Origin of the sequence: Bacillus sp. FSL W8-1143 (genome assembly GCF_037965155.1) — a bacterium.
GTDB lineage: Bacteria > Bacillota > Bacilli > Bacillales > Bacillaceae > Bacillus > Bacillus pumilus.
The window spans coordinates 922,743-1,153,428 of record NZ_CP150182.1 but is presented as its reverse complement, the minus strand read 5'-3'; the positions used below and the strand labels follow the sequence as shown (position 1 = coordinate 1,153,428).

The following is a 230,686-nucleotide window of genomic DNA, read 5'->3' as shown; positions in this document are numbered from 1 at the left end:
TGATCTTATATTAGTATCTGGTACTAATTTTAACTTATTTTTTTCTCCTTGGCAATACAAACGTCTAACCTTTCCTCTCACTTTTTTCATAGATTATTGATATACCAATAGTAGAAAGGAGCATTTGATATGGCGCAAAAAGATATTTTTTCGGCTATGATGTTTGGACAGCCGCTTGAAAAGGAGAAAAGCAAGGAAGAAGCAAAGGAGGAACGCGTGGAGACATCTTCAAGTGAAGACTCCATTGACTACATGCATGTCATGAACCAAATTGGGAACATTATGAACTCCATCGATGAGCTGAAGCCTGTGTTTAAAGATGTTGGCCCTATGATTAGTGCCTTCAAGAAAAAATTATCATAAAAAAAAGCCACTATTCTGTGGCTTTTTCTGATTCTGCATCTGCTTTTCCAAGCTCATATGCCTCTTGCATAACAGATGTAAACAATGATAAAAGCGGCTGAAGAGCTTCGGGCTCAAGCTGAATACCTGCTTTATCTAATTCTTCTTTTGCCTGCGGAAAATACTTCATGGCAATTTGTAAAAACTCCATCGATTTTTCGTGCTGCATCATCGTATCCTCACTTTTCATTTGGCAGTTTGCCAGTTTTTTTGTAAGACGCAATATCACTTTCAATGTCTTTCAAAAAAGCACGGTCAATGGTGGAACTAAATTTCCCCATTTCGATCACTCCTTCTTTAAAGTCAAAGGAGTACTCACCTTGTGCATTTAGCTTGCCTTCATTAAATTTCTTCGCAATAATACTATACGCTTTATCCACATGCTGGACTGTGCTTGTTAAGACGGTATGGCTGCCGAGGTTGGATTGATCGGTGACATATCCGATCGCTGATAAATTATCAGCTTTGATTTGTTCAATGACAGGGATATTATAACCATCACCTGCTGGATATACAACATCTACGCCCTGTTTTTCCAATTTTCGATAGAGCTCCACGGCTTTGTCCGCATCATCCCAGTTTTCAACAAACTCGGCAAGCACTTGTACATGTTCATCTTGATATTTTGCACCTTTAATAAAGCCGTCTACTTCGCTTTGCCAATCATATGTAGCAAGAATACCAATCTTTTTTGATTTTGACATATGTGCTGCTGTCATGCCTCCGAAAAAGCCCATCGCTTCACCTTTAAACGTCACATTCGCAACATTATCCGCCTGAGGCTTGTTTCCATTTACCGTGATAAATTGTGTTTTCGGATAATCTTCACTAATGATGTTGAAAATTTCGCTGTATTCACTGCCATGGCCAATAATCAAATTGACTCCTTTTTTGTGAAACTCTTCAATGGCATCAACGATTTTCTCTTTGTCGACCATTCCTTCCTTATAATAAACATCTACACCAAATGTTGATTGAATATTTAATAAGCCTTTATAACCTTTCGTTCCCCAAACTTGATCATTAATTGTATCGGGGACGAGTAAACCCACCTTCTCAATCTGTCCTTTTAAAGGTGCCTGTGAGCAGGCAGATAATAGGAGAAGGAACGAAAAGATCATGACAAGCCGCTGATACTTCATGCCATGTTCAACTCCCTTTGCCACATGCAGGCATGAACCTGTATGTTAAATATAGGTTTATTTTATACTGAAAAAAGATAAGATGGAAGATCATTCTTGCTTTTTGTCGAAAAATGTTGAGTTTTGTCTTTTCCATTCTGCCATCATTTCTTCTGCTTGTTTGTCATCTGTTTGTCTTTCTACCTTCAATTCATGTGTTATTTCCTGTCTTTGTTCAGAGCCTGATGCCCACTTGAACAAATCCCTTGCTACATCTTCTACAAAAAATGCCTCATCACGCTTCGTTCTTTCTTTATCAAGTGTCCATGGTCCAAACATGCGAGGTAGAATAACAGCCGGCACATTCCGATTGGATGATTCGTCTTCGTTTTTTTCGTAAAGAACCCGGTACATACCTTGCGCCGCTTTCAAGTCTTCGTATCTTTTGTCTGGTTCTTCTGATTGAATAAAGATCAGATCATACGTGTCTTTCCCATCCTGAAGGTCAATGACACGGAAAAGATCATTTCTGCCAAGCCACATCATTCGTTCTTCTAATAACCTCTTTTGCTCTTCTGTTTGCTCATGAGGGCATGTGATATCCATTTGAATGCCCTCTTTCATCATATATTCACACAGCGCTAGGCCAAAAAATTCATCTGCCCCTATGATCAGTCCTGTCTCCATGTTCATGTCCCCTTTTTTAGCTTATCGAATAAAAAGAAGAGCCCTTTCCATGAAGGGCTGTTATCATCCTATTCATCACAATTCTCTTTCATGCGATTTATAAAACTTGTGAATGGATTGAAAGATTCTTCTCGGATGATCAAACATATGCAAGGTGAGATCGATCTGACAATGCTCTGGATTCTTCATGTGCTGATCAATAAAAGGCTTTGCATGCAGTTCATATGCATAGGGTGCACCGTTTAGTCTTTGCCATATGTGAATCGGTACATGAGCAGAATGAACAGGGCAAGCTGGGAGCGGATACGTTTCCGCTTCCTTTTCAGAGCAGCCGTAGCTCTTCGCTAATTCTTTGATTAGCTGTTTATAAAAGAATTTGTGTTCCTTTTCTCTTTCCCGTTGTGCATAGAGATGCAGACATGGATTCACCATCGCAATGGATCTTAGCACTTCTGGCATCTCTTCAGCAAGGCTCATAGCAACGAGTGCACCCATCCCCTCTGCCAGCACATGAATTTCCCGGTTTAATATTTCTTGTTTTAATGTGTGATGAACGAGCTGCTTTGTACTAAAAACAGCATCTTCGCATCCCCAGTGATTCCCATGAAGATGACTATTAAACAATGTATATCCTTCATCCTTTAAGGCAGTTAAAAGCTGGTTTCTTCCATAGTGCTGAAGCCAGAATGATGTATTTTCCTGCACAAAGTGATTTCGGTCACCGAGGATAAGAATGCCAAAGCCATTTGGTTTTTGAGGAAGGTGAATGACGTTCCACTGGGAACCAAGCTGGAAAAACCGTTCGCTTACACCCATATGGCCAGCCTCCTTTCAGTGATTCTGCTTTCTATGATATGAACAACAACTCTTGTAGGAATAAGGAAATCCCCTAATGACAGAAGAATTCTTTTTATTTTTATAGAAGAAGGTCTAAAAATGGTCACATAAAGGCTAAAACAGTCTTTTCCCCTCACTCGTATCTATGGTATGATAATCAATAGATTGTTACATAAAGGACGGTGGGATTATGCATTATATTATCACCCTCATTTGGACTTTTCTGCTGACACATATGGCTGGTTACATCGTTGCTTCGATGAATGGCGCTGCTTATGACTTTACTTTGACTTCTATTCTTGCAGTGGTGTTTACGGTTATTTTATTCATCTTTGCTGAAGTAAGTCCAATGAAAGAAACGGAAAGTTCAACAAAACACTCTTAATACGTAAGAGATGAATGTGAGAAAGAGCTAAAATGATCTTGATTTTAGCTCTTTTTCTTTTTGCTTGAAAAGCAGTACGCTAAAACCCCCTGCAGCTACAGGGGGTTTTTTATTGATTACACCTCGACGGTTTCGGACTTCTGTTTGTCTTGAGTCAAATGGCTTTTCGCAAGCCCTGTAAACAGGAAGATCGCGATACCTGATAAAATTTCAAGGACCCCGCCGCCAGCAATGACAGGTCCCGCTCCAAATCTTTCTGCCAGAACGCCTGATACGACAGCTGCAAACGGGAGGAAAACATTTGATGAAGCATTGATCACCGCGTATACTTGCGGCTGATCATCTTGGTCGACAGACGTTTGAATAATGACCATTTCCGGTACATTGATCGCACTAACGGCGGCACCGAATATAAAGGAAGCTAGTAGAACGACTGGCAGCCATGTACTCATCCCTGTGATAAAGAACGCAGCTCCTTCAATCATACCAGCGACAATAAAGAACAAACCAAATCTCTTAATTTTTATCTTCGCCAGAGCAAAGCCCATCATAAACGCGCCGACTGCAGCAACACCTCTTAAAATGGAATACACCATAGAATCGCTTTGCAATGCTTCTGCTACGTATACAGCAGATAGTGCCTGCCACGGAGCTGCAGCGACATTCATTAAAATACAATACAGCGTCAGTGCAAATAAAATGTGATGATTTTTGACGACGAGAAACCCTCTTTTTAAGTTATAAAAATATGTATTCTTTGCTTGTTTTATACCTGCTGCTTTGTCTTCAGCGGTTTTCTTTAATTTAACACCGATAATAAACAGGCCGGATATGATGAATAAGGCAGTGGTGATGAGCAGGGTATCTGCAGGTCCGATTAATTTGACTAAGAGACCAGCGACCATGACTGCTGCAAGTGCGACAATTTCAAAAGAAGATTGCAGGATGGCATTTGCTTTTTGAATCAGATGCTTCGGTACAATCTGCGGTAAAATCGCCACCGAGGCTGGGTTATACGCTGCACCTGTTGCCGATTGAATAACCATTAATGAGATCAATAACCATAATGGCAATAGATGCGAAAAATGCAGTAGCGGAATAATGAGTACAATGGTTGCTCGAACGACGTCTGATGCGAACATCCATTTAGACAAATGGTGCTTTTTCATAAGAGGTCCTAGTATTGGGGCTAGCAAAGATGAAGGAAGTACGGTTACTGCTAGGAGAAGTCCTGTACCGAGCGCTCCATCCCCTCTCAAAATCAATAGCCAAAGGACGGATGTAAAAGCAAAACTTTCTCCTGTGTTTTTAATGAGTCTTGATATGAATAATGAGGTGAAGCGTTTATTCCAAACACTTTCACTGAGATTCGTCTTTTCCATCACACAAATCCTTTCAACTAGTTAATCTCACTTACATATTTTACCTTAAATTCTCTTTTATTCATACTATTTATTTGAAAATTTGAACTTAATTGTTTTTTATTATAAAGAAAAAAGAGGCATGACACATGCCTCTAAAGACTTATTCCAGCCGACTCTTAGTCAATTGCTTATGGCTTTCTCTGATAGGTCCAAACACGGTTATGGTTCGAGTTATCCGGAAAGACGTCGCCTGCTTGAAGCTTAATCTTTAAAGGATCTTTCACCATACTGCCGGTTTCACCGATCTCGACATACACACCATTATTTGGTGCTTTATTCCCTGATTTAAACTGATGCTGCTGACCCATTTCCATCCTCCTTTCTCGATGATGTTATTATGTCCCGTGACTTGCCTCTCCAATCCTTTATGCAAAAAGTCCCTGCTCCTACGAGTCAGGGATGCTTTTCATTTATTTGGTTTGTTGATACATGAGCTCTTTGATTAATGCTTTTTGTACATGCAGGCGGTTTTCTGCCTGCTGAAATACTTTTGAGTGCGGTCCATCAATAATGTCTGCTGTCACTTCTTCTCCGCGGTGTGCCGGGAGACAATGAAGGAAAATATAATCCTTTGCTGCATGACGCATTAGTTCGTCATTGACTTGATATTCTTTAAATTCAGCAAGGCGTTTCTCAGTTTCTGCTTCCTGCCCCATGCTTGTAAACACATCGGAATAAATGACATCTGCATTTTGGACAGCAGCGACAGGGTCTGTCGTAACGATGACTTCTGCGCCTGATTGTTTTGCAAATTCACGTGCTGTGTCTGTTACTTCTTGAAGTGGTTCATAGCCTTTTGGTGATGCAACTGCAATATCACAGCCTAGCTGCGCACAGCCAACCATCAAGGAGTGAGCCACGTTATTTCCGTCACCGATGTAGGCGACTTTGATTCCTTTTAATGTTCCTTTTGCTTCTTTTATCGTCAATAAATCAGCAAGTGCCTGGCATGGATGGGAGTAGTCAGTCAGTCCATTGATGACAGGAATGGACGCATATTGTGCCAACTCCTCGACCTTCTCATGTTCAAAGGTTCGAATCATAATGCCGTCTACATAGCCAGACAGCACCTGCGCTGTATCACTGATCGTTTCTCCTCTGCCGATTTGCAAATCATTTGAGCTGAGGAAGAGCGCATGTCCCCCAAGCTGCGTCATTCCCGCTTCAAACGACACGCGGGTTCTAGTTGACGATTTTTCAAAGATCATCGCTAACGTTTTCCCTTTGAATAAATCTTGGTATGGGTTTTGTTTCATTTCTTCCGCTTTTTCAATTAAATAAGCAATGTCATTGATTGAGAAATCTTTTAATGATAAAAAGTCTTTTCCGTATAATGTCGGTTGCACGTCAACTTGACTCATGCCGTCACTTCCTTTTTGTATAATTCTTGGAGCGATACTGGTGATACATCTCCATTTTTTCCTTGTAGGAATGCTTGAACTGTTTCATATTCGGTTAGAACTTGGACGCCGTGTGTGAGTGCTTTTACGCGTTGCTCTTTTGCCTCTTCATCCTCGCCTAAATGGATATGAAGGGATTTATCTTCGTTTTGCAGCCAAGTGTCGAAGCTGTCCGTCCAGACGTCAAAGCCTGCATGTTTTGCTTCATCTACCAATTGTTCACTGCCTTTTATAAAGAGGCTACCTTTCTGATGCCAGATCGACGCAAACACTTTTTTCAAGGCGCTTTCGGCGTTTTTGCCTACACACATTCCTTCTCCTGTCGCTTTCATTTCAGGTGTCAGCTTTAAGTCAATATCTTGAATGGCATGTGATGAGAAGACTGGGAATTTGACCGCTGTTCCCCCTTTGTTTTTCGTTACTGGGTTCAGTTCTTCAAGCGTTGCACCCGCTAGTAATTGAGTCGCAAGCGGAATCATGTCAATGCCCATCACCTTGCTGACAACTGGAACGGTCCGGCTCGCCCGCGGATTCACCTCTAGTACAAGCGCCTGATCCCCTTTGATCACAAATTGGATATTCATAATGCCCTTAAACGCTAATTTCTTCGCTATTTGTTCGGACGCAATATGCACCTGCTGTTTGATGTCCTCGCTGATGGAGACACTTGGTAAGATGGCAAAGCTGTCACCTGAATGGACGCCTGCTTTCTCAATATGCTCCACGATCGTTGGGATGAAGGTCGTTTTTCCGTCAGAAATCAGATCCACTTCAACTTCTTTTCCAGTGACATACTCATCAATTAAAATTGGATACGGCAAATGATCTGGCTGATCAAGTAGTGACGTCAAATGCGCTTCTGACTGGACAACAATCATGCCCATTCCGCCAATGACATACGATGGGCGAATTAACACAGGGTAACCGATGCTGTTAGCATGCATGAGCGCTTCTTCTTTTGAATGAGCTGTATTTCCTTTTGCATGAGATAGGTTCAGTTCATCAAGAAGCTGATAGAACAGATCACGATCTTCCAGCGCATCTAGCGTGTCAAAGGATGTACCTAACAACGTAATGCCCGCTTTTTCTAAGCCTTCTGCTACATTGATGGCAGTCTGTCCGCCAAATTGAACGATGACGAAATCAATTTGCTCTGCTTCCACAACGTTTAAGATGTGCTCTAATGTAATGGGCTCAAAATATAAACGATCTGCGATTTCATAATCCGTACTGACCGTCTCTGGATTGTTGTTCATCATGATCGTTTCAAAGCCAAGCTTTTGCAGGGTAAGAACGCCATGCACCGCACTATAGTCAAACTCGACTCCTTGCCCAATTCGAATTGGACCAGAGCCAATGATGAGTGCACGCTGTTTTGTTTTCTCTTGATGCTCTCCATCACTTTTGCCAAAGTATGTGGAATAGAAGTAGTTCGTTTTTGCATCAAATTCCGCTGCACATGTGTCGACAATCTTAAATGAAGCCGTAATGCCATATTCTTGACGAAGCTGTCTAATAGCCTCTTCACTATTGCCTGTTAGAAGAGCAATCGTTTCATCAAGGAAGCCCTTTTCCTTTACCTTTTTCAAGGTGTCTTTGGAGAGCGTTCCTTCATGGTTCTTCAATTCCTGTTCGAGAGTGATCATATTGCTGAACACATGTAAGAAGAATAGATCAATTTTCGTCGCTTGATGGATCGCTTCAACCGTTTCCTGTCTTGAAAGAAGCTCCATGACAGCGAAGAAACGTCGATCGTCTGGTGTTTTGACAAGCTCAAATAGTTGTTTAGTCGATTGGTCTTTCAATTCTGGCAGGTGGAAACCCTTTGTTTTGATTTCAAGAGAGGCGACCGCTTTTTGGATGGCTGACTCTAAATTACGGTCAATCGCCATGACTTCGCCAGTCGCCTTCATTTTTGTACCTAATTGCCGATCTGCCTGTTTAAATTTATCAAACGGCCAGCGCGGGAATTTCACGACGACATAATCGAGTGCCGGCTCAAAACTAGCATAAGTTGTGCCTGTGAGCGGGTTTTTCAGTTCGTCTAGTGTATAGCCTACCGCAAGCTTTGCTGCCATTTTAGCAATCGGATAGCCCGTTGCTTTTGAGGCAAGAGCAGATGAACGACTAACCCGCGGATTCACCTCAATGACAAAGTATTCTTTACTGAATGGATCAAGGGCAAATTGGATGTTGCATCCCCCGACTACATCGAGTGCTGAAATGATTTTCAGGCTCGCTGAACGAAGCATTTGATAATCCTGGTCTGTTAATGTTTGCGAAGGTGCAACGACAATCGAATCTCCTGTATGCACACCAACTGGATCGATATTTTCCATATTACAAACCGTAATACACGTATTTTGACGGTCTCTCATGACTTCATATTCGACTTCTTTAAAGCCCGCAATGCTTTTTTCAACTAAACACTGATGAATCGGGCTCGCTAAAAGGGCTCCTTCAATAAGTGGTTTAAACGCTTCTTCTGTTAAAGCGATTCCGCCGCCCTTACCGCCAAGTGTGTATGCTGGTCTTAGAATGACTGGGAAGCCTACTTCTTTTGCAAATTGAAGGGCATCCTTTGCATTATCCACAATTTCACTATCTGGCACAGGTTCGTTCAACTGCTTCATGAGAGCACGGAATTTCTCTCGATCTTCACCGTTTTCAATTGTTTCAACTGACGTTCCGAGCAGGGTTACCCCGTGCTTTTTCAGCACACCGGCTTTTTCGAGCTCGACAGCAAGGTTTAAAGCGGTCTGTCCGCCAAGGTTGGCTAAAAGACCATCTGGTTTTTCCTTTTCGATGATTCTTGTCACTGAATCAACTGAAAGCGGTTCAAAATAGATTTCATCAGCAAATGATTCGTCTGTCATAATGGTTGCTGGGTTGTTATTCACTAAAATGACTTTGTAGCCCTCTTCTTTTAGGGCCATACATCCTTGTGTTCCTGAGTAATCAAATTCAGCTGCCTGACCAATGATGATTGGACCAGACCCGATGACTAGAATGGTTTGTATGCTTTGATCTTTAGGCATGTGCAACTTCTCTCCTTGCTTGTTTCACTTTCTCAATAAAATCATCGAATACCCATTCACTTTCAGCAGGACCTGGGTGTGCTTCTGGATGAAATTGAACTGACATAATGAGCTTCTCTTTATGAATGAATCCTTCGACAGATCCATCATTAACATGAAGGAATTTCACGTCCACTTCTTTGTCATTCATGCTTTTTTCATTCACCACATAGCTGTGATTCTGACTTGTCATGAAAACACGTTTGGATTCTGTATCTTGTACAGGGTGATTCGCCCCGCGGTGGCCAAATGGAAGCTTATACGTATCCCCGCCAAGTGCAAGAGCGATTAATTGATGACCTAAGCAGATTCCAAGTGTCGGGAAGGTCATCATGATGTCATGAATGGTTTTTAAATATGGCTTCATTGTTTTGGGATCTCCAGGTCCATTCGATAGCAGGACCGCATCTGGCTTAATCTCAAACACCTTTTCCAGCTGTTTGTACGGAATGACGGTTACTTTACAGCCGCGCGCTTCAAGCGAATCTGCTATTGATTTTTTAAAGCCAAAATCAATAAGCGCTACATGTTCCTCGCCGCTGCCTTGAGTGTAGATTTCATCGTCTGTCACCTGTGCGATCACATTGTCTTGTTTCATGGCCGGCGGTGTTTCGTTTTCGTCTACACTGATCACAGCGTTCATCGTCCCATTTGCCCGGATGTTTTGCACGACTGCACGTGTATCGGTATGAGTCAGAAGCGGAATGTTCCACTTCTGTAAATAATCTTTTAAGCTAACCGCTGCAAGATGGTGAGAGAAATGATCCGCTGCTTCATACACAACGACAGCTTTCACTTGTGGTTTTTTGCTCTCAAAGTCTTCATGATTAATACCGTAATTTCCGATGAGTGGATATGTGAAAACAATGATTTGTCCCTTATAGGAAGGGTCTGTGAGCACCTCTTGGTAACCTGTCATCCCTGTAAAGAAAACCACTTCACCTGTCATGCCAGCTTCTCCTGTCAGTTCTCCTTCAAAAGAGGCTCCATCTTCTAAATTTAAATAACCTTTCATGCTTGTGTCACCCCAAATTGAATAATTAGTAATATAAATGCATTTTTATGCGTTTTGGTGTAAAAAAATTTATACTGTCACTGTTTCATTTGCTAAAACATGAGTCATCGCTTCTATTGCTTGATCTATTTCTGCTTTTTCTACATTCAGCGGAGGCAATAACCGAATCACATTCGGACCAGCTGGAAGTACTAGCAACCCCTGTTCTCTCAGAGCTGTGATATAATCTCCGACTGGCTGATGACATTCAACCCCTGCCATCAATCCTTTTCCGCGTACTTCTTTTACGATATTCAGTTGTTTCAGATCTTGTAGTTTTTCTAGCAGATAAGCGCCTTTTTCTTTGACTTCTGTCAGAAACTCATCTTTGAAAATGACATCGAGTGTTGCATTCACAGCAGCCATGGCAAGCATGTTGCCACCAAAAGTTGTTCCATGTGAACCTGGTGAGAATGCGTCTCCTAAAGCCTTTTTCCCGATGACTGCACCGACTGGGAAGCCATTTCCTAATCCTTTAGCAGAAGAGATAATATCAGGATCAAGTCCCGTCTGTTCGTATGCAAATGCTGTTCCTGTACGTCCAATACCCGTTTGAATCTCATCTACGATCAGAAGTGCTTCATGCTTTTGGCAAAACGCTTGAACAGCTTCTAGAAATTCTGTTGTCGCTGGATTTACGCCACCTTCTCCTTGCACAACCTCAAGCATCACCGCTGCCACATCATCGACTTCACATGCAGCAATAGCGTCTGGGTCATTGAACGGGACATAATGAAAGCCTTCCAGCATGGGACCAAAACCCGTTTTGATTTTATCTTGACCTGTAGCAGCCATACCAGCATACGTGCGCCCATGAAAAGAGTGCAGAAATGTCACGATGTTTGTTTTCCCTGTTGCTTTACGCGCTAATTTGATTGCACCTTCATTTGCCTCAGCTCCGCTATTACAGAAAAACACGAGATCCCCTGAACTGTTTGCAGCCAGTTTTTCTGCTGCTTTTTCTTGCAGTCCATTTTCAAATAGATTCGATACATGCCAGACGTGATCAAGCTGTTTCTTGATGGCTTGATTGACCTTTGGGTGATTGTGACCGAGATTTGTGACCGCAATGCCTTGTATAAAGTCTAAATATTTTTTCCCTTTTGTATCGACTGCCCAAGAACCTGCTGCCTCTTGAATTTCAACATTCCACCGTCCATAAGTTTGAAAGAGATGACTCACAGGACCGCCTCCTTTTCCTTCACAATTCTTGTTCCTTTAAAGGTTTCCCCTGTAAAGATACTGCCTTTGCCATTGACGATCATGACTTCATCCACATCTCCTGATAAAGCACTCAAAGCGGATTGCACTTTTGGAATCATTCCCCCGGAAATAATGCCTTCATCAATGAGCGTGAGAGCTTCTTGTTCGGTGACGACATCTAATAGCTCGCCATTTTTTAAAATGCCTTCCACATCTGTAACAAACATGAGCTTATCAGCTTTCATCGCTCCTGCGACAGCTGATGCTGCTAAATCAGCGTTTACGTTTAACGTTTGGCATTCCTCTGTCATAGACAACGGTGCAATCACAGGAATAAATTGTTTTTCCATTAATGCTTCTGCCATCTCTGGATGCACTTCTTTGATTTCACCAACGTACCCGTACACGTCTTGATTAAGAAAATCAGCGACAAGCATCTGACCATCTTTCCCAGACACGCCGACAGATGAGATACCATGCTTTGCGAGCTCTGATACAAAGTATTTATTGACCGTTCCTGAAAGGACCATTTCCGCTACCTCTAATACTGGCTTCGTTGTTTTGCGCTGCCCGTCAACAAATTCTGTTTCCACTTCTAATTTTTGCAGCATGTTCGTGATTTCAGGGCCTCCGCCATGGACGATAGCCAGCTTAAATCCAGCAGCTTGAAGTGAGCGGACATTTTCGTAAAAGGTATCTGAAAGTTCTCGAATGACACTGCCTCCACACTTGAATACGATCGTTTTATCCATGTCTATCTCCTTCATTATGTGCGATAGCTCGCGTTAATTTTCACATAATCATAGGTAAGGTCACAGCCCCATGCCGCTGCCTGACCATTCCCCTCATTCATTTGAATCAAAATCGTGATCTCATCCTGCTCTAAATACGCTTTTGCTTCCTCTTCTGAGAATGGCTGCGGTTCATTATGTTTAAACAGACATTGTCCACCTAAATACACTTCTACCTCTTGTGGTGTGACGGACGCTGCGCTATGGCCAATCGCTCCAATGATACGCCCCCAGTTGGCGTCGGTGCCGTATACGGCTGTTTTCACTAGGCTTGAACCGACGATTTTCTTCGCTATGATGCCGGCTTCTAAATGATTTTTAGCGCCAGCGACTTGCGCTTCAATTAATTTCGTTGCACCTTCTCCGTCTCTTGCAATCTCTTTGGCAAGATCCTCACAAGCTAGCTTTAATCCTTCTTTGAACAATGGCCATTCTGGATGCTCTTCATTTAGCACATCATTTTCTGCCATGCCATTTGCCATCACGAGTACCATATCGTTTGTCGATGTTTCTCCGTCGACAGTAATTTGATTAAAGGTCACATCGGTAATATCACGCAGTGCATTTTGCAGAGCGTCTTGTTCGACATTTGCATCCGTTGTCACGAAGCCAAGCATTGTTGCCATATTTGGATGAATCATACCTGAGCCCTTCGCTGCACCTGAAATGAGAATCTCTTTGCCGTTTATCGTCAGGGTGTATGTTGTGTTTTTAATGACTGTATCTGTCGTTAAGATTGCCTCTTCAAAATGACCATTTCCTGCTTTTGCTTCTTTCAGCTGAGTGATGCCTTTTTTGATTTTATCCATATCCAGACACTCTCCAATGACACCAGTAGAAGAAACAGCAATGTAATCAGGTTCTACCCCTAACATATTTGCGCAAGCTGCCTGCATTTCGTATGCGTCCTTTAAACCTTGCTCACCGGTACATGCATTGGCGATGGCACTATTGACAATGACCCCTTTTAATTGCCCTGTCTTTTTTAAGCTTTTCTGAGTGACTTGTAGAGGCGCAGCTTGAAAGTGACTTTGTGTGTATACCGCTGCACTCGCTGCCGGCACTTCACTGACGATCAGTCCGAGGTCTTTTTTTGAATAACGTAATCCAATATGAATCCCCTTTGCTTCAAAGCCTTTTGGTGATGATACGTCACCGTCTATTTTAACAATGCTTTTTTCATTCAATTCGATCATGTTTGTTGTCTCCCCTGTTCTTATGGATAGAGAGGTGTCATTGTGAGGCCCGCCTCTTCATCTAAGCCTTTGATGATGTTGAAGTTTTGAACCGCTTGGCCGGCTGCGCCCTTCATGAGATTGTCGATCACAGACACAATAGTGAGTCTGCCTGTACGTTCATCTAAATGAAAGCCAATGTCACAGAAATTACTGCCGTATACTTCCCTTGTTTGCGGATACACCCCGTGATCTCTCACTCTGACAAAATAGGAATCTTCATAAAAGCCTTTCATATGCTTCATCATTTCCTCTTTTGTGGTATCTGATTTCAGCTGAGTATACATCGTCGCCATAATCCCCCTTGTCATCGGGACAAGGTGCGTTGAAAATGTGATATTCGCCGTGTGCGGATTCCATTCTCTTAATATTTGCTCTATTTCAGGTGTATGTTGATGTTCATTTACCTTATAAATTTTGAAGTTGTCGTTTAGCTCTGAAAAATGCGTTCCAAGTGAGGCAGATCGTCCTGCACCGGACACTCCTGTTTTTGCATCTATTATGATCATAGATTCATCGATTAGATTCTGTTTCATCAGCGGTGCTAAACCGAGAAGAACTGCGGTAGGGAAGCACCCTGGATTTGCAATAACTTCAGCCTGCTCAATCGTTTCACGATTCAATTCAGATAACCCGTACACAGCTTGTTGAACAGATGCTTGATCAGCTGCCCTTCGTTTATACCAAGCTTCATAGGTTGCACCGTCTTGAATGCGCAAATCACCTGATAAATCAATGATAGGCACTCCTTGGTTCATGAGCTTCGGTGTGAGTTCACTTGATACGCCTGCTGGTGTCGCTAAAAACACAGCATCTGTTTCTCGCACAATGGCAGCAGGATCAATGGCTTTTAATGTTTGATCAGTAATCGTTGTGAGATGCGGATAAGATTGACTGTATAATTGCCCATCACCACTCGATGAATACAATATACATTCATCCACGTGTGGATGTTGCTTGAAGATACGAACTAATTCCGCACCACCGTATCCCGTAGCACCTATAATACCTATTTTCAACGTCAATACACCCTCTTGATCTTTGTGAAATTATTTAACATTATAACATGTATAAAAATTAATTCAATTGTATATTTAATATTTCTTTTCATTTTTTTTCATAAAAAAATCCACATATCTACGTGAGATATGCGGATTTATCTTTCATATTTCATCAAGATGATCATGAGAGCACTGCATAAATATATGATAGAGCTTGCATAAAAAATGAAGTAAACGGTGAAGAAATCTGCAAACAGGCCGCCAAGCATAATTGCTATCGATGAAAAAAGAGCTGTCCAAAAATGATAGCGGCCGACCTCCTTCATTCTTTTATTCTCTGTTGTCAGTTCCGTAACGATGAGTTTTTCCCCGTGCTTTTGAAAGCCGCCTAGTGCACCAAGTGCCAGCTGAATCATATACACTTGCGCGACTTCTGTTATATGCGGAAATAGCAGCAAAAGAAATGCCATACCGAACGAATGAATAATCAAAAAGAGCCGCCTATCGGTGGTTTCGGGCAGTTTCCCTAAAAGTAAATGAATAAACGCTCCGCTTAAACCAAACAGGCCATAGGCAAGACCAAACTGTGAATAGCTTGATCCAACATTTTTAATAAAAAGAATGTAAAAAGGGAAAATCAAACTGCTGGCGAAAAACAGCAGACTTTGTGAGTAGACGAACCATTTCATTGCTTTTGCATTCATTGTGTATTGTACCTTTCATAAAAGTAATTGATAAACCTGCCGTCCGGATCTGCTTGCTTTTTCTTTTGGAAGAACACATCCGTTTTAGGATACGCCTGTTTCATTTGTACCTTCGTTTGATAAGGCATGTACGGTAAGTAATAGCTTCCATGGTGCCGTAGCGTGATATCTGTCATTTGCCGGATGATCCGCTCTGCTTCTGCCTTCTCTTCTTTCTTAAAACCATAATTCACTAAAAGAACAAGGGCAAACATATCTTCTTTCGCATATGAGAGATCCGCTTTTTCATTTTTTTGTACGTAGCGGATCGTGATGTTCATTAAATTCAAATCTTCCTGTTGTAAAAAGTGTCTCATTTCATCGATATACGCACGAAAGCGATCCACTGGGACGAAATATTCCTGCAGTACATCTGTGTCTGACTCATTCTCATAGTCTAAAAAAGCAGAATCTGAGCGCATCACATTATTTCTTGTGATCAGCTGATCATTTTGACTTTGGAAATACTTCTTTTGCAAATGCCATAGCAGATCTTTCCCCATATCAAACCTTCTTGAAAGACCGAGCATAAATTTGAGTGGCATAACGAGTTGATCCTCTTTCAGCTCTTGATATGATTCGATCTCTTGTTGTGAAGTGAGGGAATAATTCGTTACATACATCTCTTTCAAAAAGTTGATTTTCGATGTTGAGATTCTGGCAAGATGCATGCGTACTTGTTTATTTTGTTTGACATGTTTTTGAAAATAATCAGTGTATTCATCGTAATTTAGAGAGGTTGTCTCCATTTTATATAATTCATCCTTTGTTAAGGAAAGTTCAACATCTAAAATGACACCGAACAAGCCGTACCCTCCAATAACGGCAGTAAATAAATCATCGCCTGGCTTCACTGTGATAATCTCACCATCTGCTTTTAACAGTCTGAAAGAACGAACGGTGTCAATGAGTGATCCGTAGCGAATGTCACGTCCATGTGCGTTTGCACTGAGGGAACCGCCAATCGTAAAGATGTTCTGTGATTGCATGACCTTCACGGCAAGACCATATGGGTTGACATATCTTTGTATATCATCCCATGTAGCGCCGCTTTGGACACGGATGGTTTTCTTTTTTTTATCAAATGCTAAAATTTGGCGGAATTCTGTCATATCGAGCACGATGCCATTTTCATAATACGTGTGGCCGCCCATGCTATGCTGTTTGCCGGCAATGGATATCGGCAGGTTTTTTGCTTTCGCTTCTTCTACTACTTCTTTTAAAGTATCTATTTCTTTACCTTGAACGACTTTTTTTATTTTAACAGGCATGAGATGACTGACATCTGTAAACGCCTCAAGATCTTGTTTTTTGTGTGCTTGCTCCTCACGAATGGTGATTGATGTAAAAAATGCAGCAGCATATCCCATCAAAAGAACAATCCATAACCATTTTCGTTTCATTATAGGTACTCCGTTCTATGAAATTACACCCATTATATCGTACTATTCTCTTCCTCCACCTTATTTTTTCATAAAAAAACCCGGCATGAGTTCAACTCATACCAGGCATTTTCATTTGTGCTTATTGAATACCGAGCGCGATTTTTGCGTATCTTGACATTTTGTCTCGTGTCCAAGGCGGATTCCATACGATGTGAACTTCTGTTTCTTTCACTTCTGGAAGATCACTTAATGCTTTTTTCACTTCATCCACGATAACTGGTGCAAGGGGACACCCCATTGATGTTAAGGTCATCGTGATATCCGCTTTTCCATTCTCATCAAGATCGACATCATAGACAAGTCCAAGGTTGACGATGTCGACATTCAGCTCAGGGTCAATCACCTGTTCTAGGGCGCCTAAAATATTTTCTTTCAATGCTTCATCCATGATATCCACTCCTTTTCCATTAGTATAACGTACTTTTTCTTTTGACTAAACGTTTGTGCTTTTCAGATGTGTCACAAACCAGTCAATCGTTTCAAACATTGCTTGTCTTGAGACCTTATGGCCAGCTTGTCCATCTGTAATAAAACGAATCAGGTGCGGATCTTCTTTATATTGGGTTGCTGCTAACTCGTCATAAAGAGCTTTTGCATGCCGATAAGGGACAACTGGATCGTTTTCTGCATGCCAGAATAACAGCGGTCTTTTGTTTAATCGATCTGTTTGCAGCGTTAAATCATAAGGACGCAGCGCGTCTAATTGCTGATGAACCTCTTCGTCTGTAATTTCTTTCATCAACCCTTTGTTCCGCATGTTCATGATTTGTGCTTGTAGGAATGTCGTATATTTCGGACTGCCCATCAAGCTAACTGCCGCTTTAATCCAATCATGCTTGGCGAGTGCACCAAAGGTCGTGATGCCGCCCATGGAAGTACCTGCAACACCGATCAGATCGGCTTCAATCAATTGTTTTTCTTGAAAATATGTTTTGAGTATATCGATTTCATGTATTTCGTTCAGGACAATTTCCCAGAACCTTGACGCCAGTTCCTCTAAGCTGAGGTTTTCTGATCTTACACCATGATAAGCACAGTCAGGCAAAATCACTCTCATGCCTTTTTCCGCCAAATGAAAGGCGAAGTGTAAGTTGTGCTCGCGTGCACTTGTAAATCCGTGTATAAAAAATACAAGCGGCAGCGGTTTGTTTTTATTTTCAGCTTTTACGATATGTAAAAATGGAATATCGCGCGCAATTTGCTCATCAATGGTGATCACAGCCTATGAATCCTCCTTTATCATTCCCGTCTTTGTTTATTTTAACATGTAGACAACAAAGATGTGATAAAGATACACTATAGGTAGAGGCGCCGCAAGAACTGCCTCCTATCACTTACAGATCAAAGGAGATTTTATGGAGACTAAACCTTATCTAATCGCACTTGACCTGGATGGCACGTTATTAAAAGATGATAAAACCATCTCTACACACACACTTGACGTCATTCAAAAAGTGAAAGACAGCGGGCATCATGTCTGTATTTCAACCGGACGGCCATTTCGTTCCAGCTCTCCTTATTATCAGCAATTACAGCTTGATTCACCCATTGTGAATTTTAATGGAGCGTTTGTCCATCATCCTCTTGATGAAAAATGGGGAAGATTTCATACGTCACTTGATCTTCAAGTCGTTAAACAGCTTGTAGACATTAGTGAGGAGTATAAAGTACACAATGTGCTAGCTGAAGTGTTAGACGATTTGTATTTCCATTATCATGATGAGAAGCTCATTGATATATTTAATATGAATGCAAATAAAGTTACTGTTGGAGACCTTAGAGACAACCTTGGAGAGAATGTGACGAGCGTGTTAATTCACGCAAAAGAAGAGGACGTTGGAGCCATTCGAAGCTATTTATCAGATGTTCATGCAGAAGTGATTGATCATAGGCGATGGGCTGCTCCGTGGCACGTGATTGAGATCATTAAAACAGGCATGAACAAGGCCGTTGGACTGCAAAAGATCAGTGATTATTACGGCGTTCCACAGGAGCGGATTGTGGCATTCGGAGATGAAGACAATGATTTAGAAATGCTTGAATTTGCTGGATGCGGTGTGGCTATGGGCAACGGAATCGATGCTGTGAAACGTATTTCAAATGAAGTCACTGATACAAACGAACAAGATGGGATTGCAAAGTTTCTAACGAATTACTTCTCGCTTTAATTTTTCCATTCATACATAGCAGATGGAAGCGGGCATACTACCTTTAGACAGGTTGTCCTGTCAGCTTGTGTAAAGGGGCGGATTCCGAATGGGTAAAAGAAGCAAATCGAAACGCTTTATACAACAAGGTAAAGATTCAGTCAGTCTGCATGATGCACGTTTTCCTTATCGTTCTACGCTTGAAGAAGCTGCGGAGGACAGGGGAAACATGAAGACTGATGCTTCTGGAGGTTCATTGTGAGAAACGAACTTTTTGATCAAGCCAAATCATTTACTGAAGAAGCCCTTACTTCTTCATTTTCATCTGGGTTAGAGCGTCAACAGGCGGTCAAACGAGCCAAAAATGCCGTATCATCTGCATTTGCCAATTCGACAGATGCAGAAAGAAACCAGCTGCATACCTTCCAAGACTTGCTCGATGATCTCTAACATAAAAAAGCTGTCCACACCATTGGACAGCTTTTTCTGATTCTCATGAAGCTGAAAGCACTTATTTCACTTGGAACGTTTTCTTTTCCGTGATTTGCTTCAGCCCTTCTGCTTTTCCTTTAAATGTGACGACCGCTTCATACGTTCCCGGCTTGACACCATTTGACCACGTATCTTGAAAATCATAGGCTTCGCCTTTCTGTAGTACAAATGATTGGATGGCCTGAGTGAACATACGGTCTTTTGAGTAGCGGTATTGTTCATTTCCGTTTTCATCATACACACTGAGTTCGAATTTCTGGCTTGTGTTAAAGGTAAATTCAATATCTCGATCTGATTCATTTTTCAGTGACATGTTAAATTGAACCGAAGAACCTTTCTGGACGGGGTCTACTGTGAGTACAACCGTTTTTTCTCCCATTTGACCTGATACCTCCTTGTCTGGTTCATCCTTTTTTTGTTGTCCACAAGCGGTTAAAATCAATACAACGAGAAGAAGCACCAACCCTTTTTTCATTCGCTACCCACCTTTAATCTCGTCTGAAAAATCCAAGAATATTAGTTGTTTGCACAATATTTGTAAAGGCTTTTGGATCGACTTCTTTAATAATTTGTTCAAGTTCATACAGCTCATACCTTGTAATGACGATCACCATCATTTCTTTTGGCTCATTGGTAAAAGCTCCCTTTGCAGGTACAGTCGTAATACCTCTGACCATTTTTCCATAAATGGCTTCCTTGATTTCATCAGCCTTCTTCGTCACAATCATCGCGGTCAGCTTCTCATGTCTTGTATGGATGGCATCAATGACTCTTGTGGTCACATACAATGTGACAAGGGTATATAATGCTTTCTCCCAACCTTGTAATAATCCTGCTGTAAAAATGATGATACCATTTAAAATGAAGAAATACGTGCCGACTGGTTTATCCTTCCACTTCGCTAAGATCATGGCTATGATGTCGAGTCCGCCTGTCGATGCCCCAAATTTGAGCGTGATCCCAATCCCTACTGCGGATATCACGCCGCCAAACACAGCATTTAGTAAAATATCATGTGAAACACTCGTTTCTGGTAAGATGCCGAGGAAAATGGTCGTCAGGGCCACACTGATGATGCTGTAAAACGTAAAGGAACGGCCCACTTTCATCCACCCTAAAATGCCGACTGGAATATTTAAAATAAATAATAGAATCCCTGTGGATACATAAAATGGCGCATATTGATCCATTAAGCTAGATAACAGCTGGGCTACCCCTGTAAACCCACTCGCGTATACATCAGCTGGAATTAAGAATAAATTTAGTCCAATCGCATTGAGCAGTGCACCAATGACGACGACAATGAGTTTTTTTGCTTCTCCGATGAACATATTGTCATTCCTCCACTTACCATTCTCTCTATGGTTTTCCCTAAAATTTAGAATTTGAACACGAAAAGTTGATTTCTGTGATATAGTTAGGCTAAAAAGTTGTAAAATATGGCTGATTTTTTTAGAAAGAAGGGATTTTGATGACTGTTCATATCATAGCAGACAGTGCTGCTGATCTGCCTCTTTCTTATTATGATGAACATAACATGACGGTTATTCCGCTCCGTGTATTGCTTGGCGAGCAGGAATTTGAAGATTTGGTCACCATTGAACCAAAACAAGTATTTGATGCGATGAGACAAGGTGCTAGCCCAAAAACGTCACAAGCTTCACCAAACCGAATCAAAGAAGCCTTTGTTTCTCTCGCACAAACCCATACATCTGCAATCTATGTTGCCTTTTCATCAGAGCTTTCTGGTACATATCAAACCGCTGTGATGATGGCAAACGAAGTGAAGGAAGAATACCCTGATTTTGATTTACGAATCATTGATTCTAAATGTGCTTCACTCGGCTATGGGCTTGCTGTCAAACACGCTCAATCACTTGCCATTGACGGAAATACAATACAAGAAATTGAAACGTCTGTAAAGCATTTTTGCGAATCTTTACAACATATTTTTACTGTAGACGATTTATCGTATTTAGCAAGAGGCGGAAGAATTAGTAAAGCGTCCGCATTTGTTGGCGGTTTATTGAGTATTAAGCCCATTTTACACGTCGAGGATGGAAAGCTCATCCCCCTTGAGAAAATCCGCGGACGTAAAAAGCTGTTGAAACGCATTATTGAACTGATGAAAGAACGTGGAACGGATTGGTCAAATCAAACTGTTGGCATTAGTCATGGTGATGATCCTGCACTTGCAGAAGACATGAGAGAATTGATTGAAGCCGAATTTCATCCAAAAGAAATTGATATTCAGATTGTCGGCGCAGCTGTTGGGTCCCATTCAGGCCCAGGTACGCTTGCCATCTTCTTTACAGGCAAACCATCATAAAAAGCACCCTTCCCTGACACATCACGGGAAGGGTGCTTTTCTTATGACTTATGAAAGTTTAAAACGGTGGACGGTTTCATTTAACCTTGCCGTCATACTCATCAGTTCTTCTACCTGTTTGTTCATTTGATGGAAAGATTGCAGCTGTTCATTGGCCGAGGCAGAAATTTCTTCACTGCCAGCTGCTGTTTCTTCTACAACCGCACTAATATTTTCAATCGAGTTGAGTACTTGTCCGCCAAGCTCTGTTGATTGAACAATTTGGTCATTTAAGACCGCCATTTCTCGTTTAATGTGCTGCGCTTTTGTTTCTATATCTTCAAAGGAGTGTGAGGTTTTGTCCATCGCATCCTGCTGTTGAAGTGAAAGCTTGACTCCTTCTTTGACAGTTTGACTAATGGATTGAATGCCTCTTTCAATATGACTGACCATATCAAAGATTTGTCTTGTAGCGTTAGATGATTCGTCGGCTAGCTTACGAATTTCATCTGCTACAACGGCAAAGCCTTTTCCAGCCTCACCTGCTCTTGCCGCTTCAATCGCTGCATTTAGCGAAAGTAAGTTTGTTTGATCCGCAATGTCAGAAACTGTTTTGGCCATAGCCGAGATCCCGCTAGCATATTGCGTGAATTCTCCTGCCGACTGCTCGATTTGCCTTGTGGCATGTGTATTTTTTTCAATCGCCGTTTTGGTTTCTGTTAACGTGTGCTTTCCACTTTCCACTGCTTCTATCGCATCCCCTGTACTTTGGATGACTGTTTGTGAACGTTCGGAATTTTTACGTCCATGCTGATCCATCTTTTCAATCAAGCTAACGCCATGCTGGAGATCCTCTGAAATGGCCTGTGACCCATTTGCCATTTCGTCTGTCGAGACAGATACTTGATTTGCAGATTCCATCAGCTTTTTGTTTTCATCATCTAACTGGATCGAGAATGTCTCTACTTGACTTGAGACATTACTGATTTCTTTAATCAAACTAATCAGTTGATCTGTCATTTGATTAAAGGATTCATTCAAGCCGCCGATTTCATCCTTACGCTGAATGTCCATTCGCTCGACAGCAAGGTTGCCTTCTGCGATCTGCTTCGCTCGGTAGGAAAGTGATTTAATCGGTGTCACGATGGATCTTGTTAATCCAATATTTAAAAAGACAGCAATGACAATCAGTGTGAGGGCTGCGACGAGTGCACTTGTGATGATCCATTGCACATTATCCGCTGTATTCTCTAGATTTTGTTTATATGCTTCTTCTGCTCTTTTATTCATTGTATGGATGTCGTTTAAAACACCATCAATTCTTGCAGCGACCCGTCTTGCATCCGATGCGTTTTTTTCACCAATGGCATTATTTGCTTCCTTGGTCCACGTGTCATATTTTGCATTTAACCTTGTTAATTCATCTTTATTTATATTTCCTGCGTGTTTGTTTAACGTTTGCAGCTGTTTTTTTGCTGTAGAAATACCGGTTTGAACAACCTCTAGCTGTTCATCAGAAAGGGTCATTGAATAATTGGTCATGGTTTGTTCGACGCTTTCAAAGCTTGCCTTCGTTTTTTGAACATTTAATAAGGCTTGAACTTCTGTTTCATTCGATGATTGGATCTTTGTCATACTGACAATGATAAAGGCGATGACGCCAACTGCTAAAAGAAGTGAGACGAGTGAGTTGAGTAAAATTTTGATGCGCAAGCTCATGATGCGTCCCCCTCATCTTTTAGCAATTGCTGCTTCAGTTCATTTACTTTTTTGGTCAATGTTTCAGCATCTTTGAGCACCCGAATTCTTGCCATATCGATTCCGTCATTGTTTAAGTCGTAGATAACATGCCCATTTTTGATTTGATTGCTCTTGACGAGCTGTTCGCTGAATTGATAGACCACTTCATCGACTTTTTTTACCATGGACGAAATCACCGCTTTTTCAGCGGTGTAGTACTGATCACTATCTACACCAATGGCATATTTGCCCTGCGCTTGCGCTTCTTTTAATACACCGACACCTGTATAGCCAGCTGCGGCATATAAAACGTCTGCTTTCTTTTTGATCATGCCTTTGGCTATTTTACTGCCTTTGTCCGCATCACTAAACGTATTAGCATAGGTGGATAAGATCTTGATGTTCGGATTCACTGATTTGGCGCCTTTTTGGAACCCTTTTTCAAAACGATGGATCAACTCCGCATCGACACCGCCAACAAATCCAATGACATCACTTTTCGTTGTCATGGCAGCAAGTGCGCCCGCTAAATAGCTGCCTTGCTCTTCTTTAAACGTCACGGAGGTCACATTTTTCAGCTCAGATACGGCATCGATGAGCAAAAAGTGCTTCTTCGGATATTTCTTTGCGACTTTTTCTAAGTCTTCTTGCATACTAAAGCCTACCCCGATGACGAGATCATTGCCAGCTTTTACAAGCTCGGTCAGTCCTTTTTCATATGTATCGGTTTCTGCAATTTCTCTATAATCAAATTCAATACCTAGGTCATCACGTGCTTTTTCTAATCCTTTAAACGATGAATCGTTAAATGATTGATCACCAAGACCATCATCTGTGAGCATAACGCCAATATGCTTCGCATTTGATGCTGGTGGTTCCCCTTGTTGATTGCTGCATGCGGTGAGCACCATAAGCACGGCTACCAACAGAAGCAATGAAATTTTCACTTTCATCCAAACACACACTCCTTTTGTCATCCTTACTCCTTTCTTATCGGATTTGAAAGGCGTTGTTTCAATGATTAAGTGAAGGTTTTTCAGCTTTTTTCATGACTTTTTTCACTAAAAAAACCCATTATTTATCACAAATATAAAAAAAGGGATAAAACCATGATGATTTTATCCCTTTTTCTTCATTTCAGTGTGATATGAAAACCCATGAGGTTAGGGTTCTCTTTCACGCTGCTCATTTTTTCTCGTATGTCCAGCCCTCTTTTTGGTAGACTAGGCCGTTTTTCATCAAATGACCTAATGCTCGTTTAAAGGCTGCCTTGCTCATTTGGAATCGTTCACGGATGTCTTCTGGATCACTTTTGTCTCCATAAGGCATAGCACCATTTCTCGTTCTCATATAGGTTAAGATTTCTTCTGCATCGACAGATAACGCTTCCTGTTTTCTAGGAAGCAGAGAAACGTTCACGGTCCCATCCTCTTTCACTGCAATGACGCGTCCTGTCACGGTCGATCCTAATCTTGGTTCTTCCTTTCGTTCCGTGCGGTGGATAAACCCTCGCACGCCTGTATCTGTCAGCATAAACGAGCCTGTCGCAATTAAGCGATAAATCGTACCAGTGATTTCTTTGTTCATTAAGGTTTCGGGTGCCTCGGTAAACAATTCACTGATCACATCTTCAGTGGCTGGCTTTGCGAACATTCTGCCGTAGCTTGTGACTTTCAGCATACAGTAAAGTTTGTCTCCTTTTTTCGGCCATGCTTCCTCGAAAGGCGGTAGATGTTCTGTTGCAACAAGTGCATCCTTTGAAAGCCCGACATCCACAAATGCGCCCATGTCTTCTAGGACGTCTACGACTTCTACCCAGCCATATGTATGCGCATTGATTGTCGGTATTTTCATCGTCGCAGCTAGTCTTTCTTCATGATCTACGTATAAGTAGACCTCTACTTCATCTTGGTCACCAATATCTTCTGTCATTTCACTGCGGTGCAAGAGGACAGAATCTTCACCATCTGTCAAAAAGTAACCGTATTCCATCTCGTTCTCTATTTGCAAGGTCAGTTGCTCACCTGGTCTCATGTTCTCTTCCTTCCTATCTGCTCATAAAAGAGCGTTCGTTCATCTTTTGATTCACTTTATTCTACTATACTTCTCCTCACATGAACATCTCTAGTTCTGTTAGCTAAAGTGGTCAAACCGAACGCGATTTATACCGCTGCTGGCAGAACTCTTTGACTCATCTCTTTGATAAAGTTTCTTCTTCTCCACGTTGCATGATAAAATAGACGCAATATCTATCCATGGAGGTCATGCGTTATGGCAAAAGAAAGCTCATTTGACATTGTATCAAAGGTTGAACTGCCTGAGGTGCAAAACGCCGTTCAAGCAGCGCTGAAGGAAATTAAAAACCGTTATGATTTTAAAGGAAGTAAAAGTGATATTTCTCTTGAAAAAGAAGAGCTCGTGCTCATCTCTGATGATGACTTTAAGCTGGAGCAGCTAAAAGATGTACTTGTGTCAAAGCTGATCAAACGAAATGTTCCAACTAAAAACATCGACTACGGAAAAACCGAGCATGCCCTTGGCGGAACCGTACGCCAGCGCGCGAAGCTGATCAGCGGAATTGATCAAGACAACGCCAAAAAGATCAATGCACTCATTAAGCAATCCGGCATCAAAGTGAAGTCACAGTTTCAAGATGACCAAGTGCGTGTAACAGGAAAAAATAAAGATGATTTACAAGAGGTTATTTCTCTTATGCGCAAGGCAGATTTACCGATTGACGTTCAATTTATAAATTTTCGATAAATTTCAAATTTTCCATTGATTATTTCCGATTTTTTCGATACAGTGGATGGAAGTTCAATTTATTGACATGTTCATATCGCTTTCTTATCAAGAGAGGCAGAGGGACTGGCCCTGTGAAGCCTCAGCAACCGGTGTAGTAGAAATATATTTTCTATGACCAAGGTGCTAAATCCAGCAAGCAACTGCTTGGAAGATAAGAAGAAGAATTACGATACAGCCAAAAAGTCTTCTTCTTATCAGAAGGCTTTTTTTGTTACATAAAAATAAGGAGGAAACCAATGGGCCTATTACAAGACTTACAAAACCGCGTACTGATTGCTGACGGTGCAATGGGAACACTTTTATACTCTTACGGCATTGACCGCTGCTTTGAAGAATTAAATTTATCGAAAGAAGATGAAGTAAGGCGCGTGCACGAAGCATATGTGCAGGCTGGTGCGGACATCATTCAAACAAATACGTACGGCGCAAATTATATTAAACTATCCCGCTACGGCTTAGAGGAAGAAACAAAGCGCATCAATACAAAGGCGGTACAAATCGCAAAAGCAGCCGCCGGCTCTGCTTATGTCCTTGGAACGATCGGCGGCATTCGAACGTTTAACAAAAATGCCTATACAATTGAAGAAATTAAACGAAGCTTTAGAGAGCAGCTGTACATTCTATTAAATGAGCAGCCCGATGGATTATTGCTAGAAACGTATTATGACATGGAAGAAGCGAAGGCCGTTCTCCAAATTGCACGAAAAGAAACGACTCTCCCGATTGTCATGAACGTCTCCATGCATGAACAAGGTGTGTTGCAGGATGGAACACCGCTCAAGGATGGTTTATCTGAATTGTCCTCTCTTGGTGCAGACGTCGTTGGCATCAACTGCCGGCTTGGCCCTTATCATATGATTCAGGCACTCGAAGGCGTTCCAATTTTAGAAAATTCCCATTTATCAGTCTATCCCAACAGCAGTCTTCCCTCTCTTGAAGAAGGCAGACTCGTCTATGATACAGATAACGATTATTTTCGAAAAAGTGCACTTGAATTTAGAAATCAAGGCGCACGTATTATCGGCGGTTGCTGCGGAACAACGCCTCAGCATATTCACGCAATGGCTGAAGCGGTCAAGGATTTAGCCCCGATCACTGAAAAAGAAGTGAAAGTATTAAAAGAAGAAATCATTTCGATTCAAGATCAGCGGACTGAACCAGGTCTTGATGAGCTCGCTACGAAAAAACGGACGATTATTGTAGAGCTTGATCCGCCGAAGAAGCTGAACTTCGAAAAATTCCTCGTCGCGGCAAATGAGTTAAAGAATGCAGGCATTGATGCCTTGACATTAGCCGATAATTCTCTTGCGACCCCGCGCATTAGCAATGTGGCTTGCGGGGCATTATTGAAACAGCAGCTTGATATGCGTTCACTCGTCCATATCACGTGCCGTGATCGTAATTTGATTGGGCTTCAGTCCCATTTGATGGGTCTCGACACCCTTGGTTTAACTGATATTTTAGCCATTACAGGCGACCCTTCTAAGATTGGAGATTTCCCAGGTGCAACGTCGGTTTATGATTTAACCTCCTTTGATTTGATTCGGCTGATTAAGCAGTTTAACGAAGGCCTTTCTTTCTCAGGGAAGCCGCTTGGCAAAAAGACCAATTTTTCAGTAGCTGGCGCGTTTAATCCGAATGTTCGCCACATTGATAAAGCGGTCAAACGTCTTGAGAAAAAAATCGAATACGGTGCTGATTATTTTATTTCACAGCCTGTTTATTCTGAGGAACAGCTTGTGAAAATTCATGAGGAGAGCCGTCATTTAGATAAGCCGATTTATATTGGCGTTATGCCGTTAACAAGCAGCCGAAATGCGGAGTTTATTCATCATGAAATTCCAGGCATCAAATTATCTGATTCCATTCGTGACATTATGGCCAAGGCTGGTGAGGATAAAGAAAAGCAGCGAGCAGAAGGCTTAGCGATTGCCCGCTCTTTATTAGATACAGCCTGCGAATTGTTTAACGGCATTTATTTAATTACCCCCTTCCTTCGATCAGACTTAACAGCAGAACTAACCACCTACATTCATCAGAAAGAAAAGGAGTCAAACACCCATGTCAACTATCACTGAACAGCTTAAGAAACGCATCCTCGTCGTTGATGGTGCAATGGGGACCATGATTCAAAATGCCAATCTCACAGCAGAAGACTTTGGCGGAGAAGAGTATGAGGGCTGTAACGAGTATTTAAACGTGACAGCCCCTCACATCATCCGCGCGATTCATAGAGAATACCTTGAGGCAAGCGCCGACCTCATTGAAACGAATACGTTCGGGGCTACAAAGCTCGTCCTTGACGAATACGGGCTTGGCCACCTTGCCTATGCACTCAATATACGGGCTGCCCAGCTGGCAAAGGACGAAGCTGCCCGTTTCTCCACGCCGGAGCAGCCCCGATTTGTTGTAGGTGCGATGGGTCCCACTACGAAAACATTATCTGTGACAGGCGGCACAACCTTCGATGAGCTCGTCAAAAACTATGAAGAGCAGGCCCGCGCCTTGATTGATGGCAAATGTGATGCCCTTCTTTTAGAAACAAGTCAAGACATGCTGAATGTAAAGGCTGGTTTCAAAGGCATTCAGGAAGCCTTCCAGCAGACAGGTATTGAGTTGCCTCTCATGGTATCAGGTACGATTGAACCGATGGGCACTACCCTCGCTGGTCAGGATATTGAAGCCTTTTATATCTCTCTTGAGCATATGAAACCAATGAGTGTCGGCCTGAACTGTGCGACGGGTCCTGAATTCATGACAGACCATATCCGCACGCTCTCCTCCATCGCCAAGTCAGCGGTTAGCTGCTATCCAAATGCTGGTCTACCAGATGAAGAAGGTCAATATCATGAATCCCCTGCTTCACTTGCTAAAAAAATTTCCGCCTTTGCCAAGGAAGGCTGGTTAAATATTGTTGGCGGCTGCTGCGGAACAACACCTGCACATATACAGGCATTGTCAGATGAAGTACGAACGATTCAGCCGCGTCACATTGCGCATGAATCGTCTCAGCATACCGTCTCAGGAATTGAGCCCCTGATATATGAGGAGTCAATGCGCCCTCTTTTTGTAGGAGAACGAACCAACGTGATTGGTTCACGCAAATTCAAACGACTCATTGCGGAACAAAAGTTTGAAGAAGCGTCAGAAGTTGCTCGTGCACAGGTAAAAAACGGTGCTCACGTGATTGATGTGTGTCTCGCTGATCCAGACCGCGATGAGGCGGCAGACATGGAAGGTTTTTTACAAGAGGCTATGAAAAAAGTCAAAGCCCCATTTGTCATTGATTCAACGGATAAACACGTGATCGAAAAAGCGCTCACATATTCCCAAGGGAAAGCCATCATCAATTCCATTAACCTTGAGGATGGCGAAGAACGCTTCGAAGAAATTCTTCCACTTGTGAAGCTATACGGCGGTGCACTTGTTGTCGGCACGATCGATGAAACAGGGATGGCTGTAACAGCAGAAAGAAAGCTGGAGATTGCGGTACGCTCTCATGATCTATTAACGAAGAAATATGGCATTCCCGCAAGTGACATCATTTTTGATCCACTTGTCTTTCCAGTAGGCACTGGAGACGAGCAGTATATTGGCGCTGCCGAAGAAACGATCAAAGGCATCAAAATGATCAAGGAAAACCTGCCTGAGTGCTTGACGATTTTAGGCATCAGCAACGTGTCTTTTGGACTCCCACCTCTTGGGAGAGAAATCTTGAATGCCGTCTACTTGTATCACTGCGTCCAAGCAGGACTTGATTACGCCATCGTGAATACAGAAAAGCTTGAACGCTTCGCTTCCATTCCAAAGGAAGAAATTAAGCTGGCTGAAACACTGCTCTATGAAACAAATGATCAAACCCTTGCTGAATTTACCCAATTTTACCGAGGCAAAAAGAAAACGGAGAAAAAACCAAAGGTCTCCTTATCACTTGATGAAAGGCTAGCACTCTACGTCGTCGAAGGAACAAAAGAAGGACTTATCGATGATTTATCCCTTGCTCTAGAGCAATTTGAATCACCACTTCATATCATCAATGGTCCGTTAATGCAGGGAATGGCTGAGGTTGGACGTCTTTTCAATCAAAACGAACTGATTGTGGCGGAAGTGCTTCAATCAGCAGAGGTCATGAAGGCATCTGTATCGTATCTCGAGCAATATATGGAAAAGCAGCATGCAAGCGGGAAAGGTAAAATTCTACTTGCCACTGTAAAAGGAGATGTCCATGATATTGGAAAAAACCTTGTCGACATCATTTTGAGTAATAACGGCTTTCAAGTGGTCGACCTCGGAATCAAGGTGACACCTCAAACATTGATCGAAGCTGTGCAAAAGGAAAAGCCAGATATGATTGGGTTATCAGGATTGCTTGTGAAGTCAGCCCAGCAAATGGTACTCACCGCTCAGGATTTACAAAAGGCGAATATTTCCGTGCCCATTTTGGTTGGCGGAGCTGCACTTTCTCGGAAATTTACGAAAATGAAGATTTCGCCTCATTATGACGGACCGGTCCTTTACGCAAAAGATGCGATGGACGGCTTATCTTTAGCCAATGAGTTAAAAGCAAATCCTCTTCAGTTTCAAATAAAGCCCGACGAAGAGCCTGTGGCACCTTTCAAAAAGAAAGAAACAAAGCAGCCACAAGCTGTCATTGAATTACTAGAAAAACGTGCGGCACTCCCTGATGCACCTATTTTCACACCAGAAAATACGGCACGTCATTATGTAAGAGACATCGATCTGCATCACATTATGCCTTATGTGAATGAACAAATGCTCATTGGCCACCACCTTGGATTAAAAGGAAAGGTGAAAACATTGTTAGCGCAGCAGCATCCAAAAGCATTGGAATTAAAGCAGCTTGTCACAGACCTTCTAAACGAAGGCAGAGAGAAAAACTGGTTTGCGCCTGCGTTTGTCTATCAATTTTATCCTGCCAGTTCAAACGGAAATGATCTTCATATTTATGATCCCGAAGCGTCTGACCGTATCATTGAAACATTCCAATTTCCAAGACAGGAGAAGCTTCCGTACCGCTCCATTTCTGATTATGTGCGGGGAAGCGGTGAAAAGGAGAAAGATTATATTGCCTTATTTGCCGTCACAGCCGGAGCGCGTATACGTGAAGTCGCGCAGCACTTTAAGCAAGAAGGAGATTATTTAAAAATGCATGCAGTTCAAGCTCTTGCGCTTGAGCTTGCAGAAGGATTAGCCGAAAGAACCCACCAAGTGATTCGTGACAAATGGGGCTTCCCTGACCCAGTCGATTTCACAATGGAAAAACGATTCCAAGCGAAATATCAAGGGCAGCGCTATTCCTTTGGTTATCCCGCCTGTCCAAATCTTGAAGACCAAGAAAAGCTGTTCAAGCTGCTTCAGCCAGAAAAAATCGGCATCCAGCTAACAGAAGGATTTATGATGGAACCTGAAGCATCTGTTTCAGCGATCGTCGTTTCTCATCCTGAAGCTCGATATTTTAATGTTCATTAATGCAGAACCTCCGAAACTGGAGGTTCTTTTTTGCTGGGAAAATTAGATAAACTTCAATTTTTACACTATACCTTCTTATGGTACGATACACTTAGATGAATTCAGCTAAGAAGGAGTTGCGCGTCATGACAAACGTTGTTCAACGAGCATTAACACTCGATGACATACCAGATCTTATCGCATTGTCTCAAGAGGTAGACTGGCCTGATTACAATGCGGAAGAGCTCACATCTCTTTTAACAAATGGATATTTCACAGGTTTTTCAACAGCGGATGGACAAGTCATCTCATGTGCAGGACTTTTCCAATATGATCGAATGGCGTCAATTGGTGCTGTCATTGTATCTGAGACACATCGCGGCTTAGGTCTTGCAAGGAAAATGATTGACACCCTGCTAGATCAATGTGATCAAAGCATTCCTGTCGTTTTAACCGCTACTGTCCAAGGGCGGCCAGTTTACGAAAAAATCGGGTTTCACACGGCTGGTTACATTACGACTTACAAAGCGCAAAACCCAAACCCAGAAGCGCTTCGTGTGTCAGATGACATCCACCTGTCTCCTGCCGATGAATCGCACCTTCCGTGTATTGAAGCACTAGATGAAAAAGGCGCAGGCACAAATCGATCAAGCTTTATAAAAAACCGGATGAACCGAGCAGCACGGCGTATCATTGCACAAAATGAACATCACGACACAACTGGCTTTGCGTTTGGCGTTGAAACACCTGCCAATTTAATGATTGGTCCGCTTGCTGCAAATGATGAACTTACAGCTCTCTCGCTGATCCGTTCGCTCATTTCGTCTTATTCGGGTCCAATTCGTTTAGATATGCAGGAGGAAACAGCTGAGCGCCTCCATGAATCACTTGTTGAAGCAGGTTTTACGAAAACAAACAAAGCGCATTTTATGATGATTCGCGGAAAAGAAAAGCTGAACGAACCCGCTCTTCTTTATTTCCTTGCCTCTCAAGCATTTTCGTAATATATAAAAAGCTGTAGACACTTGATGTCTACAGCTTTTCTATTATTTCTCGCCGATGGACGAAAGAACATGCGCGAGTGCATTTGTGACCTTTCCATGCTCTGATGCATGCGGGCGGTCATCTCCATCTCCGTACCCATAATCAATCATTCGATTACGATTTAAGCACAGTTTTGTCAGCTTCGGCTGGAAGAGATCAAATAGGTCAAAACGGTCCTTCAGCTGTGGGAATTGCTTTTGATACTGCTGAATTTCTTCGGCAAGCAAGCGCCAAAGTGTCGCTTCATCTAACAGCTCATGATTGTCTAACACATTTGATACGTAACGCAGGTTACAAATAAACAATCCTGTAAAGATAAACTGCACTAAGCCTTCCGGCGGCTCACTCCGCAGCACTTCTTTTAAATCGTCTCCTAGAGAAGCCAATTCAGGCAGCGGCTGATCACTAATGTTCACATCGTCGACGAAATCTTTGATCGCCAAACGATGAGGCTGATGATCTTTTAACACAAGAATCGTATTTTGTCCGTGCGGTGAAAAGACGGTGCCGTATTGATACATAAAGTGCAATAGCGGCGGCATCACCACATGGAAAAATTTCGCCATCCACTCTTTTGCTGAGAGACCTGATTTTTCAATCAGCTGTTTCACATATGGCTCACCTTCATGATCCTCATAGGTGAGTGCCGCAAGTGTAACAGGGTTCTCTCCTTCATCTAAGTACGAGTAAATGCTTTCTCTAAAAATCACACCGAGCATCTCAAGATATTGATACGGCGCACCAGGCAGTTTGCTATAGTAAGGATGATCGACATTAATACTTGCATTCTCACCAGGTAATATCACGCGGCAGACATCAGATAAAAATGAATCTTGGTCCGCAATCCCTTTAATATGCGCTGTAATACGAGGGGCAATGACTGTCCGTTCTGACGGGAGTCCTCGGTACACAAGCGTATTTAAAATGCTCATTGGCAGTTTAATATGATGCTTGCCTTTATTTGAGATGTTCGTAAAGGTTCTGATCGACTGCTGCGGGATATATTGATCCAGTCCCTCTCCTACATACACAATCCGGCGCAACGCCAAATCTTCTGGGAAATGCTGAATAATCATATGTGTCCACTGCCATTTATGAACAGGCATCAAATAATAATCAGCTGCAATCAATCCTTCATCCTTTAGCACGCGGTGAAATTGACGGATCGTGACTTCATCTAACTCTTTGGCAATTACCTGCTCATAGTTTTCATGATCGACTGCATGGAATGTCGCAAGGTCCCGGTGAACAGCAATCCAAGACAGCTGCACACTTTCTTGCCTTTCAGGTGCATAGGCTAGGTAGTCATCATAACTGAACCCAATGCGTCCTTTGTTATACACAATCCAAGGATGGCCTGTCATTTCTCCTTCAATCCATGCATAATCAGTATCTGTCAGTTCATCCGCACGAAGTGCTTTTTTCGACAGCAAATGTACATCTGCTAACAGGGTGTGATGAAGCTCTTTTATAAGGTGTCCTGTTGTGTCAGAAGACATTGGAATGAGCGGCTGAATGTCTAGTAAAAACACAATGGCACTGACATCCTTTGACCATTTTCCGTCTTGACAGCACTCGATTGATTCAGCAATTGTATCAAAACTATCAAACAAACGAGGTTTTGCAAGATAGCGATATTTCTTATGTTCGTGAATGATTAATTCATACTGAGCAATGCCATCCTTTTGATCTAGCTGCACGGGATGTAGCATATCCTCATACATGTATTCAGACAGCATTTTTGCCACCATTCGCTGGTTTGCCTTTTTCCAAGCAGCCGGATTCACCGCTTTTTTCAATTCATCTTGTACACTCATCGCTTCATCCTCCTTAACCTTTGATTTCTTCAAATGTGTTGACGTTCTTATGTGTACCAAATGTCTGGAAGACGTGCTTTTGATAAAGTGGATACACGGTTTGACGAGCAAGTTCATTGATAATCACACTGTTTCGGTAAGCGCCAAGTCCTAAATCTGGAGCGCCAACGCCATGTGTATGAAGCTCTGCATTTTGGACAAAAATATCATTTTCACCCATTGTATTCGTTTTTAAGCGATATTCACGTTCGACTTGGAACCGTCCTTGATCGTCCCATTGAATGTGATGAGAAATTGGATTGATAAACGGGGGCAGTACCGATTGATAGCCCGTCGCCAGTACGACAATATCTGTCTCGTGGGTAAAGGTGTCCTCTTTGACCCATTGCGTGCATGAAAGGGACAAGCCGCGAGCTGTTTCCTCAATCAAGTTGACCTCCGTCATTGCTTGAAGCACTGTGTTCAACTGCTCTCCGCAGGCAGAACGTTCATAAAGCAAATGATAAATATCACGGATCATTGCAGAGCTGATGCCCTTATACAGCAAATCTTGCTGCTTTAACAACGCATCCTTTTTTGTTTGCGGAAGCTCATAAAAGAAATCAATATAATCTGGAGAGAAATATTCAAGGCCAAGGTTTGAATATTCCATTGGGAAAAATCCTTTAGAGCGTGTGAACCAGTGAATATCCTTCGCCTCATCATCTGATAAAATATCATAGAACACTTCTGCCGCACTTTGACCAGAGCCGATCACTGTCACAGATTTCCCTTTGAAACAGCCTTCTTTCTTTCGTTTTAAATAGTCAGCAGAATGAAAAACTTTCTCTCCTAAAGCTGGCTGGAGCGATGCTGGTATCGCCGGCTGTGTACCAATTCCTAAGACGAGATGCTTACTTTCAAACACCTCTACCGTTTGGTCTTTCACATGACGCACATGCACTTCATATCGCTTTTCTCCTGCTTTCTCGATCAATGAGACAGATTCGACGTTCATGCCAAATCGGCAAGAGTCTAACTGGTCTGCGACCCAGCGGCAATAATGACTATATTCCTTGCGCGGAATATGAAAATCCTCTAGAAAGTAAAATGAATACAAACGGTTTTGTTCCTGTAAATAGTTGAGAAAGCTATATTTACTTTTCACATCTGCCATACTGACAAGGTCCGCTAAAAAGGGAACTTGCAGTGTCGTCCCCTCAATGAGCATCCCTGGGTGCCAATGAAAGGCTTCACTTCTTTCAAAAAACAAAGCGTCAATTTCATTTACCTCTTCAGATAATGCGGCAAGTCCTAAGTTAAACGGACCAATGCCGATCCCTATTACATCCACTACATTATTTTGCTTGTTGAACCGCGTCATGGTTATACTTCCTTTCGAATCGTTCTCGATCACAAAACATTAAAAGACCTGTTTTATCGGGTAAATTGACTGGTTTTACACGTTCAAATCCGCATTTTTCAAATACATGGATCATTTTTTCATTGCGAATATCCGGCTCAGCGACGACTTTTTCTGTTCGTTTATTCTGCTCAAATTGAAATGCTGTCATGGCCTGAAGCAGCGGGGCCGCAAAACCTTTTCCCACATAATCCGGTTCCCCTATTAATAGATGGATTCCTTGGTCATGCGGAGAAGGCTGATAGTAAGATTCTATGACATCACCTTTGACGTTGTATGCCTCAAAATAACTCATTGGCGTCCCATCAATTGTACCTAAATAAAGGGTTTGATGCGGATCATGAATCGCCTGATAAAAATGCTTTTCAAAAGCAGGAAACGGAATATTCAAATGCCAAAATGGGTGAACATACTCCTCTTGCATCCACTTGTGGACAAGCCGGACATCTCTTTCATATTCAGCGCGAATAAACTTAATACGATCCCTCATCCAATCAGCGCCTCCTTATGTAAAAAGAGCGGATTCAAGACAGCTGTGTAACGAGACTGTGTTTCCAGAGATCCTGTCAGTTCATCCATATCTTCAAACCGTGTCAGCAAATTCGCTTTTGAAGGCAGTTCTTTTGAGCGCAGAAGGCTGTTTGTCAGCTCAGATGCACCGTATGTTTCCTCATGAGCGAGCAATGTGTCTCTCACAAGGGCGAGCAAGTTTTCTTCTTTCGCCAGACCTTCTGTACCAAAGCCGTTAATGAGACCAAATAAATGATTAAAGAAGAAATAATAACGCAGTCTCTCAACAGCTACCTCATCTGCACAAATCGTTTCACTTCTCACGCTCAGGTTTTGGACAAGATTTGCGAGTTTATCCTTTTTCGATTCACTATAGTAGTAGCCTTGGTTGTCACGATAATAGAAGGTGTGCGGGTAACCACCCTTCATTTGCACAACAGCGTTTTGCTGATGGGCTTCCAGTGCAAGACCATACGTTTCAAACAGCCAGAGCATCGGTTCTAACGAAATAGTTAAATATTGCTTAAACCAATCTTGGCTCACAGCCTCCAGTGATCGGCCTTCTGCGTCTGCAAGGTCATGAATGATCCCTGCTAATCGCGATTTTCCACCATACGCATGATCCTGACATAATCCAGCAATTAAGCTTGCCCCTTTTTCACGATGTAAAAATGGATTTTGGCGAATGACTACTTCAAAGCCAGATTCCGCCTCTTCTCCTTGAATAGATAAATAGGCAGGATCTTCAATGACCCGGAATCCAGAGAATTTGTCGTATAGAGAAACGCCTAATTCTGTTTTTAAAATGCGCGACATCTCTACTCCGCGATCCAGTTCCTTTTGTTTATTGACACGTAAGGAGTTTGTAATTTTCACAGGAACAGAGAATTTGAGCATGTAAGCAGAATCCTTTTGATAGACGGTTCTGAAGGATGAGGTCGCTGTGTATTCAGAACCGATCGGTCCTAAATAAGTGAGTTTCCCTTCCTCTATATAACGGTTCACGAACGCTTTCTCCATAACCACCTTCACTTGAAGCGGGTGAATCGGAATGAGCACATATTCTCCGTTTTCTACTAACGTATTCAGTCTCTCTTTTTCTGCTGGTACCTGGCGCAAGAGCTCCTCTAGCATGAGGCTTGCCGCAGACTGTGTAATTGACGAATCCTGAAGCACAATCGAATGATGCGCTTTAAAGTAATGAAGCTGGAAAGCCCCTTTCAGCTCAGGAGAATAGATCGCTTCCTCCTCCTCTGTCATTCCTTGTCTGCTTTTTGGGGTAGGATGCGTTAAATGACCAAGGAGAAGTGACTGCTCAGCCTCAATATACTCAAAATCGGCTTCAGAAAGAGCGGCTCGATCACTTTCTCGCTCCTTTAAGAACCGTTCAATATTTCGGCAGCTTAAAATGATGCGAAGCATGAATTCATCCTCTGCATCTGTACGGCCATATTCAATGAGAAGCTCCTTTGAACATAAAGCAACAAGTGTCGTGTAATCGACGATTGCGCCCTCTTGTTCACTGCCTTGCGGGCGAAAGCGAATCGGAAAATCAAAGAGATGGCGGCCAACAGATGAAACATATCGGATCGGAATCACAAGCTCTAGATCTTGTTTTGCTAGTTTTGCGATGAAGACAAGCGAGCCATCTGCTCTCGTCTCTTTTTTTGCAGATCGATCGATTCCTGTTTCGCGTAAAAAACAGTTTAAAAAGCTTTGCATGGTTGCATTTTCAGCCATTTGTTTATATTGACTCAACGTAGTACCCTCCCGGATTGAATATGAGCGATCCCGATATCAACGATGTCAGAAAGGATTTCCTCAATATGTGTGATTGTCGTTCTCGGATTTAACAAAGTGAATTTTAAGCATGTTCGGTCATTCACCACTGTTTTTGCAATGACAGCAGTTCCTTTTTTGAATAATGTCCGATGAATGATTTTATTGATGTCATCTGTTTGATCGTCATCCTTAAATCGGAACACAACTGCATTGATTTCTGGCTCAGGATTGATCACTTCAAGGTCATCATTTCTCTCAATAAGCGCGGCCACATCCTTTGCAAAATGAATGGTATGGTCAATGATTTCTCCAAAGCCTTCTTCTCCAATTAAACGAAGAGAAAGAAGTAATTTCAGAGCATCAAACCGGCGCGTCGTTTGGACAGATTTATTGACGAGATGTAGAATACCATCGAGCTCGTCTTCCTTTGGATTAAGATAATCGGCATGATAATTGATCAAACCAAAATGTCTTTTATCCTTTAGCAAAAATGCCCCGCAGGATATCGGCTGATAAAATTGTTTGTGAAAGTCAATCGTGATTGAATCAGCAAGCTCAATACCGTCTAACTTCTTACGGTAGGTTTCGCTTAATACAAGTGCTCCGCCGTAGGCAGCATCTGCGTGAATCCAAAGACCGTATGGCTTGACGAGGTCATATACCTCTCGAACTGGGTCAATACTGCCAAAATCCGTTGTCCCGCAAGTGGCTACTACCGCAAAAGGCAGCAAGTTCTGCTCCTTCAACTCAGCCAGCTTCTTTTTCAAATCATTGAGGTCCATTCGATGATGCTCATCTGTCTCGACTAGTACGACTGCCTGCTCTCCTAAACCTAACTGGGAGGCAGATTTTTTCACAGTGAAGTGAGCATTCTTCGAGCAAAGGATTCTCATGCGGTGAGATTCACTTGGTAAGCCTTTCTGCTGAACATTCCACTGCCATGTGTTTTCACAAAAGGCATCTCTCGCTAGAAGCAGCCCCATGTAGTTAGATTGGGTTCCACCGCTTGTAAATGTCCCATCTGCTAGGCCGCCATAAGAAAACTTCGCACATAGCCACTTGAGAATTTCTTCCTCAACCAAAGAAGCAATACCGCTTTGATCAAAGGAATCCATTGATTGGTTAAAGGAACTTACCATCACCTCTGCGGCAAGTGCAGGAATAAGCGGTGGACAATGCAGATGTGCCAAGCATTTAGGATGCGATACATCAATCAAATGCGGCAAAAGATGTTCTTTTATATCTTGAAAGACGGATTCAATGGATTCACCAGACGGTTGAAATCGAAATAGCGATTCGACACTATCCGCTAATTTCCCAGGCAATATTCCACTGTATGGTCCTGTGTCTTTTTGCCATTGATCCAGTAAGCTGTCGATAGATGTATGAAGAGCCGCTTGGAAGGACTCTCTTCCAAGCTGGCTTTGATTGATAAATAATGAATCCACTGAAGCCTTAGTTGATTGCATCGTACACGGCCTCTTTAAAAATAGCGATGACTTTTTCAAGCTGTTCTTCTGTCATAATGAGTGGTGGCAAGAATCGAATAACACTTCCGAAACGGCCTCCTGTTTCCACAATTAAGCCTTTGTCGAAGCAATTCTTTTGAATAAGACTGGCCAGCTCTGGATTCGCTGGATAGCTTCCGTCCACATCCTGTTTCTCATTTGGACCTACTACTTCAACGCCAATCATTAAGCCTCTCCCTCGAACATCACCGAGAGCAGGGACTTGTTTTTGGATGTCTTTTAGATGCGCCTGCATACGATCTCCTAACCGTTCTACATGATCAAGCAGGTTGGTTTCTTTGATAAATTTAAGCGTAGCAGTTCCAGCAGCCATCGCCATTTGATTCCCTCTAAATGTCCCGATGTGTGCACCTGGATTCCATTGATCTAAATCTTGATCATAAATCACAACTGAAAGCGGCAGGCTTCCACCAATGGCTTTTGACAGCACAATAACGTCAGGTACAATTCCTGCATGTTCAAAGGCAAACATCTTCCCTGTTCGGCCGATGCCTGATTGAACCTCATCAATAATGAGTGGGATCCCTTTTTCTTTTGTGATTCTTCTCATTTCTTTCATCCATTCAATCGATGCTGGAATGGAGCCCCCCTCGCCCTGCACTGCTTCAAAGATCATACCTGCTGGCGGAAGAATACCACTTTCAGGATCATTTAATACGCGCTCAATATACGAACTTGAAATGCGGTGCGAATTCTTCCCACCAATTCCAAATGGGCAGCGATATTCATATGGGTAAGGCATAAAATGAACATCAGGTATTAACCCTTGCACTCTTTCCTTTGGAGATAAATTCCCGCTTAATGACATCGTGGCATGTGTCGCACCGTGATACGCACCATGGAAAGATAGAATGCTTCGATTCCCTGTCGCTGTTTTGACTAATTTAATTGCTGCTTCTATGGCGTCACCACCAGTTGGTCCACAAAATTGAATTTTGGCTCTTTTTGCAAACTCTTCTGGCAAGTGAGAAAAAATTTCATTCACAAATTCTTCTTTAATTTCTGAGGTTATGTCCAGCGTATGCAACGGTCTTTTTTCATGAAGCATACGTTCAATTGCATCTATAACAACTGGATGATTGTGACCAAGTGCAAGTGTTCCTGCGCCTGCCAGGCAGTCATAAAACTCTCTGCCATCCGCATCTGTCACGATCATACCCTCGGCTTTTTGCATGGCTAATGGGAACCGTCTCGGATAAGACCTTGCATTCGATTCTCTTTGACTTTGCTGCTCTAAAAATTGCTGATTTTTAGAAACGGTTTTGATGGACATAATAAAACACTCCTCCAATTGATAAAGATTATCATTTTCATTTACTAGCCTAGAGGATGTGAGATATGAAAGTCAATTGTATTCAAAAAGATGATTCTAAAAGCATATGAATGCTATATTCTCTATTTAACGAGTAATTTCGTGTCATTTTGACAAACCTCTACTGCTATAGGGAGAATAAACGCGTGAGACAAAATAATGTAGAAAAAAATTACAAATCATTCTTCCTGGTTCTTTTGTTCTATTCATGACAAAGCACTTATTTTATATGGGAAAGTGGATGAAAGTGATGTAGAAAAGGAAAAAAAGAAACGTCATTCTATATTGATATAAATGGTTATAATGGTATAATTTCTCTGAAACAAAAGGGAATGGAGAGGGATCTGATGATTTTAACAAAGCGTGATCTCCACCACTACTTAGCTCAGGACAAGAAAGCATTAGCCATTAAGCGCAAACGACCTAAGTGGTTTGGGGATGATATATGGAAATATCAAAGGATTTTACGAAAATATGAATACTATTCTAATAGCGGTGCTGAACTTCGCAAATGGTTCTATCGCTATTTACATAAAAAGAAAGGCATGCAGCTTGGCTTTGATATTCCGATTGGTGTCTTCGGTCCCGGTCTTAGAATCAATCATACGGGTCTCTTAATTGTGAACAAACATGCAAAAATCGGGGCATTTTGTGATATTCATCAAGGGGTGAATATTGGTCAGAATCATCATGAAAAAGATGTACCAACCATTGGGGATCATGTATGGATTGGCCCAGGTGCTAAGCTGTTTGGGGATATCTATATTGCAGATCATATTTCCATCGGAGCAAATGCTGTGGTAAACCGTTCCTTTCACGAGGAGAAAATTGTTATTGCAGGTGTGCCAGCGCAAAAGGTAAAAGAAAAAAGCCCTTCATCATGAAGGACCCACCTGATAAAAAAGAATGATACCGATCAAAACAGAGATGAGCAACATGAGGTAAAACAAAATCGTTAAAATAAGAATGGTCCAGCCAAGTCCCTTCCTCTCTGTCTTGATCAAATAAATACCGAGAACGATCGTACTAAATAAGACACCTAAAATGGCCCACAGCCATTTGTCTTTATCATGCTTTGGCGCATCAAACCATAAATAAATGGCAACAGCAAGTGAAACGAATAACCCTGTAAGTCTCACGTTCAAACTCCTCCTTATGTACACGCGTGCTTTCTATTATGCGTTTGAGTATCCGATCATCAGCAATAAGAAGTAAAAGACATAGACTAGAATGAAAATAGAATAGATGATAATGGACACGATCAGAACCGTCCAGCCCAATCCTTTTCTTCCTGTTTTGATCAGGTATATTCCAAATGTAAAAAGCCCGAATAAAAGGCCTAAAATCGCCCACAGCCATTTATTCTTCCCATGTTTAGGCGCATCTACAAATAGGTAAACGGCCACTATAATCGACACAAACCATCCGGTAATCCAGCGCAACTCATTCGTCACCCTTCTTTTTTAGTTTATTCAATCATACGCTACTTTTGTACTAAAAAGAAAAGGAATTATTCAGTTGAATGTTGCAGAAGGCTTTGCCATTCCTCTCTCAGCATCCCGTAACGCATCGAATCATAATACTCTCCTTGGTAGTAACGGACCTTTCGCAGTCTTCCCTCAAGGATAAACCCGCATTTCTCTGCGCACCGCATCATCCGTTCATTTCCCGACCATGTAGTAAGACCAATTCGAGGAATATCAATGTGTGTAAATAACTTATCAGTCCATAGACTTAATGCCTTTGTCCCAACGCCACCGCTCCAAAAGCGCGAATCATAAATGAGAATGCCGCATTCAAGCCACCGTGTACGTTCATTCTCCCAATAATATGACACGGTGCCTTTGATTTCGCCGTCTATTTCAATACCATATAGCTTTGGCGGAATGGATGTATCCTGTAAGTATCGTTTTTTAAAAGCAGCAAGCGGGATTTCGTGTTCATGAAAATATGGGGCGTTCCACTCTCGATAGGACTGGTCTGGTGCTTTGAATCTTAAATGCCATACCAACTCTAAATCAGCTTCGTTTAATGGTCGTATGTTCACAAGCTTTTGTTTTTCCATTTTCATCTGTTCACGTTCCTTTACTTTGTCGTTCTTTTTGCAAGATGACGGTACTCGATAGGCGTCATGCCTTCGTTTTGCCGAAACAGCTTAGAAAAATAAGTAGGATCATCAATGCCTACGTGATCAGCAATCGCTGCGATTTTATCATTCGTTGAGGCAAGCATGCTTTTGGCTTTTTCGACCTTGAGACGATTGATATATTGGTTTGGCGTGAGTCCATACACCGTCTGCATACACCTTGTCATGTAATCAGGGTGATAGTGCAGCTTCTCTGCAAGCTCCTCCATTTGCAGTTTCTTCATAAAGTGACGCTCAAGATAATGAACCACTTCTGAGGCGACATTCTCCTTTGCACTTGGAATATGAAATGCTTCTTTTTGTAAATGAATGAGCAGTTCTTCAAACTGAAGCTGTTTTTTCAGCGGCAGTTCAGACGCGTCATCGTTTAGGGCCCGCATCTGTGCAAGGTGCTTTTCTAATACATTTCTTCCTTTCACTTTTCCTTTACGGGGCAGGCTAAATTCATATGTTGCCGGCTTTTCAAAGGTGGCTTGATTTTGTTTCATATCAAACCAGTGTTCTCTCGGTCGATTCGTCAGCTCATATGGATCAATTGAGAAATGCAGCCACTCATAGTGCGTATCTTCTTCGCATGGCAGGTGTCCGCCATGCGACAAGCCAGGTGAGAGAATGATATATTCTCCTTCTTTTACGTGATGAGCCTTACTGTCCTCTGTGATCCATAGCTGCCCTCTTGTGACATAAAGAAGATCAAACACGGTGAAGGTTCTAGAGATATGTCTTTCTCCTTGATGAAATACGCCTTTGCCTGAAGCGATATAAACCGGGAACGGCGGTACAGTAAATGTAATAAATCGATTCATATTCATCCCCTTATGAAGTCGGATTTCTCCAATAAGTTTCGGTTTCATCTCTTCTTATTATAGTCGATGCAAGGTACACTATAAATCGGATTTATACGAAAGGAGGTTGATTGATGAAACCTCAATCACTACCAATTCAAAAGATTCAAGCTAGGAGGAAGAAAAACCACCCTTCATTATTTGCATTAACTTGGCCTATTTTTATTGAAATCTCTTTATATATGCTGATGGGAAGCGCGGATACCCTCATGCTCAGCCAATATTCCGATAATAGTGTTGCAGCAGTTGGTGTAAGCAATCAGCTCCTGAATTTATTGATTGTCATGTTCAGTTTCATTACAACTGGAACGACGATTGTGATTGCGCAGCTTTTAGGAGCGAGCCGCAAGCAGGAAGCGACTCAAGTCGCCTATGTCTCACTAGGAACCAATTTCTTGATTAGCTTTGTCATTAGCCTTCTCATGTTTGGATTAGCTGTTCCCATCTTACACCTGATGGGCCTATCAAGTGAGCTCATGCCGGATGCGACTATATTTTTACAAATTGTCGGGCTGCTTTCTTTTATTCAAGCGCTCATTATGACGTATAGTGCTATTTTAAAAAGCTACGGATATACAAGAGATACGATGTATGTCACTATCGGAATGAACTTGTTAAACGTTGCTGGTAACTATTTGGTGATTTTTGGTCCGTTTGGTTTCCCTGTATTAGGTGTCATGGGGGTCGCTTTTTCGACCTCACTCGCTCGATTGATCGGATTAATGGCCATGATCCTCATTGTACGGCGCCGAATTGGATTACGCTTTTCACTGAAGAAGATGTTTCACATCCAGCGGACATATTTAAAAAAATTGCTGAAAATCGGCATTCCTTCTGCTGGAGAGCAGCTTTCTTATAACGGCTCTCAAATGATCATTACACTGTTTATTACATTCATGGGGACGCAGGCATTAGCTGCAAAGGTTTATACTCAAAATGTCATGATGTTCATTATGCTATTTGGTGCAGCCATTAGCCAAGGGACACAAATTTTAATTGGGCGCCATATTGGGGCGAAGGAATTCGATGCTGCCTATCACAGATGCATGAAAAGCTTATACTGGGCCATTGGCATCTCCCTTCTTTCTTCCACTGCTTTATCTTTATCATCGACGCATGTGCTTGCTTTCTTTACTAGCAACAGCGAGATCATTCAAACCGCCGCCACCCTCCTCTTTTTGACCATTATTTTGGAACCGGGCCGTTCTTTTAATATGGTCATTATTAATTCCTTGCGGGCTGCTGGCGACGCGAAGTTTCCAGTGTATATGGCAATGATTTCAATGTGGGGCATCGGGCTTCCGATCGCTTACTTGTTAGGCATTCAGCTTGAAATGGGCCTCATTGGGATTTGGATTTCTTTTATCGTGGATGAATGGGTAAGAGGCATCTTTATGTATAGGCGGTGGCGTTCAAGAGTTTGGACAGAGCATCGCTTTTCTTCCACATAAAAAGGACTGCGGGTGCAGTCCTTTTTTACGTAATATCTTCTAAAATAAGTTCTTTTTCTTGGTTCGAAATAAATGCTCGCTGTGTAAACACGCGGTATTCATTTTCTCTTGTTTTATCTAAAATGGCTTTATAAAAGTGAGCAGCTGCTTTCACTGGTATACGTGAATAGAGCGGGAATTCATGAAGATGGTCAAAAAACTCCTCGTAGTATGCCTCTGCCTCAAAGGCAATGTACTCCCATACGTGCTGAAATGCTTGATTGATAATGCCTTCTTGCAATTCTTGCTCTGTATATCCGAATTGATCCATGACTTGCTTTGGCAAATAAATGCGGTCTCTTTCAGCCTTATCTTCGCCAATGTCACGAAGAATATTGGTCAGCTGCATGGCAATTCCTAATGAAATCGCTGCTTCTTTTAGCTGTTCTTTTTTACGCGGTGCAATAATAGGAAGCAGCATAAGTCCAACGGTACTAGCAACATGGTAGGAATAAATGAGCAGTTCATCCAACGTTTCATATCGGTGCTGCTCTAAATCCATCTCCTGACCTTGGAGCAAGTCACGGAACGGGGCTTGATCCATACGAAACTCTTGAAATGTATGTGCTAGCGCCACCCACATCGGATCATTCCGATCTACCTCACCTTGTAAAAATCGATCAAACGTCTCTCGAAAGGAGGCAAGCTCCTCTTTTGGCGAGGGGGACTCATCTACAATATCATCTGCTCTCCGGCAAAAGGAATACACGGCCCAGACGGCCTGTCTTTTCTTTTTAGGCAGCATGGAAAAGGCACGGTAAAACGTTTTGGAATGGGTTTGAATGGTCTCCTCACACAATTTCAATGCTGTTTGTACATCAACCACTTAGCTTCACTTCCTTTCTGTCATTCAAATTTTTTAACAGCACAGACGCCATCAGCTTCGCACTTTGCATCACGATCGGCACTCCGCCCCCAGGATGGATGGAAGCACCTACTGCATAAAGATTGCCCGTCTCAGCTACCTTCACTTGCGGGCGGAACACACCTGATTGAAACAAGTTAGGCGCAAGTCCAAAGCTGCCACCTTCAAACAATCCTTCTCGCAAGGAATCATTTGGTGTTCTGATTTTTTTCCAGACAATCGACTCTCGCAATCTTGGAAAGCCTCTTTTCTCAAGACGATCGACCATTTTCTCTACAAAATCTGTCTCCTCTTCCCAGTTGATATGATCTCCTGAGGGAACGGGAATCAGCATATATAAAACACTACAGCCTTCCGGGGCAAGAGATGGATCAATGATCGATGGATTAAATGTATAAAACGACGGATCTTGAGGGATCGTCTTCGTTTGAAAAACCTCTTTCATATGCTGATCAAAGTGTTCGCCCATAAAGAATTGATGCACAGGCGCATCATGGTACATTTTGTTTAACCCGAGATACACCATTACACAGCCAGAGGACGGCACGTATTTTCGCCGATCTTGTTCGTCTAAACCAAGCTGTTTTAACGCAGCTGGATAATCTCCGTTGATGACAAAGGCATCAGCTGCTATATGGGCGTCACTGACTTTTGCTTTAACCACGCGCTTCCCATCAAACTCTAGCTCCGTGACTTCGACATTTTTTCTCACATGCACACCCATTTTCATGAGCTGCCCTTCCAATATATCTACTAAACTCGCATAGCCGCCTTTTAAATAGTAGATTCCATGTGCGTGCTCACTATATGAAACAAGCGAATATATAGCAGATGCTTCATATGGATTTCCTCCGACATAGAGGGTTTGAAGTGCATATGCATCTCGCAGGCGTTCGTCTGAGAAATACTTTTTCAGGGCACTTTGAACCGTGCGATACGCCTTTAATTTCATTAAAATTTTCATGTTTGCTTTTGTAAAAAATGTACGCTTTTCATGAAATGATTTCTCTAGAAAAGCTTGTTGTCCTTCTTGAAACCGGTCTGTCATTTCTTCCATAAACCTTAGGAATCCTTGATCTTCCTTTGGAAATACACGTCTGATTTCCTCTAGCTGACGAAATGCATCAGAGTACTTCGTGTAGGAGGTTCCATCTTGAAATTGAATCGTATACAGCGGATCAAGCTGCAAAAGATCAAGAGATGCTTCGTCAATTCCTACCTCATGTAAAATACCTTTTAACATATCTGGAAGTAGGACAATGGTCGGACCTTCATCTACTTTATATCCTTTCTCACGTACAAAAGCAAGCCTTCCGCCAAGTCGCTCATTTTTTTCGACAAGCGTGACATCATGTCCCGCTTTTTTTAAATAAAGTGCTGAGATCATCCCGCCAATACCGCCACCTGCAATCAATATATGTTTTGTCATGAGGCGCTCCCCTTTTCTTGTTGCGGCAATGTTTTGTGCGTATGTTTCTCTTTTGAAAGAATCGCATTTGTCGTGATGCGTGCTGATTCTAAAATGGTCGGCAGTCCGCTTCCTGGATGCGTTCCTCCTCCTACGAGCCAGCAATGATCCAATTCATCAAATTCATTGTGCGGCCTTAGGACCATCATCTGCGTCAGCTGGTGGCCAAGGTTAAATGTGGCTCCTTCGTATACGTAAAGGTCTTCCTCCCATTGCTTCGGTGTAATCATCCGCTCGACTTCTATATGCTGCCTTACATTCTTAAAACCGGTTTTTCGCTCCAGTGTATTCAGTACAAGTTCTCTAAATTCATCTTGATGCGCTTCCCAGTCAATGCCGCTTTGATTGTTGGCAACGGGTGCCAATACATAAAGAGCTGACTTTCCTTTTGGCGCAAGTGAGTCATCTGTGACACTAGCATTTTGAATATAAATAGATGGATCATCTGGCAGCTCATATGTTTTCGTAATGCCTTTGACAAATTGCGCATAATCATCAGAAAAAACGATGGTATGATGCGGCTCCTCATATATGGTATCTAATCCTAAATAAAGCATAAAGGTGGAGCATGAAAATTTTTTCTTTTTTAATTTTTTCTCGCTATATTTCTTTAAAAGTCCTGGCTCTACAAGCTTTGTCATCACATGTGCAAAATCTCCATTTACGACAACCTCATCTGCCTGTATTTCTTCCCCAGTTTCTAAGCGAATGCCCTTTACTTTTCTGCCTTCTGTCAGCAGTTTTTCGACGCCGGCTGACAGATGAATCGTTGCTCCAGCTTCAACCGCCGCTTTTGCCATCGCTTCTGACAGCTGATTGACCCCGCCCTTCGGATGGAACACACCTGTGTCATGCTCCATAAATGATAGAATGGAGAAAGCACCAGGGCACTCCCACGGTGACATACCTAAATACTTTGATTGAAATGTAAACGCATATTTCACTGATTCATTTGAGAAATAATCTGACAGCACATCATATAAACTCTTATTCAATGAAAGCTGCGGAAGTGCTTTGAGCACCTTTGGACGCAAATAATGATGAAAACGATCCATTTTACTTTGTAAAATAGGTGTAAGCCGATCCATTTTTCGCTTCGTATCGTTCATAAATCGAATATACCCTTCGCCCTCTCCAGTTGCAAAGGCTTCTAACCGTCTATACATTTCATCACGATCTCGTATCATATCTAGCTGATCGTCTTGAAAAATCAATCTATACATTTCTTTTAATTCGATCACATCAATATAGTCATAAAGATTTTTACCAGCAAAGGTAAACAGCTCCTCTGCAATATGAATCATGCTGAGAAAGGTAGGACCCGTATCAAACGTGAAATCACCCAGTTGAAACTTAGCGTTTCGTCCGCCGATAAAGGGCTGCTTTTCGTATACATGAACGTCATGTCCTTTGCTTTGAAGCATCATAGCTGCCGCAAGTCCCCCTGGTCCTGCTCCGATCACAATGATTTTCATTATCCTTTTTCCTCCAAATTAATTCACTTTAAGTTAATTATACAAATTAGAAAGATTAGATCAACTTTCGATGTGCTCTATTCGTCTCATGTTATGTATCAAAAAAAGCCGGCTTCCCTTCAACAAATGTAAGAAAGCCGACCCTTTATTACGCTTCTATATCAATTCGATACGTTTCAAACCAATGATGAATTTGCGCCAGATGAGCGATTAATTGCGGGCCCTTCATGAGCTGGCCATACCAAGGCACTTGAAAGGAAGCTCCTTCCGTTTCAATCAGCTGCTTTAATTGATTCGGATCTAGAAATTCGTGAAGGACAGAATCTTTTTGCGCAAGGCAGTCTGTTAACATCTCTTTTACAGCCTGGGTATAGGCTGGATGATGTGTTTTCGGGTAAGGACTCTTCTTGCGATAAAGCACTTCATTCGGTAAAATTCCCTCTAATGCTTTCCGTAAAACCCCTTTTTCACGATTTCCATGCATTTTCATTTCCCAAGGAATATTCCATACATATTCGACAAGACGATGGTCCGCAAATGGTACACGTACCTCAAGACTCGCCCCCATACTCATTCGGTCTTTTCGATCTAGCAGCGTTGTCATAAACCAGACCATATTTAAGTAAAAAAGTTCTCTTCGGGCTTTATCTACTCCAGTTTCTCCATCTAAAAGAGGCGTTTCAGCCACGGTTTCTTCATATTTGCTTTGTGCATATTCTTTTAGTGACAGCTTCTTTTGCCACGAGTCTTGTAAGAGCTGCGTTCTAGCTTCCGTCGATCTCATCCAAGGAAAACCATTCGTTTCATTTGCCGAATGAAACCAAGGATAGCCTCCAAAAATTTCATCCGCACATTCACCTGACAAACCAACCACAAAGTCCTTTTTAATTTCTCGGCAGAACCAAAGCAAGGAAGAATCAATATCTGCCATACCCGGTAAGTCTCGGACCTCAACCGCTTCCTTTAAATAAGCAGCCAGCTCCTTTTGTCCAATGATGCAGCTGTGATGATTCGTTTGAAACGCCTTGGTCATGTGGTCAATCCATGGACCGTCCGCATTTGGCTGGAATTGACTTGCTTCAAAGAATTGATCATTCCCTTCGTAGTCAACCGAATACGTATGAAGCGGTGCTTTCCCTATTTTCTCAAAGTGCTTAGCGGCAATGGCGGTAATGGCACTCGAATCAACGCCCCCCGATAAAAATGTACAAACAGGCACATCAGAGACGAGCTGCCTTGTGACGGCATCTGTAAAGAGATCCTTGACGTGCTGTGCTGTGTCATCGAGCGAGTCCGTATGCGCCTTGCTTTTGACATTCCAGTATCTCCACACACGCAATCCGTTTTTTGAAAAGGTCAAGGCATGAGCAGGTCTCAGCTCTTTTACCCCTTTAAACACTCCTTGCCCTGGTGTTCTAGACGGTCCTAAACCAAAAATCTCCGATAATCCCTCATGATCGACTTTTGCTTTCATATCAGGGTGAGCAAGAAGCGCTTTGATTTCTGAACCAAATAAAAAGGAATGATGACGTTCTGTATAGAAAAATGGCTTGACGCCGAGCCGGTCTCTCCCTGCAAATAATAATTCACGCTCACTATCCCAAATCACAAATGCAAAAATACCATTAAAATGGGTCACACACTCTTCCTTCCATTCTGTGTAGGCGTGAAGAAGTACCTCTGTATCAGAATGCCCAAGAAAACGGTGGCCTCTTTTTAACAATTCTTTTCTTATATCCTCTGTGTTATAAAGCTCTCCATTGTATACAACGGTATAAGCATGGTTTTGATGTGTATATGTCATCGGCTGTTTTCCGCCTTCTACATCTACAACCGCTAATCTTTTATGCCCAAATAGAATGTGCTCACTTTTCCACGTATTTGTATCGTCTGGCCCTCTTTTAGATAATGTATCTGTCATTTGATTGATTACATGGTCCTGTTGGATGAGCTGCTTTTTAAAGTCTGCCCAGCCTGTTATTCCACACATCATCATCAGCTCCCATCCGTTTTTCCTCAAGTGTTCTCATTCAGCCTTTCTTAGTTTATGCATCGTCTCCTTGATAGTTGATTTGTCCTTTTTTCTCGGGCGTATAGGACAAGCATGATTTGGTAAGAAAAGAAAGAGGAAAGGAGCGTCTGCAAATGGAAAAACGAATGAGGCAGCTTGAACGCTGCAGCCGAAGATGGTGCAGCGGGTATTTACTCATTGAAAACGGGCATTGTCTGATTGAAGATGAAGAAGGAGAAATCATGCTACCAGAAAGTCTTCAAAGCACGATGATCTATTTGAAGGAAAATGACAGGTGGACAAAAGGGGAACTGCTCGGCTCCATGATCCTTCATGAAAGTGGACAGCTGTTAGAAGTACGGGGCGGTGAGGAGATTCAATATACGGCATCACTTGCCAAAGGCTTGCTTGACCTTCTCATGTTTGTTCCTGAAAACGTCTTTTATGAAATCACTGCACAGATAGAACAGCTTGGCTTTTCCGTCTACGATTGTGTTTTCTCGTCCTTTCATTCTTTTCAACGAGTTTCTTTCTTTCAGTTTTCGACAGATACACAATCACTTGCCCTTCAATGTCACCACGACTCCGCCGCAGGTCAAATTCGTTTTGAATGGACCACTTCTGACGGTCACCGGTCAGTTTCGCAATTTGAAGGCATATAAAAAGGACACTGCTTCGTATAAGCAATGTCCTTTTTATGTTAAAAGATATGGAAACCGATTGGCAGACGTAACCCGAGAAGAATGGTCACAATCGCGAGTACGATAAAACCAATCAATACACCAGTCACCGATTTTCCTTTTTTCTTGCGTACAAGAACCATTTCCATGAAGCCGATCACAAGGATACCGAAAATCATTTTACCGATATACTCGCCACCGAAACCTGGAATCTTCATTCCTGTGCGAACATACAGCTCTACGCCTGTGGCGATAATGATCAAGTACAATAGTCTGACAATCATGTGCACAATTTTAGCACCTTTGTCGTTTTTACCTGCTAGAGCAAAGGCCACGAAGAATAAAATAATTCCTAGCACCCATGCTGTAATATGTAAATGCGTTCCCATCTGTTATTTCCCCCTTTATCAGAACAATTACCTTCTCATCGTACCACGAAATAAGTCGAACACAAAGCGACAATCCTGTGTCATCTCACTCTTTATTTGACGCGATTTGATAGCGTCCCAATCGGTTCAATCGTGATGTCGATTCGATCCCCTGAAGCTAAAAATTTAGGCGTTTCAAAGCCTTTGCCAACCCCAGAAGGTGTTCCCGTTGCAATGATGTCACCAGCTTCTAGTGTCATCCCTTTTGAAAGAGTAGACACAATGTTCTCGATGGAGAAAATCATTAATTCTGTACTTGCAGACTGGCGAACCTCTCCGTTAACCTTTGTTTCCACATGGAGCGCGCCGTGATCCTCGATCACAGACTTATGTACAATATAAGGTCCTATCGGGCAGGTTGTATCTAAGCTTTTCCCTATAAAAAATTGTTTGTGTTTTTTCTGTAAATCTCTTGCCGTTACGTCATTTAAAATGGTGTAACCAAATAGATAATCATGGACTTCTTCAGGTGCAATATTCTTCCCTGATTTGCCCATCACGATCGCAAGCTCTCCTTCATAATCCAGTTCACTCGTCACATCTTCATGAAGGAGGATATCCGCTTCATGTCCAACGACTGAAGTAGGTGCCTTTGTAAAGATCATCACATCTTTAGGAATATCCGCTACACTTCCCATCTCCATGACATGATCTTGATAATTCTTTCCAACACACATAATGTTTTTAGCTGGCTTTGGAATCGGCGCATGGAGTTTCACGTCCGACAGCGGATAAACATAAGAACCGCGATCCTCTTCTTTTTTCTCAGCCCAGTCAAGGAGCTGTTTGACATGCTCAACAAACTTGTCCCCCATATGAATACATTCAGCTAAAGAGTTTGGCAGTGTCTCAAGCTCAAATAATTTGGCTTCTGCCTTTTTGACGTCCATGACCCATTCATCATCAATGACTACCCCGATAAACATCCTGCTATGTATCTCACCTGTAAAAAACTTCATGTTTTCCCCTCACAATCTTCATTTCGCTAAGTGATGATGTCTCATTTTATTTCTCTATGAAATAAAAAAAACCCTTTTTTATCATACTCTCTTTTAAAAAGGGTTTCAAAAAAGATGATCTGATGTTTAGCGGTAGCGGCGATACTCCCACATGTTCCCTTGATCCCATTTACGATCAACATTTCCTCTGCTGCGGGAATGATGCTTTTTCTTTCCACATCTTTTGCAAGAGCGACTGCTTCTATGGTGATGAGATCGCTTAGATCGATGGCTGCGGCGCGACTTGCGGCTCTTCTTATGATGCGATCTGTGCTTGCTGCGATGTGACTTGCGGCAGCTCTTCTTATGATGCGATCTGCATTTGCTGCGGTGTGACTTGCGGCAGCTTTTCTTATGATGGGATCTGTGTTTGCTGCGACATGACTTTTTCGGTTCGCTCTTTTTGCTTCTGCAAGATTTCTTGCTTTTATATGACTTTTTACTCTTCATGCTTTTCTTCGAGCGATAACTTTTCTTTGAACGATGGCTTCTGTAGCTTTTTTTACTGCGACATGATTTACGGCGTCCACCACCGCCAAAGAACCAATGACCGCGATTTGAATGACGAGAACGAGCTGACTTATGCGATCGTCTCGATTCTGGCTCACGATCTAAGTGATGATCACGTCCTTCACTTCGAAGTGAATCCACTGCATGTTCAATATGTGAATGATCAAATGTGCTCACGAACGATTCCCCTCCCAGTCTATACTTTGACAAAACAAACAGATCAAACTGTTTATCTTCTCTGCTTTATGTTACGAGACTTGGTAGACAAGTGTTCTTGGCGGATGCCCCTTTCTTTTAAAACTCCATGAATACCTAACAAACGGGTACAGGACATTCCTTCATTTTCATATCGTAAAGAAGAGCATAGGAGGAGGATGAACGCATGACTACAGAACCTTTAAAGCAAATGGATATTTGGATTCATCCAAAGGACCTGATTGAATTAAGAAAAGACATATGGAACGACGAACCTGTTGAGGCCATTTTGAAAACCGGCCAGATCAAATCGCACATTTATGCTTCATACCGAGGGTCTCATATTAGAAAACTTAAGAAAAAGTCCTATCAAATTGAATATCGAAAGCCAAAGCAAAGACAAGGCGAATCCATCTTTCATTTAAATGCGGAGTACAATGACCCTTCGTTTATCCGAAACAGGCTGTCCTTTTATTTCTTTGAGCAAATGGGCGTGCTAAGCCCTGCTGCGTCTCATGTGTTTCTCACTATAAACGGAAGAAAAGAAGGCATTTATTTAAAAATAGAATCCGTCGATGAGCACTTTTTTCAGAAAAGACAGCTTTCAGGAGGCGGCATTTATTATGCAGTCGATGACGACGCCAACTTTTCCCTTTTGAGTTCATTTGATAAAAAGCCAAAAAAACACCTTCTCCTCGGGTACGAGAAAAAAACAGGGAGTTCTCAACATGATCAACAGCTGAGTGAATTTATTTACTTTCTCAACACAGCGAAAGATGACATATTTGCCGAAAAGATTGAGCATTACCTAGATGTGACCCAGTATTTCCGCTGGCTCATTGGTGTTGTGTGCACACAAAACTTTGACGGCTTTGTCCATAACTACGCTCTTTATGTGAATGAACAAGGCAGGTTCCAAGTGCTTCCTTGGGATTATGATGCGACATGGGGCCGTGACATTCATGGAGAAGAAATGGCGTTTGATTATATTCCAGTAAGCGGCTTTAATACTTTAACTGCTAGATTACTAGATATCCCTTCGTTTAAGAGAGCCTATTACACGCTTTTCCAGCACGTACTCGATACACATTTTTTAGAAGACCGGCTTTGTCCAATTATTGAAAAATGGCATGCTTCTATTGAAAACCGAATCGGAGATGATCCTTATACGAGAAATAGAAAAGACATCCTACAATCAGAACGAGAGGTCATCCGGCAGTATATCAACAAAAGACGACGTTATTTACAGGCTGAAATAAGAAAAGAGAGAGATCGCACGTAAGGACGCTTTCGAATTTTGTCACTTTATTACTCATATTGACGAAACAACTTTTTTTATAGAAAAATAGGGTATACTAACCATATCCTTCTATTTGATAAAAAATGTGAGAGTTGGCGTCCGTTATGATCAATTATGAAATTGAACAAAAAAGATTACATTTAATTGAGACCGCAAAAAAATTCGGGATGAATGCCGAAGAAACCATCAGGTGCAGTCAAGAGCTTGACACACTCTTAAATAAAGGCATCAAATATACCTCGAATGAATGCTCTAAAAAAGGGTAAACCATACACCTCATTCCTCTCATCAAAAGCTTTCAAAAAGACAATCACACATTAAAAGACCCATCATAAGCTATGGTGAAACGCCCAAAAACAAAGTGCCTTATTTTTATAAAGGATGTGCACCGCTATGCCGGCTATTGTTGGAGCCTTTAAAGTAAATGCCGTCGGAACGAGCGGAGTCGTTCATGTTGGAGACTGCATCACCATTTCTCCAAATAGTCAGGTTAAAACGTTTGCTGGCGCAGGCAGTTTTAACACTGGTGATCAATTGCGCATTAGCAACTATAAAAGTGTGACAAATACGTACGACAGTGATGTCATTGATCAACCGCTTGTTAGTAACTTGTAAGGAGTGAGAATCCGTTGAACTTCTATATTAATCAAGCGATACAAATTAATTATTTGCGTGTAGAGTCTGTCAGTAACTCCTCTGTGCTGCAAATTGGGAGCGCTGGTTCAATTAAAGCTCTTTCTAATCTGTATAACACGGGCAGCTACGTAGAAGCAGCACCTGCCGCAGCAGGCACACAAGGAATTGAAGAATCCCAAGGCGCAAGCACAGCACCTTTTGTACCGCTTCAGTCACCAACAACTTAAGTTCATCTGCAATCCCCGGAGGTGTATGTCAATGTATGACTATCAAAGCAACGCTTCACAAGTATATGGCATCATTCAAAAACAAACACAACAAATCATGATGCTTGAAAAAAGGCTTAACGAACTTCAGCAGGAAATGCAAATGATCAAGGATAAACCGACAACGACGATTGAACGGATTGATTATCAATTTGATCAACTGAAAATCGAGCGGCTGGAAGGTACGCTGAATATCGGCCTCAATCCATCTGATCCAAACAGTGTTCAAAACTTTGAAGTGGGCCAAACAACAACCCCGGGCATTGGAATGATGCAGCAAGAAACGGCTGATCAATTTTTCAATCAAACACGCCAGCTTGTCGACGCATTCTTAAATGAAGAAGCGCCAGAACTTCTTGAAGAGCTGGAGCAGCGATATGAAGGGTCTCTTGATGAAAGCAACAAGCACCACATCATTGAGGATATTCGCAAGCAAATTGACAGCAGAATCAAATACTATGCAGGACAGCTCCCGCACCGGGAAGATATGACTCCGCTGCAGCGTTCAGAGCAAATTGCTGAATATGTGAAGCATGATGTTAAACGAGCGATTGAGCACTTCTTAGCCCATATTCCAAATGAAACGAAAGGAGAGGAAAACGGATGAATTTCACAGTCGTCAACCGCAACATCGAGACCGGAAGCATTAAAGTAGTTGGGGTTTCGTCCTCTTCCCTATTTATCATCGGGGACACAGATCATGTACAATTATCCTCCATTTTTGATACACCGCCAGAATCTTTGATCATTGGCCCGTTTGTTCCTCTGGCACCTCGATAATGATTAAGCGCACATCTCAAGTGAAGTTCTCGAAGGTGAATTCTGTCGGGATTTCGAGTGTCGTTCAAATTGGTGATACACAGGAGCTATGCCCGAAGGTCAAGGTGTTAGCTGTTCAACGGACGCTTAGTTTGTTTTATGGCTATGAAGCAGAAAACTTAAATGCGAAAGAATTTGAAGTATATTTTGAGCCGATTCCATTGATGCTGCCAGAACGATCAGTTAGAACGGCTTTTTACCATGAAAAGCCTGTGATTAAAGTTTCTTCGATACATGTAGAAGGGGTATCATCGTCCTCTGTCTATCAAATCGGCTCTACTTGTAGAATGAATGCCGTTGCGCGAGTGAAGCATATTCGAGAGTTATTTAGCAACGACGAAAGTCCGCCAAACTCACAAGTGGACCTACCTGCGCATATGATGGTGATATGACTTCGAATAAAGGATGTCGATTATGCCAGCAATTGTCGGACCCATTTACATTAACTCTATTTCTGGAGGCGTCGTAAACGTCGGTGACTCATTTTACCTTTCACCTAAAAGTTCGTCAAAATCTGCTTTAGGCTCTGGAGCGGGGAATACCGGAGATTTCTTGATATTAAATAATGGCATTAGCGCCACCAACTATGTGGATCCTGACTTAAATGATCAGAATATGGTAGGCAATGCATAAAGCAGCTCCTCTACAGTCATTTCATGAGAGGAGCGCTTTTTATGCTTATTTTTTTCTACGTTGTCTCGATTTTTTTGTTTTAACCAGCTTGCTTGCCGGCTGTTTTCGAATCCATTTGATGTACGAAGCAAGCTTTTCATCCTGCCTTAGTGCATCAAGTGTGTTCAAGCGCACGGCTAGCTCCTGGTTTGTAAAGAGGGCATGCACTTGTTTATGGCAGGGGATACACAGGAAGGTAGTCGGTAAAAAAGCCCCACCTTCTTCTCTTGGTGTTAAGTGGTGTTCTGTGAGCAGGACATGTTGTCTTCCGCAGAGCTCACATAATCCAATGGTTTGCTTTGCCACCCTGTCATCACCTCAACATTTACATTAATTCCATTGAGACCGTTGTCCCTTTCCCGCTTGGATCTGCTGGATGAACAATCAGTTTCTTCGGTAGTCTCATTTTCAATTCTTCCACGTGGCTAATAACACCAACTGCTAAATTGTGAGACTGTAGCTTTTCTAATGCGGTAATGACCGTATCAAGCAAGTCTTGATCGAGCGTACCGAATCCTTCATCAAGGAAAAAGAATTGCAGTGGGAATTCACCTCTCAGCTGAATTTGTGCAGAAAGAGCAAGGGCAAGCGCCAGTGATGTCAAGAAGGTTTCCCCGCCGGACAAGCTGGACACAGGACGCCTAACACCGCCATTTGCATCATCTCGCATAACAAAGCCGCCTTCTGAGTCGACCTCAATCGCATATCTTTGTCTCGTCAACATACCTAAGCGGGCGGATGCATCACGACTGACACTTTCCAGCTGTTCTTCTGCTAAAAATTCAACAAACGTATTCCCTTTAAAAACAGTTTGCAGTTTATCAAGGCGATCAATTTCTTCCTGCAGTGCTTCCAATCGTTCGTGAATACTTGCAAAGCGCTGATGATTCTCTTCAATCACACGCAGGTGTTCATGTGCGGACCCACTCATTGCTGTCGCTTCTTCCAATGCTTTTTCAGCTGCAGCTTTTCTGTGCTGAATGTCTGTCCACTGCTTTTCATCCAGTGACTCTTCTTTCAGTAATTCAGAAATTCGCTTTAAGTTTGCGGCACATTCCTTTCTTTTATCCTCAAACTCCTCAATTTCCTGTTTGACCGATTGACGTACTGGCTGTTCCATTGAAACAGACTCAATTTCCTGCGGCATATGAAAAGGAGAAGATTCTGCTTGTTTTTCCCATGCTGCTTCTGCTTCATGTTTTCGCCTGTTCGCCTCTTGAAGCTGACGCTCACTGCTTGAAAAATGACTTTGCGCTTCACTAAACAACTGCTGCGCGTGCTGCAATTGCTTGTACGATTGCTGCTCTTTTTCATTAAGAAGAGAAAGGGTGTGTTCAACCTCTATAAGTTCATCAGAAATTGAGGCAGCTTTTAATGGATATCGGCCTAAATCTGTTTCATATTGTTGGATAAGCTGCTGCTGACTTTCTAACTGATGCGCTAGTTTATCAAGTTCTTTCTCGACATTGTATATCACTGTCTGCAGCTGCTCTTTTGCTAGCTGTTTTTCTTCCAAAAACGTAATGCTTTTCTCAATACGTTCTTTATAGCCTTCCGCTTGTTGGTCCTTTTCATCGATTTGCTTTTGCATTTCTTGTACTTGATTCAATGTAAGATGCGGGAAGGTCTGTTCAAATTGAGTCGTTTGCTCTGAAAGCTCAGCATCAAACTCTTTGATCAGCACCTCTAATTCTTCGATGCGCTGCTGTTCAAAAGTCATTTGCTCTTTTATCTTGCTCATCTCTGCTACTTGATCATGCGTTTCATCCATTAAACGAGCTCGTTTATGTTCAACTTCTTGAGTATCCTGTTTTATGCCTTTCCATTCTTGCACCAGACCCTGCAAAGACTGCGAATTTTGTACCGTTTCTACTGCTGCAGCGACTTCCGCTCCAGGGGCTTTCTGAGATAAGAAAGCGAATTGCTTCACTAATTGATTGGCATGCGTTTCGAGAAGCTGCTTTGCGGCATACATGTCTCTCCCATAATCCTCTGCCTGCTTGAGCTCTTTGTCCATCCGTTGAATGACTTCATCGACTTGTGCCACGGTTTCTTCATGGTCATTGGATTGCAAAGCCTTTGGATCATGATGAATCGACCCACAAACCGGACATGGCTCACCATCTACTAGCTCTGCCGCTAATTCTTTTCTTAATTCTGCCGCCCTTACCGCATCACGCTGCTTTAATTTTTCGAGTTTCTGTTGTTGTTCTTTTTGACTCCATTCTGCCAGAGCTCGTTCGAGTTCACATACATAAAAATAGAGGTGTTCAATTGCTTGAAACGATTGGTCTATTTTTTCATAATGGTCGTTTTGCTGCTTTTGAAGCTTTTCATATGCTTCTGAAGTCTGTGAGGCTCGCTTGTTGAGCTCCTCCAGCTTTTGCTTTTCCTTTTGAATACTAAGGTTTATTCTTTCAACATTTTCACTTAAACGTAAAGCATCCTGTACACTTTTACGTTCTTTCACTGAAACTTGTAACTGCTCCAGCTCATTTTTCAGCTGTGTTTGTTTCGTTAGTGCACGCTCTAATAGAGATTGGAGATTCTCCGCTTCTTTCTTCTTTTGGAGGAGCTGCTGCGCTTTTTCATTTTTTTGGCGCTCTATGCTCGTCTTTTCCTGAAAAGCTGCCTCTTTTTTACGTTCAATTTCTTTTAGCTGAATCAGCTGTTCTTTCTTTTGGAGAAGGTCTGGCTCTGTCTCTATTTTCTTTTGCCGGGCTTGCTCATACTCCCGCACCATTTGATCATAGATCGTTCGTTGATGCAGCAGCTGCTTTTCTGCTTCCTGTTGCTCTTTCGATGCTTGAGAAAGCTGTTTTTCAGCCTTTGTCAATGCATCCGCATAGGGCTTTAGCGTCTCTGCCTGCTCTGCGATATGGAGCTTCGTCTTTTTCTCTTCTATTGATGGTGCCAGTAAATTCAGCTTGTTTTGTTCAGTCTCGTAAGCTTCTTGTTCCTTTTGATACTGCCAGATCGCTTGCGCCTTTGTAAAAGCAGTGAACGCTTCGTCCCGCGCTTGTTTTTTCTCATGAAAAATAGCCTTTGCCTGCTCAGCTGCTTCCTTTGCTTTTGCCAGCGCCTCTGGACCAGCTTCTCCTAAACCATTCAGTTCAGCTAGCAGTTCATTTTTTTGCCCATAATGCTTTTGAGCCTTTGCACGCAATCGCTTGACGAGTTGATCTCCATATTTCTCCAAGTTAAACAACCGCTGAAGCATTTGACGTCTGTCTGCCCCTTTGAGGGAGAGAAATTCTGCAAACTTCCCTTGAGGTAAGACAACCGCACGGGTAAAGTCATCAATGGTTAATCCGAGTAGTTCTTCTACTTTACGATTCACCTCACTCGCTTTATCTGCGAGAACTGTCTGCGTATCACCGATTTCAATTAGGCGGCATAATGTCGTTCTGACTTTCATTTCATCCGCTCGTTTGAAAGCACGTTCAACTTTATAAGAAATGTGGTGTTCCTTTTGCAAAGCAAATGTAAAGGAAACCGACAGCTTTTCTTCCGCTTGGTTCAAAATACCATGTGTATTATTTAACGCACGCTCCACTTTGCCATAGAGTGCCAGTGTCATGGCGTCTAATATGGAAGACTTTCCACTTCCTGTCGGTCCAAATATGCCAAACACACCCGCATCACATAATGAGCTAAAGTCAATTATTTGTTCTTCTCTGAAGCTATGAAGTCCTTTAATGGTCAGCGTAATCGGCTTCAAGTCGCTTCCTCCTCTTGCATATCATTGGCTAGCTCTAAAAACAGTTTGACTGTTTTTTCATCAGGCAGACCGCCACCTGTCTGGCGCTCATAAAACTTCACGAACCTCTCTTCGATCGAGAGTTTTTCCACTTGCTTTTGCTCTTCTATTTGCTGTAGTTCTTTGAACTTTGGACGAATGTGAACAAACCCACTATGCTGCTTTCGGAGCTGATGAATCTCTTCAATAGAGAGCTGATCTGTTAAATGAATCTCTAGATCAATCCATGCCTGAAGATCCCGTTTTTCATCCAGCCACTCGTACACTTGACTCAGTCCCTCAGTCGCCTTCCATTTCATAAGTGGTTTTCCGCTTGATAGAAACACTTCTTTCCAGCTCGCTTTTTCATTCGGTTTTGCCTCTACAATTGTGACTGATTTGGCGTAACCTGATTCAGAAAAGCTATAAGCAAGAGGTGATCCAGAATAACGAGCAATCGTTTTGGCACGTTTGATCGTTTGCGGCCTGTGCAAATGACCAAGTGCAACATAGCAAGCGGATTCTGGCAGGCTTTCAGCCGCAACAGTATATGCGCCGCCTACTTCAATCGGTCTTTCTGAATCTGTTTGACTCCCCCCTGCCACATAAATGTGGCTTGTTGCCATATTGACCGTATCCGGTTGAAATTGATTACTTAAATGTTGAAACGCTTGTTGAATCTTTAAATTGTAATGATCACGAAGCAATTTCTCTTCAAATGTTTCAGCTAGCACCTCATTTAGTCTCGCCTCAGACGGATAAGCGAGTGCTGCAATGGATAAACGTTCATCCGCAGAAGGAACATCGACACGGATGATGTCATTTGTCGGATATCCAATTAAATGAATCCCTTGATCATTTGTTAAAGGTGATGCGGCTGATAAACGATCCGGATTATCGTGGTTGCCTGAAATGACCACTACCTGGCGTTTTCCTTTATCAGATAAAGCAGATAGACTTTCATAAAAAAGCTGCTCTGCTCTAGCAGGCGGATTCACAGTATCAAAGGCATCACCAGCCATCACAATGACATCAATGTGTTCGTCTTTCACGATTTGATACAGTTCATCTAAAAACTGTGCTTGCTCATCAAGCCGGCTTCGACCTTCAAGGGTTTTCCCTAAATGCCAATCCGCTGTATGCAGAATCCTCATGTGATTCACCTCTCATTCCGATACATTTATAAAGAAATTTCTAAATTTCCATCGAAGAAATAGAGAATTTTCTCCTCTAATGTTCTGTTTGTCAAACGCTCTACAGCTTTTGCATATAAGGCTATTTGGGTTTCATAACGCTTTTTCAAGATCGGTTCAGCAGCGTCAACTGTATATCTGCCTTGTACTCTATCAGTTTTATAATCTAGTAAATATAGCTTTCCATCTGTTTCAAATAAACAGTCAATCATCCCTTGAATCAGAACAGGCTCTCCCTCAGTATCAATATGACTGTATACCTCTTTAACAGGTAACACCATACTAAATGACACCTCTCGTTTTACCCAGTCCGCTTTTAGCAGTTTTTGACCAATTGAAGTAGAGAAGAAAGAAGCAATTCCTTCTTGATTAATTGATTGGATCTGCTCATCTGTTAGCAAGTCTCGCTGCTGTAAGGATTCGAGCAGGTGTCCTATACGTGATTCATCATAGGGCTCCTCAGAAGGGAGCGGGATATGCTGCATCACTGTATGCATTGCGGTGCCTTGTTCTGCGGCAGTGAGTGTTTTCTTCTTCATGAAAGCTGGCCGGTCATACAATGTTGCACGAGCTTTTCGAATAGAAGAAGGAACACTGTACTCATCCTGTATTTCTTTCATTCTTTTTATCTCGGAAACAGACTGCTTTGTGCCGACTTGCGAGGCCGCTAGATACGGATATTTCCATGAGAGTCTCTCTGCCACCTTCTCATCAGCATCACCATATCCTTCAACAGGTAGACCATCGATCAATGCTTGTACAATCTCGTCTTGCTCCTTTTTTTCAAGTGACATATCTTCCTTTAAAAGATCAGAAGCTTGCGTAAATGAGATAGTGAATGTAGACGGATGCGAAAGAACAATATCTCCTGTTTCTTCTAAAACAGATGACATCGCTTGATGACGGATAAGGGCAGGGCCAATGAAATCTAAGTATGTTTTCGATTGATACCGTTCAAAATCAGGGAGCAGCCACTCTTCTCCGGTTGCGGCATTTTGCCATTTGCTTAATGCTTTCACCTGATTTTTGACAGAGCCGACTAGAAATAATTTTTCTTTAGCCCTTGTGAGCGCTACATATAGGACCCTTAATTCTTCAGATAACAACTCTTTTCTCATCTTTTTTTTCATCGCCACAAGTGGTAATGTCGCATAACTAATTCTCAGCTCAGGATGGATGTACTTGCTTCCAAAGCCTAGTTCTTTATCAAGTAAATAGGGCTGGTTTAAGTCCATCATATTAAAGTTTCTGCCGAGCCCTGCGGTAAAGACGACTGGAAATTCTAATCCTTTACTGCTGTGGATCGTCATCATGCGCACAACGTCCTCTGTTTCACTGAACGTTTTTGCTGCACCAAGATCATCCCCACGCTCCTGCATTCTTTCAATAAAACGAAGGAATCGGAATAGCCCTCTAAAGGCAGCTTTTTCGTATTGCTTAGCCCGGTCATAAAGGGCACGAAGATTTGCCTGTCGCTGCTTACCTCCAGGCATTCCGCCAACATATTCAAGATACTGCGTATCACGGTAGACTTCCCAAATTAATTCTGCCACCGAATGATTGATAGAAAAATCACGCCACTTGCGCAGTAATTGGAAAAATCGCTCTAGTTTTTTGCATGTAGGGTGATCAGAATGCGTCACACTCATGAATGCCTTTACAGCATCATAATACGTGCCTTTTTTATCACTCGTTCGAATCAGAGCCAATTCATTTTCGTCTAAATGAACAATAGGTGATCTTAAAACAGCAGCAAGCGGGATATCCTGATATGGATTATCGATGACTTTTAACAATGAAAGAATGACAGACACCTCTGTTGCTTCAAAATAACCAGAGGAAAGATTCGCATATACAGGGATTCCCTGCTTCTTTAATTCCTCCATCATTTGCGGAGCCCAAGGCATAGACCGAAGCAAAATGACAATGTCACGATACTGCAAATTACGGGTCATTTGCTGCTTTGCATCGTACACTTGAAATGGCTGCTCCACTAATTCTTTTATTTTTTTAGCAATGATTCTCGCTTCAAATTGGACGGTCTCGAGCTCTTCTCGCTCTTCGCCGGTTTCTGCTTCCTGCTGATCTAAGTGGACAAGAAGCATTTCTGTCGTTGTATCTTTGCTTTCTGGATAACTCGCTCCAAGCTTTAATTCAGCTTGTTCATCATATTCAATTTCTCCCACTGTTTCCCCCATCAGCTGCTTGAACAAAAAGTTCGTACTATCTAAAACATCTGAACGGCTACGGAAGTTTTTATTTAAATCGATTCTCTTCCCTGTTTCTTTGCCGTCTGGTTGAAAGTGTTTATATTTGTTTAAAAAGAGCATAGGCTCTGCCAGCCTAAAACGATAAATAGACTGCTTTACATCACCAACCATAAACAGATTGCCCTCTGCAGAATGTTTCCCCTTAGATACAAGCTTTAAAATCGTTTCTTGTACAAGGTTTGTATCCTGATATTCATCAACGAGCACTTCTTCAAACTGCTGTTGATAGTATTTGGCAGCTTCTGTTTCGATCAAATGTCCTTCTGCATCCTGCTCCGCTAAAATGCGTAAGCAATAGTGCTCTAAATCCGAAAAGTCGACAATTGACTTTTCCTGCTTCGCTCTTTCGAAACGCTCACCAAATTGGATCACAAGCTCTACAAGCGTCTCCACAACTGGCTTCATTTCAGCTAAGCTTTTTAAATGCTGGGCAGGACTGCGCATGAAGTATTCATCTTTTAGTTTTTCTAATTGTTTTTTTGCTTGATTACGTGCATCAGTGGATTTTTCTAAGAGAGCAGGGTCATATTCGTCCCCTTTGCACGTTTTGAGCCTTTTAAAATTAACGTTCGGCAAAAGCTCATAAAGCTTCTCAAAATCATCTTGATGACGGATTAATTCATTGACTTGCTCTAAATCATCTATAAAATTCTCTGCTCTCGGTGCTGGGCCGCCCGGTTCTTTTGATAGCGAAAGAGCTCGTTCAAGCAGCTCCTGGCAGCTCCGGAGAACGAGAGAAAGATCTTCTTTGATATATGGATAAAACGGTAATTCTTCTACTTTTGTTTGAGCATCTACATCATAAAGTGAAAGAAATGCCCGCATCCATTGCTCCGGAGAAGGATGAGATCTCGAAAACTCATAAATTCTCTTCACGAGCCATTGCAAATCTAAGTCGTGACGGTCAGATGTATAACGATCAACCAATTCAAAGAATGATGGCTTTCCAGCCTTATATTCATCCTCAAACAGTTCGTCTAACACTTCATCTCCTAATAATTCTCCTTCTGTTTGGTCAGCCAAACGAAAGCCTGGATCAAGATCAATTTCATAGTAAAAGGTGCGCAAAACCTGCAAGCAAAAGGAGTGCAAGGTTGAAATATTGGCTCGATTCATGAGGGACAGCTGCCTTCTCATATGAAGAGACCCAGGGTTTTTGGCTAATTCTTTTTCAAGTGCTTCTGTGATCCGATGCTTCATCTCTGCCGCAGAAGCATTTGTGAAAGTCACAACGAGCAGACGATCCACATCAACTGGATGTTCAGGCCGGGTCATTTTTCGAATCAGGCGTTCAACCAAAACAGCTGTTTTACCTGACCCTGCCGCCGCCGCAACCAAGATATCTTGTCCTTCTGAAACGATGGCTTCCCACTGGTCATCCGTCCACGTACTGTTATTCGGTTTTGGTATTTGCATACTGATCCCCTTCTTTTTTGATCCGTTCTATCACAACATCATCCTTTTCAGAGGTGAGCACCCTAAAATCATTATCTTCTATTGATTCATCGAATTGGCAAATAGACTTGAATGAACAAAAGCGGCAAGGTGTTTGATCCTTTAATTTATATGGATTAATTGCGACCTCTCCATTTGTAATTCTTTCGCCTGCTTCTTCAAATGTGCGCCGAACGTGTTGTGTGAGTATATGGAAATGATCCTCACTTAAAACTGCCGAATCAGAACGGAAAGACCCATCCTTTTTCAAACCGGCTTGAATGACTTGCGATCTACCTGAATCAAGCGTTTGATCCATTAGCTTTACTGCTTCCACATCTTCAAGCAATAAACCCTTCATTTTAAATTTCTTGAAGATTTCCTGCTCAATTTCATCCTCTGCAAGTGGAATCGGTGCTTGAATGAGCGGATCATGAATATGGAAATATAAAATACCAGCAGGCGTTGCTTCTACGCCGAGCCACTCTTTCGAATACGTAATGGTTAGGTCTAAGTATGTGAGCATTTGCAAGGCAAGACCATAGTATACTTCTGCTAGGTCAAGACCTTTCTCACTGGATTTGTAATCGACGATTCTTAAAAGCAGCCCTTTTGAACCTTCTGCCTTATCTACCCTGTCAATCCTTCCGACAAGCTCCATCGTGCAGCCATTCTTTAATTGAAAAGTAAACGGCGGCAAAGGCCCTTGACCTCCAAAACCTAACTCAAGCCCTACCGGAGAAAATCCACTCAATTTGGCATGTTCACTTAATATAGAAGAGACTCGAATCAAGATTTTCTGAAGCTTTTCTTTAATATAAGCATGCCGATTAGAGCTTAATAGAATTTCCTTTTGAAGACGCGGAGCAAGCTGTTCGATTGCATGTCTTGAATAGGTGACACAATCTTCCTTCGTTAGGTTTTTCCAATCCTTTTTTTGTTCAACTAGCGTATCTGAAATATGCTTCAAAGCCGAGTGAAACAATTGGCCGATATCGGGTGCTTCCAATTTGTAAAATTGTCGATCCTTTAGTTTTAAACCGTGGGAAGCAAAGTGAGAGAATGCACACGCATTGAACTTCTCCATTCTTGAAACACTGCCCTGAATATGGTCACCGTAAAGCTCTTTTGTGACATTAGGCTTTAATGGCTTCGCTCGATTTGTAAAGAACAAGCTTGACATGATGTTTTTTGATACATCCCGATGAGGAGATGTCATTAAGTAGTTATAGACACTCCACCATACACCGCTGATGGGATATTGATTGAGCCATTGCTGCAGCTGTGAGATGGTATACGACAACGAAACATGCTCATTCGCTACAAATTTTAATTGCTCATCGTCTTCCAGTTGTTCTGGATCTAACACATAAAGAGCCTGTTGATGATTTGGCATAAGCTCTTGGCAATACTTGATGAGTGTCGAAGGCAATAGAGAACGTCCTTCTGCATCAGAAGCCGCATAGGATAGATACAAATGACGGGATGGACTTGATAACGCTTGGTAAATTAAAAATTGCTCATCTAGCAGCCGTTCTTTTCCTGTCTCTGCTAGCTCTGCTCCTGCTCGTTTTAACCATTCTCGGTCATCCTCAGACAATACACTCTCATCAGAGGGACGTGCGGGAATAACGCCATCATTTACACCAATGATAAACGTACACTTCACTTGATACATTCTGGATAAATCCATACTTCCAATAAATACTTGGTCGAGTGAAGGCGGAATCAAAGCGAATTTTAGAGAAGCTAATCCTGTATCTATCATCTGTTGGAATAAGGGAAATGAGAGCTCTTCGTCACCTAGCATGTCAACAAATTCATCCATTAATTGAATCACCGCATCCCATACTTGCCCGTGCTGCATTGCTTCAGCTAATCGACCTGCTTCTTCAGCCTCAAGCCTCGCTTTTTCAAGCTTATCTGGTACTTGTATCTCTTCTAAAAAGACATAGACAGCCTCTACCATGTCCCTTACCTTTTGCGCTTTTTTGAGCCTTTTCTGCAACTGGTAAAGCGGGGGCGCGATCCATTCTTTGACGTCATTTAGCATTTGTTCCATTTCAATTTCTTGATCTGTTTGTCCGAAATCCTCATCTAATGATTGGAAACGCCTGTAATGAAACCGGGAACCGTTTGTCCAGCGCTCTCCTTTTACACCATAAGCAATGCAATAGTTTTCAAGCTGATCTGCCTGCTCTCTCGCTTTGTTCTTAGTGATTTCAAGCGGAAATAAGAACTCTGTTTTCACGCAGCGAAATACCGCTTCATACCGCCAATTTCCTTTTATGACATCCAAGCTCGAACGAATTAATTCAATGAGCGGATGATACTGCATCGATTCATTTCCATCAATAAAAAAAGGAATATCGTAATCTCGAAAAACCTCTTTTAACGTATCTTTATAGTCATCTACATGCCGCGCTACAATCGAGATATCTCGCAGTCTGAGTCCTTTTTCTCTCACTAAATCAAGGATATCTCTCGCTACTCCCTCAATTTCAGCTCGTTTATTTGCACTTTTAGACACTGTGAGATGAGGGGTGTTTTCCTGATATGGCTGAACGGGCCGATGCTCATATTGGTGTTCTAAATAAGCAAGATCTGGTGTATAAAGGTGCCGATGATTTCTTTCAAAAATATTTTCAGAAATGTCAGCTCCGCACTCTTTAGCAAGCTGATAGAGCTGGAAATACGTTTTACCTGTCATACGAAATAAATCAAGTTCATTTGGCTGCCTATCATGATAGGATCGATCTACTGTGAAAGCCGCAGTTATTTTTGCTGCATGCAGCAAGAGCTGTTCAATGACAAGAAGCTGCTGCGGTGTAAATTGATAAAAACCATCTATATAGATGTGTGCTCCTTTTATTTCTTCAGCTGAAGGAATTTGCTGGGAAAGAAGAGTCAAATAGTCTTCTGAGTGCACGTATTCATCTTGTAAATGCTGCTCCATCTGCTGATAAAGAACATGGAGATCATGCAATTTTTCGGCTGCCCGTCTTTCTTCTGTATACTCTGAATGCATGCTAGACGCTGAAATTTTCTCAATATCCTCCGGCAGCATACAGTATCTTTTGAATTCAGCCATCGTTTTTTCGATTTGCTCCACAAACCCCGGCTTATCACTCGCTTTTTTGAATACTTTAAACTTGTCTTTCTGCTCTTCAATCACTTTTCTTAAAAGCATTTGAATTCCTGTGCTTGTCACAAATTGCCGATTCGCTCCACCAGTCTGCTTTAAAATCGACCAAGCAAGACGAGTGAAACTAAATACTTTAGCTCTGATCATTCCACCAGCTTCAGACGTTTTCGCAAGCTCATATTCCATTAAAAATGTCATTTGATCCGGGACTAAAAAAATGATTGGCGGACCCAACGGATCAAGCCGAAGCTGTTCTTTGATTTCCTCTAAGATTGCAGTCGTTTTTCCACTCCCCGATCTGCCTGCTAAAAACTGAATCTCCACGTTCCACAACACCTTTCTTATGTACTCATATTCTAGCGAAAATAAAGGTAAATAGCTATTTTCCGATCACGTTCCCATTCTCCTTTCTGAAAAAAGACATAGGCACCTTTCCTCACTCTTTTCATATCATAAACCATCATGAACTAAAAGGAGGCTGGCAATATCATGTATTACAGTTACTATGACTACTCGCCTTATGACATGCGCCAAAACACAAGGATCATTTCAGACCTTGAGAAAGCGATTAATGGTGAGTATTCTGCGATCCAATGCTACGAAAAACTTGCCCAAAAGGCAAAAAATCCTGAAGCAAAAAAGATCATTCAAGAAATACGCCAGGATGAAGTCAGACACTATCAACTATTTTCAAAGCTATATTATTCTTTAACAGGTAAAAACCACAAACCAAGCGTAACAGAACCTTGTCCAGACCAATTCAGAGAAGGACTTATGTTTGCCTTTAAAGATGAACAAAAAACGGTCGATTTTTACTTAAGCGTATCAGACTATGTCCGGGATCAAGGAACAAAAGAGCTAATGAAACGTATCGCTCAAGATGAGCAGCAGCATGCTGTATGGTTTTTATACCTTTTAACGCACCATGTATCATAGATAGTCCTATTTTAATAGGAGATCGTATGTTCCGTCAAAAAATGAAATCGATTTTTCGTTCATTCAATCTATTAAAGAAAGCGCTAAATGTAGCAAATCCTCACATCCCTTCCTTATTTTCAAACGAGAAAATGAGATTTTGACCATTAAAAAAACTCCTCTGCCCAAAATAGCAGAAGGAGTTTTTTTATGATCTTTTAATGAAATTTTGCTTCATTGCTTTGCTGCTGATGCTTGAGTATCCCATCAATTGACAACAGCTTACTGCCGCTAAGAGTCAAATAAAGCGCCATGACGAGCAGCGAAAGTTCAAATTCATAGCCACCAACAAATCCTTTAGAAAAACCAACAGTGATAATCGCTACTGCCATAATTGGTACAAATAATGCTGCGAAAACTCGAGTTCCTAGACCTAAAATCAAGGCGATACCACCGACTAGCTCAATTGTCTTCACAATATAGGCCATAAATTCAGGTACACCGATTTGTCCGAAGAATGCTGCTGTGCCTCCCAGCCCTCCTTGATATGCCTGAAGCCCATGTAAAAAGAAAATAATACCTAAAATAACGCGTACAAAAAGTGTTCCTATTTCTTGATTTGTTTTCATATAGTGATTTCCTCCTGTTTTTACACTACACAATGTAATGTTAATAAGTAAAAAAATTAGTAATTAAGGTTGAGCATAATCATTAAGACCACCATCAGAATGGCTGAAGTGACGATTGGAATCATTGGTACATTAAAAGGAATATTGTAAGTTGGATTTAAAATTTTTTGTATTCTTAAATTCAATGCCCGATCCCCAAAGGACACCGCAAACTTTGTTTGTTTTTGAAACTGGGTTCTCTTTTTAATCAGCTTCAAAAGGGCCTGCCCTACTCCAAGCTCAGTACCTGTCTTCTGAATGGCATAGTCATCTGCAATCACTTCACGAAAAACAGAGTAGCTTTGTCTCATATGCTTTAACACTGGAATGTACCAAATGACTTTTGTGAGCATTGAGAACATGAAAGCCTTTAAAGGATCATAGCTGTATTTGTGATGCAATTCGTGATGAACTACAGCGTCAATCTCTTCTTCATCCAGCATGTCCATGAGAGCTGTTGATAAATAAACCTTTGGGTGAAGCATCCCCATTGCAAAAGCAAGTGGTTCATGACAATGAAACACGATGATGTCATTAGCATATTTCTCAGATAAAGATTCGGTCGACTGGTGATCGACTGCAAGCATCAGATTTTGCTTGAATTGAATGTACTTTTTGATTTGTTTCGTCATATAAAAAATCGCAAAACCCAATGTGTAGAGGACTAAGGCATCCAGAAAGTATTTTAAAGGAGTGAATCCATAGAATTCGAGCACAGACTGGCATACATGGATCAGGTTATATGCTTGATTCCAGCCAAAAAAGCTTGAAAGCACGTAATACCCCATCTGATAAAAAATGGCTAAACCAATCAATATACCGCCTGAAAACAGCAGACTCGACTTCATTTTATTCATTTTGCTGCTCCTCTTTTTTAGATGCTAGCCGTGCTTCTAGTACTTTGAGTAATTCAGGATCAGCACTTTCAATCGCATCCACCATATGATTCACTGCCAGTGGACCGAAATCATCCATCAATCCTTGTGTAATCCATTTTGTTTGCTCATTTAGAAATTCTTCTTTTGTTAAAATAGGATTATAAATAGATGAGCGCCCTTTTGTTTTTTTCTCCACAATTCCTTTTTCGGTTAAGCGGTTCAGCACAGTCATCACGGTGTTGAAATTAATCGGCTTCTCATCTGACAGCTTTTGCTGCACCTCTTTAATCGGCATATCCTCACCTTCATAAAGGATCTCCATAATTCTTCCCTCTAAAGGACCAAAAAAACGATTCAATCCCTTTTCATTATATTTAAAAGAAGGAATTTTCATGTTATCACCCCACACTATGTAGTGTAGTGCAATTGAAAATGATAGTCAACTGATAACATAAATAGGGGAAAATCGTTGTATATAGACTTTGTTTTTGGTAAAAATGATATCTTTCTTTATAAAAATGTACTAATCATTTAGTGATAAGATAATCTTATGAAAATAGTGAAAAAATTCGTATTTTATTTATAGAGACTTTTGTATTATAGTGAAGTTAACAACATTTCACTTACTGAACAAACATATAGGAAGAAGGTTTACATGTGATGAAACAAGGAAACAGCCTTCGAACCGATCTCATTCTCATTGCGATAAGCGGTTTAGGTGGATTTCTTTTGTCTTTAACAGGTATGTCCATTGGCTGGATGGTAGGTACATTAATCACCGCAGCTTTTATTGCTATGCGCCGCCCCACCCTGTTTCAGCGTAAAGGAACTAGCACCTTACGTATTCACAGCAGATGGCTGCTCCTTGGTCAATTCATTCTCGGAATCGAACTCGGACAGAAAATGAATATGGAGGTCCTTCACATTTTCGCTGAAAATTGGCTCCCTGTGAGTTTCATGCTCGTCTTTTCTATTCTACTGGCGATGCTCTCAGGCTTTGTCTTATGGAAGCTGAGCAAAACAGATATGCTGACAAGCTTTGTCGGAACTGCCCCCGGCGGTTTATCCGCTATGCCGGGCATTGCCCAAGAGGTGGGAGCCAATACAGCTGTTGTGAGTCTCGTGCAAACGATACGTGTATTAATGGTTGTACTCACTATCCCATTTACAGTGTTTTATTTAAATACAAAAAACCAAGCGGATGTGGCTGTAGTTACGCAAGGGAGCGCTTTTTCTTCGGGTGTTTTCACCCTTTCAAACATCTCTTGGACCGCTGCGCTTATTTTAGGTGCCTGGCTCATGTCACGCCTAGCAGTTCGTCTTCATTTCCCTGCTCCTTGGCTGATCGGCAGCATGCTAGGCGTCGCAGCTCTTCAAGTTGGTGCGGGCGCACTCATAGGTTATGATTTGATTCCTTATTGGCCGGCACAAGCGAACATTGCGTCTCAAGTATTTCTAGGTGCAACCATCGGTTCAAAAATGAATAAAGAAATGTTTGTCGGGCTAAAAAACACTCTCATTGTGGCTGTCGTCAGCTCAGCTGGGCTAATTGCTGCGACTGTCCTCAGCTCTATTGCCATCGCTGAGATCACAGGTATCTCTGTCATTACAGCCATTCTTGCTTTTTCGCCTGGCGGTATTGCAGAGATGGCAACAACTGCGGTCACACTGCATGAGGATTCTACCTTTGTTGTGGCTGTACAAGTCGTCAGAATTATTCTCGTCATTGCAATGCTGCCACCGTTTTTCCGCTTCTTACATCACGTATGGGCAAAAAGGCAGCCTGATTATAAAGCCGCAAAATAAAAAGAGACGCTTTGCATGTGCAGAGCGCCTTTTTTTATTCGCTGGTATTTCTTTTAACACCGACAACTTGATCCTTTGAAATGGTGCCAAAATGCCGGCTGTCGAAGCTATGTATTCGGTTATCTCCGACCACAAAGTAATGATTGTTTTTGATTTTATCGTCTCCTGTGATGGCTTTCAGCTGAAAATCCCCTGTCAGAACGTTCCCCATTTTATGTTGTTTCTGCTCTTTTAAATAAGGTTCCTTCTTTTTTTCACCATCGACAAATAACTGATCATCTTCATACTTGATCGTTTCTCCTGGGAGTCCAATGACTCGCTTGATCAAGATTTGATTTTTAGGACCGTGAAATAACACATAATCAAACCGGCTAATTTTCGTGAGTTTTGGCGAGAACTTATTGATTAATAATTCTGTTCCATCTGTAAAAGTTGGGTCCATACTAACCCCTTCTACTTTATATGTGACAAACATGAAATTCTTGACTTGGAACAATAAGACGATGCCTGTAATAATCATCAACCATAGCAATGGCTTCTTTTTCATTAAGAGCCTCCTTTGTCCTCACGTTTACTCATTCGAATGTTTAACCTATTTTCTACTCTCTTTCCAACATACCATAATACTGCAATAACTAGAACCGCAAAAATACTTCTTAACGGATTCTTAACTAAAGCAGAGAGGTCATAACCAATAAAACTAATGATAAAAAGCATGACACACTTACCAGATAAAGTAGCTAATGAGAATTGCCAAAAGCTAATTCTTGATAAACCTGCTACAACATTGACGGCAGCAGAGGGTGTGAAAGGAAAGCAAAGTAAAATAAATAATGGACCAAATCCCCGCTTCTCCACCCAAAGCATCAATTTTTTAATGGAAGGATGCCTGCTGATAAAGTTGAGCATTCTCATCTGTCCAAACTTTCTGATCAGTAAAAAGACAAGAATAGACCCTGCACTTGCGCCAATCCAGGTCAATAAAAATCCTTCCCAAAGGCCGAATGCATTTGCATTCGCTACAGCAAACGCAACGAGTGGTAAAAACGGAAGAAATGCTTCTATTAAAGGGAGCAATATGGCCACAATCGGTCCAAAGGCCTTGTAGCTCTCAAAAAATGATGTGATATTTTCGTGAGTAAATAGGGAAAGAAATGATGTCAACTTGTTTGACTCCTTCAAGGTTTGTCTACTTTTCATTTTACATGGAAAACATAAAAATATACAAATGAATCCCCCCCTTGAGATTATTTGACTCATTCGGTATAATAAATAAGAACATGTGTTCCATCAAGAAAGAAAGCAGGCTTGGACATGACGAGACTATCAAGAATACAACTTCAGATGATGGAACAGGCCATCTTTCTTCCAATGGTCGTCTCCATCCTCAATCGTGATTTGACTCACTTAAAACAACATCAAACATTCAAACTAAATGAACCATACATTCAGCTTGTGACCTCCGCCTTAAAGGAAGCACAGAAAGCACTTTATGAACTAAAGCAGCATTTACGTAAAGAAAAAATGAAGGTACAGCAAATTGAACACGATGAAGGATTTACAACGTATCTATTTATCATGGATGGCTATGAAGAAAAACATAAATACTTTAATCCACGTATACGTCACCGGGTAGAGGAACTGCTGACACGGTATTTTCTTCATCAAGCGAATTGAATTTGCTTCATTGTCGCGCTTCCCCATTCAAAGCAAAAAGCCTGCCACAGCGGCAGGCTAATGCTTCTTTATGATAATTCAAGCTGTTCTCTCAGCTCTGTTCTCACTTCTTCTAATCCAGCGCCATCTAACTCAAAGTAATACACATTCCCAGGCTGATAATCATGGCCCTTTAGCTGAATGGTATCCACTGATGTCAATGAGCTCAATAACGGGAAAAGACCGATAAACTGCTTCATGGACAGATTGGTTGAAACATTATCACCAAGTGTATCAATGATGTTGTCATAGGATGGGATCGAAGAAATGGATTTAGACTTTTCAAAGATGGCTTGAAGTGCTTCCATTTGGCGCTTCCCGCGCATGAGGTCACTGTCTGCCTTTCTCGTTCTCACAAAGGCTAATGCTTCTTCGCCATTTAACGTATGTGTTCCTGTTTGCACATGAACTTTCCCTTTTGAATCCTTTTCCATTTGTTTTGCGATACCTTCATCTTCAATCGTTACGTCAATTCCGTTTAGCTCATCTACAATGTCTTGAAACGCCTTAAAGTTCCCTGAAATCACATAGTCTACAGGAATGTTCAGCAGGTTTTCGACCGTTTTGACTGACAAATCTGCACTCCCAAACGCATGGGCGTGGGCGATTTTATCATATCCTCTTCCCGGAATATCTACATAAGAATCACGAGGAATACTGAGGAGCTTGATGGTTTTCTCTGTTCGGTTCACAGCCGCCAGTAAGACCGCATCACTTCTTGCTTCGTCTACCGTTTCACCTGGACGGCTGTCAATTCCAAGCAGCAGGACCGAGAAGCTGTCCTTTCCTGGATCAAAAGCTTTCACACGCTTTTGCGAGGTGTCTCCTCTTTCTAATGACACTTGCGCCTTATTCGACGCTTTTGAAATTTTATAGTAAGCATATCCTGTCACAGATATTGCCATCACCATGACAAATGCCATGATAAACAGCACGACTTTCACCCAAGGTCTCAGCCTTCTTTTTGATCTTGTTTTCTCCTTCATCCTTTCCGAACCCTCACTCTATCTTAGTCTATCAATGTAGGTTCCACTATAACATATTTTAACGAAAGTTTCCTGCACGCAACATATTTTTATGAACCCACAATGAAAAACTTTTAAAACTCAGATAACTCAATCTTTTAATCTGCCGGTAGTGTTCTTTTTAAATGATTCCGTATAATTAGCAATTGTCTACATTCATATCATTGCAGGAGAAAATTCAGAAAAAAGCAGCCTCTACTGTCGGCTGCTTCTTCATCGTTATTGAATACTCACTTGAAATTGTCCCTTCAATTCCTCTTCTGCTTCTTGAAATAACTGCTTTACGCTTTCTGCATACTCGCCAAGAGCGTCCTTGCTCGTGTCAAAATTCACCCATGTCAGCTCTACTGGCAGATTTACTTCTCCTGTCAAACAGTCCCATAGGGCATCGAGATTTTTCCCGTAGTAGTCAGGAAGGTGTAAAACTGTTTTTAGTTGGTCATGAAGCTCTTCTTGCGACCTGCACGACGCGCCGTCCAGCTGCACTTTTTTCATGTCATCTTCCCCTCTCATGCCTTTATTTTAAACGAATGGAAGGCAAAAGAGAAAGCAAGACTCCTCACTTTTGTTTCTGTCTGACACTTGACATCAAAAGGATGAGACAAGCTGCCAAAACGACCAAGAAAAAGACGGTTAACACCACCTGAGTTCCGAACAGATCAGCGAAGAGCCCGACAAAAACACTTGGAAGACCCAGACCTAAATAGGCAAACAAATAAAACCCGGCAACGGCTCTAGCTGCCTCCTTTTTTCCCCGCTCGACAATAAGCTGAAGACCGCCTAAATAAGTAAATCCATAGCAGGCAGTACCCGCAAGCATCGTTCCGGCAAGCACAAGAATGATGGACCCACCATTTGCTCCAAATAGCAAGAGACCGTATCCACATGGAAGACAGATAAATCCGGCAAGGAGCGCTGCTGTGCTATTCATTTTGCGAACAAAAGGCTGCATCAGGACACCTGACATATTAATCAAAAACAGTGCCGGCCCTACCCATAATTCATATCCATTCAATTTAAGCTGTGCTGGCAAAACCGAAATCACAAGGCCACACACTGACCACGCGACAGCAATCGCTGCATTCGCTGGCATTGTTCCTTTTGGAAATGTTGGCATGTTCATCATCGGTTTATCTGCATCTCCTTGTACAGGCGGAACGAAAAAGAAGACACCCACGATCGTTAGGATTAAAAAGCCCATCACAATCCAATAACTAAGCGGCGCAAGCGTCACATACTGAAAAGAAAGAAGTGCCGTAAAAAGAGCACCGCCCCCAAAGCCAACCGAACTGCATAACGCAATAAAAGTTGGAATCCAGCTTGATTTTTCTGGATATAAAGCAATCAAATAAGCAGTGCATGTGCCAACACTTAGGCCAAGCCCCACCCCTTGCAGCAGCCGCGCCAAAAAGAGCATCTGAATGGTAGGATGTACGATCATCAATAAGGTAGCACATAACGAAAAACTAAGTGCGACCAATAAAATCGGTTTGCGTCCAGCCCGGTCAGATATCCCGCCAAGAAAAAGTAAAACTGGAATCAGTCCGAAGACATATGCAGCAAATACAAGGGCTGTCGCCGCTTTTCCGTACCCTGCTTGTTCGGCATACAACGTATAAAGGGGCACCTGCAGATTCACTGCGGTTGTAATCATAAAAAGACCAAATAAAACGAATATAAATGGAATGATGGATAGGTGTGCGGTTTCTTCTTTAGCTGCAGGGATCATTTCACTCTCTCCTCTAGTCATAAGCATATGAGAACAGTGTACACACCTTTTGGCTTACTTCCTATATCCAAAAACGATGCTATTGACCACTCCATATTCCCGTGTCATCATCATGTTATATGTGACAATGAGAGAAGGTGTCCGATGTATATTTATTTAGACCGCTCAAGTACTACCCCGCTCTGGCAGCAAATCGTGACTGAGATCATTCAACAAATTCATTCCCAAAAACTGAACCCCGATGATCAGTTAACACCGACACGCGTATTAGCACAGGAGCTCAATGTATCAAGATCAACTATACAGCTTGCTTATGATGAACTGCTGGCAAGAGGATATGTCAGCACATCTAGAAGAGGCGGTACGAAGGTCATTTCAAGTGATCACTATGCGGCCTCCACTCCCCATCAAGGTGAGCCGCCTTTTCCTCTTCCGGTAAGACCACACTTTCAAGAGGCGGAGAAACAAATGAACCACTGGCTGTCGGCCAATCAATTTCATGAGAAGCTTGATATTGATTTTCGTCATCAGGAACCAGCCATCGATGAACATTTTCAAAACATATGGAAACGCTCGCTCACAAAAGCATTACAGCGATTAGAGATGAAAGATTGGGGCTATTCCTCCCCGCATGGTTTATGGGAAGTACGTTCAGAAATACGCCAATACTTATCAGTAGAACGCGGCATCGATGTAGAAGAAGATCAAATCGTGTTAACAGGAGGCACGCAGCAAGCCATTGATTTGATTTCACAGGTATTGCTTAAAAAAGGCGATACAGTAGCTGTTGAAGATCCAGGCTTTCCTGGAGCAAGGCTTTCCTTTATGCATCGTGAAATGAACATTTATCCCGCGCCCGTCGATGAAGAAGGGATCATGGTGAATACATTACCACGAAAAACAAAGCTGATTGCGGTGACGCCCTCCCATCAGCGTCCAACCGGTGTATGTATGAGTGTGAGCAGAAGGCAGCAGCTGCTAAAATTTGCTGTCAGTCATCAGTCTTATATACTAGAGGATGATTTTGATGGAGATTATCGTTATCATGGCGGACCGCTTCCTTCCTTATTTTCAGAAGCACCCGACCATGTGATTTATATCTTAAGCTTCTCCAAAGTGCTGGCACCAGGCATCCGCCTTGCTGCCATTATCGGCTCCAAAGCGGTCATAAAAGAAATCGCTTCCTTGCAATCACTCATTCAAAGACAGCTGCCCATTATGGAACAGATCACACTCGCCTCTTTTTTCAGAGAAGGAGAATTCACGCGTTATGTCAGGCGAATGAGACAGCTATATAAAAAAAGACAGGCTGCCATGATGGATGCCCTTTTAACACAACAATTTGACAAGCACTTTCATATTTATGGAACAGATACGGGTCTTCATGTCTTTTTGGAAGGAGCGCCAAACTTTGACGAAAAAGGCAGTATTGAGGCAGCAAAAGCAGCAGGTATTGGCATTTATCCATTAAGTCCTTATTGTTTTGAGAGCAATCGAAAGGGATTACTGCTAGGCTTTGCTTGTACGGACGAAAACATGATTCAAGAAGGTGTGCGCTGCTTAAAGCAAATACTTTATATGTAAAAAAAGCCTGGAAGTCCGCCTTCCAAGCTTTTTACGTTGATTGCTGAATGCGGCCGACTTCTTCAATAAATGCAGCTGCCCTCTGCAATCCATCTTGGAGATGATGAGTAGCGGAAATAAACAGCTTTTCTTGATCTGGGCGCTTTAATAGCTGCTCCACCTGACCAATTCCTTTTTCAAATGAATGAAGACCTGTCTTTAATTGTTCATCTGCCTTTTGATAAGCGGTTGGAATTTCTTGATGAGCAAGCCCCTTTTGAATCACACGATCAAAGGCTTTCGTCGCCTTTTTCAATTTTTTATTTACTTGGATCTTTCCCTGTCCATCTGAAATAAATTGGTCGGTCATGTTTTCATAAGCTTCATTTAACTCATCCATATAACGCTGAACCCATTGTTCATACGCAGCTTCTTTTGTGTCTTGTTTTGAAGGCGATTGACCTGCTTGCTGACAGGCTGCTAGTAAGGTCACTGTCAAGGTGAATAGTAGCAGCAATTGCGATTGTTTTTTCATACAGAGCCTCCATTTCTTATTCCCATTCGTTCATATCGGTCAAAATAGGAGTATCCTTTACCACATACGAACACTTTGCAAGAAATGATTTCTTTTATTGTAACAGACGGCTCGTGTCACTTCTGTGATTTATGAATAATTGCTTGAAAATACGTCTAAGGATCCACATTTCTCTGTCATTTGGTGGACAGTCTACCGATACACACTCAATAGACGACTGGATATATGGATTTGGTTTCAACAAATTCATGTGCATGGTGGATGTTCTCGTGTCATCATAATGATGCCCCAACGAAGTCGCCTTGTCCTGTTGATTTATTGAAGTTTACCTTTACAAGCAATGTCAAGCTCTTCGACTACTTCACCATCTTGGATGAGATAGGCTTTTTCATGGAGATTGACAGCGGGACAAATATGATTTGGAATGATTTGCACCTTCTCACCGATCTGGACAGTCTGACGGAAGCCTTCGTGATAAATGATGGCATGCTCATCAAATACACTGGAAACAAATACATCATCAAAGTCTTTTACCTTGCCTAGTCCCTTTGTTTTCGTCAGCCCTTTTGTACGGGTTTGAGCCGTGAGCCCTTTGGCTCCAACATCTGTAATGACACGAGTATTTGTTGGCTTACTAATGACTGTCGTCAGGACGGCTGCTGCACAATGTGAAAAAGTGCCGATCACATTGGACTGAGAGGCATCCATGAAGATGTATGTGCCTGGGCGGATTTCGGTCACTCCCTTTGGAATATCAAATTGAAATAAGAACGGTGGTGTTGATCCTATGCTCACTACCTCTAGCAGCATGCCTGATTCTTTTGCAATCTGTGCAAATCGAAGCGTTCGATTCACAGCGTCTTCATATAATGTCTGACAATGCGCTTTACTTTCCGCCTTGTATGTATGACCATCATGAGAAAAAATCCCTTTTAAATGAACGAACTCACATGTTTTTATCGCCTGCAAGATTTGACGGAAATCACTCTCTTCAATGACACCAGACCTCTCTTCTCCAACCTCTATCTCAATTAAAACCTCCGCTTTTTTCTCTGCTCCACGAAAGACATCTTCAATTTGATGCACATGCTCTACACAATCAATTCCAAATGAAATGTGTATCGACTCTGCCAGCTTTCGAATTCGCTTCAGCTTTGTCTCACCTACAATTTGATTGGCGATAAAGATATCTGTTAGCCCATGCGCCGCCATCACTTCTGCTTCCCCTACTTTCGCTACAGTTAAGCCAGATGCGCCCATCTCCTCCTGCACCTTCGCAAGACCAGGTGTTTTATGTGTTTTCGTATGAGGACGCAGTTTGACTTGCTGACGGTCCGCATATTGCTGCATAGCAGCTAGATTCTCCATCATCACCTGTTTATCAATTAATAGCGCCGGTGTATCTAGTTCATCATAAGTCATCATCATATCCCCTTTTCTGTCGCTCATTATATAAAATTTTATACGTTGTACTTAAATTATATAATTTGTTATATAATTTTCAATGTTTTTTTCTTCGAGAAAGTAAGACGATATGCTAAACATAAGGAGTCCAGCGGCTGGGCTGCCGCTGGTTTTAGTTAATATCTGTTCCGAAGCTCCCTTAATATAAAATCGTATACAAGGTTGAGCTGTTGTTCCTTTGGATACAGCATAAATTCTTGTTTTTTAGGAAGACCACCATCAAGGCGATCTTGAAATTTCGTTCGGAGATACGCTGTTCTGTGCACCTGACTCTCAAATGACTTATATGAGACATCGAGTTTGACGGTTTGCTCATTTGTAAAGATGACCACCGTGTCTCCGAGGGATGATTCCTGGAAGGTATGAATGTATTTGTGGGAGATCCAGCCGCACTGAGGACGGTTGGATGAATAGGTTGGGAAGAAATACAGATGATTGGATGAGTCAATCACAATTGGAGGCTTATGAGATATTCCTGTTACTTCATATGTTCCCGCTTTTCTGCCTGCATAGCTTGAGCCGAAAAATCTACAGCTGCGTTCAATAATTTGCAAGGGCTTTAATTCAACGTAAAAGCTTGTCTCTCTTTCTATGACTTTTGAATATACTCTTTTTCCTTCTTCAACCGGAAGGATCGCCATTGTTGTTTGATTAATGACGTATGAATCTAAAGGTGTTTCACTAATTCCTGACACTTCATTTCCTCCTGTGTTAATTTTTGGTTATTTTAGATACTATTAATCTATCACCAACATATAAGAAACGACAGGATTTTTTCAAAATTTATTAAAAAACATTTTTTTATCGTATTATTTAGTCCATTCGATCTATCGAAAAGCCTTTTTTAAGATATCTCACATCGTGTCGATTGGACAAGAGGTGTCGATTTCGCTCAAAAATAAATTGTCTAAAAATTATAAATTCTTGTTGATTTTTTCTTCGCCAATCCATATACTATAAAAAAGGCATCGGGGGGATTCTTTATGAAAGAGAAAAAAACGTATGCTGAGCTCATGAAGTCCCGCAACACCCAAAAAACCGAAGAAAACGGCGTGACGATTTTAGACATCTATATTCAAATGGTTTTAGATGAGGCGCTTTATAAACAGCGCTTAACCTTCCTTAGAGAAGAGATTGATAAGGCACTGGATCAGCGTGATGAAAAACGATTCAACGACCTGTCAGCTCAATATGCAGAACACTGCTTACATTAATCATGATGATTTTACTTGCGGCAAAGAGGGCAGCAACTCGTCTCTTTACCGCAAGTTTTTTGTTTATCCATTTAAAATGGTTCCGCCATTGACATGCAGGATTTGTCCATTTATATAAGAGGAGTCTTCGCTCGCTAAAAATAAATAGCTCGGCGCAAGCTCTACTGGCTCACCAGGACGCTCCATTGGAACATCTCCGCCAAATTCAGAGACTTCCTTTTCCGTAAAGGTCGATGGAATGAGGGGTGTCCAAATGGGTCCCGGAGCTACCCCGTTTACTCTAATCCCTTGCTTAATGAGCGATAAAGATAATGATCTCGTAAATGTCACGACTGCCCCTTTTGTAGATGAATAGTCGATCAAGGTTTCATGCCCTTTATAGGCTGTGACAGATGCAGTATTAATGATACTGCTCCCTTTCTTTAAATGAGGAAGTACCGCTTTTGTTAAATAAAACATGGCAAAAATATTCGTTTGAAATGTTCGAAGAAGCTGATGTGAGGTAATCTGTTCAATGCTTTTTTGCGGATGCTGTTCCCCGGCATTGTTCACCAAAATATCTATGGAACCGAAAGCATCCTTCGTTTTTTTGACGACCTCATTTGAAAACGCCTCATCTCCTAAATCACCTGCAATTAAAATGACGCGACCTCCCGCCTTTTCAATATAGTCCTTCGTTTCCTCTGCATCGCGGTGCTCACTCAAGTAAACAATGGCGACATTGGCGCCTTCCTTCGCAAATAAGACCGAGACTGCTCTTCCGATCCCGCTGTCTCCACCTGTCACAATGGCTGTTTTCCCTGCTAATTTTTTATCCGGCATCTCTCGATCAAAAACAGGCCTTGGATTCATTTTGTATTCAAGACCTGGACGCTCACTTTGATGCTGAGGCGGCAATGTTTTCTTCGGCTGCTTTGTTGACACGTCTGACCACTCCTTCCTTTTATCTTGTTTATTTTTATGTGTTGGCTATTTTTTTATGTATGCCAGGCTAGTTTCCTTTCAAATGTATGATTTTCTTCATTGTGGAAAAATTATACACAACAAGTCACTAACTGGAGGCGACAGTATGGAGCAAGAACATAAAGGATTGGAACAGGCAAAATCGTTATGGATAGCGGATAGTCAAAAGCATTCTTTTCCTACAGTAGATGAGGATCTCACAGCAGATGTCATCATTGTTGGCGGTGGTATTACCGGTATCGCTACCGCGTTTGAAATGACAGAACGCGGGCTGGATGTCATCATCATTGATGCTGATCAACTGCTGCAAGGTACGACCGGACATACGACAGCTAAGATTACCTCACAGCACGATGTTTACTACCATGAGCTGATCCAGCAAATTGGTATGCCCAAAGCCCGTTTGTATGTAGAAGCAAATGAGAAAGCAAAAGAGCTAATTCAAGCTCGCGTCCAAAAGTACGACATCGATTGTCAGCTAGAAGTCAAAGATGCGTACCTTTATACAAAGGAAGAAAGCGGTGTAAAAAAATTAAAAAAGGAATTAGATGCCTACAAACAGCTTGGGATTGATCGGGGATGGAAAACAGCGCTTCCTTTTGATGCTGACATCAAGGCTGCCCTAGCAATGACGCAGCAGGCACAGTTCCATCCCCTTCATTATCTCAATGCACTCATTGACCAGCTCCTAGAGCGTGGTGTACGTATTTATGAACAGACAACTGCTGTTGACGTAAAAGAAGGAAACCGCCCTGCTGTCGTCACAAAAGACGACCATCACCTGACAGGCCGCTATATCATATCCTGTTCGCACTTTCCTTTTTATGATGGAAAGGGACTTTATTTCACGCGCATTCACCCAGAGCAATCTTATGTGGTAGCAGCCAAAACAACGAAGCCGCTCCCAGATGGAATGTACTTAGGGATCGACCAGCCTTCTCATTCTTTAAGAACGACAGAATGGCATGGTGAGGAAGTCGTTCTCATCGGAGGAGAAGGTCATAAAACTGGACAAGGCGGGGATGAATCTGCTCACTATGAAGGACTAGAAAGGTTTGGAGACGCTACCCTTGGAATTGAAGAGGTGCTGTATCGCTGGTCGACACACGATATGGTCACAATGGATCAAATCCCTTACATTGGCCGCCTAACCAAGCACCATCAAAATATCTTCGTTGCGACCGGTTTTAGAAAATGGGGCATGACGACAAGCCACGCGGCAGCTACTCTTATCGGTGATTTGATTGAAGGAAAATCGAATCCATACGAATCCATTTTTACGCCATCAAGACCTGTTTCTGATTCTTTCGTCAAAGATTTCGTTAAAGAAAACAGCAATGTCGCTGCCAAGCTGATCAGTGGTAAATTAAAACGAACCGATCAAACCATTGATGATTTAAAGCCAGGTGAAGGCGGCATTGTATCGTATGAGCATAAAAAATGCGGCGCCTTTAAATCAGAGGATGGGAATATCTTTCTTGTGGATACAACGTGTACTCACCTAGGCTGTGAAGTCGCTTGGAATAATAGCGACCGCACTTGGGATTGCCCATGTCACGGTTCACGTTTCTCCATTACTGGAGAGGTAGTAGAAGGCCCAGCAAAGAAACCACTAAAAAGGTCTTATAAAGAACAGTAAAATTTTACTGATCCCCTTTAAAAAATCCAATATTATCCGATAGATAATATAAAGTCTGATAATTTGTGATGATTATAGGGGGACAAAAACATTGTTATTTAAAAAAGAGACGAAAAGAAAAAACACTGCTTTTTTCACACAGCAGGATGATGGGATAAAACGTATCAACTTTTCTGACAATACGGATATCGCGAAACAAATTAAAATGATAGACCTGACGCAGCATGACCTATTTATTCTAAAACAGCTCAATCCAATTGTTCAGGAGGATATTGCACGTATCGTTGATAAATTTTATAAAAATTTAGAAGTCGAATCTTCCTTGATGCATATCATTCAAGATAATAGTTCTGTCGACCGTTTGAAAAAAACACTCCGCATTCATATTAGTGAAATGTTTGCAGGTGTGGTTGATGAAGCCTATGTGGCAAAACGAATTAAAATTGCGCAAGTTCATTTACGGATTGGCCTCCAGCCTAAGTGGTATATGGCTGCATTCCAGGACCTTCTGCTATCAATTATGGATTTATTTGCTCAGCATATCCAAGATTTCAAAGAATATCAGACAGCAGTCAAAGCGACGACAAAAATCTTAAATTTAGAGCAGCAGCTTGTCCTTGATACATTCCAAAATGAATATTCTAAAATTCGTGATGAAGCAGAACAGCAGCAGCAGGAGCTCCATACAAAAATCACAGAAACATCAAATTCACTTGCTTCTCTCTTCTCAAACACAACAAATGCCGTGGACAAGCTTGTATCAAAATCTGATGAGATGGCAGACATGTCGCAAGCTGGCACGCAAATTTCAGCACAGGTCGAGGAAAAATCGATTGGCGGTAAAAAAGAATTAGAGATTCAACAAACACAAATGAACCAAATTGATGGCAGCATGACAAAGATTGAAACAGAAATTAAGCGTTTAGAAGAAATCGCCAAACAGATTGAACAAATCTTTGGGATTGTCACAGGCATTGCAGAGCAGACGAACTTGTTATCTTTAAATGCTTCCATCGAATCTGCACGAGCAGGCGAACACGGAAAAGGCTTTGCTGTCGTCGCAAACGAGGTTCGTAAATTATCAGAGGACACAAAGAAAACGGTTTCAACCGTATCTGAACTCGTCAACAATACCAATTCACAAATCTCCATTGTGTCTCAGCACATTGGGGACGTGAATTTACTCGTGACAGATAGTAAAGAAAAAATGACTCAAATCAATTCGCTCTTCGATGATATCGTCAGCAGCATGAACTTAAGCAAAAATCAAAATGGAAAAATTGAAATAGACCTTCAAACCTTCCTGAACGAATTGAAGGAAGTCAAACAAACGGTTTCTCAAGTTGCCAACTCAGTCGAATCCTTAACAAGTCTCACAAATCGCTAATCCAGTCTTTTTTCTTCTGCTTTAGTATAATAGAAGAAAAGATAGAAAAGGCGGGATTTGATTGACAACAATTTGCCTAGTCAGGCACGGGGAAACAGATTGGAATGCAGCGAAACGAATTCAAGGACGAACAGATATCCCTTTAAATGATACTGGTAAATGGCAGGCTGAACAAACGGGTCTTTATTTGAAGGATGCCCATTGGGATGTTGTCATTTCCAGTCCACTCACAAGGGCAAAAGAAACAGCACACTTGATTTTAAAACATATAGATGCGCCTCTTGTCATCATGGATGATTTCATTGAGCGTGATTATGGCGATGCTGAAGGCATGTCATTTGAGGAGCGCCAAAAGCTTTTTCCAGATAAACAGTATCCAAATATGGAGCCGCTTGAAGCGATTCAAGATCGAATGGTAGAAGGCATTGAGAAAGTTAGAGCAGCCTATCCGAATCAACAAGTCCTGATCGTGGCACACGGCGCTGCCATCCATGCTTTACTCACCACCTTAGCGGATGAACATCTTGGTCTTGAGAACACGAGGCTCGTCAATGCTTGCTTAAATTATGTGGAATGGAAAGATGGTAAATGGAAGGTGCTTGATTACAACGTGGTCAGCCATTTAACTCAATCCTCTCCTATTTAAAGAACCTGTTATGTAAACAGGTTCTTTTTAAATGACAAAAACAATGATAAAATAGTATTTTTTTATATCGAAATTCGAAATAGATGCTAGACGTTTCTACCTATTTTAAGGCTTTTCGGGTATCGAATATTTCTCCGAAAATGGATCATAAGAAAAAAAGCACATTTCCTTTTTAATAGATAACCGCTGAAATAGTAGAATAAACATATTTTACCATCATTTCCAAGTGACTTAATTCCCCAATTTTCGCTAGGACTTTCACAAAAATTCGGGTCTACTCTTATTTGCCTACTTCCCTTAAACTGAATATACAGAATAGTCAAACGGATCATTCTTATAGACTACGGATGATTATTCTGAAATAAGAAAAAAGGGATGTGGATTGTGCGTGAAAAAGAAAAATGTGATGACAAGTGTTTTATTGGCTGTCCCTCTTCTGTTTTCAGCAGGGTTTGGAGGCTCCATGGCAAATGCCGAGACGGTCTCAAAGTCAGATAGTGAAAAGAGCTATATTGTTGGCTTTAAAGCCTCTGCCACTACAAACAGCTCTAAGAAACAAGCCGTCACTCAAAATGGTGGAAAACTAGAAAAGCAATATCGTCTCATTAATGCCGCACAAGTAAAGATGTCCGAACAAGCCGCAAAAAAACTTGAACATGACCCTAGCATTGCTTACGTAGAAGAAGACCACAAAGCAGAAGCATATGCACAAACCGTCCCTTATGGAATCCCTCAAATCAAAGCTCCAGCTGTACACGCTCAAGGTTATAAAGGGGCTAATGTCAAAGTAGCTGTCCTTGATACGGGCATCCACGCTGCCCACCCTGACTTAAATGTTGCAGGCGGTGCCAGCTTCGTCCCTTCAGAGCCAAATGCCACCCAAGACTTTCAATCACATGGAACTCACGTAGCCGGAACCATTGCTGCCCTTGATAACACAATTGGTGTTCTTGGGGTCGCTCCAAGTGCTTCCCTATATGCTGTTAAAGTATTAGACCGCTATGGCGACGGACAATATAGCTGGATTATTAGCGGTATTGAATGGGCAGTAGCCAATAATATGGATGTCATCAACATGAGCTTAGGCGGACCGAATGGTTCAACAGCGCTTAAAAATGCCGTTGATACAGCGAATAACCGCGGAGTCGTTGTTGTGGCGGCTGCAGGTAACTCAGGTTCCACTGGCTCTACAAGTACAGTTGGCTATCCAGCAAAATATGATTCTACCATTGCCGTTGCCAATGTAAACAGCAACAATGTCAGAAATTCGTCTTCTAGCGCAGGCCCTGAATTAGATGTTTCTGCACCTGGTACTTCTATTTTAAGTACAGTACCAAGCAGTGGATACACATCTTATACTGGAACGTCTATGGCGTCTCCTCATGTAGCAGGAGCAGCAGCGCTTATCCTTTCTAAGTACCCGAATCTATCAACTTCTCAGGTTCGCCAGCGCTTAGAAAACACAGCAACACCGCTTGGTAACTCCTTCTATTACGGAAAAGGGTTAATCAACGTTCAAGCGGCTTCTAACTAAACAATAAAAAAATCCGGCTCATACAGCCGGATTTTTTTATTTATTGCTTCCTCGACGTTTCCTCTTTTTCCGCTGCTTTTTCCATTTCCATGATTCTCTCCATCATAGTTGGGTGCCCGTAGCGGAAGACCTTCACTAAAAGTGGCGGATTCACCTGAGACAGCCCTGATTTTGCAAGTTTTTGAAAAGACGTCACCCCTGCCTCTCCGTCTTTTGTCAGGTTTAGCGCATACTCATCAGCTGCACGTTCTTGATGTCTTGAAACTGCATTTGTAAAAGGTGATGCTGCAAATGACAGCATCGATACAATCATGAGAAGAAGCGGAAGAGCAGCGATGTCGCGCGGCTCCCTCAGCCGAAATAGAACTGCTCCTTTACGATAGAAATAAAAATAGAGACGGTCGATCGCAAAAAATCCCGCAAGTGACAGTACTAGATATCCTGCTAATCCTATATAGACATGCTTCATGACGTAATGTCCCATTTCATGTGCCATGATAAATAAAATTTCGCGATCTTTCAGCTTTTGCAGTGTCGTATCCCATAACACAATACGCTTATTTTCACCAATCCCTGTGACATAAGCATTCATCGTGTTCGTTTTCTCAGACATATTGACCTCATATACATGACCTGCCGGGATATGAGCTTTGTCTGCAAGTGTTAAGATCTTGTTCTCAAGAGCTTGATCCTTTAGTGGATAAAAATTGTTATATAACGGATCAATGACGACCGGCTGTATAAAGAAGAGAAATAGCGTGAATGGAACTGTCAAACACCAGGCATACAGCCACCAGCGCTTTCTTCTTTTTTGAATAAGCCAAAAGAATACAATAGCACATAGGGCAAGAAGCGGATATTGAATCCAGAAATCTAGAATTTGATCTTTCAACCAGCTTACCGTACTTTGAGCAGATACTCCGTAGTGCAAAGACAGCTGATAACCAATCCACTTAATGGGAAGTGAAATCAGCATTGTCAAAAGCGACAGCACAAACACATATACAAGTTTACTTAAAAATGTGAAACGAGCTGCTGCCAGGCTCCAGTCTGCTAATTTTCGTGAAAACCCTGAAATGAGCAGAAGAAAAAAGACATACCAATCTAATGGAATTGTCATGAAAAATAGCAAGTTACGTAATCTCGAGAAATTCTCGCTGATGGCAAGCTCATGGCTTCTCATAAAGGTATGCGGATCTGCACTTGTTCCTTTTACACTGTCAGGAACCGATGCATCTCCAAATAGAAACAAATAAGAATAAATAAAAAGACCGTACAATATGTATGCTACCGTTGCAAGAGCTACCCATTTACGTACTCGCACAGGTCAGCCTCCTTTCCATCCCTCTCTCTATTCTAATCATCCATTATTTTGTTTAGAACCTGTCTCATGTGGCTCCATCATAGCATGCCCTATCTGAAAAAGCTTTCACGAAAAAAATGATTATGCTACTCGAAAATCGGAGATGCTACATATAAAATAGAGAGTTGGAGGATCGAAATGAAGAAAATCCTTGCAGGAGTTGTGATCTTTGGACTTTTACTTATTACCTTCTTTTATGTATTCAGCCGGACGAGCGAAATCTTTGATGAGAATCGAGCTGAAAAATTGCTCCTTTCATCTGAAAACGAGTCCACTTCTTATGAAATAGATGATAAGGACACAGCAGAAGACTTAATAGAAGAATTAAACAAAGGCAAACAAACAAGCAATCATCTCAAGAAAAATTTAAAGAAACCAGATTATATCGCCAAGGTGATGTACGGCCGAACAAACGGCACCACCTTTCAGCTTTGGACAAACCGTTCGCAGGTCGTTTTTTTAGTAGATGGGACTTATTATGAGCTGAATCAAAAACAGTCTAATTCTTTTCAGAAACAGTTAAAAGAAGCCATTCTAAAGGGCTGAAATTTTATTTTATCCCTTTGTCTTCTTATCAGCGTGATAGAACCTTAGCACACTAAGGGAGTCTCTTCATAAGAGACCCCCTTTTCTTATTTACTTTCCTCTGCTTGATACTTTTCCTTTAGTGCTCTTCTTAAAATTTTACCTGTTGTGTTCTTTGGAATATCATCTATGAAATGGATCGTTTGGGGCTGCTTATATTTCGCTAAAAAGCGTGAACAATGTGTGATGATGTCTTCTTGATCGATGTGAGCATGTTTCTTGGGGGAAATGTAACAGACGACAGCCTCTCCGGTGTTCGGATCTGGCACACCGATGACAACGGCTTCTGCTACAGCTTCATGTTGATAAAGCACTTCTTCTACTTCTCTTGGATACACATTATAACCGCCAACAAGAATCATATCCTTTTTCCGATCGACAATATAAATGTATCCTTCTTCATCTCTTCTTGCTAAATCACCGGTGTACAGCCATCCGTCTCTTAGTGCAGCTTCAGTATCTTCTGGCATTTGATAATAGCCTTTCATAATGTTGGGTCCTTTTGCTATGAGCTCTCCGACTTCATTTGGACCGACTTCTTCTCCCAGTTCATTCACAATCTTATTCTTCACATTCATAATGTCGGTCCCGACTGAACCGGGTTTTCTTTTTCCATCAAGAGGATTGAATGCAGTTACTGGGGAAGCCTCTGATAATCCGTAACCCTCCAGCACCGTGACACCAAATTTTTTCTCAAAACCGTGAAGTAAAGCAACAGGCATTGAGGCACCGCCTGATATACAAATCCTCACAGAGGACATTGCTTTCTCATGCCCTTCCTGGCGGTACAAATAGTTATACATAGTTGGAACACCAACAAATAACGTTGGCTTCTCTTTTTCCATCATACGCAAAAGCTCTGATGGGCTGAAATGCGGCAGGACATAGATGGTCGCGCCATGAATCAATGGTGCATTCATACAAACCGTTAAACAAAATACATGGAACATCGGCAATGCAGCAATCACCTTGTCCTTTTCATCAATGGATAGGTACTCAGCAACGTCTCTGGCATTTGAATACAGGTTGAAATGAGTCAGCATCGCACCCTTTGGTTTTCCTGTCGTGCCAGATGTAAATAAAATAACTGCCGTATCGTCCTGATGAATAGATGGATGCACGTTCTCTTTCGCATGACCAGACACAAGCTTTCCAAAGAAGACAAGTTGATCTGATACTTCCTTAAAACTTGATCTGCACGCAGATTCATTTTCTGCACAAATAATCACCCGTTCAATAGACGGAAGCTGTTCATACACTTGCTCGTACACTGGCAGCAGTTGTTCAGGGGCAACAATGCCTTTTACATCACCTGTAATCAGCATATAGCCAATTTCACTAGGCGTGTATGTTGGATTGATTGGTACTACGACAAGCCCGGCTTTTAAAGCACCAAAAAAAGAAATGACAAAATGCGGTGAATTTCCTAAAATAAGCGCGATATGATCCCCGGCTTGAAATCCTTCGCCCACTAATCCATCTGCAAAGCGCTCGATACTTGTCATGAGCTCTCGATAGGTCCACTGATTTCCTTCAAAGATCAGTGCGATATCTTCTCCCTTCGTCATCGCCGTCTGCTCTAGATTTTTGATCAAATCCATTCTCCCACCCCTTACATGTCATCAATGAATGAATAACCATTCATTTTATGGCCAAACATTCCTCCTTTCTATTATAATAGACAATCGAAAAAATCCACAAGATCAAATGTAAATCGCTTTCAATTCTTTCAATCAAAAAAGCACCGCTATCTCTAGCCGTGCTTGTCCCTCTTAATAAATCAAATCAAGAAAATCCTCTTTTGATACATTGCCGAAGTAGTGGCGCATGTCCATATCTTCTAATACGTCGCTGATCGTTTTGCGATCATATTGTTGCCCAATGAGTCTTTTTTCAATATCAGCAATATCCCCTACACCAAAAAAATCACCAAAGATCTTGCAGTCCTGGATCATCCCTTTTTTCACTTCTAATCGAAGATCAATGGAGCCTGCTGAGAATCTTTTAGAATGCTGTAAATTAAATTTCGGTGAACGGCCGTAGTTCCATTCCCATTTTTGATATCGTTCCCGAGAAATCTCGTGAATCTTTTCCCAATCCTTCTCAGTCAACTGATATTGAGGAACATCCCCATTCGTATCGAAAATGTAGCTTAACAGAATTTTTCTAAATTCTTCTGTTGTCATCTTTTGATCCATTAATTCACTAATATTGGCAACCCTGCTCCTAATGGATTTAATGCCTTTTGATTCAATCTTTTCTTTTTTCACATTTAAAGCCGAAACAACATGTTCAATTTCTGAATCAAATAGCAGCGTGCCATGGCTGAAAATACGTCCTCGTGTTGCGAACTGGGCATTTCCAGAAATTTTTCGACCTTCTGCCATGATGTCATTTCTGCCACTTAATTCAGCTTTGACGCCTAGCTTTTCAAGCGCTTGGATGACTGGCTCCGTAAATTTTTTAAAATTATGGAAGCTGTCCCCATCGTCTTTTGTGATAAAGCTGAAGTTTAAGTTTCCTTTGTCATGGTAAACTGCGCCACCACCGGACAGGCGGCGGACAACTTTGATGCCGTTGTCTTCCACATACTTCGTGTTGATTTCTTCTATTGTATTTTGGTTCTTTCCTATAATAATCGACGGCTGGTTAATATAGAACAGCAAGTACGTTTCTTCTGGGTCTAAATATTTTAAGCAATATTCTTCAATTGCCAAATTAATCATTGGATCATAATGTTGTTCGTTATCGATAAACAGCATCTCTATCTTCCTTCCTTGTTCCATCTAAGCCCTGAATGGGCAAGCTGTATATTGCCAGTATATAACGCCTGTGCTTCATTGACTAGGTCTTTATGACGACCAAAATGGGGCAGGTGGGTGATGATCAGTTCCCCAACATTTGCTTCCTTTGCAAGCTTGCCCACCTCTGTACTATTCATATGTCCTGCACTCGATCCATCCTGTCCAGCGTAAAAATTGCTTTCAGCAATCAGTAGATCTGCACCCTTGCTAAATGGGATAAATGCCTCCTGATCACTTGAGTCTGCTGTATACACCACCACAGCATCCCCCGCCTGAATTCTCATCGCATAGCATTCTGCCGGATGAACCGTTTTCAAAAAATCAATTTGAAATGGACCAATTTGAATACCCTCTTCTGGCTGATAAGCCTTTGCCTTAGTATGTACATCATCCGCAAGCCGCCCAAATGCTTCTTGATTACCTGTATGTCCATAGATCGGAAGCGGACCGCTGCTTTTTCCTAAATGATATCCCACTAGCTTCGCATATTGGAGTGGTCCGATATCTGCAATATGATCGTGGTGATAATGAGAAAGGAGAACAGCATCTAGTTCTTCTATATCTATGTATTGCTGCAGTTTGGAAAGAACACCGCTTCCGCAGTCTACAAGTAGACGAAAGCCATCTGATTCAAAAAGATACCCTGACGTCGCTTCACCAGCGGCCGGGAATCCTCCGTAGCATCCAATGACAGTTAATTTCATCGTCATTTTTCCCTCCTTTTCTAAAAATCCCCTTCTTACAATATACCCATTTTTCATAAAAAAAGCATTCTTCTTGCCTATTGTTACAAAACAGATTGACAATTATTAATCTGTTATAATACAATAATAGCAACAAAACGTATTGGAGGATGACAAATGCTAGGAAAAATCACAGAATTTTTTAGAAATTTGCCTTCAAAAAAATGCACAAAATGTGGAAATGATTTAATGGAACAACACGAGTGTTACGGTAATGAATGTGAGGAATGCTCACAAGTAAGTTATCTTAAATAAGGTAATAAATTGAATTAAAAAGCACTTTTTTCCTCCGTCGTCAGTTGGAGTCAAAAGTGCTTTTTATTTTTTCTGAAAAATAGGTAAAAAGGTAAAACCCTTGTCCTAAAAGGGTTTTTTAGTATTTTCATCTGATGAGTTTTAGTTCCGAAGGCACTTTTTATTGACTTGAATCAATAAAGGAGGTTCTAAATGTTCATTTTTTCAAATAATTTTGTATTTTCTTAATATAATTTAATCGTGGACGAACCTCTTTAATTTTAGTTATACTTTATTTCATATATTAAAACTTAATATGATGGGAATATTCCTTTAATGAATATGCTAGGGAGGAAATCTATGAAAAAATTAAAATTTGGATTAGCGACACAAATCCTAATCGGTCTTATTCTCGGTGTCGTTGTTGGGGCAATCTTTTTCGGTAACCCAGGCGTTGAGACTTATTTAAAACCAATTGGAGACTTCTTCTTAAGACTCATTAAGATGATTGTTATACCAATTGTCGTATCTAGCTTAATTTTAGGAGTTGCAGGTGCCGGTGATGGTAAAAAGGTAGGGAAGCTTGGTTTTAGAACCATTCTTTATTTTGAAATTATCACAACATTTGCGATTATCCTTGGTCTTGTGCTTGCTAACTTTGTTCAACCTGGTGCAGGCGTTGACTTTGGAAATACGGAAAAACAAGATATTAGCCAGTATGTTGAAACGGAAAAAGAGCAAAGCAGCAAATCAGTTGCTGATACGTTCCTTCATATCGTTCCAACGAACTTCTTCCAATCATTGGCGGAAGGTGATTTGCTTGCGATTATTTTCTTCACTGTGCTATTTGCTCTTGGCGTTTCTGCCATTGGTGAACGCGGCAAACCAGTGCTCGCCTTCTTTGAAGGTGTATCACACGCCATGTTCCATGTCGTCAATGTTGTGATGAAAGCTGCACCATTTGGTGTCTTCGCACTCATTGGCGTGACTGTATCAAAATTTGGTCTTGAATCTCTTATTTCATTAGGTAAGCTTGTAGGTCTTGTTTATTTTGCGCTCGCTCTCTTCCTTATCGTTGTATTCGGAATTATTGGAAAGATGATTGGCGTCAATATTTTCAGATTTCTTGCTTACATGAAAGACGAAATGCTTCTTGCCTTTAGTACATCAAGCTCTGAAACAGTTTTACCAAGAGTCATGGATAAAATGGAGCGCATTGGATGTCCGAAGGGAATTGTTTCTTTTGTTATCCCAATCGGTTATACGTTTAACCTGGACGGCTCCGTCTTGTATCAAGCGATTGCTGCGCTTTTCCTTGCACAGGTATATGGCATTGACCTCACGATCGTCCAACAGCTCACACTTGTTCTTGTGCTGATGGTGACATCTAAAGGAATGGCTGCCGTTCCTGGTACGTCCTTTGTTGTATTACTCGCCACATTAGGAACGATTGGTGTTCCTGCTGAAGGTCTTGCATTTATTGCAGGTGTGGATCGTATCATGGATATGGCGCGAACAGTTGTTAACTTAACAGGAAATGCACTTGCAGCTGTTGTGATGTCTAAATGGGAAGGGCAATATGACCCTGAAAAAGGACATCGCGTGATGACTGGACAAGATGTACCTGAACCGACACAGCTTTCAAGCTAATGAAAAAGAACCCCGATAAATGGGGTTCTTTTTTTATACTGTGATTAAGGATGATTGCACGTAGTGATAAAGAAGATTCGCTGTATGGACAAGGGAATCTTCATGCGTTCGTTCAAAAGCATGCGAGGAATCGATCCCTGGACCAATCAGTCCATGAATGATATCATGCCCTGCTCGAATCGCTGCTGATGCATCAGAGCCGTAATAAGGGTAAATATCTAAACGGTAATCTATGTTGTTCTCTTCTGCTAATGCAGCTAAATGCTTGCGTAATCCATAATGATAAGGACCGCTTGAGTCCTTCACACAAATAGACACGCTATATTCATCTGTTGATTGACCATCGCCGATCGCTCCCATATCGACAGCAAGATATTCCACCGTTTCTTCGGGAATATTGGAGTTACCTCCGTAGCCAATCTCTTCATTATTAGAAATTAAGAAGTGCGTCGTATGCGGCAGTGTGATATTTTCCTTTTGAATGCGGTGGATGAGTCGTAGCAAAAGCGCTACACTTGCCTTGTCATCAAGGTGTCTTGATTTAATAAAACCTGATGACGTCACTTCCACTCTAGGATCAAATGAGATAAAGTCCCCTACTTGAATCCCAAGTGCTTTGACATCGTCTGCATTTTTCACCTTTTCATCGAGACGAATCTCCATATTTTCTTGGTTTCGTTTTGCTTTTCCTGCATCCGCATAGACATGAACGGACGTTTGATGCATAAGAATAGTACCTGTGTATGTATGACCTGTTGCTGTTTCAATTTCACAATATTCGCCTTCAATTGAGTTATATTGAAAGCCTCCAATGAGTGCAAGACGAAGCCGTCCATTTGATTTAATTTCCTTTACCATTGCACCGAGCGTATCGACATGTGCTGTCAGCATGCGGTGTTCCTTGTCATCAGTTCCTTTAATAGTAGCAATTAAGCCGCCCTTACGATTTCGTTTTGTCTCAATATTTACATCTTGTAAAAAGCGTTCAACAAAGCCGATCACCTTTTCTGTATTCCCTGACGGACTTGGGATCGATACGAGCTTTTGAATTAGCTGAACGGTTTCGTTTACTTCAGTAGTCATTCGGCATTTCCTCCTTTGTGTGAAAGCAATTCCTTCCATTAAAATATATCGCTTCGGGTTCAAGATGTCTAATTTCAAATCAAAAATCCTTCCTCTATCAAGAGAAAGGATTCATTGATTAAGCTTCGTCTTGTTTCATTTTTCTTACGTTCCAAGCAAAGTATGCAGTTGTTGCCGCCATCATGATGATCGCAACTGTACCGAGAATCGCTGCTTGGTGCCATAAATAGCTGTCATCACCGCTTGCAATGATCGTTCTAAATCCATTGATTGTATACGTCATTGGAAGCAGACTATGAATGACTTGGAAGAACTTCGGCACAAGCTCAAGCGGGAATGTACCAGCACTTGCTGCGAGCTGAAGAACTAAGATAATGACGGCAATGAAGCGTCCTGGGTTCCCCATTGTTGTTGCTAGCAGCTGAATAATCGCTAAGAATGTCAGACTGACGACGATCGCAAAGAGATAGAAGCGCCAGAGGCTTTCCACCTCAAGACCAAGCCCAAAGATGAGCATCGTACTTGCAATGACTGCTTGAAGGATACCGACAAGTAGAAGCACGCTATATTTGCTGACAAACCATTCAAACGCATTTCTAGGGCGGCCAGCAGGGTCTTTCATTGGGAATACGACGGTGAGCATTAGAGCCCCAACAAAGAGTCCCATGGATAAAATATAAGGCGTGAGCCCTGTTCCATAATTATCAATCTTCTTCGCTGTATCATTTTCTGTTTTAACTGGGCTAGCAATCATATTGTAATTGTCTTGCCCCGCATCAATTTCTCCTGTTTCATCAGCGGCGCTTTTCAATTTATTGGACAGCTTACCTGTACCGCTCTTTAAATCTCCCAATCCTTTATCAAGCGATTTTGAGCCTTCGGCAAGCTTAGATGTATTGCTTTGGATATTTGTTGAACCACTTTCCAGCTTATTTAACGCTGCGCTCAGCTGGCTTGATCCATTCGCAAGCTTATCCGCACCGCTTTTCGCTGTATCAAGCTTTCCATTTGCTGTTTGCAGGCCATCTTGTAATTGGCCTTGACCTGTTTGAAGCTTCAGTGCACCTTGATACAATTTATTCGTACCAGACGTCATTTGGTCGATCGCATTTTGTATCGCAACTGTAGATGTGTACAGCTGTTCTGTTTTCTCTGGCAGCTGTTTGACTTGCTGCAACTGCGCTTTTGCAGATGCAACTGCTTGTTGAACCTCACTTGCATCAGGCAGTTCCTGCAAGGCCGCTAAGCTTTGTTCGAGTCCAGACAGATCAGGCAGTTCGATTTTAGGCAGACTGTCAAGTTGATCCATTGCCGCCTTTTTCTCTTCATCTGTCATAGAGCTGTTTTGGATAATGCTTTTTACATTAGCATCTCGATTTGATAGTGCTTCTTTTAATGAAGCAAGTTTTGTACTGAACGTTTTTGCGTCTTCTTTCACCTGATCGAGTTTAGGCGCCATCTTCTCTAAATTCGCTAATTCTGGTGACGACAAGACTTTTTCTACTGCTGCAATTTTTTCCGAAAAGGATTGGGCTTTGTTGTTTAGCTGCTCAATGCCTGCTGTGAATTGCGGCATTTTAGAAGCGAGCTGCTGATGTCCTTCTCGGCTTGTGTTTAATCCTTCGGTTAATGTATCAATTCCTGTACCAAGCTCTCCAAATTTCTGATCAATGGTTTGATAGCCTGTTAGGAGCTGACCAAGCCCACTGTCTAGAGACTGTATGCCTGTGTTCAGTTCACCCATTTTCCCTGCGAACTGATGAACACCTTCGCTATAGGTTAACGTACCTTCAGCCAATTTGGCTAAGTTGTCTTTTAATTTCGTACTGCCATCTTTTGCGCTTTTTGTTCCGTCATCAATTTTCTTCGCGCCATCGCTTGCTTGATCTAATCCTTTTGCAATCGTTTTGAAGTTATCAAAGATGACCTCGGCGTAATTTTTTGTGACTTCTTTTGAAACCGAATCTTTTAATTTGATAATGGCATTATTCGCAATTTGTGACGCCGCATAGTTGGCGCCTGGATTCGTATAATATTTCAGATTCGATTTTTTCGGATGTTTATCTAGCACTGTACTTGCATTTTTCGAGAAATTCTTTGGTATTTCCACCACGAGGTAATAGTCCTCGTTATTTAATCCTTTTATAGCCTTTTCATGACTATCGACAAAGTTCCATTTGAAATTATCGTTTTTCTTTAATTCCTTTACTAAATCATCGCCGACTTGAAGGGTTTTCCCGTCATAATGACTGCCTTCATCCAAGTTGACAACCGCTACAGGCAATTGATCAACTGTACCATAAGGGTCCCAGTATGCTTTTAAAAATACACCACTGTAAATCAGCGGAATAAATAAGACAGCTAAAATCGGGATCAGTAGTTTTTTGCTCGTTACAATGTCCTTCCATTGATTCCGAATTAAATTCATTGCTGTTTTCCTCCCATAGATGAATGACTAAATATAAAATTTGGTCATTTGAACTCAAAAAAATTATGTTGTTGCAGATAGTCCTTTTAAGACATAAAGCTCCAGCGATTCGGCTACCTCTTCTTTTGTTAAAGGCTCGTATCGCTTTTCCCAATCAAAAATCAGTGCAATATATAGTTTCACCATCACAAATGCAGTCAATTCAGGATCACAAGGCTTAATGTCGCCTTTATCCATCGCTTCTTGCACTTTCATTTTGATATAGCGAATGATCATCTGCTCCATTTTTTCGATCATTTCCTTGACCGCTGACGTGCCAAGCTCTGCATTTTCCTGAAAAATCTTAATTGTGAGCTGGTGGTTTTTTCGAAATTCTAAAATTGCAAAGAGTGCTAAGTGAAGGTTTTCAGAGAAACTATTCTTCTCATCAATTGCCTCATCCGCAATTTTCCTCATCTCTAGTAAAAGGGATGTGAAAATTTCATCAAACAACTCTTCTTTGTTTTTGAAAAATGTATAAATGGTTCCTTTTCCGACGTTGGCAAGCTTTGCCACAAGGTCCATTGTGGTCGCTTTATACCCGAATTGAGTAAATGCTTTCGTCGCACCCTCTAAAATCATTTGTCTCCTATCAACACTCATGTTCTCACTCCCGAAATGACTATTTGAACGTTTTGGTCATTAAGTACAGAAAGTAATATACCATATCCTTTTCCCCAGATGCAACAACTTTGTTCACATTTATGATTCCCAACTCTTTTTGAATGATTCGAACATGAAAAACTCCCTTTCCATGACAGAAAAGGGAGTTGTTTTTTATGAAAATAGATACGATACAGCCTCTGAGATGGCGGCTTTTCCTTGATCAATACAATCAGGGATTCCAACACCTTCAAATGCAGCACCTGTGATATAAACACCAGGATATGATTGCTTAAACGTTTCTCGCATGTTCGAAATAGCTTTCTGATGACCGACGTGATATTGCGGCATACTTGTCTTCCAGCGAGTCACTGTCGTCAATTCTGGATCTGCTTTAATATCCATGATTTTCTTTAAATCTTCTAGCACGATGCTGACGATTTGACTGTCTGACTGCTCGACAATCGATTCGTCACCAGCTTTTCCGACATACGCACGCAATAGCGTTTTTCCTTTCGGAGCGGTATGCGGCCACTTTTTGTTTGTCCACGTACAGGCTGTAATAGAGAAATCACTGTTTCTTGAGATAACAAAACCAGTGCCGTCATATTCATTATGAACATCCTCTTCTTTAAAACCGAGTGCTACTGTTGCAACAGAAGTAGAGGTCATGTCATGCAAATACTCTAGCCCTGCTTCTTTAGGAAACATGGAATAAATCGATTGATGCGGCGTCGTGACAATGGCTGAATCGGCAAAAAGCGTTTGACCGCTGTCTAATTGCAAGCCATAGCCTCCATCCGTTTTTTCAATCTGTTTTACTTTTGTCCCTTTATACACCTTTGTCAGCTTGAGCTTACTTTCTACTGCTTCCACAAGCGACTGCAACCCTTGATTGATCGTTTGGAACTGTCCTTGTTTTTTCGCAGTCACCTGCTGCGCTTTCGCATGCTGCTGTGATTTTTTCATCCCAAGAATCAAACTGCGATGCTGCTGTTCTGTTTGATAAAATTGCGGGAAGGTGGACATTAAGCTCAGGCGGTCAATATCCCCTGCATAAATGCCTGATAGAAGCGGTTCAATTAAATTCTCAACGACCTCATCACCCACACGTCTTCTAAAAAATTCACCAAGCGACTGATCTTCGGTCTGCTTGCTTTTTGGCAACACGAAATCCATCGCCGCTCTTGCTTTTCCCGCAACTGAAAAAAGACCAGTTGTAATAAATGGGCTGATTTGAGTTGGAATGCCCATAACAGCACCCTTTGGCATCGGGTGAAGCTTTTCATTGACCAGTACATACGCTTGCCCAGTTTCATTATTGACGAGCTGATCGGACAGACCGACATCTTTCGCAAGCTGCGGCCCACTGGCCTTTCTTTCTAAAAATGAATCAGGTCCACGTTCAATGATGTAGCCGTCTTTATATAATGTTTGTATTTTTCCACCTAGCCTAGGGCTCGCTTCAATAAGTGATATTTGAATCGGAAGACCTTTTTCTTCGACTTCCTTTTCCAAATAGAAGGCGGCGGCTAAACCAGTGATGCCACCGCCAATGATGACAAGGTGTTTTTGATTGTCATGCATAGGATCGCCTTCTTTTATATGATTACTTGCTTTCGTCAAGCTTCTTTAATACGACTGTTGCCAGAGCATCAATAAATGCTGGTTTCGCATTTGGCATTTCTGGACGATAGTAGGCTGCACCAATTTCATCTGTCACGACTTTACATTCATAATCGTTGTCGTATAACACTTCAAGATGATCAGCGACAAAACCAACAGGCACATACACGAATGTTTGATAGCCTTTTTGTTCAAATAAGTCCCGCGTTAAGTCTTGTACGTCTGGTCCAAGCCATGGATCCGGCGTATTGCCTTCACTTTGCCAGCCAATTTCATAGTGTTCGATTCCCGCACCTTCTGCAATCATTTTGGCAGATTGTGCAAGCTGATCAGGATATGGATCTCCTGCTGCAATAATTTTTTCAGGAAGGCTGTGTGCAGACACAATAAGTACCGCGGAATCTCTTTCCTCTTGACTCATTGATGCATACGTATCCTTCACTTGCTTCACCCAATAGTCCACAAACTTCGGCTCATCGTACCAGCTTTCAACAGACGTAATCTGTAGATTGCCAAGCTTGTCTGCCTCATCTTGTGCACGTTTGTTATATGATTTCACACTAAAGGTAGAGAAATGCGGCGCTAAAACGATACTCACAGCTTCTGTCATGCCGTCCCTGTGCATGTCAGCAACTGCATCCTCGATGAAAGGCTCGATATGTTTTAAGCCAATGTACACATGAAATTCAATGTCGTCTTGAATGTCATTCAAGTGCTCACACAAACCATGTGCCTGCTGCTCTGTAATTTTTGATAAAGGAGAAATACCGCCGATTGCCTTGTAGCGATCCTTTAAATCTTGCAGCATTTCCGGCTCCGGCTTTCTGCCTCTACGAATATGTGTATAATAACGCTCAATGTCTTCTTCTTTATATGGGGTGCCATATGCCATGACAAGAAGCCCCATTTTCTTTTTCTCCACAACCAACACTCCTTCAGATCAATTGAAATAGTTTAGATGGATGATTTTTTATGTGTAGCTGAATAGTCGTGAATAAAATCGGTCAGCTTCTTTAACGTATCTGGTGAAACATCTGGAAATACCCCATGACCTAGGTTAAAGATGAAGTGATCTGATTTCATCCCTTGATCTAATATGTCTTTTGCTCTTTCTTCAATGACTTCCCAAGGAGAAAGTAAGATCGTTGGATCAAGATTTCCTTGTAACGTTTTTGTGAGCCCTTCTTTTCGCGCTTCGTCTACACTCATACGCCAATCAAGTCCAACGACGTCTAGCGGCAGGTCATGCCAATCTTTCACGAGATGGCTTGCACCAACTCCGTACATGATCATTGGTACATTTTCACTCTTCAACTCTGTGAAAATTCGCTGCATGACAGGTTTAATGAATGTCCGGTAGTCTGCTGCATTTAAAGCGCCCACCCATGAGTCGAAGATTTGAAACGCACTGACCCCTGCTTTTACCTGCGCGCGTATGTACGTGATCGTCATATCAGCTAATTTGTTCATGAGCAGCATCCATGTCTCAGGCTCACTGTACATGAGCGCTTTTGTTTTATGATAGTTTTTAGACGGGCCGCCCTCAATCATATAGCTAGCCATCGTAAATGGTGCACCAGCAAAACCGATGAGCGGTACATTCAGCTGCTCCTTCGTTAAAAGCTGAATCGTATCAAGCACATATGGCAGGTCTTCTTCAGGATGAAGTTCCCCAAGACGTTCGATATCTGCTTTTGTCCGAATCGATGAATCAATGACAGGTCCAATGCCATTTTTAATTTCAACGTCCACTCCAATAGCTGGAAGCGGGGTCATAATATCTTTATATAAAATCGCGGCATCTACACCATATTGTTCTACAGGAAGTCGTGTTACATAAGCACATAGCTCTGGCTGATGCGTAATTTCAAATAGCCCGTACTTTTCTTTAAGGGCACGATATTCAGGCTGTGAGCGTCCTGCCTGCCTCATATACCAAACTGGTACATGGTCTGTTTTTTCCCCTTTGCACGCCTTTAAGAACGTGTCATTAAAAGCCTTCGTTTTTCCCATTACCTTTCATTCCACCTTTCGCCTTACACTCTCTTTGTATAAGGCTCAAACACTGCTTTTACTATACCGCTTTTTCAAGGCACGGTATACTAAACCGGCTCATTGTTCAAAAAATCGCCGAATATTAACGTCCAAAAGCCTCTGGCTTGACATATGGACTGCCTTCTCCTTCTTCTTGCGTTTGGGTATTATATGGAACCACCTTATACTCCGCATCTGAAAACACATTGGCATACGGCATTGTGTAGCTGCCTACGCCTGTCACTGAATCGATCAGCGTCTCGTTCCCATTCCTCTTTTCATAAATACGGTATTCAACCCGTTTATCCTCTTGCTTCTCCCAAGACAGCTCTAATGTAAACAATCCTTTGATTTTAAACGCATAGCGGGCTTCAAATCCTGATAGTCCTTCTAAATGAATTGGTGCTTGAAGTTCTTTAATCCCCTCTGGTTTTTTAAACGTTTCATTCGTTATTTGGGCTGCCGTTAAAATATCCTTAAACAGCTGCACTGGGTATTGACTTCCGCCAGTTAAATAGTGACTGTTATCGGTTTTGTCATACCCCATCCAAATCGCACCCGTTGTACTTGGCGTATAGCCGGCAAACCAAGCATCTTTTGTTGCACCCTTCACACCTGAATATGTGGTCGTGCCTGTTTTACCTGCTAAATCTCCAGCATAGGAACCGCTCTGGGCGGTTCCGCCTTTGACGACTTGCTGCAGCATTCTTGTCATATTCCAAGCATTCTGCACGCTAAACACTCGTTCTGGCTTACTACGATTTTTCTCTACCGTTTCTCCTTCATCATTGGTGATTTTCTGAATGAAGAAAGGCTTTTGATATACGCCTTCGTTTGCAAATGTGTGGAAAGCTCCTGCGATTTGAAGTGGAGAAACCCCTTTTTCTAAACCGCCAAGCGCCATGGCAAGTCCTTGATCCGAAATATCGATTCCCATTTTCTCGAGATATGTTTTTGAAGTATCAATACCTAGCTGGCTTAATGTCCACACCGCTGCTGTATTCTTACTTTTCATGAGGGCCTCCACCATCGTGACCTTGCCTTCATACTGTCCATCGTAATTCTTTGGTGAATAACCGTCATAGCTTTTTTCTTCGTCTTCAAGCAGGGAATAAGGTCGGAATTTTTTCTCCTGCAGCGCAGGTCCATATACCGCGATCGGCTTGAAAACAGATCCAGGCTGTCTAACAGCGGTCACCCTGTTATAACCCCTCGCTTGATATTCTCGTCCTCCAATTGCTGCTTTTACTCCGCCTGACTCATTATCAATAAAGATGGCACTGCTTTCAGGAGAACCGCTTTTTCCCGGGAAATAACGGTTGTTTTTCATCGCATCGTAGGTGACCTTTTGCAGATTCATATCAATCGGAACTGTTATGGTATAACCACCTTGAAGCAATTGTTCATGTGAAATGGCATACTCTGATTCTGCTTCCTTAATGATAAGATCTACATAGCTATCGACCCAAGGCGTTTCTGATTTCTTTTTTAAATGAATGCCTAGTGTTCTCCCTTTTGCTTCTACTGTTTCTGTTGATGATAAATATCCTTGCTCATTCATTAAGTTAAGAATCGTGTCCCGTCTTTGTTTATTTTTATCAGGGTGTAAAACAGGCGAGTAAGTAGACGGCGCCTTTGGCATCGCAGCGAGTGTAGCCCCTTCGCTGACCGTTAAATCTTTCACATCTTTACTAAAGTAATAATTGGCTGCTGCTTGGATACCGTAGACGCCATGACCGAAGTAAAGCTGATTCAAATACATTTCGAGCAGCTTATCCTTTGAATAATCTCTTTCTAAATTAATTGCAATGATGACTTCTTTTGTTTTTCGCAGAAAGGTTTTGTCATTTGTGAGAAAAATATTTTTTGCGAGCTGCTGAGTAATTGTACTGCCGCCCTCTACCTTTCCACCTGCTAATATATCTCGATAAATCGCCCTTGAAATTGACTGCGCATCAATTCCATGATGCTCATAAAACCGCTTGTCCTCGACAGACACAAAGGCTTTTGCTACTTTATCAGGTACATCCTTTATTGACACAGGGTCCCGATTTTCTGAATACATACTTGTGAGTTCTTTTCCATTCCGATCAATGATTTGGGATGAAGCGTGAAATACAAGCTTCTTTTCATCTATGACATAATGTCCTAAAAATAAAATGGTCAGATAGCCAATAAATGAGAGTACGATTGTACTTCCTGCAATGACTAATGGAATGATTATCTTCTTTTTCTTCAAATTAGGTCACCTCATTCCTTTATACGGATAGTATGGGATGTATTGCTTCATAATATGTTTTATGGATTGACTACCAAAGAATTATATATCATTCTTTTGTTATACTATCAAGCGGGAGGCGGTTTAGATGAATGTCTATATAACCTATGGAACAGCAGATTTCTTGCATAAAATCGCAAAGAAACACGATCAGGAAAATCTGCTTTATATGGTCGGAAAAGAACAAGCAGCTCTTTTCCATGAGACGGAGGGCGAGACTGTTTTTAAAGCCCCTCATGCCTATGATGTGATTTATGCGAAAGGTGAGCTAGTCCAACCTGGCTTCGTCACCTTGAATCATATCCCTGTGAAGCTTGAAAGCAGAGCACTGTTTGAATCTACTTTTCAGAAGAAGACGAACATTTCAGAACATCAGCGGGGCTTCCAGGCTCTTCGTGTTTTAAGACCGAAAAAAGATGAAGAAGTGTATTTGATTATGACACTCTGGGAATCAGAGGACTTATTTGAAGACTTTCAAGAATCAGAAGCATTCTTTCAGCCAAACGATGATACTGGCTCCATCTTCTCTCGTCCTGCTTATCTCACATCCTATCATGCCGTTACAGACAATTAAGGAAGTGCTGCTTTCAGCACTTCCTTTTTTTATGAAAAAAAGCCCAATCGCTGGGCTCTTCATTTTATCGTCGTGATGTCAGCTCGTACCGATGAATGATCGGCTGAAGTACATAGAAATTCAATAGGATCCATCCTAATAAGATCGGCCACTTCAGCATAGGTGAAGCCCCTTTCAATTGAATGAGCATCACCAATAGCGGAATCAAACAGAGCATGAAAAAAATCATTTTTGATACAAAGGTTTCTTTGATTTGATGCCGACAGCTTGGACACATCATCATTTTCGTATGTGATAAATGAAATTTTTCAACGAAAGAAAACGCTTTTGAACAATTTGGACAGCTTCCCAATACAATTCCTCCCTTTCTCCGCTTCATAGCACCTTCGACTTTTATATAAAATGACCTTTTGATGCGCATACGACATTCTCTTCTGTTGAAAGATTCTAACAATTACCATACAATCAGTAAAAGAGCATGAAGGAGGTTTTCAAATCAATGACAATATCCACTTTACAAAAAAGCATCAATGAACGTCTTGATGAACATTATGAGGAAATGGTTGAAATTAGACGCCATCTCCACATGAATCCTGAACTTTCTTTCCAGGAAGAAGAAACAGCCGCTTTCATCGCCAGCTACTATGACAGATTACATATACCAACACGTACACAGGTGGGCGGCCATGGTGTACTCGCCTTTATCGAAGGAGCTTCTTCGGGGCCGACGATTGCCCTCAGGGCTGATTTCGATGCACTTCCTATCCATGATGAAAAGGAAGTGCCTTACAAATCGACAAAGACCGGTGTGATGCATGCCTGCGGGCACGATGGACACACAGCGACACTACTTGTCTTAGCGAAAATTTTGAATGAGCACCGTGATCAATTAAAAGGGAAAATCGTCCTCATTCATCAGCATGCAGAAGAATATGCGCCAGGCGGTGCAAAACCAATGATCGAAGACGGCTGCTTAGACGGTGTCGATGTCATATTCGGGACGCATCTTTGGTCTCCAGAGCCTTGTGGCACGGTTCTTTATAAAAGCGGAAACTTTATGGCAGCTGCCGACCGCTTCTCTATCCGAGTTCAGGGGAAAGGCGGACACGGCGCCCAGCCTCACTTAACGAAAGATGCTGTACTTATCGGTTCACAAATCGTCACAAACTTGCAGCAAGTCGTTGCCCGTAAAGTCAATCCAGTTGATTCTGCTGTTGTATCTGTTGGAGGTTTTGTAGCAGAGAATGCTTTTAACGTCATTGCAGATTCTGCAGTTTTGACTGGTACTGCACGGTCCTTTGAAGAAAGTGCACGACACACCATCGAACGAGAAATTGAACAGGTCGTAAAAGGGGTGTGCGACATGCATGATGCCGGCTACACATATGAATATGTGAGAGGATATCCTGCTGTCAAAAATCATCCAAAGCCAACTGAATTTATTGCTGACATCGCAAAACAAACAGATGGTGTCACAGAAGTAAAAGAAGCGGAAACCCAAATGGGCGGAGAAGATTTTGCTTACTACCTTCAGCATGTCCCTGGTACCTTCTTTTACACAGGCGCCATGCCGGAAAACAGCGAAGACGCGTATCCCCATCACCACCCGAAGTTTGATATCAACGAAAAAGCAATGCCTATCGCAGCAAAGGTACTCGCCCGTGCTGTCCTTTCCTACGATGAATAAAAAAAGCCGCTGGCAAACAGCGGCTTTTCTATTTCATTTCTTTCAACACCCGTAAGTGAAACACATGACGAGCGACATCTCCGAGCTGTCCTGTCAGATGATGATTTGCCACACCGCCAACAGCGGCTCCGACAATCGGCATTAATTGAAACAGCTTCACTAGGTCAATGTAATCTCGATACTCCTGCTGAAAGCTGTACCAATCCATTTTCTCACGGCTCGTTTCCCAATCATCAATGATGCTCATCATTTTTTGACGATGTGTACTGCCGGAAAAGGCGAGTTGAAATATACAGAGCAAAAAGAGTCTTTCCTCTTTTTGAGACAAATCAAAGCCATAAATACATGCCAGTTCATAAAGACATTTCATCTTGATGCTAAGCAGCAGCGGAAAGTCTGCCATACCGAGCAAAATACCACCTGCACCTGTTCCAATTCCTTCGATCGCAGCTGCTTTTTGATAGTACTTCACTTTCTCCTTTGCCAGTTCATTTCGCTCAATGATGGATAATTGCTCATCAATGACTGAAAATGAAGTGAAGTGAGATCCTGATACGGTGGATTCAACCATTGTTTTGACCGCACTTGTGATGACTTGATGAAACCTGGCAGGGATTCGGCGGTTCACCTGCTGCTGAACTCCTTTTGAAAACCGTTCGATCTTTGAAGGTTTTCTTAAAAAACGCGTTTGAAAAAGAATGGCTTCTTCATATAACTCCCGTTCAGCTGCATTCATCCGGTCCCCTCCTTGATGTCATCATACGCTCGCTGTCAGAAACATATCTCTGCTTATCGCATCTTTTTTAATCGACTGAGTACGTAAGGCTTGAAGAGGACAAGCACAAATGCCAGTGAAATCAGAAGGGCAAGTCCACTTCCCTGCCATCCTCCTGCCGGTAGTACTGAACAGCTCAGCAATATCGATTGGATGATGAGCACGTTACGGACGAGAACAAAAAAGCTCCGATCCTTTTCTTGCTGAGCAACAGGATAAAGTGCCTGTAATGAAAGATGGGCAAAGTGCTTCGTTAACGGCACAAGCTGGACACCTGTGATGAACACGGTGAACAAGACAAGCAGCGCGCCCACCCAGCCTGCTGCACCTGTATACAAAATAATCAGGACAAACACGGCAGTTAGCCTAAAAACGAGACCAAAATAGTCATTTGAGCGTACAAACGCCCTCACATACATATAAGAAAAAGTTTTACGCTGGTCATACGGAACAAACTGCAAAAGCCAGTCCATATAAGCTCTTCTTTTCACCTGTTTCTTTAAATGAGGCACATCTGTAAATAAATTGGCCAAGCGATAAAAACGCTGTTTTCGTTTTAATTCGTCAGAAATATGCAATTCCCATTGAAAAGGCTGCTTTTTGACTGCATTGGTTAAGTAAACGAGATAGGCACCATAGATGAGATAAAAAACGATTGCGATTGCATAAGATGCCTGTAAAACGGTATAGATTAAAATCATATTCAATAGAAAACGAAGGAATGCATCAAGCCATCTCATCTGTTTTCCTTGAAAATACGTCATTCTCCATTGAATCGCTGTATTCAGACCCTTGATCAAAATCATTTGCGCCAATATAAGCACATACATCTTGATGCCGCCTGAAGACACCGCCGAATAAAGCGGGAGTGCGACAATGGATACGGCAATGAGAGGAAACAGCTGAGAAATGAAGCTAAAGTTAAAAGCTTGTTTTAAATAAGGCTCCATCTTCCCTTCCAAAGGAAGCAAAAACACGAGATCTGCTTCTTTGATCAACGTCCGCACGTAAGAGCTTGTCAGCACCAATGAGAAAACAACTGCCATGACCCAGTAGGAAGGAAAATGAGCTGGAATTTGTTTGAGCCAGTTACTATACCAGCTCGCTCCGCCTGCAAGGAAAAAAATGAGCACAATGATAAGATGATCATTGAACATGTATTTTAAATATTTTCTTGTATCTTGTATGTGTTCCGCTAACCGGGATTTCCAAATGCTTTGCGTCGTTTTACTCATAGCTTTCTTCCTTTGTTAATTCCAAATAAAGATCATCGAGTGTCGCATCTCTCATATTGAACTGTTCTCTCAGCTCTGTCAGTGTTCCTTTCGCTCTAATTTCCCCTTCGTGCAAAATAATAAAGGAATCACAATAGCGTTCAGCTGTCGCCAAGATATGCGTTGACATCAGGACACTAGCGCCGTTTTTCTTTGCAGCATTCATCCGTTCAAGCAGTGCATTAATCGCAAGAGGATCAAGCCCTAAGAACGGTTCATCGATGATATACAGTTCCGGTTCAACAAGAAACGCACACATAATCATGACCTTCTGCTTCATTCCTTTTGAAAAATGAGCAGGGAACCACTTCAAACGTTTCTCCATTCGAAATTCTTTCAGCAATGACGGCAGACGCTCATCTAATTGTTCCTTTGACAGTCCGTAAGCCATCGCTGTCAGCTCTAAATGCTCTTTTAAAGTTAATTCTTCATATAATACAGGTGTTTCTGGAATAAACGTAAATTGCGAACGATACGCCTCTTGATCATCTTGAAGGGTTCGTCCATTCAATTCAATAACACCTTTATGTGGTTTCATGAGTCCGATGATATGGCGAATGGTTGTGCTTTTCCCCGCCCCGTTTAAGCCGATGAGACCGACGATTTGATTTCTTTCTAATTCAAATGAGATATTTTTTAGAACGGGATTCTTCGTATATCCACCCGTTACATCTTTTACAGTGAGAAGGGACATGAATTCGTTCCTTTCTTTCGTTTTTCCTTTATAGTAACAAAAACGAAAGGTAATTTGAAATGTTTACCTATAGACAAGTCAAGAATAAAAAATAGGCATCTTGGTCATCATAATGTATGTAGAAGAAATGAACTTGATGACCAATAAGTAAATGAGGTGTTTGTTAAAGGCAAAGAACCGCATGACAAGTTGGTTTTTCATCTAAAAACCTTAGCTTCTGTTTTGCTTCACTGATTCTTGATTTTTGTGTCCTATACAATATGTATACGACAAACCAAAACGTCAAATGAGGTGTTTACGGCAGAAATAGCAGGCATATGAATTCTTTATTTCAGTAAATAGAGAATTCAAAAGGCATATCGAATGAAAGCATCAGCATTTCTTCTGCAGGAGCAGGATGAGCGACCAAAGGAGTTCGCTTGTCCTGTTTTCTTTTTTGCTCATTTTTGTGATACGATGAAGGAAAATGAATGAGGAGTGACATGACGTGAGCGATTGTATTTTTTGCAAGATCATTGATGGAGACATTCCATGTGCAAAAGTATATGAAGACGAGCATGTATTGGCTTTTCTAGATATTAGCCAAGTAACAAAAGGGCATACCCTTGTAATCCCAAAAATACATAAAGAAAACATCTATGACATGACACCAGAAGTATCTAATCACTACTTCCAAGCGATTCCGAAAATTGCAAGAGCGATCAAACAGGAATTTGAACCCATTGGATTAAACCTTTTAAACAACAACGGCGAAAAAGCCGGACAATCTGTGTTCCATTACCATATGCATATCATTCCGCGCTACGGCAAAGGCGATGGCTTTGGTGCCGTATGGAAATCACATCAAGATCAATACACGTCAGAGGATTTAAAAGAGATTTCTTCTGCCATCCACACGCGCCTTACCTCATCTTAATAGATGAGGTTTTTCTCATTTCCACCCCTTTTTATCCCCTTCATTTCTTAATAGTAAGATATTTAAAACGATTCAAATTTTTTGTCCAATTGCTTCAAATTTGTGATAGGATGGTTTTATCTTTTGATCCATTAACGCGAGAAATAGGGAGAGATTGTGATGAAGCGAACGACGAATTTTAATGCTGGTCCGGCGGCACTGCCGCTAGAAGTGCTTGAAAAAGCACAGGAAGAACTTGTTGATTTTAAACAAACTGGGATGTCTGTGATGGAGCTGTCTCATCGCAGCGGTGAATATGAAGAAGTCCACAATAAGGCAAAAGCACTGTTGGTGGAACTGATGGACATTCCTGAAGATTACGAAGTCCTCTTTTTACAGGGCGGAGCTAGCCTTCAATTTGCGATGATTCCGATGAACTTCTTACATGAAGGCGAAACGGCTCATTTCATTCAAACTGGCGCTTGGTCAGAAAAAGCATTATCAGAAGCAAAAGGGTTTGGTGAAACATCTGTGTTTGCTTCAAGTGAAGACGACAACTACTCGTATATTCCAGAAGTAGATGCCTCCGGTTTAACAGATGGCGCTTACTTACACATCACATCAAACAATACGATCTTCGGCACTCAGTGGAAAACGTTCCCTGGTACATCATTACCGCTCATTGCGGATATGTCCAGTGATATTCTCAGCAAAAAAATCGATGTTTCTCAATTTGATCTCATTTATGCTGGGGCACAAAAAAACTTAGGGCCTTCTGGTATCACGATTGTGATCGCGCGCAAACGTTTATTAGAAAAAGAGAAAAGCAGCACACCGAAAATATTAAAATATTCAACACACGCAAAAGCTGGCTCTCTTTATCACACACCACCGACTTTTGCGATTTATATGCTGTCTCTTGTCCTTGAGCATGTTAAACAGGCTGGCGGCGTAGAAGCAGCGGAAAAACGCAATGAACAAAAAGCAGGCATTCTCTATGACACAATTGATCAAAGCGGCGGTTTTTACAAAGGACACGCACGCACTGACAGCCGTTCGCATATGAATGTCACATTTACCCTTCGTGATGATGCGCTCACTGCTTCCTTTGTAGAGAAAGCAAAGCAGGAACAAATGGTTGGACTTGCCGGCCACCGTTCTGTCGGTGGATGCAGAGCATCTATTTACAATGCGGTATCGATTGAAGACTGCCAAAAGCTTGCGGACTTTATGAAAAAGTTCCAGCAAGAAAATGAGTAAAAAAGCTTTTCTATAGAGAAATAAATTTGTTATAATAACGAGAAATATAAAGTGATGACTCTTGCAATAAATGATGAGCCATATTATTGGAGAGTTCTAAGAGCTTAGCAGAGGAGAGCATAGAAATGAAAACAAAAGAATTAGTCATTATGTCATTGCTTGCAGCAATGGGAGCTGTTTTGCATACGATTTTCCCGCCCATCTTTTTCGGAATGAAACCTGATATGATGCTGGTTATGATGTTTTTAAGCATCATCCTTTTCCCAAAGGTACAGCATGTAGTGGTTATTGCCCTCGTAACAGGCGCCATTTCTGCATTAACAACAGGTTTCCCAGGCGGACAAATTCCGAATATGATTGATAAACCAGTAACAGCTTTTATCTTCTTAGCCCTTTTCTTATCTTGCATGAAGATAAAGAACAAAGTAGTGCTAACCGCTGTGTTAACTGCGATTGGAACCATCGTATCCGGCGTGATTTTCCTATCTGCCGCATTACTGATCACTGGACTGCCAGCTGCATTACCGGCACTTCTTGTAGGCGTCGTCCTGCCAGCAGCCGTGATTAATACCATTGCCATGGTATTTGTCTTCCCAATTGCTCAGTCCATTCTCAGACGTGCAAGAATGATAGAAGTTGCTTAACAAATAATCGAACCTCTTCATAATAGATGAAGAGGTTTTTTTCATACTTTTATAAAAGAAAAAGGGTCAGCAGCAAAATGAGGAGCGAAATTCCTGCACCTGCCGCACACACAAGTGCTTTTTGCTTTAATACATGTTTTGGCGGATAAGACCCTGCATATCCCAGCTGTCTTGCATAATGAATAGAACCACCTGTAAAAACGACACCGATACACGTAAAAACGAACAGAAAGACAGACAACCTTCTCCCCTCCCTTTTCTTCAAAAGTATGCTAAAATAAAGCAAGCTATGTATGGAAGTTCAATGAAGCTGATCGTCAGCTCAGAGAGAACATGCGAATGTGTAAAATTTGACTAGAGGTGATTTGAATGGCTAGTGGACGTTCTTTATTAACAGGATTATTTGTAGGCGGTCTCCTCGGAGGTGCGGCAGTGCTCCTGACGACTCCCTCTTCTGGCAGAGATGTGCGCGGAAAGATGAAAGATGGCTATGACAAATTCGAAGATACGCTGACAAGATTAAAAAGAGATGGACAGGCTTTAAAAGAGCAAATTGTTGAAACAGCAAAAGAAAGCGCAGAGGTCATTAAAGAAGTCGGAACTGAATTACAAACATCGATTCAGCAATGGCGTGAAGAAATCAAGCCTCACCAGCAGGACTTGCAAAAGGAAATTCAGGAAATTGAGGAAAAGCTCAAGCAACTGGAGAAAACCTTACAAAACTAATATACTCAAGAAAAAATATTCGTTTACAAAAGTGTGCGGGGTGCGTATCCCGCACTTTTTTTGTTGAAAAAAGGTTATTTTGTCAATGTTTTTCATGAGTTTTAAAAATTCTTGAATTTTCAGCTTTATTAATCTTTATTTTATTGGCATAATAGAATTACAAGAAAAAGAGAAGTAGGTGAAATGGATGAATCATTCGGAAAAGCCTTTCGATGTAAAAGAAGCACTTTTATTCAGTCAAAGAATGGCCCAATTGAGCAAAGCTCTTTGGAAATCCATTGAAAAGGACTGGCAGCAGTGGATCAAACCGTATAACCTAAATATCAATGAACATCATATTTTGTGGATTGCGTATCAATTAAAAGGAGCTTCAATATCAGAAATTGCAAAGTTTGGCGTCATGCATGTATCAACGGCGTTTAACTTCTCCAAGAAACTCGAGGAACGAGGATTTTTAAAATTTTCTAAAAAGTTAAACGATAAACGCAATACGTATATTGAGCTAACGCCAAAAGGCGAAGAGACATTCCATAAACTACTCGAAGATTATGACCCGGCACGAACTGGTATTGTCAAAGGCGCACAGCCGCTTCATGACATTTACGGAAAGTTCCCTGAGATTTTAGAAATGATGTGTATTATCCGAAACATCTATGGTGAGGACTTCATGGAGATTTTTGAGAAATCGTTTTCAAACATTGAGAAGGACTTTTTGGATGAGCGAGGAAAAGTCACGAAAAAACCTGAGGAACTTGAAGACTCAACTGATGCAGCAGAAAAAGCGGCTAATAAAGCAAATCAAATTGTTTAATGATCTTTATAAATTCATTCATTAACGGCTGAAACAGCCCTTGATCACGCAATGCAAATATCGTCTCATGCACATCCAGCTTTTCAATTAACTGTCCTGCAAAAAGCGCAAGCATATCGTCAAACATGACGTAGCCTTGTGCTTTTTGCTTGTCCATTTCCTCTGAAAGCTCAGCACAAATACGCTCAATTTCCTGCGCCTCTTCCTTCGATACCCGCTGCCTGATCAATAATGCATAATATGGATAACGGCTCATATCGGTCGCCGTCAGCAAAAGTTCCATATAATATTCGAGCTGGCTCATTCGTTCCTCAATACTCATGTACGTTCCCTCTTTCTCTTAGTCTTTCTATTCTAGCCGAAATTACTCATTGACGAAAGAGACGAACCTCCCTCTTCTGTCTTTTTTTCTTGAAAAATCCAAAGTTTCCTCTCTTTATTCCATGTGAACACAACATTTTATTTTTTTTCATGAAAACCATTGATTTTTATCCTCAGGAAGAGTAAATTATCTTGAGATATTCAATTAGTTTTTTAAGATTGGAAGGATGAAAAATGAATTGTTGGAAAACCATTAATCTTGAAAAGGATTATGGTTATACAAGACTGCTGATTTCAGCCATAAGTCTTGCTATACTTTTTTTCATTACGGCTTTTTTATGTTTTCAACTGACTCATCCTGAAACGAGACTAAGCAGTCACAACGCACCGCTTTTTGCGATGCTTTTACTTGTGACATTGCTTGTCCACCGCGTGGTTCACTTGATCCCAGTGATGAAAAACAAGAAAAAAATGACGCTATTTAAACGCAATTGCTGGCAGCGTGTACCAAAGAACATCATGCTTTATTCACTTCTCAGTCCATTTTGTGTGATTTCACCGGTTTACTTTGTGTTAGGTGTGGCGTTTCCTATGTATGCACACTATTTTATCATCATCGCAAGTATTCATGCAGGCTATTGTTTGCCTGACTTTTTATTTGCATGGAAACTGCTCAAAGCACCTAAATCCTGCATCATCGATCAAGCCCAAGACGAGTTTGATATTTTAGTTGACCAAACATCCTCATCATGAGGTTTTTAAAGCCAACTTCTATCTTTTTCATAAAAAATTTGGTAATGTAGTATGGGAATAGCATAGAGAGGGGGGATCTCCGATAGTTTTATTTTACTTCATCGTCTTTGCCGCGTTTATTGTGTATTCAATAAACAGGCTTACTAATACATTATGCCTTGTCAGAGAGATTCCTGAAGAACGGCAAGATAAGGTGTTTCGCTTTATCAATGTATCGATACTGATCTTACTGATCTCATCATTTGTTGAAATTACCATATCTATTTAAGATCAAAGCAAAAGCTGCCAGTTTGAGGGCAGCTTTTTGTGTATATTCATTAATTAGCAAATCCAAGATGCACCGATAATGATCAATAAGATGAATAACACGACGACTAGTGCAAAACCGCCAGCGAAGACTTCTCCTCCCATGTAAAAAACACCTCCTGCCAGTTCTTCCTCTGTTCTAAGCTCAGTGTATGCTATAAAATTGAAAACGTTTAGGCACCTGTCATCGTTTGAAAAAAGAACCGCCCGCACGCATGGCAGGACGGCTCCTTTCTGTCACAGCGATTTAATTAATAAAGATATGCTGCACCAACGATGATCAGCAAAATGAATAGCACGACCAATAAAGCAAACCCATTAGAATATCCTGCTCCCATATAATTCAGCCTCCTTTTTGTGATCACTATATGTGTATGTAGCGCGCAAATTTTTGACTAGACGAATGCCCTCCCATTTGCATTTCTTTTTACAGCGTGTCACAATATGTTATGATACAAGCAATGATAAATAAATTGGAAAGATTAGGAGTGTTTTTTGAATGAAAAAAATGGCTTTAGCAGCTGTAACAGCAGTTAGTGTTTTAACTCTTGGCGCATGCAGTAGCGGTGATAAAGATGTCATCGCAACAACAAAATCAGGAGATGTCACAAAAGAAGAGCTTTATACGACTCTTAAGAAACAAGCAGGTGGAGATGCTTTAAATCTACTTGTTCAACAAAAGGTTCTTGCTGACAAATACAAAGTATCTGATAAAGAAATTGATAAGAAAATGGAAGAATATAAAAAGACACTTGGTGAAGATCGTTTAAAACAACTTCAAGATGAATTCGGAAAAGATTACATCAAAGATCAAGTGAAATATGAGCTGCTGACTCAAAAGGCTGCCAAAGCTAACATCAAAATCACTGATAAAGAAGTAAAAGCGTATTACGATGACCTAAAAGGGAAAATCCGCGCAAGCCACATTTTAGTAGCTGATAAGAAAACAGCTGACGAAGTGGAAAAGAAATTAGATAAAGGTGAAAAATGGGATGCTGTTGTGTCTGAATATTCAACTGATACCGCTTCAGCTGCACAAGGCGGCGATGTAGGCTGGTTCGCAAAAGAAGGTCAAATGGACGAGAACTTCAGTAAAGCTGCATTCAAACTAAAAGTGAATGAAATCAGCAAACCAGTGAAATCACAATTCGGCTACCATATCATTAAAAAGACCGAAGAACGCGGTAAATACGATGACATGAAAGCAGACTTGAAAAAAGAACTACTTAATCAAAAACAAGCAGACACAAATGAAATCCAAACGATCTTAAACAAATTGGTGAAAGATGCCGATGTGAAAGTAAAAGATAAAGAACTTGAAAACACATTCAAAGAAAAGTCTCAACAACCCGCACAAAATCAACAACCACAACAAAACCAATAATCACAAAAAACCCCTCTGCCGTGATCGGGCAGAGGGATTTTTATATCACCTGATTAAGCAATCGAGTGATCTTCTTGTGCCGCCGTATCCTGGGATCTTTTCATTTGCTGTCCCTGTCGTCTGCGCTCTCTTTCTTGCTCCATTCGCTCGATAAAAATTTCTCCTTCCTTTTCAATAAAGGATTGATCAATCTCTTGCTCCTCTTTGGCCGTTGTCATTAATTTATACGCACAGAAAATAATGCCAATGATACATGCATACACCCACCATGGAAAAAACAACATTTTTTCATCGCCTCCTTTTTTTCAGAACAGCTCTCTTCCTTTGTGTTACATGCTTATGCGAGAAGAAGACAAGTTATGAAAAAAACGCCCGCATAAGCGGACGTTTTGACATGGTTATTCGTGAAAGGTTGGTTTATAAAATGAACGATTCTCTAGCGCAAAAATACGTTCTGTATATTCTCCTGGCTTCACATGCTCAAGCGCACGATCCATCATATTCATCTTCGCATCTAAATTATCAATATAGTGGAGAATTTCGGCTTCCTTCACCATTGGTGGTTTCGGGCTGCCCCACTCTCCTTTGCCGTGATGACTTAGTACTAAGTGCTGTAGAATCAGAATTTCTTCTGAATCAATGCCAAGCTCTTCAGCAGCTTTCGCAATTTCTGTCACCATAATCGAAATATGACCAATTAAATTCCCCTCCACCGTATAGGTGGTTGAGACTGGGCCTGAAAGCTCTTTGACTTTTCCTAAATCATGAAGAATGATGCCTGAATATAAAAGATCTCGATCTAGTGATGGATATAGATCCACAATTGATTTAGCCAAATGCAGCATAGACACCACGTGATAAGCAAGACCAGAGACAAATTCGTGATGGTTTTTTGTCGCTGCTGGATAGTCAGCGAATTCCTGTCCATATTTTTTCAGCAAATGTCTTGTGACACGCTGTATATTAGGGTTTTTCATATCAAAGATATATTGCATAATCGTATCCATCATATCATGTTTTGGAATAGGAGCTGTTTCGAGAAAATCATCGATTCGAATTTGCTCATTTTCAGCAACAGGGCGTATATTCCTAAGTTTCAGCTGATTCCTCCCGCGATAATGATGAATATCGCCTACTACCTTCACAATGGTTTGTGCGGCATAGGTTTGTTCATCATTCTGCTTCGCATCCCATAGTTTCGCCTCAATATCTCCACTTTGATCTTGAAGAATTAACGTTAAAAATGGTTTGCCATTACTCGCAATCCCTTTAGTAGATGATTTAATTAATAAATGCAGGTCAACTTGTTCGCCGACATCATAGGTCATGATCCCTTTAGCCATTCAATAAAAGCTCCTTCCATGTTTCTGCTCATATAAGTATAACATAAGTCATTATTTGTCAATCATTCAACAACTAAACTCGTAACCTGTCCATCTTCTGCTGCTTGCTTCATATGCTCATGACAGGTGAAATAAAACAGCTGTGTTTCAAAACGTGTGAGCTCGTCCATCATCTCCAGCACTCTGCCTAGACGAACGTGATCGAAATGAACAAAGCTGTCATCCATCATAAACGGAAGCTGACAATCTTGCTGATGAGACAAAGCAAGCGCAAAACGAATCGCCAGATAGATCTGTTCACACGTTGCCTGTGAAAGCTCCTCAGGACGGAATATTCGTCCATCCATTCTTTTCACCATGAGCAAGTCATCTTCAGGTGAAAATAAAATCGCTTCATAACGATCATTTGTTAACGGTTGAATAAAACTAGAGGCTGTTTGAAGCAATGCAGGCAGCCTTGTTTCTTTATGCTCATTCAATTTTTCTCGTATGACGGTGCGGACAAGCTGAATGGCCGCCCATTTTTTTGCAAGGTGCTTCGCATGCTCCTGCTCTGCGGCAAGCTGATGAGTCAAATCAGACACTGTTCCAGAAGCTTCTATTTGCCGGATTTCCACCGCTAGTTCTGCTAAACGCTTTTCCATATTCTCCGCATTCAATTGAACGTCATGAAGGTGCTGCTTTGCTTCTGCACACTCCTCCTCAAGGAGAGGTAGTCCTTTATGAACAATCCATTCCTCCTCATCAAAACAACCGCTTCTATGAAGCTCTTGATTCAGCTGCTGCAGCTCAGAAAGCCGTTTCCGGTATTCTTTCGATAGATGAGAAAGCACTTGGTAATCTTCTTTGGACTGTGCTTCTGCTTGACGAAAAAGCTCGTCAGTTTGTTTTTCGTAATATTGAATTTCACCTTCTAGTGTCGAGAGCTGCTGCATCGCATGTTGAATGGATACATGTAATGTCTGGCGTTCTTTTTCTCTTTTCGCCTCATCTTTCAATATCTCTTGAAAGGCTGAAATATTCTCCTGAATAGTTCCTTCCTTATTTTGAAGGAGACTGCTTAACGCTGAAACCTTGCGCTCATAAATCGATTGCTGATCGGAGAGCACATCTATTTCACGCTGAAGCTCCTCATATGCCGCTGTATTCATTTTTAATTGTTTTAGAATATGGAAGGCCTCTACTAGGAAAGAAAGCTCAGACGACAAGCCAAGCTGTCTCTTCTTTTCCTCTACTTGCTGCTGGACAGGCTCTACCTCTAGCTCCCAGTCTTCATATTGCCGGATGATTCTTTCGTACAGCAGCTCCTTCTGCCTCATAAGTGTTTCAGCTGAAGCTGCCTGCACTTGAAAGGAATCTAAGGCGTCTTCGCCGCTTCTTTGTTTCATAGGGCTCATTTGACTGAATGAGTAAATGACAAAGAAGAGAAAAACAGAAAATCCCGCAAACAAGAGCGTGATCCACCACTCTGTTAAAAAGAATAGAACACACAGAAACACCACATCAAATGCGATCAAGCCTCGGAATAACCACGACCGGGAATGAATCGGTTTCTTTTTCGTTCTTGTCCCCTTCGCATCATCTTCTGTTCCGTGCAGTCTCACTTGCTGTTCCTTTAATCCCTTTAAAGCGGCTTCTGCTTCGTCCAGCTCATGTCTTGCGTGATCAAATCGTTCATCTAACTGTGCCTTTCTGTCCATGAGACGGACGTATTGAGTGACAGTCTCCTTTAATTCCCACTCAAATTCAAGCGAATCGTCGATTTGTTCGAGCTTTATCGGGCGATCCCACTTTAGCTTTGCTACCGCTTCGTCGATTTTTTGTTTCAATGAATCACGGTTTGCTCGACACTCTGCTATGCGCTTTTTCACAAGCTCAGCATTAGATGCTTCATCTACAACTCGTTTCATCTCCATTAAGGTATCTTTGTCATAGAGCGGTTGAACTTGTACGAGTGAGGTTTGCAAATGTTCTAACTTCTGTTTCAGTGCAGTCAATTGAGCCTTTTTCGGGTGAAGGTGTGATTCTAGTTTATCCAGCTCATGCTCTGTTTCTGCTCTAAAACGTTTGACCCGGTCTGGATAGCGGGCTAATTCCTTTTTCAAGTCCACTTTTTTCTCAATCATGGGATACACTTGAATGGATTCAGTCAGTTTCTGAAGGTGTTCTTCTGCTTGCTTCATTTCATTTTGAAGCTTTTCGATCGTCTCCGTTAATTCAGATTGCTCCCGTTTCTTTTCGGTATAGCTACCTTCTATCAATCTCGCTTGTTTCAGCTGACCTGTTAGCTCTTTTAAATGATCAAGCTGCTGGTTTAATTCAGGCTTGCGGCCATTTGGTTTAAACAGCTGCTCCTGCTGCTTTAGCAGCCTGCTATCCATCTTGGTGGCTGCATCTGAGCCAAATAAACTTGAGAAAAGTAGAAATTCACCTATCTGATCCTGATTTAAGGCTTGGACATTTTGCAGTCCGAACACATCAAATGAATAGATTGATTGATATAATCTGCGATCCGTTCCCTTTAAAAGTGTCTGTAGAAAAGCTTCGTCTTTCACTTCACCATTCGGTAAAAACACCTGTGCTTGACCACCGCGGTCGGATGTTCTCTCAATGTGAATAACGCCTAACTCGTCATCTTGGCAAGTGAGGGAACCACCATAAAAAGAACCCTGTTTCGTCCTGTACATCTTGTTTTTCGGAAAACCAAATAACATCGATTCAATAAACGTTTTCAATGTCGTTTTCCCCGATTCATTCAGGCCGTAAACTAGCTGAAAACCGTCATCAGTAAAGTGAAAGGTCCGATTTGAAAATTTCCCAAAATGGGCGATATGGAGTGAACGTATTTTCATTGTGCCTCTCCTTTTCTCATAATTGCTTTAGCTGTTCTGTCAGCAGCCTTTGTGCTTCTTCTTTTATATCCACTTCATCCTCTTTTGTGAGAGTTTTGCCTGACTTTCTATAGGTTGGGTGACGCTTGATCGGTGATAGAAGCTCTTCATATGCCTCAAACTGTGAAATTTCAGCAGTGAGTTCCTTTAAAAAAGAATCTTCTGGATAGGCGACATCCTCATTTGTTCGGCAATCAATCGAGATCACCCAAACGAATACATCTTCATCTTCTTCCTGTTCATGAAGAACGGTCATGAGCTCCTCAAGCAACTCAAGCTGCGTATGCTCAAAGTAAGGAGGAGCCTCACCCGTCAATTCAATTTTCACAAAATGAGGGACGCCATCCTTTTTCAGTTCACTGATTTTGTTATCCACAAGTATCACAAGATCCGTCATATGAACCGTCTCTGTGATGTCTATTGCAAGTGTCTCAAACATCACATCTGCACAGCTCATAAATTCCGCTGTCGCAGAATCCTTGGAGAGTTGAACAACGTAACAGCCTTTCTCTCCTGTTTCTTTTATATGTCTGCCCTGCATGTTACCAGGGTAAATAATCAACGGGTCTTCATGCAGAAGGGCTCTCTTATGTATATGTCCAAGCGCCCAATAATCGAAATCTCGGGAAACGAGCTGCTCAAGCTGAAAAGGTGCATACGCGTCATGACCTTCTTGTCCAGCTAATGTACCGTGAAGCATCGCAATGTGAAAGGCAGCATCTGTCGTTTTGACGTAATGTGAGGTCATATTTTCATAGACAGCACGCTCCTTGTAGCTAAATCCATAAATACTTGCGACAAGCTGATCTCCTCTATAGTAGGATTGCTCACTTGGGGTACTGGTTGAAAAAACGTGCACATTCTCAGGCCACTCAATCGGTGTCCATTCACCGCCTAAATGATCATGATTACCATAAATAATAAAGACTTCAATCCCTTGAGTTTGCAGTCTTAGAAACTGATTTCTTAAAAACAGCTGTGCTTTCAGGCTACGGTTGGATTCGTCAAATAAATCTCCACTCAGCAGCACAAAGTCTACTGCTCGAGCAATGGCGAGATCAAACATATTCTTCGCACTTTGAAATGTACTTTCTTTGAGCCGCTTAAAGGGTAAGCTAGGGATATTCGACATTCCTGCAAATGGACTGTCTAAATGTAAATCTGCGGCATGAATAAAGGTGAGCTTAGTCAAACGTCTATCTCCTTGTCCGATACTGTCATTGTCCATATTTTATCATGCCATTTTTGCGAATGCACGTTCTATCACTCTCATTCTAAAAAACACATTTTTAAGGGCTAAAAAAGAGGTTTTATCTTATTCCTTGTTTAATTACATAGACAAGTAGAGGAAAGGAAGATGAGGAATGGAGAAGACATACTTTTTAACTGTATTTGACCCATCGGGTGAGACTTTATTAAATGAAAAAATCACAACGGATAGTGATGAAAAGGCAAAGGAATTAGGTCGCCATCGCTTAATCGAACAGCAATACACGAAGCATTCTCATCGGCTCGTTGATGATGCAGGCAAGCTACTTTTATTTGAACGTTAAAAAAGCCGGCATTCGCCGGCATCACATCCGTTTATACATTCTGGAACACAGGTCGTCTTTTTTCTAAAAAGGCCTGAATGCCTTCCTTATGATCATGGCTTTGCCTCAGCCTTGCCTGTGCTGCCCTCTCCTTTTGAAGAACGGCTAATAGCTGTGATTCTGACTGCTGGAAATAGATTAGCTTTGTCTCGATAAATGCTTGAAGCGGCATGTTCATAAACGGCTTCACACATACCTTTTGATACGCATCGACTTCCTCTTGAAACACGCCGTCTGCAAGGCCTAGCTTTAGCGCTTCTTCAGCAGGAAGCTTTTGTCCGCTCCAAATCAATTGTTTCGCGGTTTGTTCACTAACTCTTTTTGTAAGGAAAAAGTGTCCTCCGCCATCTGGTATTAAGCCTACTCCATTAAAATTCATGGCGAGCTTTGCATCTTGATGCATAAACAAGTAGTCACAGCTTAAAGCAAAGCTAAAAGCAAGGCCTGCCGCTGACCCGTGGACAAGAGCAATCGTCACTTTTTTCATACCGGCAAGAGAAAGCGTAATCCCCTCGATCAGATCCATCACACGATGGAAATCTTCTTCATTTTCCTGCTTCAGCATCATGCCAATATCTCCGCCTGCTGAAAATCCTTTTCCCACACCCTTGATCACAACGACTTTTGCACTACTTTCCTCCGCCGCATCACATGCCTCTTTGAATTCAGCAAACATGTCCACATGAAATGAATTGTAAGCATCTGGTCTGTTGAAAACGATTTCAAAAATATCCCCGTCTAGCTGACAATTGATATATGTCATCATGCATCCCCCTTTTCTTTTAAACACACAACTTACTTCCATTTCAACCCGAATAATCCCTTTTCCTCTGCGTAAAAAATTTCAAGATCAGTTGATACCAAAATAAGCAAAATTGTTGAAACAAAAAATATATTTTTATATAGTAAATGAGGAAAGAAATTGATGATGAAAGGGGGAGGATGGTTGATAAAGCGTTCCCTATTCATATTGGTTAGTTTCATCGTCATGTTTTCTCCTTTTTCAAATGTCGTTTTTGCTACACAAGCAGAAACGAGCACACCTAGTCTTATTTCTCCATCCATCTCCGATGAAGAAATACACGCTGTGAAAACACCTCTATTTTCAAAAAATATGCCTCTTCTATTCTATTAAAGGACAGATTATCACTGGCTGATTCAAAGGTTTTCCCTCTAAAGCCTGCTCCATCAGCTGCGTTATCGATTGATCTACGTTTTTTGAAAATAAAGTGTGCGATCCCCATTATGTGTCAATCAAATGATCCATACTGATTCATTTTAATTCATCCGTATTACGATATGAAAATCACAACCTACATATTTGGAGGGATAAAATGAATATGAAAGAAAATGATCTTCCTGGGAGTATTGCGGGCGGACTTGCCGCTACCTTAAAGCCATTTGCTGCATTGTACGTCTTAATCCTTGCGATATTAGGTCCACTAGTGACGAAGGAATCTAAGCGAATTTATCAAATTCTGAACAAAGTGTTCAAATGGCAAACAGAAAAGCCAAAAGTGAAAAAAGAAACGAATCTAATGAAAAAGGGCCCTATGCTTGGGGCCCTTTTTATCTCTTATTCAAATTGCTGAAAGGCTGTTTCTTGCTTAACTGGCGCTTCTTTGACCCCGCGAATGGTTTGAATCACTTTCTGGTTGCGGTAGATGGATAGTTTTAAATTGGTCGCCGCTGTTCCATGAGAGTGATCTAGGTGCGTGAATGTAAAGAAATGATGCGGACGCTTGTCTTTGAACACAAGCCTGAAGTCTTCTGTCACTTTAAAATGCTCTTCACTTTCCCATTCAATTAAAGGTTCATACGCACTAAACCATGCCGGGATATTCGGTGTATACCCTGTAGCCAATACGGCACGATCTACTGTTATATTCTTTTTTTTCTTTAACTGCCACTGCTTTAGGTGTAGCTTCAGGGACTGATTCTCCTCCACCTGTATGGCTTCAAGCTCGGTCATTGGCTGAATAATCACAGATGGCTCTTCGCCTGAAACAGACCGATGATACAATTCCTGATAAATGCGTGAAAGTGTCGATGCATCTATCCCATTTCTTAATCCAGTCAGCCTAGGTAATGTGTTCATTCGTTCTTCATAAGGAAGCGAATGGAAATATTCAACGTACTTTGGTGTAAACAGCTCCTGACCAAGCTCAGCCTTCTCCAGCTCTCTAAATTCACTAGATCGCGTAAACCAAGATAGCTGCTTCCCTTTCTTCTGATGCTGAAGCAGGTCTAAGAAGATTTCGGCTGCACTCTGCCCAGAGCCAATGACCGCCACCGCCTCAGCTTTATGAAGTTCTTTCTGCTGCTCTAAATACCGGCTGCTATGGGTCACATATGGCAGTGCAGCAGCAGGCACATCGACAGGAATCATCGGTTTGCTCCCTGTTCCGAGCACGACATGCTTTGCCTGATACTCAGAAAGCGATCCATCCTTCAATCGCCGGACTTTCACAAGATAACCACCTTGGCAGTCCGTCACTTCCTCTACCTTCATGCCAAATTGACAGCTATCTAATTCACCTGCGACCCATGACAAATACTCATTGAATTCTCTTCGCGGAATGTCAAACTGTTCAAATGTATAGAACCGGTGAAGTCTATTTGATTCATGTAAATAATTTAAAAATGTATATCTGCTCCTTGGATTCGCCATCGTCACAAGATCAGCTAAAAAGGAGACTTGTAAATCCGTTCCTTTGATCAGCATACCAGGATGCCAGGCAAATTCAGTCTCCTGTTCAAAAAAACAGCATGAAACATCTTCATACTCCGCTAACAAAGCCGCCAAACCTAAATTGGCAGGCCCAATCCCAATTCCGATCACATCAATCATATGTACACCTGCTTTAACTTTTTATCACTTATATACCCTTTTACAAATGAAAAAAACACTGCGTCACCGCAGTGTTTAAACATGAGGAACAAATAATGACTCAAGAAACTGAATTTTCTCTTCAGTATAGTGTTCATAACGGTCATTATATGATTTTGGATCTTTTGGATTGGCATATTGCGTAATTTTTCCTGAACGTGGATCAATAAACTTACTAGCAGCACCGCATCCAATCCCAATGATTGTCTGCACTTCTTCCATAATAATGATATTATACAAACTTTCCTGTCCATCTAATGAATACCCGACATTTTCAAGGTTTCCTAAGATGTTTTTTTGTCTATATAAATAATAAGGATGATAGTCATGTGCTTTCGTCCAAGCGACCGCTTCATCCATCATACGTGTGATCTCTTCTCGGTCAGCTACTTGATATTTGTCCTTATTGCGCGTCATCTCAGACGCTCTTTTAAAGGAGAGTGTATGCACAGTTAACGATTCAGGCTTAAGTTCTTCAGTCTGTTGCAAGGAATGCTGGAATTCCTTTAGCCCTTCTCCCGGCAAACCAATAATTAAGTCCATATTAATATTATTCATGCCATACTGTCTTGATAAGTGATACTTTTCAATCGTTTCTTCTACACTATGGTGCCGGCCAATGGCTTTCAGTGTTTCATTCTCATACGATTGTGGATTGATACTAATCCGGTCAATATGATATCGGTTTAGCACCTCTAGCTTATCAGGCGAAATCGTATCAGGACGTCCTGCTTCGACAGTCACTTCCCGTATATGTTTCACATCAGGGAACGAGCGATACATTTCTTCATACAGCAAATCCATTTCTTCTGCAGTGATACTCGTCGGCGTACCTCCGCCAAAATAAACAGTCGTCACTTTGATCCCATGTTCTTTTAGCCAAGTACCAATTTTTTGCATCTCATAATGCAGACCAAACAAAAACGTTCCCACTCTTCCAGCTTGTCCTTTAATCGCATAAGCAGGAAACGTGCAATAAGCGCATTTTGTTGGGCAGAAAGGAATACCAATATAAATACTTACTTCCTGCTGAAGGTCATACAGGTCAGGAATCGCTTGAAGCTGACGGTCAACAATCTCCTGCATCAAATTGATTTTTTCATCATGAATCAAATAATCACGCTTTAACGCGGCATGCGCATCTTCCTTTGTGATACCTTCTCTCAGCATCTTATGAAGTAATTTTGTAGGACGTATCCCTGTGAGAATACCCCACTTTTGCGTCATTCCTGTGTGCTCCTGAAGCAGATGTAAATAAACAGACAGCACTGTGTTTTTGATTTGCTTCCAGCGCTCCTTGTCATTCAAGCCCTCTGGGACGTCTCGCGAAAAACGACTAGTGATGTCTAATCCAGCGATGTGACCAGATGCCTCCACCGTTCCATTTTCTTCTTTCCAGCTAAACTCCATGACTAGTCCATCATGCAATTCATCTGGATCAAACAGCACTTCACTATCTTCTTCAAATAAATTGGCTATATTGACAAGCGGGCGATGAAATCGTTCATCTGACAGCCCTTTAATTAAAATTCGCATCATATCACCTTTATCTTCAAACTTGTTTCATTTTACAAAATCTATGTAGGAAAAGCAATGACTGGAACAGTTGAAGACCCTGCCATTTCTTGATTGACAGGGTCTTCGTCTATATTATCGTTTAATATCGAATTGATGTAAGAATCCTTCTCTTTGCTGCATTCTAAAGTATTCTTTGATCATATAAGCGACTCCCTGTTCATCGTGCGAACGTGTCACCCAATCGGCTTTACGCTTAACAGAATGAGGTGCATTTCCCATCGCAACGCCTAAACCAGCCAATTCAAGCATTGCGATGTCATCTGTTCCCTGCCCAATGACCACCGTATCTTCTAAAGTCAAATCTAATGCTGAGGTCAAAAGAGAAAGCCCCGCTTCTTTCGATACGCCTTTGCATACAATATTCATTTTCTCATCACTGATCCGAATAAGATCGACAGATGGAAAAGCTTGTTGAATGGTTCGGTGAATTTCAGGCTGAAGCTCACTGGTTGAATATACTTCAATCACTGGTGTACTGACCGGTTCATCCATCAGCATATCACTTAGCGATTCAACAAATTGCACGGGATAGAAAATTGGATCAGATGGATGAATCAACGTCTTTCCCATCAGCTGTGACTGCGTTTTTTTCCGGTTGCCAATCGAGAATTTTTCATGCAGCAAGCGAACATTACAATCAAAGCTTTCAAGAATTTGTACAAGATTAAATGTTTTTTCTTCCGTTAGTTTCTTCACATGAAGCGGCTCATCGAGTTTATTCGCGATAAATGCACCACTATGCGTTACAAGGGTTGACGTTGGAATCTTCAACGCCTTGGCAATTTTTTGTGCGGAACGAAAATGCCGGTTGGTGACAAGCGTCACGTAAACCCCTTTTTTCTTCACGTATTCCACAGCTTCTTTTGTAGCGGAATGGATTTTTCCATTGGAACGAAGTAACGTTCCATCTATATTGAGTGCAAGTAATTTTTTTGACACTGAGGCATCCCCCTTCTTGATGACTGTACTTACGATGAGGATATGCCCTAGCTTGGTGCTTTAGAACATGCAGTTGAAAGAGCCCTATGTGTTATGAATCTTTTGCAAATAAAAAAAGCCTACCCCTAGGCTTTTTTTTATGTATGGTTTGGATGCGTCACAATGAGGTGATGAAGCTCCCCATGATCCCCTTATCTTTCACACACCAAAGCATTGCTTATATCAGATCCCCTTATGCTTTGTGTTTCTCCCAGAAGCGCTTCTCTCTCGTTTGGCTAATCGCCATAAATCCCAAGTGAAACGCACCCAATTGTCCCATGAGAGCGCTCATTTGAAAGCACTTTCAATATAAGTATTATCGCAAAATTTATGAGCTTCGACAACCTTTTTTTGAAAAGTTGGACAGGGAACATGTGAAATAAAAAAAGGGCGAATATCATCGCCCTTTTCATTAATTTTCTTCTGGATTCCCATAAAGCTCTTCAAGAGGCTTCATGATCACTTTATTTAATTCTCCGATGAGAACACTCACACGTTGTTCTGCTTCCATCAACTGCGAGATTTTATCGTGCTGTTGAACAAGTGCCACTGTTTTTTGAGCTTGCTCCACTTCTTCTTGTGTGATCTCTTGACCAGTCATTTGTTTTTGTTGAAGGTTTACTTGAATGTCACGGAAGTTATCGAACATTCTTTTAGAGGATTCATCCGCGTTTACCTCATCATAAAGATTTTTTAAAGTTGAATATTCTTCGCTATGACGCAGTGCTTTTTCAAGGTCATATGCAACATCATAAACATTTACAGACATGTTATGTCTCCTTTCTATCCGTTATCACCGATATGATCGGCGGACACCACTCCACTATAACAAACTATGGCTTTCGTTTCACATATATACAATGAATTCATCAAAATTTCTCTAGTCTGTCTTAAAATAGCGTGACAAAGATTGCTTGGATTGCGCCGATCAATCCGCCTAAAAGACCGCCTAAGAATGTAATCATCTTGAGCTCCTTATTGGAAATACTGACGACAAGCTCTTCCATTTTTTCTAGCGGGAAAAGTTCAATTTGTTCACGAATGATGTCTTCAAATTGCAGCTTTGCAAGCAGATCCTCTAAAACATTTGATGCCGCACTGATCCCCTTTTGAATCAGTACTGGTGCAACGTGTGTTTTAAGATCATCCGCTACAGCACTGACATATGCACCAACTGGTTTGTCTAATATCAGCTTTGTTGAGAAATGAGAAAGCAATTGGTTTTTCACGCTAAACATAAGTTCCTTCACATTCCATCTTTCATCAAGCTCATTTAGAGAGAACTGCTTCACCTTGTCCCATTCTTGAACAAGCAAATCTGATAAAAACCTTTTTGTCTCTGCGTTTCTTAAAAATTTGATGATTTCAGGATGTACCCGATCAATTAAGCTTGAATTTCCTAGAAACATTTGGACCATGCTGCCGAGCATTCCTCTTTCTTTTAAGAAATCATCAATCATATTACCGAGTCTTGATTTTCCTTCCTCACTTTCAAAATAATGAATCCCTCTCTTTAAAATATAATCTGCTGCATCTGGAATTTTTGAAGATATTTTGTTTTCCACATCTAGCGGAAGCAATTCAGATAAAGTTTGCTCATTATAATTTTCAAGTAGTGAATTGAGCTTATGATCAGACCACTCATGGATCCATTCATCTGCTTTGACGTCAGCCTGTGATACGCCGAAGCTTTCAAGCAAAGATAGCACTGTTATCTCCATTTCAGCGCCTTTGTCAATATATCGATGGACTGTATGTAAGATTTCTTGCTTTGCCTCCGATGATTCAAATCGCTTTTGAATACCTTCTGGCGTGAGCAAATGCTCCATCACCATGACACCAACCTGCTTGGCTACTTCGTCTCTTCTTTTCGGAATGAGCCCTGGTGTAAAAGGAAGCTGTTTCCCGAATAAGTAATACGGCTTATAAGGGCGAAAAAGCATTTTAATCGCAAGATGGTTTGTTGCTGCTCCAATGACTGCGCCTATCACAATCATAAAGATAAACGTTGTGAATATATTCAAAGTCGTCATCAACCTTTCAAATAACACCCGATGTTTATTGTTTTAACCTATACGTATTATAGTTGTTGTCAAGTTCCCAAGCAAATGAAGCATGCTGCTAGACATATGATCAATCGATCTGTCGTAATGATAAAGGAGCGCAATCTTTATGTAAAATCATGAAAAAGTGTTTTTCTGCTGGTAAAAAAAGAAGTTGAAAAGAAGGTGTTTTTTAATGACATCAACATTAGGTATTGTGACCCTTTCACCGAAGTATGAAGAGGCATTCACACGTAGGCTAGCCAAAGCTGCCCCTGCTTATGGTTTAAAGGTTGTCCGTTTTACACCACTTGATTTAAAGCCGGCTTCAAATTTGATACAAGGTCAAACATATACGAATGGTCATGGATTCGTCGCAGCAGAATTTGAGATTCCTGACTTGATTTACGATCGATGCCTTTACAAGCATGACGCACAATCTAAAAAAGCAAAACCAATCATGGATTGGCTGAAAAAGTATCCGAAAACAGATTTTTTGAATACAGGTATTTCAAATAAAATGATGCTATTCGAGCAGCTCCGCCTTCTCCCTGCTTTACAGCCATATTTACCTGTCTGCTCATTATTAAAAAAGACATCAGACCTTCTCAGCATGTTAAGGAAAGACGGTTATTGTAAAATGCAGCCGCTCTCTCAACACCATGCAGCATCTACTTACTTCATTTTCTTAAAAGACAACACTTTCACTGTTCAGCTAAGTCCCGAGCAAGTCATCACTTTTTCGCGTCCATCAGATATAGAGCGCTGGTGTAAAAAATATGTAGGCCGATATTTCCTTCAATTTTTTCAGACGAGTGATGAAAAAGACTTTTTATTCAATGAAATAAGGATTTTCCTGATGAAAGATTCACAAAATCAGTGGAATCGCATAGGAATTCACACAAAATCACCTACAGAAAATAGTCATTTAAGCATTACACAAAAATCAGCAGCCATGATAGGCTTTGATCACTATCTAAACACCTTGCAGCCGCACATCAAAGAACTTCTTTTAGATGATATTGCATCCATTCAAGCATCTCTGCCAGCATATATAGATAAAACCCTTTCCCCTTGCTTTGAATTCGCTGTAGACTTACTCCATACAAGTGAAGGCAGGCTTTTCATATCAAATATAAGATCAAAACCAGGGCGATCCGCTTTTTTAAAAGCTTATCCTGACAAGGAAAATCATTTGATTCGTACCATTCTTGCACATGCCCAATCGATGAAGTCTCAACCGAAGGAGGTATCTTATGAACAAAAATCGCTGCATCATCGCTCCTCATCCCACAAGTGAAAAAACAATTCATCTTCCCGTCCGTTTTAAACAGCAGGAGGCGATCTATTCTCTTGCTTTAGGTTCCCGTTTAATAGATGACTTCACCGTTTCCTATCATCAACATCCGAAGAAAATTTTATTATCAGAAGATCTATATAGAGATTTACGAATTCCTTATCAATCAAAAGCTGATGTGATCGCCATTGATCATACCCTGTTTTTAGGGCCACTGCTTGGTATTTTCACCGCAGGTTTTGAGCAAAGCACGCAGCCACTCGGAACGAGATCAGACTTTTTTATCAAACTGCTGCGCTCTTTCAAACAACATGCCGGTTTTGCCTATCTTTTTGGTACTCATTCTATTGATTGGGATAAAGGAATGGTAGAAGGATTGTTGTACCAACAGCAAACATGGGTTAAAAAACAGATGCCCCTGCCTTCAGTCATTTACGACCGTCTTCCAAGTAGAAAGGCTGCTCAGTCAGCATTCATTCAAGAAACAAAACGCAAACTCACTCAAGACTATGATATTCCTTGGTTCAACCCTCATTTTTTTAACAAATGGGATATTCATGAACAACTGTTAACAGATGAAAAAACATGTCCTTTTCTTCCACATTCCATACAATTGGACCCGGTGGACGCTCTAAATAAAATAGAAACACTCCTCCATCTACATCAGGTCATTTACTTAAAACCGTCAAACGGCAGTCACGGCGACGATATTTATCAATTAAACAAGAAGGCTCATGGAATCATTGTATGCTCAAATCAAGGAAGAGCTGTTCCATATGACTCATTAGAGGATTTCGTGACCAATCTCCGGAAAGATCACGCAGTTCAAGACTTTATGGCTCAACAAGGCATTGCACTTCTTCAAATAGACAATCAACCAATGGATTTCAGAGTCCATACCAATAAAAATAAGTACGGTCATTGGACAGTCACAGCAGCAGCAGCAAAAATTTCTGGCAATCACACCGTCACGACTCACCATTCACATGGTGGCTCGGTGAGAACACTTTATGATGTTTTTCCAGAAAAGAAGAAGCGTTTCAAAATCTTAGAGCAGCTTTCTTATACGGCCATCACGCTTAGTCAGGTAATTGATGAAAAAATGTCCGGTCATATTGGTGAAATCGGTTTTGATTTAGGTATTGATCAGACAGGAGCTATCTGGATGTTTGAAGCCAATTCTCGTCCTGGCCGCGAGGTTTTCCAGCACGTCTCATTGCGAAACTCAGAAAGGCTGATCGGCAAAAGAATCATGGATTACGCATCTTACCTTTCACAAACGACCTCAACAACTACAGACCATACAAACGTCTACTGAATGTTTTTCGTTTTAAAGTGAGGGTGCTATGAAATCTATGCTTTTCCTATGCTCTTTTCATCAGATGAGATACAATAAAATCAAGTTCAAGGTTGTTTCCGTATTGTCGTGTTTATTTATTGTTTCATCAATAAAAGCAAGGAGGCAATAATGATATGATTTCTCATTTTCAATGGAAACCTCTCTTTAAAAAAGCACAATTGCCAGGCTGGAAAATATCCTTTTTTCACAATGGTGCGCACTACGAAGGCATCTACCACAAAACAGGTGATATTGAATGGGGCTCTCAGCTTCCGCCCCATGAAGTCGAACCAACATTAAAAGAAGAAATCCACGAATTAATGCTATTCCATGTCTATGATTAAACTGTTTAAGGAGCTTCGCCATGTTAGAAAAATTAAAGCTTGTTTACGGAGAGCATATCATCAGCTCCCCTACAGATGATCATCAAATTCTTTGGTACCAAACAGACGAAGGCGAATTATTTGGAGTAGACAAATCAAAGCTTACAGCTAGAGAAACACTTCTTCTCAATACTTTCCTTACACCAATTGATCTTTCTCACACAAAGCAGACTGAGGATGAACAAAAATGGTACAGCTATCTTTTTGATAACAAACCACTAACTGTTCAGCACCCCGTCCGTGTATATTATTTTAAAATGTCACATCAAGCAGAACAAAGGCAGCAAATAAAAGAGGCTGTGGTCCACAGCCTCGAACAAACTCATTTCATTTGGACAGGCGCTCATACAGCGATGCTGATTCAAACAAACGCTACATCAGAAAATAGTCAATTAGAGCTGCTATATGATTTGTCTCTAGCCATTACAAGTGACTTTTTAACAGACTCAGTCTTTTTACAAGGACAGCTCCATTTGCCAAATGAACATTTACAGAAGAAATTGTTAAAAGAACAGCAGCTTGTCTTGGGCCATATCCAGCGAGCTAAGCCTAGGTCAGGGATTTGCACAATTTATCAATGTCTACCCTCACTCTTACGTTATGATGAATCCGCCCTCTCTCATGCTATTTCAGATGCTTTTAAAGAGGCGGTCCTTGATCGGGACGTTTACCGTACCCTCATGACTTATATGCAATGTAACTTAAATGCATCTAAGGCAGCAAAAGCTTTATATGTTCACAGAAACAGCCTTCAATATCGAATTGATAAATTTATTGAGCGAACAGGAATTGATATACGACATTTTCCAGAAGCATCTGCCGTCTATTTTATGATGAATCTTCTCGACCTTTCATAACATTCAGTGACATGAGCACCCTGCCCAAAAATGAAAATGAGATGTTGTGCACGTTGTCCATTTACAGACGCTTCCCCATTTTATACACTTTATTTACAAGTAAAGCGCTTTCAATAAGTAAATGGGGAGGTTATCATCTATGGCTGAAATGATGCTCAATCAAATTTATAAAGTGTATGATAACAAGGTAACAGCAGTAGACAACTTTAATCTACATATAGAAGATAAAGAATTTGTTGTGTTTGTTGGTCCATCTGGGTGCGGAAAATCAACAACCCTTCGCATGATTGCAGGACTTGAAGAGATTTCACAAGGGGATTTTCTTTTAGACGGAAAACGGATGAATGATGTAGCACCAAAAGACCGGGATATCGCAATGGTTTTCCAAAACTATGCATTATACCCTCACATGAATGTATACGATAATATGGCTTTTGGATTAAAGCTACGGAAGTTCCCGAAAGCAGAAATTGATGAGCGGGTTCGAAATGCCGCTAAAATATTAGGCCTTGAGCAATATTTAGACAGGAAACCAAAAGCACTGTCTGGAGGTCAAAGACAGCGTGTTGCACTTGGGAGAGCAATTGTGCGTGATGCAAAGGTCTTTCTTTTGGATGAGCCGCTTTCTAATTTAGATGCAAAACTCCGCGTTCAAATGCGTGCTGAAATATCTAAGCTTCATCAGCGTCTGCAAACGACATTTATCTATGTCACACATGACCAGACTGAAGCTATGACAATGGCTACTCGTCTTGTTGTAATGAAAGATGGCTTTATTCAGCAGGTTGGAGCGCCGAAGGATGTATATGAAAATCCAGAGAATGTATTTGTAGGTGGATTCATTGGCTCTCCTGCGATGAATTTTTTTACAGGAAAGCTCTCTGACGGTGCCATTGCAGTTGGAAAAACGCATATACGTGTACCAGAAGGAAAGATGAAGGTATTACGCAGCCAAGGTTATATCGGAAAAGATATCATCCTCGGGATCAGACCAGAAGATTTTCATGATGAACCAGTGTTTATTGAAGCATCTGAGGGCACAAAGATCGATGCCAACGTAGAAGTTGCTGAATTAATGGGAGCAGAAACGATGCTTTACTCTTCTCTCGATGGTCAGTCTTTTATTGCACGTGTTGATTCTCGTACCGATGTTCAGGCCGGACAATCTATACCTCTTGCCATCGATATGAACAAAGCCCACTTCTTTGATTCGGATACGGAGCTCCGCATTCGTTCCGCTGAATAAAGAGATATATGCAGTGCCATCACTCATGATTGAGTGATGGCTTTTTTGCATGTTGAACAACATTTACCATGTACTTTTCTCGTATGTTTTTTTCGGAAATCACCATAATACTTAGTACAAAGAAGTTACTGCATTGGGTTTCGCCAAGTGGCAAATGACTTGATCATTTCGCTGGTGCGATTCCAGCAAACCCAACCATAAAAAATCATATACAAAAAGGAGATTCACATCATGGCTAATTCTAATAGTTCAAATCAATTACTAGTTCCTGGAGCAGAGCAAGCAATCGATCAAATGAAATACGAAATCGCTTCTGAATTTGGCGTTAACCTTGGAGCAGAAACTACAGCTCGTGCTAACGGTTCAGTTGGTGGAGAAATCACAAAACGTCTTGTGTCTTACGCTCAACAACACATGGGTGGAACAAAAGCTTAATTTCATATCTGGATCATAGAAGGCACCTCTTAAGGTGTCTTCTTTTTTTGTTATTCCCCCTCACCAATCTCCTTTCCAGCTCATATCATGGAGTAGAAAGGAGCGGATCTTCATGGACATTATTTCCGGTATGAACTTTGAACTTCTACAATTCGTAGGTATCTCTCTATTATGTGAATATGCTCATAGTATTCGGTCCTTTCATCTTTATAAAAAAAGCATCACATAAAAGTTGTACCATTTTGGGTTCTTTTCACTTATAGTATGTAGTGGAGGGATCGAACAGATGAAAATAGCTCTTTTCGGTGCTCATGGACGTGTAGGACAAGCATTTCTTCGTTTCGTTCAAGTAGATGATCGTTACATAGTTCGTTCATTGATTCGGACAAACCGAGAAGAAATGCTTGCGGGTATGTTTCAAGTCACCGGCAATTCAAGAAATCGAGAAGATGTGCTTGAGACGATCAAAGGAGCAGATATTGTTGTGAGCTGTCTATCGACAGATGGTGATGATACATTATCTGTTTCAATGGAACATATCGTACAAGCCATGAAGCAATCAAATACATCAAGAATTATTACAATAGGTACAGCAGGTATTTTAAAGGCAAGGCAGCAGCCGGAACTTTACCGTTTTGAAACAAATGAATCAAGGCGGACCACTTCCCGAGCAGCTAAGGAGCATGCCAAAGCGTTTGAACTCCTTCAATCGACTGATTTAGATTGGACCATTATTTGTCCAACCTATTTACCAGACGGAGAAGTGACACGGTCATATCGCTATGAGAAAGATTTTCTCCCTATAGATGGAAAGAAAATTTCAGTTGAAGATACCGCACACTTTTTATATCAGCAGTTAAATTCGAAGGAATTTGTACATCAACGCGTCGGCATTGCTTACTAATGTCGCATAACGAGTAAAGATCGAGGTCTAAAACGATTTCTCGACTTTTTTATGCAAATAAAAAGAGCCTCATTCATAATGAATAGGCTCTTTTTGTGATTCATCAGCTGTTTGCCACAGCACCTTTTTGCAGTTCGTACATTTGCGCATATAGCCCTTCTTGCTGCATGAGTTGATCATGACTACCCCGCTCGACAATTTCCCCTTTTTCTAAAACCAAAATCATATCGGCTTTCTTAATGGTGGATAATCGGTGAGCAATGACAAAAGTTGTTCGTCCTTCTTTGACGACATCAAGCGCTCGCTGAATGATCGCTTCTGTTTCTGTATCAATGTTTGCGGTGGCTTCATCTAAAATTAAGATCGCTGGATCGTACGCTAGTGCACGAGCAAATGAAATTAACTGACGTTCCCCTGAGGAAAGAGTACTTCCCTTTTCAACGACCGGTTCATCAAATCCTTCTGGCAGATGCTTCAATAACTCTACTGCACCTACTTGTTTTAATGATGCTTCAATCGTTTCTCTTTTAATGTCTTCATTTCCTAAGCTGACATTGGATGCAATCGTTCCGGAAAATAAATACGGGTCTTGAAGGACAATGCCCATTTGTTTCCGCAACGTTTGCCGGGACTGGCGATAAATGCTTTCTCCATCAATGAGAATGTCTCCTTGCTGAATGTCATAAAAACGCAGCAGTAAGTTCATGATCGAGCTTTTCCCAGAACCAGTATGCCCCACAAGTGCAACCGTCTGGCCTTTTTTGGCCTCGAACGTAATGTTCTTTAATACATTTTTCCCTTCATTATAAGCAAAGGTGACATCTTGGAACTGAACGTGTCCTTCCATTTCCTTCTGAACGGGTTCTTCCACTGTTGTTCCTGGCTCATCCAATAATCGGAAAACCCTTTCCGAGGAAACCCGTGCTAATTCCAATCTCGAGAATTGGTTCACAATGCCTGTAATCGGCTGAAATAATCGATTTAAATAATCGACAAACGCATAGAGCACACCAATCGACACAATCCCCGTCGCACTTAAGGACGCACCGCCAAAATACCAAATGAGTGCCACATAGGCTAAATTCCGAAGCAGGTTAACTAAGTTATGCGAAAGAAGTGAATTTAAATGAAGCATCTTTCGCTGATATCGAAAGTGATTGTTGTTCAGCTCATCAAATTCCTCTTTCGTCACTTTTTCATGACGAAACGCTTGAATAATGGTCATCCCTTGAATGGCTTCATTTAGCTTGGCATTGATGTCACTAATGATCGAACGAATGCGGTGGTTGTACACCGATGCAAACTTTCTGTAAGTCATTGACCATAGGAAAATAATCGGTACCGCCACCAAACAAATGAGTGCCAGCTTCACATTTAATAAAAACATGGCAATATAAATCCCAATCATGTAAATCGCACTCGTCACGAAATTGGCGAGGACTGTCACATATAAATCACGAATGGTTTCTGTGTCATTGGTGATCCTCGCTACGACCTTTCCAGCAGGTAAATTATCAAAATACCGGATAGGCAGTGTTTGAATATGCTCAAATACATCAACCCTCATTTTTTGAATAATTCGGTTGGCTATTCGCTGTAACAGATAATGCTGCGCATATTGAAAGAAAATCGCAATAACGAGAAGCCCTAGATAAAATAGAACAAGCTGCACCAAACCACTGATTTCCGGCTCGTAAAAAGAGAAAATTTCCTCTTTTGATAAAGGCTGTACTTGATAGGTCTCGCGCTCGTTTCCATTTTCAATGGTAAGTTGATCTCCCAATATTTTTCGTTTTCCGTCAAAGCGAATCGGCTCATTTACAAAATAGTAACCGAATCCGACTTGCACCACATTGATTTGTTTTCCGGATTCCATCTCACTGTCTAATCGATCGCTTCGTATATAGTTATTTCCCTGGTAATAAACGGTTTTGTCTGTTTTTTCATTGACCTCGACATATGGCTTTTCTACACCTAAAATATGATCATCAATCATTTTCTTCCCAATAAATGGTCCTGTCAGTTCAGCACCTACTGCAATGATGAGAAAGATCAAGGCAACAGACAGTACTTTCTTATAAAGGAGTGCGTAGGCAAGGAGTCTTCTTCCCGTTGTCATGCCTCATCCCCTCCTTCCAGCTGGTTTGTCAGCTGTTGACGCAGAAATTGTTCTTTGTACCACCCATCTTGCTGAATGAGCTCCTCGTGAGTTCCCTTTTGGACGATGCGTCCTTCTTCCATGATAAGTATAAGATCTGCATGCTCAACAGCTGATAGACGATGAGTCGTAATAAACGTCGTTTTCCCATGACGATTTTGCCTTAAATTTTCTAAAATAGCGGTTTCTGTTTTTGCATCTACCGCAGAAAGCGAGTCATCCAGTATTAAAATGTCGGGATCTATTAATAAAGCGCGTGCAATGGAAATTCGCTGCTTTTGTCCACCTGACAGCGCCACACCTTTTTCTCCGACCATGGTTTCGAGACCCTCAGGCAAAAGACGTAAATCTTTTTCAAAATAAGCATCTTTGATCGCTTGTGCTAATTCATTTTGTTTTGCGTCTCGATGACCAAAACGCATATTCTCTTCTACACTTTTAGAAAAAAGAATATGATCCTGCGGTACGTATCCGATCCATTGAAATAGCTGATCCAATTCGATCTCTTGGATTGGGACTCCTGATAGCAGGATTTGACCATCACCTGTTGGGTACTGGCGCAGAAGCTGTTTTACGATAGTCGTTTTACCGCTTCCTGTTTTGCCTGTAATTCCGATCGTTTGCCCCTTTCGAATCGTAAAGGACACATCAATTAAATTATCTTTAGGGGAAGTTGGATACCTAAATGTCACGCGATCAAACTGAATATCGCCAGGCTCTTGTAACGTTTTTGGCTGAGAAGCGTCTGTGACATCCGGCTTGTAGCTGAGTGTATGATTCAACCGGTCTAACGACGCATTTCCTCTTTGCATAATATTAATCAACTCGCCGATCGCAAACATTGGCCAGATCATCATCCCAAGATAGACGTTAAAAGCGACAAGCTCACCAATGGTTAAATCACTTTGGAATACAAGATAGGCTCCGTAGCCAATTCCTATTAAGTAGCTGACACCGACAAGTAATTTCACTGTCGGCTCAAACAATGAATCAATGACCGCCACTCTCATATTTTTTTGAAATACATCATCAGTCATTTGACGAAAGCGTTCGACGTCTTGTTTCTCCTGTACAAAAGACCGGATGACCCGGACGCCTGCGACTGATTCAAGCACGCGGTCGTTCATATCACCAAATGCATCTTGAGCAACTGTAAAGCGATCATGAATCTTGCTGCCATAATACGCAATCAAAAGCGCCATCAGCGGCATAGGGATAATCGCCATTAAAGTTAATTTCCAGCTAATCGTCAGACCCATCGTAAAAAAGATCATCAGCATATAAGCAGTGGAATCCACCAATGTCAGAACGCCAAAACCTGTCGTTAAAGCTACAGCATTCAAATCGTTTGTACCTAATGCCATTAAATTACCTGTTTTTTTCTTTTCATAAAAGGTAGGTGTCATCTTGAGTAAGTGGCGCATGAGTTTCCCGCGCATTACACGCTCCATGACATTTGCGCCGCCAAATAACTGATACATCCAAAAATATGTCAGTGTATAGACGACGACACCTAGCAAGCAAAAAATGGCTACATAAAACATCATACTAGATGTTGTAAATTGACCAGAACGAATGTCATCCACTGCCTGCCCAAGGTATCTTGGCGGCAGCATTTCAAGCACATTCACAATGAGCAGGAGCGTAATGGCGATCGTATAACGCCTCCACTCTTGTTTGAAGAACCAGCCTAATTTTGTAAATACTGAAAACATGTTTGTCTCTCCTTTTAAAGCTAGCCGCTTTCTAGATTTTCTTGGCTGTCACCTTGAATTATTTTTTTGGTTTTTGTCATTTGTCTTGTTTTTGGCATGTTCACATGCTTTCACTCCTCTTCATTTACTTGTTGATCTCCATCCCTTTATTTCGAAATGCGAAATGAATACAACAAAAAAAGAGGCAACCAGCAATCTGGTACGCCTCTTTTCGTCATGTAAAAAGGCGCATGTTGACAAATACGCAACATACGCCTTGATTCATCCGATCAATTGGAACATACGAGTCCCTTTTCAATGACCAATGAAGGTGTAATTGTCACGTGAATCAACCCATTCATGCAGTTTGATTTCATTCTTCCAATGTTGCACATGACATTTCCTCCTTTTGGCTCTTGAATCTTTTTTTATCTTATAGTGGCTGTCACCATTTTGTCAATAAATATTTTTCAATAAATGAAATTTTCTAACAAAAAGTTCACCACCTTCATGTGTATCTTTTTCAGATAACGGGTATACCATGAGTGTAAAGACTCCTTTTGAAAGGAATGAGGACATTGTTTCAAGCTGATCGGATGGTCGTTGCGTTTGATGGACATGAAGACAGTAAGAAAGCATTAAAAAAGGCAATCGCTTTAGCCAAAACCTTGAATGCCAAGCTGACCGTTGCCTATGCACATGATGGCAAATCAAGCAGACAGGTGTTTGATGCACCGCGCCCAATGACTGGCGGAGCTTATATCGGCGGCGGCATGGCAGACCTTCAAACACCCCCTGTGTATGTACCTCATGATGAACAGCAAAGTCCCTTGATTTTTGAAGATCATACAGAAGAGGTCGTTGCAGAAGCAAGAATGCTTTTAAATGAGGAGCAGTTTGAAGCTGCGATTGAAATTGTTGAGGGGGAACCAGCGGAAGCGATTATCGAATATGCTGAAGACATATCAGCAGACCTCATCGTCATGGGAGCACGTGACCAAAGCAGATTGAAAAAAATGCTCTTTGGCAGTGTAAGTGAAAAGTTATCATCAAAATCAGATATTCCTGTGCTTATTGTAAAATAAAAGAATCACAAAAGGCTGTAAACATTCGTTTACAGCCTCTTTTTATTTATGAAGAAATCGATGCTTCACTTTCCTGTTTAATTTTTTGCTGGAAGCCTTCCTGTACACGCTTTGTTAACTCTCCTGGAACGCCTTCACCTACTGGCTGACCATCAATTTCAACAATCGGAATGACTTCAGCCGTCGTCGAGCTGATGAAAATTTCCTGCGCGCGCAGCAGCTCTTCTTTACTTATACGCATTTCTCCAACGCTGCATCCCTCTTCTTCACATACTTCAAGAAGCTTTCTACGGGTAATGCCGTTTAGAATAAAATTGTTTGCGGGATGTGTGCGAATCACGCCATCAATGACGGCATATACATTCGAGGAAGTACCCTCTGTCACAAAACCGTCTCTAATCAGAATGGCTTCAAACGCACCAGCTTCAGATGCTTTCTGTTTTTCCATGACGTTATATAAAAGATTTAAGCTTTTAATATCACATCTTAACCAGCGAAGGTCCTCAGATAATATAGCCTTTGCACCAGCTGTCTGCTCATGAACAGGCTTTTTCACCTGGAACGTATATGCTGTGATTTGAGGAGTGAGAGAATTGCCATATTGATGTTTACGAGGTGCGACGCCCCGCGTGACTTGAATATACACACCGCCATCTGTTAATTGGTTATGGGCGACGAGCTGTTTTAACTTTTCTTCCATATCTGATACTGCACCTTGAAGATGAATGCCGATTTCTTTTGCACTCTTGAACAGACGCTCTGTATGCTCTTTTAATGTAAAAAAATTCCCATTGTATACACGGATGACCTCATAGACACCGTCACCAAATTGATAGCCTCTGTCTTCAATATCCACATGTGCATCCTTTTTTTCAATGAAATCGTCATTATACAATACTTTCATACGGAATCTCCCCTTCGCTTCGCATTAATGGTTGAATCTGATGCTATCTTAGCGGATAAATGGGTACGTTTCAATGATTATTCAGAATTATTTCACATCATGATAAATGGTCAACTTTCTATTGTAACAAAGATAGACTCATAACCAAAAAGATTCCAATTTTTTAGCATCTTCTATATTCATAGGCTCTTTTTTCCTGTATACTTACTCCATATAAACACGACAAAAAACAGTGAAAAAAGACAGAATCTACTACATGATTCGACAAAAATTTTTGATTTATTGGAGCGATTGTAATGCAACGGGTTACGAAAAAACAGACACCTTCAAACACGATGCTGCTCTCAAAGGCGATTGGTTTAGTGATTCTGTCACTGATCCTCTTTTTTATTTGGGATATATCTAAAACCAATATGCAGGCAGCAGACCAGCCGGCTAAAATGTCTGCGAGCAGTCAATTCCGAGACACAAGCACAAGTCTGAAAGCAAAAGATGATTCTACGAAAACATTAGATGCACATTTTAAGATCAACCCAAACAAACACGTAACGGATCAAACGATCTTTTTAACCTTTGATGATGGTCCGTCAGCGACATCAAACCAGCTTTTAGATGTGCTCAAGGCGCATCAAGTAAAGGCTACATTCTTCATGCTTGGGCCGCAGATTAAGGAACATCCGGCCGCTGTGAAAAGACTTCATCAAGAAGGTCATCAGTTAGGGCTTCATGGGATCACACACGATGTGAAACGCTTTTATCAAAAAAGTGATTCTCCCGTCAATGAGATGAAGGAAGATCAGCGCATTTTGGCTTCTGTCACAGGAGAGTATACACACCTTGTGAGAACACCTTATGGCAGCGCCCCAAATTTAACCGATCAGCAAAAAGCACGTTTAAAACAAAAAGGCTTTATCTACTGGGATTGGACAATTGACAGTCTTGACTGGAAATATAAAAGCTCAAAATATGTACCAGAAGTATTGAATCAGCTGCAAGTGCTAGAGACAAAACATCCAAAGGAACCAAAGATCATCTTAATGCACGATCAGCCAGCGACAGCAAAATACTTAAACAGTTTGCTCACACAGCTAAAAGCAAAGGGCTATACATTTGAAGTCCTAGATGAAACAATGGAGCCGCTGCAGCAATAAAGAAAAACCCGCACCTATTGGATGCGGGTTTTTTGATGATTTATAAAGCTTTCACGAGATCACCAATTCGCTCATGAAAGACAAGATCAAACAGTGGATCGTATTCTGTTTCACTCAAATTCATCATCACCTTGAAGATGGAAGGATTTTGAGCCGCATCTTCAGGAATATACCTTGCTGGCGCTACTTCTAGGGAGGTTCCCATGACGAGCAGAAGGTCCGCTTGCTGAAGTGATTTCTCTACTTGATCAAAATGTTTAACCCTGTCTCCAAAAAGGACAACATCTGTTTTCAGCACTTGCCCACATGTCCGTCCGTCTGAGGAAACCTTTAGACATACAGGCACTTCTTCTTGTAATAAATAAGGCAATTCATATGTCGTTTGGCATGATGGACAAGTAGCTGTTTGAATGGAGCCGTGAAGTTCATATACATGCTGGCTTCCTGCTTTTTTATGCAGGCCATCAATATTTTGGGTAAAAATCTCTACAAGTTTTCCTTGTTTCTCAAGGCTTGCTAAGAAGGTATGCCCGCTATTCGGCTCGTACTCCCCGCTCATTTTCATCTGAAACAATTCCTTGAATTTCGGCCAGAATTGATAAGGGTTTGATAAAAAGTAGGAGCGGCTCATCGCTTCCATGCGAGCGGTGTCTTCAGTCCATAAGCCGCCCGTTGATCTAAAATCGGGAATACCTGATTCCGTGCTCATCCCCGCACCTGAAAGCACCATTATATGTGAAGCCTGCGTTAATTTCTCTCTTAGCACTGCCACCTTTGTTTGATCCACGCATCCTTCCTCCTTTATTCACTCAGCTGTTTTTCACCTTTTTGTTTCATGTAAATGGTCTGTCCAGGGAAGGCAAATTCTACACCTTCTTCATGGAAGATATCCATAATACGGTAGTTAATGTCCTGTTTGATATTCAGGTTTTCAGCCCAGGCTGTCGTGTTTGTGTAAAAGTTAAAAAATAAATTCAAATAACTGTCTGCCAGTACATCGAGATTCACCATGATTGTCTCCTTGTGCACCCCATCATGCTCATAAAGCATTTGTTTGAGACGTTTGATACAATGGTCCAGATTTTCCTTTGGTGTATTGTAGGATACACGTACGGAAAACGTAATTTGGCGTTTATTCATTCTCGTCCAGTTCGTGATTGGTTCCTTTGAAAGCGTAGAATTCGGAACTGTCACGACAGCTTCAGCAGGTGTTCTAAATTTTGTACTTCGAAATGTAATGTCCTCGACAGTCCCAAGAACACTTGGCGTCTCCACAAAGTCGCCCATTGTAAAAGGCTTCTCTGTAATGATGACGACCCCTCCAAAAAAGTTCGCCACCGTATCCTGTGCAGCAAGCGCAAAGGCTAGACCCCCTAGACCAAGACCTGCCACAAGTCCATTTACATCATAATTAAATTCCTGTGCAATGACACTAATACTTAGTGCAATAATAATGAAACGAAGCACCTTTGATAAAAACGGCGCTAAAATATCATCCATTTCTAATTCAAATTTCGAATTTACTTTTTGAAATAAGAAAGAAGAAGCTGCGGTTAAATTACAAAGCCCCCATGTCAGCATCAATATAATGGAGGATCTATATAATTTGACGATGACATCCATATGATGCTCAAAGTATGGTGCCTGTCTTAACGCAAAATATAACCCAAGTGCAACAAAAAACAGTCTGGCTGGCTTTTCGAATGCCACAACAATTTGGTTAATGACCTCTGTTTTAGACCGATTGGTCAGCCTAAAGAGAAGATGAAATAAGTACTTCGTAAATACTTTCCGAAGCAATAAAAAAAGCAATAAAATACAAAGGCTAATACCGATTTGGATCGCAACATCTACTGTAAAATATGTATCCATCCATTTTTGTGTAATCATGTTTGTCTCTCTCCTTTAAAACAATCCTCTCTAGTTTATAATATAACCTTCGTTTATGTCCTCTCATAAATGTCTGACCTCTAAATAAAAAGCCTCGGGATCAGTCCCGAGGCATGATGTTCAATTATGAAATTTTGGCTAGAGACATATCGACGGGCAGCAAACTACTTTTTCTTCTGAGCCTGATCAAGGAGAGTCGCTTTAAACATTTCAGCATCCGTTTCGGCCTTAATACGTTCTTCCACTCTAATTCTCCCTTTACCCAATCATCTCGCCTCCTTTTCATCATTATAAAACATCAGAATTTTCAGTCAACATGACGAAAGCACTAATATTTTGGCGAACGCTGACGATTTGGACAAAATTGATCGAAGAAAAATTTGATGTACTTCAGATTTACTCAATCATGGCTTGGGATATTCCTGCAACTTTTTACATTTGTATTCTCATACTTTCTTAGCAATCCGATTCACCATTACATACAGCTCTTCTTTCGTCCATATAGTAAAGAAGGAAAAACGGTAAAGCATTTGATATGATAAGACCAGAACTTAAGTCAGGGAGCTGGAGCATGTGTATATTATTGCGCATAGAGGGTCATCAAGCGCTGCCCCAGAAAATACAATTGCTGCATTTGATTTAGCTGTTCAGCAGGGTGCAGATTATATTGAATTAGATGTACAGCTCACATTGGACCAGCACGTCGTTGTAATCCATGATGATACAGTTGACCGAACGACGAACGGGAACGGCTTAGTCAAAAGCTATACACTCGATCAGTTGAAAAAACTGGACGCAGGAAGCTGGTTTGACCAACAGTACACAAATGAACGAATTCCAACATTACACGAAATTCTTGAAAGATACAGCCAGCGGATCGGGATATTGATCGAGATCAAACACCCAAAACGGCAGATAGGAATTGAAAAGGCAGTTGCCCGCATCGTCAATCGGTTTGCCTATTCTCGTCATATCATGATTCAATCTTTTGACGATCATGCACTGCAAAGAATCAAAGCTTTCGCCCCTTCTCTTCGAACAGCTTTGATTATAAAGCCTAATGCATTTAAACTGACGAAAAGAAAGTTAACGGCATACAGCTCGTTTGCAAATTGTCTTAATATGAAAAAAACGATGATCAATAGATGGTGGATAGACCGCATCCACACATTCGGGATGGATGTGTTTATATGGACTGTGAAAGATCAAAAAACAGCCGATCGGATTAAAAAATATCCCGTTGATGGTGTCGTGACGGATCATCCGCTATTTTTTCTAAAGGAGAAATGATGTAAATGAAAGCGTATCTTGCCGTATTTATTGGTGGACTGATTGGGACACTTTGCAGATATGAACTAAGCCAATCGATTGTCAGCCAAACATTCCCCTATGCAACGCTAATCGAAAACGTGACAGGCAGTCTGCTTCTTGGTTTTTCAACAGGATATTTTATGTTCCAAAAGAGAAAAAAATATCTTGCCGCTTTGATCGGAACAGGATTTTGCGGAGGTTTTACGACAATGTCCACTTTTTCTAAAGAAACGATTCTTTTATTACAGACCGGGCAAATCACTTCAAGTGTGATCTACATCCTGCTCTCAGTCATTGCAGGAGTAGCGGCTGCCTTATGTGGACTAATGCTAGCTCAACGACTCTTTCATCAAAATAAGCAGCAGAGAGAAGGCAGATAAATGATCGTTTTATATACAGCTATTGCCGGCGGGATTGGCAGCGTCCTTCGTTTTTTCATTAGCCAAACGATACAGAAATCTAAGTCTCATGCTCGATTCCCGTACAGTATTATTCTCATCAACTTATTAGGTGCTGCCGGTTTAGGTATACTGACAGGTGCCGTGACTGCTAATCATCCGCTGCTTGTGATCATTGGAACAGGTTTTTTCGGTGGCTTTACAACATTCTCTACGTTTAGTGTAGAGTCTGCGACCATGCTACAGCAGCGGCAAATCGGAAAACTTGCTGTCTACTTATTGACGACAATCATCGGGTCTTTCTGTCTCTTTACTGCGTTCTATCAAATAGGACAACACCTTTTTTAAATATTGGTGATCGCAGCTAAGCTAATGAGCAATTGATCCATAAGCTGGCGCTTCATTAAAAAGAGGGTTTTTTCACTGTAGCCGATTTCCATCGCACACTTGGCCATCCGCCAATCTCGAAAATATTTGTAATCGATGAGCTGCTTCTCTATCTCATCCAACTCTTTTAGTGCTGTTTCAATACAAGCAACGATGAGTTCATACTGATTTTTTTGCTCTTCTAACTTCTTCCGTGTCATGTGATCCAAATGATGCGTACTTCTTTTTTCAAGCTGTCTTTCGATATTTAAAATCGCTGCCTGGTAATTTTTAAAATTCTTCAAATGAAACTCAATTCGTTTCATTGAGGTTTTTTTCTCCGTGATACTGGCTGTTTCATACCAAAGCATATCCATCCCCCTCTATCGAACGTTTGTTCTCATTATAACCCGAACGAACATTCGTAAAAAGAGACTAAATACCTAAAAAAACCTTGAGCTTATTTTTCGCTCAAGGTCATTTCATTTACTAACAGCGGCTCTTTTATATCAAGCCCTGTGCGTGTATTTCCTTTTTCTGATGATGTGACGCCTTTCTTTAGGTCGATCTTTTTCACATAGCGTCCATCCATCTCCAAGACCTTCATCCGAATATCATCAAGATAAATGGATTGTCCTTCTCGGATATCAATATTCTCATTTAAGATTAACCCGCCTATTGTATCAATTTCTTCATCATGATATGACATTTCAATCAAATCTTGAACTTCATCTAATCTGACTTTGCCATCTAAAACATAATGATGATCGGCTCTTTTTTGAATAACCGGCTGCTCATCTTCATCGAATTCATCTCGAATATCTCCAACAATCTCTTCTAAAATATCTTCTGTTGTGACAAGTCCAGACGTTCCGCCATATTCGTCGGTTAAAATCGCCATATGCATTCGATCGCGCTGCATCTTGACAAGAAGCTCTTGAATAGGAATCGTGTCAATGACTTCAATCACTGGATATATATAATCTTGAATCTTCAGTTGATCTTTTTCTCCTTGATACACAAGATCTGCAAAGAGCTGCTTTTTGTTCAGCATGCCGATGACATGGTCTTTATCTCCTGAAAACACAGGAAAGCGTGTATACTTCTCCTGCGTCATGATGGAGAGGATTTCATCCAGCGGCATATCTTCTGGAATGGCACAAATTTCTCTCCGCGGGACCATGATTTCTCTGGCAATTCGATTATCAAAGTCGAAAATTTTGTTCATATAATTATATTCTGATGGGTTGATTTCCCCATTTTTTAAGCTCTCAGATAATAAAATCTTTAATTCCTCTTCAGAATGGGATTGTTCTTTTTCAGACCCCATATCGATGCCCATCATTTTGGTTAGAACACGGGCTGACCCGTTTAACACATAAATGAAAGGGAACATTAGGATATAAAATGCATGCAGCGGGCCTGACAGCCAGAGCGTCATTTTTTCCGCCTTTTGAATCGCCAGTGTTTTTGGTGCAAGCTCACCGACGACTACATGCAAAAAGGTAATAATAGAGAACGCAAGTGTTGCTGAGATCAGGCTGATTGCTGAATCAGGAATGTTTGTCAAACCGAAACCTCGAACCAAAAGTTCTTTTACAGCTGGCTTACCAATCCACCCTAAACCAAGGGATGTCACTGTAATACCGAGCTGACAGGCTGACAAATATTCATCCAGCCTTGATGTCACCTTTTTCGCCACGATGGCCTTTTTAGACCCTTCGGCAACAAGCTGATCAATTCTTGAGCTTCTTGCCTTTACTATGGCAAATTCAGATGCAACAAAGAAAGCTGTTAAAGCAATCAAAACACCGACTATACTCAGATTAACAATATCGTCCATTTAACCTTGCTCTTTCTTAGAAGAACAAGGAGTCACCTCCTGATTGATGATGTTATGTTTTGCAAAACGGTTAACTGATTAAATAAGACTATATTGAGGGCCCCACTTAACCACCTCCGGTTCACGTATAAATCCGCTTCTCTACATATATATGAAACGGTCTTCATTTTATCTTACCATAAATAATCTGAAAATTCCTGTATCACTATGTTAAATTTGACAGGACAATTTAGACTGAGAAATCCCTTTCTCCTCTTCATATCGGCAGGAAATATGAACAATTAACTTGTATTTCAGGCTAGAATTATATTAAACTATTTTCATAAACTATAACGTGACGGTTAGGAGGAGATGTTCAGATGGGGCTGAGAAAAAGTATCGTATTGGTGAACTAGCACAGATTGCACAGGTGACGAAACGTACTGTAGATTATTATACAAATCTAGGGTTGCTTGCGCCTGTTAGATCTTGCTCAAATTATCGTTATTACGATGAACATGCTTTAAAACGATTACAATTAATCGTTCTTTGCAAACAGCAGAGATTGGCTCTTTCTGACATCAAATCCAGATTAGATGAACAATTCCCTTCTCAAAAGGAAGATCCTGATGAACTTGTCCATTTAACATCTGATATCGATCGGATGAACGAGCATATGGACCGCATTTTGGTACGTTGTAAGCAGCTTCAACCAGAACAACGTGAAAAATTAAAAGAGCAGCTTACACCTGAGAAGATGACGGCTGTCCAATCATTTTTACTGCTGTTAAGTTAAAATTTTTACTAAACAGGAGGTGTTACCTTCGTTCTCAAAGTCAGAACGAAGGCCTTAATTGGACATAGTTAATTTACTTATAGTTGCTTTGCTTATAGCTTTAACCGCATTTTTCGTTGCATCAGAGTTTGCGATCATTCGCTTAAGAAGCTCAAGAATTGATCAGTTAATCGCAGAAGGTAATAAAACAGCAGTTGCTGTCAAGCATGTCACAACTCACCTTGATGAGTATCTGTCGGCCTGTCAGCTCGGTATTACCATTACCGCCCTTGGTATTGGTTGGTTAGGGGAAGAAACAATTGCGCACATGCTTGCTCCACTATTTGTAGAGCTGTCCATTCCTCAATCAGCTAGTTCTATTGTCACTTTTATTATTGCGTTTAGTATTATGACGTTTTTACACGTTGTGGTTGGAGAACTTGCACCAAAAACACTCGCCATTCAAAAGGCGGAGCAAGTATCTCTTCTTTTTGCTAGACCGCTCATGATTTTTTACAAAGTGATGTTCCCGTTTATCTGGGTATTAAATGGATCTGCTCGTTTGTTAACAAAAGCGTTCGGTCTTCAGCAAGTTTCTGAGCATGACATGGCGCACTCTGAAGAAGAATTGCGGATTATTTTATCAGAGAGCTATAAAAGCGGCGAAATTAACCAGTCTGAATTCAAATATGTAAATAAAATTTTTGAATTTGATGACCGTCTGGCGAAAGAAATTATGATTCCTCGTACCGAAGTTGTCAGCTTCCCTCATGATATTACCATTGAGGAAATGCTGAAGGTGACCAAGGTAGAGAAATATACACGTTATCCAATTGAAGATGGCGATAAAGATAATATGATTGGTGTTCTGAACATTAAAGAGGTTCTTACTGCATGCATTAGCGGTGAGTGTTCTACAAGTGATACGATCGAAAAGTTTGTCAATCCAATTATTCATGTGATTGAAACCGTTCCTGTACATGATTTATTGCTCAAAATGCAGCGTGAACGTGTACACATGGCGATTTTATCAGATGAATACGGCGGTACAGCTGGTCTTGTGACTGTAGAAGACATCCTTGAAGAAATCGTCGGTGAAATTCGTGATGAATTCGATATGGATGAAATCAACGAAGTGCGTAAACTTGGAGAAGACCATTACATCTTTGATGGAAAGGTTCTAGTGGACCAAGTCAACCTGCTCTTAGGTACGCAGCTTGATAACGAAGAAGTCGATACGATCGGCGGCTGGTTCCTTACTCAGAAATATGAAGTTGAGAAAAATGACACCATTCGTGAGCAAGGCTATGAATTTATCATTAATGAAGTCGATGGACACCATGTGGTATATATCGAGGTCAAAAAGTTAAATGAACAATTAGCAGAAGCCGCTGAAGAAGGCGCTTCTTAAGAAAAAAAACGACCCTTGCCAAAGCAAGCGGTCGTTTTTCTTATGCCTTTTCCATTAATTGAGCTTCAAGTTCTTTAATTCTCGTGTTTAATACTTCCGTCATGGCACCTAATCGTTCTTTTGGCGGCAGATGCTCAAATTCTGATTGCTCAATCGGTTCACCAATAATTAAGCGCATTTTCCCCTTTTTGAAAAGACTTTTCGCATTGGACGGTCCTTTGTACGCTGCTGGAACGATTGGTGCTTTACCGAGCTGTGCAATAGTAACCGCACCTCTTTTTAAAGGTACATCCTCTGTTGTACGTGTTCCGCTTGGAAAAATCCCGACGATCTTTCCCTCTTTTAATAATTTAATGGGCGTTTTAATACTGCTTGGCCCAGGATTCTCTCGATCAACTGGAAAGGCATGAATCTTCTTTAAAAATCCACCGATCCATTTGTTTGCAAACAATTCTTTTTTCGCCATGTAGTGGATCTCAAACGGAAGAATTCCTGCGCCTAATGCAAGAACATCCACAAAACCCTCATGTGTACATGCAATGACAAATCCCCGATCCGTTGGCAGATTCTCTTTTTGATATACTTTGATTCCGCCTCGGAGAGTAAATACTACTTTAATGGTATAGCCTGAAAATTTATACATAGTGCACTTCCTTTGTTTGAAGAATGAAGGATTTGTTTCTATTATAACAAATTTTTTATTACCTGGTACTAAAATTTTCATGAAACAGCCAAACCATCACATCATTTTTCTTTCTAAATCATCGTTCTTTCTGTATTCAGGTCTATGGTTTTAGGAGAGAATAGAAGAGGAATTGTGTCCAATTTTGTCGTTTTTTAAGGTTTTTTCCTGATTTGTTCTATTGAAAATGCTTTATAAATGACGCAAATTTCGCTATGATAAGGAGAAATGATTTTGATTCGGCGAAAGAAATGAGTATTGTACGGTATTGAGAAGTTTCGTGCAACTTTATGCCTTTCTTATGCGTGTATAACATAGAGGGGAGAAAAATCAGTGACGATCGATGAAATTTATCAAATGTATATGAACGATGTTTACAGGTTTCTGCTCTCCATGACAAAAGACAAACATTTGGCAGAAGACTTATTGCAGGAAACCTTTATGCGTGCTTATATACATATTCATTCCTACGACCATAGCAAAGTGAAACCTTGGTTATTTCAGGTGGCACGAAATGCTTTTATTGATTATGTCAGGAAACATAAAAAAGAAGTGACCATATCGGATGATCTTATTGGCGGCCTTTTACAAACGTCTGTACAAAGCCCTGCTGAACAGGTTGAAATAAAAGAAGTCCTCAACATGTATTTGGAACAGCTTCCAGATAACTACAAGGAAGCGTTGACATTGTATTATTTAAAAGAACTGAATTACAAGGAAGCATCCAAGGTCATGAATATTACTGAAGCAAATTTTAAAAGTGTTTTATTTCGTGCAAGGCAGCGCCTAAAAGCACTTTACAACAGAGGTGTTAATGATGAATGAAGAGTTTAACAAGCGATGGGAACAATATAATAATGGTGAGATGAACGAGGAAGAAATGATAGCGTTTGAAGAAGAGCTTGAAGAAAACGAAAAACGCTTAAGTCAGGAACTGAACGACTCGGATTGGACCGATTTTTCCATCAGTCCTGAAAAGCAAAAAGCCATCTTGCAATACGGAAAAAGAAAGTCTTATTTACGTATTTCTGTACTTGCTGTCATCTCTACACTTATTATTTTACCGCTTTGTACATTAGGAAGTTATCTATACTACGGCGTTGGCGGAGCAGAGAGCAAAGGGAATCACTTCATGGAAACAGCCGCTGTAACAGTCGCTTTGACGAAACCAAACGTGGCGATTGATATGAAGGATTTAAAAGGCCAAGTCAAGCTTTTTGGAATGAACACCGAATTGAAGCTGCAAAAACAAATTGGCAATAAAACAGAAGCCATTGGCAGTGAGCAAATCGAGATGTTTTTCGATAAATTAAAGCAGCCTACCATCTCATATTATGGTGACAGCGCACGCGATACGGAGGATTTCTTTACCCATCCTTCTACTCAGGCAGATGCATCAAAAAAACAAACACTCACTACTTTAGACAAGCTTCCTGAAGGAACAGTCAGTGAAGTGTATGTCTCCTATGACAAAGCGTATACACCAAAGGACGTTTATTCCTTTGCTAAAAAATATGATATGAAAGTGCTCTGGAATGCGATTAAAACAGAGGATTCATTAAGCGATAATCAGCGGCCAATTGGCTTTCCTGGGAGAGACTCTGAATTCTTAAAAGAGCTTCAGCACACATCAAAAACAGAGGTAGATCAATTTAAAGATGCCCTTACTTATGTCAATCAGCACCCAACCTGGGCAAAAACGATCTCTGGCAGAACTGAACTGGATCTGTCAAACCGCATACGCTATATCAACCAAAATGGTGTCACGATTTATGGCTCTGTGATCACAGGTCCTTCGAAAGAAATCGAGAAATTTGTGAAGACAAAACGCATTAAAACGGCAAAAGTGAGCGAGGTGGAATTATGGAATTGGTAAGAATTTTTAAAGAGCATAATGTATTTGGCTGGATTTCTGTCGGTACAGCGATATTATCTCTGCTCATGCTGAACCTCGCCATTATCAGTAATGTGACATTTTATTCTTTTCAGATGCTTCCTTTTGCAATGGCCGCAGTTCCATTTGGCATTATTGAACTGTTCATTAAAAAAGGCCGTACGGGCCCTGGGTTCCTTGGTGTCGTTCTGAATATCTTTGTCATTCTTTGTGTCTATGCCATCGTATCGATCGATGTCGATCTTCAATTAGGCTTTTAAGCCGTTCTCAAAATGAAAAGCCCGTGTTACTTGACTAATGCCAAGTCGCACGGGCTTTTTTGAATATCGATTTATGTTCTTAAGTCTACAGCGCAAATAAAAAAGACTGCTTCATCAGCAGTCTCTTAAAATAAATTAGTTTACAAAAGTTTTCGCTCCAAGGTAAATCGGCTTCCAGTAGCTTGAATTCATATCACTGATCGTCACACCATCGGAAGCAGCATGAATAAACTTGTTGTTTCCAATGTAGACACCCATGTGAGACGGACCCGATTTATATGTTGTAAAGAACACAAAATCTCCAACCTTTGGAGAAGATACGCTTTTCATTGATCCCCAAAAACCTTCAGTTGTTTGTCTCGAAATCTTTTTTTGTTTGTTAATGATATACCACATAAACCCGCTGCAATCAAAACCCTTTGGTGTCGTTCCACCCCATCTATATGGTGTGCCATTGTGCGCTTTAGCATCCGATACAAGCTTAGACGTGTTTAAAGAAGAAGCAGAAACTGTTTTTTCTTTAACAGGTGTTGTCTTCACTTTTTTAGACGACTTTTTGACCTTTAGCTTTTGCCCAATTTTGATCAAGTTTGTTTTGAGTTTATTTAACGATTTCAGCTCTTTTACAGTCATGCCGTACTTTTTGCCGATTTTAGATAATGTATCACCTTTCACAACTTTATGAGTGGCTGTGGCTGACGCCGCTTTTACTTTTGTTGTTGTTTTGGATGTTTTCATTGTTTTTTTTGCGGCAGTACCATTTACTTTTAACGTTTGTCCAACATAAATCGTGTTAGATTTCAGCTTATTGTCTGATTTAATCTTGCTCACGCTTGTCTTATATTTTTTCGCTAGAACAGAAAGAGAGTCACCTTTTTGAACTTTTACTGATTGTGCTGAGGCAGCTCCGGCAAATAATGTCGTCCCAAGTAAAACTGCACTTGCAGCTGTGATCAATTGTTTTTTCATTTGTTCCTCCTGTATGTATCTATCGAGATCCGAATTTTTATCTACTTACTATTATAAGGATCAAATACCAGAAGAAATAGTCTTGACTTCCTACGACATTATGCTTATTAATTCGGCAAAATTTATTTTTTTTTAGGGTTCTTTATATTTCATTTTCATTACACAATCATGACAAAATAAACGCATCTTGTCATGGATAAATGATACATTCATTTCTCTTTTTGGCTCATTCTATGTAAAGTGGGCCTTTACAATTTTAAAGGGAACTTTACGATCCTGTAAATGGGAATCCACAATTCTGCTCTACCATTGTAAACGTAAGAGCGATACATAAACATTGAGGAGGCAAAATGAATGAGTGTGTTGAAAAGCTCGAAAACGAAAATCGCTGCAGTGGCGGCAGCATCTGTGCTATCGATTGGCATTTTTTCAGGAATTGAATTTGGACAGGCTGACAAGGCAGAGGCTAAAAAGAAGCCAAAAAATGACGTACAAAATGTGATCGTGCTGATCGGGGATGGCATGGGAACACCGTATCTTTCAACTTACCGTTCATTTAAGCACAACGGAGACCTTTCAAAGCAAACAGCGTTTGACCCTTACCTTATTGGCATGCATAAAACATACCCTAACGACTCGAAAAGCAATATCACTGATTCTGCCGCAGCTGGTACAGCTATGGCAACTGGTAAAAAGACATACAACAATGCCATTGGTGTAAACAAAAACGGCAAAAAATTAAAAACCGTTTTAGAAGAAGCCAAACGCAAAGGAAAATCGACGGGTCTTGTCGTGACCTCTGAATTAACAAATGCCACCCCTGCTGCGTATGCGGCTCACGATGTATCAAGAAAAAACACAGCAGCCATCGCTGATGATTTCTTCGATGAAAAAATCGGTAAACAGCATACAGTCGATGTCATGCTTGGCGGAGGTCTCGTCGATTTTGTCCGAAAGGATCGTGATTTAACGAAGGAATTTAAGCAAGCCGGATATGATTATGTCACCAATAAAGATGCCTTACAAAAAAACAAAAACCAAAAGGTGTTAGGCATTTTTGCTGATGGCGGTCTTGATAAAGCGATTGATCGTGATAAAAAGACCCCTTCCCTGCAAGACATGACATCCTCAGCCATTAAACAGCTGTCTAAAAACAAAAATGGATTTTTCCTTATGGTAGAAGGCAGTCAAATTGACTGGGCAGGACATGATCATGATATTGTGAGTGCCATGAGTGAAATGAAGGATTTTGAAAAAGCATTTGAAGAAGCGATTCGTTTTGCAAAAAAGGATAAAAATACGTTAGTCATCACCACTGCCGATCATTCAACTGGCGGACTTTCCTTTGGGGCAGACGGCTCAGGTAGCTGGGATTACAAACCGGTAAAAGCAGCGAAAAAGACCCCAGATTTTATCGCAAACAAAATCGTCAGTGGCATGCCTGTTGAATCAGCGCTGAAACAATATATCGATCTTGATTTCACAACAGAAGAAATGGCCTCTATTCAAAAGGCCGCTGAAACAAAGGATACTGTTAAAATTGATGATGCGATTGAAGAAGTGATCAACGTGAGATCACATACAGGCTGGACCACATCAGGTCATACGGGCGATGAAGTGCCATTCTTTACGTATGGCCCAACAAGCCAAAAGCTAAAAGGTCTGATGGAAAACACCGATCAAGCAAAACACATTTTCAAGCTGCTGAAAAACCAATAAAACTGACAAAAAAGATGCCTGCTAAGAGACATCTCAGCGTGTAGACAAACCCTCGCATTCTTTGTCAGGTCTGCGCGCCGGTGCTCACGAATGTCAAATTCGCTCCGCAAAAGTAGCTGCCCTTCCTAGACTTCAAAGGTTTTCTATCACGCTGAAAAGAAGACAAAGTGCTAAAATAAAAATCATTTTAGCACTTTGTCAACAAAAAAAGATGTCTGCTAAGAGACATCTTTTTTTGTTTTTTTATGCGAGATATTTTCTATGAACTCCTTTTCCATCATACGAAAACATGACTTCTTTTCCTTCAAGAATGGATTCGATATGCACACTTCTTCCCCATAGCTGATGCAAATATGGGAGTACTTTTTCTAAGTATTTCAGATCTAGTTCAATGCCCTCATACCAATGTTTAATATAGAGTTCATTGTTTTTTAAATAGTCGCCATCCATCACGGTCAAATAAGGAAAGCCGCCATTGACCCTCATGCTGACTAGCTGATCACGAACAGCCTTCCATTCTTTATCGATGACTTTATAATCTCTCCCTTGTTTTTGAAACAAGTACAAATCTTCTCTCATCACAAGGTCTTTTGTTAAGTAATTTCGAATGAAGGAAATATCTGATTCAATCTCCCTTACTTCAAACATTTTGCTGCGGCCCGATCCTTCTGTCACCCCTGCTTTTTTTAATTCTTCACATGGGTTGTCATAGCGCTCTTCGATATCTTCAAAAATCTTCAAACCTAAATAGTAAGGATTGATGCCTGTTTTTGACGGCTGCACCACGCCAGCATTTAATTTGGCAAACTCAATCGATTCATTTGAATCCAAATCAAGCTCTCGCATTATCCGCTGATGCCAATACGATGCCCAGCCTTCATTCATAATCTTTGTTTCTAGCTGAGGCCAAAAATAGAGCATTTCCTCCCTCAGCATCGTGAGGACGTCGCGCTGCCACGGCTCTAACTCCCGGGAGTGCGCCTCAATAAAGAGTAAAATATCTTTTTCCGGCTTTGGCGGAAATGGCTTGGCGATTTTCTTTTTCTCACGTATTTTCGGCTCATCCATTCCCCACAAATCATCATACGGCGTCTGACGCTTTGGTTGGTCATCTTCATATTCTTCTTCATCGCCGATATTCCAGCTTAGTTTTGAACGAACAAGAGACGGATCAATATGCTCCTGAAGAGCCAATACGGCGTCTAAAAAGGATTCAACTTCTTTTGTTCCATGAAGATGCTCATATTCTTTGATCCGCTCTGCCGCAGCTGACATGCTTTCTACCATGTCTCGTTTTGTGTTTTGGAAACGGCAATTATTTTTGAAGAAATCACAGTGTGCCAGTACATGAGCCACAATTAATTTATTTTGAACAAGCGTGTTGTTATCAAGTAGAAAGGCGTAGCAAGGATTTGAATTGATGACCAGCTCATAAATTTTGCTTAATCCTAAATCATAATGTAGCTTCATTTTATGAAATTGTTTCCCGAAGCTCCAGTGGCTGAATCGTGTTGGCATTCCGTATGCACCGAACGTATAAATTATTTCCGCGGGACAGATTTCATACCTCATCGGATAAAAATCTAGACCAAATCCTTCTGCAATTTCTGTAATTTCATCAATGGCTCTTTGTAAAAGACGTTTTTCTGATACGCTCAAGGAAACCATCCCTCCTCATCGGACTTATCCCTACTATATGAGCGTATCTAAAAAAACATGATGTTCCGCCATTCGTTTAGACGACTTCCATTTCTTTCGTGGATTGCCCACCGAATGACTCGAAATGTATATTCTGTTCTGGAATTCCCAGCTCTTTAAGTATATGAATCATCTCCTGTGTAAACACCGGGGAACCGCATAGATAAAATTGGCCTTTCCCTTCTCCAACCACTGATTGAAGGAATGGACGGTCAATGCGGGAAGCTGCCTTTTCAACAAGCTCACCCTTACCAGACTTCGCAAATTGTTCATTACATAAGATGATGCGGCCATGCGGAGCTGATGCTAGAACGCTTTCAAATTCATTTTCAAAAGCGGTGACATCCTCTAATCGATCTGCATGAATCATTGTAAATGGATGGCTGTTTTGCGCTGCTGTTTTCAATAAACCGATCATTGGCGTGACTCCAGAACCAGCACTAATGAAATAAACAGGCTCTTTTGTGGCTTCTTGCAAGCAGAACATTCCCTGCGGCATACTCACTTGAAGAACGTCTCCTTCTTCCATTTCATCATGCAAAAATGTAGACACATGACCATCGCGTTTCACTGTGATGCGGTAATAAGATGGATGATGCTGATCTGATAAGCTGTATTGTCTGCTACACATATAAGCCTCACCTGGCATATCTGCCTGAACCGTAATATATTGACCTGCTTCAAACATTGGCAGCTCTGATTCATCTTCTGGTACTAAGTAAAAGGAGATCAGCGCTGGAGATTCCTGTACCTTTTTCTTTATCACAAACGGCTTCACATCTGCCCATCCACCTGGTTGCTTTACATTCACCTCCATCATTTCTGCTTCAATCGTGATAAAAATATTTGCAATGATGTCATATGCGGCCTTCCAAGCTAAAAGCGTGTCATCTTTTTCCGTTAAACCAAACACTTCTTTCATCGCTTCAATTAGGTAATATCCGACGATTGGATATTGCTCTTTTTTGACCATCACACTGACATGCTTATGGGCAATCTGTTTGACCGCAGGAAGTAATTCTTCTAATCGATCGATGTGCAGTGCAGCTTGGTATAGTGTCGCAGCAAGCGCCTCTGGCTGACTTCCGTTCATGAGGTTTGTTTGATTAAATTGATTGAGTAGCTCTGGATGCTGACGAATCATATTTTGATAAAAAACAGTCACAAGGTTGGTTCCCTCGCCTTTTAATAGAGGGGCTGATTGTTTAATAGCATTCATTTGATCTATAGATAACATCGTCATTCCTTCTTTCAAAAGATGTATTTTAAATACATCTTTATCGTAACGGATGACAGCTTATAAAAGCAATATTTATAATACATGTTTTAAATATTGACACATTTAACACTTTCTCGAACAGTTTTTGTCTAAAATGTGTTACGATGATACAAAACTCTATCAGGTTTAGAGGTCGTCAAAATGAAACTAACGAATTATACAGATTTCTCATTAAGAGTACTCATTTATTTAGCATCAAGAGAGAACAATGAACTGTCAAATATTCAGCAGATCGCCGATGTTTATGCCATCTCTAAAAATCATCTGACAAAGGTGATTTATCATCTTGGAAAACGCGGCTATGTTGAAACGATCCGTGGAAGAAATGGCGGAATTAGGCTTGGGAAAAGCCCAGAAAGCATTAACATTGGAGAGGTTGTCCGTTATACAGAGGATGATTTAGTCATGGTTGAATGCTTTGATCCAAGGAAAAACAGCTGTATCATTTCCCCGATTTGTTCATTAAAGCATGTACTTCATGAAGCACTTACTGCTTACTTGCGCGTTCTTGACCAATACACATTAAAAGACTTAACTCAAAACAAAGATGCTCTTAGAGAGCTCCTCCTTTAGGCGAAAGAATTCTATTCTTTCGTCTTTTTCTTTACCTTCTTGTAATAATAATTAATTTAAAATTATTATAAATAGATATTGACTATCATGTTTGATTCAATATAATTAGGGTATATAGATTGCTAGAAACCATTTTTTTGTTTACAGGAGGAGAAAAGAATGACAAATTCAAATCATAAAAATTTGACAACGAACCAAGGCGTACCTGTTGGCGATAACCAAAACTCAAGAACAGCTGGTTACCGCGGACCTACATTTCTTGATGATTACCATTTGATTGAAAAACTTGCACACTTCGATCGTGAACGTATTCCAGAGCGTGTTGTTCATGCGAGAGGCGCCGGCGCTTATGGTGTGTTTGAAGTTGAAAATAGTATGGAGAAACATACAAAAGCAGCCTTCTTAAGTGAAGAAGGAAAACAGACAGATGTTTTTGTTCGCTTCTCAACAGTTATTCATCCTAAAGGTTCACCTGAAACATTGCGTGATCCGCGCGGCTTTGCTGTCAAATTTTACACAGAAGAAGGCAACTATGATCTAGTTGGTAACAACTTGCCGATCTTCTTTATACGTGATGCATTGAAATTCCCTGATATGGTTCACTCTCTCAAGCCAGATCCTGTAACCAATATCCAAGATCCTGACCGTTATTGGGATTTTATGACCTTAACACCTGAATCCACTCATATGCTCACATGGCTCTTCTCTGATGAAGGAATCCCTGCGAGCTACGCTGAAATGCGCGGTTCTGGTGTGCATACATTTAGATGGGTCAACAAATATGGTGAAACAAAATATGTGAAATATCACTGGAGACCTTCAGAAGGTATTCGTAATTTATCTATGGAAGAAGCAGCAGAAACCCAAGCGAATGATTTCCAGCATGCGACAAGAGATTTATATGACCGCATTGAAAATGGCAACTACCCAGCATGGGACTTATATGTTCAGTTGATGCCGCTTAGCGATTATGATGATCTTGATTATGATCCATGTGATCCAACAAAGACATGGAGCGAAGAAGATTACCCGCTTCAAAAAGTAGGACGCATGACACTGAACCGCAATCCTGAGAACTTCTTTGCTGAAACAGAGCAAGCTGCTTTCACACCAAGTGCACTTGTTCCAGGAATTGAAGCATCTGAAGATAAATTGCTTCAAGGTCGTCTGTTCTCTTATCCAGATACGCAGCGTCATCGTCTTGGTGCCAACTATATGCGCATTCCGGTGAACTGTCCTTATGCACCTGTACACAATAATCAGCAGGATGGCTTTATGACAACGACTCGTCCAAGCGGTCATATTAACTATGAACCAAACCGTTACGATGATCAGCCAAAAGAAAATCCTCACTACAAAGAAAGTGAACAAGTTCTTCACGGTGACCGTATGGTGAGACAAAAAATTGAAAAACCAAACGATTTCAAACAAGCTGGGGAAAAATATCGAAGCTACTCAGAAGAAGAGAAACAAGCATTGATCAAAAATTTAACAGCTGACCTGAAAGACGTAAATGACAAAACAAAATTACTTGCGATCTGCAACTTCTATCGTGCAGATGAAGATTACGGACAACGATTAGCCGATTCACTTGGCGTGGATATCCGCTCATACCTTCAAGGAAGCATGAAATAATTGATCCGGAAAGGGCACCTCTAATAAAGAGGTGCTTTTTTTATAACCGGAATACGTTAATACTAATCAAATGACCGGTCACCGGGTGAAAATAGATTTCTGCATGCGCAGCAAAAAGCGTTGAGCCTTCCTTCACTGTGACGCGAAAAACATCCTTTGTCTGATCTTCATTTACTTGTGTACGCCCGATATATTGATAATCGTTTAAAGCGGCGCCTTCATATTCCTCTTGCAACGCTGTGTACGCAAGTCTTTCCCAATTTTCAACAGGCTGCGTCGCTGCATTTGTTGCAGGATGGATCATGAAACTGCCAAACAAAACCATTCCCGCTGCAAAAGGCACCCACCATTTCGGCTGCATGATATCATTGATCTCACTTTCATGTATATTTTGTTTATGTTGTGCTGATCGATCCATTTTCATACATGAAGCATTTATTCAGCCTATAATTCCCGGTACACGATTGATGCGGACACCAACTTTTCCCCTGAAAATGTCGATATGTTCCGAGCAAACTAATGAGGACTTCTCAAGGGAAAGGAGAAGGTTTGATGAATGTGGCGGATTATGATAAAGCACTTTATTATACGCATCGCTCGCAATGGGATAATTTACTTATTCTTATGGTACGTACGCAAGATGACTTGCTCTCGAAACGTATTGAGCATTTCTTACACGCGTATCAATTTAACCGGAACGATGCTGATGTTGAAAAATGTTTATATGGGCTCCTGCAGTACATTGACCATGCTTCAGAGGCCGCTGCTTCTGAAGTTTATTCACAACCGATGTACACATAAAGAAAAAGGCTGATTATCAGCCTTTTTACATACATTTAGCAGTGCGCAGTGATTGGAAGCATAAAGTGGCCTTTTACCCAATCTTGTTTTGTATAAACAAACAGCGCATCCTCGTCATTTGGTGCCTTCACCGAGTGTAAGCCGTCGATTGACGTATCAGGTGTAAAATAGAACATCACTTTTTCCGTCGTTTCATTCACAATATGTGCAACAACTTCCTCTATATTTTGTGGCTCGAGAGAAATGATATCAAAGACATGTATGGTTTCATTTTCTTCATTCATCAGAACAATCGTATCCAACGCTTCAATATAGAAAAGGGCATCCGGCCAAACCAATGTAAAATAAAACATCAATAAGCTGCCATGATGCTTAGCGTCTAATTTCTTTGAGCCCGTTTGGCGTTTTTCTGCGAACTGTTCAAGTAATGGCAGGTCATGTTCCAATGTCAGCTGCTTGAGACGCATGTCCTTTTTTATATGAATGGCGCTTTTGCTGATATCTAGACTAAACTCACTTTCGTGGTACCGTGTAAAGCCGAATTTTGGATAAAAATCCAGTACAGTTTCATTGGCAAAAAGAAAAATCAAATCACAATCATGTTCGTACGTATCCATAATATGCTCCATTAACTTTGTCGCTAATCCTTTATGGCGATAGGCTTGATCCGTCATCACCGTGCCAATTTGAACAGCTCGATACGTTTTTCCATCAATGATCAGTGACATGAGGTAAACGGAAGCGTTTGAGATCACTTTCCCGTGATGGACAAAGGAATAAGGAATATATTTTTTATCCCAATACCCTCTTTTGTACCAGTCACTAAAATCCAAATCAAATGTATTGATCGCTAGCTTATTAAAGCTTTCTTTCAATTTTTCATTATGACGATAATCACTCACTAATTCATATGTCTCCATGCTCATTTCCTCCTTTTATCATTTCACCTTTAGTCAGCCGGTTTATCACCTCCTTCAAAATAAAAAAAGACTTGATGAGCATATACTCATCAAGTCTTTTATCGTTCTACTTTTAGAAATTAGACTGAACATGCTTCTCTTTTCACGCAAAAGGGCACGTCAAATAAACCAACAACCGTGCTCTTTTTATTCAATTCATTGAACTGAATGTGCGCTTAAAAGTTTTAGCATAACGACTAAATTCCCTTCTGTTATAGCAGCTCTTTAGGCTGACTTTTTTGATAATCCACTGCATACAGAGCCGCTTGGGTACGATCTGCCAGCTCTAGTTTTGATAATACATGAGATACGTGCGTTTTGACAGTTTTTTCAGAAATAAACAAGGATGAGGCAATTTCTTTATTGCTTTTCCCCTTTGCAATTTCGAATAAGACATCTCGCTCTCTATTGGTCAGCTCTTTCATTAACTCCCATTTTTGCTCTTTTGGCTCAGTCAAATGCTGTACAAGAAAATTGGTGATATGACCATCTAATTGATAGGTGCCCTTTTGTACGTCAATCATTGTCGTAAGAAGTTTTTCTGGCGCTACATCCTTGAGCTGATAGGCTTTTGCCCCTGCTTGAATGGCGGGAATAACATAATCTTTATCCGCATAACTTGTCAGGATCACAATGCGGGTATCAGGCATTTCCAGCGTCATTTGTTTCGTTGCCTCAATGCCATTCATTACAGGCATCGATAAATCCATGAGAACGATGTCAGGCCGCGTTTGTCTGACAATTTCTAATGCTTCTTCTCCATTAGAAGCCTCACCAACAATTTCGACGTCAGGCTGTGTCTGCAGGAAAAACACAAGCCCTTTTCTCACAATATGATGATCATCTGCAATGACAACTCTCATGACGACCCCTTCCTTTCTTGAGAAAATGGCACCTTCACTTGAATAGTGGTCCCTTTACCGAGCTCAGACTCTATACAAAATGTTCCACCAGCTCTTTTGATACGGTCAGACATCCCTTTCAGACCAAGAGAAGGGAGGCTCATTTGCTCGTCATACTGAAACCCTTTACCGTGGTCGATGATTTTCATCTCAAACGTGTCTTTTGATTGTTCAAGCTGGACTTTAACTTCCTCTACTTCCGCATGTTTTTGACAATTATTCAGCGCTTCTTGGCATACCCGAAACAACGTTTCATGCTGAGTATGATCCATCTCCATACAACCTGATAACGATAATGTACAGCGTAATCCTAAAAGTTTTGCATACTCCTGAATCCCTGTTGTGAATCCTTTTTCAAGTCCTCTTGGCCTTAGCTGCCAAATGAGTGAACGCATTTCAACCAGTGCATCTTGTGACAAATGCTGAATAAAATCAATCATTTCCCCTAGATTCTGATCGTTTGTCATTTGACGGGCGGCTTTAGCAGTCAGGCTGACTGAAAATAGCATTTGGTTAACGGAATCATGTAAGTCCTGTGCAAGCCGGTTTCTTTCTTCCAAAAGAGCATGCTGATGTTCGTTTTGCACAAGCTTCATCCGTTGAATGGCGGTACCAATTTGAAGCGCAATGCTTTCAAGCAAGTTCAATTCTTCTTGCGTAAATGTGACTTTTCCTTTTGCCGCCACATTCAATAACCCGAACGTACGCTTACATGCTTTAAGGGGAACCGTCGCATGATGTGTAATTCCTTCAGTGTCCCCAAGCTGCTTTTTAACCGCCGTTTCGATGCGTTTACAATTCATAATGTTTGTGGCTGATTGGAGTGAGCCCTTTGTGTATCGATTGATGCAATAGCAATCGTTTTGACACATGAGCTGCTTTTGATGCTTTGCCAGCGCTTCTGGTAAGGAGACCTCTGCCATCAGTTCGTACGAGCCGTCTTTTTCTATAAAATAAATCCATGCGGAATGAAAGCCTGTGACATCCATCAGCATATGGAGCACTTCATGAAGCGTATCTTTCATTTCCGTGCCTTCATTTAGCTTTTCAGCAATTTCTTTTAGCGTTTTTAATGTTTCAACCTTCTCTTGATATTCTCCCATACTGTTTACCCCCGGCATTTGCTGCCTTCTCTTTTCATTACGCTCATTATATCATGAGCATTCTGCCGGTTCTTTCGCTAAAAGGATGATTTTTTCTCATCCTTTTGATGGAGAAAAAGCCATCGTGTATTCACACAATGGCCTTGTTTGTTTATTTAGCTGTTTCTTCCACAATTTCATAAACGACTTTCATCACTTCTTCTGACAAATGCTTCAGCTTTTCTTCGCTATCTGTTAGCGATGTACCTTTGACAGCAATATAAAATTTCACTTTAGGCTCAGTTCCGGAAGGTCTTAAGCAGAACCACGAACCATCCTCAAGGAAATATTTCAGCACGTTTGATGCTGGAAGGTGAATGGTTTCTTCTTTCTTTTCGGCAATCAGATATCTTTGACTTGATTGGTAATCCTCAATGACAGTGATGCGCTGACCCGCGATAGCAGGTGGCGGATTTGTTCTAAAGGTATGAAGGATCGCTGAAATTTGCTCTGCTCCTTCTTTCCCTTTTAAGGTTAACGACTTTAACCCTTCTCGGTAAAATCCAAACTCCTTGAAAATATCAACTAGCGCATCGTACAAGGACTTGCCTTGTTTTTTATAGAAAGCAGCGACTTCGACAGCTAACAGCGCTGCTTGCACCGCATCTTTATCTCGAGCAAAGTCACCGATCAAATAGCCATAGCTTTCTTCGTACCCGAATTGAAACGTGTATTCTCCGCTCTCTTCGAATTGCTTGATTTTTTCACCGATAAATTTAAAACCAGTAAGCGTGTCAATCGTATGGGCACCAAATGCTGAAGCAACAGCACGCCCAAGCTCACTTGTGACAATCGTTTTCATCACAACGGGACGAGGCGGCAGCTGACCAAGCTTTTGTTTTTCAGACAATAAATAATGGAGCAATAGAGCTCCTGTTTGGTTGCCTGTTAAGACGGTAAACTCTCCATCTTGATCTCTGACCGCAATACCTAGCCTATCCGCATCTGGGTCTGTTGCAATGAGGATATCGGCATTCTGCTTTTCGCCAAGCTTGATCGCATACTCAAATGCTACATGCTCCTCTGGATTTGGCGATGTCACTGTTGAAAATTGTGGATCTGGTCTTTCCTGTTCAGGTACAACGGTTACATGCTGATAGCCTAAAGCTTGAAGCCCTTTTCGGACAGGCTCGTTGGCCGTACCATGAAGCGGTGTGAAAACGACTTTGACATCGACCTCATCTGCCAGCTCAGGGTGCACACTGATGGTTTTTAATTTTTCAATATAAGCATGATCGATTTCTGCTCCGATCATGTTGATCAGCCCTTGTTGTTTTAACGTTTCTTCTGAATCAACTGAAATCGACAGTTCATTTTCTATTGCATCTACTTCTTGAATGACTTGATCTGCTTGAAGTGGCGGCAGCTGTCCGCCGTCTTCTCCATATACTTTATAGCCATTATATTCTGGTGGATTATGACTTGCTGTTACGACAATCCCAGCAAATGCATTCAGCTCTCGAACAGCAAAGGAAAGCTCCGGTGTTGGACGCAGTTCGTCAAACACGTATGTTTGGATGCCCTGCGAGGCAAGTGTTTTGGCTGCTTCCATCGCAAATTCAGGCGATTTATGGCGTGAATCATATGCAATGGCGACGCCTCTTCTTTTTGCATCCTCTCCATGTTTCGCAATATACGCAGCAAGACCTGCAGATGCTTTACGAACCGTGTACACATTCATTCGGTTCGTACCAGCACCAATCTCCCCGCGCATTCCTCCAGTACCGAACTCAAGGTTTTTGTAGAAACAGTCTTCAAGTGCTTGTTGATTATCTTGATGTGCCTCCAGCCATTCCCTTAGCTCAGTATCCAGGTGCTTCTCATTGATCCATCGCTCATAATTCGTCTTCCAACTCATGGTCGTCCTCCCAGCTCTTATCATCAATAAAATAACCTCTACTGCTATTTTATATGGAATCATCCTTTATGTCATGCTATATCATTGGGAGATGAAGAAAATGCTGAACAAATAAAAAAGCCGATGCATGATCGGCTTTTACTTATTGCTGACAAAGGGCTAAAATGATCTTTATTTTAGTTCTTTGTCTTCCTTTCAGCGTAGTCTGAAAACCCTTGAAGTCTAGAAAGGACGAGCACCGGAGCGGAGCGAATTTGACATTCGTGAGCACCGGCGCACAGACCTGACAAAGAATGCGAGGGTTTGTCTACACGCTGAAAAGCCGATGCATGATCGGCTTTTCTTTTATTCAGCATCAAGCGGTACAACTGCTTCATGGAATAGTTGATCTAGTTCTGTTTGATGCTTCTGTTTTACTGCTTCATCCCAGCCAAAACGCTCTGCCATATAATCAGCGACAGGCTGTGCATATTTTTTTGCCCAGTTGATATTAAATAGTAGGCTTCCTGTTCTTCTTAAGAAGAAATCGACAGGGGTAACAGCTAATTCTTCTTCGATTGCATAGACAAGCTCTGCGAGTACATACGCTGGAATGTTTCGTTTGTCTGCTTCACCTTGAAGCTGCTCTACACGCTTGAAGAGACTGCTGACGTTTGAGCCATATTTTTCGGCAAGTTTTTGAGCAATCGGTTCTGTTAAACCAACAGATGCACCTTCTGCTGTTTTCGCTTGGACAAAGGAAGCCATATTTTTAGATCCGCCTACATGACCGCCTGAAATTGGCATGTGCTTTGTTTTACATGGTCCAAAGTCTTTGCCTGTTTCTTCTTTTAGTCCATCACGTACAAGATTCACAATATGCTCAGCCATTTTGCGGTAGCCTGTTAATTTACCGCCAGCAATGGTGATTAAGCCTGAAGATGATGTCCATACTTCATCCTTACGAGAAATTTCTGAAGGGTCTTTGCCCTCTTCATGAATGAGTGGACGAAGACCAGCCCAGTTAGATTCAACATCTTTTTCTGTAATATTGAGATCAGGGAACATGTATTGAATCGCATTGATGACATAATCACGATCTGCTTTTGTCATACGCGGATGTTCCAGCTGCTTTTTGTACACTGTATCTGTTGTACCAACGTACGTTTTGCCTTCTCTTGGAATCGCAAAGACCATCCGTTTATCAGGTGTGTCAAAGTAGATCGCTTGTTTTAATGGGAAGACTGATTGGTCGAATACTAAGTGAATACCTTTTGTATGCTGTAAGTGCTTCCCTTCTTTTGAGTGATCCTTGTCTCTTAGTTGATCGACCCACGGACCTGTCGCATTGACGATTTTCTTCGCATATACATCGTATGTTTTCTGCGTCATGACATCTTCAATGACAACACCGACAACTTTGCCTTTATCATAAATAAATTCTTTTACTTTCGCATAGTTGACCGCTTCTGCTCCGAATTTCACAGCCTCTTTCATGACTTCGATTGTGAGGCGTGCATCGTCCGTACGGTATTCAACATAGTAGCCGCCGCCTTTTAAGCCGTCCTTTTTCACAAGCGGTTCTTTTGCAAGTGTTTCCTTCGCGCTCAGCATGCTTCTGCGTTCGCTATGCTTGACGCCAGCTAAAAAGTCATACACTCTAAGCCCAATGGATGTTGAAAACTTACCGAATGTCCCGCCTTTATGCATCGGAAGAAGCATCCATTCTGGTGTTGTTACATGAGGACCGTTTTCGTATACAATGGCACGCTCTTTACCGACCTCTGCGACCATTTTTACTTCAAATTGTTTTAAATAACGAAGTCCACCGTGCACTAGTTTCGTTGAGCGGCTAGATGTACCTGCTGCGAAATCCTGCATTTCTGCAAGACCGACGCGCATTCCGCGTGAAGCCGCATCAAGTGCTGTACCCGCGCCTGTAATACCCCCACCAATGATAAACACATCATATGGTTTTTTTGTCATTTCCTGCAGCATTTGTTCTCTTTCTAAGCTAGAAAAAGTCATCTCTTGTTCCTCCCATGTTGTACGGTAAAGAAAAAGAGACCGCAAACACCCAAAGCGTATTTCTACACTTCGGTGCCTGCGGTCTCTCCAGTTCTCCAACCGTTCTATTAACTTAATTGAAGTATATCATACTTTTGGTTTATTTGAAAGCTTGAGCTGCTTTTACAGCCTTTTTCCACCCGCTATATAACGAGTCACGGCTGCCTTCCTCCATCTTAGGTTCAAAGCGCTTGTCAAGGTTCCACTGTTTTGCAATGTCTGAACGGTCGTTCCAGAAGCCAACTGCTATTCCCGCAAGATAGGCCGCACCGAGTGCCGTCGTTTCATTAATTTCTGGACGCTCTACAGGCACATCCAGTAAATCACTTTGGAAGCCCATTAAGAAATCATTCTTTACAGCTCCGCCATCCACACGCAATGTTTTTAATGAAATATTTGAATCCTTTTCCATCGCATCTAACACATCTTTCGTTTGATAAGCAAGTGATTCTAACGTTGCACGGACAAAGTGCTCTTTAGAAGTACCACGTGTTAACCCGAATACAGCGCCTCTGACATCACTATCCCAGTATGGTGTGCCTAGACCAACGAATGCCGGAACGACGTATACGCCATCTGTTGACTCAACGCGCTCTGCATAAGCTTCGCTGTCTTTCGAGTCTTTAAACATTCTGAGTCCATCACGCAGCCATTGAATCGCTGAGCCAGCAACGAAAATACTTCCTTCTAAAGCATATTCAACTTTGCCGTCAATGCCCCATGCAATCGTCGTTAATAAACCATGATCCGACTTAATGGCTTTTTCCCCTGTATTCATCAACATGAAACATCCTGTACCATATGTGTTCTTCGCCATTCCTTCTTCAAAGCAAGCCTGACCGAATAAAGCAGCCTGCTGATCTCCCGCCGCTCCTGCAATCGGAATATTTCTGCCGAAGAAGTGATAGTCAGTTGTTTCACCATAAATGTGTGAAGATGGTTTCACCTCTGGAAGCATAGAAGCCGGTACGCCAAGGATATCAAGTAATTCTTCATCCCATTTCAGATCGTAAATGTTGAACATTAATGTTCTTGACGCATTGGAGTAATCTGTGACGTGTGATTTACCGCCTGTCATCTTCCAAATAAGCCAAGTATCGATTGTGCCAAACAGTAAGTCGCCATTTTCTGCTTTCTCACGGGCACCTTCAACATTGTCTAAGATCCATTTTACCTTTGTACCTGAGAAATAAGCATCAATAAGAAGACCTGTTTTATTTCTAAACGTTTCATTGTGTCCTTGTTCTTTTAACTCTTCACAAATGCCAGATGTTTGTCTTGACTGCCAAACAATTGCATTGTAAATAGGTGCGCCTGTATGTTTATCCCAAACAACCGCTGTCTCACGTTGGTTCGTAATTCCGATACCAGCGATTTGGTCTGCTTCAATTCCTGATTCAATTAAAGCAGTTGAAATGACCGATAGAACAGAGCTCCAAATTTCATTTGCATTGTGTTCTACCCAGCCTGGGTTCGGAAAATATTGATTAAATTCCTTCTGAGTTGTATGTGCAATTTTGCCTTCTTGATCAAATAAGATCGCTCTTGTGCTTGTTGTCCCTTGATCTAGTGCAAGAATATATTTTTCTTTTGTCATGATGTTTTCCTCCCCTTACATACTTTCATTTACAGCATTTGTTTGGTTTTTCGTAGTGATATAGAGTCCTAACAATACCACAACTAAAATAACGCTTACAATCCAAAAGGCTGGAGTGACGTTCGCTTTAAAGGCTGCATTGTAGAAAACACCGCCAAATGCGCCGCCTAAAATTGGACCAACGACTGGCACCCAAGCATACTTCCAGTTCGATGGGCCTTTCCCTGGAATCGGCAAGATCGCATGTGCGATTCTCGGACCTAAATCACGTGCAGGGTTAATTGCATAACCAGTTGTTCCACCTAAAGAAAGACCAATTGCAACAATTAAGAAACCAACAATCAGCGGATTGACTCCGTCTGCAAATTTATTTGCACCAATCGCTAAAATTCCTAGAACCAATACAAATGTACCGATGACTTCACTAAGTACGTTTGCAAAAGTATGCGGAATCGCAGGACCAGTTGAGAATACGCCTAGCTTTGCACCTGGATCATCTGTTGCTTTCCAGTGCGGTAAGTAATGTAAAAAGACAATAGTAGCCCCTATTAATGCGCCAAGCATTTGACCAACAATATACATTGGAACATCAGCCCAAGGAAAACTTCCTTCTAGCGCAAGCCCAATTGTGAGTGCAGGGTTTAAATGAGCTCCACTAATTCCACCAGTTGCATATGCTGCAATGGCTACTGCAAATCCCCACCCGAAAGCGATTACAATCCAGCCGGATTGATATGCGAGTGATTTCTTTAAATTAACTGCCGCACACACACCGCCTCCAAAAATAATGAGCAGCATTGTACCTACGACTTCTCCCCAAAATGGTGTCATGAAAAATTCCTCCTCTGGTTCAGTTGCCATCCCCTATGAATGTGTAGAAAAGATAAAGAAAAAGATCCACAACAAACATACTTTACATCAGGGTCATTTGTCACCTAGTAAAGCGTTGTTGTGGATCTCCGTTTCTCCATCACATGATATTAACTTAGTGCTATAGTATCAGAGGATGAAAACGTTGTCAATAAATATTCACATTTTATCTTTTCACTTTTGGAACGCTTTCCAAAGGGTGGTATTTGAGGTCGTCACTGCTGTAGCCCCTGCTTCAAGCGCTCTTTCTACATCTTCTTTTGTACGGATAAATCCGCCTGCAAAAATCGGGATCCCAGTTCGCTCGCGCACTTCTGTAATTAAATCTGGCACGACGCCCGGCAATACTTCAATAAAATCTGGACGATGTTTCCCAACGAACTCCATGCTTTTTTCCATGGCACTCGTATCAAGTAAAAACATTCGCTGAATGGCATATACCTTTTTTTGCTTGGCTTTTACTATGACAGAAGACCTAGTAGAAATAATTCCTGCTGGCTTCATTTCCTGACAAATAAATTCCGTTCCATACTCATCATGTTTAATCCCGTGAATGAGATCGACATGGACAAACATTTTTTTGTGATGAGCATTTGCCTCATTCATGATGCCCTTAAGCCGGCCTAAGTGAACATCAAGTAAAACACCATATGTAAATGGACTTTTTAAAAATTCCTCAAATTGCTTCATATTGCGTACAGCAGGTAAAATGGGTTGATCATGAAAACTCATAAGCCGTCTCCTTCAAAAGTGTATTGAATCAGTCTTCTCCTAACAGTAATTGAAACTCTTCTATTTTTCAATACACCTAGTGTGCCCAATACCGATTTCATCTCACATCATCTTCAGAGAACTAGCTCAAAATGATGAAAAGCAAACTTTTATTCCATAAAAAAAGCAGAGAAGTCTCTCTGCTATAGCTGTGCCATGCTTTCTTTTAAGGTATTGATGATAAATGAGGCGTCATCATCTGTTATATTAAGCGGCGGTGCAAGCTGGGCAACGTTATTATAGCCCGCCACTGTATCCCCATTTTTCCCGATGATCAGTCCGCGTTTTTTACATTCAGCAATCAATTGACCGACGACATGTGGCTCAGCTGGTTTTTTGGATTGTTGATCCTGAACAAGCTCAATGCCAAACAGCAAGCCTTTTCCTCTGACATCTCCGACAAATGGGTGTTCTTTTAACTCTTGCAAACGTTCAAGCATATCCCGGCCGAGCGCATCGGACCGTTCCACCAGTTGCTCGTTTTCCATAATCTCTAGGTTGGCAAGTGCCACTGCACAGGAAGCAGGGTGCCCGCCAAATGTATTCACATGACGCAGCCTGTCATACGTATCTTCTCCTGCATAGGCTTCATAGATTTCTCGTTTCACGCACGTTGCAGAAAGCGGTAAATAACCGCTTGTGATCCCTTTTGCCATGGTGATAATATCCGGCTTTACTTCCTCATGCATAAAACCAAACCGCTTCCCTGTCCGGCCAAATCCGCAGATGACCTCATCTACAATGAGAAGCGCTCCATGGGCTTCACAGATGTCTTTGACCTTCTTCAAATACCCTTTTGGCGGCATTAGGATACCTCCGCCCGTAATGATCGGCTCCATAATGACCCCAGCTATCGTCTCACTTAGTTCCCACGTCATGGCCTGATCTATTGCCATAGCACTTGCCAGATTCTCTTGATCCTCAGGATGACGATACACATCAGGCGGTGCGACATGAATAAAGCCCTGACCTAATGGTTCATATTTATATTTACGCTGCGCTTGACCGGTTGCGGCAAGAGCCGCTGCTGTATTGCCGTGATACGACCGGTACCGGGAGATAAACTTTGTCCTAGTACTTTCTCCTTTTTGCGTATGATATTGTTTGGCAATTTTAAATGCAGCTTCATTGGCTTCAGAGCCGCTGTTAGAAAAGAAGATGACATAGTCCCCGCCAAGCCACTCATTTAGCTTTTCAGCCAGCTGAATCGCCGGCACGTGGCTTTGTGTAAGCGGATAGTAAGGCATTGTCTTTAATTGCTTATACGCCGCTTCTGCAAGCTCTTTCCGGCCATATCCGGCATTTACACACCAAAGGCCTGACATCCCGTCTAAATAACGATTTCCATGAATATCTGTCACCCATGCGCCTTCTGCCTCGTGAATGACCATACTTTCATTTTCCTTGTTTGTTCCTTTCATTTGATGCCAGATCAACTGATCATCTTTTGCCTGAAGATTTTGAGCCTGCTCATGTATTTTCATCTTCCCGCCCCCATGTATCCGTTTTCATCATTAAAGAAGCTTAGACCAATTCAGCAGCACATTGCCTCTCCATTCATTATATGGATGAAACGTGAGGCATATGAAACTGGAACCAGGCCGCCCGTAAGAGAGAACCAATCGTTACTTTCATTATAAAAAAGGGGTCAGGCCGATTACATTAGACAGATCGTCAACTGATTGAACACCAGCATAAGACACTTTTCTTGATGCCTTGGCAAAATGGAGCACACTCTGCTAACGTCGATTTCCTTGCAGGAATTCATAGGCAAGAATCGCAAATTCAAGCGCCTGCCGTTTCGGCGCCTGCATCATATCCTCACCGAGCAAGGCATGCAGTTTATCCAGTCTATGATAGAGGGTTTGCCTAACAATATAGAGCTGGCTTGCGGTTTCTTTTTTAGAACCGTTTGTCTGTAAAAAGATATTTAGCGTTTGATAGAGTCTCCCGCTATTTTGATTATCGTATACAATCACGGGCTCTAAATACTCTTTCACCATACATTCAAGCAGACCGCTTTCCTTCATCATAGGCATGAGACGGAGCATATGTAGATCTTGGTAAAATGGACTTTCCACCCGCTGAGGCATCACTTTTTTTAAATGCAGCACTTCTTTGGCTGCTTGAAAGCTTTTTCTCATGTGCTGAAACTTTTCACAATATTGCCCGATACCGAAATTGATCTCGGCCCCTCGGGGCTGCTCCCGGTCATACAATTGTTTGATGTCGTTTGCAGCCTTTTCTGCACGCTCTTTCCAGTCCTCTTTCTTTCTCGTGTTTAATAAAATAAACAAGGTTTGTTCTTGATGCTCATATGCAATCAGATGGAAACCAACACGCTGAAAAATGGAGCGGCAAGAGACAAGAAAGTAAAGATTCCCTGTGATTTTTTCAATTTGATGATGTTTTTGAAAGAGCAAGACTACGCAGCCAGTTGGCTTTTTCACCCCTTCTGTTTCTTCTAGGTGCTCTATGATCTCTTGTTCTGTATGCTCTTCTTGAAACCATTTTTGCAGCCATTCATTTTCTTTTGTCTTCTTCAGCTCTTCTGTATAAAGCTCTCTTAATGTTTGCTGGGCTAGAGCATTCGCTCCTTTATCCATTACAAGCAGTTCGAATTCAGAGAGCGTGTCCGCTTGATGAATGAGCACAAGATCTGCAAATGTTTGTTTGAGCGCAAGCACTTGTTTTTGTGTCACTTCGTATCCTTTTGGCACGGAAGCAAACTGCAAATAATTCATGACCAGTTCTTCGGTTTGTTTGGAAGAATCACATAAAATAATCGGCTCGCCCTGAACAGGGAGGAGTAAAAGTATCCCCCTTACGTGCTGATACACTTGATCCAAAATATCCATTTGCGGATGCGGGGTCAGCAAAAGCTCATTTAGCTTTGATGACAGTGCTTCTAAATCAGCCATCATTTGATACTGACGCTCGATCATCATCGTATGAAGATGCTGCGTGATGTTGACGAACTTCACTTCTTTTGTAAACAGAATAAGCGGAAAATCTCTTTCTTCTGCATAGGTCAGTAATTCTTCCGGCACTTCGAATCTTAGCGGAACAAATTCAATACACAAGCCGGCCGCCCCTGAATCAATCAGCTGTCGTAAAAACGCTTGAAACACATCCAGTTGGTCATGGAAGCCTGCGGCTGTTGTTAATATAAGCTCGCCTCCATTTAATAAATCCTCTACATCAGGCACTTCTAACACATGTATCCATTTGACCTGCCGAAACAATCCTTTTTCCCCTGCTAACACTTTTGCATGCGCAAAATGCTTCGTTTTCAACACGTCACTCACTTGGAAATGAACATCTACATTCATTCATATGTCCCCCTTTGTTTGCCGCCTATCCCCTATCCCAGAGGGTGCATGGATAAAATCCATAATAAAACTGGTAATGTCACGATACTTAAGATTGTACTGAGAAATGTCGTGCTTGAGACAAACTCAGGCTTCGTTCGAAATTGTACAGCCATCAGCGTGGTATTTGCTGCTGTCGGCATGGCTGCCACTAAGATCATAATTTGTTTCACCATATCATCTACCGGTAAAATAAGCGTAAAGCCAAATGCAATGAGTGGGGAGATAAACAGCTTCAGCAATACAGCATAAGAAATATTGCGATAATCCACTTGCTTAAAAGAAATCACAGCAAGCTGCATACCTAAAATAAGCATAATCGTCGGAATGGCAGCATTCCCCACAAGCTGAATACCCGTCATCAGCTCTTTAGGTAATGAAAGGTCAATCAGCTGAAATAATAGACCGATGAGTGCCCCATAAGCAACTGGCATACGCAGTACTTTTTTCAAGACGACCTTTCCATCTCCCGCATCCTCTCCACCCTTTGCTGCATAATACATGCCGATTGTACTCATGACAAGCTGCTGCAGTACCATCAACACGATCGCAATATCCAAACCTGCTGCTCCGAAGACAAGAAGCACAACAGGCGTTCCATAGTTTCCATTGTTCATAAAAGCTGACGACAAAATCATGGCGCAATACGTTTCATTCGAATACCCATAAATACGAGATAAAATAAAGACACATAAAATAAGTGCAAGACAAAGTCCGACAACAAAAATGGATAAATACACATAGTCCATCGACACTTTGTTTTGATAAAAGGTTTCAAACGCAAGAAATGGTGACATTAAATATAAAGACATTGATGAGAGCGTATGTATGTCAAAACCAATCGCCTTCTGCCCGATATACCCGATCAGGAATATGCCGAACACTGGCAGTAAGACAAGTAAAAACTCCATGCTGCACCTACTTTTCTTTAGTTGAATTCCAGATTCCTTCTGCTCCTCATTATCATACCATTGATAAACAATAAAAAAGAAGCACCCTTATGAAAGGCCGCTTCTCTCCTCATCCATATAAAACACTTCCCACAAATGACCATCAAGATCCTGAAAGCTCCATCCATACATGAACTCATGATCCTGCTTTTCCTTAAACGGTGAACCGCCTGCTGCCATTGCCTGCTCGACAAGCTCATCGACCTCTTCTCGTGAATGAACACGCATAGAGATAATCACCTCTGATGCTTTTTTTGCATCCACTAATTGTTTCTCTGAAATGGACTGAAAATGCCTGAGTGACAACAGCATGACGGTGATCGTGTCATCAATGACCAAACAGGCCGCCTGATCATTCGTGAACTGCTGCTCAAATTCAAAACCCAGCTGCTCAAAAAAAGCGATAGATTCCTTCACATGATTTACCGGCAAATTGATATACAGATGTTTAGATTGTCGCCCCATGTTCCTCTCCTTTTTGAACACATAATCTCCTTTCAGTATATTCAGCTTTTTCTTCAGCATCCCTTTGGCAATTGAAAAAAATATGTTATCAAAAAGAAGCGCCTCAACGATAGGCGCTTCCATCATTATTTCTTATATTCAATATGGTACACATCTCTTCTTCGGTCTTTCAGCTGACGTACGGTCCCATCTTGCCTTTGTCTTCTTAAAATTTCTAAATCGACATCCCCAACGACAACCATCTCAATGTTTGGATTACACTCTCCTACAATCCCATCTCTTGCAAATTCAAAGTCTGATGGGGCAAATATAGCCGATTGTGCATATTGAACATCCATATTTTCGGTTTGCGGAAGGTTGCCAACTGTTCCAGAGATGACGGTATAAATCTGGTTTTCAACCGCTCTCGCCTGTGCACAGTAACGTACTCTTAAATAGCCTTGGCGGTCTTCTGTACAGAACGGAGTGAAAATAATTTTCGCTCCTTTGTCAGCTGCAATCCGTGCAAGCTCAGGAAATTCAATATCGTAGCAAATTTGGATCGCAATTTTGCCGCAATCCGTATCAAATACCCGGACCTGGTCACCAGCTGAAATCCCCCACCATTTTCTTTCATTCGGCGTGATGTGAAGCTTATATTGCTTTTCAATCGTTCCATCACGTCTAAATAAATAGGCAATATTGTAGATTTTCCCTTCTTCTTCTACAAAGTGGGACCCGCCGATGATATTAATGTTATATTTCACAGAAAGGTCTGTGAACAAATTAATGTAGTCCTCGGTATATTCCGTGATCCGCTGCACGGCAAGACTAGGTGACCGCTCTTCTAAATAAGACATGAGCTGCGTCGTGAAAATTTCTGGGAATACCGCAAAGTCAGCTGATGCATCTGATGCAACATCCACATAATACTCGACCTGATTCATAAATTCTTCAAAGGAGTGAATTTGTTTCATCGCATATTGAATCACACAAATTCGAACAGGAAACGCCGATTTAAAATATCTTTTCGATTGCGGGCGATAATCGACATTGTTCCATTCCATTAACGTCGCATATGTGCTGGATGCTTTATCATCAGGCAAGTAATTCGGATTGATCCGCATGAGACTAAATTCATTTAACAGCTGAAAAGATAAAACGGGATCATAGATTTGGTGAAGCATGACCTGCTCAACATACTGGCGAGGCGTCATTTCCTCTTGGTATTTATGATAGTTCGGAATGCGCCCGCCAATGATGATGCTTTTTAAATTTAATCTTCTTGCCAAGTCTTTTCTTGCTTCATACAAGCGATGTCCAATTTTCATTCGTCGGTATTCAGGACTCACCATGACTTCGATTCCGTACATATTCATCCCATCCGGATTATGGTTTGTGATGTACCCATCATCTGTAATGTCCTGCCATGTGTGGCGATCATCGTATTCATCAAAGTTAATTAATAAACTTGAACAAGAGCCAATGATTTCTCCCTCGAATTCAGCACAAAACTGCCCTTCTGGGAAATGCTCAAGGTGGCTTTCAAGATGCTCTCGTTTCCAAGGATCCATGCCTGGAAAGCATACCTCTTGCAAGGCAATGATTCGGTCAATATCCTCTTCCCGGATATTACGGATCTCCATTCTTTTTTCAAACCGCGTTAAGTCTAGTTTTTCTGCCATGATGTATTTGCCCCCTTACTGATCCTCTTTTTCAAGCTGATGGAATAGCTGGAGCAATTCGATTTCAGCCATGGATTCTAATCTGACATCATATTCTTCAAATTGCAGCGTGCTCGTCACTTTGTTTGGGACGATGACACATTTCATACCTGCCCGTTTGGCAGCTACTGATCCATTTACAGAATCCTCAAATGCCACACAATCTTTTGGCTCTACCCCTAAGCAGCGTGCGGTTTGCAAATAGAGCTCTGGATTTGGTTTCACTTCTTCCACATCATCTGACGTGCGGATACATTCAAAATAGTCGAAAAGACCAATCTGCTTCAGGTGATCAGACACCCATTTATAGTCTGAGCTGGAAGCAAGTCCAATCTTGATCCCCAGCTCCTTTGCTGCTTCTAAATAAGCTTCTACACCAGGTCTTGCTGATTCGTCCTTCATTCTTTTTTGAAAACGAGAACGCCGATCTGCTGTGAGTGTCTCATGATCCAGTGTCTTTCCTAGCTGCTTTTCCAAATATTCAAATGGCTTAAAGCCTGCCTGCGTCCCAATGACCTTGCCCCATACGGAAAGAGGCAGATCTGACTCATGCTCCGCAAACATTTCTTGTAAAACCTCATATTCATGTGTTTCTGTATCTAAAATTAATCCGTCAAAATCAAATATAATCGCCTTTACCAACGAGGCCACTCCTTTTTTTTACAAAAGTCTTAAAGATATACTCAATGCTATCATATCGTGAATAAAATTGACTTTCAAAGATGAATGTCTGCTAAAATGATTATGTATAAAAGGAGCCTGCACCGTTTTGTCAGGCTCCTACCCATGTTCGGTTCATTCTGCAAGAGATCCAAGCGCTCCGATTCGTGGAGAAATAGGCGATGTTGAAAAAGAGCGGGTTTGGTATTACAGATCTTAAAGGTTTCTCCGTTCCCTTAAAAATAGTATGTGCGAGGGCCTTGTAAGTTAACAAGGAAGTTCACACCATCTTTTACGCATTTTGAAGGTGACGGCTGGCAAAATCGTCGAGATCAAACGGAAAAGAAAAGCCGCAGGCGTTGACCTGCTCACGGTTTCGCTCGAATAGCTCACGATCTCGTTTGGTGAGATGACGTTTCGGTTTTACAATAATGGTATGTAATAGCTGAAGTCCCGATAAAATACGAAAAGCATCATCCATCGTCCCGTTATATACACCATCAATAAAGGTAAGGGAGCGATCTTTTTGACGCATATCCCGCTGCTGTCCATTGACAGCATGAGAAAGAAGATCTTCAACATCCTTTGATATTTCTTCAATTGCCTGCTCTTGCAGGTCTGTAGCAGCTTTCATTAATCTCACGTGACATCTACCTCTCTGTCGTTATTCTTTATTCAGAATAGCACAGAAAAAAAGGCGTTCGCCAAGGTAAGTGTTTCCTATATATACCCATAGAGAGGAACGGATATCATGATCATAAAAGGACACACGCTCTCACTAAAAGTAGACGAGAAGTATCATCACACTTCACTCAGTCATTTTTTAAAGACAGCCGTCTCTGCATCAAAACCGATTATTCACTTTTGGATGGAGCATCAAAAAGTTCGTTTAAATCAAAAGCCTGCCCATCACGCAGCTAAAGTCAGTCAAGGCGATCAGATCATCATTGATTTATTTGAAACAGAAGAAAGTGATGTGACACCGGAATATGGTGAATTAGAGGTACTCTTTGAAGACGAGCATTTATTAATTGTGCAAAAACCTGCCGGCCGGCCAACTCATCCGAATGAACAAGGACAAACAGGCACACTGGCAAATCTTGTGGCATTCCATTTTCAAGCAAATGGTGAAGAAAAGCGGGTAAGACATATCCACAGGCTTGATCAAGACACGAGCGGCACCGTCATTTTTGCAAAGCATAGATTAGCCCATGCGGCTCTTGATCAAATGCTTTCTAAAAAAACAATCAAACGCACATACATCGCCATCGCAGAGGGACTTTTCAAAAAAAAGAAAGGCACCATCGATGCAGCGATCGGCCGTGACAAACACCATGCAGTCAGACGAAGAATCTCCCCTAATGGGCTAAAAGCTGTGACTCATTTTCAGGTCATGGACATGAATAAACGTCTGCAACTGACAGCCGTTAAACTTCAATTAGAAACGGGTAGAACGCATCAAATTCGTGTCCACCTGAGCAGTCTCGGGCATCCACTAGCTGGGGATACATTATATGACGGAGTTCGTGATTACATCAATAGGTGTGCTCTTCACGCCAAGCAAGTAGACATGAAACATCCTTTTACAGGTGAGCATCTGATCATCGAAGCACCTCTACCACCTGATATGGACCAGCTCATGAGTCAAATCATCCATTAACAAAAGAGCCTGCGTATGAAAAGCAGGCTCTTTTTCTTTATTCAGACACTCTTTTTGCATAAATAATATACCGATCTGGCGCATTGCCGACGAAATGAAAAGGATAGCATGTGGTTAACACCAGCTCTTCCTTTTCATTCTGCAACGTAATGATGGATGTATCATGCTGATCAACAATTTTCGTATGTGTGATTTCATATATAAATTCACCATACGGCACAGTGATTTTCAGTTGATCTCCAATATCCAGTTCGCCTGTCCGGCGAAACACCGTGTCACGATGGCCAGAAAGAACGATTTGTCCATTTTGATCCGGATAATAACTGCCTTTGTAGTGTCCTACTCCCTTTGCAAGGTCATCCGCATCCGTCCCTTCGACAATGGGAAGGTCTGCTTTTAATTTTGGAATCGTCAGGATGCCAGAAGCTTTCCCCACTTCTGGAGCAAACTGCTTCTTGGACATCCCTTGATCGTCTGCCACGACCTTCTTCGCTTCGTCTAATGATTGGGCTGTTTGAAGATGAGTCGATGCGATTTGCCATATCCCCCAGCCGAGCAGCACAATCCCGGCTGTCATCACAGTCAGTGCAAGCCACTTTTTCATGCTTAAACTCCTTTGCCTGTTACATTTCTCTTAGATGATACGCTCTCTTTAGCTTGCTGCTTTTTCCTCTTGTTTTGCTTTTTGAATTCGTCCCTCTTTTTGATACACAATGGAAGCTCCTTCAAAGCTTTTCACAAAATCGACAGTGGCTTCTAAGTCTTCTGGGCCTGTTTCAGGGTTTTGCCCAAGCCTGCCTATTGGTGCATATTTACTGCCAGTTGCTGTTGCCATGAAGTTATTCACAGTGAGTGTATACGCTTGATCGAGAGCTATTGCTGAACCGTCTGGCAGCTTCAAGTCGACTACTTTATATGTTACAGGATCATAGGAATATGAAAAGCCTGAAATGCTATAATCTGGTCCAAATTGTGGAGAAATTTGTGCTTCTATGATCTCTACTAAGTCTTTTCCCTTGATCTCTAGTTTGACTAAAACGTTGCCAAATGGCTGAATATTAAAGAGATCTCCCCACGTTATCGGCCCTTTTTCAAGGTTTTGTCTAATGCCGCCTCCATTCATCATGGCAAAGTCACTTTTCATTGAATATCTCATACCATCCGCAATCAAATTACCGAGCGGCGTGTCTCCATCATTTGAATAGCCGCCTTCCATTTTGACCCCGGCTTCTCCAACAACCTCACTAATAATCGGCTCCACTTCTTTCCCGTAATGAGCCAAGATGTCTGCTGCTTCCTTGTCCTTTTCTATACCAGCTTGATCTACATACTGGATATTCGCACTCTTTTTGACGATATCCTTCGTTTTACGGTCAAGTGTCACATTGACTTCGCCAATCGCCTTTCCATATTCAAAGGCTTGCACAATTAATTTTCCATTGACCTCTCCATTGACCACTTCATGATTATGCCCTGCAAAGATGACGTCAATTTCATCATCACCTTCTTTTGCAAGCTTTGCACTCTCTCCGGTGATCGTATCCCCATTTTGAGAGGCTGTCATATGAGCTAAAACCGCTATGGCTTTAACTCCTTTTTGTTTTAGTTCCTTCGTGGCTTCATTCACAGCTTTGACTTCATCTGTAAACTGAATGTCTTTAATCCCTTCTGGCATGACCATTCCTGCGGCTGACTTGGTCACAACGCCGATAAATGCGACTGGGATTCCTTCGACATCGATGATTTCATAAGCCGGTAAAAGCGGTTTGCCAGTATCCTTGTATTCACAGTTCGCACAAACGAGCGGAAAGTTCTGTCCGTCATACCCCTTTGTGCCTTTAGGATGATCTCCGCCATTTAAGATACGCAATAGCTCGTCTACCCCTTCATCGAATTCATGGTTGCCGACCGTGCCGACATCAAAGCCAATGTTCTCCATGAGTTCAACGGTTGGTTCATCTTGCAGAAGAGAAGATATTGGAGAGCTCCCGCCAATCATATCTCCAGCATGGACCGTGATCGTATTTTTGTGCGCTGCTTGTTTTTGCTTCATATAGGCCGCGACATAATCCATCCGCCCATACATGCCTTTATTGCCATCATCTTTTAGATCCAATTCGTATTCTTGATCAATTTTACCGTGTAAATCATTCAAACTTAAAATCGTTAATGGTACGTCGTCCGCATCCTTTTCCGGCTGATAACCAGCCTGCTCTGCTTCTTCTTTGGAAGCAAAAAAGATCCGTTTATCCACATCGATTTCTTTCCATTTGTCAGGGGACACGTAGGTTTTGACAGATGAATCACCAACATAGCGTGTCAGTCCTTTTTTCTGTTCACGTGCTCTAAATTCAAATGGCTGTTCCAGTAGAGGGGCTGCTTCGTTCCATATGCCCAGTCCTTTTTCCTTTGCTTCTTTTACTGCTTTTTGAAACGTATGATAGTCCTTTTCATCTCCAACTGGCCAGATGAAATAAGTAGGGGCATATCCTTTTTTCACAAGCTCTAGATTTGTATTTAACCCTTTTTTGGTTTTCACTTGAGCTAAAAGACGTCCATAGTTATCTTTCGCTTCAGGACCAATCTTTAATGTGACTTGGTCACCGCTTGAAAGTAGTGTTTTTAAATAGTCAGTCGCTTGCTGTCCAAAACGCAATTGGTTTTTGTCTAATTCGCTTTTTGGCTGATGATACGTTTCCGGCGTGTCCATATTCACAAAACGCACCTTTGTTGTACCTAGAACGGGCTTCTTTAGATGAATCGTATCTCCATCCACCACACGGTCAACCGTTGCTTTGTATTCTTTCTTCATCTTTGGCGGCTTTGGCTGGCGTTTCAGCAGGTTGATATCATCCTTATGTCTTAGAAGCACCTGCAACGTATCATATCTGCTTAACACCCCTGTAAACTCGTACCATTTTCCTGTCTTTACTTTATCAATCGCATTCGTATCGACCATCACTCTCAGAGTGGTGCTGTGATATTTTTTATCGATGATCACCACATTGTATCCACCGCCAGCCGGCTGCGCTGGTTTTGCCTCTACATAGCCTTTGACCTTTACTAGTCTTCCTTCATGTTTACCTGCTTGTTCCGTTTCTAGCTGCTTCACAGACACTCGCTTCGCCTTTGGCAAGGTTTGGTTCACAGCATCTATCTTCAGACTGCCTTGATCTGGCACAATTTCAATCAGTCCTTTATAAGACGTGATTTTACCAGTCACTGTCACCTTCATCCCTGCTTTTAGTTCCGGGAAGTGATTGGGCTGAGCTGAATAAACATTGATTCCAGCTGATTTGTCTTGAATGTATGTGGACAGTTTCCCATTGCCTACAGCTGATTGATCTGCTGTCACAATTCCGCTCACTGTCACGGTCTCTCCTATGAGCTGACGGGCTTTTTTGATCTGCACAATCTTTTTTTGTTTCCACACCATTTCTTTCTTTTCAGATGCATTGACCTCGCTCACTGCGGACATACCAGGCAATAAGGATTGCAAACTAAAGATCACCAAAACCAAACAACAAATCATTCGAATAGATAGCATTCGTTTCATTAGACCTCTCCCCTTTGTGCTTCATCTCTCATAGTGTACAAAGTAAATATTGATGTTGAATGGATTTCATGTAAAACTTGTCTTTTTTAACTCATCGGAAAGGTAATAATCACTCGTGTCCCCTCAAAGTTTTTGCTTTCAAAACGAATGGTGCCGCCATGGCTTTCAATGATTTTAATGGTCATCATTAAACCAAGGCCTGTCCCCTTTTCTTTTGTTGTATAAAATGGTTCACCGAGTTTCCCTATTTCGTCCTCTGGTATTCCCTTTCCTTGGTCTTCAAAGATCAACATCATTTGCTGATCTTTCATGAGAGAGGTCACCTTGATGACGCCTGTCACACCATCCATCGCTTCTATTCCGTTTTTAAGGATGTTTAGGAAGACTTGTTTCAGTTCATTCGGAATGCCTTGAATGTTAGGGAGCGACGGAGACAGCTTTTTCTGAATGGACACGCCTTTTAAGACCGCCTGGGATTCAACGACCATGATCACTTCTTCGAGCAGAAGATTGACATGTACCGGTTCAAATTTCACCGATTTGCTTCTCGAAAGAACGAGGAATTCATTAATAATCGACTCGAGCCGATTAAACTCTGACATCATCACATCTGCATAATCTTTCTGATACTTTTTACTTTGAATCATCAGCTGTAAAAACCCTTTTAATGAGGTCAGCGGGTTCCGTATCTCATGAGCGATGCCTGCTGCAAGCTGCCCTACTGCTGACAGCATCTCAGATTTCATCAGCATCTTCTCTGACTGCTTTTGATTGGTGATATCCTCTGAAATCCGCATGACGGTTGACTGCATTTTGTCAGGGTCATCAATTCGGTGTAAAGAGACTCTCTCCCATCGTTCACGTCCAGATAAATCTTGAAAGTATAGTTCACCTGTCCAGCTGCCCTCTCTTAAACAAACCTTCCATTGTTTCTCTAAATCATCACATTGACATAGCGAATGATAGACAGAAAAAATATCTTTGCCGATCAGGTCATATTCATGCTGCTGGACAAACTGACAGAAACGCTGATTCACGCATTGGATGACCCCTTCCTCAGTTGCCACAACAATATGAATATGGCTGTTATCAAGTGCCGTCACCGCTAGATGAAGCGACTGCTTGATTTTCGTTACTTCAGTCATTTTAATCCAGGTCATCACTGCTCCTTCACGTTCTTCATCGTAGATGGGTGTGATGTGAACGGTGAATTGCTCGCCTTCGTTCGTTTCAATTTCACGTTCGATCGCGCGCCTATCCGATATGACGGATTGGATATCATGATAGAGCGTTTCCTGCGTAAGCTTTTTAGCCATCGACTGAAAGGATTGCTGATGTCTGATTTTCGCAGAAGTAAATAAAGAGGCAGCTGTAGGAGTGTAATAGCGTATATTCATGTCCCTGTCCACAAACAGCGTTGCAAGCTCCGGCTTGACAGAGGGTTTGTACAGTTCTTCTCTTGTCACCCTCAAGTTGTTTATGATATTTATATAATGTTCGTGTTTTTTCTCAAACTCCTCTAATTGCGTGTGTTTTGCTTTTAATTGAGCCCTTGCCTCCTGCTCCTTTTGTTTGACTTCATTGAGTTCATTTTCCAAATCGACAATACGCTGTTGATAGACTGAATTCTGATCTGACATCCCTATGTCCCTGCCGTTCTTTTGATTTTTTCCTCTCTCATTCATTCGAATGAGAATGACGTAAACTCCCTTAAAACGGCGGTCAAAACTTTTCACGGTAAAATCTGCATACTGCTTGCTGCCTTTTTCCGAAATGAGAACATGTTGAAACACAACCTCTGTCTCGTCTGTCCAAACCTTTTGAAAGGTTTGACTGAGCATCTCTTTCATATAATCTGGTGTCACATATTCACATGATTGATCTGACACTTCTGTATGATCTAAAAAAGAATACGCACCCTTTGATACTGCCAGGATTTTGTCACTATCATTGATGACCATACATGCATCATAATCCTTGCTTACTTCTTGCATATATTGTTCGGCTCGCGCTTTCAACTCGATATCACGAGCGTCTGGTGTCCAAGGGACATATGGTTTTGAAACGTTTGAATGGGTGTAAATGTTCCATTTTTCATTGAACAAATGAAACAAACGAGGGATATTGGGTAAAGTTTCATTTGGCCCTAATATCAACATCCCTTGATCTTTTAAAGCATATTGGAATCGGGACAATACTCGTTTTTGCACTTCAGGCTGGAAGTACATCAGAACATTTCGGCAACTGATAAAATCGAGGTGGATAAAAGGTGAATCGATCAATAAATTGTGAGGTGCAAAGACAATATGTTTTCTAAGCGACTGCTTCACAATAAAAGCGTCACCTTTCCTTTCGAAATATCGCGCCCGCCATTTTTCCGGCATCCTTGCCATAGACTCTACTGAGTAAAGACCTTTACTAGCTGTTTGAATGGCTTTCCGGTTGATATCTGTTGCAAATACTTGAAGTTCAATGGTCACTTGTCTTCGCTTCATTTCTTCTAAAAATAAGATCGTAAAAGAATACGCTTCCTCTCCTGTCGAACATCCTGCAATCCAAATACGGCATCGAGATTTCCCGTTTTTCACCGCATTTTCAATGATCGACGGAATGATCTGATGTTCACATACATGAAAAGCATCCATATCTCTAAAAAAAGATGTCATGCCGCTTAGAAGCTGAGCGTGCAGAAGGTCAAGCTCATCTGGTTCTCTTTCTAATAAGTAGTCGTACTCTGCTAACAATGAAATCCGTTTTTTTGCAACATTCATTCGTTTTTGAATGACAGATAGCAGCCTTTTCTTTTGATAGGTTGAAAAAGCAATGCCTTTATACATTTCAAGACGTTCAATAATTCTCAGTAAAACAGGATCTGCCTCATCGAGATGCGGGACGTTGATGATATTTGCGATATATGCCGCAAGGGTTGAAGGGTCTTTGAATGTTTGTTGATACAAAGTGTCAAAACCACTTTCTTCCTCACTGCACGATAAAACTGTACCGCCCTGCTCAACCAACTGAAGCAAGCCACTTCCCACGCAATGACCTTTTTGAAAGAAAATCGCATATGCCTCCTCCTTTTGAACGCTGGCAAGAGACTGAAAAAGCAAGTCCACAGAGCAAGCCATGCACGCCGGCAGCTGCTCTGATAGGTGCAACCGCTGATCTTCTGTTAACGTCACTACCGCATGCTGTGGACAAAAATAAATCGTCTTCTTCATGACTTTCTCACCATGTTTAATCGTTTTTGCCCGGTAGCCAATCGGTAAAACAAGTGCTTCCAAATCAGTTATACAATCGCCTGTCACATGATTTTGTACAACAATAAAAGAGGCATTTAGTTCATGTGGAAATGATTGAAAAAAAGCCTCAAGATGATGCTGTTCAAACGGCGAAACACCGATGCCAATCACTGGTGCCTGCACATGTTCGTCTTCTATCAAACGATTAATGATTTTGTCCTGCATCTGGTACCCCCATGTTCATTCGTCTGATACTTTTTTTCGACAAAAAGGAAGAAAACCCTCTAATTGTAAATAATGTTTTTTGCATGAAAGAAGGAAAACTTCCTCACATTAAAACAGAATGTATAAACAATAGGAGGAATCTCTATGCAAAACGATCAGCAGACAAACGTTCAAGGAAATGTCCAGCAGCCCCAATTCAATCATGGCGGGCATGAGTTATTTGATTTACATGAAGTATTAGCAGGGACCATTAATATTTTGGATCAATACATGATCTTTCGCCAATTCATCCAAGATCCCTCATTATCCGACATTTTAGATCGACAATATCAATTTGTATTGTCACAGTATAATGTCACGGTAGATTGTTTTTCTACTGGTCAAAAGCCTAGTGAAGAAACATCTACGTATATGATGAAAGAACAAACAGAGGTGACATACGGAATAAAACCATCTCAGCCTAAGAAGCCAAATCAATCGTTACAGGATGTAAAGGACTCGGGAATTACAGGGCATATGCTAGGTCTCGTGAAATCACATGCTGGATTACTTTCAATGACTGCACTAGAGGTAACAAACCCTGTGGTGCGACGTGTGCTTGCAGCGCAAATTCCGAACTTTATTGAAATGGCGTATGAAATTTTCTTATATCAAAATAAACATAGCTATTATCAAGTTCCGCAGCTTACAGCTCAAGATATGCAGGCGATGACGTCTACATTTGCCCCAATGAAGGGCCAAGTTCAAATGCCGCCAAACAAAGCCAATCAGCAAAAACCGCTTCATTAAACAAAAAACGGCCGACCTATATCCTCAGGTCAGCCGTTTTTTCTTTGATAACTCAGTTTAAATTGCTCTTCAAAATCTGCCAAACGTTGTCCTGTCGCTTGTTCAAAACCTCTATCAAAACGGCCAGTCTTCGCCGTTTCCTCCATAATCTCATGTATGACGTCTCGTCCATAAAGCTGCACGAGCTCATAAATCATATAGTAGCTTTGCACATAAACATCTGTCTCATACGTCATCCGGGAGTCCTGCCAATCTTGATCGGAATGAAGAGATTGAAAGGGAATGACGTCGAACCGTTCAGACGTGGCATTTAACACGTCATAGGCCGTCCATTCTGCTGTTCCCTCATGGAACCAAAGGGGAAAGATCACCGGAGACACTTCGTAAGAATGAACTTTTTCATAGAAAACAAAGTGAGCATATTCATGAATCAATAACGTGTTGAAAAAGTATAAAGGGAGTGTCTCTTTCTTCAATAATGCTTCCCGCTTATCTGGATATAACCCTATCATTTGATCATGATCGGAGTAAAAACCCGTAATATGCTTAATTCCTGCAAATTGCTCGATTGTCTCTTTATCATCAAAATAAATAATGTCTAAAGGTTTGTCAGTTTCAAAATGAAATACTGACGCTGTCCTCTTCTTTGCCTGATCCATGGCCTCAATTGTTAAATCAACAAAAGCGTCCTCTTCCTCTGCATAGTATATTCTAATATGTTCATAGACTTGCTTATTGAGTCCCTCCGTTAAAATCGTTTTAGGAGAAGACTGCTGCTCTAAATATTGTCCTGTCAGCTGAAACGCAACATAAATCAAGTATGCGGTGAAAGCATAAAAAATGAGACCTGCTGCTATCATTCCGCCTACAAGCTTTTTATGAATCAATGACGGCTTGGCTTTCATTTGCTCCCCACCTGAATTCATCCTGCAGCCTCTTTCTCTTTCTATGAAGAAACAAAGATCAACAAGAGGTGATATATTTTTTACTTTATGCAGTCAGGTGCGCAAGGTGCGGTTCCAAACAAAAAAGCCGCATATGACATACGGCTTTTGTCGTAGTTATTTTGATTCAGGGAAGACACGTCTGACCGTTTCAGTAAATTCATCGAAAAATCCTGAGATGGGCTCTCCGCTTCTAATACGTTTTCCGTACCCTTCCATACGATCGACAAAGTCTGGATTCGCAGATACATACACATTGTCGATTTGTTGATCCGTTGATTTGACTTTATCAGAAATTTTCTTTTTCAAATCTTCTGTTACATTACCGCTTTTATCGCCTTCAAGCATAACGGCAACAAATGCATTCTTTCCTGTAACAAGTACGTTCGCTGTTTTTACTTCAGACATGTTGGCTACTAGCTCTGACGCTTTATCTGCCACTTTGACCTTCTGAGGTGTTTGAACATCTGGCTGATCCTGCCTCATGTTGTCATTCTTATATGTGACATTTTCATACTGTCGTTTCATTGTTCCTCTTCGCTCATCGCCCTGGTTGTTCATACCACATCCAGTGGTGATCAATGCTGGAACGAGTAGTAAAGATAGCATCCATTTCTTATTCATCATTTATTCCCTCCTTTTGCTCTTAGGTTTTTCATCCAGTCGGCTTTTTATGCATACATCCTCTCTTTCAACGAAATGAATTCATAATTCAGCTTTGTTTGGTCATCCTAAACATGATGAAGAAGAATCATCACGATCAAATGGAGGGATTCGTTTGTTTAAAAAAAGAAAAGGCATGAGCACTGGCGCAATGATCGCAGCATCTACAGCCATCATTGCATTATTTTCCCCAGTTTTACGAAGAAGACTGAAAAGCATGACGCAAATGAATATGTCTTCAATGATGAAGGGAAAAGATCAGCAGCACCATGAATCGTCTCGACAAGAGTCACACGCACAGAAAGAATCAAAGGGCACTGCGGAAATCGGACAAATGATGAAGCAGGCATTCACTGCTGTACAGCCAAATCATACGAATCAGCACCAATCGACATCAAGAAACCATCAGCCAAGAGAGTCTTATGCACAGTCTCTTCATATTGATGAAAGTGTCATGAATGTGATGGATGATGAATCAATCCAGCAAGTGATCAATGACATCGAGCACAAATAAGAAAACAGGAGCCTTTATGAATAGAGGCTCCTGTTTATTCTCCTGAAAAATGTTCTTTCATCATCACAGAGAAGAAAGGTAAAAAGGTGATTTCAACTGTTGTGATAAAATCGCCATAAGCTTCCACTATGATTAAAAGCTCTTTTTCGTATTGCTTGTCTTTTTTTATCTCTACATGTTGCACGGTTTTAAAATCATAGATGCCTAAAACAGATCCATCTTTTTTTCGAACAGCTTTTATTGACTTCCAAGGTACATCGTGACAACGAAACGCTCGTCTTGATTCTCAAATCGAAATGTCAGGCTTTGATATTCAATAGGCATCCCTTTCTCGAACCTTTCATCAGGCTCCGTTTCAAAAAAAGAAAGCCAGTCCGTTTGATCTGGGAAGCGTTTTCCTCGCATATGTTTCGATCCCCTTATAAGTGAAATTTTTATTAATTATCCTTTTTCCCCTTTTCTTTTGCAACAAATTTTAGTAATTTTAAAAAGGTGATTTAATTTTGCTAAGAGACCTCTTTATTAATTTAACAATTCTTGTCACTTTTCATTATCTATTTCTGCTTGTGTTTAAAGAGAATTTTCTTAAGAAAGAAGATACCCTGCTCAGACAACTATTCAAAGGCATTCTTTCTGGGTTACTCGGTGTCCTCTTAATGTTCTTCTCTATCAAAGCAGGACCAGCCATCATCGATTTAAGACATATCCCCCTTATTTTAACGGCCTTTTATGGAGGCATCGCCCAAACCATCATTGCAGCCTGTGTTGTAATCATTGGTCGATTATTAATCGAAGCCAACGTCGCTTCTTTCATCAATATTTTTTCCATGATGATCATCGCAACAGCTTCTTTTTTAATTGCTGAGCGCCATATGAATCAAGTTATGAAAATGCTTTTGTCCATTACGTTAGGTAATGTCATTGCCACAAGCCTGTTTATCATGATCGTGCATGAGACATCATTTGAACTGCATTTTGCTTATTGGATGTTCTCATATGTTGCAGGACTGTTTAACTTTTACGTCATTGAGCATCAAACAAAAGCATATCAGCTGTTAAATTTGTATAAATTCCAAGCTCATTATGACTTTTTAACAGGTGTTTTAAATAAGCGGAAGTTCGATGAGGTCTTAAATGATGCTTTTTCGATGAAATTTAAGCAGCCTATCCATCAAATATCCCTTATTTACTTAGACATCGATTACTTCAAATCCATCAATGACCAATATGGACATCATGAGGGAGATATGGTTTTAAAAGAAATCGGAAAAAGGCTGATGAAAAACACAAGAAGCTCAGATTATATTGGCCGAATTGGCGGTGAGGAATTTGCCGTCCTTCTACCCAATTGTACAGTTGAAAAAACATGGCAGATTGCAGAACGCTTACGAAGAAAAATAGCAGATCAGCCGATTTATTTACAAAATGGCATGTCCATTCATATTACAGTATCACTTGGGTGTGCGTATTTCCCCGGGACAAGTCCAAATATCAAGCAATTACCGATTATAGCTGACCAAGAGCTCTATAAAGCGAAGCAGTCTGGCCGAAATCAAGTGAGCTTCTCAGGGAGAAAAAGAGGCCAATGAACATAGGCTTTTTCCTCAATTTGTTAGCGCTAATTATTTTTAAAAAAGTTTTTGGATAACAGTTGTTTTTTCCCGCAAACACTGGTAAAGTAAAGGTAATTATTTTTGTTCGTATCATCTTTAAGAAGAAAGTTTTGAAAGAGTTTTCGTCTTTGAAGTTTGTGTAAGAGCAAGAATAGTGAATTTAAGCGTTAAGATCGCTTTAGGAGGAAATTTCATGTTAGAAGGTAAAGTAAAATGGTTCAACTCTGAAAAAGGTTTCGGATTCATCGAAGTAGAAGGTCAAGACGATGTATTCGTTCACTTCTCTGCTATCCAAGGCGAAGGCTTCAAAACTTTAGAAGAAGGTCAAGCAGTTTCTTTCGAAATCGTTGAAGGTAACCGTGGACCACAAGCTGCTAACGTTAACAAAGCGTAATTTAAGAGCATCTGCTCTTTAGCACTTTATAGAGTGAAGGAAAACCGCCCGGCTTCTGCCGGCGGTTTTTTTGTGCTATAAAAAAAGAGAACCTGACGAGAGGTTCTCTTTTTTATTTGTCGTTCTGCTTTAGCTTCTGCAAAGCAGAACGATACATATCATCATTCATTTTAGTTTCTGGCTCTTCTTCTTTGACAGGTGGTTCTGGCTGCTTAAACTTTTGAAGCGCCTGTCTATAGAAATCATCACCAGACACTCGTTCATCCGTTTGAGAAGGCGTTGACGCTTCCTCTTCTACTTCAGGCTCTACAGGTCTCGCCGCAACTTCTGACTCGCTACGGGGCACGTCAGGCTGATTGGGCACATCTTCATTGATCTCTTTCTTCTCGACCGAAGCGTGTCTGACATTGAATGCTACTAATCCGATAATGACTAGAACAGCAGCTACTAACGCTACAATAATCGTCGCCAAAAGAACCCTCTCCTTATCGCTTAAATGACGCAGTGACTGATGCTACACGTCTTCCTAATGCTTTCCCGAGTTCAATGCCTTCTGTCGAAATCACTTCATCAGAATCAATCGGACATGTCACACCTGCTCCATAGTAAGAGCCGTATAAAGCATTTTCTGGCACATTTCCAGGAAGACCAACGACAAGCATCCCTTGGTGGAACATTGGTGTAATCAAATTATGCATCGTCATTTCTAAACCGCCGTGCGTTGTAGCAGTTGTACAGAAAACGGCACCGACTTTATCGATTAGTTTTCCCTCTGCCCATAGGTAGCCAAGACGGTCAATCCATGTCTTTAATCCAGCACTAATGGTCCCAAAGTGACCAGGGCAGCCCCAAATGATCGCATCCATTTGATCCAGCTTGCGAATATCCGCATCTTTCACGTGATCAACGAATACTTCAGCCTGCTCTGTTTCACCTGCGCCTGCTGCAATTGCTTCTGCCAGTGCTTTTGTATGGTTACCTTCACTATCGTATACGACATAAATTTTCATGTACGGTCCCTCCACACTTATCTTGCATCTTGGTTTGCTTCCTTAGGTGCTGGAAGCAGTGTTATTTCTTGTTTTTTATGCTGCTGATCTTTTCGCTTTTTATCCTTACGTACATCACGCAGGAACAAGCTAAGAATGACACCAGCGGCACAGAATAACGTTACCCACATGTAAGCATCATTGATACCCATTACGTTTGAATCAACCTGTGCTTTCGTAAAGAGCTGGGTGGATACATATTTTTGAGCAGCTTCAGCTGTCATGCCCATATGATGCATCACATTCGACACAGCCGCCTGGAATGAATTCATAAAGAATGGGTCCGCTGTATTTGTTTGATCCGCCATATTGGAATAATGGAATGTTGTCCGATTCGTATAAATCGTTGTGATCAAACTCGTACCGATCGAACCACTTATTTGTCTTAATGTATTAGACATCGCTGTACCATGGCTGTTTAAGTGCTGTGGTAATTGGTTCATCCCAGCTGTCATCACCGGCATCATAAGGAGTGACATACCGAATGCACGCACTGCATACATGAGTACAATGTGACTATATGATGTATCAATGGTCAGCCTTGTAAACTCGAATGTGGTGACAACGGTAATGAGCATCCCCACAATCGCAAGCGGACGAGGTCCAAATTTATCAAACAAAATCCCTGAAATCGGGGACATAATAAGCATCGCAAGTGCCCCCGGAAGCATTAATAGCCCGGATTGCAATGCCGTAAATCCAACGAGGTTCTGCAGATAAATCGGAAGTAAGAACATCCCAGTGTATAAGGCAACTGTAATAATAATATTAATAACACTTGATAATGAGAAAATGCTGTATTTAAACACACGGAAATCAAGCATCGGATTATCAACTTTCAGCTGTTGGAAAATAAAGAGAATGATCGCAATCGCACCAACAATAATCGTCGATAAGACGATCGGATCTGTCCAGCCATCACTTCCGGCTTCACTCACTCCGTATAGAAGCGAAGCAAAACCAACGATGGAAAGAATCGCACCAAGGCCGTCCAGCTTGATCTTTTTAGGCTCTACAATATTTCTAAACATAAAGAAAGCCGCGATAATGACAATTGCTCCGATTGGAACAAGTCCATAAAACATAATACGCCAAGAATAATGTTCAATAATGTAACCAGATAATGTTGGTCCTACCGCTGGAGCAAACATCATTGCAAGACCGAAAATCCCCATTCCTTTCCCTCTGTTTTCAGGAGGGAAAATAAAAAGGATTGTTGTCATCACAAGCGGTTGCAGAATACCGCCGCCGATTGCCTGAATCAAACGACCGATAAGCATCGTTGAAAAGTTTGGCGCAATCCCGCAAATAAAGGTCCCTAGTGTAAACGAGATCATGGCAACTAAGAATAAGCTGCGCTGTCCAAAGCGTGTGATTAAAAACGCAGATAACGGAATCAGCACACCGTTGACAAGCATATAACCTGTTGTAAGCCACTGAATCGTCGTTGCACTCACATTAAATTCAGTCATTAAATGGGGCATGGCTACGTTCAGAAGTGTTTGGTTCAAAATCGCAACGAACAAGCCGGCCATTAAAATGATCAGTAAAGACAAGGAGCCTGCTCCCTGTTTTGTTGCTGCAGGTTGATTTGCCATCTCAGACAACCTCCTTTCATTTTTTGATATCAATCATCATTAAGATGAAATTTTGACAGAAGCATTCATACCAGGAAGTACTTTGTCTGATGGATTTTTAATTGAAATTTTCACTGCTACTTTTTGTGTGACTTTTGTATAGTTACCACTTGAATTTGTTGCTGGCAGCATGCTGAATGTTGAGTTTGTCGCATAACCAATTTGTTCAACTGTTCCTTCAAATGTTGTATCAGGATCACCATCTACGACGATGTCAACTTTGTCGCCTTTTTCAATGTTTTTAATATCTGTTTCTTTGATATTCGCTGTGATGTAAAGCTTGCTTAAATCAATCGTTTCACCAAGAACTGTACCAGGCTGCACTTGTTGATTGTTTTGTACTTCTTTTTTGACTAATGTGCCATCAGCCACTGATTTAATGTTTGTTTTTGTTTCTCCTTCAACTTTTGCAACTGTGCTGTCTTTTTGCACTTCGTCACCTTCATTGATATCCCAGCCTTTGATTTGTCCAGCTGCTGGTGCTGTGATTTGATACATGTCACCTGTCACTTTCGCCTCGTCAGTTTTGACAAAATTTGTGCTTTCGTAGTAGTAATAAGCACCTCCGGCAATAATGGCAAGAATTACAATAAGGCCAATAATGTTCGTTAGCAATAAACGCCCTCTGTTCATGTTTTGTTTCTCCTTTCATGTATAAAAATATAGTGTCATCTGCTTTAGCAAACTTAGAATGCCCATCATCTGACAGAATATGAAGCAAGCTCATAAAACTGTTATATCTCCTTCATCTTCCCCGCATGAATAATGGTGTGCAGCCCATTTATACTTATTGTTCACTCATGAGCAAAGAGTAGAAAAAGAAGAAAAGACGATCGGCATCTTTTTTGAAAAACTTATATTTAACAAGATTAAATATTAATAAATGAAAATTGAAATGTCAAAGAGAAAGTTTTACTTTTTTTCTGGTGATCCCTTCCTTCTCCATACAAAAAACCCTTCAGCCCTTATGCTGAAAGGTTTTTTCAAATGTGCTATTTACGAAAGAACTTCTTCCTGCTGAAAAAATTTTTTTAGGGCGAGAAAAACATCTGATTTTTGCTTCAAAATATAATGCTTAAATTTCTCATCCTGTATATGCTTATATGCTGACATTAATGTAGAATGCCGGTTGTATTGATTCACTTCACCATAACAGAATAAATTGGCTTTTTTCATAATTTCAGAAACTAGCTTTACGCACCGTGCATTGTCTGAGGTCAGATTGTCTCCATCAGAAAAATGAAAAGGATAAATATTATATCGTGCTGGCGGATAACGTTCGTCTATGAGCTCTAGTGCTTTTCGATAGACAGAGGAGCAAATCGTCCCCCCGCTCTCGCCGCGCGAGAAGAAATGCTCTTCATCTACAACCTTCGCCTCTGTATGATGGGCAATAAATTCAATATCGACCGTCTCATACTTTGTCCGTAAGAAACGTGTCATCCAAAAGAAAAAACTTCTCGCCATATATTTTTCCCAAAGTCCCATACTTCCGCTCGTATCCATCATTGCCAAAACGACGGCTTTCGACTCTGGTTTGGTCACTTCATTCCACGTCTTATATTTGATATCCTCTGGGTAGATTGGATAAAAGGAAGGACTGCCTGTCATTGCATTTCGTTTAAATGCTGATAGCATCGTTCGTTTTTTATGAATATTCCCTGTTAACCCGGTTTTGCGAATATCGTTAAACTCAATTTGCTCGACAATAATGTCGTCAAGCTCCTTTTGTTTAAGGTTTGGTAGCTCTAATTCCCGAAACAGCGCTTCCTCAAGATCCATTAATGAGACCTCTGCTTCGTAATAATCCTCTCCAGCCTGATCTCCTGCGCTCTGCCCCTTTCCTTGCCCTTGCTTACTGTCTGATCCATCACGTGCGACAATATCGCCTACCTCGCTATCTCCATCACCTTGACCCACATGCTTATTTTTATCGTAGTTGTACCGAATTTTATATTCATCTAACGAACGAATTGGAATTTTCACAACATCTTTTCCGTTAGACATGATAATGCTTTCTTCTGTGACAAGATCCGGCAAATTGTTTTTAATCGCTTCTTTGACCTTTTTCTGATGACGCTGCTGGTCGTCATAGCCTTTTCGATGGAGGGACCAGTCTTCCTGAGATACAATAAACTGACTTTTTTCTTGCCGGGACATCCATCCCCCTCCTCACCTGTTTGCACAATTCTTCTAACCACCGATTCCTTTATCTTATGCTGCTCGTCACCCAAGTTGACGGTCATTTCTAAAAAAGACATTACCGGTGCAGGTGCGCCAATAATGCCTCCTTCATTTATTAACGATTAAGAAGACTGCCTACATATTTTAAAAGTTCATTTGCACTTGTTGAATTATAGCCATGTTCATCAATTAATCTAGCCACTACTTCATTCACTTTCTTCAGCTGCTGTTCATCCGGTGTCTTCGTTGATGTCGTGATTTTCACCACATCTTTTAAATCAGCAAACAGCTTCTTCTGAATCGCCTCACGCAATCTCTCATGGGAATTATAATCAAAGCGTTTGCCCTTTCTCGCATAAGCCGAAATACGAATCAGAATTTCTTCTCTAAATGCCTTTTTCGCATTTTCAGAAATTCCGATCTGCTCTTCAATTGAACGCATAAGCTTTTCATCAGGATTCATTTCTTCACCGGTTAACGGATCACGCAGCTTGTTTTTGTTGCAATAGGCCTCGACATTATCTAAGTAATTATCCATCAGTGTTTTCGCAGACTCCTCATAGGAATACACAAATGCCTTTTGTACTTCCTTCTTGGCAATATCGTCGTACTCTTTTCGCGCAACAGAAATAAAATTCAAATAGCGCTCCCGGTCCTCGCTTGAGATAGACGGATGCTGATCGAGTCCTTCTTTTAACGAACGAAGAACATCCAGCGCATTGATCGACTCCATATTCTTCCGGATAATAGTGGAGGAAATGCGGTTAATCACATATCGCGGATCAATTCCGCTCATCCCTTCATCATGAAATTCCTTTTTCATCTCATCAATATCAGCAGATTGGAAGCCTTCGACACTTTCTCCGTCATACAGACGCATTTTTTTCACCAAATCAATATCAGAACGCTTCGGCTCTTTGAGTCTTGTCAAAATGGAGAACATCGCTGCTACTTTCAGCGTATGCGGGGCAATATGCACATCAGAAACATCACTTTCTGAAATCATTTTATGATAAATGCGTTCCTCCTCTGTCACCTTCAAGTTATAAGGAATCGGCATCACAATAATTCTTGAATGCAAGGCCTCGTTCTTTTTATTTGAAATAAACGACCGGTACTCGGTTTCATTCGTATGAGCAACGATCAATTCATCTGCACTAATCAAGGCAAAACGGCCTGCTTTAAAATTTCCTTCCTGCGTTAATGACAGAAGATGCCATAGAAACTTCTCATCACACTTTAACATCTCCTGAAACTCCATCATCCCTCGGTTGGCTTTATTGAGTTCTCCATCAAAGCGGTAGGCCCTTGGATCTGACTCTGAGCCAAATTCAGCAATGGTTGAAAAATCGATGCTTCCTGTTAAATCAGCAATGTCCTGAGATTTCGGATCAGACGGACTAAAGGTACCAATACCGGTCCGTTTATCCTCTGAGAAGAAGATCCGTTCAACCCTTACATCCTCAATTCGTCCGCCATATTCCTCTTCCAGCCTCATCATATTCAGAGGGGACAAATTCCCCTGCACACGAATGCCATATTCTCTATAGAAATCCTCCCGCAGATTTTGCGGAATAAGATGAAGCGGATCTTCATGCATCGGGCAGCCTTTGATCGCATAGACTGCGCCATGATCTGTCAGTGAATATTCCTCTAGTCCTCTTTTCAGCCTAGTAACAAGCGTAGATTTCCCCCCGCTCACTGGTCCCATCAATAACAAAATACGCTTCCTCACATCGAGGCGCTTGGCGGCAGGGTGAAAGTATTCCTCCACTAATCTTTCCAATGATTCCTCTAATCCAAAAAGCTCCTGATCAAAAAATTTGTACGTTCTGACCCCATTCTCCTCTTCAATCCCGCTGTCTTTAATCATATGATAAACGCGAGAATGAGCAGATTGAGCGACAAGTGGATTTTCCTTTATAATGTCTAAATACTCGCCAAATGTGCCTTCCCATTTAAGACGCTGCTCTTCTTCTCTGTGCTGTTCAATTTTCTTTAAAATATCCATATGAACCTCCTCTTTCAAGATTGAAGCAAGTAATCAGATACTGTTTTACAATCTATGCGGAGGCGTCCTATTACATGCTTTCGTTCTTCAAAATGACGAATTGGCAAACTGAATTGACAACCATCAGCAAGACCCTTCATAATAAAGGAAAAACAGGAGAAAAATGATCTTCTTCTCCTGCTTTTCAAGGCGAACTTCACATCATATGAAACAGGCAGCGATAGAAACAAAGGGATAAGGGGGAGCTTATATGAGAACGGTCATTATGATGGGCGTCATCATTACGTTTTTAGTATCCATTTTCACAGCTGGCTACGAAGGCAAGCCTGGTAAATGAAAAAAAGGATGTTCCATGAGCGGAACATCCTTTTTTCATTTAGTTCGTTGTTTTTAGCACCTGCTTATTCACTGTGCTTCGATTTTTTCAATATGTCAAAAAATAGACTGAACAAATCATATTTTGTTCCTTATCTCATATAAAAAAAGCCGAGATTGGTATCCCAGCTTTCTTCTTGACCTTATATCAGATCTCGATATTGCTGCTGTCGAAGTGCCTCATACACAAGAATTGCTGCCGTATTCGATAGATTCAGAGAACGAACATGTTCTGTCATCGGTAAACGAAGGCAGCGGTCCATATTCCGCTCGATCAAATCTTTCGGCAATCCACTTGTCTCTCTGCCAAAAACGAAGAAGTAATCTTCATCTAACTGAGAGTAATCAAATGTCGTATGCGGCTTTTGGCCAAATTTTGTGATATAGAAGAATTGTCCCTTCGGATGAGCCTCAAACAATTCATCAAGCGAGTCATGATAGACGACATTGGCATATTTCCAATAATCGAGTCCTGCACGCTTCAGCATTTTATCATCTGTCGAAAAACCAAGCGGACGAATCAGATGAAGGGTTGTATTTGTTGCTGCACATGTACGCGCAATATTTCCAGTATTAGCTGGAATCTCTGGTTGATATAAAACGACATGAAGTCCCAAAAAAGTTCACCTCTAATTTTCTTTTCCGCTCAACATTATACCATTAACTATCCTTCGCGGCATCGTCCAAAATGTGAAAAAACGTATAACGAATAGCTGGTGTATAGGCGGTCGAATCCTCATACGACCAATAACGCATTCGGCTGTCATATGTCTGAGCATTCACAAGAGGCATTCCGCCTTTATCGTGATCGACGACAATGGTTGTATGATTATACCTGCCATCTCCCTCAAAATCGTAGCAAATGACATCACCAATTTGAAGCTCCTGCGCTTCCTTGAGTTTCTTTGCTCTTAAACCCGCTTTCGAATTCGCTAAATAATTTTTCATCGAATGAGCCACCGTCCAGCTATAGCTCCACGTGTGCGGCCGCACCCACCAGCCAGATCCGCGGTTCGGATACCCTCTCGTTGGCGCATTCCCTGCCTTCAAGCATTGTGAAATAAAATTTGTGCAGTTATCTTCGAAGTTTTTATAGGCGGGATTTCGTTTATTCCAGTACGTCTCCGCATATTGTACGGCTGCCCGCCGGTCATAGTGAAAGGCTCTCCCAAACTGTTCTTCGGTCTGAAAGCGCTCATCCACCTGCTCTTCCATTTGCCGCTTTTCTAGCATTATCCGATCTTTCACAAGCATGTCGTTGTAAAGGAACGCTTCTCTTTTTTCTACTTGTTCCTCTAAATAAAAAGAATCGTCTACATCCTTGCATACATAAGTGAGATGAGCAAGATACTGCACATGCTGAGCCCCATCATCCTGAATCGTTGAATCTAGGAGTGTTGCTTTCGCCTTCGCCTTGACAATCTCCACCTGTCTTCTAGCAAAAAGCTCTTTTTTCCGTTCGACTGCTTCCACATCAGACATGAGCTGCGGCTGTTTGATTGCACTTCCATTTAATAAATAACCAAGCCTGTCTTCTAATGTTTGCTCTAATAATTGTTTCACACAGACACCACCAAACTTTTTTTAAAATCTCTGTTTGGTTCATTCTATGTTCACAGAGATGTTATTTAGTATTTAAAGGTGTCTGTAAAAACTCAATCCCTTTGACAATTTCTTGTTTCGCTTCCTCATCACTTTCCCGCTCAAGGGCTTTTTCCAGCTCTGGGAGTAGCTGCTCGTCGCCAATTTTCCCAATTGCCCAAGCAGCCGTGCCTCGAATAACAGGCCTTGGATCCTTGTGCATCAAATCAATCAACACGGGTAAGGCAGATGTATCTTTAAAGTGAGCAAGTGCCAAAATCGCATTTCGCTGAATTGGCTTTTTCCCCCGCCATGAACCTGAAACATGACCGTATTTTTCCTTAAACTCACGATTACTGATCGTAAGAAGCGGCTTTAAGAGCGGCTTCGCAATTTCAGGGTCCGGCTCCATTTCAGGATGCAGGTGAAAGTCCTTCCCTTTATTGATCGGGCAGACAATTTGGCACGTATCACACCCATATAAACGATTTCCTATTTTCGAACGAAACTCGTCAGGCAAAAATCCTTTCGTTTGCGTTAAAAAGGAAATACATCGCTGGGAATTCAGCTGTCCTGGATTTACAAGTGCACCAGTTGGACACGAATCAACACATTTATTACACGTTCCGCACTGGTCTTCAATTTTTTCATCCGGTTCAAATGGGACATTTGTGATCATTTCAGCCAAATACACGTAAGACCCAAACTCTGGCGTGATAATCATACAGTTCTTCGCACTAAAACCTATGCCAGCACGTTCCGCTACTGCACGATCGGACAGCTCCCCTGTATCCACCATTGATTTTGTTCGTATATCGACATGTTTGCTTCGCAAGAATTCCTCGAGCATATCGAGCTTTTTTTTCAGCACAACATGGTAGTCTGTTCCCCAAGAAGCACGGCAAAAGATCCCTCTTCTTGCATCCTTTGTACTTCGAGGAGCATCTTTCATTTTGGAAGGATACGCGAGCGCTATCGCAACAATTGATTTGGCCTTCGGAAGCAGCAAAGAAGGGTTTGTTCGTTTTTCGATATCAGGCTCTTCAAAGCCTGACAAATACCCTAACGATTCATGTAAGATGAGGCGATCTTTTAATGAATCAAATGTATCAGCACTTGCAAATCGCATTTTATCGACACCAATTTCTTTCGCATATTGAATCAATTCTTCTTTTAATTCTCCAACATGAATCACCTTGCAAACCTCCTTTCTTTGTTTCTTCTGTTGTTTTCAGTATAATACGAGTGTATCATGACCGATTGGAGTGAGTCACTGTGAAGATACATATGGAAATTTCTCATCCTGACAACCCGTCTATCCATGTTGGACAGATTGAATATTCGCATATTGAAGTTGGCACATCCCCTCAAATGTTAAAAGGCCGGCTACGCCTGTTTCAAGAATCTTTATTCTTTGAATACGAAGATAAAGTCTTAGAAGAAGTACCAGCAATCAAAGAATGGACGGACCTTTTAAAAGACGTTCCTTTCCTGCCAATTCTTGCTGATATCCAAAAGGAACAATTTATTGACTCGACCAATTCCGTACAGGATTTGTCGATCTTTTTCTCTTTAAAATATTTCTTGCCTATCCTGACATTCGATGCTGATCGCATAGAAGAGCCGCTTTCACTAGCAAAACATGAGAGTGGTTACATTGAATGGCAGGACAACGCAGGACTTAAGGGATTATTTTCTCAACCAAGTAAAGCACACATTTCTCAAGACACAAAAAACATTGTGCAAATCATTCTGTTTCCGCCATCTATTTCCCGGGAAAAGAGTGAAGCTCTCATCCAATCCTTGACGAAGATGTTTGTACAAATACATGGTGGAGAAAGTAAATATGAATTTATTGAAAAAGCACTGTAGCTTGACAGTGCTTTTTCACATTATACTGACATAATAAAAAACGCAACACTTCGTTTATCTAAGAAACGAAATACTGCGTTATTAACAAAAATTATGTATTGGAGCGGGTGATGAGAATCGAACTCACGACATCAGCTTGGAAGGCTGAGGTTTTACCACTAAACTACACCCGCATCAATTTTTCAAAAGCAACGTCATCGCGTTGACCTTTATTATGTTACAACTTCCTAAACAATTCGTCAAGAGAATATGAAGATTTTTCGTCAAAAAACTTCATATTCTCCGTATATATTACGATAGTTATTTATCGAGCTGGATGTAAAATAAGTAGGCATGTGACTTATTCTTCAGCGCTTGCTTAGGATTTTTCTCAATCTCTTCAAGCATTGGTGAATTTCCGTCTTTCCCCATTGCCGCTGTATACGCAATCAGTGCCTTTCCTCCAGAAGAGACTTTGACAGTTTCAGATTGTGCAGAAAAAACATAGTCACTTACCTTGAACGGAAAGCTTGCTGTTGCTTTCGTCATTCCCTCTTTCTTGTTGTCTGACCACATACTAAATTGTGATTCATATGTATCTTTCTCATGCCTTAATTGTAAGAGCACATTCATCGTTTGGTCGGTTCCATCCTGATGTAAAGTAAAGGTGGCAGATGACGCTTCCTTATTAGCTAATCGGCCATTTTTATAATGACTCCCGATAAACGTAATACTCTTATCCTTCTTCGTTAATCCTTTTATTGTTAAAGCCACCATTTCATTAGTGGTTGATGCTTCTAGTAAGTTTTTTTCTTTTTTTGTCAGTTTCATTTGTTCGATGGTTACTTGCTTCTTAGTAGCAGACTCCGTGTTTATTGTCGATACCGTCTTCTCGGTTTGCGTGGTTTCTTCGGCCTTCTCACCGCATCCTGCTAATAGAAAAACAGTGAATATAAGAACACTCCATTTTTTTAACATTGAGATCCCCTTTGATGTTTTTTATTTTCTATTATACTAAAATTTGGTTGTACATACAAAAAAAGATTAGGAGAATTCTCCTAACCTTTCGCTTTTTTCTGCTTCATGGCTGATAAGATAGCCACAATGAGAAAACTCGCGGCAAAAATCACAATCATATAAATAAAAAAGTTTGGCTTGATTTGAAAAGTAAATGCGGATGAACCTTCCATCTCAAAAGCGAGACTGTTAAATAATAAAGCATCATTCGTTTTTGATTGAAATAAATGATAGAAAAGCACACCAATTGTCAGCATCGGAAAGCCTAAAAACCCCAGAAAACCACCAACAATAGCACCTTGTTTCATCGCCTGTACGTTCATGACCGTTGTCCTCCCATTCCCCCAAGCAATAGCTGCTTCATAATAGATTTACCATCCCCCATAAACGGAAGAAGATAGAGTAATTGAATAAAATACGTGATTGAAAAAATAAAGAAACCTGTTGAAATTGGATTTTCTTTTAGACATAATACGGTCACAATGATCCCTGCTGCTCCGATCACACCTGGGACAAGCGGCCCAAGCAGGGTAATCCATACCTGCTTTTTCTGAAACGGATCTAATACCGGTCTCACAAATTTCACAGACATCATATCACTTGCAAAAAAACCTTGTGGACCATCCCGTCCCGCAAATTTCCGATGCGCATAGCCGTGTGCTGCCTCATGTAAGGCCGTCCCCGTAATTAATCCAAAATAAATAATTGTAAAATAAATCGCAATGGCTGCAATCGACCGGTCAGGAATGAATAAAAAAGCGATTCCTGCCATGACCATAAATAGCATCCAGAAAAAGATGATTTTACGCGTCACCATGAGTAATGCTGTCCCAAAAATATGAAGGAACGAGTGACCAGTGCAATCAAATCGTTCCTTCATTTTCACTTGATACTGCTTGAAAAATTGACAGCAGGCTGTCACAATCCGATATGGTGATTGATAATGAATAGACAGTAAGTGGTGCTGATTCAACCCCATTATCAGTTGATAAAAGTCACGAGAAATCACAGACTCATCGACCTGAAACAAATCGGCGAGCTCTGCGGTAATACTCGCTTCTGTCCTTTTGCCATCTACTTTCGTTAACATATGATAGGCACTTTCATTAATCGGGAGTGTGCTTCCATACTGCGTATCAGTGAGATGCCTCTTTTGTAAGGTCACATACGGCGCGAAAGCCGGTACCCGCTCAATCTTTAGCTTATTGTTAAGAAGTTGAATCATGTGAATACCTCCATGAAAAACCTTTGTATATGGCAAAGATGAGCAGACCTTCAAATGCAGCTACAAGCAGCCACTGAAGCGTTTGACTCGACTCCCCTATGACATAGTTTCCAATAAAAACAATCGGAATCATGAGTAAAATAAGTGCTCCAAATGAAAAAATGCCTGTGTAAGGATTGTTCCGATCAAGCGGAAGTAAAATACCTACTACATAAAAGAGCGCAGTGGCATTGCATAAGACAGCGGCCCCAATCAATACGTTCCAAACCTGATCAGGAAGCGTCAGCGTTGTCAGCATGAAGATTGCAATTTGCAGTACACCAACAAACAAAAGCCCGATAAACTTATACAGAGCCACTTCCCACGATCTTAGACCAAATGTTTTGTACATCCCCAGCATTCGTTTATCATTGCCAAATGAATTGAAGGCGGTTAATCCAGCAAGAGCGCAGAGAACAAAAAATGCTTCTTCTTCAAAACGGAATCCAAATTGATAACGGACGAATAAGATCACAATGAGGAGAATGAGAAAGTTTAAAATGTTTTCTTCATTTCGCACCTGTGATTTCATTTCCTTTACAATAAGTGACCATTTTTTTGAAGAAGAGAACGGCAGTTTGTTTAAGAAGGTTAACGCTTTTTTCTCTGCCATAATCGGCATCATCGCAAGGGAAAGAAATGCACCGCTCGCCGATAAAAGGATAAACAGAATCAAAATTGCATAGTTTACCCCTTCAGGAGACATCCCTTGAGCCGCTAAGAAAAACGGTGCTGTAAAATACATCAAATGATAATCAAACTGTATATATGATTGCTGAATTTGACTGATATCAAAATGCGTCATTCCATACGCTACAACCAGTGCTAATAAAACAAAGATCGCTGCAAATTTTTGCAACGGTAATTTTAATTTCAGAATGACCAAATACGTCATATTATAAATGAGTTGCAAAAGCATTAAGACAAAAAGCGATTGCAAAATCACCATCAAAAAGAACGTAAAGATAAAGAAAATACCTATTCCCTGGGCAATAAAATTAGGTAAAAGCAGAATACCGATAAAAAATAAAACAAGTCCTGCCACTACTGTCACCATCGGAATAAAGTAACCAAGGCTTTTCTGAAAGGTAGAAAGCGGGAACCAGCTGAGCTGCATAGAAAAACGGTCTTGCTCAGGCGTTCTGACCTTGATCAAAATGAATAACAGGCTAGTAAAGATGGATGCATTGATCGCCATTGACACAACGAGTAATCCTAGTGAGCGCTCATCGCCATTTAAGAAAGCCTTCATAAAGACACCCGTAAAACTGTATCCGATGATGGCGCCCATTGTGACGGCAAATAAAAAGAATAAGATCACAATGATCCGCTTCGTCTGAGTATCAAAGAGCTTATACATCTCCTGCTGCCACATTTTAAGCATCACTCTAGAAATGATTAATGATTTCATCAAAATGTGCACCCCTATCACTTAACATTGAAGCTTTCAGAAACACCTGTTCCAATGTGCTTGATTGATACTTCTCTTTTAAGGCTGAGACCGTTCCTTCATCCATTTTATTTCCCTTAGAAATAATGGCGATTTTGTGGCACAGCTCTTCCGCTGAAAGCATATCATGCGTTGAAAGCAAGATCGCACCATGGTGCTCGGCATAACGCTTCATCAGTTTCTTTGTGTTTATAACCGCTTCAATATCAAGTCCTCTAAAGGGCTCATCCATGATCACCAATTGACTATCAAGCATAAAGGCGGCAATCAGCTGTGTCTTTTTTTTCATACCATGTGAATAGGTTTCAATCGGTCTTGATAAAGCCGAGTCCATATCAAACAGTTCAATTAGTTGATTTCTTCTATGAATTGTTTTACATTCATACATAGAAGAAACAAAATCTAAATATTCAGCCCCAGTCAATGCTTCAGGGAGCAGCAGATCATCTGGAACATAGGCTACTTGTTTTTTAAAGGATGGTTCGTCATTTGTGACATCCTGCAACAGAATCGTTCCTTCTGTATGCTTAATGATGCCGAGTATACAGTTAATCATCGTTGTTTTACCAGAACCATTCGGTCCAGCAACAGCAACGATTTGATGAGGGTCGATTTTTAAATGAAAATCATTGACAGCAGTCACGTTATTTTTATACGTCTTGGTTAATTTCTCGATCGTAAACATATAACCTCCAAGTGTCTGCATATTCTTTAAAAACAGATCAGGCTAAACCGCCCGCCACAGACGGTTTAGCCTTGGTGTCATTTCATAGAAGTAAAAAGATGAATCCTAAGTATAGCTACTTACATTCAATTTGGACTTTTAAGCCACTTTCCCACTGAACGGCTCCTGTAAAGCTACCCTTGCCGTTTGCTAAACACCAAACTGCTGCTCCTAGAACAACTGTTGCTCCCAATCCAAGAAGGACAGCAACAAATACTAAGAACCAAGCTTGGTCCATAATAGCAGGTTCCATAGTGGAATAGTCAACTTGCGGCGCTGCATAAGTCATACTTTTCACCTCCCAGCTTATGATGATCGTATCATAGGCTCTACTCTCCAAACATCAACAGAAGATCCCATTTTTGACCGAACATACCTTCGGATAAAATGTGACTTTTTATTCAATTCTTCACTTTTAAGTGCAAGACCCCTATCTTATTAGCTAGATTTTTTCACTCCTTAAGAACCACAAAACCCATATAATGGCAATTAAACCATCTTTTTTCTTCTTTTTTTGAAATAGTCCATTTTTATCAATCCCTTTATATATTCTTTCTTTTTTGTGAAATAGAAAGAATTCCCCCGATATATCAGATAAAAAGGTCCTAATTATATGTCGTTAACACACCATTTATGAAATATTTACTGATAATTCCGATAAAAGAGTGAGTCTATTTCCCTTCTTCTCTTGTCACTTAAAATATGTATATACAAGAAAGTCCATTGGGAAAAAAGCCCTTTCTTTTCTTGAGTAACATCCAACATATGATTCGCTTCTTTTTATGAAAAAACAACTTACAGCATAGACATTCCCATGATTTCACTAGTTGGCAATGATTGATTGCTTTCAAAAAAACTGATCCGTACTCTCTAATGCAACAATCCCTCTTTTCATCTAGCGTATCCACACCCTTCCTCATTGAAATTAAAAAAGCCCATCAACTTTATTTATTATTTTTTCAGATTTATCTAAAAAATGATTGACCAAGCTCGAAACAAGATTTATAGTCTTATTAAATATTTCTTATCAAAGTAGTTGGTTTTATCTAACAAAAGGAGGATACACACATGTCAGAAGAACGTCCATTCCGTTTAGAAACAAAAGCCATTCACGCAGGTCAGGAGCTTGATTCAGCAACCTATTCAAGAGCCGTGCCTATTTACCAAACAAGCTCTTTCGGTTTTAGAGATAGTGAGCATGCGGCGAATTTATTCGGACTGCAGGAACCCGGAAATATTTATTCTCGCATTATGAACCCCACAAATGACGTCTTTGAAAAACGGATCGCCGAGCTTGAGGGCGGCATTGGTGCACTTGCTGTCTCTTCTGGACAAGCAGCGACCACTTATTCTATTTTAAATATTGCAGGAGCTGGTGACGAAATTGTATCCTCCAGCAGCCTTTATGGAGGCACCTACAATCTGTTTGCTCATACGCTTAAAAAGCTCGGCATTACAGTGAAATTTGTCGATTCATCCAACCTTGAAGAACTCGAAGCAGCGATTACAGACAAAACGAAGGCAGTGTATGCAGAGAGTATTGGGAATCCTAAAGGCGACATTCTACATATTGAAGCCATCTCAGCCATTGCACACAAGCACCACATTCCGCTTATTGTGGATAATACGCTCGCAAGCCCATATTTATTAAGACCGATTGAGTTTGGCGCAGACATTGTCGTCCATTCCGCTACAAAATTCATTGGCGGTCATGGTACATCAATTGGCGGTGTCATTGTCGATAGCGGCAAGTTTCCTTGGGCCGACAGTGATAAGTTCAAAGGGCTGACTGAACCAGATCCAAGTTATCACGGCCTGACGTATACCGAAGCAATTGGAGAAGCGGCTTATATCACAAAAGCACGTGTGCAGCTCTTACGGGATTTAGGAGCAGCCTTGTCACCTTTCAACTCATTTTTACTTCTGCAAGGCCTAGAAACTTTGCATCTGCGTCTCGAGCGACATAGTGAAAATGCGTTAAAAACAGCGCAATTCTTACAAGATCACCCTCTTGTAGATTGGGTAAGCTATCCTGGCCTTGAAAGCCATGAATCTTATGAGCTTGCTCAAACCTATTTACCAAAAGGACAAGGCGCCATTCTCACATTCGGTATTAATGGTGGACGAGAAGCAGGTAAAAAGCTTATTGATTCAGTTAAACTTTTCTCACATCTCGCAAATGTGGGCGATTCTAAATCATTGATCATTCATCCTGCCAGCACAACGCATCAGCAATTAAGTGAAGCAGAACAAAAAGCGACAGGCGTCACACCTGAGCTCATTCGTTTATCTGTTGGAACAGAAGCGATTGAAGACATTATTGCAGATCTTGAACAGGCGATCAAAAAGAGCCAGGCTGAATGAAATAGAAAAAGCACACCTCTGTGTGCTTTTTTATGTTTCATTCATTATTGAGTAGTCGAACGTCTTGGAAAGGATAGAACACAAATGATGTCGTTCCTTGAATATCACTCTTTGTAAAAAGACCTAAGCCATTACGACTGTCCATTGAGTTTTGACGGTTGTCACCCATGACAAAATACTTGCCTTTTGGAACGGTAAGAGGACCAAAATCAGGTGTCAGCAAGATGCCATCTGCGGCTGCTTTCTTTTTGTTTGACGCTAAGTAAGGCTCTGCCACCTTTTGACCATTGACATACAGCTGGTCATTTTTCATTTCAATTTTATCACCAGGTAAACCAATCAACCGTTTAACATAATGAGTACTGCGGTCTTCCCCATCAAGAACAATGATCTGTCCCCGCTTATAATCACCGAAATAATCAACCGTCTTATTCACAAAAACCCGCTCTGTATTATGCAATGTTGGATCCATAGAGGTCCCTTTTACAATATACGGTGCGAATAAAAAGTTACGAATGATAAAAACGGCAATGAATGCGATTAAGATCGCTTTGAGCCAGCCCCATACTTCTGATTTCTTTTTTTGTGTTTTTGTATTTGTTGTCATAAGCTCCTCCTGAAATCCCCTAGGACGAAATGAGTTCCGCTAGCTGCACGCCAGCATCACGCTTGTATCACCCTAAATATAAACATAATTTGCCAACAAATCAAGCGATGAGAGAGAAAAAGGCAAGCACCCTTCTGTGCTTGCCCAAAACTCAGTTACTTAGTAGAAGAATCCTCTTCTTTTTCTTTTGATTTACCATAGAAATAATCAGATGGATTCACTGGTTTAAAATCAGACAGCTTATGGAATCGAAGAAGATCCCTATAAAGCACTTTATCTGAAAGGCTTAACTGATTATCGACACGGGCTTTAATCGCCTCTGTCTTTTTATTTTGTTTCACAACTTTACCTGTTTTTGTATCATAGACAGTGTTATCTACAAGTGTATATTTTGGTGTCACATAGTTTCCGTTACGGAATGCAACAGTTTGATCATGTTTCTTAGAGAATAGATCTGTTCCAAAATTCACATACTCATTTGAATCAATACCTTGTAAGTGAAGAAGCGTAGGCATCACGTCTACTTCACCACCATACGTATGGTTCACGCCGCCCTGTTTGCCAGGAATACGAATCATGAGTGGTACACGCTGGTTTTGAGCATTTTGATAAGGTGTAATTTCTTTCCCTTGAATTTCGCTCATTGCACGGTTATGGTTTTCAGAAATACCGTTGTGATCACCATATAATAAAATGACAGAGTCTTTATACATACCTGATTTTTTCAAGTCTTTAAAGAATTGCTCTAATGACTCATCTAGATACCTTGCTGTTTGGAAGTAGTTATCTACTGTTTTGTCACCAGTTGTTGCCTTAGCAATCGTCGCATCTTTTTCATCTAAATTAAATGGATAGTGATTAGTCAATGTCATTAAATGTGCATAAAATGGCTTTTTCATTGATTCTAGCATCGGGATTGATTCTTTGAAGAATGGTTTATCCTTCAGACCCATATTCACAAGATTTTCTTCATCCATGTTGTAATGTGAAGCATCGAAGAATTGATCATATCCCATATGTTTATAAATCGTGTCACGGTTCCAGAAAGATTTATAGTCGCCATGAAGCACTGCGCTCGTATAGCCTGCTTTTTGATCTAGGATAGCAGGGAGTGATTGGTAAGTATTTTCACCTTTTGTCACAAACGCTGCTCCCTCTGGCAAGCCGAACATACTATTATCCATCATCAGTTCAGCATCAGCTGTCTTTCCTTGACCTGTCTGATGGAAGAAGTTATCGAAATACGTAAAGTCCTCTTTCCCATGAGCCAGCTTGTTTAAAAACGGTGTCACTTCTTCTCCATTTAGTTTGTAGTCAATTAAGAAAGACTGGAAGCTTTCTAAATGGATTTTAATGATGTTTTTCCCTTTTGCTTTACCGAAATACTCTGCGTTTGGCTTCGCATAGTGAGAAGCTGTATAGTTTACAACATCCGTTAAATCTTCACTGCTCGCATTTGCTACCTGTGTTGCATTTTGTGCTGATTGTACTCCGTCATAAATCGTATAATTATAAACACCTAAATATTTGACAACATACTTATGATCAAATGTTCTTGTTAATAATTCTGGACGGTCCTTTTCAGCTAAATGAAGGTTTACAAAGAACAGTCCTACACCTGCAGCCACAATCAACAGTGCAAATGTCTTTTTCATTTGGAATTTCTTCACTTCTGGTCTCCAGATCACAATCGCAATCAAGATAATGATATCAAGGAAATATAAAAGGTCATGCGGCTTAATACTAGATAACACACCGCCAGTCATGCCTCCTCCAAGATTGCCTGCTTGCTTCATTGTGGAGAAAGTCAAAAAGTCATCAAAGAAACGGTAGTACGCTACATTCGCATATAAAAGTGCGGTCATAATAAAGTCAATCACAATTAATACTATGGCAGATTTACGACCCTTCAAAAAGAGAGCCAGTCCCAAAAACACAATGGCTGAACTAAATGGATTTAATAAGAGAAGACCCTCTTGAAAAGAACCTTTCACTCCTAAATTAAAGTCCATTTTGTAGGCTGCATACGATTTCGCCCAAAATAAAAGGACAGCCAATACAAAAAAGCTATATTTGTTCGCAAATATTTTTTTCATAAAACCTCTTCTTTCTTATTATCGTTCTGATATAAATGAAATCATAAAAAATTTACATTGATTTTGCAAATGTAAATCTTCTTCACCAAGCATTCCCGATGCTCTGTTTCCGCCGGATATGTGTGCTCCGTTAATATAACGTATGAGAAGCATCATAGGTTTCAAAAAAAATACGAGTAAATAAAAGGAAAAATATCCATTTACATTTCATTTACACACACTTTGCAATTCAATAGATGAAGAAGGGTTTGTAAATCACTCAGTACTACTTTACTTTTTTCATCTATTCGTGTCAAAGTAATTATAAAGAAAAGGAAGAATCACCTAGGCTTTTCGACTCATTTACCCAAATATATACAAAATTCGATACATAACATATTCGTATTTATTGTGACTCAACCTCCAATCATCCATGTATTTTCTCTCCTTCTGACAATCTAAAAAAGTTTTAAGCAAAAAAAGCTTGATTTCTCCTCCTCATGTGCGGTGTGATAAAGATATAGATTTTCAACAAATCAGGCTGGAGGACATCACATGAAACATAACAAACAAATTAACGCATTTAAAAAACGATTTTCAGAAGAAATAGATCACATCATTGCTGTCACAGGACCTTCAGGAGTAGGTGCAGGAAAAGCCGGACAGGAAGCTCTTTGGACCGCTTCTATTCCACTGATTGCATGGAAGGAAAAAGACTTCGTTACAACAGAAAACATAAGACTCTGCTGGTTAACAGATGAAGAGGGATTAAGGGAAAAGCAGGCACAATTACCTAAAGAATCAATCGTGACACTTCAGGTCCGAAAAGGTGAAGGTGAGTTCATGCTTGTATCACTCATCGATACAGATACACAGGATGAAGAGCTGCAAGAGATACTAGAAGAAGCCCAAAAACCTGTCTTTTATCATGATGACCTGCTGGGCACCTTTGAATTAGTGAAAGGACTAGACTTATTTGAAACAACGATCCAGTGGAGTAATCAAGAATGCCTGCTCTACTTCAACCTCGAAGAAGATGAAAAAATAAACGACTCTCTTCGAACCGCTAGACAACTCATGAAAGAGAAGACCACATGGGATGCTTCTATTAAATCATTTGCAGCAAATCAGCTGCTTGAATTAACTAAAGACTGGCAGGAGCAAGATGACTCCGCTGAAACACAAGAAGAGCTTACGCTGGATCACTTTATAAGCCGCATCTCACTTGAAAGTCTGCATGCTTACCCAGATGGAGAGTTTGAAGTCTACTGTCATGACGGTGATTTATTTTGGGGACATGTCATCATTGTCTCAGGCAATATCAATGGCACGTTTCAAGATGCCCACATTGCAGGCTAAAGATTGGCGGGATAAATAATGGAGATCAAGGCTTTTCATGAATTAAAGCAAATTGGAAAAACACCCGTCGTGGCTAAGATTGGCGGCTTTCGTCCTGATCCAGCAGCACACAGCTGGTTTGCCGGTCATTTCTTCATCCACCCCGATCAAGGCTGGCCCATAGATCAAGATGGCGTTATGATTCCGATCTTACAAATTTATTTACCTGAAGTGCCAGAAGGATTGAACGAATTCAATGAATGTAAAATGATTCAAATCTTTCTCAACCAGAAAGCACTTCCGATGGATATTACCAAAAACGGCGAGGGCTGGAAGCTCATTGAATATGCAGATATGGAAGGATTAGAAGTAGTTGAAACTCCTGAAGAAGTGAGAGGACTCAAACCCTTTCAAATCCAATGGAAGGAAAGTGAGCAAGAAGACTACCCTTGCTGGGAAGAAGCGTGGTCATACGTCGATTTATCAGAAGTAAATGAAAGTGATGAAGCGATAGAACACTTCTTTGATCAATACACCAATTATTCGTTCACAAAAATCGGTGGATATGGGGCGTATATTCAATCTCCACCCCATCAACAACAAGGCGAATTCATGCTGCAAATCGCCTCAGAAGAAAAACCTCGGTTCATGATTGGTGATAATGGCACGATGTATTTCTATTACGACAAAGACACAAAAGAATGGTTTATGCATTGGGATTGTTTTTAAAGTTTTATTGAATGAAACCTTTCCTCCTTCTAAGCGTAGGAAATAATATGGAAGGAGGAACCAACATGGGATTCATTTTCGATATCTTTTCACTTGCTGTATATATCCCTTTTCTACAGGTAGATGAAGAGGATATCTCTAGAAACGCAGCCCATCTCAAAAAACATAGCTGGTTTCATGAGTTATTAAATGATCCAGCTTACAGGCATCTCATCATTTATCATCCAGATGTCCGCCAAGTCATTGGCAGATGTAACACAGATAAACTTCATCAGAAGCGATACAACTTAAAATGCGAACGTAAAGTGCTGAAAGCATTACGTCGTGCCAAGTAAATGGACAAAAGGGCCTTGCTTTCCTATGGCTCTTTTCATCGTTCTCTAAGAAAACATTTGACGCCTGGACAACTCTCCCCGTATATTATGTATAAATCCATCTTTTTCATAGAAAAGGGGGCTTTACATGCGCTTGTTTAAGTACTGGAGAAAAAAGCAGCCTAAACAACAGATCATCTCAGAAATGAAAGAAGACAGCATCCCAATCAACTTCTCCACACTTCCCTTTGGTACAGACACAGTAGATGATTTTTTGTTCAACTTAGACCTCACCTCGAAGCTCACAGATCCCTATAAAGAAACAGATCCGAACAAATGAACCTATCCTCATCCAATCCTGGATGATTTTTTTATACTCGATGAAAGGTGTGTCACATGAAAACATATTATATCGTCAGACACTGCCAAGCAACTGAACAATCCGAGGATGCGTATTTAACGCCACAAGGCATCGCACAATCTCATGCACTAGCACAGTTCTTTTCCGGCATTCACCTCAATAAGATCATCTCAAGTCCCTATAAGCGAGCGATCCAAACCATTGAGCCTCTTGCTCATGCAAAACAACTCGAGGTACAAATTGATCAGCGTCTCTCTGAACGTGTGTTAAGCAGCAAACCAATGGACGATTGGTATGAGAAACTAAAGCTCAGTTTTACGGACTTGCATATGACCTGTGAAGGCGGAGAATCGAGCCAAGAAGCGATGAATCGTATTGTAGAGGCACTCTATGAACAAATAAAATTAGGAAAAAATCATACTCTATTCGTCACACATGGCAATCTTATGAGCCTGCTTCTTAAACATGCCGATCCCACGATTGGATTCAAAGAGTGGGAGAAGCTAAGTAATCCAGATGTCTATGTCCTGAAATATTTCAAACCAGATCATATAGAAATAGAGCGTATATGGCATAAATAAACGGCAGAATGAATTCTGCCGTTTCCTCATCTATTGTTAATAATAAAAAGCCTCTACCCACTCATACGGCTTCTTACGCTCCGCACACCATTTCATGAATCCTCTTGTCTCCGTTTGCTGAAATTTCTTCCAGTCCGATAAAAGCTGATCATAATAGTCTGCTTGTTTTTCAACATTGGTACGAATCCTTTTATCTTCGATCAGCATCATGACATCTTCAATGCCTTGAATTCGCTCTTGATCTTTCTCATAGGTGCTTAAATAAAGATCTTCATGTATATGATGAAACGAATACCACAAAGCCGATAAATAGGTTTCGCAAATTTGTACAATGACACGCTGCTCCTTGCTACCTCCAAGCTCTAGTGCCTTCAATAAATAGGGCAGCCCTTCTCCCTGATGCACAAACAAGCCCTGCCAGCGATACTGTCTCACATCCATAGGATCAACCTTCTCCCACTCTTGCATAACAGGCTGAATCACCCCAATGATCAATGGATACACAAGCAAATGATGACCATCCTCAAACCGTTCAATCTTTTCAAACAGCCAAGCAACAAATGAACGCCGTGCTGCAAATTCGCTCTCCTTCATTTCTTCAACAAAAAACCGAAGAACCTTTAACGCATCTTTACGCAGACCCTGTTCTTTCTTCACACAGTACTGTCTAAAAAGCGGATAATCATGTGATCCCTCGTCTTCAATGATGGTCTGTAATATCGTCTTCATTTGCAAGTTAACAACTCCACCTTTTTACATTCTTTCTATTTCTCATTTATCTTTGAATCGTAAATCTGATTCCTTAACACTGATTCACCCATTCTAAATAACGCCTTTGAATCACTTTTTTGATTTTATCGTAGTTCTCCCAACTATCTTTAACATAATATACGCCTTCAGCTTCTGGAAATGTCTCCTCCTTATTTAAGCGTGATAAGAGTGGTATAAACACCTAATTGGTCTTTGACTTTTAGAAGGCTCTTGGCATCCTCAAATCCATTCTTTTCGGTGTTCATGAATGAATTGAATGTCTTTTTGATAATGTTCAAGGTGCCCCTCATGAATCATTTTTTGAAAAGCTATATCACCTTCACTCGCTTTTCGTTTCATGTACTGACATAACCCTTTTAAACGCAGCAGCACCATATCCACATAATCTTCTGCTATTTCCTCACCATAAGCTTCAAAAAACAGTTTCACTCTATGCTTTATCTGGTCTGCATGTTCTGATGAATGGTAGTTCACAATCTCTCCTGTTTCTGTGCGAAAAAACCTACTGAGAGGTACACAAGTATACAGAGTATATGCGATATCCCACAGCCTTGGACCAGGAGCAGCTACATCAAAATCAATGATTCCTACTGGTTTTTCATTATTGAAAATGATATTGTACATAGCAAAATCATTATGGCACACAACCTCTATGTTGTTAGGCGTATTGTCCATTCGTTCCCAATCGTCTGAAATGGGAAAATCACGAACAGCATCATGATACAGTCTAAGCATTCTCGCTATTTCTTTTAAGGCATGGAGAGAGCACATGTATTCTTTTAAGGGATCATGACTGGCTACGCCTTCAATGAAGGACAATATCTCTCTACCTTTTTCATCAACCCCTAAAAACTTTGGAGCATAGGAGAAATTCTTTTTTTCTAAATGCTTTAGCAGCTTTTGGATATTGATATTGTCTGACTTTACTTCTCGACGAACCGTATCTCCAGAACGATATACGTTCGAGACATTGCCACCTGTCAATAACTCTTCATGATCATTTTGTTTTTTCATAAATTCTCCCCTCAAATTGGGTCACAATGATGATGTTAGCTAAAGATGTGTATGTACCCACAAATATTCATTTAGTTACACAAAAGTATTTCACTGTTTTATGTGAATGCGCTACCGCATTTTGTTTCCTTACATGGTTAAATGTATCTTATCAAATGTTGCAAATCATCTAAAGATTATTCTGCTAAAAGAAGTACATGCTCATTATTTTCTAATAGGTTTCTATTTTTATCTAAATAACTCATTTAAACCACAAAAAAACGTTTCACCACAAGGGTGAAACGTTAGGTTGACGGTAAAAACCGATCATGAAATTATTAATAGATACCGGTGGCCGGGGTCGAACCGGCACTCCGTGAGGAACACGATTTTGAGTCGTGCGCGTCTGCCAATTCCGCCACACCGGCATGATCATTAAAGAGCGCAACTTATGATAAAAAACATGGTGCCGAGGGCCGGACTTGAACCGGCACGGTAGTCACCTACCGCAGGATTTTAAGTCCTGTGTGTCTGCCAATTCCACCACCCCGGCAGTCTTTTCAAAAAGGCGACACCCGGATTTGAACCGGGGATAAAGGTTTTGCAGACCTCTGCCTTACCACTTGGCTATGCCGCCATTATTGGAGCGGAAGACGGGATTCGAACCCGCGACCCCCACCTTGGCAAGGTGGTGTTCTACCACTGAACTACTTCCGCGAATCAACTGGGCTAGCTGGATTCGAACCAACGCATGACGGAGTCAAAGTCCGTTGCCTTACCGCTTGGCTATAGCCCAATAATAAAATGGGGCGATTGATGGGAATCGAACCCACGAGTGCCAGAGCCACAATCTGGTGCGTTAACCACTTCGCCACAACCGCCATAGATGTTATGAATCATATTAAGAAAATTGGCAGGGGCAGTAGGAATCGAACCCACACCGGAGGTTTTGGAGACCTCTGTTCTACCTTTAAACTATGCCCCTATGAAAATAAAAATGGTGGAGGGGGGCGGATTCGAACCGCCGAACCCGGAGGGAGCGGATTTACAGTCCGCCGCGTTTAGCCACTTCGCTACCCCTCCACATTTGAAAAACAGTGCCGGCAAGAGGACTTGAACCCCCAACCTACTGATTACAAGTCAGTTGCTCTACCAATTGAGCTACACCGGCAAATAGTGGTGGCTCGGGACGGAATCGAACCGCCGACACACGGATTTTCAGTCCGTTGCTCTACCAACTGAGCTACCGAGCCAAGTATTTATTTTAAAAATGGCGGTCCGGACGGGACTCGAACCCGCGACCTCCTGCGTGACAGGCAGGCATTCTAACCAACTGAACTACCGGACCATTTTGGTTGCACTCAATGAGCACTCCCCATTGGTGTATAAAATAATTTGGTTGCGGGGGCAGGATTTGAACCTGCGACCTTCGGGTTATGAGCCCGACGAGCTACCGAACTGCTCCACCCCGCGATGATATAAAAGATATGGTGGAGGATGACGGGCTCGAACCGCCGACCCTCTGCTTGTAAGGCAGATGCTCTCCCAGCTGAGCTAATCCTCCGAATAAAAAACACTGGTGTATATTCTATAAAATGGTGACCCGTACGGGATTCGAACCCGTGTTACCGCCGTGAAAGGGCGGTGTCTTAACCGCTTGACCAACGGGCCCTTTATTATGTAAATTGTGGCGGAGAGCAAGGGATTCGAACCCTTGAGACGGGGTTACCGCCTACACGATTTCCAATCGTGCTCCTTCGGCCACTCGGACAGCTCTCCAAATTGGCTCCGCAGGTAGGATTCGAACCTACGACCGATCGGTTAACAGCCGATAGCTCTACCACTGAGCTACTGCGGAATGAAGAAAGCCTGGCGATGTCCTACTCTCACAGGGGGAGACCCCCAACTACCATCGGCGCTGAAGAGCTTAACTTCCGTGTTCGGTATGGGAACGGGTGTGACCTCTTCGCCATCATCACCAGACAATTTAGTGACAAAAGATATTATACTATGTATTGAAAATAAATCAAGAGATATTTAAAAAATGTTCTCTCAAAACTAGATAACAATGTTCAAGCTTCACATTAGAATATAGGTTAAGTCCTCGATCTATTAGTATCTGTCAGCTCCACGTGTCACCACGCTTCCACCTCAGACCTATCAACCTGATCATCTTTCAGGGATCTTACTTCCTTGCGGAATGGGAAATCTCATCTTGAGGGGGGCTTCATGCTTAGATGCTTTCAGCACTTATCCCGTCCGCACATAGCTACCCAGCGATGCCCTTGGCAGAACAACTGGTACACCAGCGGTGCGTCCATCCCGGTCCTCTCGTACTAAGGACAGCTCCTCTCAAATTTCCTGCGCCCGCGACGGATAGGGACCGAACTGTCTCACGACGTTCTGAACCCAGCTCGCGTACCGCTTTAATGGGCGAACAGCCCAACCCTTGGGACCGACTACAGCCCCAGGATGCGATGAGCCGACATCGAGGTGCCAAACCTCCCCGTCGATGTGGACTCTTGGGGGAGATAAGCCTGTTATCCCCGGGGTAGCTTTTATCCGTTGAGCGATGGCCCTTCCATGCGGAACCACCGGATCACTAAGCCCGACTTTCGTCCCTGCTCGACTTGTAGGTCTCGCAGTCAAGCTCCCTTGTGCCTTTACACTCTGCGAATGATTTCCAACCATTCTGAGGGAACCTTTGGGCGCCTCCGTTACATTTTAGGAGGCGACCGCCCCAGTCAAACTGCCCACCTGACACTGTCTCCCTGCCCGATAAGGGCAGCGGGTTAGAAGGTCAATACAGCCAGGGTAGTATCCCACCGATGCCTCCACCGAAGCTAGCGCTCCGGTTTCCAAGGCTCCTACCTATCCTGTACAAGCTGTACCAACATTCAATATCAGGCTGCAGTAAAGCTCCACGGGGTCTTTCCGTCCTGTCGCGGGTAACCTGCATCTTCACAGGTACTATAATTTCACCGAGTCTCTCGTTGAGACAGTGCCCAGATCGTTGCGCCTTTCGTGCGGGTCGGAACTTACCCGACAAGGAATTTCGCTACCTTAGGACCGTTATAGTTACGGCCGCCGTTTACTGGGGCTTCAATTCGCACCTTCGCTTACGCTAAGCGCTCCTCTTAACCTTCCAGCACCGGGCAGGCGTCAGCCCCTATACTTCGCCTTACGGCTTCGCAGAGACCTGTGTTTTTGCTAAACAGTCGCCTGGGCCTATTCACTGCGGCTTCTCGGGGCTTTAACACCCTAAGAAGCACCCCTTCTCCCGAAGTTACGGGGTCATTTTGCCGAGTTCCTTAACGAGAGTTCTCTCGATCACCTTAGGATTCTCTCCTCGCCTACCTGTGTCGGTTTGCGGTACGGGCACCTCTCACCTCGCTAGAGGCTTTTCTTGGCAGTGTGGAATCAGGAACTTCGCTACTAAATTTCGCTCGCCATCACAGCTCAGCCTTTACGGGAAACGGATTTGCCTATTTCCCAGCCTAACTGCTTGGACGCGGATATCCAATACCGCGCTTACCCTATCCTCCTGCGTCCCCCCATTGCTCAAATGGTGAGGAGGTGGTACAGGAATATCAACCTGTTGTCCATCGCCTACGCCTTTCGGCCTCGGCTTAGGTCCCGACTAACCCTGAGCGGACGAGCCTTCCTCAGGAAACCTTAGGCATTCGGTGGACGGGATTCTCACCCGTCTTTCGCTACTCATACCGGCATTCTCACTTCTAAGCGCTCCACCAGTCCTTCCGGTCTGACTTCACAGCACTTAGAACGCTCTCCTACCACTGTTCGTAAGAACAGTCCGCAGCTTCGGTGATACGTTTAGCCCCGGTACATTTTCGGCGCAGAGTCACTCGACCAGTGAGCTATTACGCACTCTTTAAATGGTGGCTGCTTCTAAGCCAACATCCTGGTTGTCTAAGCAACTCCACATCCTTTTCCACTTAACGTATACTTTGGGACCTTAGCTGGCGGTCTGGGCTGTTTCCCTTTCGACTACGGATCTTATCACTCGCAGTCTGACTCCCAAGGATAAGTCATCGGCATTCGGAGTTTGACTGAATTCGGTAACCCGGTAGGGGCCCCTAGTCCAATCAGTGCTCTACCTCCGAGACTCTTACCTTGAGGCTAGCCCTAAAGCTATTTCGGAGAGAACCAGCTATCTCCAGGTTCGATTGGCATTTCACCCCTACCCACACCTCATCCCCGCACTTTTCAACGTGCGTGGGTTCGGGCCTCCATTCAGTGTTACCTGAACTTCACCCTGGACATGGGTAGATCACCTGGTTTCGGGTCTACGACCACGTACTCATGCGCCCTATTCAGACTCGCTTTCGCTGCGGCTCCGCATCTTCTGCTTAACCTTGCACGGGATCGTAACTCGCCGGTTCATTCTACAAAAGGCACGCCATCACCCTTTAACGGGCTCTGACTACTTGTAGGCACACGGTTTCAGGATCTATTTCACTCCCCTTCCGGGGTGCTTTTCACCTTTCCCTCACGGTACTGGTTCACTATCGGTCACTAGGGAGTATTTAGCCTTGGGAGATGGTCCTCCCGGATTCCGACGGAATTTCACGTGTTCCGCCGTACTCAGGATCCACTCTGGAGAGAACAACATTTCAGTTACAGGGCTGTTACCTTCTTTGGCGGGCCTTTCCAGACCTCTTCGCTTATATCGTTCCTTTGTAACTCCGTATAGAGTGTCCTACAACCCCAAGAGGCAAGCCTCTTGGTTTGGGCTGTTCCCGTTTCGCTCGCCGCTACTCAGGGAATCGCATTTGCTTTCTCTTCCTCCGGGTACTTAGATGTTTCAGTTCCCCGGGTATGCCTTCTCATACTCTATGTATTCAAGTATGGATACTACTCCATTACGAGCAGTGGGTTTCCCCATTCGGAAATCTCCGGATCAAAGCTTGCTTACAGCTCCCCGAAGCATATCGGTGTTCGTCCCGTCCTTCATCGGCTCCTAGTGCCAAGGCATCCACCGTGCGCCCTTTCTAACTTAACCATTTCTTACTTTAGAAAGAATCACTATGTGTGATGAACTTTGCATTGCATTCAATGTGAATGTATTACTTATTGTTATCTAGTTTTCAAAGAACAATCCTGTCTCGCTAGAGACATGTCTTGAAGGAATGATCCTTCAAAACTAAACAAGACGAAAACGCACACTGCTCCATATATCCTTAGAAAGGAGGTGATCCAGCCGCACCTTCCGATACGGCTACCTTGTTACGACTTCACCCCAATCATCTGCCCCACCTTCGGCGGCTGGCTCCATAAAGGTTACCTCACCGACTTCGGGTGTTGCAAACTCTCGTGGTGTGACGGGCGGTGTGTACAAGGCCCGGGAACGTATTCACCGCGGCATGCTGATCCGCGATTACTAGCGATTCCAGCTTCACGCAGTCGAGTTGCAGACTGCGATCCGAACTGAGAACAGATTTATGGGATTGGCTAAACCTTGCGGTCTCGCAGCCCTTTGTTCTGTCCATTGTAGCACGTGTGTAGCCCAGGTCATAAGGGGCATGATGATTTGACGTCATCCCCACCTTCCTCCGGTTTGTCACCGGCAGTCACCTTAGAGTGCCCAACTAAATGCTGGCAACTAAGATCAAGGGTTGCGCTCGTTGCGGGACTTAACCCAACATCTCACGACACGAGCTGACGACAACCATGCACCACCTGTCACTCTGTCCCCGAAGGGAAAGCCCTATCTCTAGGGTTGTCAGAGGATGTCAAGACCTGGTAAGGTTCTTCGCGTTGCTTCGAATTAAACCACATGCTCCACCGCTTGTGCGGGCCCCCGTCAATTCCTTTGAGTTTCAGTCTTGCGACCGTACTCCCCAGGCGGAGTGCTTAATGCGTTAGCTGCAGCACTAAGGGGCGGAAACCCCCTAACACTTAGCACTCATCGTTTACGGCGTGGACTACCAGGGTATCTAATCCTGTTCGCTCCCCACGCTTTCGCTCCTCAGCGTCAGTTACAGACCAGAGAGTCGCCTTCGCCACTGGTGTTCCTCCACATCTCTACGCATTTCACCGCTACACGTGGAATTCCACTCTCCTCTTCTGCACTCAAGTTTCCCAGTTTCCAATGACCCTCCCCGGTTGAGCCGGGGGCTTTCACATCAGACTTAAGAAACCGCCTGCGAGCCCTTTACGCCCAATAATTCCGGACAACGCTTGCCACCTACGTATTACCGCGGCTGCTGGCACGTAGTTAGCCGTGGCTTTCTGGTTAGGTACCGTCAAGGTGCGAGCAGTTACTCTCGCACTTGTTCTTCCCTAACAACAGAGCTTTACGATCCGAAAACCTTCATCACTCACGCGGCGTTGCTCCGTCAGACTTTCGTCCATTGCGGAAGATTCCCTACTGCTGCCTCCCGTAGGAGTCTGGGCCGTGTCTCAGTCCCAGTGTGGCCGATCACCCTCTCAGGTCGGCTACGCATCGTCGCCTTGGTGAGCCATTACCCCACCAACTAGCTAATGCGCCGCGGGTCCATCTGTAAGTGACAGCCGAAACCGTCTTTCATCCTTGAACCATGCGGTTCAAGGAACTATCCGGTATTAGCTCCGGTTTCCCGGAGTTATCCCAGTCTTACAGGCAGGTTACCCACGTGTTACTCACCCGTCCGCCGCTAACATCCGGGAGCAAGCTCCCTTCTGTCCGCTCGACTTGCATGTATTAGGCACGCCGCCAGCGTTCGTCCTGAGCCAGGATCAAACTCTCCGAGGTATGCAGGATGCATATCACACATGCGTTGCTACACGATGTAGCGAACTTAGCATGTGATCATTTCCTGCCTCGTCAGCGTTTGACTGACTACCTATGATATAACATAGGATTTTTTTATAAAAACTCGAATTAACAGGTACGTTTTGTCTTGTTTAGTTTTCAAAGATCATCTTCGTCGTCTCTCATAGGCGACTTTCTCAATATAACATTTCGACGCCGTGTGCGTCAAGTGTTTTTTAGAATTTCTTTTTGTCAGCTTTTCTTCCAAAAGCAACTTGTTTGCTCGTTAGCGACGTATAATAATATACCATCATAATATTCAGGCGTCAATATCTTTTTTCACAAAATATCCTCGATGATAGATTTTTTGCCCCTTTGTCTCAATCGGCTCCACCTGAACAATTCCTTTTTCCACAAAGAAATCAATCATGACGCTAAGGTCAGGCGTGAAATACTTGAGGTCAGGATGCGCGAGAAGCTCTCCAAAAAGCCATATATCTTGCTGTTCCATGACATGACGCAAATGAGCGGCGCCAATTTCTGCTTTTGAATGGATCAAAAAGTCATTTGCTAAAAATAAAAGTTCCAAACGTTTATGAAGGCTTTCGTGGCTTTCAATGAGTTCTGAATAAAGTTTATATACTTCCGGTTCCATATGACGCACCTGATTCCAAACTGTCACTTCTGGGTGGAAACCTTTATCGATCACTTCAATACGTGCCAAATGATGCAGAGCATGCACAATTGAATTATATGCATCAAGGAATTGATTTGACTCAAAAAATGCTTTTCCTTCTATATATCTGCGAATAAGCTTGCCGTATTCTAAACCGATTTTAAGTTTGCGGTTTGAAAATGGGAATGTACTCAGGTCATCAATTAAGTTGAAAATATATTCATTTCGATCAAATAGGACTTTCCCATTCAAAATCCAATCAATGATTCGGCGGTTTGTGCCAAGGGTGATCCATTCCTTCAACTGCTCATCTGTGACAACATTTAAAGAAGCTGTTTGGTGATCGGATTCATAGTGCTTGATAAATAACGGCTCTTCCGCTTCTTTTACAATGACTAGAAGTGCTGCATCAAAGTTATCCGTCTCAGAAGATACCTTGTGTCTTCTTTCTACTATAATCACAGCCAATGTGTCTGGGTGACTTGCTCTCTCTTGATAAATAGGACGGAGAAGATTTTCCATAGTGATTCCTCCAATACTCGGGTGTAAAGTTCTTCTCTAATGCTATGTATTTCTCCTCATAGAATCAAAATTCCTTCAATTCAAGAAAAAAGATCATTGAATCATTATAAGCAATTTATTCACAAAACTCTATAACTAATTCAAACAGAAAGGTAAAATGTGCTATATTGGAGACAAGGGGGGCTAGGGATGGCGAAATACTCCAGTAAGATTAATAAAATCAGAACATTTGCACTTAGTTTGGTTTTTGTTGGCTTTCTGATCATGTATATCGGTGTGTTCTTCAAGGAATCGATTTGGCTGTCGACTTTCTTTATGCTGCTCGGCGTCTTATCGATCGGATTGAGTACAGTGGTTTACTTTTGGATCGGTATGCTTTCTACGAAGGCAGTCCGTGTCGTATGTCCAGGCTGTGAGAAGGAAACAAAAGTGCTTGGGCGGGTGGACATGTGCATGCATTGCAGAGAGCCGCTTACACTCGATCCAGCATTAGAAGGCAAAGAGTTTGATGAATCCTACAATCGAAAAAAGTCATAAAAAAAGCTGACCATTTAACCGGTCAGCTTTTTCATTAATGATTTTCTTTTTTCGCACATTCTTGACAAGTCCCATAGATCTCCAAGCGATGATGACTGACTGTAAAGCCCGTCACATGGGATGCAAGCTGTTCAACTTCATCAAGGCCAGGATAATGAAAGTCCACTATTTTTCCGCAGTTTTCACAAATCGCATGGTAATGGTCAGATGTCGCAAAATCAAATCGGCTTGAGGAATCACCGTACGTTAATTCCTTTACTAATCCAGATTCCCGGAAGACTCGTAAATTGTTGTAAACCGTTGCGACACTCATATTTGGAAATTTCCCTTCAAGTGCTTTATATATATCGTCCGCGGTTGGGTGAGTCATAGAATTTACGAGAAACTCCAAGATGGCATGGCGCTGCGGAGTAATTCGAACACCGGTTTCTTTTAAAGCATCTAAAGCGTCTTTTAGTTCGTGAGCAGCCATTTCATCATGCACCTCTCTTCAAAAATATTCTTATATTGTAATCTTTATAAATAGTGTACCCCCAGAGCCGAATCTTTGTCAATTACAATCCTCTTTTTTACCTATTCTTCTTCACAAAAAGACCGGCATGTCTGCCGGTCCTATCCTGTGATGATATTAAGCGTGAGATTTTAGTTCCTCAAGCGCTTCTTCTACGTGGTCTTTCACCTTAACTTTTCTCCACTCTTTCACAAGCATTCCTTCTTTATTAATAAGAAACGTTGAACGTTCGATGCCCATGTATTCTTTGCCAAAGTTCTTTT

General features: G+C 41.5%; 217 protein-coding genes, 17 tRNA genes, 3 rRNA genes, 1 pseudogene and 1 riboswitch (1 of these 239 running past the window's edge). Of the genes and pseudogenes, 79 read left to right on the top strand and 159 right to left on the bottom strand.

Annotated features, from left to right (window positions below):
* Positions 1-129: 129 nt before the first annotated feature.
* Positions 130-363 (top strand): hypothetical protein, encoded by a 234-nt coding sequence (locus NSQ36_RS05590; RefSeq protein ID WP_226805013.1) that lies wholly within the window; start codon positions 130-132, stop codon positions 361-363.
* Between the two features lie 10 nt (positions 364-373).
* Here NSQ36_RS05590 and NSQ36_RS05585 read toward each other — a convergent pair whose 3' ends face one another.
* The 4 genes from NSQ36_RS05585 to NSQ36_RS05570 form a co-directional block, all read right to left on the bottom strand.
* Positions 374-571, bottom strand: coding sequence for a ComZ family protein (locus NSQ36_RS05585; protein ID WP_003211983.1), 198 nt, complete (start codon positions 569-571; stop codon positions 374-376).
* A gap of 10 nt (positions 572-581) precedes the next feature.
* Entirely contained in the window at positions 582-1,544 is a 963-nt protein-coding gene (locus tag NSQ36_RS05580) for a BMP family ABC transporter substrate-binding protein (protein ID WP_050945301.1), read from the bottom strand.
* A gap of 90 nt (positions 1,545-1,634) precedes the next feature.
* Positions 1,635-2,210, bottom strand: a complete 576-nt coding sequence (locus NSQ36_RS05575; RefSeq protein WP_339161756.1) for a nad binding enzyme — start codon at positions 2,208-2,210, stop codon at positions 1,635-1,637.
* Between the two features lie 75 nt (positions 2,211-2,285).
* Positions 2,286-3,026 (bottom strand): hypothetical protein, encoded by a 741-nt coding sequence (locus NSQ36_RS05570; RefSeq protein ID WP_003211061.1) that lies wholly within the window; start codon positions 3,024-3,026, stop codon positions 2,286-2,288.
* A gap of 211 nt (positions 3,027-3,237) precedes the next feature.
* On the opposite strand from NSQ36_RS05570, the gene NSQ36_RS05565 reads away from it, so the two are divergent.
* The gene (locus tag NSQ36_RS05565; RefSeq protein ID WP_003211779.1) at positions 3,238-3,432 is read left to right on the top strand and encodes a YjzD family protein; all 195 of its coding nucleotides are present in this window, start codon (positions 3,238-3,240) and stop codon (positions 3,430-3,432) included.
* 116 nt (positions 3,433-3,548) lie between these two features.
* Here the strand turns inward: NSQ36_RS05565 and NSQ36_RS05560 are convergent, their stop codons facing one another.
* From NSQ36_RS05560 to NSQ36_RS05500, 13 genes are all read right to left on the bottom strand, one after another.
* The gene (locus NSQ36_RS05560) at positions 3,549-4,814 is read right to left on the bottom strand and encodes an MFS transporter (protein WP_253622731.1); all 1,266 of its coding nucleotides are present in this window, start codon (positions 4,812-4,814) and stop codon (positions 3,549-3,551) included.
* Positions 4,815-4,984: 170 nt separating this feature from the next.
* Positions 4,985-5,164 carry a YjzC family protein gene (locus NSQ36_RS05555; RefSeq protein WP_003211282.1) on the bottom strand — a complete coding sequence of 60 codons (180 nt, stop codon included), beginning with the start codon at positions 5,162-5,164 and terminating at the stop codon, positions 4,985-4,987.
* Positions 5,165-5,266: 102 nt separating this feature from the next.
* Positions 5,267-6,217 (bottom strand): ornithine carbamoyltransferase, encoded by a 951-nt coding sequence (gene argF, locus NSQ36_RS05550; protein WP_050945307.1) that lies wholly within the window; start codon positions 6,215-6,217, stop codon positions 5,267-5,269.
* The gene (locus NSQ36_RS05545; RefSeq protein WP_339206981.1) at positions 6,214-9,294 is read right to left on the bottom strand and encodes a carbamoyl phosphate synthase large subunit; all 3,081 of its coding nucleotides are present in this window, start codon (positions 9,292-9,294) and stop codon (positions 6,214-6,216) included. The genes argF and NSQ36_RS05545 overlap by 4 nt, the downstream gene beginning before the upstream one ends.
* The gene (locus NSQ36_RS05540; protein ID WP_335355996.1) at positions 9,287-10,348 is read right to left on the bottom strand and encodes a carbamoyl phosphate synthase small subunit; all 1,062 of its coding nucleotides are present in this window, start codon (positions 10,346-10,348) and stop codon (positions 9,287-9,289) included. The genes NSQ36_RS05545 and NSQ36_RS05540 overlap by 8 nt, the downstream gene beginning before the upstream one ends.
* A gap of 69 nt (positions 10,349-10,417) precedes the next feature.
* Positions 10,418-11,569, bottom strand: a complete 1,152-nt coding sequence (locus tag NSQ36_RS05535; RefSeq protein WP_339206979.1) for an acetylornithine transaminase — start codon at positions 11,567-11,569, stop codon at positions 10,418-10,420.
* Entirely contained in the window at positions 11,566-12,342 is a 777-nt protein-coding gene (gene argB, locus NSQ36_RS05530; protein WP_339206977.1) for an acetylglutamate kinase, read from the bottom strand. The genes NSQ36_RS05535 and argB overlap by 4 nt, the downstream gene beginning before the upstream one ends.
* 14 nt (positions 12,343-12,356) lie before the next feature.
* Positions 12,357-13,577, bottom strand: coding sequence for a bifunctional ornithine acetyltransferase/N-acetylglutamate synthase (argJ, locus tag NSQ36_RS05525; RefSeq protein WP_113386935.1), 1,221 nt, complete (start codon positions 13,575-13,577; stop codon positions 12,357-12,359).
* A gap of 20 nt (positions 13,578-13,597) precedes the next feature.
* Positions 13,598-14,635, bottom strand: coding sequence for an N-acetyl-gamma-glutamyl-phosphate reductase (gene argC, locus NSQ36_RS05520; RefSeq protein WP_335365305.1), 1,038 nt, complete (start codon positions 14,633-14,635; stop codon positions 13,598-13,600).
* A 137-nt stretch (positions 14,636-14,772) separates the two neighbouring features.
* Positions 14,773-15,321, bottom strand: coding sequence for an MFS transporter (locus NSQ36_RS05515; RefSeq protein WP_003211053.1), 549 nt, complete (start codon positions 15,319-15,321; stop codon positions 14,773-14,775).
* On the bottom strand, positions 15,318-16,763 hold the full coding sequence (locus NSQ36_RS05510; RefSeq protein ID WP_339206974.1) for an FAD-binding oxidoreductase: 1,446 nt from the start codon (positions 16,761-16,763) through the stop codon (positions 15,318-15,320). Before NSQ36_RS05510 ends, NSQ36_RS05515 begins: the two co-directional genes overlap by 4 nt.
* Positions 16,764-16,884: 121 nt before the next feature.
* Entirely contained in the window at positions 16,885-17,193 is a 309-nt protein-coding gene (locus tag NSQ36_RS05505) for a metal-sulfur cluster assembly factor (protein WP_003211530.1), read from the bottom strand.
* A gap of 45 nt (positions 17,194-17,238) precedes the next feature.
* Complete coding sequence (locus tag NSQ36_RS05500) at positions 17,239-18,024, bottom strand: alpha/beta fold hydrolase (protein ID WP_284906220.1); 786 nt, start codon at positions 18,022-18,024, stop codon at positions 17,239-17,241.
* A 136-nt stretch (positions 18,025-18,160) separates the two neighbouring features.
* On the opposite strand from NSQ36_RS05500, the gene NSQ36_RS05495 reads away from it, so the two are divergent.
* The 3 genes from NSQ36_RS05495 to NSQ36_RS05485 all read left to right on the top strand — a co-directional run bounded on the left by NSQ36_RS05495 (position 18,161) and on the right by NSQ36_RS05485 (position 19,402).
* On the top strand, positions 18,161-18,973 hold the full coding sequence (locus NSQ36_RS05495; RefSeq protein WP_050945320.1) for a Cof-type HAD-IIB family hydrolase: 813 nt from the start codon (positions 18,161-18,163) through the stop codon (positions 18,971-18,973).
* An 88-nt stretch (positions 18,974-19,061) separates the two neighbouring features.
* Positions 19,062-19,214, top strand: coding sequence for a hypothetical protein (locus NSQ36_RS05490; protein ID WP_008348539.1), 153 nt, complete (start codon positions 19,062-19,064; stop codon positions 19,212-19,214).
* Positions 19,211-19,402, top strand: coding sequence for a DUF3813 domain-containing protein (locus NSQ36_RS05485; RefSeq protein ID WP_024425070.1), 192 nt, complete (start codon positions 19,211-19,213; stop codon positions 19,400-19,402). Before NSQ36_RS05490 ends, NSQ36_RS05485 begins: the two co-directional genes overlap by 4 nt.
* A gap of 61 nt (positions 19,403-19,463) precedes the next feature.
* Here the strand turns inward: NSQ36_RS05485 and NSQ36_RS05480 are convergent, their stop codons facing one another.
* Positions 19,464-19,919, bottom strand: a complete 456-nt coding sequence (locus tag NSQ36_RS05480; protein ID WP_050945321.1) for a BsuPI-related putative proteinase inhibitor — start codon at positions 19,917-19,919, stop codon at positions 19,464-19,466.
* 13 nt (positions 19,920-19,932) lie between these two features.
* Positions 19,933-20,775 (bottom strand): YitT family protein, encoded by an 843-nt coding sequence (locus NSQ36_RS05475; protein WP_003211320.1) that lies wholly within the window; start codon positions 20,773-20,775, stop codon positions 19,933-19,935.
* 140 nt (positions 20,776-20,915) lie between these two features.
* Here NSQ36_RS05475 and NSQ36_RS05470 point away from each other — a divergent pair, with 140 nt between their 5' ends.
* Positions 20,916-21,773: a DegV family protein gene (locus tag NSQ36_RS05470; RefSeq protein ID WP_137054799.1), complete on the top strand. Its 858-nt coding sequence runs from the start codon at positions 20,916-20,918 to the stop codon at positions 21,771-21,773.
* A gap of 48 nt (positions 21,774-21,821) precedes the next feature.
* Here NSQ36_RS05470 and NSQ36_RS05465 read toward each other — a convergent pair whose 3' ends face one another.
* The 3 genes from NSQ36_RS05465 to NSQ36_RS05455 all read right to left on the bottom strand — a co-directional run bounded on the left by NSQ36_RS05465 (position 21,822) and on the right by NSQ36_RS05455 (position 25,526).
* Positions 21,822-23,471: a methyl-accepting chemotaxis protein gene (locus NSQ36_RS05465; protein WP_050945323.1), complete on the bottom strand. Its 1,650-nt coding sequence runs from the start codon at positions 23,469-23,471 to the stop codon at positions 21,822-21,824.
* On the bottom strand, positions 23,468-24,445 hold the full coding sequence (locus tag NSQ36_RS05460; RefSeq protein ID WP_137054801.1) for a BMP family ABC transporter substrate-binding protein: 978 nt from the start codon (positions 24,443-24,445) through the stop codon (positions 23,468-23,470). The genes NSQ36_RS05465 and NSQ36_RS05460 overlap by 4 nt, the downstream gene beginning before the upstream one ends.
* Before the next feature lie 232 nt (positions 24,446-24,677).
* On the bottom strand, positions 24,678-25,526 hold the full coding sequence (locus NSQ36_RS05455; protein WP_003212403.1) for a S1 RNA-binding domain-containing protein: 849 nt from the start codon (positions 25,524-25,526) through the stop codon (positions 24,678-24,680).
* A 237-nt stretch (positions 25,527-25,763) separates the two neighbouring features.
* Between NSQ36_RS05455 and NSQ36_RS05450 the strand changes: the two genes are divergently transcribed.
* The 4 genes from NSQ36_RS05450 (at position 25,764) to NSQ36_RS05435 (ending at position 32,770) form a co-directional block, all read left to right on the top strand.
* On the top strand, positions 25,764-26,255 hold the full coding sequence (locus tag NSQ36_RS05450; RefSeq protein WP_003211707.1) for a YajQ family cyclic di-GMP-binding protein: 492 nt from the start codon (positions 25,764-25,766) through the stop codon (positions 26,253-26,255).
* An 81-nt stretch (positions 26,256-26,336) separates the two neighbouring features.
* Positions 26,337-26,455: riboswitch (SAM riboswitch) on the top strand.
* 78 nt (positions 26,456-26,533) lie between these two features.
* The gene (locus tag NSQ36_RS05445; protein ID WP_253622738.1) at positions 26,534-28,375 is read left to right on the top strand and encodes a bifunctional homocysteine S-methyltransferase/methylenetetrahydrofolate reductase; all 1,842 of its coding nucleotides are present in this window, start codon (positions 26,534-26,536) and stop codon (positions 28,373-28,375) included.
* Positions 28,359-31,787, top strand: a complete 3,429-nt coding sequence (gene metH, locus NSQ36_RS05440) for a methionine synthase (RefSeq protein ID WP_251190999.1) — start codon at positions 28,359-28,361, stop codon at positions 31,785-31,787. The genes NSQ36_RS05445 and metH overlap by 17 nt, the downstream gene beginning before the upstream one ends.
* Before the next feature lie 125 nt (positions 31,788-31,912).
* Entirely contained in the window at positions 31,913-32,770 is an 858-nt protein-coding gene (locus NSQ36_RS05435; protein WP_251191000.1) for a GNAT family N-acetyltransferase, read from the top strand.
* A 42-nt stretch (positions 32,771-32,812) separates the two neighbouring features.
* Here NSQ36_RS05435 and NSQ36_RS05430 read toward each other — a convergent pair whose 3' ends face one another.
* From NSQ36_RS05430 to NSQ36_RS05405, 6 genes are read right to left on the bottom strand one after another with little or no spacing between them, the layout of a single operon-like run.
* Positions 32,813-34,627, bottom strand: a complete 1,815-nt coding sequence (locus tag NSQ36_RS05430; protein ID WP_251191001.1) for an IucA/IucC family siderophore biosynthesis protein — start codon at positions 34,625-34,627, stop codon at positions 32,813-32,815.
* A 13-nt stretch (positions 34,628-34,640) separates the two neighbouring features.
* Positions 34,641-35,990, bottom strand: a complete 1,350-nt coding sequence (locus NSQ36_RS05425; RefSeq protein ID WP_050945330.1) for a lysine N(6)-hydroxylase/L-ornithine N(5)-oxygenase family protein — start codon at positions 35,988-35,990, stop codon at positions 34,641-34,643.
* Positions 35,965-36,519 carry a GNAT family N-acetyltransferase gene (locus NSQ36_RS05420; protein ID WP_050945332.1) on the bottom strand — a complete coding sequence of 185 codons (555 nt, stop codon included), beginning with the start codon at positions 36,517-36,519 and terminating at the stop codon, positions 35,965-35,967. The genes NSQ36_RS05425 and NSQ36_RS05420 overlap by 26 nt, the downstream gene beginning before the upstream one ends.
* Positions 36,516-38,297 (bottom strand): IucA/IucC family protein, encoded by a 1,782-nt coding sequence (locus tag NSQ36_RS05415; RefSeq protein WP_339161720.1) that lies wholly within the window; start codon positions 38,295-38,297, stop codon positions 36,516-36,518. The genes NSQ36_RS05420 and NSQ36_RS05415 overlap by 4 nt, the downstream gene beginning before the upstream one ends.
* The gene (locus NSQ36_RS05410) at positions 38,294-39,790 is read right to left on the bottom strand and encodes an aspartate aminotransferase family protein (protein ID WP_339161717.1); all 1,497 of its coding nucleotides are present in this window, start codon (positions 39,788-39,790) and stop codon (positions 38,294-38,296) included. The genes NSQ36_RS05415 and NSQ36_RS05410 overlap by 4 nt, the downstream gene beginning before the upstream one ends.
* The gene (locus NSQ36_RS05405) at positions 39,777-41,123 is read right to left on the bottom strand and encodes an aspartate aminotransferase family protein (RefSeq protein ID WP_339161714.1); all 1,347 of its coding nucleotides are present in this window, start codon (positions 41,121-41,123) and stop codon (positions 39,777-39,779) included. Before NSQ36_RS05405 ends, NSQ36_RS05410 begins: the two co-directional genes overlap by 14 nt.
* Before the next feature lie 386 nt (positions 41,124-41,509).
* Between NSQ36_RS05405 and NSQ36_RS05400 the strand changes: the two genes are divergently transcribed.
* Complete coding sequence (locus tag NSQ36_RS05400) at positions 41,510-42,046, top strand: serine acetyltransferase (RefSeq protein WP_268458910.1); 537 nt, start codon at positions 41,510-41,512, stop codon at positions 42,044-42,046.
* Here NSQ36_RS05400 and NSQ36_RS05395 read toward each other — a convergent pair.
* The 4 genes from NSQ36_RS05395 to NSQ36_RS05380 form a co-directional block, all read right to left on the bottom strand.
* A complete protein-coding gene (locus NSQ36_RS05395; protein WP_080984794.1) occupies positions 42,041-42,301 on the bottom strand; it encodes a hypothetical protein in 261 nt (86 codons plus the stop codon). The two genes, NSQ36_RS05400 and NSQ36_RS05395, sit on opposite strands and share 6 nt — an antisense overlap.
* 36 nt (positions 42,302-42,337) lie before the next feature.
* The gene (locus NSQ36_RS05390; protein WP_003212235.1) at positions 42,338-42,604 is read right to left on the bottom strand and encodes a hypothetical protein; all 267 of its coding nucleotides are present in this window, start codon (positions 42,602-42,604) and stop codon (positions 42,338-42,340) included.
* Between the two features lie 68 nt (positions 42,605-42,672).
* Positions 42,673-43,233 carry a GNAT family protein gene (locus NSQ36_RS05385; RefSeq protein WP_251191005.1) on the bottom strand — a complete coding sequence of 187 codons (561 nt, stop codon included), beginning with the start codon at positions 43,231-43,233 and terminating at the stop codon, positions 42,673-42,675.
* 14 nt (positions 43,234-43,247) lie between these two features.
* A complete protein-coding gene (locus tag NSQ36_RS05380; RefSeq protein WP_251191006.1) occupies positions 43,248-44,114 on the bottom strand; it encodes an AraC family transcriptional regulator in 867 nt (288 codons plus the stop codon).
* Between the two features lie 113 nt (positions 44,115-44,227).
* Here NSQ36_RS05380 and NSQ36_RS05375 point away from each other — a divergent pair, with 113 nt between their 5' ends.
* Positions 44,228-45,604, top strand: a complete 1,377-nt coding sequence (locus NSQ36_RS05375; RefSeq protein WP_339206965.1) for an MATE family efflux transporter — start codon at positions 44,228-44,230, stop codon at positions 45,602-45,604.
* Between the two features lie 25 nt (positions 45,605-45,629).
* On the opposite strand, the gene NSQ36_RS05370 is transcribed toward NSQ36_RS05375, so the two are convergent.
* The 4 genes from NSQ36_RS05370 to asnB all read right to left on the bottom strand — a co-directional run bounded on the left by NSQ36_RS05370 (position 45,630) and on the right by asnB (position 51,441).
* Positions 45,630-46,469: a phytoene/squalene synthase family protein gene (locus NSQ36_RS05370; RefSeq protein WP_339206964.1), complete on the bottom strand. Its 840-nt coding sequence runs from the start codon at positions 46,467-46,469 to the stop codon at positions 45,630-45,632.
* Positions 46,462-47,937, bottom strand: a complete 1,476-nt coding sequence (crtI, locus tag NSQ36_RS05365; RefSeq protein WP_339206963.1) for a phytoene desaturase family protein — start codon at positions 47,935-47,937, stop codon at positions 46,462-46,464. Before crtI (NSQ36_RS05365) ends, NSQ36_RS05370 begins: the two co-directional genes overlap by 8 nt.
* Positions 47,934-49,451: a phytoene desaturase family protein gene (gene crtI, locus NSQ36_RS05360; protein WP_113386921.1), complete on the bottom strand. Its 1,518-nt coding sequence runs from the start codon at positions 49,449-49,451 to the stop codon at positions 47,934-47,936. Before crtI (NSQ36_RS05360) ends, crtI (NSQ36_RS05365) begins: the two co-directional genes overlap by 4 nt.
* 148 nt (positions 49,452-49,599) lie before the next feature.
* Positions 49,600-51,441 (bottom strand): asparagine synthase (glutamine-hydrolyzing), encoded by a 1,842-nt coding sequence (asnB, locus tag NSQ36_RS05355; RefSeq protein ID WP_251191008.1) that lies wholly within the window; start codon positions 51,439-51,441, stop codon positions 49,600-49,602.
* Between the two features lie 155 nt (positions 51,442-51,596).
* Between asnB and NSQ36_RS05350 the strand changes: the two genes are divergently transcribed.
* Positions 51,597-52,124: a DUF2777 family protein gene (locus tag NSQ36_RS05350; protein ID WP_137054814.1), complete on the top strand. Its 528-nt coding sequence runs from the start codon at positions 51,597-51,599 to the stop codon at positions 52,122-52,124.
* Between the two features lie 38 nt (positions 52,125-52,162).
* Here the strand turns inward: NSQ36_RS05350 and NSQ36_RS05345 are convergent, their stop codons facing one another.
* Together NSQ36_RS05345 and NSQ36_RS05340 are read right to left on the bottom strand one after the other, a co-directional pair.
* A complete protein-coding gene (locus NSQ36_RS05345; protein ID WP_003212021.1) occupies positions 52,163-52,531 on the bottom strand; it encodes a YisL family protein in 369 nt (122 codons plus the stop codon).
* 92 nt (positions 52,532-52,623) lie between these two features.
* Complete coding sequence (locus tag NSQ36_RS05340; protein ID WP_113386918.1) at positions 52,624-53,529, bottom strand: fumarylacetoacetate hydrolase family protein; 906 nt, start codon at positions 53,527-53,529, stop codon at positions 52,624-52,626.
* Between the two features lie 931 nt (positions 53,530-54,460).
* Here NSQ36_RS05340 and NSQ36_RS05335 point away from each other — a divergent pair.
* From NSQ36_RS05335 to NSQ36_RS05300, 8 genes are all read left to right on the top strand, one after another.
* Positions 54,461-55,555, top strand: a complete 1,095-nt coding sequence (locus tag NSQ36_RS05335) for a CotH kinase family protein (protein ID WP_251191009.1) — start codon at positions 54,461-54,463, stop codon at positions 55,553-55,555.
* A 122-nt stretch (positions 55,556-55,677) separates the two neighbouring features.
* Positions 55,678-55,839, top strand: coding sequence for an aspartyl-phosphate phosphatase Spo0E family protein (locus NSQ36_RS05330; protein ID WP_012009503.1), 162 nt, complete (start codon positions 55,678-55,680; stop codon positions 55,837-55,839).
* Positions 55,840-55,966: 127 nt separating this feature from the next.
* Positions 55,967-56,188 carry a spore germination protein gene (locus NSQ36_RS05325; RefSeq protein WP_251191010.1) on the top strand — a complete coding sequence of 74 codons (222 nt, stop codon included), beginning with the start codon at positions 55,967-55,969 and terminating at the stop codon, positions 56,186-56,188.
* A 14-nt stretch (positions 56,189-56,202) separates the two neighbouring features.
* On the top strand, positions 56,203-56,436 hold the full coding sequence (locus NSQ36_RS05320; protein WP_003210877.1) for a spore germination protein GerPB: 234 nt from the start codon (positions 56,203-56,205) through the stop codon (positions 56,434-56,436).
* A 31-nt stretch (positions 56,437-56,467) separates the two neighbouring features.
* On the top strand, positions 56,468-57,082 hold the full coding sequence (locus NSQ36_RS05315; protein WP_003211179.1) for a spore germination protein GerPC: 615 nt from the start codon (positions 56,468-56,470) through the stop codon (positions 57,080-57,082).
* Positions 57,079-57,255 (top strand): germination protein GerPD, encoded by a 177-nt coding sequence (locus NSQ36_RS05310; RefSeq protein WP_003210893.1) that lies wholly within the window; start codon positions 57,079-57,081, stop codon positions 57,253-57,255. The genes NSQ36_RS05315 and NSQ36_RS05310 overlap by 4 nt, the downstream gene beginning before the upstream one ends.
* Complete coding sequence (locus tag NSQ36_RS05305; protein WP_050945359.1) at positions 57,255-57,686, top strand: spore germination protein GerPE; 432 nt, start codon at positions 57,255-57,257, stop codon at positions 57,684-57,686. Before NSQ36_RS05310 ends, NSQ36_RS05305 begins: the two co-directional genes overlap by 1 nt.
* Before the next feature lie 22 nt (positions 57,687-57,708).
* Positions 57,709-57,927 (top strand): spore germination protein, encoded by a 219-nt coding sequence (locus tag NSQ36_RS05300; RefSeq protein WP_003211468.1) that lies wholly within the window; start codon positions 57,709-57,711, stop codon positions 57,925-57,927.
* A gap of 45 nt (positions 57,928-57,972) precedes the next feature.
* On the opposite strand, the gene NSQ36_RS05295 is transcribed toward NSQ36_RS05300, so the two are convergent.
* From NSQ36_RS05295 to addB, 5 genes are read right to left on the bottom strand one after another with little or no spacing between them, the layout of a single operon-like run.
* Positions 57,973-58,272, bottom strand: a complete 300-nt coding sequence (locus NSQ36_RS05295; RefSeq protein ID WP_113386916.1) for an HNH endonuclease — start codon at positions 58,270-58,272, stop codon at positions 57,973-57,975.
* A gap of 19 nt (positions 58,273-58,291) precedes the next feature.
* Complete coding sequence (locus NSQ36_RS05290; RefSeq protein ID WP_251191011.1) at positions 58,292-61,687, bottom strand: SMC family ATPase; 3,396 nt, start codon at positions 61,685-61,687, stop codon at positions 58,292-58,294.
* Positions 61,684-62,859 carry an exonuclease subunit SbcD gene (sbcD, locus tag NSQ36_RS05285; protein WP_044139868.1) on the bottom strand — a complete coding sequence of 392 codons (1,176 nt, stop codon included), beginning with the start codon at positions 62,857-62,859 and terminating at the stop codon, positions 61,684-61,686. Before sbcD ends, NSQ36_RS05290 begins: the two co-directional genes overlap by 4 nt.
* A 26-nt stretch (positions 62,860-62,885) precedes the next feature.
* Entirely contained in the window at positions 62,886-66,584 is a 3,699-nt protein-coding gene (gene addA, locus NSQ36_RS05280) for a helicase-exonuclease AddAB subunit AddA (protein ID WP_251191012.1), read from the bottom strand.
* Positions 66,562-70,071: a helicase-exonuclease AddAB subunit AddB gene (gene addB, locus NSQ36_RS05275; protein WP_339206959.1), complete on the bottom strand. Its 3,510-nt coding sequence runs from the start codon at positions 70,069-70,071 to the stop codon at positions 66,562-66,564. The genes addA and addB overlap by 23 nt, the downstream gene beginning before the upstream one ends.
* 165 nt (positions 70,072-70,236) lie before the next feature.
* On the opposite strand from addB, the gene NSQ36_RS05270 reads away from it, so the two are divergent.
* A complete protein-coding gene (locus NSQ36_RS05270; RefSeq protein WP_284906204.1) occupies positions 70,237-70,683 on the top strand; it encodes a ferritin-like domain-containing protein in 447 nt (148 codons plus the stop codon).
* A gap of 197 nt (positions 70,684-70,880) precedes the next feature.
* Here NSQ36_RS05270 and NSQ36_RS05265 read toward each other — a convergent pair whose 3' ends face one another.
* The 3 genes from NSQ36_RS05265 to NSQ36_RS05255 are packed head-to-tail and all read right to left on the bottom strand — an operon-like array spanning position 70,881 to position 72,602.
* On the bottom strand, positions 70,881-71,291 hold the full coding sequence (locus NSQ36_RS05265) for a DoxX family protein (RefSeq protein WP_309216359.1): 411 nt from the start codon (positions 71,289-71,291) through the stop codon (positions 70,881-70,883).
* A 56-nt stretch (positions 71,292-71,347) separates the two neighbouring features.
* Entirely contained in the window at positions 71,348-72,187 is an 840-nt protein-coding gene (locus NSQ36_RS05260) for a M56 family metallopeptidase (protein WP_050945367.1), read from the bottom strand.
* Entirely contained in the window at positions 72,180-72,602 is a 423-nt protein-coding gene (locus NSQ36_RS05255; RefSeq protein ID WP_003210872.1) for a BlaI/MecI/CopY family transcriptional regulator, read from the bottom strand. The genes NSQ36_RS05260 and NSQ36_RS05255 overlap by 8 nt, the downstream gene beginning before the upstream one ends.
* Before the next feature lie 266 nt (positions 72,603-72,868).
* Between NSQ36_RS05255 and NSQ36_RS05250 the strand changes: the two genes are divergently transcribed.
* Positions 72,869-74,014, top strand: coding sequence for an AbrB family transcriptional regulator (locus NSQ36_RS05250; RefSeq protein WP_212046139.1), 1,146 nt, complete (start codon positions 72,869-72,871; stop codon positions 74,012-74,014).
* Between the two features lie 34 nt (positions 74,015-74,048).
* Here the strand turns inward: NSQ36_RS05250 and lepB (NSQ36_RS05245) are convergent, their stop codons facing one another.
* Both lepB (NSQ36_RS05245) and NSQ36_RS05240 read right to left on the bottom strand, forming a co-directional pair.
* Entirely contained in the window at positions 74,049-74,561 is a 513-nt protein-coding gene (gene lepB, locus NSQ36_RS05245) for a signal peptidase I (RefSeq protein ID WP_041815362.1), read from the bottom strand.
* A complete protein-coding gene (locus NSQ36_RS05240; protein ID WP_050782661.1) occupies positions 74,561-75,214 on the bottom strand; it encodes a TVP38/TMEM64 family protein in 654 nt (217 codons plus the stop codon). Before NSQ36_RS05240 ends, lepB (NSQ36_RS05245) begins: the two co-directional genes overlap by 1 nt.
* A gap of 114 nt (positions 75,215-75,328) precedes the next feature.
* Here NSQ36_RS05240 and NSQ36_RS05235 point away from each other — a divergent pair, with 114 nt between their 5' ends.
* A complete protein-coding gene (locus NSQ36_RS05235; RefSeq protein WP_003210969.1) occupies positions 75,329-75,691 on the top strand; it encodes a hypothetical protein in 363 nt (120 codons plus the stop codon).
* Between the two features lie 68 nt (positions 75,692-75,759).
* Here NSQ36_RS05235 and NSQ36_RS05230 read toward each other — a convergent pair whose 3' ends face one another.
* From NSQ36_RS05230 to NSQ36_RS05220, 3 genes are all read right to left on the bottom strand, one after another.
* Positions 75,760-76,716 (bottom strand): LCP family protein, encoded by a 957-nt coding sequence (locus NSQ36_RS05230; protein WP_003212446.1) that lies wholly within the window; start codon positions 76,714-76,716, stop codon positions 75,760-75,762.
* Between the two features lie 258 nt (positions 76,717-76,974).
* Positions 76,975-77,250 (bottom strand): barstar family protein, encoded by a 276-nt coding sequence (locus NSQ36_RS05225; RefSeq protein WP_044140712.1) that lies wholly within the window; start codon positions 77,248-77,250, stop codon positions 76,975-76,977.
* Between the two features lie 64 nt (positions 77,251-77,314).
* The gene (locus tag NSQ36_RS05220) at positions 77,315-78,484 is read right to left on the bottom strand and encodes an MFS transporter (RefSeq protein ID WP_226804973.1); all 1,170 of its coding nucleotides are present in this window, start codon (positions 78,482-78,484) and stop codon (positions 77,315-77,317) included.
* Between the two features lie 144 nt (positions 78,485-78,628).
* Here NSQ36_RS05220 and NSQ36_RS05215 point away from each other — a divergent pair, with 144 nt between their 5' ends.
* Positions 78,629-80,068: a PLP-dependent aminotransferase family protein gene (locus tag NSQ36_RS05215; RefSeq protein WP_339206955.1), complete on the top strand. Its 1,440-nt coding sequence runs from the start codon at positions 78,629-78,631 to the stop codon at positions 80,066-80,068.
* A 31-nt stretch (positions 80,069-80,099) separates the two neighbouring features.
* Here the strand turns inward: NSQ36_RS05215 and NSQ36_RS05210 are convergent, their stop codons facing one another.
* The 3 genes from NSQ36_RS05210 to NSQ36_RS05200 form a co-directional block, all read right to left on the bottom strand.
* Entirely contained in the window at positions 80,100-80,582 is a 483-nt protein-coding gene (locus tag NSQ36_RS05210) for a hypothetical protein (protein WP_212046102.1), read from the bottom strand.
* 315 nt (positions 80,583-80,897) lie between these two features.
* Entirely contained in the window at positions 80,898-82,004 is a 1,107-nt protein-coding gene (locus NSQ36_RS05205; RefSeq protein ID WP_137054823.1) for a D-TA family PLP-dependent enzyme, read from the bottom strand.
* 158 nt (positions 82,005-82,162) lie between these two features.
* Entirely contained in the window at positions 82,163-82,741 is a 579-nt protein-coding gene (locus NSQ36_RS05200; RefSeq protein ID WP_003212419.1) for a competence protein ComK, read from the bottom strand.
* A 288-nt stretch (positions 82,742-83,029) separates the two neighbouring features.
* On the opposite strand from NSQ36_RS05200, the gene NSQ36_RS05195 reads away from it, so the two are divergent.
* Positions 83,030-83,260, top strand: coding sequence for an IDEAL domain-containing protein (locus NSQ36_RS05195; protein ID WP_003210924.1), 231 nt, complete (start codon positions 83,030-83,032; stop codon positions 83,258-83,260).
* A 63-nt stretch (positions 83,261-83,323) separates the two neighbouring features.
* Here the strand turns inward: NSQ36_RS05195 and NSQ36_RS05190 are convergent, their stop codons facing one another.
* On the bottom strand, positions 83,324-84,184 hold the full coding sequence (locus NSQ36_RS05190; protein ID WP_212046104.1) for an SDR family oxidoreductase: 861 nt from the start codon (positions 84,182-84,184) through the stop codon (positions 83,324-83,326).
* A 145-nt stretch (positions 84,185-84,329) separates the two neighbouring features.
* On the opposite strand from NSQ36_RS05190, the gene NSQ36_RS05185 reads away from it, so the two are divergent.
* From NSQ36_RS05185 to NSQ36_RS05170, 4 genes are all read left to right on the top strand, one after another.
* Entirely contained in the window at positions 84,330-85,862 is a 1,533-nt protein-coding gene (locus NSQ36_RS05185; RefSeq protein WP_251191018.1) for an FAD-dependent oxidoreductase, read from the top strand.
* A gap of 91 nt (positions 85,863-85,953) precedes the next feature.
* Positions 85,954-87,249: a globin-coupled sensor protein gene (locus NSQ36_RS05180; protein WP_339206952.1), complete on the top strand. Its 1,296-nt coding sequence runs from the start codon at positions 85,954-85,956 to the stop codon at positions 87,247-87,249.
* Positions 87,250-87,310: 61 nt separating this feature from the next.
* Positions 87,311-87,895 (top strand): histidine phosphatase family protein, encoded by a 585-nt coding sequence (locus NSQ36_RS05175; protein WP_251191019.1) that lies wholly within the window; start codon positions 87,311-87,313, stop codon positions 87,893-87,895.
* A 388-nt stretch (positions 87,896-88,283) separates the two neighbouring features.
* Positions 88,284-89,429 carry a S8 family peptidase gene (locus NSQ36_RS05170; protein WP_034620013.1) on the top strand — a complete coding sequence of 382 codons (1,146 nt, stop codon included), beginning with the start codon at positions 88,284-88,286 and terminating at the stop codon, positions 89,427-89,429.
* A gap of 40 nt (positions 89,430-89,469) precedes the next feature.
* Here NSQ36_RS05170 and NSQ36_RS05165 read toward each other — a convergent pair whose 3' ends face one another.
* Positions 89,470-90,753 (bottom strand): M48 family metallopeptidase, encoded by a 1,284-nt coding sequence (locus NSQ36_RS05165; protein ID WP_321999195.1) that lies wholly within the window; start codon positions 90,751-90,753, stop codon positions 89,470-89,472.
* A 177-nt stretch (positions 90,754-90,930) separates the two neighbouring features.
* Between NSQ36_RS05165 and NSQ36_RS05160 the strand changes: the two genes are divergently transcribed.
* Entirely contained in the window at positions 90,931-91,338 is a 408-nt protein-coding gene (locus NSQ36_RS05160; protein WP_003211259.1) for a hypothetical protein, read from the top strand.
* Positions 91,339-91,424: 86 nt separating this feature from the next.
* Here NSQ36_RS05160 and NSQ36_RS05155 read toward each other — a convergent pair whose 3' ends face one another.
* The 3 genes from NSQ36_RS05155 to NSQ36_RS05145 form a co-directional block, all read right to left on the bottom strand.
* Complete coding sequence (locus NSQ36_RS05155; protein ID WP_050945383.1) at positions 91,425-92,978, bottom strand: fatty acid--CoA ligase family protein; 1,554 nt, start codon at positions 92,976-92,978, stop codon at positions 91,425-91,427.
* 171 nt (positions 92,979-93,149) lie between these two features.
* Entirely contained in the window at positions 93,150-94,139 is a 990-nt protein-coding gene (locus NSQ36_RS05150) for a lipoate--protein ligase (RefSeq protein WP_050945384.1), read from the bottom strand.
* A 2-nt stretch (positions 94,140-94,141) separates the two neighbouring features.
* Positions 94,142-94,885 (bottom strand): MBL fold metallo-hydrolase, encoded by a 744-nt coding sequence (locus NSQ36_RS05145; protein ID WP_268459031.1) that lies wholly within the window; start codon positions 94,883-94,885, stop codon positions 94,142-94,144.
* Between the two features lie 156 nt (positions 94,886-95,041).
* Between NSQ36_RS05145 and yhfH the strand changes: the two genes are divergently transcribed.
* Positions 95,042-95,179: a protein YhfH gene (yhfH, locus tag NSQ36_RS05140; protein ID WP_008359029.1), complete on the top strand. Its 138-nt coding sequence runs from the start codon at positions 95,042-95,044 to the stop codon at positions 95,177-95,179.
* A 339-nt stretch (positions 95,180-95,518) separates the two neighbouring features.
* Positions 95,519-96,808, top strand: coding sequence for a cation:dicarboxylase symporter family transporter (locus NSQ36_RS05135; RefSeq protein ID WP_003211494.1), 1,290 nt, complete (start codon positions 95,519-95,521; stop codon positions 96,806-96,808).
* Positions 96,809-96,841: 33 nt separating this feature from the next.
* Here the strand turns inward: NSQ36_RS05135 and NSQ36_RS05130 are convergent, their stop codons facing one another.
* The 7 genes from NSQ36_RS05130 to NSQ36_RS05100 all read right to left on the bottom strand — a co-directional run bounded on the left by NSQ36_RS05130 (position 96,842) and on the right by NSQ36_RS05100 (position 106,860).
* Entirely contained in the window at positions 96,842-97,891 is a 1,050-nt protein-coding gene (locus NSQ36_RS05130; RefSeq protein WP_003212389.1) for a M42 family metallopeptidase, read from the bottom strand.
* A gap of 118 nt (positions 97,892-98,009) precedes the next feature.
* Positions 98,010-100,319: a YhgE/Pip domain-containing protein gene (locus NSQ36_RS05125; RefSeq protein ID WP_226804883.1), complete on the bottom strand. Its 2,310-nt coding sequence runs from the start codon at positions 100,317-100,319 to the stop codon at positions 98,010-98,012.
* Between the two features lie 63 nt (positions 100,320-100,382).
* Positions 100,383-100,961: a TetR/AcrR family transcriptional regulator gene (locus NSQ36_RS05120; RefSeq protein WP_212046108.1), complete on the bottom strand. Its 579-nt coding sequence runs from the start codon at positions 100,959-100,961 to the stop codon at positions 100,383-100,385.
* Between the two features lie 174 nt (positions 100,962-101,135).
* Positions 101,136-102,548, bottom strand: a complete 1,413-nt coding sequence (gene hemY, locus NSQ36_RS05115; protein ID WP_251191021.1) for a protoporphyrinogen oxidase — start codon at positions 102,546-102,548, stop codon at positions 101,136-101,138.
* 22 nt (positions 102,549-102,570) lie between these two features.
* Entirely contained in the window at positions 102,571-103,509 is a 939-nt protein-coding gene (gene hemH, locus NSQ36_RS05110) for a ferrochelatase (protein WP_137054829.1), read from the bottom strand.
* 32 nt (positions 103,510-103,541) lie between these two features.
* A complete protein-coding gene (gene hemE / locus NSQ36_RS05105) occupies positions 103,542-104,600 on the bottom strand; it encodes a uroporphyrinogen decarboxylase (protein WP_251191022.1) in 1,059 nt (352 codons plus the stop codon).
* Between the two features lie 124 nt (positions 104,601-104,724).
* Positions 104,725-106,860, bottom strand: coding sequence for a PBP1A family penicillin-binding protein (locus tag NSQ36_RS05100; RefSeq protein ID WP_251191023.1), 2,136 nt, complete (start codon positions 106,858-106,860; stop codon positions 104,725-104,727).
* A gap of 127 nt (positions 106,861-106,987) precedes the next feature.
* Between NSQ36_RS05100 and NSQ36_RS05095 the strand changes: the two genes are divergently transcribed.
* Positions 106,988-107,473, top strand: a complete 486-nt coding sequence (locus NSQ36_RS05095; RefSeq protein WP_003211655.1) for an antibiotic biosynthesis monooxygenase — start codon at positions 106,988-106,990, stop codon at positions 107,471-107,473.
* 499 nt (positions 107,474-107,972) lie between these two features.
* Positions 107,973-109,160: a M20 family metallopeptidase gene (locus NSQ36_RS05090; RefSeq protein ID WP_137054831.1), complete on the top strand. Its 1,188-nt coding sequence runs from the start codon at positions 107,973-107,975 to the stop codon at positions 109,158-109,160.
* Between the two features lie 28 nt (positions 109,161-109,188).
* Here the strand turns inward: NSQ36_RS05090 and NSQ36_RS05085 are convergent, their stop codons facing one another.
* Genes NSQ36_RS05085 through NSQ36_RS05075 form a run of 3 tightly spaced genes read right to left on the bottom strand, consistent with a single transcriptional unit; the run spans position 109,189 to position 111,903 of the window.
* Positions 109,189-109,896, bottom strand: a complete 708-nt coding sequence (locus NSQ36_RS05085) for an EcsC family protein (RefSeq protein ID WP_251191024.1) — start codon at positions 109,894-109,896, stop codon at positions 109,189-109,191.
* A 53-nt stretch (positions 109,897-109,949) separates the two neighbouring features.
* The gene (locus tag NSQ36_RS05080; protein ID WP_251191025.1) at positions 109,950-111,170 is read right to left on the bottom strand and encodes an ABC transporter permease; all 1,221 of its coding nucleotides are present in this window, start codon (positions 111,168-111,170) and stop codon (positions 109,950-109,952) included.
* Positions 111,163-111,903 (bottom strand): ABC transporter ATP-binding protein, encoded by a 741-nt coding sequence (locus NSQ36_RS05075; protein ID WP_003212171.1) that lies wholly within the window; start codon positions 111,901-111,903, stop codon positions 111,163-111,165. The genes NSQ36_RS05080 and NSQ36_RS05075 overlap by 8 nt, the downstream gene beginning before the upstream one ends.
* A gap of 487 nt (positions 111,904-112,390) precedes the next feature.
* Here NSQ36_RS05075 and NSQ36_RS05070 point away from each other — a divergent pair, with 487 nt between their 5' ends.
* The 3 genes from NSQ36_RS05070 (at position 112,391) to NSQ36_RS05060 (ending at position 114,702) form a co-directional block, all read left to right on the top strand.
* Positions 112,391-112,819 carry an HIT family protein gene (locus NSQ36_RS05070; RefSeq protein ID WP_096881197.1) on the top strand — a complete coding sequence of 143 codons (429 nt, stop codon included), beginning with the start codon at positions 112,391-112,393 and terminating at the stop codon, positions 112,817-112,819.
* Positions 112,820-112,978: 159 nt separating this feature from the next.
* A complete protein-coding gene (gene serC, locus NSQ36_RS05065) occupies positions 112,979-114,058 on the top strand; it encodes a 3-phosphoserine/phosphohydroxythreonine transaminase (protein WP_003210828.1) in 1,080 nt (359 codons plus the stop codon).
* A 125-nt stretch (positions 114,059-114,183) separates the two neighbouring features.
* Complete coding sequence (locus NSQ36_RS05060; protein WP_003212065.1) at positions 114,184-114,702, top strand: tryptophan transporter; 519 nt, start codon at positions 114,184-114,186, stop codon at positions 114,700-114,702.
* A 49-nt stretch (positions 114,703-114,751) separates the two neighbouring features.
* Here the strand turns inward: NSQ36_RS05060 and NSQ36_RS05055 are convergent, their stop codons facing one another.
* On the bottom strand, positions 114,752-114,943 hold the full coding sequence (locus tag NSQ36_RS05055) for a hypothetical protein (protein WP_003211362.1): 192 nt from the start codon (positions 114,941-114,943) through the stop codon (positions 114,752-114,754).
* Positions 114,944-115,071: 128 nt separating this feature from the next.
* On the opposite strand from NSQ36_RS05055, the gene NSQ36_RS05050 reads away from it, so the two are divergent.
* Both NSQ36_RS05050 and NSQ36_RS05045 read left to right on the top strand, forming a co-directional pair.
* Positions 115,072-115,428 carry a YtxH domain-containing protein gene (locus NSQ36_RS05050; protein WP_007497160.1) on the top strand — a complete coding sequence of 119 codons (357 nt, stop codon included), beginning with the start codon at positions 115,072-115,074 and terminating at the stop codon, positions 115,426-115,428.
* Positions 115,429-115,615: 187 nt separating this feature from the next.
* A complete protein-coding gene (locus NSQ36_RS05045) occupies positions 115,616-116,239 on the top strand; it encodes an HTH-type transcriptional regulator Hpr (protein WP_251191027.1) in 624 nt (207 codons plus the stop codon).
* Here the strand turns inward: NSQ36_RS05045 and NSQ36_RS05040 are convergent.
* Positions 116,214-116,561, bottom strand: coding sequence for a YhaI family protein (locus tag NSQ36_RS05040; RefSeq protein ID WP_050945394.1), 348 nt, complete (start codon positions 116,559-116,561; stop codon positions 116,214-116,216). The two genes, NSQ36_RS05045 and NSQ36_RS05040, sit on opposite strands and share 26 nt — an antisense overlap.
* Before the next feature lie 233 nt (positions 116,562-116,794).
* Between NSQ36_RS05040 and NSQ36_RS05035 the strand changes: the two genes are divergently transcribed.
* Positions 116,795-117,313, top strand: a complete 519-nt coding sequence (locus NSQ36_RS05035; protein WP_003210901.1) for a DUF3267 domain-containing protein — start codon at positions 116,795-116,797, stop codon at positions 117,311-117,313.
* Between the two features lie 82 nt (positions 117,314-117,395).
* Positions 117,396-117,581 (top strand): hypothetical protein, encoded by a 186-nt coding sequence (locus NSQ36_RS05030; RefSeq protein WP_072368131.1) that lies wholly within the window; start codon positions 117,396-117,398, stop codon positions 117,579-117,581.
* Positions 117,582-117,634: 53 nt separating this feature from the next.
* Here the strand turns inward: NSQ36_RS05030 and NSQ36_RS05025 are convergent, their stop codons facing one another.
* The gene (locus NSQ36_RS05025) at positions 117,635-117,724 is read right to left on the bottom strand and encodes a YjcZ family sporulation protein (protein WP_017360317.1); all 90 of its coding nucleotides are present in this window, start codon (positions 117,722-117,724) and stop codon (positions 117,635-117,637) included.
* A gap of 146 nt (positions 117,725-117,870) precedes the next feature.
* The gene (locus NSQ36_RS05020) at positions 117,871-117,957 is read right to left on the bottom strand and encodes a YjcZ family sporulation protein (RefSeq protein ID WP_008361129.1); all 87 of its coding nucleotides are present in this window, start codon (positions 117,955-117,957) and stop codon (positions 117,871-117,873) included.
* 161 nt (positions 117,958-118,118) lie between these two features.
* On the opposite strand from NSQ36_RS05020, the gene NSQ36_RS05015 reads away from it, so the two are divergent.
* Entirely contained in the window at positions 118,119-119,003 is an 885-nt protein-coding gene (locus NSQ36_RS05015) for a peptidylprolyl isomerase (RefSeq protein ID WP_003211354.1), read from the top strand.
* Between the two features lie 53 nt (positions 119,004-119,056).
* Here the strand turns inward: NSQ36_RS05015 and NSQ36_RS05010 are convergent, their stop codons facing one another.
* The 4 genes from NSQ36_RS05010 to NSQ36_RS04995 form a co-directional block, all read right to left on the bottom strand.
* Positions 119,057-119,287, bottom strand: a complete 231-nt coding sequence (locus NSQ36_RS05010; protein WP_003211592.1) for a sporulation YhaL family protein — start codon at positions 119,285-119,287, stop codon at positions 119,057-119,059.
* A gap of 114 nt (positions 119,288-119,401) precedes the next feature.
* Positions 119,402-120,346: a 3'-5' exoribonuclease YhaM gene (gene yhaM / locus NSQ36_RS05005; RefSeq protein ID WP_003211952.1), complete on the bottom strand. Its 945-nt coding sequence runs from the start codon at positions 120,344-120,346 to the stop codon at positions 119,402-119,404.
* 62 nt (positions 120,347-120,408) lie between these two features.
* Positions 120,409-123,198: an AAA family ATPase gene (locus NSQ36_RS05000; protein ID WP_251191028.1), complete on the bottom strand. Its 2,790-nt coding sequence runs from the start codon at positions 123,196-123,198 to the stop codon at positions 120,409-120,411.
* 16 nt (positions 123,199-123,214) lie between these two features.
* A complete protein-coding gene (locus tag NSQ36_RS04995; protein WP_251191029.1) occupies positions 123,215-124,429 on the bottom strand; it encodes a DNA repair exonuclease in 1,215 nt (404 codons plus the stop codon).
* 172 nt (positions 124,430-124,601) lie between these two features.
* On the opposite strand from NSQ36_RS04995, the gene NSQ36_RS04990 reads away from it, so the two are divergent.
* Positions 124,602-124,790 carry a YhzD family protein gene (locus NSQ36_RS04990; RefSeq protein ID WP_003210963.1) on the top strand — a complete coding sequence of 63 codons (189 nt, stop codon included), beginning with the start codon at positions 124,602-124,604 and terminating at the stop codon, positions 124,788-124,790.
* Between the two features lie 31 nt (positions 124,791-124,821).
* Here the strand turns inward: NSQ36_RS04990 and NSQ36_RS04985 are convergent, their stop codons facing one another.
* Positions 124,822-125,595 carry an enoyl-CoA hydratase gene (locus NSQ36_RS04985; RefSeq protein ID WP_080984796.1) on the bottom strand — a complete coding sequence of 258 codons (774 nt, stop codon included), beginning with the start codon at positions 125,593-125,595 and terminating at the stop codon, positions 124,822-124,824.
* Between the two features lie 601 nt (positions 125,596-126,196).
* Here NSQ36_RS04985 and NSQ36_RS04980 point away from each other — a divergent pair.
* Positions 126,197-126,421: pseudogene (locus NSQ36_RS04980) on the top strand (hypothetical protein); the annotation flags it as partial.
* On the opposite strand, the gene NSQ36_RS04975 reads toward NSQ36_RS04980, so the two are convergent.
* The 5 genes from NSQ36_RS04975 to NSQ36_RS04955 all read right to left on the bottom strand — a co-directional run bounded on the left by NSQ36_RS04975 (position 126,406) and on the right by NSQ36_RS04955 (position 132,299).
* Complete coding sequence (locus NSQ36_RS04975) at positions 126,406-127,680, bottom strand: SidA/IucD/PvdA family monooxygenase (RefSeq protein WP_251191030.1); 1,275 nt, start codon at positions 127,678-127,680, stop codon at positions 126,406-126,408. The pseudogene NSQ36_RS04980 and the gene NSQ36_RS04975 sit on opposite strands and share 16 nt — an antisense overlap.
* Before the next feature lie 75 nt (positions 127,681-127,755).
* The gene (locus NSQ36_RS04970) at positions 127,756-129,255 is read right to left on the bottom strand and encodes a coproporphyrinogen III oxidase (RefSeq protein ID WP_251191066.1); all 1,500 of its coding nucleotides are present in this window, start codon (positions 129,253-129,255) and stop codon (positions 127,756-127,758) included.
* Between the two features lie 114 nt (positions 129,256-129,369).
* Positions 129,370-130,236: a Cof-type HAD-IIB family hydrolase gene (locus NSQ36_RS04965; protein ID WP_251191031.1), complete on the bottom strand. Its 867-nt coding sequence runs from the start codon at positions 130,234-130,236 to the stop codon at positions 129,370-129,372.
* A gap of 451 nt (positions 130,237-130,687) precedes the next feature.
* Positions 130,688-131,044 (bottom strand): YlbF family regulator, encoded by a 357-nt coding sequence (locus tag NSQ36_RS04960; RefSeq protein WP_003211109.1) that lies wholly within the window; start codon positions 131,042-131,044, stop codon positions 130,688-130,690.
* Positions 131,045-131,165: 121 nt separating this feature from the next.
* The gene (locus NSQ36_RS04955; protein WP_251191032.1) at positions 131,166-132,299 is read right to left on the bottom strand and encodes a DUF445 family protein; all 1,134 of its coding nucleotides are present in this window, start codon (positions 132,297-132,299) and stop codon (positions 131,166-131,168) included.
* Positions 132,300-132,513: 214 nt separating this feature from the next.
* Here NSQ36_RS04955 and NSQ36_RS04950 point away from each other — a divergent pair, with 214 nt between their 5' ends.
* The 7 genes from NSQ36_RS04950 (at position 132,514) to NSQ36_RS04920 (ending at position 138,778) form a co-directional block, all read left to right on the top strand.
* The gene (locus NSQ36_RS04950; RefSeq protein WP_251191033.1) at positions 132,514-133,617 is read left to right on the top strand and encodes a YheC/YheD family protein; all 1,104 of its coding nucleotides are present in this window, start codon (positions 132,514-132,516) and stop codon (positions 133,615-133,617) included.
* On the top strand, positions 133,574-134,932 hold the full coding sequence (locus NSQ36_RS04945; protein WP_137054842.1) for a YheC/YheD family protein: 1,359 nt from the start codon (positions 133,574-133,576) through the stop codon (positions 134,930-134,932). Before NSQ36_RS04950 ends, NSQ36_RS04945 begins: the two co-directional genes overlap by 44 nt.
* A 155-nt stretch (positions 134,933-135,087) precedes the next feature.
* Complete coding sequence (locus NSQ36_RS04940; protein ID WP_003211787.1) at positions 135,088-135,297, top strand: YheE family protein; 210 nt, start codon at positions 135,088-135,090, stop codon at positions 135,295-135,297.
* Between the two features lie 20 nt (positions 135,298-135,317).
* On the top strand, positions 135,318-136,193 hold the full coding sequence (locus NSQ36_RS04935) for a helix-turn-helix domain-containing protein (RefSeq protein ID WP_339206939.1): 876 nt from the start codon (positions 135,318-135,320) through the stop codon (positions 136,191-136,193).
* Positions 136,194-136,332: 139 nt separating this feature from the next.
* Positions 136,333-137,439 (top strand): sn-glycerol-3-phosphate ABC transporter ATP-binding protein UgpC, encoded by a 1,107-nt coding sequence (gene ugpC, locus NSQ36_RS04930; protein WP_003212351.1) that lies wholly within the window; start codon positions 136,333-136,335, stop codon positions 137,437-137,439.
* A gap of 231 nt (positions 137,440-137,670) precedes the next feature.
* The gene (locus NSQ36_RS04925) at positions 137,671-137,874 is read left to right on the top strand and encodes an alpha/beta-type small acid-soluble spore protein (RefSeq protein ID WP_003210761.1); all 204 of its coding nucleotides are present in this window, start codon (positions 137,671-137,673) and stop codon (positions 137,872-137,874) included.
* A gap of 286 nt (positions 137,875-138,160) precedes the next feature.
* Positions 138,161-138,778 carry an NAD(P)H-binding protein gene (locus NSQ36_RS04920; protein ID WP_003212493.1) on the top strand — a complete coding sequence of 206 codons (618 nt, stop codon included), beginning with the start codon at positions 138,161-138,163 and terminating at the stop codon, positions 138,776-138,778.
* Positions 138,779-138,881: 103 nt separating this feature from the next.
* Here the strand turns inward: NSQ36_RS04920 and NSQ36_RS04915 are convergent, their stop codons facing one another.
* Positions 138,882-140,897 carry an ABC transporter ATP-binding protein gene (locus NSQ36_RS04915; protein ID WP_251191036.1) on the bottom strand — a complete coding sequence of 672 codons (2,016 nt, stop codon included), beginning with the start codon at positions 140,895-140,897 and terminating at the stop codon, positions 138,882-138,884.
* Complete coding sequence (locus NSQ36_RS04910) at positions 140,894-142,651, bottom strand: ABC transporter transmembrane domain-containing protein (RefSeq protein WP_251191037.1); 1,758 nt, start codon at positions 142,649-142,651, stop codon at positions 140,894-140,896. Before NSQ36_RS04910 ends, NSQ36_RS04915 begins: the two co-directional genes overlap by 4 nt.
* Positions 142,652-143,208: 557 nt before the next feature.
* Here NSQ36_RS04910 and NSQ36_RS04905 point away from each other — a divergent pair.
* The gene (locus tag NSQ36_RS04905; protein WP_003210990.1) at positions 143,209-143,715 is read left to right on the top strand and encodes a universal stress protein; all 507 of its coding nucleotides are present in this window, start codon (positions 143,209-143,211) and stop codon (positions 143,713-143,715) included.
* A 46-nt stretch (positions 143,716-143,761) separates the two neighbouring features.
* Here NSQ36_RS04905 and dat read toward each other — a convergent pair whose 3' ends face one another.
* Positions 143,762-144,619: a D-amino-acid transaminase gene (gene dat, locus NSQ36_RS04900; protein WP_251191038.1), complete on the bottom strand. Its 858-nt coding sequence runs from the start codon at positions 144,617-144,619 to the stop codon at positions 143,762-143,764.
* A gap of 296 nt (positions 144,620-144,915) precedes the next feature.
* Here dat and NSQ36_RS04895 point away from each other — a divergent pair, with 296 nt between their 5' ends.
* On the top strand, positions 144,916-145,770 hold the full coding sequence (locus NSQ36_RS04895) for a polysaccharide deacetylase family protein (RefSeq protein ID WP_003211425.1): 855 nt from the start codon (positions 144,916-144,918) through the stop codon (positions 145,768-145,770).
* Between the two features lie 40 nt (positions 145,771-145,810).
* On the opposite strand, the gene NSQ36_RS04890 is transcribed toward NSQ36_RS04895, so the two are convergent.
* From NSQ36_RS04890 to NSQ36_RS04880, 3 genes are all read right to left on the bottom strand, one after another.
* The gene (locus NSQ36_RS04890) at positions 145,811-146,557 is read right to left on the bottom strand and encodes an NAD-dependent protein deacylase (RefSeq protein ID WP_339206935.1); all 747 of its coding nucleotides are present in this window, start codon (positions 146,555-146,557) and stop codon (positions 145,811-145,813) included.
* A gap of 14 nt (positions 146,558-146,571) precedes the next feature.
* Positions 146,572-147,660 carry a mechanosensitive ion channel family protein gene (locus tag NSQ36_RS04885; protein ID WP_050945412.1) on the bottom strand — a complete coding sequence of 363 codons (1,089 nt, stop codon included), beginning with the start codon at positions 147,658-147,660 and terminating at the stop codon, positions 146,572-146,574.
* 164 nt (positions 147,661-147,824) lie between these two features.
* Complete coding sequence (locus NSQ36_RS04880) at positions 147,825-147,926, bottom strand: YhdX family protein (RefSeq protein WP_017360338.1); 102 nt, start codon at positions 147,924-147,926, stop codon at positions 147,825-147,827.
* A 307-nt stretch (positions 147,927-148,233) separates the two neighbouring features.
* Here NSQ36_RS04880 and NSQ36_RS04875 point away from each other — a divergent pair, with 307 nt between their 5' ends.
* From NSQ36_RS04875 to crcB (NSQ36_RS04865), 3 genes are read left to right on the top strand one after another with little or no spacing between them, the layout of a single operon-like run.
* On the top strand, positions 148,234-148,950 hold the full coding sequence (locus NSQ36_RS04875; protein ID WP_050945413.1) for a glycerophosphodiester phosphodiesterase family protein: 717 nt from the start codon (positions 148,234-148,236) through the stop codon (positions 148,948-148,950).
* 5 nt (positions 148,951-148,955) lie between these two features.
* On the top strand, positions 148,956-149,351 hold the full coding sequence (gene crcB, locus NSQ36_RS04870) for a fluoride efflux transporter CrcB (RefSeq protein WP_212046118.1): 396 nt from the start codon (positions 148,956-148,958) through the stop codon (positions 149,349-149,351).
* Positions 149,352-149,717, top strand: a complete 366-nt coding sequence (gene crcB / locus NSQ36_RS04865) for a fluoride efflux transporter CrcB (protein ID WP_251191039.1) — start codon at positions 149,352-149,354, stop codon at positions 149,715-149,717.
* Here the strand turns inward: crcB (NSQ36_RS04865) and NSQ36_RS04860 are convergent.
* On the bottom strand, positions 149,714-150,106 hold the full coding sequence (locus NSQ36_RS04860) for a hypothetical protein (RefSeq protein WP_050945415.1): 393 nt from the start codon (positions 150,104-150,106) through the stop codon (positions 149,714-149,716). The two genes, crcB (NSQ36_RS04865) and NSQ36_RS04860, sit on opposite strands and share 4 nt — an antisense overlap.
* A gap of 89 nt (positions 150,107-150,195) precedes the next feature.
* A complete protein-coding gene (locus tag NSQ36_RS04855; RefSeq protein ID WP_003210868.1) occupies positions 150,196-151,578 on the bottom strand; it encodes a hemolysin family protein in 1,383 nt (460 codons plus the stop codon).
* A 334-nt stretch (positions 151,579-151,912) separates the two neighbouring features.
* On the opposite strand from NSQ36_RS04855, the gene NSQ36_RS04850 reads away from it, so the two are divergent.
* Complete coding sequence (locus tag NSQ36_RS04850) at positions 151,913-152,353, top strand: MerR family transcriptional regulator (protein WP_034620022.1); 441 nt, start codon at positions 151,913-151,915, stop codon at positions 152,351-152,353.
* Positions 152,354-152,411: 58 nt separating this feature from the next.
* Positions 152,412-153,743 (top strand): hemolysin family protein, encoded by a 1,332-nt coding sequence (locus tag NSQ36_RS04845; RefSeq protein WP_034620023.1) that lies wholly within the window; start codon positions 152,412-152,414, stop codon positions 153,741-153,743.
* Between the two features lie 40 nt (positions 153,744-153,783).
* Here NSQ36_RS04845 and NSQ36_RS04840 read toward each other — a convergent pair whose 3' ends face one another.
* Positions 153,784-154,386 carry a 1-acyl-sn-glycerol-3-phosphate acyltransferase gene (locus NSQ36_RS04840; protein WP_003212102.1) on the bottom strand — a complete coding sequence of 201 codons (603 nt, stop codon included), beginning with the start codon at positions 154,384-154,386 and terminating at the stop codon, positions 153,784-153,786.
* Positions 154,387-154,758: 372 nt separating this feature from the next.
* On the opposite strand from NSQ36_RS04840, the gene NSQ36_RS04835 reads away from it, so the two are divergent.
* The 3 genes from NSQ36_RS04835 to NSQ36_RS04825 are packed head-to-tail and all read left to right on the top strand — an operon-like array spanning position 154,759 to position 156,579.
* Positions 154,759-155,250, top strand: coding sequence for a sigma-70 family RNA polymerase sigma factor (locus tag NSQ36_RS04835; protein WP_003211938.1), 492 nt, complete (start codon positions 154,759-154,761; stop codon positions 155,248-155,250).
* Positions 155,243-156,301, top strand: coding sequence for an anti-sigma factor (locus tag NSQ36_RS04830; RefSeq protein ID WP_251191040.1), 1,059 nt, complete (start codon positions 155,243-155,245; stop codon positions 156,299-156,301). The genes NSQ36_RS04835 and NSQ36_RS04830 overlap by 8 nt, the downstream gene beginning before the upstream one ends.
* Positions 156,289-156,579, top strand: a complete 291-nt coding sequence (locus NSQ36_RS04825) for a hypothetical protein (protein WP_003212420.1) — start codon at positions 156,289-156,291, stop codon at positions 156,577-156,579. Before NSQ36_RS04830 ends, NSQ36_RS04825 begins: the two co-directional genes overlap by 13 nt.
* 135 nt (positions 156,580-156,714) lie before the next feature.
* Here NSQ36_RS04825 and NSQ36_RS04820 read toward each other — a convergent pair whose 3' ends face one another.
* Entirely contained in the window at positions 156,715-157,548 is an 834-nt protein-coding gene (locus tag NSQ36_RS04820) for a C40 family peptidase (protein WP_212046120.1), read from the bottom strand.
* 354 nt (positions 157,549-157,902) lie between these two features.
* Here NSQ36_RS04820 and NSQ36_RS04815 point away from each other — a divergent pair, with 354 nt between their 5' ends.
* On the top strand, positions 157,903-159,267 hold the full coding sequence (locus NSQ36_RS04815) for an alkaline phosphatase (RefSeq protein WP_339206931.1): 1,365 nt from the start codon (positions 157,903-157,905) through the stop codon (positions 159,265-159,267).
* A 243-nt stretch (positions 159,268-159,510) separates the two neighbouring features.
* Here the strand turns inward: NSQ36_RS04815 and NSQ36_RS04810 are convergent, their stop codons facing one another.
* Both NSQ36_RS04810 and NSQ36_RS04805 read right to left on the bottom strand, forming a co-directional pair.
* A complete protein-coding gene (locus NSQ36_RS04810; RefSeq protein WP_050945420.1) occupies positions 159,511-160,926 on the bottom strand; it encodes a SpoVR family protein in 1,416 nt (471 codons plus the stop codon).
* Between the two features lie 76 nt (positions 160,927-161,002).
* Positions 161,003-162,202 carry a globin domain-containing protein gene (locus tag NSQ36_RS04805; protein ID WP_339206928.1) on the bottom strand — a complete coding sequence of 400 codons (1,200 nt, stop codon included), beginning with the start codon at positions 162,200-162,202 and terminating at the stop codon, positions 161,003-161,005.
* Positions 162,203-162,385: 183 nt separating this feature from the next.
* Between NSQ36_RS04805 and NSQ36_RS04800 the strand changes: the two genes are divergently transcribed.
* Together NSQ36_RS04800 and NSQ36_RS04795 are read left to right on the top strand one after the other, a co-directional pair.
* Positions 162,386-162,817, top strand: coding sequence for an Rrf2 family transcriptional regulator (locus tag NSQ36_RS04800; RefSeq protein WP_226804859.1), 432 nt, complete (start codon positions 162,386-162,388; stop codon positions 162,815-162,817).
* A gap of 159 nt (positions 162,818-162,976) precedes the next feature.
* Complete coding sequence (locus NSQ36_RS04795; RefSeq protein WP_339206925.1) at positions 162,977-164,452, top strand: catalase; 1,476 nt, start codon at positions 162,977-162,979, stop codon at positions 164,450-164,452.
* Between the two features lie 40 nt (positions 164,453-164,492).
* Here the strand turns inward: NSQ36_RS04795 and NSQ36_RS04790 are convergent, their stop codons facing one another.
* Positions 164,493-164,876 (bottom strand): YqzG/YhdC family protein, encoded by a 384-nt coding sequence (locus NSQ36_RS04790; RefSeq protein WP_339206923.1) that lies wholly within the window; start codon positions 164,874-164,876, stop codon positions 164,493-164,495.
* 128 nt (positions 164,877-165,004) lie between these two features.
* Here NSQ36_RS04790 and NSQ36_RS04785 point away from each other — a divergent pair, with 128 nt between their 5' ends.
* Positions 165,005-165,253, top strand: a complete 249-nt coding sequence (locus NSQ36_RS04785; protein WP_024426598.1) for a YhdB family protein — start codon at positions 165,005-165,007, stop codon at positions 165,251-165,253.
* Positions 165,254-165,288: 35 nt separating this feature from the next.
* Here the strand turns inward: NSQ36_RS04785 and NSQ36_RS04780 are convergent, their stop codons facing one another.
* From NSQ36_RS04780 to NSQ36_RS04710, 15 genes are all read right to left on the bottom strand, one after another.
* Complete coding sequence (locus NSQ36_RS04780; RefSeq protein ID WP_050945425.1) at positions 165,289-166,173, bottom strand: GNAT family N-acetyltransferase; 885 nt, start codon at positions 166,171-166,173, stop codon at positions 165,289-165,291.
* 251 nt (positions 166,174-166,424) lie between these two features.
* Positions 166,425-167,075, bottom strand: a complete 651-nt coding sequence (locus NSQ36_RS04775; protein WP_003212112.1) for a response regulator transcription factor — start codon at positions 167,073-167,075, stop codon at positions 166,425-166,427.
* Positions 167,072-168,217, bottom strand: a complete 1,146-nt coding sequence (locus NSQ36_RS04770; RefSeq protein ID WP_113386894.1) for a GAF domain-containing sensor histidine kinase — start codon at positions 168,215-168,217, stop codon at positions 167,072-167,074. Before NSQ36_RS04770 ends, NSQ36_RS04775 begins: the two co-directional genes overlap by 4 nt.
* 151 nt (positions 168,218-168,368) lie before the next feature.
* Entirely contained in the window at positions 168,369-170,114 is a 1,746-nt protein-coding gene (locus tag NSQ36_RS04765; protein WP_339206920.1) for a phospho-sugar mutase, read from the bottom strand.
* 345 nt (positions 170,115-170,459) lie between these two features.
* The gene (gene glpD, locus NSQ36_RS04760) at positions 170,460-172,121 is read right to left on the bottom strand and encodes a glycerol-3-phosphate dehydrogenase (RefSeq protein WP_113386892.1); all 1,662 of its coding nucleotides are present in this window, start codon (positions 172,119-172,121) and stop codon (positions 170,460-170,462) included.
* A 139-nt stretch (positions 172,122-172,260) separates the two neighbouring features.
* Positions 172,261-173,757: a glycerol kinase GlpK gene (gene glpK / locus NSQ36_RS04755; RefSeq protein ID WP_003212099.1), complete on the bottom strand. Its 1,497-nt coding sequence runs from the start codon at positions 173,755-173,757 to the stop codon at positions 172,261-172,263.
* Between the two features lie 15 nt (positions 173,758-173,772).
* A complete protein-coding gene (locus NSQ36_RS04750) occupies positions 173,773-174,588 on the bottom strand; it encodes an MIP/aquaporin family protein (RefSeq protein WP_003211784.1) in 816 nt (271 codons plus the stop codon).
* 213 nt (positions 174,589-174,801) lie between these two features.
* Positions 174,802-175,359: a glycerol-3-phosphate responsive antiterminator gene (locus NSQ36_RS04745; protein WP_003212480.1), complete on the bottom strand. Its 558-nt coding sequence runs from the start codon at positions 175,357-175,359 to the stop codon at positions 174,802-174,804.
* A gap of 182 nt (positions 175,360-175,541) precedes the next feature.
* Positions 175,542-176,882 carry an aspartate aminotransferase family protein gene (locus tag NSQ36_RS04740; RefSeq protein WP_339206918.1) on the bottom strand — a complete coding sequence of 447 codons (1,341 nt, stop codon included), beginning with the start codon at positions 176,880-176,882 and terminating at the stop codon, positions 175,542-175,544.
* Between the two features lie 255 nt (positions 176,883-177,137).
* A complete protein-coding gene (locus NSQ36_RS04735) occupies positions 177,138-178,730 on the bottom strand; it encodes a PucR family transcriptional regulator ligand-binding domain-containing protein (protein WP_339206916.1) in 1,593 nt (530 codons plus the stop codon).
* A 32-nt stretch (positions 178,731-178,762) separates the two neighbouring features.
* Complete coding sequence (locus NSQ36_RS04730; RefSeq protein WP_003212117.1) at positions 178,763-179,680, bottom strand: AEC family transporter; 918 nt, start codon at positions 179,678-179,680, stop codon at positions 178,763-178,765.
* A gap of 87 nt (positions 179,681-179,767) precedes the next feature.
* Complete coding sequence (locus tag NSQ36_RS04725; RefSeq protein ID WP_050945474.1) at positions 179,768-180,184, bottom strand: VOC family protein; 417 nt, start codon at positions 180,182-180,184, stop codon at positions 179,768-179,770.
* 125 nt (positions 180,185-180,309) lie between these two features.
* Positions 180,310-181,848 carry a bifunctional GNAT family N-acetyltransferase/carbon-nitrogen hydrolase family protein gene (locus tag NSQ36_RS04720; RefSeq protein ID WP_106032291.1) on the bottom strand — a complete coding sequence of 513 codons (1,539 nt, stop codon included), beginning with the start codon at positions 181,846-181,848 and terminating at the stop codon, positions 180,310-180,312.
* 15 nt (positions 181,849-181,863) lie between these two features.
* Positions 181,864-182,529 carry an HAD family hydrolase gene (locus NSQ36_RS04715; RefSeq protein ID WP_003211898.1) on the bottom strand — a complete coding sequence of 222 codons (666 nt, stop codon included), beginning with the start codon at positions 182,527-182,529 and terminating at the stop codon, positions 181,864-181,866.
* Between the two features lie 310 nt (positions 182,530-182,839).
* Entirely contained in the window at positions 182,840-183,190 is a 351-nt protein-coding gene (locus NSQ36_RS04710) for a DUF5365 family protein (protein WP_003212251.1), read from the bottom strand.
* Between the two features lie 108 nt (positions 183,191-183,298).
* On the opposite strand from NSQ36_RS04710, the gene NSQ36_RS04705 reads away from it, so the two are divergent.
* Positions 183,299-184,207, top strand: coding sequence for an RluA family pseudouridine synthase (locus tag NSQ36_RS04705; protein WP_226804842.1), 909 nt, complete (start codon positions 183,299-183,301; stop codon positions 184,205-184,207).
* A gap of 37 nt (positions 184,208-184,244) precedes the next feature.
* On the opposite strand, the gene NSQ36_RS04700 is transcribed toward NSQ36_RS04705, so the two are convergent.
* From NSQ36_RS04700 to NSQ36_RS04690, 3 genes are all read right to left on the bottom strand, one after another.
* The gene (locus NSQ36_RS04700; RefSeq protein WP_339206914.1) at positions 184,245-184,811 is read right to left on the bottom strand and encodes a class D sortase; all 567 of its coding nucleotides are present in this window, start codon (positions 184,809-184,811) and stop codon (positions 184,245-184,247) included.
* A gap of 48 nt (positions 184,812-184,859) precedes the next feature.
* Positions 184,860-187,763, bottom strand: a complete 2,904-nt coding sequence (locus NSQ36_RS04695; RefSeq protein ID WP_339206912.1) for a 5'-nucleotidase C-terminal domain-containing protein — start codon at positions 187,761-187,763, stop codon at positions 184,860-184,862.
* A gap of 86 nt (positions 187,764-187,849) precedes the next feature.
* Positions 187,850-191,230 (bottom strand): CheR family methyltransferase, encoded by a 3,381-nt coding sequence (locus NSQ36_RS04690; protein ID WP_339206910.1) that lies wholly within the window; start codon positions 191,228-191,230, stop codon positions 187,850-187,852.
* 144 nt (positions 191,231-191,374) lie between these two features.
* Here NSQ36_RS04690 and NSQ36_RS04685 point away from each other — a divergent pair, with 144 nt between their 5' ends.
* Positions 191,375-192,019: a spore coat protein gene (locus NSQ36_RS04685; protein WP_226804839.1), complete on the top strand. Its 645-nt coding sequence runs from the start codon at positions 191,375-191,377 to the stop codon at positions 192,017-192,019.
* A 29-nt stretch (positions 192,020-192,048) separates the two neighbouring features.
* Here the strand turns inward: NSQ36_RS04685 and NSQ36_RS04680 are convergent, their stop codons facing one another.
* Positions 192,049-192,924, bottom strand: a complete 876-nt coding sequence (locus NSQ36_RS04680; protein WP_339207320.1) for a hypothetical protein — start codon at positions 192,922-192,924, stop codon at positions 192,049-192,051.
* A 156-nt stretch (positions 192,925-193,080) separates the two neighbouring features.
* The gene (locus NSQ36_RS04675; RefSeq protein ID WP_003211812.1) at positions 193,081-193,590 is read right to left on the bottom strand and encodes a YhcN/YlaJ family sporulation lipoprotein; all 510 of its coding nucleotides are present in this window, start codon (positions 193,588-193,590) and stop codon (positions 193,081-193,083) included.
* A 151-nt stretch (positions 193,591-193,741) separates the two neighbouring features.
* On the opposite strand from NSQ36_RS04675, the gene NSQ36_RS04670 reads away from it, so the two are divergent.
* A complete protein-coding gene (locus tag NSQ36_RS04670; protein ID WP_050945440.1) occupies positions 193,742-194,140 on the top strand; it encodes a hypothetical protein in 399 nt (132 codons plus the stop codon).
* A gap of 237 nt (positions 194,141-194,377) precedes the next feature.
* Here the strand turns inward: NSQ36_RS04670 and NSQ36_RS04665 are convergent, their stop codons facing one another.
* The gene (locus NSQ36_RS04665) at positions 194,378-194,545 is read right to left on the bottom strand and encodes a hypothetical protein (RefSeq protein ID WP_339206908.1); all 168 of its coding nucleotides are present in this window, start codon (positions 194,543-194,545) and stop codon (positions 194,378-194,380) included.
* A gap of 98 nt (positions 194,546-194,643) precedes the next feature.
* On the opposite strand from NSQ36_RS04665, the gene NSQ36_RS04660 reads away from it, so the two are divergent.
* Positions 194,644-195,729 carry a diguanylate cyclase gene (locus NSQ36_RS04660; RefSeq protein WP_003211754.1) on the top strand — a complete coding sequence of 362 codons (1,086 nt, stop codon included), beginning with the start codon at positions 194,644-194,646 and terminating at the stop codon, positions 195,727-195,729.
* Positions 195,730-195,946: 217 nt separating this feature from the next.
* Positions 195,947-196,147: a cold shock-like protein CspB gene (gene cspB / locus NSQ36_RS04655; RefSeq protein ID WP_003212277.1), complete on the top strand. Its 201-nt coding sequence runs from the start codon at positions 195,947-195,949 to the stop codon at positions 196,145-196,147.
* A 112-nt stretch (positions 196,148-196,259) separates the two neighbouring features.
* On the opposite strand, the gene NSQ36_RS04650 is transcribed toward cspB, so the two are convergent.
* The 9 genes from NSQ36_RS04650 to queG form a co-directional block, all read right to left on the bottom strand.
* Positions 196,260-196,619, bottom strand: coding sequence for a hypothetical protein (locus NSQ36_RS04650; protein ID WP_003211027.1), 360 nt, complete (start codon positions 196,617-196,619; stop codon positions 196,260-196,262).
* A gap of 13 nt (positions 196,620-196,632) precedes the next feature.
* Positions 196,633-197,157: a flavodoxin family protein gene (locus NSQ36_RS04645; protein ID WP_003210946.1), complete on the bottom strand. Its 525-nt coding sequence runs from the start codon at positions 197,155-197,157 to the stop codon at positions 196,633-196,635.
* Between the two features lie 17 nt (positions 197,158-197,174).
* Positions 197,175-198,794, bottom strand: coding sequence for a DHA2 family efflux MFS transporter permease subunit (locus NSQ36_RS04640; RefSeq protein WP_050945441.1), 1,620 nt, complete (start codon positions 198,792-198,794; stop codon positions 197,175-197,177).
* 39 nt (positions 198,795-198,833) lie between these two features.
* Complete coding sequence (locus tag NSQ36_RS04635; protein ID WP_003211200.1) at positions 198,834-199,466, bottom strand: HlyD family efflux transporter periplasmic adaptor subunit; 633 nt, start codon at positions 199,464-199,466, stop codon at positions 198,834-198,836.
* Positions 199,467-199,829: 363 nt separating this feature from the next.
* On the bottom strand, positions 199,830-200,993 hold the full coding sequence (gene yhbH, locus NSQ36_RS04630) for a sporulation protein YhbH (RefSeq protein ID WP_339206905.1): 1,164 nt from the start codon (positions 200,991-200,993) through the stop codon (positions 199,830-199,832).
* A gap of 139 nt (positions 200,994-201,132) precedes the next feature.
* Positions 201,133-203,028 (bottom strand): PrkA family serine protein kinase, encoded by a 1,896-nt coding sequence (locus NSQ36_RS04625; protein WP_003211752.1) that lies wholly within the window; start codon positions 203,026-203,028, stop codon positions 201,133-201,135.
* 518 nt (positions 203,029-203,546) lie between these two features.
* Positions 203,547-204,020, bottom strand: a complete 474-nt coding sequence (gene trmL, locus NSQ36_RS04620) for a tRNA (uridine(34)/cytosine(34)/5-carboxymethylaminomethyluridine(34)-2'-O)-methyltransferase TrmL (protein ID WP_003211950.1) — start codon at positions 204,018-204,020, stop codon at positions 203,547-203,549.
* A 43-nt stretch (positions 204,021-204,063) separates the two neighbouring features.
* Positions 204,064-204,966, bottom strand: a complete 903-nt coding sequence (locus tag NSQ36_RS04615) for an amidase domain-containing protein (RefSeq protein WP_137054864.1) — start codon at positions 204,964-204,966, stop codon at positions 204,064-204,066.
* 61 nt (positions 204,967-205,027) lie between these two features.
* A complete protein-coding gene (gene queG, locus NSQ36_RS04610; RefSeq protein WP_321999257.1) occupies positions 205,028-206,176 on the bottom strand; it encodes a tRNA epoxyqueuosine(34) reductase QueG in 1,149 nt (382 codons plus the stop codon).
* 83 nt (positions 206,177-206,259) lie between these two features.
* Between queG and NSQ36_RS04605 the strand changes: the two genes are divergently transcribed.
* The gene (locus NSQ36_RS04605; protein ID WP_226804835.1) at positions 206,260-206,856 is read left to right on the top strand and encodes a hypothetical protein; all 597 of its coding nucleotides are present in this window, start codon (positions 206,260-206,262) and stop codon (positions 206,854-206,856) included.
* A 99-nt stretch (positions 206,857-206,955) separates the two neighbouring features.
* Here the strand turns inward: NSQ36_RS04605 and NSQ36_RS04600 are convergent.
* The 7 genes from NSQ36_RS04600 to NSQ36_RS04570 all read right to left on the bottom strand — a co-directional run bounded on the left by NSQ36_RS04600 (position 206,956) and on the right by NSQ36_RS04570 (position 211,579).
* Positions 206,956-207,029 (bottom strand) — tRNA-Gly (locus NSQ36_RS04600).
* A gap of 127 nt (positions 207,030-207,156) precedes the next feature.
* On the bottom strand, positions 207,157-207,813 hold the full coding sequence (locus NSQ36_RS04595; RefSeq protein ID WP_251191051.1) for a hypothetical protein: 657 nt from the start codon (positions 207,811-207,813) through the stop codon (positions 207,157-207,159).
* A gap of 80 nt (positions 207,814-207,893) precedes the next feature.
* Complete coding sequence (locus NSQ36_RS04590) at positions 207,894-208,175, bottom strand: hypothetical protein (protein WP_050945444.1); 282 nt, start codon at positions 208,173-208,175, stop codon at positions 207,894-207,896.
* Positions 208,172-209,077, bottom strand: coding sequence for a PqqD family protein (locus NSQ36_RS04585; RefSeq protein WP_321999245.1), 906 nt, complete (start codon positions 209,075-209,077; stop codon positions 208,172-208,174). Before NSQ36_RS04585 ends, NSQ36_RS04590 begins: the two co-directional genes overlap by 4 nt.
* Positions 209,061-210,527 carry a hypothetical protein gene (locus tag NSQ36_RS04580; RefSeq protein WP_339206901.1) on the bottom strand — a complete coding sequence of 489 codons (1,467 nt, stop codon included), beginning with the start codon at positions 210,525-210,527 and terminating at the stop codon, positions 209,061-209,063. Before NSQ36_RS04580 ends, NSQ36_RS04585 begins: the two co-directional genes overlap by 17 nt.
* Positions 210,505-211,251 carry an ABC transporter ATP-binding protein gene (locus tag NSQ36_RS04575; RefSeq protein ID WP_050945447.1) on the bottom strand — a complete coding sequence of 249 codons (747 nt, stop codon included), beginning with the start codon at positions 211,249-211,251 and terminating at the stop codon, positions 210,505-210,507. Before NSQ36_RS04575 ends, NSQ36_RS04580 begins: the two co-directional genes overlap by 23 nt.
* A gap of 115 nt (positions 211,252-211,366) precedes the next feature.
* Positions 211,367-211,579, bottom strand: coding sequence for a hypothetical protein (locus NSQ36_RS04570; RefSeq protein ID WP_003211695.1), 213 nt, complete (start codon positions 211,577-211,579; stop codon positions 211,367-211,369).
* Positions 211,580-212,358: 779 nt separating this feature from the next.
* Between NSQ36_RS04570 and NSQ36_RS04565 the strand changes: the two genes are divergently transcribed.
* Entirely contained in the window at positions 212,359-213,654 is a 1,296-nt protein-coding gene (locus tag NSQ36_RS04565; RefSeq protein WP_339206899.1) for a homocysteine synthase, read from the top strand.
* 37 nt (positions 213,655-213,691) lie between these two features.
* Here the strand turns inward: NSQ36_RS04565 and lepB (NSQ36_RS04560) are convergent, their stop codons facing one another.
* Positions 213,692-214,261: a signal peptidase I gene (lepB, locus tag NSQ36_RS04560; RefSeq protein WP_003211638.1), complete on the bottom strand. Its 570-nt coding sequence runs from the start codon at positions 214,259-214,261 to the stop codon at positions 213,692-213,694.
* Between the two features lie 155 nt (positions 214,262-214,416).
* Positions 214,417-216,357, bottom strand: coding sequence for an LTA synthase family protein (locus tag NSQ36_RS04555; protein ID WP_003210978.1), 1,941 nt, complete (start codon positions 216,355-216,357; stop codon positions 214,417-214,419).
* 534 nt (positions 216,358-216,891) lie between these two features.
* Between NSQ36_RS04555 and NSQ36_RS04550 the strand changes: the two genes are divergently transcribed.
* The 5 genes from NSQ36_RS04550 (at position 216,892) to NSQ36_RS04530 (ending at position 219,659) form a co-directional block, all read left to right on the top strand.
* Positions 216,892-217,695 (top strand): DUF2262 domain-containing protein, encoded by an 804-nt coding sequence (locus tag NSQ36_RS04550; RefSeq protein WP_339206897.1) that lies wholly within the window; start codon positions 216,892-216,894, stop codon positions 217,693-217,695.
* 18 nt (positions 217,696-217,713) lie between these two features.
* Positions 217,714-218,403, top strand: coding sequence for a DUF1963 domain-containing protein (locus NSQ36_RS04545; RefSeq protein WP_339206895.1), 690 nt, complete (start codon positions 217,714-217,716; stop codon positions 218,401-218,403).
* A gap of 65 nt (positions 218,404-218,468) precedes the next feature.
* Positions 218,469-218,738: a hypothetical protein gene (locus tag NSQ36_RS04540; protein WP_113386887.1), complete on the top strand. Its 270-nt coding sequence runs from the start codon at positions 218,469-218,471 to the stop codon at positions 218,736-218,738.
* 127 nt (positions 218,739-218,865) lie between these two features.
* On the top strand, positions 218,866-219,057 hold the full coding sequence (locus NSQ36_RS04535; RefSeq protein WP_003212265.1) for a hypothetical protein: 192 nt from the start codon (positions 218,866-218,868) through the stop codon (positions 219,055-219,057).
* A gap of 56 nt (positions 219,058-219,113) precedes the next feature.
* Positions 219,114-219,659, top strand: coding sequence for a histidine phosphatase family protein (locus NSQ36_RS04530; protein WP_137054870.1), 546 nt, complete (start codon positions 219,114-219,116; stop codon positions 219,657-219,659).
* 36 nt (positions 219,660-219,695) lie between these two features.
* Here NSQ36_RS04530 and NSQ36_RS04525 read toward each other — a convergent pair whose 3' ends face one another.
* The 22 genes from NSQ36_RS04525 to NSQ36_RS04420 all read right to left on the bottom strand — a co-directional run bounded on the left by NSQ36_RS04525 (position 219,696) and on the right by NSQ36_RS04420 (position 229,375).
* Positions 219,696-220,394, bottom strand: coding sequence for a hypothetical protein (locus NSQ36_RS04525; protein ID WP_339206892.1), 699 nt, complete (start codon positions 220,392-220,394; stop codon positions 219,696-219,698).
* 255 nt (positions 220,395-220,649) lie between these two features.
* A complete protein-coding gene (locus tag NSQ36_RS04520; RefSeq protein ID WP_339206890.1) occupies positions 220,650-221,444 on the bottom strand; it encodes a phosphotransferase in 795 nt (264 codons plus the stop codon).
* A gap of 325 nt (positions 221,445-221,769) precedes the next feature.
* Positions 221,770-221,851, bottom strand: a tRNA-Leu gene (locus NSQ36_RS04515).
* A gap of 36 nt (positions 221,852-221,887) precedes the next feature.
* Positions 221,888-221,976: transfer RNA gene (locus tag NSQ36_RS04510), tRNA-Leu, on the bottom strand.
* A 13-nt stretch (positions 221,977-221,989) separates the two neighbouring features.
* A tRNA-Cys gene (locus tag NSQ36_RS04505) sits at positions 221,990-222,060 on the bottom strand.
* A gap of 5 nt (positions 222,061-222,065) precedes the next feature.
* Positions 222,066-222,140, bottom strand: a tRNA-Gly gene (locus NSQ36_RS04500).
* Positions 222,141-222,147: 7 nt separating this feature from the next.
* A tRNA-Gln gene (locus tag NSQ36_RS04495) sits at positions 222,148-222,219 on the bottom strand.
* A gap of 9 nt (positions 222,220-222,228) precedes the next feature.
* Positions 222,229-222,304, bottom strand: a tRNA-His gene (locus NSQ36_RS04490).
* A gap of 30 nt (positions 222,305-222,334) precedes the next feature.
* Positions 222,335-222,408, bottom strand: a tRNA-Trp gene (locus NSQ36_RS04485).
* Between the two features lie 13 nt (positions 222,409-222,421).
* A tRNA-Tyr gene (locus NSQ36_RS04480) sits at positions 222,422-222,506 on the bottom strand.
* A 15-nt stretch (positions 222,507-222,521) separates the two neighbouring features.
* A tRNA-Thr gene (locus NSQ36_RS04475) sits at positions 222,522-222,594 on the bottom strand.
* 6 nt (positions 222,595-222,600) lie between these two features.
* Positions 222,601-222,676 (bottom strand) — tRNA-Phe (locus tag NSQ36_RS04470).
* Positions 222,677-222,694: 18 nt separating this feature from the next.
* Positions 222,695-222,771, bottom strand: a tRNA-Asp gene (locus NSQ36_RS04465).
* Between the two features lie 48 nt (positions 222,772-222,819).
* Positions 222,820-222,896: transfer RNA gene (locus NSQ36_RS04460), tRNA-Met, on the bottom strand.
* A gap of 15 nt (positions 222,897-222,911) precedes the next feature.
* Positions 222,912-222,987: transfer RNA gene (locus tag NSQ36_RS04455), tRNA-Val, on the bottom strand.
* Positions 222,988-223,019: 32 nt separating this feature from the next.
* A tRNA-Glu gene (locus tag NSQ36_RS04450) sits at positions 223,020-223,094 on the bottom strand.
* A 17-nt stretch (positions 223,095-223,111) separates the two neighbouring features.
* A tRNA-Ser gene (locus tag NSQ36_RS04445) sits at positions 223,112-223,202 on the bottom strand.
* A 4-nt stretch (positions 223,203-223,206) separates the two neighbouring features.
* Positions 223,207-223,281 (bottom strand) — tRNA-Asn (locus NSQ36_RS04440).
* 9 nt (positions 223,282-223,290) lie between these two features.
* Positions 223,291-223,406, bottom strand: a 5S ribosomal RNA gene (gene rrf / locus NSQ36_RS04435).
* Between the two features lie 109 nt (positions 223,407-223,515).
* Positions 223,516-226,446 (bottom strand): 23S ribosomal RNA (locus NSQ36_RS04430).
* Positions 226,447-226,628: 182 nt separating this feature from the next.
* A 16S ribosomal RNA gene (locus NSQ36_RS04425) occupies positions 226,629-228,177 on the bottom strand.
* The 16S, 23S and 5S rRNA genes sit together here with 16 tRNA genes alongside, the layout of an rRNA operon.
* A 319-nt stretch (positions 228,178-228,496) precedes the next feature.
* A complete protein-coding gene (locus NSQ36_RS04420; protein ID WP_003217861.1) occupies positions 228,497-229,375 on the bottom strand; it encodes a nucleotidyltransferase-like protein in 879 nt (292 codons plus the stop codon).
* Between the two features lie 189 nt (positions 229,376-229,564).
* Here NSQ36_RS04420 and NSQ36_RS04415 point away from each other — a divergent pair, with 189 nt between their 5' ends.
* Complete coding sequence (locus tag NSQ36_RS04415; RefSeq protein WP_003217804.1) at positions 229,565-229,912, top strand: YgzB family protein; 348 nt, start codon at positions 229,565-229,567, stop codon at positions 229,910-229,912.
* Between the two features lie 34 nt (positions 229,913-229,946).
* Here NSQ36_RS04415 and perR read toward each other — a convergent pair whose 3' ends face one another.
* Both perR and bcp read right to left on the bottom strand, forming a co-directional pair.
* Complete coding sequence (gene perR, locus NSQ36_RS04410) at positions 229,947-230,384, bottom strand: peroxide-responsive transcriptional repressor PerR (RefSeq protein WP_003217782.1); 438 nt, start codon at positions 230,382-230,384, stop codon at positions 229,947-229,949.
* Between the two features lie 156 nt (positions 230,385-230,540).
* A protein-coding gene (gene bcp / locus NSQ36_RS04405) for a thioredoxin-dependent thiol peroxidase (RefSeq protein ID WP_113386881.1) crosses the window boundary here: on the bottom strand, positions 230,541-230,686 show its 3' portion. It continues 322 nt past the right edge of the window; the window shows 146 of its 468 coding nt (coding positions 323-468); its start codon lies off the right edge, out of view; it ends in the stop codon at positions 230,541-230,543.

Excerpts from the sequence above, each read along its gene's own strand:
- crcB (WP_212046118.1), top strand. The coding sequence starts at position 148,956 with ATGAAAGCGTATCTTGCCGTATTTATTGGTGGACTGATTGGGACACTT.
- NSQ36_RS05430 (WP_251191001.1), bottom strand. The coding sequence starts at position 34,627 with ATGAGTGTACAAGATGAATTGAAAAAAGCGGTGAATCCGGCTGCTTGG.
- NSQ36_RS05225 (WP_044140712.1), bottom strand. The coding sequence starts at position 77,250 with ATGAAAAAAGTGCAGCTGGACGGCGCGTCGTGCAGGTCGCAAGAAGAG.
- metH (WP_251190999.1), top strand. The coding sequence starts at position 28,359 with ATGTCAACTATCACTGAACAGCTTAAGAAACGCATCCTCGTCGTTGAT.
- NSQ36_RS05410 (WP_339161717.1), bottom strand. The coding sequence starts at position 39,790 with ATGCAATCAACTAAGGCTTCAGTGGATTCATTATTTATCAATCAAAGC.
- NSQ36_RS04775 (WP_003212112.1), bottom strand. The coding sequence starts at position 167,075 with ATGAGAGTTGTCATTGCAGATGATCATCATATTGTGAGAAAAGGGCTT.
- NSQ36_RS05515 (WP_003211053.1), bottom strand. The coding sequence starts at position 15,321 with ATGAATGCAAAAGCAATGAAATGGTTCGTCTACTCACAAAGTCTGCTG.
- NSQ36_RS05490 (WP_008348539.1), top strand. The coding sequence starts at position 19,062 with ATGGGTAAAAGAAGCAAATCGAAACGCTTTATACAACAAGGTAAAGAT.
- NSQ36_RS05385 (WP_251191005.1), bottom strand. The coding sequence starts at position 43,233 with ATGAAAATGGAAAAACAAAAGCTTGTGAACATACGACCATTAAACGAA.
- NSQ36_RS05580 (WP_050945301.1), bottom strand. The coding sequence starts at position 1,544 with ATGAAGTATCAGCGGCTTGTCATGATCTTTTCGTTCCTTCTCCTATTA.
- NSQ36_RS04680 (WP_339207320.1), bottom strand. The coding sequence starts at position 192,924 with ATGAAAGCCAAGCCGTCATTGATTCATAAAAAGCTTGTAGGCGGAATG.
- NSQ36_RS04770 (WP_113386894.1), bottom strand. The coding sequence starts at position 168,217 with ATGGGAGAATATCAAGAGAAGGTTGAAACATTAAAAACGCTAAAAGAA.
- NSQ36_RS05345 (WP_003212021.1), bottom strand. The coding sequence starts at position 52,531 with ATGGGAACGCATTTACATATTACAGCATGGGTGCTAGGAATTATTTTA.
- NSQ36_RS05400 (WP_268458910.1), top strand. The coding sequence starts at position 41,510 with ATGATTTTAACAAAGCGTGATCTCCACCACTACTTAGCTCAGGACAAG.
- NSQ36_RS04535 (WP_003212265.1), top strand. The coding sequence starts at position 218,866 with ATGCGCTTGTTTAAGTACTGGAGAAAAAAGCAGCCTAAACAACAGATC.
- NSQ36_RS04520 (WP_339206890.1), bottom strand. The coding sequence starts at position 221,444 with ATGAAAAAACAAAATGATCATGAAGAGTTATTGACAGGTGGCAATGTC.
- NSQ36_RS05220 (WP_226804973.1), bottom strand. The coding sequence starts at position 78,484 with ATGATCCCTGCAGCTAAAGAAGAAACCGCACACCTATCCATCATTCCA.
- NSQ36_RS05315 (WP_003211179.1), top strand. The coding sequence starts at position 56,468 with ATGTATGACTATCAAAGCAACGCTTCACAAGTATATGGCATCATTCAA.
- lepB (WP_041815362.1), bottom strand. The coding sequence starts at position 74,561 with ATGAAAAAGAAGCCATTGCTATGGTTGATGATTATTACAGGCATCGTC.
- NSQ36_RS04740 (WP_339206918.1), bottom strand. The coding sequence starts at position 176,882 with ATGAAAATACATGAGCAGGCTCAAAATCTTCAGGCAAAAGATGATCAG.
- NSQ36_RS04935 (WP_339206939.1), top strand. The coding sequence starts at position 135,318 with ATGTTAGAAAAATTAAAGCTTGTTTACGGAGAGCATATCATCAGCTCC.
- NSQ36_RS05575 (WP_339161756.1), bottom strand. The coding sequence starts at position 2,210 with ATGGAGACAGGACTGATCATAGGGGCAGATGAATTTTTTGGCCTAGCG.
- NSQ36_RS04590 (WP_050945444.1), bottom strand. The coding sequence starts at position 208,175 with ATGAACGTACAGGCGATGAAACAAGGTGCTATTGTTGGTGGTTTTCTG.
- NSQ36_RS05470 (WP_137054799.1), top strand. The coding sequence starts at position 20,916 with ATGACTGTTCATATCATAGCAGACAGTGCTGCTGATCTGCCTCTTTCT.
- NSQ36_RS05255 (WP_003210872.1), bottom strand. The coding sequence starts at position 72,602 with ATGAAAATTCCTTCTTTTAAATATAATGAAAAGGGATTGAATCGTTTT.
- NSQ36_RS05000 (WP_251191028.1), bottom strand. The coding sequence starts at position 123,198 with ATGAAAATACGTTCACTCCATATCGCCCATTTTGGGAAATTTTCAAAT.
- NSQ36_RS05300 (WP_003211468.1), top strand. The coding sequence starts at position 57,709 with ATGCCAGCAATTGTCGGACCCATTTACATTAACTCTATTTCTGGAGGC.
- NSQ36_RS05130 (WP_003212389.1), bottom strand. The coding sequence starts at position 97,891 with ATGACTACTGAAGTAAACGAAACCGTTCAGCTAATTCAAAAGCTCGTA.
- serC (WP_003210828.1), top strand. The coding sequence starts at position 112,979 with ATGAAGCGAACGACGAATTTTAATGCTGGTCCGGCGGCACTGCCGCTA.
- NSQ36_RS05025 (WP_017360317.1), bottom strand. The coding sequence starts at position 117,724 with ATGGGAGGAGAAGTCTTCGCTGGCGGTTTTGCACTAGTCGTCGTGTTA.
- NSQ36_RS04940 (WP_003211787.1), top strand. The coding sequence starts at position 135,088 with ATGATTTCTCATTTTCAATGGAAACCTCTCTTTAAAAAAGCACAATTG.
- hemY (WP_251191021.1), bottom strand. The coding sequence starts at position 102,548 with ATGCATGACAATCAAAAACACCTTGTCATCATTGGCGGTGGCATCACT.
- NSQ36_RS05545 (WP_339206981.1), bottom strand. The coding sequence starts at position 9,294 with ATGCCTAAAGATCAAAGCATACAAACCATTCTAGTCATCGGGTCTGGT.
- NSQ36_RS04785 (WP_024426598.1), top strand. The coding sequence starts at position 165,005 with ATGAATGTGGCGGATTATGATAAAGCACTTTATTATACGCATCGCTCG.
- NSQ36_RS05420 (WP_050945332.1), bottom strand. The coding sequence starts at position 36,519 with ATGAGGGATCGTATTAAGTTTATTCGCGCTGAATATGAAAGAGATGTC.
- NSQ36_RS05260 (WP_050945367.1), bottom strand. The coding sequence starts at position 72,187 with ATGAATAAAATGAAGTCGAGTCTGCTGTTTTCAGGCGGTATATTGATT.
- NSQ36_RS05465 (WP_050945323.1), bottom strand. The coding sequence starts at position 23,471 with ATGAGCTTGCGCATCAAAATTTTACTCAACTCACTCGTCTCACTTCTT.
- NSQ36_RS04815 (WP_339206931.1), top strand. The coding sequence starts at position 157,903 with ATGAGTGTGTTGAAAAGCTCGAAAACGAAAATCGCTGCAGTGGCGGCA.
- NSQ36_RS05325 (WP_251191010.1), top strand. The coding sequence starts at position 55,967 with ATGCCGGCTATTGTTGGAGCCTTTAAAGTAAATGCCGTCGGAACGAGC.
- NSQ36_RS05060 (WP_003212065.1), top strand. The coding sequence starts at position 114,184 with ATGAAAACAAAAGAATTAGTCATTATGTCATTGCTTGCAGCAATGGGA.
- lepB (WP_003211638.1), bottom strand. The coding sequence starts at position 214,261 with ATGACAACAAATACAAAAACACAAAAAAAGAAATCAGAAGTATGGGGC.
- NSQ36_RS05495 (WP_050945320.1), top strand. The coding sequence starts at position 18,161 with ATGGAGACTAAACCTTATCTAATCGCACTTGACCTGGATGGCACGTTA.
- NSQ36_RS04910 (WP_251191037.1), bottom strand. The coding sequence starts at position 142,651 with ATGTTTTCAGTATTTACAAAATTAGGCTGGTTCTTCAAACAAGAGTGG.
- NSQ36_RS05560 (WP_253622731.1), bottom strand. The coding sequence starts at position 4,814 with ATGGAAAAGACGAATCTCAGTGAAAGTGTTTGGAATAAACGCTTCACC.
- NSQ36_RS05570 (WP_003211061.1), bottom strand. The coding sequence starts at position 3,026 with ATGGGTGTAAGCGAACGGTTTTTCCAGCTTGGTTCCCAGTGGAACGTC.
- NSQ36_RS04945 (WP_137054842.1), top strand. The coding sequence starts at position 133,574 with ATGAACAAAAATCGCTGCATCATCGCTCCTCATCCCACAAGTGAAAAA.
- yhbH (WP_339206905.1), bottom strand. The coding sequence starts at position 200,993 with ATGTCCCGGCAAGAAAAAAGTCAGTTTATTGTATCTCAGGAAGACTGG.
- NSQ36_RS04555 (WP_003210978.1), bottom strand. The coding sequence starts at position 216,357 with ATGAAAAAAATATTTGCGAACAAATATAGCTTTTTTGTATTGGCTGTC.
- NSQ36_RS05085 (WP_251191024.1), bottom strand. The coding sequence starts at position 109,896 with ATGAATGCAGCTGAACGGGAGTTATATGAAGAAGCCATTCTTTTTCAA.
- NSQ36_RS04645 (WP_003210946.1), bottom strand. The coding sequence starts at position 197,157 with ATGAAAATTTATGTCGTATACGATAGTGAAGGTAACCATACAAAAGCA.
- NSQ36_RS04415 (WP_003217804.1), top strand. The coding sequence starts at position 229,565 with ATGGCGAAATACTCCAGTAAGATTAATAAAATCAGAACATTTGCACTT.
- NSQ36_RS05195 (WP_003210924.1), top strand. The coding sequence starts at position 83,030 with ATGAAAGAGAAAAAAACGTATGCTGAGCTCATGAAGTCCCGCAACACC.
- NSQ36_RS04635 (WP_003211200.1), bottom strand. The coding sequence starts at position 199,466 with ATGAACAGAGGGCGTTTATTGCTAACGAACATTATTGGCCTTATTGTA.
- NSQ36_RS04700 (WP_339206914.1), bottom strand. The coding sequence starts at position 184,811 with ATGAAAAAGTGGCTTGCACTGACTGTGATGACAGCCGGGATTGTGCTG.
- NSQ36_RS05565 (WP_003211779.1), top strand. The coding sequence starts at position 3,238 with ATGCATTATATTATCACCCTCATTTGGACTTTTCTGCTGACACATATG.
- yhfH (WP_008359029.1), top strand. The coding sequence starts at position 95,042 with ATGCTAGGAAAAATCACAGAATTTTTTAGAAATTTGCCTTCAAAAAAA.
- NSQ36_RS04825 (WP_003212420.1), top strand. The coding sequence starts at position 156,289 with ATGGAATTGGTAAGAATTTTTAAAGAGCATAATGTATTTGGCTGGATT.
- NSQ36_RS04920 (WP_003212493.1), top strand. The coding sequence starts at position 138,161 with ATGAAAATAGCTCTTTTCGGTGCTCATGGACGTGTAGGACAAGCATTT.
- argF (WP_050945307.1), bottom strand. The coding sequence starts at position 6,217 with ATGAGTCAAGTTGACGTGCAACCGACATTATACGGAAAAGACTTTTTA.
- NSQ36_RS04915 (WP_251191036.1), bottom strand. The coding sequence starts at position 140,897 with ATGACAACGGGAAGAAGACTCCTTGCCTACGCACTCCTTTATAAGAAA.
- NSQ36_RS04730 (WP_003212117.1), bottom strand. The coding sequence starts at position 179,680 with ATGGAGTTTTTACTTGTCTTACTGCCAGTGTTCGGCATATTCCTGATC.
- NSQ36_RS05585 (WP_003211983.1), bottom strand. The coding sequence starts at position 571 with ATGCAGCACGAAAAATCGATGGAGTTTTTACAAATTGCCATGAAGTAT.
- NSQ36_RS04750 (WP_003211784.1), bottom strand. The coding sequence starts at position 174,588 with ATGACACCATTTTGGGGAGAAGTCGTAGGTACAATGCTGCTCATTATT.
- NSQ36_RS04685 (WP_226804839.1), top strand. The coding sequence starts at position 191,375 with ATGCAAAACGATCAGCAGACAAACGTTCAAGGAAATGTCCAGCAGCCC.
- NSQ36_RS05405 (WP_339161714.1), bottom strand. The coding sequence starts at position 41,123 with ATGTCCATCAAAACCGTTTCTAAAAATCAGCAATTTTTAGAGCAGCAA.
- NSQ36_RS04985 (WP_080984796.1), bottom strand. The coding sequence starts at position 125,595 with ATGATGACATATATCAATTGTCAGCTAGACGGGGATATTTTTGAAATC.
- NSQ36_RS05350 (WP_137054814.1), top strand. The coding sequence starts at position 51,597 with ATGGAAAAACGAATGAGGCAGCTTGAACGCTGCAGCCGAAGATGGTGC.
- NSQ36_RS04990 (WP_003210963.1), top strand. The coding sequence starts at position 124,602 with ATGGAGAAGACATACTTTTTAACTGTATTTGACCCATCGGGTGAGACT.
- NSQ36_RS04970 (WP_251191066.1), bottom strand. The coding sequence starts at position 129,255 with ATGCGAATTTTAATTAAAGGGCTGTCAGATGAACGATTTCATCGCCCG.
- NSQ36_RS05160 (WP_003211259.1), top strand. The coding sequence starts at position 90,931 with ATGAAGAAAATCCTTGCAGGAGTTGTGATCTTTGGACTTTTACTTATT.
- NSQ36_RS05210 (WP_212046102.1), bottom strand. The coding sequence starts at position 80,582 with ATGAAAAAACAATCGCAATTGCTGCTACTATTCACCTTGACAGTGACC.
- NSQ36_RS05265 (WP_309216359.1), bottom strand. The coding sequence starts at position 71,291 with ATGAAAACAAATCAAGAAATAGGAACACTTTTTGTACGCGTTATTTTA.
- NSQ36_RS05045 (WP_251191027.1), top strand. The coding sequence starts at position 115,616 with ATGAATCATTCGGAAAAGCCTTTCGATGTAAAAGAAGCACTTTTATTC.
- NSQ36_RS05310 (WP_003210893.1), top strand. The coding sequence starts at position 57,079 with ATGAATTTCACAGTCGTCAACCGCAACATCGAGACCGGAAGCATTAAA.
- argJ (WP_113386935.1), bottom strand. The coding sequence starts at position 13,577 with ATGATCGAATTGAATGAAAAAAGCATTGTTAAAATAGACGGTGACGTA.
- NSQ36_RS05505 (WP_003211530.1), bottom strand. The coding sequence starts at position 17,193 with ATGGATGAAGCATTGAAAGAAAATATTTTAGGCGCCCTAGAACAGGTG.
- NSQ36_RS05435 (WP_251191000.1), top strand. The coding sequence starts at position 31,913 with ATGACAAACGTTGTTCAACGAGCATTAACACTCGATGACATACCAGAT.
- NSQ36_RS04585 (WP_321999245.1), bottom strand. The coding sequence starts at position 209,077 with ATGATTCAACTTCTTAACAATAAGCTAAAGATTGAGCGGGTACCGGCT.
- NSQ36_RS04805 (WP_339206928.1), bottom strand. The coding sequence starts at position 162,202 with ATGTTATCTATAGATCAAATGAATGCTATTAAACAATCAGCCCCTCTA.
- NSQ36_RS04790 (WP_339206923.1), bottom strand. The coding sequence starts at position 164,876 with ATGAAAATGGATCGATCAGCACAACATAAACAAAATATACATGAAAGT.
- NSQ36_RS04570 (WP_003211695.1), bottom strand. The coding sequence starts at position 211,579 with ATGACTTATGCAGCGCCGCAAGTTGACTATTCCACTATGGAACCTGCT.
- NSQ36_RS05330 (WP_012009503.1), top strand. The coding sequence starts at position 55,678 with ATGATCAATTATGAAATTGAACAAAAAAGATTACATTTAATTGAGACC.
- yhaM (WP_003211952.1), bottom strand. The coding sequence starts at position 120,346 with ATGGCTAAAGGGATCATGACCTATGATGTCGGCGAACAAGTTGACCTG.
- NSQ36_RS04665 (WP_339206908.1), bottom strand. The coding sequence starts at position 194,545 with ATGCGAGGAAAACGCTTCCCAGATCAAACGGACTGGCTTTCTTTTTTT.
- NSQ36_RS05555 (WP_003211282.1), bottom strand. The coding sequence starts at position 5,164 with ATGGGTCAGCAGCATCAGTTTAAATCAGGGAATAAAGCACCAAATAAT.
- NSQ36_RS05205 (WP_137054823.1), bottom strand. The coding sequence starts at position 82,004 with ATGACTTATGATGAACTAGATACACCGGCGCTATTAATTGATAAACAG.
- NSQ36_RS04885 (WP_050945412.1), bottom strand. The coding sequence starts at position 147,660 with ATGATTACACAAAAATGGATGGATACATATTTTACAGTAGATGTTGCG.
- cspB (WP_003212277.1), top strand. The coding sequence starts at position 195,947 with ATGTTAGAAGGTAAAGTAAAATGGTTCAACTCTGAAAAAGGTTTCGGA.
- NSQ36_RS04705 (WP_226804842.1), top strand. The coding sequence starts at position 183,299 with ATGATCATAAAAGGACACACGCTCTCACTAAAAGTAGACGAGAAGTAT.
- NSQ36_RS04545 (WP_339206895.1), top strand. The coding sequence starts at position 217,714 with ATGGAGATCAAGGCTTTTCATGAATTAAAGCAAATTGGAAAAACACCC.
- NSQ36_RS04975 (WP_251191030.1), bottom strand. The coding sequence starts at position 127,680 with ATGATTGATGTGATCGGAATTGGGATTGGGCCTGCCAATTTAGGTTTG.
- NSQ36_RS04820 (WP_212046120.1), bottom strand. The coding sequence starts at position 157,548 with ATGAAAAAACAATTGATCACAGCTGCAAGTGCAGTTTTACTTGGGACG.
- dat (WP_251191038.1), bottom strand. The coding sequence starts at position 144,619 with ATGAAAGTATTGTATAATGACGATTTCATTGAAAAAAAGGATGCACAT.
- NSQ36_RS04960 (WP_003211109.1), bottom strand. The coding sequence starts at position 131,044 with ATGTCTGTAAATGTTTATGATGTTGCATATGACCTTGAAAAAGCACTG.
- NSQ36_RS05075 (WP_003212171.1), bottom strand. The coding sequence starts at position 111,903 with ATGTCCCTTCTCACTGTAAAAGATGTAACGGGTGGATATACGAAGAAT.
- NSQ36_RS05460 (WP_137054801.1), bottom strand. The coding sequence starts at position 24,445 with ATGAAAGTGAAAATTTCATTGCTTCTGTTGGTAGCCGTGCTTATGGTG.
- NSQ36_RS05590 (WP_226805013.1), top strand. The coding sequence starts at position 130 with ATGGCGCAAAAAGATATTTTTTCGGCTATGATGTTTGGACAGCCGCTT.
- glpK (WP_003212099.1), bottom strand. The coding sequence starts at position 173,757 with ATGACAAAAGAAAAATATATTCTTGCACTAGATCAAGGGACAACAAGC.
- NSQ36_RS04550 (WP_339206897.1), top strand. The coding sequence starts at position 216,892 with ATGAAACATAACAAACAAATTAACGCATTTAAAAAACGATTTTCAGAA.
- NSQ36_RS04595 (WP_251191051.1), bottom strand. The coding sequence starts at position 207,813 with ATGTTAAAAAAATGGAGTGTTCTTATATTCACTGTTTTTCTATTAGCA.
- NSQ36_RS05015 (WP_003211354.1), top strand. The coding sequence starts at position 118,119 with ATGAAAAAAATGGCTTTAGCAGCTGTAACAGCAGTTAGTGTTTTAACT.
- NSQ36_RS05340 (WP_113386918.1), bottom strand. The coding sequence starts at position 53,529 with ATGAAGTTTTTTACAGGTGAGATACATAGCAGGATGTTTATCGGGGTA.
- NSQ36_RS04830 (WP_251191040.1), top strand. The coding sequence starts at position 155,243 with ATGAATGAAGAGTTTAACAAGCGATGGGAACAATATAATAATGGTGAG.
- NSQ36_RS05270 (WP_284906204.1), top strand. The coding sequence starts at position 70,237 with ATGTATTACAGTTACTATGACTACTCGCCTTATGACATGCGCCAAAAC.
- NSQ36_RS04950 (WP_251191033.1), top strand. The coding sequence starts at position 132,514 with ATGACATCAACATTAGGTATTGTGACCCTTTCACCGAAGTATGAAGAG.
- NSQ36_RS04840 (WP_003212102.1), bottom strand. The coding sequence starts at position 154,386 with ATGTATAAATTTTCAGGCTATACCATTAAAGTAGTATTTACTCTCCGA.
- crtI (WP_113386921.1), bottom strand. The coding sequence starts at position 49,451 with ATGAAAATCATTGTGATCGGAGCAGGACCAGGGGGACTTGCGGCAGCT.
- NSQ36_RS04745 (WP_003212480.1), bottom strand. The coding sequence starts at position 175,359 with ATGAGTTTTCATGATCAACCCATTTTACCTGCTGTACGCAATATGAAG.
- NSQ36_RS04675 (WP_003211812.1), bottom strand. The coding sequence starts at position 193,590 with ATGATGAATAAGAAATGGATGCTATCTTTACTACTCGTTCCAGCATTG.
- NSQ36_RS05010 (WP_003211592.1), bottom strand. The coding sequence starts at position 119,287 with ATGTTGTTTTTTCCATGGTGGGTGTATGCATGTATCATTGGCATTATT.
- NSQ36_RS05480 (WP_050945321.1), bottom strand. The coding sequence starts at position 19,919 with ATGAAAAAAGGGTTGGTGCTTCTTCTCGTTGTATTGATTTTAACCGCT.
- NSQ36_RS04855 (WP_003210868.1), bottom strand. The coding sequence starts at position 151,578 with ATGGACGATATTGTTAATCTGAGTATAGTCGGTGTTTTGATTGCTTTA.
- NSQ36_RS04925 (WP_003210761.1), top strand. The coding sequence starts at position 137,671 with ATGGCTAATTCTAATAGTTCAAATCAATTACTAGTTCCTGGAGCAGAG.
- NSQ36_RS05445 (WP_253622738.1), top strand. The coding sequence starts at position 26,534 with ATGGGCCTATTACAAGACTTACAAAACCGCGTACTGATTGCTGACGGT.
- NSQ36_RS05035 (WP_003210901.1), top strand. The coding sequence starts at position 116,795 with ATGAATTGTTGGAAAACCATTAATCTTGAAAAGGATTATGGTTATACA.
- NSQ36_RS04575 (WP_050945447.1), bottom strand. The coding sequence starts at position 211,251 with ATGTTTACGATCGAGAAATTAACCAAGACGTATAAAAATAACGTGACT.
- NSQ36_RS05050 (WP_007497160.1), top strand. The coding sequence starts at position 115,072 with ATGGCTAGTGGACGTTCTTTATTAACAGGATTATTTGTAGGCGGTCTC.
- NSQ36_RS05455 (WP_003212403.1), bottom strand. The coding sequence starts at position 25,526 with ATGAGACCAGGTGAGCAACTGACCTTGCAAATAGAGAACGAGATGGAA.
- NSQ36_RS04780 (WP_050945425.1), bottom strand. The coding sequence starts at position 166,173 with ATGGAGACATATGAATTAGTGAGTGATTATCGTCATAATGAAAAATTG.
- NSQ36_RS05475 (WP_003211320.1), bottom strand. The coding sequence starts at position 20,775 with ATGTTCATCGGAGAAGCAAAAAAACTCATTGTCGTCGTCATTGGTGCA.
- NSQ36_RS05540 (WP_335355996.1), bottom strand. The coding sequence starts at position 10,348 with ATGAAAGGTTATTTAAATTTAGAAGATGGAGCCTCTTTTGAAGGAGAA.
- NSQ36_RS05230 (WP_003212446.1), bottom strand. The coding sequence starts at position 76,716 with ATGAAGGAGAAAACAAGATCAAAAAGAAGGCTGAGACCTTGGGTGAAA.
- NSQ36_RS05215 (WP_339206955.1), top strand. The coding sequence starts at position 78,629 with ATGTATATTTATTTAGACCGCTCAAGTACTACCCCGCTCTGGCAGCAA.
- hemE (WP_251191022.1), bottom strand. The coding sequence starts at position 104,600 with ATGGGAAAAACGAAGGCTTTTAATGACACGTTCTTAAAGGCGTGCAAA.
- sbcD (WP_044139868.1), bottom strand. The coding sequence starts at position 62,859 with ATGAGGATTCTGCATACAGCGGATTGGCATTTAGGGAAAACCCTTGAA.
- NSQ36_RS05125 (WP_226804883.1), bottom strand. The coding sequence starts at position 100,319 with ATGAATTTAATTCGGAATCAATGGAAGGACATTGTAACGAGCAAAAAA.
- addA (WP_251191012.1), bottom strand. The coding sequence starts at position 66,584 with ATGCAAATACCAAAACCGAATAACAGTACGTGGACGGATGACCAGTGG.
- NSQ36_RS05240 (WP_050782661.1), bottom strand. The coding sequence starts at position 75,214 with ATGAAAAGTAGACAAACCTTGAAGGAGTCAAACAAGTTGACATCATTT.
- NSQ36_RS04720 (WP_106032291.1), bottom strand. The coding sequence starts at position 181,848 with ATGGCAGAAAAACTAGACTTAACGCGGTTTGAAAAAAGAATGGAGATC.
- NSQ36_RS05135 (WP_003211494.1), top strand. The coding sequence starts at position 95,519 with ATGAAAAAATTAAAATTTGGATTAGCGACACAAATCCTAATCGGTCTT.
- NSQ36_RS04895 (WP_003211425.1), top strand. The coding sequence starts at position 144,916 with ATGCAACGGGTTACGAAAAAACAGACACCTTCAAACACGATGCTGCTC.
- NSQ36_RS05185 (WP_251191018.1), top strand. The coding sequence starts at position 84,330 with ATGGAGCAAGAACATAAAGGATTGGAACAGGCAAAATCGTTATGGATA.
- glpD (WP_113386892.1), bottom strand. The coding sequence starts at position 172,121 with ATGACTTTTTCTAGCTTAGAAAGAGAACAAATGCTGCAGGAAATGACA.
- NSQ36_RS04580 (WP_339206901.1), bottom strand. The coding sequence starts at position 210,527 with ATGAAATCATTAATCATTTCTAGAGTGATGCTTAAAATGTGGCAGCAG.
- crtI (WP_339206963.1), bottom strand. The coding sequence starts at position 47,937 with ATGACAAAACATATATTGATTGCAGGTGGCGGTATTGGCGGGATGATC.
- NSQ36_RS05120 (WP_212046108.1), bottom strand. The coding sequence starts at position 100,961 with ATGAGTGTTGATAGGAGACAAATGATTTTAGAGGGTGCGACGAAAGCA.
- NSQ36_RS04565 (WP_339206899.1), top strand. The coding sequence starts at position 212,359 with ATGTCAGAAGAACGTCCATTCCGTTTAGAAACAAAAGCCATTCACGCA.
- NSQ36_RS05235 (WP_003210969.1), top strand. The coding sequence starts at position 75,329 with ATGACGAGACTATCAAGAATACAACTTCAGATGATGGAACAGGCCATC.
- NSQ36_RS05450 (WP_003211707.1), top strand. The coding sequence starts at position 25,764 with ATGGCAAAAGAAAGCTCATTTGACATTGTATCAAAGGTTGAACTGCCT.
- NSQ36_RS05090 (WP_137054831.1), top strand. The coding sequence starts at position 107,973 with ATGACAATATCCACTTTACAAAAAAGCATCAATGAACGTCTTGATGAA.
- NSQ36_RS05150 (WP_050945384.1), bottom strand. The coding sequence starts at position 94,139 with ATGCTGTTTATCGATAACGAACAACATTATGATCCAATGATTAATTTG.
- NSQ36_RS05305 (WP_050945359.1), top strand. The coding sequence starts at position 57,255 with ATGATTAAGCGCACATCTCAAGTGAAGTTCTCGAAGGTGAATTCTGTC.
- crcB (WP_251191039.1), top strand. The coding sequence starts at position 149,352 with ATGATCGTTTTATATACAGCTATTGCCGGCGGGATTGGCAGCGTCCTT.
- NSQ36_RS05250 (WP_212046139.1), top strand. The coding sequence starts at position 72,869 with ATGAAACAAGGAAACAGCCTTCGAACCGATCTCATTCTCATTGCGATA.
- ugpC (WP_003212351.1), top strand. The coding sequence starts at position 136,333 with ATGGCTGAAATGATGCTCAATCAAATTTATAAAGTGTATGATAACAAG.
- NSQ36_RS04640 (WP_050945441.1), bottom strand. The coding sequence starts at position 198,794 with ATGGCAAATCAACCTGCAGCAACAAAACAGGGAGCAGGCTCCTTGTCT.
- NSQ36_RS05020 (WP_008361129.1), bottom strand. The coding sequence starts at position 117,957 with ATGGGAGCAGGATATTCTAATGGGTTTGCTTTATTGGTCGTGCTATTC.
- NSQ36_RS04735 (WP_339206916.1), bottom strand. The coding sequence starts at position 178,730 with ATGAATGTAGATGTTCATTTCCAAGTGAGTGACGTGTTGAAAACGAAG.
- argB (WP_339206977.1), bottom strand. The coding sequence starts at position 12,342 with ATGGATAAAACGATCGTATTCAAGTGTGGAGGCAGTGTCATTCGAGAA.
- NSQ36_RS04690 (WP_339206910.1), bottom strand. The coding sequence starts at position 191,230 with ATGCAGGACAAAATCATTAATCGTTTGATAGAAGACGAACATGTGCAG.
- NSQ36_RS04800 (WP_226804859.1), top strand. The coding sequence starts at position 162,386 with ATGAAACTAACGAATTATACAGATTTCTCATTAAGAGTACTCATTTAT.
- NSQ36_RS04530 (WP_137054870.1), top strand. The coding sequence starts at position 219,114 with ATGAAAACATATTATATCGTCAGACACTGCCAAGCAACTGAACAATCC.
- NSQ36_RS04625 (WP_003211752.1), bottom strand. The coding sequence starts at position 203,028 with ATGGATATTTTAAAGAAAATTGAACAGCACAGAGAAGAAGAGCAGCGT.
- perR (WP_003217782.1), bottom strand. The coding sequence starts at position 230,384 with ATGGCTGCTCACGAACTAAAAGACGCTTTAGATGCTTTAAAAGAAACC.
- NSQ36_RS04795 (WP_339206925.1), top strand. The coding sequence starts at position 162,977 with ATGACAAATTCAAATCATAAAAATTTGACAACGAACCAAGGCGTACCT.
- NSQ36_RS05095 (WP_003211655.1), top strand. The coding sequence starts at position 106,988 with ATGAATGTCTATATAACCTATGGAACAGCAGATTTCTTGCATAAAATC.
- NSQ36_RS04725 (WP_050945474.1), bottom strand. The coding sequence starts at position 180,184 with ATGGGGCGACAATCTAAACATCTGTATATCAATTTGCCGGTAAATCAT.
- NSQ36_RS05145 (WP_268459031.1), bottom strand. The coding sequence starts at position 94,885 with ATGAAATTAACTGTCATTGGATGCTACGGAGGATTCCCGGCCGCTGGT.
- NSQ36_RS05335 (WP_251191009.1), top strand. The coding sequence starts at position 54,461 with ATGACTACAGAACCTTTAAAGCAAATGGATATTTGGATTCATCCAAAG.
- NSQ36_RS04420 (WP_003217861.1), bottom strand. The coding sequence starts at position 229,375 with ATGGAAAATCTTCTCCGTCCTATTTATCAAGAGAGAGCAAGTCACCCA.
- NSQ36_RS05155 (WP_050945383.1), bottom strand. The coding sequence starts at position 92,978 with ATGGATTTGATCAAAAATCTAGAGCAGACGGCGATGACGAAGGGAGAA.
- NSQ36_RS05040 (WP_050945394.1), bottom strand. The coding sequence starts at position 116,561 with ATGAGTATTGAGGAACGAATGAGCCAGCTCGAATATTATATGGAACTT.
- NSQ36_RS05425 (WP_050945330.1), bottom strand. The coding sequence starts at position 35,990 with ATGACGCGGTTCAACAAGCAAAATAATGTAGTGGATGTAATAGGGATC.
- NSQ36_RS05380 (WP_251191006.1), bottom strand. The coding sequence starts at position 44,114 with ATGAATCGATTTATTACATTTACTGTACCGCCGTTCCCGGTTTATATC.
- NSQ36_RS04695 (WP_339206912.1), bottom strand. The coding sequence starts at position 187,763 with ATGAAACGAATGCTATCTATTCGAATGATTTGTTGTTTGGTTTTGGTG.
- NSQ36_RS04765 (WP_339206920.1), bottom strand. The coding sequence starts at position 170,114 with ATGAGTTGGAAGACGAATTATGAGCGATGGATCAATGAGAAGCACCTG.
- asnB (WP_251191008.1), bottom strand. The coding sequence starts at position 51,441 with ATGTGTGGAATAACAGGCTGGGCAGACTTTAAAAAGCAGCTCATCCAA.
- NSQ36_RS04540 (WP_113386887.1), top strand. The coding sequence starts at position 218,469 with ATGGGATTCATTTTCGATATCTTTTCACTTGCTGTATATATCCCTTTT.
- NSQ36_RS05375 (WP_339206965.1), top strand. The coding sequence starts at position 44,228 with ATGAAACCTCAATCACTACCAATTCAAAAGATTCAAGCTAGGAGGAAG.
- NSQ36_RS05510 (WP_339206974.1), bottom strand. The coding sequence starts at position 16,763 with ATGAAACGAAAATGGTTATGGATTGTTCTTTTGATGGGATATGCTGCT.
- NSQ36_RS05080 (WP_251191025.1), bottom strand. The coding sequence starts at position 111,170 with ATGAGTAAAACGACGCAAAGCATTTGGAAATCCCGGTTAGCGGAACAC.
- NSQ36_RS04860 (WP_050945415.1), bottom strand. The coding sequence starts at position 150,106 with ATGCTTTGGTATGAAACAGCCAGTATCACGGAGAAAAAAACCTCAATG.